The 230,686-nt window shown below is 50.6% G+C and carries 190 protein-coding genes, 1 pseudogene, 2 riboswitches and 2 other annotated features (1 of these 195 only partly in view); of the genes and pseudogenes, 143 read left to right on the forward strand and 48 right to left on the reverse strand.

The window, feature by feature from the left end; translation table 11 throughout:
* Positions 1-377 precede the first annotated feature (377 nt).
* The 4 genes from B1728_RS08510 to murC all read left to right on the forward strand — a co-directional run bounded on the left by B1728_RS08510 (position 378) and on the right by murC (position 6,056).
* A complete protein-coding gene (locus B1728_RS08510; RefSeq protein WP_218672292.1) occupies positions 378-2,684 on the forward strand; it encodes a glycoside hydrolase family 95 protein in 2,307 nt (768 codons plus the stop codon).
* A gap of 382 nt (positions 2,685-3,066) precedes the next feature.
* A complete protein-coding gene (locus B1728_RS36225) occupies positions 3,067-3,207 on the forward strand; it encodes a hypothetical protein (RefSeq protein ID WP_179135944.1) in 141 nt (46 codons plus the stop codon).
* Positions 3,195-4,538, forward strand: coding sequence for an ArsB/NhaD family transporter (locus tag B1728_RS08515; protein WP_079909777.1), 1,344 nt, complete (start codon positions 3,195-3,197; stop codon positions 4,536-4,538). The genes B1728_RS36225 and B1728_RS08515 overlap by 13 nt, the downstream gene beginning before the upstream one ends.
* A 222-nt stretch (positions 4,539-4,760) precedes the next feature.
* Positions 4,761-6,056, forward strand: coding sequence for a UDP-N-acetylmuramate--L-alanine ligase (gene murC / locus B1728_RS08520; protein WP_079909778.1), 1,296 nt, complete (start codon positions 4,761-4,763; stop codon positions 6,054-6,056).
* Positions 6,057-6,154: 98 nt separating this feature from the next.
* Here the strand turns inward: murC and B1728_RS08525 are convergent, their stop codons facing one another.
* Positions 6,155-7,096, reverse strand: coding sequence for an aldo/keto reductase family protein (locus tag B1728_RS08525; protein WP_079909779.1), 942 nt, complete (start codon positions 7,094-7,096; stop codon positions 6,155-6,157).
* A 302-nt stretch (positions 7,097-7,398) separates the two neighbouring features.
* Between B1728_RS08525 and B1728_RS08530 the strand changes: the two genes are divergently transcribed.
* Positions 7,399-7,593: a CDGSH iron-sulfur domain-containing protein gene (locus tag B1728_RS08530; protein WP_079909780.1), complete on the forward strand. Its 195-nt coding sequence runs from the start codon at positions 7,399-7,401 to the stop codon at positions 7,591-7,593.
* 193 nt (positions 7,594-7,786) lie between these two features.
* Here the strand turns inward: B1728_RS08530 and B1728_RS08535 are convergent, their stop codons facing one another.
* On the reverse strand, positions 7,787-8,728 hold the full coding sequence (locus B1728_RS08535; protein WP_079909781.1) for a DNA-3-methyladenine glycosylase family protein: 942 nt from the start codon (positions 8,726-8,728) through the stop codon (positions 7,787-7,789).
* A 201-nt stretch (positions 8,729-8,929) separates the two neighbouring features.
* Between B1728_RS08535 and B1728_RS08540 the strand changes: the two genes are divergently transcribed.
* The gene (locus B1728_RS08540) at positions 8,930-9,508 is read left to right on the forward strand and encodes a bifunctional transcriptional activator/DNA repair enzyme AdaA (protein ID WP_256865288.1); all 579 of its coding nucleotides are present in this window, start codon (positions 8,930-8,932) and stop codon (positions 9,506-9,508) included.
* A gap of 68 nt (positions 9,509-9,576) precedes the next feature.
* Positions 9,577-9,795: a binding site (T-box leader), on the forward strand.
* A gap of 62 nt (positions 9,796-9,857) precedes the next feature.
* On the forward strand, positions 9,858-11,717 hold the full coding sequence (locus B1728_RS08545) for an arginine--tRNA ligase (protein ID WP_079909783.1): 1,860 nt from the start codon (positions 9,858-9,860) through the stop codon (positions 11,715-11,717).
* Positions 11,718-12,072: 355 nt separating this feature from the next.
* Here the strand turns inward: B1728_RS08545 and B1728_RS36230 are convergent, their stop codons facing one another.
* Complete coding sequence (locus tag B1728_RS36230; protein ID WP_179135946.1) at positions 12,073-12,246, reverse strand: hypothetical protein; 174 nt, start codon at positions 12,244-12,246, stop codon at positions 12,073-12,075.
* A gap of 81 nt (positions 12,247-12,327) precedes the next feature.
* Complete coding sequence (locus B1728_RS08550; protein WP_079909784.1) at positions 12,328-13,101, reverse strand: MBL fold metallo-hydrolase; 774 nt, start codon at positions 13,099-13,101, stop codon at positions 12,328-12,330.
* A gap of 232 nt (positions 13,102-13,333) precedes the next feature.
* Positions 13,334-13,575: a binding site (T-box leader), on the forward strand.
* A gap of 53 nt (positions 13,576-13,628) precedes the next feature.
* Between B1728_RS08550 and gltX the strand changes: the two genes are divergently transcribed.
* The 10 genes from gltX (at position 13,629) to rpiA (ending at position 24,473) form a co-directional block, all read left to right on the forward strand.
* Positions 13,629-15,302, forward strand: coding sequence for a glutamate--tRNA ligase (gene gltX / locus B1728_RS08560; protein ID WP_079909786.1), 1,674 nt, complete (start codon positions 13,629-13,631; stop codon positions 15,300-15,302).
* Positions 15,295-15,828 (forward strand): hypothetical protein, encoded by a 534-nt coding sequence (locus B1728_RS08565; RefSeq protein ID WP_144027811.1) that lies wholly within the window; start codon positions 15,295-15,297, stop codon positions 15,826-15,828. Before gltX ends, B1728_RS08565 begins: the two co-directional genes overlap by 8 nt.
* Positions 15,829-15,900: 72 nt before the next feature.
* A complete protein-coding gene (locus B1728_RS08570; protein WP_079909788.1) occupies positions 15,901-16,404 on the forward strand; it encodes a CYTH domain-containing protein in 504 nt (167 codons plus the stop codon).
* Positions 16,405-16,493: 89 nt separating this feature from the next.
* Entirely contained in the window at positions 16,494-16,730 is a 237-nt protein-coding gene (locus tag B1728_RS08575) for a cold-inducible protein YdjO-related protein (protein ID WP_079909789.1), read from the forward strand.
* Positions 16,731-16,944: 214 nt separating this feature from the next.
* On the forward strand, positions 16,945-17,901 hold the full coding sequence (locus B1728_RS08580) for a carbohydrate ABC transporter permease (protein ID WP_079909790.1): 957 nt from the start codon (positions 16,945-16,947) through the stop codon (positions 17,899-17,901).
* On the forward strand, positions 17,901-18,746 hold the full coding sequence (locus tag B1728_RS08585) for a carbohydrate ABC transporter permease (protein WP_079909791.1): 846 nt from the start codon (positions 17,901-17,903) through the stop codon (positions 18,744-18,746). The genes B1728_RS08580 and B1728_RS08585 overlap by 1 nt, the downstream gene beginning before the upstream one ends.
* 125 nt (positions 18,747-18,871) lie before the next feature.
* Positions 18,872-20,653, forward strand: a complete 1,782-nt coding sequence (locus tag B1728_RS08590) for a cache domain-containing sensor histidine kinase (protein ID WP_079909792.1) — start codon at positions 18,872-18,874, stop codon at positions 20,651-20,653.
* On the forward strand, positions 20,628-22,235 hold the full coding sequence (locus tag B1728_RS08595; protein ID WP_079909793.1) for a response regulator transcription factor: 1,608 nt from the start codon (positions 20,628-20,630) through the stop codon (positions 22,233-22,235). Before B1728_RS08590 ends, B1728_RS08595 begins: the two co-directional genes overlap by 26 nt.
* Positions 22,236-22,345: 110 nt before the next feature.
* Positions 22,346-23,653 carry an ABC transporter substrate-binding protein gene (locus B1728_RS08600; protein ID WP_144027812.1) on the forward strand — a complete coding sequence of 436 codons (1,308 nt, stop codon included), beginning with the start codon at positions 22,346-22,348 and terminating at the stop codon, positions 23,651-23,653.
* Between the two features lie 151 nt (positions 23,654-23,804).
* Positions 23,805-24,473: a ribose-5-phosphate isomerase RpiA gene (rpiA, locus tag B1728_RS08605; RefSeq protein WP_079909794.1), complete on the forward strand. Its 669-nt coding sequence runs from the start codon at positions 23,805-23,807 to the stop codon at positions 24,471-24,473.
* A gap of 164 nt (positions 24,474-24,637) precedes the next feature.
* On the opposite strand, the gene B1728_RS08610 is transcribed toward rpiA, so the two are convergent.
* Positions 24,638-24,937: a hypothetical protein gene (locus B1728_RS08610; RefSeq protein WP_079909795.1), complete on the reverse strand. Its 300-nt coding sequence runs from the start codon at positions 24,935-24,937 to the stop codon at positions 24,638-24,640.
* Positions 24,938-24,985: 48 nt separating this feature from the next.
* Positions 24,986-25,645, reverse strand: a complete 660-nt coding sequence (locus B1728_RS08615) for a phosphatase PAP2 family protein (RefSeq protein ID WP_079909796.1) — start codon at positions 25,643-25,645, stop codon at positions 24,986-24,988.
* Positions 25,646-25,855: 210 nt separating this feature from the next.
* Between B1728_RS08615 and B1728_RS08620 the strand changes: the two genes are divergently transcribed.
* Genes B1728_RS08620 through pfkB form a run of 3 tightly spaced genes read left to right on the forward strand, consistent with a single transcriptional unit; the run spans position 25,856 to position 28,767 of the window.
* Positions 25,856-26,911 carry an SIS domain-containing protein gene (locus B1728_RS08620; RefSeq protein WP_079909797.1) on the forward strand — a complete coding sequence of 352 codons (1,056 nt, stop codon included), beginning with the start codon at positions 25,856-25,858 and terminating at the stop codon, positions 26,909-26,911.
* A gap of 17 nt (positions 26,912-26,928) precedes the next feature.
* Entirely contained in the window at positions 26,929-27,798 is an 870-nt protein-coding gene (fba, locus tag B1728_RS08625; protein ID WP_079909798.1) for a class II fructose-1,6-bisphosphate aldolase, read from the forward strand.
* A gap of 12 nt (positions 27,799-27,810) precedes the next feature.
* Positions 27,811-28,767: a 1-phosphofructokinase gene (gene pfkB / locus B1728_RS08630; protein ID WP_079909799.1), complete on the forward strand. Its 957-nt coding sequence runs from the start codon at positions 27,811-27,813 to the stop codon at positions 28,765-28,767.
* A 127-nt stretch (positions 28,768-28,894) separates the two neighbouring features.
* Here pfkB and B1728_RS08635 read toward each other — a convergent pair whose 3' ends face one another.
* Positions 28,895-29,905 carry a LacI family DNA-binding transcriptional regulator gene (locus B1728_RS08635; RefSeq protein ID WP_079909800.1) on the reverse strand — a complete coding sequence of 337 codons (1,011 nt, stop codon included), beginning with the start codon at positions 29,903-29,905 and terminating at the stop codon, positions 28,895-28,897.
* Positions 29,906-30,200: 295 nt separating this feature from the next.
* On the opposite strand from B1728_RS08635, the gene B1728_RS08640 reads away from it, so the two are divergent.
* The gene (locus B1728_RS08640; RefSeq protein WP_079909801.1) at positions 30,201-31,214 is read left to right on the forward strand and encodes a zinc-binding alcohol dehydrogenase family protein; all 1,014 of its coding nucleotides are present in this window, start codon (positions 30,201-30,203) and stop codon (positions 31,212-31,214) included.
* 73 nt (positions 31,215-31,287) lie between these two features.
* On the opposite strand, the gene B1728_RS08645 is transcribed toward B1728_RS08640, so the two are convergent.
* From B1728_RS08645 to B1728_RS08655, 3 genes are all read right to left on the reverse strand, one after another.
* A complete protein-coding gene (locus B1728_RS08645) occupies positions 31,288-32,736 on the reverse strand; it encodes a family 43 glycosylhydrolase (RefSeq protein WP_079909802.1) in 1,449 nt (482 codons plus the stop codon).
* A 45-nt stretch (positions 32,737-32,781) separates the two neighbouring features.
* Entirely contained in the window at positions 32,782-34,092 is a 1,311-nt protein-coding gene (locus B1728_RS08650; protein ID WP_079909803.1) for an ABC transporter substrate-binding protein, read from the reverse strand.
* Positions 34,093-34,181: 89 nt separating this feature from the next.
* Complete coding sequence (locus B1728_RS08655; RefSeq protein WP_079909804.1) at positions 34,182-35,039, reverse strand: helix-turn-helix transcriptional regulator; 858 nt, start codon at positions 35,037-35,039, stop codon at positions 34,182-34,184.
* Positions 35,040-35,387: 348 nt separating this feature from the next.
* Here B1728_RS08655 and B1728_RS08660 point away from each other — a divergent pair, with 348 nt between their 5' ends.
* The 19 genes from B1728_RS08660 to B1728_RS08760 all read left to right on the forward strand — a co-directional run bounded on the left by B1728_RS08660 (position 35,388) and on the right by B1728_RS08760 (position 59,376).
* Positions 35,388-37,613 carry a rhamnogalacturonan lyase gene (locus B1728_RS08660; protein ID WP_079909805.1) on the forward strand — a complete coding sequence of 742 codons (2,226 nt, stop codon included), beginning with the start codon at positions 35,388-35,390 and terminating at the stop codon, positions 37,611-37,613.
* Between the two features lie 193 nt (positions 37,614-37,806).
* On the forward strand, positions 37,807-38,697 hold the full coding sequence (locus B1728_RS08670; RefSeq protein ID WP_256865290.1) for an alpha/beta hydrolase: 891 nt from the start codon (positions 37,807-37,809) through the stop codon (positions 38,695-38,697).
* Positions 38,698-38,853: 156 nt separating this feature from the next.
* A complete protein-coding gene (locus B1728_RS08675) occupies positions 38,854-39,246 on the forward strand; it encodes a GntR family transcriptional regulator (protein WP_079909807.1) in 393 nt (130 codons plus the stop codon).
* Complete coding sequence (locus B1728_RS08680; RefSeq protein ID WP_079909808.1) at positions 39,243-39,959, forward strand: ABC transporter ATP-binding protein; 717 nt, start codon at positions 39,243-39,245, stop codon at positions 39,957-39,959. Before B1728_RS08675 ends, B1728_RS08680 begins: the two co-directional genes overlap by 4 nt.
* A complete protein-coding gene (locus B1728_RS08685; protein ID WP_079909809.1) occupies positions 39,956-41,548 on the forward strand; it encodes a hypothetical protein in 1,593 nt (530 codons plus the stop codon). The genes B1728_RS08680 and B1728_RS08685 overlap by 4 nt, the downstream gene beginning before the upstream one ends.
* A 192-nt stretch (positions 41,549-41,740) precedes the next feature.
* On the forward strand, positions 41,741-42,334 hold the full coding sequence (locus B1728_RS08690) for a class I SAM-dependent methyltransferase (RefSeq protein ID WP_179135947.1): 594 nt from the start codon (positions 41,741-41,743) through the stop codon (positions 42,332-42,334).
* Positions 42,324-42,938, forward strand: coding sequence for a DedA family protein (locus tag B1728_RS08695; protein ID WP_079909810.1), 615 nt, complete (start codon positions 42,324-42,326; stop codon positions 42,936-42,938). The genes B1728_RS08690 and B1728_RS08695 overlap by 11 nt, the downstream gene beginning before the upstream one ends.
* A 240-nt stretch (positions 42,939-43,178) precedes the next feature.
* Positions 43,179-44,102: an amidohydrolase family protein gene (locus B1728_RS08700; protein ID WP_079909811.1), complete on the forward strand. Its 924-nt coding sequence runs from the start codon at positions 43,179-43,181 to the stop codon at positions 44,100-44,102.
* An 18-nt stretch (positions 44,103-44,120) separates the two neighbouring features.
* Complete coding sequence (locus B1728_RS08705) at positions 44,121-45,506, forward strand: sugar ABC transporter substrate-binding protein (RefSeq protein WP_079909812.1); 1,386 nt, start codon at positions 44,121-44,123, stop codon at positions 45,504-45,506.
* 23 nt (positions 45,507-45,529) lie between these two features.
* Positions 45,530-46,459, forward strand: a complete 930-nt coding sequence (locus B1728_RS08710) for a carbohydrate ABC transporter permease (protein ID WP_079909813.1) — start codon at positions 45,530-45,532, stop codon at positions 46,457-46,459.
* A gap of 19 nt (positions 46,460-46,478) precedes the next feature.
* Complete coding sequence (locus B1728_RS08715; RefSeq protein WP_256865291.1) at positions 46,479-47,336, forward strand: carbohydrate ABC transporter permease; 858 nt, start codon at positions 46,479-46,481, stop codon at positions 47,334-47,336.
* Between the two features lie 166 nt (positions 47,337-47,502).
* Positions 47,503-47,587, forward strand: a riboswitch (cyclic di-GMP riboswitch).
* A gap of 99 nt (positions 47,588-47,686) precedes the next feature.
* Positions 47,687-48,136 (forward strand): chemotaxis protein CheX, encoded by a 450-nt coding sequence (locus tag B1728_RS08720; RefSeq protein ID WP_079909814.1) that lies wholly within the window; start codon positions 47,687-47,689, stop codon positions 48,134-48,136.
* Between the two features lie 125 nt (positions 48,137-48,261).
* Positions 48,262-49,371 carry a sensor histidine kinase gene (locus B1728_RS08725; protein WP_179135948.1) on the forward strand — a complete coding sequence of 370 codons (1,110 nt, stop codon included), beginning with the start codon at positions 48,262-48,264 and terminating at the stop codon, positions 49,369-49,371.
* Between the two features lie 405 nt (positions 49,372-49,776).
* Positions 49,777-52,872 carry an efflux RND transporter permease subunit gene (locus B1728_RS08735; protein ID WP_079909817.1) on the forward strand — a complete coding sequence of 1,032 codons (3,096 nt, stop codon included), beginning with the start codon at positions 49,777-49,779 and terminating at the stop codon, positions 52,870-52,872.
* A gap of 14 nt (positions 52,873-52,886) precedes the next feature.
* Positions 52,887-54,203: an efflux RND transporter periplasmic adaptor subunit gene (locus tag B1728_RS08740; RefSeq protein ID WP_079909818.1), complete on the forward strand. Its 1,317-nt coding sequence runs from the start codon at positions 52,887-52,889 to the stop codon at positions 54,201-54,203.
* A 30-nt stretch (positions 54,204-54,233) separates the two neighbouring features.
* Positions 54,234-56,045: a hypothetical protein gene (locus B1728_RS08745; protein WP_079909819.1), complete on the forward strand. Its 1,812-nt coding sequence runs from the start codon at positions 54,234-54,236 to the stop codon at positions 56,043-56,045.
* Positions 56,046-56,386: 341 nt separating this feature from the next.
* Positions 56,387-57,892, forward strand: a complete 1,506-nt coding sequence (locus tag B1728_RS08750) for a spore germination protein (protein ID WP_256865319.1) — start codon at positions 56,387-56,389, stop codon at positions 57,890-57,892.
* Between the two features lie 42 nt (positions 57,893-57,934).
* Complete coding sequence (locus B1728_RS08755; protein WP_079910155.1) at positions 57,935-59,149, forward strand: Ger(x)C family spore germination protein; 1,215 nt, start codon at positions 57,935-57,937, stop codon at positions 59,147-59,149.
* Positions 59,149-59,376 (forward strand): hypothetical protein, encoded by a 228-nt coding sequence (locus B1728_RS08760; RefSeq protein WP_079909820.1) that lies wholly within the window; start codon positions 59,149-59,151, stop codon positions 59,374-59,376. Before B1728_RS08755 ends, B1728_RS08760 begins: the two co-directional genes overlap by 1 nt.
* A 316-nt stretch (positions 59,377-59,692) precedes the next feature.
* Here B1728_RS08760 and B1728_RS08765 read toward each other — a convergent pair whose 3' ends face one another.
* Positions 59,693-61,630, reverse strand: coding sequence for an ABC transporter ATP-binding protein (locus B1728_RS08765; protein ID WP_079909821.1), 1,938 nt, complete (start codon positions 61,628-61,630; stop codon positions 59,693-59,695).
* Between the two features lie 253 nt (positions 61,631-61,883).
* Here B1728_RS08765 and B1728_RS08770 point away from each other — a divergent pair, with 253 nt between their 5' ends.
* From B1728_RS08770 to B1728_RS08820, 11 genes are all read left to right on the forward strand, one after another.
* Entirely contained in the window at positions 61,884-63,005 is a 1,122-nt protein-coding gene (locus B1728_RS08770; protein WP_079909822.1) for an ABC transporter ATP-binding protein, read from the forward strand.
* Positions 63,006-63,026: 21 nt separating this feature from the next.
* Positions 63,027-66,029, forward strand: a complete 3,003-nt coding sequence (locus B1728_RS08775) for an extracellular solute-binding protein (RefSeq protein ID WP_079909823.1) — start codon at positions 63,027-63,029, stop codon at positions 66,027-66,029.
* A 58-nt stretch (positions 66,030-66,087) separates the two neighbouring features.
* On the forward strand, positions 66,088-66,996 hold the full coding sequence (locus B1728_RS08780) for a carbohydrate ABC transporter permease (protein ID WP_377741362.1): 909 nt from the start codon (positions 66,088-66,090) through the stop codon (positions 66,994-66,996).
* Entirely contained in the window at positions 66,996-67,898 is a 903-nt protein-coding gene (locus B1728_RS08785; RefSeq protein ID WP_079909825.1) for a carbohydrate ABC transporter permease, read from the forward strand. Before B1728_RS08780 ends, B1728_RS08785 begins: the two co-directional genes overlap by 1 nt.
* Before the next feature lie 20 nt (positions 67,899-67,918).
* Complete coding sequence (locus B1728_RS08790) at positions 67,919-70,066, forward strand: SMP-30/gluconolactonase/LRE family protein (protein WP_079909826.1); 2,148 nt, start codon at positions 67,919-67,921, stop codon at positions 70,064-70,066.
* Positions 70,063-72,399: a DUF5696 domain-containing protein gene (locus B1728_RS08795; protein WP_079909827.1), complete on the forward strand. Its 2,337-nt coding sequence runs from the start codon at positions 70,063-70,065 to the stop codon at positions 72,397-72,399. The genes B1728_RS08790 and B1728_RS08795 overlap by 4 nt, the downstream gene beginning before the upstream one ends.
* Positions 72,396-73,262: a carbohydrate ABC transporter permease gene (locus B1728_RS08800; RefSeq protein WP_079909828.1), complete on the forward strand. Its 867-nt coding sequence runs from the start codon at positions 72,396-72,398 to the stop codon at positions 73,260-73,262. Before B1728_RS08795 ends, B1728_RS08800 begins: the two co-directional genes overlap by 4 nt.
* A 17-nt stretch (positions 73,263-73,279) precedes the next feature.
* Positions 73,280-74,248 carry a carbohydrate ABC transporter permease gene (locus B1728_RS08805; RefSeq protein WP_079909829.1) on the forward strand — a complete coding sequence of 323 codons (969 nt, stop codon included), beginning with the start codon at positions 73,280-73,282 and terminating at the stop codon, positions 74,246-74,248.
* 242 nt (positions 74,249-74,490) lie between these two features.
* Complete coding sequence (locus tag B1728_RS08810; RefSeq protein ID WP_079909830.1) at positions 74,491-75,204, forward strand: response regulator transcription factor; 714 nt, start codon at positions 74,491-74,493, stop codon at positions 75,202-75,204.
* Position 75,205: 1 nt separating this feature from the next.
* Positions 75,206-76,576: a sensor histidine kinase gene (locus B1728_RS08815; RefSeq protein ID WP_079909831.1), complete on the forward strand. Its 1,371-nt coding sequence runs from the start codon at positions 75,206-75,208 to the stop codon at positions 76,574-76,576.
* Between the two features lie 28 nt (positions 76,577-76,604).
* Positions 76,605-77,168, forward strand: a complete 564-nt coding sequence (locus B1728_RS08820) for a glycerol-3-phosphate responsive antiterminator (RefSeq protein WP_079909832.1) — start codon at positions 76,605-76,607, stop codon at positions 77,166-77,168.
* On the opposite strand, the gene B1728_RS08825 is transcribed toward B1728_RS08820, so the two are convergent.
* Positions 77,169-78,842 (reverse strand): glycerol-3-phosphate dehydrogenase/oxidase, encoded by a 1,674-nt coding sequence (locus B1728_RS08825; RefSeq protein WP_079909833.1) that lies wholly within the window; start codon positions 78,840-78,842, stop codon positions 77,169-77,171.
* A 278-nt stretch (positions 78,843-79,120) separates the two neighbouring features.
* On the opposite strand from B1728_RS08825, the gene glpK reads away from it, so the two are divergent.
* Positions 79,121-80,611, forward strand: a complete 1,491-nt coding sequence (glpK, locus tag B1728_RS08830) for a glycerol kinase GlpK (protein WP_079909834.1) — start codon at positions 79,121-79,123, stop codon at positions 80,609-80,611.
* 29 nt (positions 80,612-80,640) lie between these two features.
* Here glpK and B1728_RS08835 read toward each other — a convergent pair whose 3' ends face one another.
* The 4 genes from B1728_RS08835 to B1728_RS08855 form a co-directional block, all read right to left on the reverse strand.
* A complete protein-coding gene (locus tag B1728_RS08835; RefSeq protein WP_079909835.1) occupies positions 80,641-81,135 on the reverse strand; it encodes an immunoglobulin-like domain-containing protein in 495 nt (164 codons plus the stop codon).
* 137 nt (positions 81,136-81,272) lie between these two features.
* Complete coding sequence (locus B1728_RS08840) at positions 81,273-82,079, reverse strand: histidinol-phosphatase (protein WP_079909836.1); 807 nt, start codon at positions 82,077-82,079, stop codon at positions 81,273-81,275.
* Between the two features lie 6 nt (positions 82,080-82,085).
* The gene (locus tag B1728_RS08845) at positions 82,086-82,988 is read right to left on the reverse strand and encodes a LysR family transcriptional regulator (RefSeq protein WP_079909837.1); all 903 of its coding nucleotides are present in this window, start codon (positions 82,986-82,988) and stop codon (positions 82,086-82,088) included.
* A gap of 332 nt (positions 82,989-83,320) precedes the next feature.
* Positions 83,321-84,106 (reverse strand): HAD-IIA family hydrolase, encoded by a 786-nt coding sequence (locus tag B1728_RS08855; protein ID WP_079909839.1) that lies wholly within the window; start codon positions 84,104-84,106, stop codon positions 83,321-83,323.
* Positions 84,107-84,282: 176 nt separating this feature from the next.
* On the opposite strand from B1728_RS08855, the gene B1728_RS08860 reads away from it, so the two are divergent.
* The 6 genes from B1728_RS08860 to B1728_RS08885 all read left to right on the forward strand — a co-directional run bounded on the left by B1728_RS08860 (position 84,283) and on the right by B1728_RS08885 (position 92,294).
* Positions 84,283-84,987 (forward strand): DNA alkylation repair protein, encoded by a 705-nt coding sequence (locus B1728_RS08860; protein WP_079909840.1) that lies wholly within the window; start codon positions 84,283-84,285, stop codon positions 84,985-84,987.
* 2 nt (positions 84,988-84,989) lie between these two features.
* Positions 84,990-85,472, forward strand: coding sequence for an SRPBCC family protein (locus B1728_RS08865; protein WP_079909841.1), 483 nt, complete (start codon positions 84,990-84,992; stop codon positions 85,470-85,472).
* 164 nt (positions 85,473-85,636) lie between these two features.
* Complete coding sequence (locus B1728_RS08870; protein ID WP_179135950.1) at positions 85,637-86,128, forward strand: cysteine dioxygenase; 492 nt, start codon at positions 85,637-85,639, stop codon at positions 86,126-86,128.
* 207 nt (positions 86,129-86,335) lie between these two features.
* A complete protein-coding gene (locus B1728_RS08875) occupies positions 86,336-87,169 on the forward strand; it encodes an AraC family transcriptional regulator (protein WP_179135951.1) in 834 nt (277 codons plus the stop codon).
* Between the two features lie 161 nt (positions 87,170-87,330).
* Positions 87,331-91,371 (forward strand): X2-like carbohydrate binding domain-containing protein, encoded by a 4,041-nt coding sequence (locus B1728_RS08880; RefSeq protein ID WP_179135952.1) that lies wholly within the window; start codon positions 87,331-87,333, stop codon positions 91,369-91,371.
* A 332-nt stretch (positions 91,372-91,703) separates the two neighbouring features.
* The gene (locus B1728_RS08885; RefSeq protein ID WP_079909845.1) at positions 91,704-92,294 is read left to right on the forward strand and encodes a type 2 periplasmic-binding domain-containing protein; all 591 of its coding nucleotides are present in this window, start codon (positions 91,704-91,706) and stop codon (positions 92,292-92,294) included.
* A gap of 261 nt (positions 92,295-92,555) precedes the next feature.
* Here B1728_RS08885 and B1728_RS08890 read toward each other — a convergent pair whose 3' ends face one another.
* Complete coding sequence (locus B1728_RS08890) at positions 92,556-93,812, reverse strand: MFS transporter (RefSeq protein ID WP_179135953.1); 1,257 nt, start codon at positions 93,810-93,812, stop codon at positions 92,556-92,558.
* Positions 93,813-94,105: 293 nt separating this feature from the next.
* Here B1728_RS08890 and B1728_RS08895 point away from each other — a divergent pair, with 293 nt between their 5' ends.
* On the forward strand, positions 94,106-94,594 hold the full coding sequence (locus B1728_RS08895) for a CcdC family protein (protein WP_256865294.1): 489 nt from the start codon (positions 94,106-94,108) through the stop codon (positions 94,592-94,594).
* Positions 94,595-94,807: 213 nt separating this feature from the next.
* Positions 94,808-95,269 carry a zinc ribbon domain-containing protein gene (locus tag B1728_RS08900; protein ID WP_079909848.1) on the forward strand — a complete coding sequence of 154 codons (462 nt, stop codon included), beginning with the start codon at positions 94,808-94,810 and terminating at the stop codon, positions 95,267-95,269.
* A gap of 44 nt (positions 95,270-95,313) precedes the next feature.
* Here the strand turns inward: B1728_RS08900 and B1728_RS37190 are convergent, their stop codons facing one another.
* From B1728_RS37190 to B1728_RS08925, 5 genes are all read right to left on the reverse strand, one after another.
* Positions 95,314-95,757: a c-type cytochrome gene (locus B1728_RS37190; protein WP_079909849.1), complete on the reverse strand. Its 444-nt coding sequence runs from the start codon at positions 95,755-95,757 to the stop codon at positions 95,314-95,316.
* Positions 95,754-95,957 carry a twin-arginine translocase TatA/TatE family subunit gene (locus tag B1728_RS08910; RefSeq protein WP_079909850.1) on the reverse strand — a complete coding sequence of 68 codons (204 nt, stop codon included), beginning with the start codon at positions 95,955-95,957 and terminating at the stop codon, positions 95,754-95,756. Before B1728_RS08910 ends, B1728_RS37190 begins: the two co-directional genes overlap by 4 nt.
* A gap of 190 nt (positions 95,958-96,147) precedes the next feature.
* Positions 96,148-96,879: a twin-arginine translocase subunit TatC gene (gene tatC, locus B1728_RS08915; protein ID WP_079909851.1), complete on the reverse strand. Its 732-nt coding sequence runs from the start codon at positions 96,877-96,879 to the stop codon at positions 96,148-96,150.
* A gap of 13 nt (positions 96,880-96,892) precedes the next feature.
* Positions 96,893-98,614, reverse strand: a complete 1,722-nt coding sequence (locus B1728_RS08920; protein ID WP_079909852.1) for a GMC family oxidoreductase — start codon at positions 98,612-98,614, stop codon at positions 96,893-96,895.
* Between the two features lie 17 nt (positions 98,615-98,631).
* Positions 98,632-99,408, reverse strand: a complete 777-nt coding sequence (locus B1728_RS08925) for a gluconate 2-dehydrogenase subunit 3 family protein (protein ID WP_079909853.1) — start codon at positions 99,406-99,408, stop codon at positions 98,632-98,634.
* A 336-nt stretch (positions 99,409-99,744) separates the two neighbouring features.
* Between B1728_RS08925 and B1728_RS08930 the strand changes: the two genes are divergently transcribed.
* The 6 genes from B1728_RS08930 to B1728_RS08955 all read left to right on the forward strand — a co-directional run bounded on the left by B1728_RS08930 (position 99,745) and on the right by B1728_RS08955 (position 104,821).
* Entirely contained in the window at positions 99,745-100,806 is a 1,062-nt protein-coding gene (locus B1728_RS08930) for an ABC transporter ATP-binding protein (RefSeq protein WP_079909854.1), read from the forward strand.
* Complete coding sequence (locus B1728_RS08935) at positions 100,757-101,620, forward strand: ABC transporter permease (protein ID WP_079909855.1); 864 nt, start codon at positions 100,757-100,759, stop codon at positions 101,618-101,620. The genes B1728_RS08930 and B1728_RS08935 overlap by 50 nt, the downstream gene beginning before the upstream one ends.
* A 16-nt stretch (positions 101,621-101,636) precedes the next feature.
* On the forward strand, positions 101,637-102,434 hold the full coding sequence (locus B1728_RS08940) for an ABC transporter permease (protein ID WP_079909856.1): 798 nt from the start codon (positions 101,637-101,639) through the stop codon (positions 102,432-102,434).
* A 58-nt stretch (positions 102,435-102,492) separates the two neighbouring features.
* Positions 102,493-103,317 carry a VanW family protein gene (locus tag B1728_RS08945; protein ID WP_483310971.1) on the forward strand — a complete coding sequence of 275 codons (825 nt, stop codon included), beginning with the start codon at positions 102,493-102,495 and terminating at the stop codon, positions 103,315-103,317.
* A 128-nt stretch (positions 103,318-103,445) separates the two neighbouring features.
* Positions 103,446-103,904 carry a chemotaxis protein CheX gene (locus B1728_RS08950; RefSeq protein ID WP_079909857.1) on the forward strand — a complete coding sequence of 153 codons (459 nt, stop codon included), beginning with the start codon at positions 103,446-103,448 and terminating at the stop codon, positions 103,902-103,904.
* A 143-nt stretch (positions 103,905-104,047) separates the two neighbouring features.
* On the forward strand, positions 104,048-104,821 hold the full coding sequence (locus tag B1728_RS08955) for an SDR family NAD(P)-dependent oxidoreductase (RefSeq protein WP_079909858.1): 774 nt from the start codon (positions 104,048-104,050) through the stop codon (positions 104,819-104,821).
* A gap of 74 nt (positions 104,822-104,895) precedes the next feature.
* On the opposite strand, the gene B1728_RS08960 is transcribed toward B1728_RS08955, so the two are convergent.
* Positions 104,896-105,420 carry a pentapeptide repeat-containing protein gene (locus B1728_RS08960; RefSeq protein WP_079909859.1) on the reverse strand — a complete coding sequence of 175 codons (525 nt, stop codon included), beginning with the start codon at positions 105,418-105,420 and terminating at the stop codon, positions 104,896-104,898.
* Positions 105,421-105,611: 191 nt separating this feature from the next.
* Complete coding sequence (locus B1728_RS08965) at positions 105,612-105,875, reverse strand: DUF2573 family protein (protein WP_079909860.1); 264 nt, start codon at positions 105,873-105,875, stop codon at positions 105,612-105,614.
* Between the two features lie 276 nt (positions 105,876-106,151).
* On the opposite strand from B1728_RS08965, the gene B1728_RS08970 reads away from it, so the two are divergent.
* The 5 genes from B1728_RS08970 (at position 106,152) to B1728_RS08990 (ending at position 110,460) form a co-directional block, all read left to right on the forward strand.
* Positions 106,152-106,991 (forward strand): prolyl oligopeptidase family serine peptidase, encoded by an 840-nt coding sequence (locus tag B1728_RS08970; protein ID WP_079910157.1) that lies wholly within the window; start codon positions 106,152-106,154, stop codon positions 106,989-106,991.
* Between the two features lie 47 nt (positions 106,992-107,038).
* Entirely contained in the window at positions 107,039-108,463 is a 1,425-nt protein-coding gene (locus B1728_RS08975) for a DEAD/DEAH box helicase (RefSeq protein WP_079909861.1), read from the forward strand.
* Between the two features lie 67 nt (positions 108,464-108,530).
* Positions 108,531-109,070 (forward strand): hypothetical protein, encoded by a 540-nt coding sequence (locus B1728_RS08980; RefSeq protein ID WP_079909862.1) that lies wholly within the window; start codon positions 108,531-108,533, stop codon positions 109,068-109,070.
* A 225-nt stretch (positions 109,071-109,295) separates the two neighbouring features.
* Positions 109,296-109,670, forward strand: a complete 375-nt coding sequence (locus tag B1728_RS08985; RefSeq protein WP_079910158.1) for a VOC family protein — start codon at positions 109,296-109,298, stop codon at positions 109,668-109,670.
* Positions 109,671-109,677: 7 nt separating this feature from the next.
* Positions 109,678-110,460: a VOC family protein gene (locus tag B1728_RS08990; RefSeq protein ID WP_079909863.1), complete on the forward strand. Its 783-nt coding sequence runs from the start codon at positions 109,678-109,680 to the stop codon at positions 110,458-110,460.
* Positions 110,461-110,550: 90 nt separating this feature from the next.
* Here the strand turns inward: B1728_RS08990 and rsgA are convergent, their stop codons facing one another.
* The gene (rsgA, locus tag B1728_RS08995; protein ID WP_079909864.1) at positions 110,551-111,630 is read right to left on the reverse strand and encodes a ribosome small subunit-dependent GTPase A; all 1,080 of its coding nucleotides are present in this window, start codon (positions 111,628-111,630) and stop codon (positions 110,551-110,553) included.
* A 292-nt stretch (positions 111,631-111,922) separates the two neighbouring features.
* Between rsgA and B1728_RS09000 the strand changes: the two genes are divergently transcribed.
* A complete protein-coding gene (locus B1728_RS09000) occupies positions 111,923-113,695 on the forward strand; it encodes an ABC transporter ATP-binding protein (protein ID WP_079909865.1) in 1,773 nt (590 codons plus the stop codon).
* Positions 113,696-113,876: 181 nt separating this feature from the next.
* Here the strand turns inward: B1728_RS09000 and B1728_RS09005 are convergent, their stop codons facing one another.
* Complete coding sequence (locus B1728_RS09005; RefSeq protein WP_079909866.1) at positions 113,877-115,490, reverse strand: FAD-dependent oxidoreductase; 1,614 nt, start codon at positions 115,488-115,490, stop codon at positions 113,877-113,879.
* 281 nt (positions 115,491-115,771) lie between these two features.
* Between B1728_RS09005 and B1728_RS09010 the strand changes: the two genes are divergently transcribed.
* The 3 genes from B1728_RS09010 to B1728_RS09020 all read left to right on the forward strand — a co-directional run bounded on the left by B1728_RS09010 (position 115,772) and on the right by B1728_RS09020 (position 119,612).
* Positions 115,772-117,499, forward strand: a complete 1,728-nt coding sequence (locus B1728_RS09010; RefSeq protein ID WP_079909867.1) for an S-layer homology domain-containing protein — start codon at positions 115,772-115,774, stop codon at positions 117,497-117,499.
* Between the two features lie 165 nt (positions 117,500-117,664).
* Positions 117,665-118,918 (forward strand): threonine ammonia-lyase IlvA, encoded by a 1,254-nt coding sequence (ilvA, locus tag B1728_RS09015; RefSeq protein WP_079909868.1) that lies wholly within the window; start codon positions 117,665-117,667, stop codon positions 118,916-118,918.
* 241 nt (positions 118,919-119,159) lie between these two features.
* A complete protein-coding gene (locus B1728_RS09020; protein WP_079909869.1) occupies positions 119,160-119,612 on the forward strand; it encodes a VOC family protein in 453 nt (150 codons plus the stop codon).
* Positions 119,613-119,768: 156 nt separating this feature from the next.
* Here B1728_RS09020 and B1728_RS09025 read toward each other — a convergent pair whose 3' ends face one another.
* Positions 119,769-121,076 carry an aminotransferase class I/II-fold pyridoxal phosphate-dependent enzyme gene (locus tag B1728_RS09025; RefSeq protein WP_079909870.1) on the reverse strand — a complete coding sequence of 436 codons (1,308 nt, stop codon included), beginning with the start codon at positions 121,074-121,076 and terminating at the stop codon, positions 119,769-119,771.
* Between the two features lie 354 nt (positions 121,077-121,430).
* Between B1728_RS09025 and kduI the strand changes: the two genes are divergently transcribed.
* Both kduI and B1728_RS09035 read left to right on the forward strand, forming a co-directional pair.
* The gene (gene kduI / locus B1728_RS09030) at positions 121,431-122,264 is read left to right on the forward strand and encodes a 5-dehydro-4-deoxy-D-glucuronate isomerase (protein ID WP_179135954.1); all 834 of its coding nucleotides are present in this window, start codon (positions 121,431-121,433) and stop codon (positions 122,262-122,264) included.
* Between the two features lie 285 nt (positions 122,265-122,549).
* Positions 122,550-123,137 (forward strand): DUF3238 domain-containing protein, encoded by a 588-nt coding sequence (locus B1728_RS09035; RefSeq protein WP_079909872.1) that lies wholly within the window; start codon positions 122,550-122,552, stop codon positions 123,135-123,137.
* Positions 123,138-123,196: 59 nt separating this feature from the next.
* Here B1728_RS09035 and B1728_RS09040 read toward each other — a convergent pair whose 3' ends face one another.
* Positions 123,197-123,409, reverse strand: coding sequence for a YrzA family protein (locus tag B1728_RS09040; RefSeq protein ID WP_079909873.1), 213 nt, complete (start codon positions 123,407-123,409; stop codon positions 123,197-123,199).
* Positions 123,410-123,639: 230 nt separating this feature from the next.
* Here B1728_RS09040 and B1728_RS09045 point away from each other — a divergent pair, with 230 nt between their 5' ends.
* The 4 genes from B1728_RS09045 (at position 123,640) to B1728_RS09060 (ending at position 126,080) form a co-directional block, all read left to right on the forward strand.
* Entirely contained in the window at positions 123,640-124,830 is a 1,191-nt protein-coding gene (locus B1728_RS09045) for an MFS transporter (protein WP_256865297.1), read from the forward strand.
* A complete protein-coding gene (locus tag B1728_RS09050) occupies positions 124,827-125,378 on the forward strand; it encodes an SLOG family protein (protein ID WP_079909875.1) in 552 nt (183 codons plus the stop codon). The genes B1728_RS09045 and B1728_RS09050 overlap by 4 nt, the downstream gene beginning before the upstream one ends.
* Positions 125,379-125,445: 67 nt before the next feature.
* A complete protein-coding gene (locus B1728_RS09055; RefSeq protein WP_079909876.1) occupies positions 125,446-125,652 on the forward strand; it encodes a hypothetical protein in 207 nt (68 codons plus the stop codon).
* A 131-nt stretch (positions 125,653-125,783) separates the two neighbouring features.
* The gene (locus B1728_RS09060) at positions 125,784-126,080 is read left to right on the forward strand and encodes a DUF6509 family protein (RefSeq protein WP_079909877.1); all 297 of its coding nucleotides are present in this window, start codon (positions 125,784-125,786) and stop codon (positions 126,078-126,080) included.
* 139 nt (positions 126,081-126,219) lie between these two features.
* On the opposite strand, the gene B1728_RS09065 is transcribed toward B1728_RS09060, so the two are convergent.
* On the reverse strand, positions 126,220-126,846 hold the full coding sequence (locus B1728_RS09065) for a pyridoxamine 5'-phosphate oxidase family protein (protein WP_079909878.1): 627 nt from the start codon (positions 126,844-126,846) through the stop codon (positions 126,220-126,222).
* A 114-nt stretch (positions 126,847-126,960) separates the two neighbouring features.
* On the opposite strand from B1728_RS09065, the gene pdxR reads away from it, so the two are divergent.
* The 3 genes from pdxR (at position 126,961) to B1728_RS09080 (ending at position 130,732) form a co-directional block, all read left to right on the forward strand.
* The gene (pdxR, locus tag B1728_RS09070; protein WP_079909879.1) at positions 126,961-128,418 is read left to right on the forward strand and encodes a MocR-like pyridoxine biosynthesis transcription factor PdxR; all 1,458 of its coding nucleotides are present in this window, start codon (positions 126,961-126,963) and stop codon (positions 128,416-128,418) included.
* Positions 128,419-128,524: 106 nt separating this feature from the next.
* On the forward strand, positions 128,525-129,922 hold the full coding sequence (locus B1728_RS09075) for a stalk domain-containing protein (protein WP_179135955.1): 1,398 nt from the start codon (positions 128,525-128,527) through the stop codon (positions 129,920-129,922).
* Between the two features lie 75 nt (positions 129,923-129,997).
* The gene (locus tag B1728_RS09080) at positions 129,998-130,732 is read left to right on the forward strand and encodes a WecB/TagA/CpsF family glycosyltransferase (protein ID WP_256865298.1); all 735 of its coding nucleotides are present in this window, start codon (positions 129,998-130,000) and stop codon (positions 130,730-130,732) included.
* 193 nt (positions 130,733-130,925) lie between these two features.
* Here B1728_RS09080 and B1728_RS09085 read toward each other — a convergent pair whose 3' ends face one another.
* Both B1728_RS09085 and asd read right to left on the reverse strand, forming a co-directional pair.
* Entirely contained in the window at positions 130,926-132,191 is a 1,266-nt protein-coding gene (locus tag B1728_RS09085) for an MFS transporter (protein ID WP_079909882.1), read from the reverse strand.
* Positions 132,192-132,222: 31 nt separating this feature from the next.
* Positions 132,223-133,011, reverse strand: a complete 789-nt coding sequence (gene asd / locus B1728_RS09090) for an archaetidylserine decarboxylase (protein WP_079909883.1) — start codon at positions 133,009-133,011, stop codon at positions 132,223-132,225.
* Between the two features lie 246 nt (positions 133,012-133,257).
* A riboswitch (TPP riboswitch) is annotated at positions 133,258-133,362 on the forward strand.
* A gap of 132 nt (positions 133,363-133,494) precedes the next feature.
* Between asd and B1728_RS09095 the strand changes: the two genes are divergently transcribed.
* From B1728_RS09095 to tenA, 4 genes are read left to right on the forward strand one after another with little or no spacing between them, the layout of a single operon-like run.
* Entirely contained in the window at positions 133,495-134,082 is a 588-nt protein-coding gene (locus tag B1728_RS09095) for an ECF transporter S component (RefSeq protein ID WP_079909884.1), read from the forward strand.
* Positions 134,079-135,572 carry an ABC transporter ATP-binding protein gene (locus tag B1728_RS09100; RefSeq protein WP_079909885.1) on the forward strand — a complete coding sequence of 498 codons (1,494 nt, stop codon included), beginning with the start codon at positions 134,079-134,081 and terminating at the stop codon, positions 135,570-135,572. Before B1728_RS09095 ends, B1728_RS09100 begins: the two co-directional genes overlap by 4 nt.
* Complete coding sequence (locus B1728_RS09105) at positions 135,547-136,353, forward strand: energy-coupling factor transporter transmembrane component T family protein (protein WP_144027814.1); 807 nt, start codon at positions 135,547-135,549, stop codon at positions 136,351-136,353. The genes B1728_RS09100 and B1728_RS09105 overlap by 26 nt, the downstream gene beginning before the upstream one ends.
* 42 nt (positions 136,354-136,395) lie before the next feature.
* Entirely contained in the window at positions 136,396-137,064 is a 669-nt protein-coding gene (gene tenA, locus B1728_RS09110; RefSeq protein ID WP_079909887.1) for a thiaminase II, read from the forward strand.
* A gap of 173 nt (positions 137,065-137,237) precedes the next feature.
* Here tenA and B1728_RS09115 read toward each other — a convergent pair whose 3' ends face one another.
* A complete protein-coding gene (locus B1728_RS09115) occupies positions 137,238-137,924 on the reverse strand; it encodes a YjjG family noncanonical pyrimidine nucleotidase (protein ID WP_079909888.1) in 687 nt (228 codons plus the stop codon).
* Between the two features lie 323 nt (positions 137,925-138,247).
* Between B1728_RS09115 and B1728_RS09120 the strand changes: the two genes are divergently transcribed.
* Together B1728_RS09120 and B1728_RS09125 are read left to right on the forward strand one after the other, a co-directional pair.
* The gene (locus B1728_RS09120) at positions 138,248-138,553 is read left to right on the forward strand and encodes a DUF485 domain-containing protein (RefSeq protein WP_079909889.1); all 306 of its coding nucleotides are present in this window, start codon (positions 138,248-138,250) and stop codon (positions 138,551-138,553) included.
* 43 nt (positions 138,554-138,596) lie between these two features.
* Entirely contained in the window at positions 138,597-140,126 is a 1,530-nt protein-coding gene (locus B1728_RS09125) for a solute symporter family protein (RefSeq protein WP_079909890.1), read from the forward strand.
* Between the two features lie 101 nt (positions 140,127-140,227).
* On the opposite strand, the gene B1728_RS09130 is transcribed toward B1728_RS09125, so the two are convergent.
* Complete coding sequence (locus B1728_RS09130) at positions 140,228-140,443, reverse strand: hypothetical protein (RefSeq protein ID WP_079909891.1); 216 nt, start codon at positions 140,441-140,443, stop codon at positions 140,228-140,230.
* Positions 140,444-140,611: 168 nt separating this feature from the next.
* Between B1728_RS09130 and B1728_RS09135 the strand changes: the two genes are divergently transcribed.
* From B1728_RS09135 to desA, 3 genes are all read left to right on the forward strand, one after another.
* The gene (locus B1728_RS09135; protein WP_079909892.1) at positions 140,612-142,045 is read left to right on the forward strand and encodes an FAD-binding oxidoreductase; all 1,434 of its coding nucleotides are present in this window, start codon (positions 140,612-140,614) and stop codon (positions 142,043-142,045) included.
* Positions 142,046-142,051: 6 nt separating this feature from the next.
* Positions 142,052-142,606 (forward strand): MFS transporter, encoded by a 555-nt coding sequence (locus B1728_RS09140; protein WP_079909893.1) that lies wholly within the window; start codon positions 142,052-142,054, stop codon positions 142,604-142,606.
* Positions 142,607-142,724: 118 nt separating this feature from the next.
* Positions 142,725-143,738: a Delta(5) desaturase DesA gene (gene desA / locus B1728_RS09145; protein ID WP_079909894.1), complete on the forward strand. Its 1,014-nt coding sequence runs from the start codon at positions 142,725-142,727 to the stop codon at positions 143,736-143,738.
* Between the two features lie 64 nt (positions 143,739-143,802).
* Here desA and B1728_RS09150 read toward each other — a convergent pair whose 3' ends face one another.
* Positions 143,803-144,405: a P-loop nucleotide/nucleoside kinase family protein gene (locus B1728_RS09150; protein WP_079909895.1), complete on the reverse strand. Its 603-nt coding sequence runs from the start codon at positions 144,403-144,405 to the stop codon at positions 143,803-143,805.
* 358 nt (positions 144,406-144,763) lie between these two features.
* Here B1728_RS09150 and B1728_RS09155 point away from each other — a divergent pair.
* From B1728_RS09155 to B1728_RS09190, 8 genes and pseudogenes are all read left to right on the forward strand, one after another.
* A pseudogene (locus tag B1728_RS09155) lies at positions 144,764-145,697 on the forward strand (ABC transporter ATP-binding protein).
* Positions 145,698-145,723: 26 nt separating this feature from the next.
* On the forward strand, positions 145,724-146,680 hold the full coding sequence (locus B1728_RS09160) for an ABC transporter ATP-binding protein (protein WP_079909896.1): 957 nt from the start codon (positions 145,724-145,726) through the stop codon (positions 146,678-146,680).
* A gap of 45 nt (positions 146,681-146,725) precedes the next feature.
* Entirely contained in the window at positions 146,726-148,384 is a 1,659-nt protein-coding gene (locus tag B1728_RS09165) for a peptide-binding protein (protein ID WP_079909897.1), read from the forward strand.
* 43 nt (positions 148,385-148,427) lie between these two features.
* Positions 148,428-149,399: an ABC transporter permease gene (locus B1728_RS09170; protein ID WP_079909898.1), complete on the forward strand. Its 972-nt coding sequence runs from the start codon at positions 148,428-148,430 to the stop codon at positions 149,397-149,399.
* A 3-nt stretch (positions 149,400-149,402) separates the two neighbouring features.
* Positions 149,403-150,284, forward strand: a complete 882-nt coding sequence (gene opp4C / locus B1728_RS09175) for an oligopeptide ABC transporter permease (protein WP_079909899.1) — start codon at positions 149,403-149,405, stop codon at positions 150,282-150,284.
* A gap of 221 nt (positions 150,285-150,505) precedes the next feature.
* Positions 150,506-150,637: a cytochrome c oxidase subunit 2A gene (locus tag B1728_RS09180; RefSeq protein ID WP_079909900.1), complete on the forward strand. Its 132-nt coding sequence runs from the start codon at positions 150,506-150,508 to the stop codon at positions 150,635-150,637.
* Positions 150,638-150,664: 27 nt separating this feature from the next.
* Positions 150,665-151,150, forward strand: a complete 486-nt coding sequence (locus tag B1728_RS09185) for a cytochrome c oxidase subunit II (protein WP_079909901.1) — start codon at positions 150,665-150,667, stop codon at positions 151,148-151,150.
* Positions 151,151-151,240: 90 nt separating this feature from the next.
* Positions 151,241-152,890 (forward strand): b(o/a)3-type cytochrome-c oxidase subunit 1, encoded by a 1,650-nt coding sequence (locus tag B1728_RS09190; RefSeq protein ID WP_079909902.1) that lies wholly within the window; start codon positions 151,241-151,243, stop codon positions 152,888-152,890.
* Between the two features lie 356 nt (positions 152,891-153,246).
* Here B1728_RS09190 and B1728_RS09195 read toward each other — a convergent pair whose 3' ends face one another.
* Positions 153,247-153,588 (reverse strand): cupin domain-containing protein, encoded by a 342-nt coding sequence (locus B1728_RS09195; RefSeq protein ID WP_079909903.1) that lies wholly within the window; start codon positions 153,586-153,588, stop codon positions 153,247-153,249.
* Positions 153,578-154,384: an EcsC family protein gene (locus B1728_RS09200; RefSeq protein WP_079909904.1), complete on the reverse strand. Its 807-nt coding sequence runs from the start codon at positions 154,382-154,384 to the stop codon at positions 153,578-153,580. Before B1728_RS09200 ends, B1728_RS09195 begins: the two co-directional genes overlap by 11 nt.
* A 180-nt stretch (positions 154,385-154,564) precedes the next feature.
* Between B1728_RS09200 and B1728_RS09205 the strand changes: the two genes are divergently transcribed.
* Both B1728_RS09205 and B1728_RS09210 read left to right on the forward strand, forming a co-directional pair.
* Positions 154,565-156,550, forward strand: a complete 1,986-nt coding sequence (locus B1728_RS09205) for a Na+/H+ antiporter (RefSeq protein ID WP_079909905.1) — start codon at positions 154,565-154,567, stop codon at positions 156,548-156,550.
* 124 nt (positions 156,551-156,674) lie between these two features.
* Positions 156,675-157,436, forward strand: coding sequence for a DeoR/GlpR family DNA-binding transcription regulator (locus B1728_RS09210; RefSeq protein ID WP_306293519.1), 762 nt, complete (start codon positions 156,675-156,677; stop codon positions 157,434-157,436).
* A 173-nt stretch (positions 157,437-157,609) separates the two neighbouring features.
* On the opposite strand, the gene B1728_RS09215 is transcribed toward B1728_RS09210, so the two are convergent.
* Entirely contained in the window at positions 157,610-158,065 is a 456-nt protein-coding gene (locus B1728_RS09215) for a GNAT family N-acetyltransferase (protein WP_079909906.1), read from the reverse strand.
* A gap of 197 nt (positions 158,066-158,262) precedes the next feature.
* Between B1728_RS09215 and B1728_RS09220 the strand changes: the two genes are divergently transcribed.
* Positions 158,263-159,123, forward strand: coding sequence for an SMR family transporter (locus tag B1728_RS09220; RefSeq protein WP_079909907.1), 861 nt, complete (start codon positions 158,263-158,265; stop codon positions 159,121-159,123).
* 214 nt (positions 159,124-159,337) lie between these two features.
* Positions 159,338-160,651 carry an ABC transporter substrate-binding protein gene (locus B1728_RS09225; protein WP_079909908.1) on the forward strand — a complete coding sequence of 438 codons (1,314 nt, stop codon included), beginning with the start codon at positions 159,338-159,340 and terminating at the stop codon, positions 160,649-160,651.
* Between the two features lie 76 nt (positions 160,652-160,727).
* On the opposite strand, the gene B1728_RS09230 is transcribed toward B1728_RS09225, so the two are convergent.
* Together B1728_RS09230 and B1728_RS09235 are read right to left on the reverse strand one after the other, a co-directional pair.
* Entirely contained in the window at positions 160,728-161,414 is a 687-nt protein-coding gene (locus tag B1728_RS09230) for a response regulator transcription factor (RefSeq protein ID WP_079909909.1), read from the reverse strand.
* A gap of 105 nt (positions 161,415-161,519) precedes the next feature.
* Complete coding sequence (locus B1728_RS09235; protein WP_079909910.1) at positions 161,520-163,022, reverse strand: ATP-binding protein; 1,503 nt, start codon at positions 163,020-163,022, stop codon at positions 161,520-161,522.
* 267 nt (positions 163,023-163,289) lie between these two features.
* On the opposite strand from B1728_RS09235, the gene B1728_RS09240 reads away from it, so the two are divergent.
* From B1728_RS09240 to B1728_RS35740, 5 genes are all read left to right on the forward strand, one after another.
* Positions 163,290-164,609: an ABC transporter substrate-binding protein gene (locus B1728_RS09240; RefSeq protein ID WP_256865299.1), complete on the forward strand. Its 1,320-nt coding sequence runs from the start codon at positions 163,290-163,292 to the stop codon at positions 164,607-164,609.
* 232 nt (positions 164,610-164,841) lie between these two features.
* Complete coding sequence (locus tag B1728_RS09245; protein WP_079909912.1) at positions 164,842-165,729, forward strand: carbohydrate ABC transporter permease; 888 nt, start codon at positions 164,842-164,844, stop codon at positions 165,727-165,729.
* Positions 165,730-165,753: 24 nt separating this feature from the next.
* Positions 165,754-166,632: a carbohydrate ABC transporter permease gene (locus tag B1728_RS09250; RefSeq protein WP_079909913.1), complete on the forward strand. Its 879-nt coding sequence runs from the start codon at positions 165,754-165,756 to the stop codon at positions 166,630-166,632.
* Between the two features lie 9 nt (positions 166,633-166,641).
* On the forward strand, positions 166,642-168,072 hold the full coding sequence (locus B1728_RS09255) for a sulfatase family protein (protein WP_079909914.1): 1,431 nt from the start codon (positions 166,642-166,644) through the stop codon (positions 168,070-168,072).
* A gap of 162 nt (positions 168,073-168,234) precedes the next feature.
* Positions 168,235-175,080: a polysaccharide lyase family 8 super-sandwich domain-containing protein gene (locus B1728_RS35740; protein WP_144027815.1), complete on the forward strand. Its 6,846-nt coding sequence runs from the start codon at positions 168,235-168,237 to the stop codon at positions 175,078-175,080.
* Positions 175,081-175,255: 175 nt separating this feature from the next.
* On the opposite strand, the gene pyk is transcribed toward B1728_RS35740, so the two are convergent.
* Positions 175,256-176,674 (reverse strand): pyruvate kinase, encoded by a 1,419-nt coding sequence (gene pyk, locus B1728_RS09295; protein WP_079909915.1) that lies wholly within the window; start codon positions 176,672-176,674, stop codon positions 175,256-175,258.
* Between the two features lie 167 nt (positions 176,675-176,841).
* Here pyk and B1728_RS09300 point away from each other — a divergent pair, with 167 nt between their 5' ends.
* The 3 genes from B1728_RS09300 (at position 176,842) to B1728_RS09310 (ending at position 182,697) form a co-directional block, all read left to right on the forward strand.
* Positions 176,842-177,627: an AraC family transcriptional regulator gene (locus tag B1728_RS09300; protein ID WP_079909916.1), complete on the forward strand. Its 786-nt coding sequence runs from the start codon at positions 176,842-176,844 to the stop codon at positions 177,625-177,627.
* Between the two features lie 233 nt (positions 177,628-177,860).
* Positions 177,861-182,015, forward strand: coding sequence for an Ig-like domain-containing protein (locus tag B1728_RS35745; protein ID WP_256865321.1), 4,155 nt, complete (start codon positions 177,861-177,863; stop codon positions 182,013-182,015).
* A gap of 103 nt (positions 182,016-182,118) precedes the next feature.
* Positions 182,119-182,697, forward strand: a complete 579-nt coding sequence (locus B1728_RS09310) for a DNA-3-methyladenine glycosylase I (RefSeq protein ID WP_079909917.1) — start codon at positions 182,119-182,121, stop codon at positions 182,695-182,697.
* 67 nt (positions 182,698-182,764) lie between these two features.
* On the opposite strand, the gene B1728_RS09315 is transcribed toward B1728_RS09310, so the two are convergent.
* Positions 182,765-183,880 (reverse strand): YheC/YheD family endospore coat-associated protein, encoded by a 1,116-nt coding sequence (locus B1728_RS09315; protein ID WP_079909918.1) that lies wholly within the window; start codon positions 183,878-183,880, stop codon positions 182,765-182,767.
* Between the two features lie 237 nt (positions 183,881-184,117).
* Here B1728_RS09315 and B1728_RS09320 point away from each other — a divergent pair, with 237 nt between their 5' ends.
* The 25 genes from B1728_RS09320 (at position 184,118) to B1728_RS09445 (ending at position 220,825) form a co-directional block, all read left to right on the forward strand.
* The gene (locus B1728_RS09320) at positions 184,118-185,290 is read left to right on the forward strand and encodes a glycosyltransferase family 4 protein (RefSeq protein WP_079909919.1); all 1,173 of its coding nucleotides are present in this window, start codon (positions 184,118-184,120) and stop codon (positions 185,288-185,290) included.
* A gap of 175 nt (positions 185,291-185,465) precedes the next feature.
* Positions 185,466-186,119 (forward strand): chromate transporter, encoded by a 654-nt coding sequence (locus tag B1728_RS09325; RefSeq protein WP_079909920.1) that lies wholly within the window; start codon positions 185,466-185,468, stop codon positions 186,117-186,119.
* 31 nt (positions 186,120-186,150) lie between these two features.
* A complete protein-coding gene (locus B1728_RS09330) occupies positions 186,151-186,693 on the forward strand; it encodes a chromate transporter (protein ID WP_079909921.1) in 543 nt (180 codons plus the stop codon).
* A gap of 219 nt (positions 186,694-186,912) precedes the next feature.
* Positions 186,913-187,914 carry a phosphotransferase gene (locus tag B1728_RS09335; RefSeq protein WP_079909922.1) on the forward strand — a complete coding sequence of 334 codons (1,002 nt, stop codon included), beginning with the start codon at positions 186,913-186,915 and terminating at the stop codon, positions 187,912-187,914.
* A gap of 14 nt (positions 187,915-187,928) precedes the next feature.
* Positions 187,929-188,831 (forward strand): aminoglycoside phosphotransferase family protein, encoded by a 903-nt coding sequence (locus B1728_RS09340; RefSeq protein WP_079909923.1) that lies wholly within the window; start codon positions 187,929-187,931, stop codon positions 188,829-188,831.
* Between the two features lie 148 nt (positions 188,832-188,979).
* On the forward strand, positions 188,980-190,503 hold the full coding sequence (locus B1728_RS09345; RefSeq protein WP_079909924.1) for a UDP-N-acetylmuramoyl-L-alanyl-D-glutamate--2,6-diaminopimelate ligase: 1,524 nt from the start codon (positions 188,980-188,982) through the stop codon (positions 190,501-190,503).
* Positions 190,500-191,885, forward strand: a complete 1,386-nt coding sequence (locus B1728_RS09350) for a UDP-N-acetylmuramoyl-tripeptide--D-alanyl-D-alanine ligase (protein ID WP_079909925.1) — start codon at positions 190,500-190,502, stop codon at positions 191,883-191,885. The genes B1728_RS09345 and B1728_RS09350 overlap by 4 nt, the downstream gene beginning before the upstream one ends.
* Positions 191,886-192,055: 170 nt before the next feature.
* The gene (locus B1728_RS09355; RefSeq protein ID WP_079909926.1) at positions 192,056-197,809 is read left to right on the forward strand and encodes a WIAG-tail domain; all 5,754 of its coding nucleotides are present in this window, start codon (positions 192,056-192,058) and stop codon (positions 197,807-197,809) included.
* A gap of 402 nt (positions 197,810-198,211) precedes the next feature.
* The gene (locus B1728_RS09360) at positions 198,212-198,649 is read left to right on the forward strand and encodes a MarR family winged helix-turn-helix transcriptional regulator (protein WP_079909927.1); all 438 of its coding nucleotides are present in this window, start codon (positions 198,212-198,214) and stop codon (positions 198,647-198,649) included.
* A complete protein-coding gene (locus B1728_RS09365; RefSeq protein ID WP_079909928.1) occupies positions 198,646-199,302 on the forward strand; it encodes an HlyD family efflux transporter periplasmic adaptor subunit in 657 nt (218 codons plus the stop codon). Before B1728_RS09360 ends, B1728_RS09365 begins: the two co-directional genes overlap by 4 nt.
* Positions 199,303-199,314: 12 nt before the next feature.
* Positions 199,315-200,634: an efflux RND transporter periplasmic adaptor subunit gene (locus tag B1728_RS09370; protein WP_079909929.1), complete on the forward strand. Its 1,320-nt coding sequence runs from the start codon at positions 199,315-199,317 to the stop codon at positions 200,632-200,634.
* 11 nt (positions 200,635-200,645) lie between these two features.
* Positions 200,646-202,292 (forward strand): DHA2 family efflux MFS transporter permease subunit, encoded by a 1,647-nt coding sequence (locus B1728_RS09375; protein WP_079909930.1) that lies wholly within the window; start codon positions 200,646-200,648, stop codon positions 202,290-202,292.
* Positions 202,293-202,332: 40 nt separating this feature from the next.
* The gene (locus B1728_RS09380) at positions 202,333-204,093 is read left to right on the forward strand and encodes a hypothetical protein (protein WP_079909931.1); all 1,761 of its coding nucleotides are present in this window, start codon (positions 202,333-202,335) and stop codon (positions 204,091-204,093) included.
* Between the two features lie 74 nt (positions 204,094-204,167).
* Positions 204,168-204,599 (forward strand): MarR family winged helix-turn-helix transcriptional regulator, encoded by a 432-nt coding sequence (locus B1728_RS09385; protein ID WP_179135956.1) that lies wholly within the window; start codon positions 204,168-204,170, stop codon positions 204,597-204,599.
* 130 nt (positions 204,600-204,729) lie between these two features.
* The gene (locus B1728_RS09390; RefSeq protein WP_079909933.1) at positions 204,730-206,073 is read left to right on the forward strand and encodes a hypothetical protein; all 1,344 of its coding nucleotides are present in this window, start codon (positions 204,730-204,732) and stop codon (positions 206,071-206,073) included.
* A gap of 198 nt (positions 206,074-206,271) precedes the next feature.
* A complete protein-coding gene (locus B1728_RS09395) occupies positions 206,272-207,066 on the forward strand; it encodes a DeoR/GlpR family DNA-binding transcription regulator (protein WP_079909934.1) in 795 nt (264 codons plus the stop codon).
* A 30-nt stretch (positions 207,067-207,096) separates the two neighbouring features.
* Positions 207,097-208,074, forward strand: a complete 978-nt coding sequence (locus B1728_RS09400; RefSeq protein ID WP_079909935.1) for an ROK family protein — start codon at positions 207,097-207,099, stop codon at positions 208,072-208,074.
* Positions 208,075-208,444: 370 nt separating this feature from the next.
* Positions 208,445-209,164 carry a response regulator transcription factor gene (locus tag B1728_RS09405; protein WP_079909936.1) on the forward strand — a complete coding sequence of 240 codons (720 nt, stop codon included), beginning with the start codon at positions 208,445-208,447 and terminating at the stop codon, positions 209,162-209,164.
* Positions 209,165-209,217: 53 nt separating this feature from the next.
* Positions 209,218-212,697: a response regulator gene (locus tag B1728_RS09410; RefSeq protein ID WP_079909937.1), complete on the forward strand. Its 3,480-nt coding sequence runs from the start codon at positions 209,218-209,220 to the stop codon at positions 212,695-212,697.
* A gap of 434 nt (positions 212,698-213,131) precedes the next feature.
* The gene (locus tag B1728_RS09415) at positions 213,132-214,292 is read left to right on the forward strand and encodes a glycosyltransferase (protein ID WP_079909938.1); all 1,161 of its coding nucleotides are present in this window, start codon (positions 213,132-213,134) and stop codon (positions 214,290-214,292) included.
* A gap of 515 nt (positions 214,293-214,807) precedes the next feature.
* On the forward strand, positions 214,808-215,641 hold the full coding sequence (locus B1728_RS09425) for a dTDP-4-dehydrorhamnose reductase family protein (RefSeq protein WP_079910161.1): 834 nt from the start codon (positions 214,808-214,810) through the stop codon (positions 215,639-215,641).
* Between the two features lie 83 nt (positions 215,642-215,724).
* Positions 215,725-216,735: a mannose-1-phosphate guanylyltransferase gene (locus tag B1728_RS09430; protein ID WP_079909940.1), complete on the forward strand. Its 1,011-nt coding sequence runs from the start codon at positions 215,725-215,727 to the stop codon at positions 216,733-216,735.
* A 17-nt stretch (positions 216,736-216,752) separates the two neighbouring features.
* Complete coding sequence (locus B1728_RS09435) at positions 216,753-217,700, forward strand: GDP-mannose 4,6-dehydratase (RefSeq protein WP_079909941.1); 948 nt, start codon at positions 216,753-216,755, stop codon at positions 217,698-217,700.
* A gap of 78 nt (positions 217,701-217,778) precedes the next feature.
* Positions 217,779-219,044 (forward strand): glycosyltransferase family 4 protein, encoded by a 1,266-nt coding sequence (locus tag B1728_RS09440; RefSeq protein WP_079909942.1) that lies wholly within the window; start codon positions 217,779-217,781, stop codon positions 219,042-219,044.
* A 26-nt stretch (positions 219,045-219,070) separates the two neighbouring features.
* Positions 219,071-220,825, forward strand: a complete 1,755-nt coding sequence (locus B1728_RS09445; protein WP_079909943.1) for a DUF4214 domain-containing protein — start codon at positions 219,071-219,073, stop codon at positions 220,823-220,825.
* A gap of 220 nt (positions 220,826-221,045) precedes the next feature.
* Here the strand turns inward: B1728_RS09445 and B1728_RS09450 are convergent, their stop codons facing one another.
* From B1728_RS09450 to B1728_RS09475, 6 genes are all read right to left on the reverse strand, one after another.
* Positions 221,046-221,345 (reverse strand): hypothetical protein, encoded by a 300-nt coding sequence (locus B1728_RS09450; protein WP_079909944.1) that lies wholly within the window; start codon positions 221,343-221,345, stop codon positions 221,046-221,048.
* Positions 221,342-221,680: an alpha-helical endospore appendage domain-containing protein gene (locus B1728_RS09455; protein WP_079909945.1), complete on the reverse strand. Its 339-nt coding sequence runs from the start codon at positions 221,678-221,680 to the stop codon at positions 221,342-221,344. The genes B1728_RS09450 and B1728_RS09455 overlap by 4 nt, the downstream gene beginning before the upstream one ends.
* Positions 221,681-221,709: 29 nt before the next feature.
* Complete coding sequence (locus tag B1728_RS09460; RefSeq protein ID WP_079909946.1) at positions 221,710-221,997, reverse strand: nucleoside-diphosphate sugar epimerase; 288 nt, start codon at positions 221,995-221,997, stop codon at positions 221,710-221,712.
* Positions 221,998-222,129: 132 nt separating this feature from the next.
* Complete coding sequence (locus B1728_RS09465; protein WP_079909947.1) at positions 222,130-222,858, reverse strand: glycosyltransferase family 2 protein; 729 nt, start codon at positions 222,856-222,858, stop codon at positions 222,130-222,132.
* Between the two features lie 4 nt (positions 222,859-222,862).
* Positions 222,863-224,011, reverse strand: coding sequence for a glycosyltransferase family 2 protein (locus B1728_RS35750; protein WP_144027816.1), 1,149 nt, complete (start codon positions 224,009-224,011; stop codon positions 222,863-222,865).
* Positions 224,012-224,018: 7 nt separating this feature from the next.
* Positions 224,019-224,789, reverse strand: a complete 771-nt coding sequence (locus B1728_RS09475) for a glycosyltransferase family 2 protein (RefSeq protein ID WP_144027817.1) — start codon at positions 224,787-224,789, stop codon at positions 224,019-224,021.
* Positions 224,790-224,984: 195 nt separating this feature from the next.
* On the opposite strand from B1728_RS09475, the gene B1728_RS09480 reads away from it, so the two are divergent.
* Positions 224,985-225,614: an acetyltransferase gene (locus B1728_RS09480; protein ID WP_256865301.1), complete on the forward strand. Its 630-nt coding sequence runs from the start codon at positions 224,985-224,987 to the stop codon at positions 225,612-225,614.
* Positions 225,615-225,758: 144 nt separating this feature from the next.
* Here the strand turns inward: B1728_RS09480 and B1728_RS09485 are convergent, their stop codons facing one another.
* The gene (locus B1728_RS09485; RefSeq protein WP_079909949.1) at positions 225,759-226,892 is read right to left on the reverse strand and encodes a DegT/DnrJ/EryC1/StrS family aminotransferase; all 1,134 of its coding nucleotides are present in this window, start codon (positions 226,890-226,892) and stop codon (positions 225,759-225,761) included.
* Positions 226,893-227,193: 301 nt separating this feature from the next.
* Between B1728_RS09485 and B1728_RS09490 the strand changes: the two genes are divergently transcribed.
* The 4 genes from B1728_RS09490 to rfbD all read left to right on the forward strand — a co-directional run.
* On the forward strand, positions 227,194-228,366 hold the full coding sequence (locus B1728_RS09490; protein WP_079909950.1) for an OsmC family protein: 1,173 nt from the start codon (positions 227,194-227,196) through the stop codon (positions 228,364-228,366).
* A gap of 309 nt (positions 228,367-228,675) precedes the next feature.
* A complete protein-coding gene (locus tag B1728_RS09495; protein ID WP_079909951.1) occupies positions 228,676-229,398 on the forward strand; it encodes a sugar phosphate nucleotidyltransferase in 723 nt (240 codons plus the stop codon).
* Positions 229,395-230,417 carry a dTDP-glucose 4,6-dehydratase gene (gene rfbB / locus B1728_RS09500; RefSeq protein WP_079909952.1) on the forward strand — a complete coding sequence of 341 codons (1,023 nt, stop codon included), beginning with the start codon at positions 229,395-229,397 and terminating at the stop codon, positions 230,415-230,417. The genes B1728_RS09495 and rfbB overlap by 4 nt, the downstream gene beginning before the upstream one ends.
* Positions 230,414-230,686, forward strand: partial view of a dTDP-4-dehydrorhamnose reductase gene (gene rfbD / locus B1728_RS09505; protein WP_079909953.1) — the 5' portion only. 594 nt of this gene lie beyond the right edge of the window; only the first 273 of its 867 coding nucleotides appear in the window; the start codon lies at positions 230,414-230,416; its stop codon lies off the right edge, out of view. The genes rfbB and rfbD overlap by 4 nt, the downstream gene beginning before the upstream one ends.

Below are 230,686 nucleotides of genomic sequence, written 5' to 3' on the forward strand. Positions count from 1 at the left end.
CCCAACTTGACCGAACAACAAGGTTGTTCGATCCCCTTTGGTTCCGCGGTAACGGGCGGGTCCGGTTAGCTTAGGGAGCGTGGGCTCCTTGACGAAAACGCCTCCGAGTTGGAATCTCTTCATCGGCATAATAGACACGATTATATTTTTTCCAGTATACCTTATTCGGCTTTGCTTGTGCAAGTGCGGGCTGGTTCCTTGGCTGTCCAAACCTCCTTGGCACCTTCTTGTTAGAATCCCGCACGCGGAGAGAGGGACAAAACGTGAATATTGTCTAAATTCAAGTGTATTTTGTTCATGGCTAGGGGAATCCCTGCCTATTACAATAAGGGAAGTCATGCATATAGGAACCAATATGATGTGGGGAGGAAATCAGTGTGCAGTTTCATCAACAGAAGCAGCAAACGAAGCTGTGGTACCGCAAGCCGGCCAAAAAATGGTTGCAGGCGCTTCCGCTCGGCAGCGGACGCATAGGCGCGATGGTACACGGGCAAGTCAACCGCGAGGTTATTCAGCTTAACGAGGATACCGTTTGGACGAGAGGTCCCCAAAACCGCAACAACCCGGATTCTTTGCAAACTATTGACCAAATTCGCCGGCTGTTGAGTGAGGGGAAGGTAGAGGAAGCCCACGATATAGCTGATATGGGAATGATGGGAGTGGCCCGCAGGCAGCCTCCATATCAGACGTTAGGCGAGCTGAATCTGTTTTTTCCGGGACATAAGGACAGTATAATGGAGGATTATCGCAGAGAGCTCGATTTGGAAACCGGGATTGCGACGGTGACCTACCGTATACAGGATACGACATACTCCAGGGAAATGTTTGCAAGCGCTGCCGACCAGGCTCTCATCGTCCGGCTGAAGGCGGACCGTCCGAACCGGCTCAGGTTCGGTGCCAATCTGTTTCGCAAGTTCGACGCAATCACTGAAATTGCAGGGCCTGATACGGTTAGTCTGGACGGTCAGTGCGGTGCATGGGGGACGAAATTCCACGTCCGTATGAAAGCGGTGTTAGAAGGGGGAAGCAGCCGGACGCTAGGCGATCATCTCTATGTGGAAGGCGCCGATGCTGTCACCTTGGTGCTGACGGTTTCAACCGATTTCCGGTACGAGCAGTATCGGGAACGGTGCGAGGAGGAGCTGCAGCAGGCGTCAGCTGTCCCGTATTCGCTGCTGCTGGAGCGCCATCTGCAGGAATATCGTCCGTGGTTTGACAGGATGAAGCTGTCTCTTGAATGCGTTGGTCAAGAGGAGCTTGCCGAGCTGCCTACAGACGAACGGCTGGCCCGCGTGAAGAACGGGGATGAAGATACGGGATTGACCGAGCTGTATTTTCATTACGGCCGGTATTTATTGATTTCAAGCAGCCGTCCGGGCACGATTCCGGCTAATTTGCAGGGCATATGGAACGATAGCTATGTGCCGCCTTGGGATTCAAAATATACGATCAATATCAATATTCAAATGAACTATTGGCCGGCGGAGGTGTGCAATATGGCGGAGCTGCATTTTCCGCTGTTCGATCACCTGGATAGAATGCTCCCTCAGGGGCAGGAAACGGCCCGTGTTCAGTATGGGGCACGCGGCTTCATGTGTCACCATAATACGGATTTATGGGGGGATACGGCACCTACGGACTTTGCCCGGGCCGGGTTATGGCAGATGGGAGCGGCATGGCTCTGCTTCCATTTATGGGAGCACTACACCTTCAGCCTGGATACCTCTTTCCTGGCAGAGCGGGGCTATCCGTTAATGAAGGAAGCGTCCTTGTTCATTCTTGATTTCCTATTGAAGGATTCGGACGGCATGCTTCATATCGGGCCCACGGTATCTCCCGAAAATTCGTTCCGGCTGCCTAACGGGGAGACAGGAAGATTGTGCATGGATCCGGCGATGGATGTTCAGATTGCTAGAGGGCTTTTCGAGCGGTGCATCAAAGCGGCCGAAATATTGCAGGTGGACGAGGAGCTGCGCAGGCAATGGAAGGAAGCCTGCAGCCTGCTTCCGGAGCCGAAAATCGGGAGATTCGGACAGCTGCAGGAATGGGACGAGGATTATGAGGAGGTCGACCCGGGGCATCGGCATCTGTCTCATCTATTCGGTGTCTTCCCGGACGATCAGCTGCTGCGTGACGAACGCTGGTCGCAGGCGGCTCGCGTTGCGCTGGAGCGCCGTCTCCAATACGGAGGAGGCGGGACGGGATGGAGCCTGGCATGGATTATTAGCCTGTGGGCAAGGTTTAACGAAGGAGACCAGGCCCACGAGATGATTACCAAGCTTCTTCGTGTCAGTACGGCCGACAATATGCTCGATTTGCATCCGCCGCAAATTTTTCAAATTGACGGCAACCTGGGAGCGGTCGCAGGGATAGCGGAGATGCTGCTCCAGTCGCACGAAGGAGCGATTCGTTTGCTGCCGGCCCTTCCGTCGGCATGGTCTGATGGATCAGTTGAAGGACTGCGGGCACGAGGGGGCTTCGAGTTATCGATCCGCTGGCAGGAGTCGCTCCTGGCAGAAGCAAGTGTCGTATCCCATAACGGCAGCTTATGCAGGCTGCAATCCAAGCTGCCGGTTCAAATTCTTCATAACGGGCAGCCTATTGCGCAAGGCCGCGGAGCATCCGATATCGTAGAATTCCCGACAGAGGCGGGCGCAGTCTATCATCTTCGAGTTTTAGCCTGATGGGCAGTTTGTTGAGAAACCTGAAGATCTGAAAAATTGCTTTGGCACCCCCGGTGCGTATCCCCTTCCGGTCGCTCTTGTTCTCGGGAAACGTTGATTGGAATTCCCCACAAAGAAATGGACTTGGCTTCGAAGCCGGTTCAAGTTCTTTGTGGGGTTATTTTGCTTGCAGTCATAGATAGGATTCCTCTTAAAAATAGCATCCCTATCCGCCCGGAACGGGCGTTTTTTTCACGGGTTTATAAGTGCCATGAGACGACATATATCAACGGTTGATAGAAATGGAATTAATAGAAATACAGGCTGAAGCGCAGTACAAGTTATTTACCGGAAACGTATTAATAACTATCAACGAATTCTAATAGCTATCAGGAATGGAGGGATGGATAACGATGGACACGATGTATCCTTATTGCTAGAAACGGTTGTAGATGTCGCGGACCAGAAAATACTAGATTGGCTGCTGCTGATAGAATGGACGGCATCCATCTGTAAAGGAGAGGATTACGTATGGTTGAGCTGATGGTCCCGATCACAATTCTTGCTTTTCTCTTCACGATTATGTTCATATTTTGGAAGCCGCAAGTCAACGAGGCGATACCCGCTTCGATTGGAGCTGCCTTCGTACTTTTGAGCGGCAGCGTCACTTTAACGGACCTTGGAAACATATTGGATACTATAAGTGGAGCAGCAATTACGATTATAGCAACGATTGTGATGGCGATTGTTTTGGAAAGCTTCGGTTTTTTTCAATGGACAGCGGAAAAGCTGGTGGACAAGGCCAGGGGGTCAGGAATCCGGCTGTTTTGGTATATTAACCTCTTATGCTTCCTGATGACCTTGTTCGTCAATAATGACGGCAGCATTCTCATTACAACCCCGATTCTGCTGTTGCTGCTGCAGCATTTGGGCTTGAAAAATCATCAAAAGATTCCCTATTTGTTATCCGGCGCTCTGATAGCCACGGCGTCCAGCGCCCCTATTGGAGTCAGCAATATCGTCAATCTGATTGCGTTAAAAATCGTTCACATGGATTTATATATGCACACGGCCATGATGTTTGTACCGGCCACGTTAGGGCTTGTCCTGCTGGTCTGCCTGCTGTATCTCGAATTTCGTAAAACGCTGCCCCGAACCCTCCCGGCGGGAAATCGCAAGCTGCTGCTGACCAAGGGCAGCCACCCTCTGCAAGGGGAAGAAGAACAGATGACGGTGGAGAAGCGCAATAAATTTATGAGAAATATTTTGATCTTCGTTTTTTGCGTCAGGATCAGTTTGTTTGCAGCGTCCTATTTCCATGTCCCCGTTTCGCTCGCGGCCATTTTCGGATCTGTGATTCTGCTCGGCTGGCGCTGGTACCGCCTGAAAATTTCGCCTGCCGATATGCTGAAAAAAACGCCTTGGTATATATTCATCTTCGCATTCGGCATGTATGTGATTATATATGGCTTAAATAACATTGGATTGATCGAGTGGCTGATCCATTTCCTTCAACCGCTTGTAACCGGCAGTCTGCTTCAGGCGAGTGTAATGATGGGCGTGCTCGTCTCCGTGCTCTCCAACCTGTTCAACAATCATCCTGCCTTGATGGCCGGAACCTTGACGTTGACTAATATGGGACTAGATCCGCTCACACTGAAAATATCTTATCTTGCAAGCGTCATAGGCAGCGATATCGGATCTCTTCTGCTGCCTATCGGGACATTGGCTACCTTAATGTGGATGCATATTTTGAAAAAGGGGAAGGTTCCCATTACGTGGGGACAATATTTGAAGGTGACCTCGATCGTCATCCCGGTTACAACGATGTTCACCTTGATTATTCTGGCTTATTGGGTGAATTGGATATTTTAAGACCGAAGGAGACTTCACAGCCTGGAACCTATCGAAGGGGATATGGATCCGGGCTTTTATCATTTGGTTATGAGAATAATATCAGAGCCAAGCCATTCCTAAAGTGATTTTATAAGGATAAAATATGAAACGTATTATAAATTATTATAATTGGGCGAAAGCACAATGAACAATTTCACATATACTGTAGGCATGTGACTATGTTGTTGCGGAGGGGTAACCATGGCGAATTATCATTTTATCGGAATTAAGGGCAGCGGTATGAGCGCTTTGGCGCAAATGCTGCATGATCTCGGGCACGGTATTCAAGGCGAGGATATCGAAGATACCCTGTTTACACAGGCCGCTTTGGAATCCCGGCGTATTCCGATGTATGCATTCGGGGCTGCGCCGCTGACGGCTTCGGGGATGACCGTAATCGTATCCAATGCGTTTCACGATGATCATCCGGCGGTCGAACGCTGCAGGCGGGCAGGCTTGCCGATTCGTCGGTACCATCATTTTCTCGGAGAGTGGATGAAGAGCTATACGAGCATCGCCGTAACCGGCTCGCACGGCAAAACAACGACGACCGGCATGATGGCTCATGCGCTCGGAGCGGTACAGCCTGCCTGCTTCCTTATTGGGGACGGTACGGGGAGGGGGAACCCCGAAGGGAAGCTGTTCGTGTTTGAAAGCTGCGAATACAGAAGGCATTTCCTTGCATACCGGCCCGAAATTGCTGTAATTACCAATATTGATTTCGACCATCCCGACTATTTCGCCGATATCCAGGACGTTAGAGCGGCTTTTGAGGAAATGGCCTCTTTGGTTGGAAGTCATTTGGTCGCCTGCGGAGATGATGCACAGGTTCGCCTTCTGCAGACTGGCAAAAGGATGGTGTTGTACGGATTGGAGGCTCATAATGAGCTCAGGGCATCCGATCTGGCTATCGAACACGGCGGGGTTGCCTTTTACGTTCAATGGCGCCATACGGAGCTTGGCCGCTTCTGGATTCCGGCCTTTGGCAGGCACAATGTGCTGAACGCATTGGCCGTCATCGGTACGGGGCTGACTCTGGATCTCGATTTGGAGCAAATCCGCAGCCAAATGAAAGGCTTTACCGGGGTGAAACGGCGTTTCACAGAGAAGCAATGGAGAGGGAATGTGTTGATTGACGATTACGCACACCACCCTTCAGAAATTACGGCTACGCTCGAAGCGGTGAGAAGCAAGTACCCGGAGAAAAAAGTGGTCGGAGTGTTCCAGCCTCATACGTTCAGCCGGGTAGAGAAGCTGATGGACGATTTCGCCGTGTCTTTGAGGGGAGCCGATGACGTATTCTTATGTCCTATCTTCGGTTCGGCAAGAGAAGCGGAAGGCAGCGTATCCATTGAGCAGCTGCAGGAGCAAATACCTAATGCACAGCTGATCTCGGAGCATACGGTCGGACATCTGTCCGCTTATGAAAACAGCGTCCTTGTTTTTATGGGAGCCGGCGACATTCAGAAATATCAAATGCTGCTTGAAAAGATGTAGGGCTCCGTTCTGCACAGCGTGTAAATAAAAAAGGGTGCTTCCGGATCATCAGTGATGACGGAAGCACCTTTTTTGGGCATAGTAGCCCGTTGTGGGGTTTAAGCTTGCAAAGCCTCCTCGATGGCGTTCAGCACATCTTCAGACAAAGTAATGCCGCTTGCAGCACAATTCTCAACCACCTGCTCCGGACGGCTAGCTCCGACTAATGCGCTTGCAACATTGCTTTGGCGAAGAATCCAGGCGATGGCAAGCTGCGACACCTTAATGCCCAGCTCGTCGGCAATTTTGGATATTTTCTCGACGCGCAGGAGATTGGTTTCACTCAGCTGCTTTTCGCCCCAGTTTTTGCTGGCGGCGCGGCTGTCCTGCGGGACCGGCTGACCGAGGCGGTATTTGCCTGTCAGCAGGCCTTGAGCCAGAGGCGAGAAGACGACCTGGCCGTATCCTTTTTCTTTTCCGATCGGAATGATCTCTTTCTCGATATAGCGGTTAAACATGTTATAAACCGGCTGGTTGACGATGATTTTGTCCAGCAGCAGCTTGTCCGCGATGGCATAGGCTTCCACGATTTGGGCCGGAGTCCATTCGCTGACGCCGATGTACAGCACCTTGCCCTGAGTTACGAGATCGTCCAGTGCACGGAGCGTTTCTTCCAGAGGCGTCTCCTTATCATAACGATGACAATAATAAATATCGATATAATCGGTACCGAGACGCTTCAGGCTCGCTTCGCATTGCTCCATAATATGCTTGCGGGACAGGCCGCGGTCGTTCGGTCCTTCACCCATCTTGTTGAATACTTTGGTTGCCAGAACATAGGATTCTCTTGGATATTGGGACAACGTCCTGCCCATGACTTTCTCGGCCTCGCCGCGCTCATACATATTGGCAGTATCGAAGAAATTGACGCCCAAGTCGTATGCCTGCTCGATGGAGCGAACGGCATTATCGTCTGCAACATACCCTCCGTAGGTGAGCCAGCTTCCCAAGCTGATTTCGCTGACTTTAAGTCCGCTGTTGCCTAATCTTCTGTATTGCATCTTGAAAACGCCTCCCAGTAAATCTTTTTCTCACTACCTAGCCATTATAAAAACAAATATTTCATTTGATAAGAGCTGAAAAAGAGTTCATTAACTTACCCCAAGGTATGAGACTTACGTTAAAGTAACTTGCTATAGGCTAAAAAAAGTATGAAAACAATCCTTTTTATGGAATTTATCTGAATTTCGGAAAAGAAAGTGTGAATATTCCCTATTGCAGTTTGGAAGCGATGTTTTATTACACTCGGAAAAAGACAATAAAAGAAATTGTAACAACATTTTGAATATAAGGAGGGAGAACGATGGCGGATGTGAAAATTACGGTGTCGGACAATGGTCCCCTGATCGTCAGCGGGGAAATTCAGCTGCTGGACGGCGAAGGAAATCCGTTGGCTGTGAAAGAAACGACCTATTTGTGCCGATGTGGCATGTCGAGCAGCAAGCCGTTCTGTAACGGAGCGCATAAAGGGAAGTTTGAGAGTGTAGTAAGAGCGTAAGGACGCACGAATGCAGGTTCAAACGTCGAATGCTTCATGTTCATGAACGTCAAACCGCATGCTAGGGAAGGTTGACCGCCGATAGGAAGGTTCCTCGAAGAACTGGTGAATCTGAACTTTCCTATTCGGCGTCAAAAGCAGACAGAGATCCATTGATGATCTAACCGGATATGAGGCTGTTACAACCCGGCTGCTAATATATCGTTCTCCATAAATAAAAGGTAGCGTAAGCCTTCCAATCGCCCCAGGGAGCGGAAAGCCGGCGCAGCTCCTCGATAGAAGGCTTATTCGGCATCCCGAGAAGCTGCTTGATCGCATTGTGCAGGCCGACGTCCGCAATGGGAAAAGCGGAAGGGGATCTTAAGCAACGCATCAGCACGTAGTGGGCTGTCCAAGGACCGATGCCGCGAATTTGCACGAGCTTCTTCTCAATGGCCTCTGTATCTGCGAGCCCGAGCAGCATGTCCTTGGAAAGCAGCCCTTCATCCATTAGTCGGGCAACGCCGATGAGATACTCGGCCTTCTTGGTGGTAAGCTGAAGCGGTGTCAGGTCGGCAACCGTTAATGCCGCAATCTTCCCGGGAGCAGGAAAGAGCCAATAAGTCTGCCCGTTCCAGGCGGCGGATTGACCGAAGGCTTCAACGAATCTTCTCTTCAGGGTGTATGCGAACGCGAGATTGATCTGCTGGCCGAGAATGCCCCAGCACAGCGCCTCGAACAAGTCGGGGATTCCGACGATCCGAAGCCCGTTAAATTGCTGCACGACGCTGCCCAGCAGTTCATCCTGAGCGGCAATCCGGTAGAAGGGGGCAAGATCCGTACCGAGGTCGAACCATTCCCAGACATACTGGGCTGCAGCTGCTCGATCGGACGGCCTTAGAGGAGTGCCGCCAGGAAACGTGATTTTCAAAATGCCGGGTTCCGGGCTGGTGATTTGGACCAGAACTGGAGTTTCCTCTGTCGCAATCAGCTTGTATATGGCATGGTCCTCTATATAAAACATGCATTCATTGGACGACCGCATAAGGTATCCCAGATTGTGCTCGAAGCTGAAGGGAGATGGGGTGGTAAGCAGGATATGATCTTCATGGTCTGTCCAGTAATCGTTCGGAATTCGTGCCGGATTAGTAAGCATGACGCCCTCCATTTTTTTAGACTTTTGAATGTATCTATTCGAGGCAACCTGCAAAATATGGCATGGCCGGCCCTTTTGAGCTCTATTCTATATGTTGTATCATAGAAAACGGCTTTCGGCTTTTGCAATCTTGCTATTCTATTCTGCACCCGTTACGCTTTGGATGCAATAAGGGTATACTGGGATTGGAGGTGGGTGTCCGTGAACGATGAGCTTTGGCAGGCAATTATAAGCAATGATGCATCCTATGATGGGAAATTTTACTATGGAGTGTCGACGACGGGCATTTTTTGCAGGCCCTCGTGCAAATCGAGAAATCCGAACAGGGAGCATGTGAAACTGTTCAAAAATGCGGAGCAGGCTTTGGCGGAACGCTATCGGCCTTGCAAGAGGTGCAGACCGGACGGGAAACGTCTGCCGGATGAGGAGTGGGTACAGCAAATCAGCGAAACGATCGAGAAGCGTTTTCGCGAGCCGCTTTCGCTTGGAAAGCTTGCGGACCTGCTTCATGGAAGCCCGTACCATCTCCACCGGACATTCAAACGAATCCGGGGGCTGACTCCCGGTGAATATATTCAACAGCTTCGGCTCGAAGCATCGAAACAGCTGTTAGCCGATTCACAGCTGCCGATTACCGACGTAGCTTTGCAGTCCGGCTTCTCGAATGCGGCGTATTTTGCCGCCGTGTTTCATAAGAAGACGGGAATCTCGCCATCCGAATACCGGCTTGCCAGGGGAGTAACGGAAGAGGGGCGTCACGGCGCACCCTTGTGCCGGTAAATCGTAAATCCGGTATGTCTCTCTTGCAATTGTTAAAAATTAGAGTATAATAATAAAAAATTCAAATTCGATGATCTATGATCGGGACAGTAGTTAATCGATTTCAGTCGCAGCGAGCCGGGAGAGTGTAAGCCGGTACGAAATCATTAATGAAGCGGACCCGTGAGATGGCCTTTTGAACCTTAAGTAGGAAGGCACGGCTGAAGACCGTTATCTTAGAAGGTGGTTAAGTCTTTTAGGCTTGACAACAAGAGTGGTACCGCGAGCGCCAAGTCCTCGTCTCTTATCGGAGACGGGGGCTTTTTTTTGTACTCAAATAACAAACCAAGATCAAGGAGGGTAACGAGCCATGCTAAGTTCATTCATGGAACATCATTTGACAAGAGCGTTACAGGGATTGTTCTCCGAGCTGGGAGAAGTCTGGAAGGATTCAGTAAAGGTTACGCTCGAGCAGCCCGCCCAGCTGGAGCATGGCGACTATTCGACGAACATTGCGATGCAGCTTGCCAAGGTGCTCCGCAAATCGCCGATGGAGATCGCCGGTCTGCTGGTGAAGAAGCTGGAGCAGGACAGCTCAATGGGGCATCTGATCCGTAAAATGGAGGCGGTGCCTCCCGGCTTCATCAATCTGTTCCTGGATTGGCAGGCATGGGCCGGGAAGAGCTTCAACTTGCCGGAAGGCGGCGGGGGCAAAGTCGTTATTGAGCATACGTCCATCAATCCGAACAAATCGGCGCATATCGGACATTTAAGAAATTCCTGCATCGGGGATGCGCTGGTCAAGCTGCTCCGTAGAGCGGGATACGAGGTCGAGGTTCACAATTATATCGACGACCTCGGCAATCAGCTGGCGGATACCGTCGTAGGGCTTCAGCACACGGAGATGCGCGGAACGCATGCCCGTTTCGGAGACTTCTGCTGGGATGTTTATTCCCAAATCCATAAGGAATTTGAGAAGCATCCCCATTTGCCGGAAGAGCGTACTCGGGTGCTGCATGCTTTGGAGCAGGGGGATTCGAATCTTGCCTGGATAGGCCTGTTGGTTGCTGAGCGGATTGTCCGAGAGCATGTGGAGGAAATGAAGCAGTTCGACATCGAATACGATCTGCTGGTGTGGGAAAGCAGCATCGTCAAGGAAGGATTCTGGTCATCGGCTTTCGAGCTGCTGAAGCAGACGCCGCTGTTCTGCAAGGAAACGGAAGGCAAGCTGGCAGAGTGCTGGGTGCTGAAGCAGCCGAAGGAGATGGAGGAGGATGAATCAGAGCACCATGCAGATAAGGTGCTTGTTCGTTCCAATGGCATCCTGACCTATACGGCCAAGGATATCGCGTATCATCTATGGAAGTTTGGCCTGTTGGACCAAAGCTTCGTTTACCAGCCGTTCGGAGAGAAGCTGTGGACAACCGGAAGCAGCGGGACGTCCAAGCCTTTTGGCCAAGCTTCGATGGTCGTTAACGTGATTGATCATCGGCAGGAATACCCGCAGACAATGGTGATGCAGGCGCTCGAAGCATTGGGCTTCGTGGAGCAAGCTGCCCGATTGCGCCATGTCAGCTACGGCGTCGTCTCACTAAGCCCGAATGCTGCCGCCGAGCTGAACATCGACATTTCGGACGGCAAATCGTCCTATGCGATGTCAGGACGTCAAGGCATCGGGATTAAAATCAGCGATTTGCTGGATTTGATGGAAGGAGTCATCGAGAAGAAACGATCGGAACCGGAGGGCTTGTCCAGCAGGGCGATTGCTGCAGCCGCTATCCGATATTATCTGCTGCGGTTCAATCTGCAGACGGAGGTCGTCTTCGATTTGCAGCAGGCTACCGAAATATCCGGCAATACCGGCGTCTATTTGCTGTACTCCTATGCCCGTGCCGTCAGCTTGTTGAGCAAGGCTGGACATGAGCCGGCGATAGCTTTTCCGGTGCCAGAAGCATTTCCTGAGCTGGAGAGGCAGGAGTATGCTTTGATCCGGCATCTCTCCCGTTGGGAGGAAACGCTCTACTTGGCGAGCCGGGAGCTGACCCCGAATACGATATGCAGCTATGCGCATGAGCTTGCGACGCTGTTTAATCACTTTTATTCGGCCTGCGCCATCCTTAAAGCGGGGGATGGGGTAAGAAATTTCCGTCTGTGGCTGGTTGCACGGTATAAGGAGACACTGGGCGATGCGCTTCAGGTGCTCGGATTGCCGACTCCGAGCAGAATGTAAAAGGAATCCTGCACGCGGGGATTGAACTTCGAAGCGGATTCACGTGCTGTGGATTGAGACACCATTTTCTATAAAAATGAGAAAGAGCCCAGCAGGGCTCTGTCAGTTTGTTAAGACCTATCGTACAGAAAAAGGCGAAAGGTAGTAGGTGGGGTATCCCTTGGAGGAGCGATAGCGTCCGCCTTTGTTCTCGGAAAATATCCGCCGTAAAGCGAATATATAATCAAATTTTCCGAGAACAACAGCGGCCGGAGGGGGATACCCCACCGGGGTCCAAAGCGATTTTTCCAATTTCCAGGTTTCCCAACAAAACGAAAGAGCCCAACAGGGCTCTTTCTCACAAGTAGAACCAGGCTTATTGCAGCCGGTAATCGTCAATTTTGCCGCCGTCCTCCCATACCTCCAGGAATAGGGCGTCGCAGTCGTCGAAATCCGCCGTCGTCAAAGCTAAAGCCTGTTCTTCGTCCGTTCCGACGAAGACATTATCCATTTGTTCTTCACGCATAGCAATAACAATATATATTTTCATACTTGTGCCCTCCAACAATACCGATATCTGCGCATTATACCATATGGGGGCGGGAGGAACGCAAGCGTTAGGCTTTCTCGGTTACGGTTGGTCAGGGAGAGCAGTCAATAGAGAGTTTGCCAGCTCGGCGATACGCCGATTCGCGTCTCCCGTATATCTCCCGCCATGATAGCAAATTACGGTTTCAATGTCGTAATCCTTGAGCTTGCCTAAGGACTGAATGGCTTGTTCCATATCGTGGGTCTGTTCGGGTGAAGGGCCGTATAGTTCGCCTTCTGCCACCACCAGGGCGTCACCGGCAATCAATGTCCGGGTTGGCTCATGATAGAGGCTGATATGACCCGGGGTGTGACCCGGCGTACCGATGACAATGATGCCGCCGCCATAAGGCAGCTTTTCCCCGTCCACAACCGAACGGCCCACGTTAGCTTTGGGGGGATTTACTAATATAGCCTTCAAGCCCTGCCGCCATTCCAACGGCACTTCCTTTGGCAGGCTGTCGATTCGGGCGATGGCTTCATCCGTTATTTTGATGAGTCTGCGGTCGCCTTGAATGTAAGGCTTCTCAAGCTCGTGAGCTATAACCTCGACGGATGGGCCTGATGCTTGTACCAATTCCGGCAAATTGCCGATATGATCCAAATCCTGGTGGGTAATGAGGATAGCCGTCAGCTTTTCGGGAGTGATACCGGCTTGAGCCAAAGCTTCCTGTAACGCCTTCATCTGCCGGGGGTAGCCAGTATCCACCAGCATGGCCGAATCTCCATCTCGCAAGAGTGTGGGATAGACCCAGTCCGTTGTTCCCATAACTTCTGCGGACAATGGTAACATGTAGAGCATAGTGCTTTCCTGCATGATGATCCCTCCTGTTTCCGTAATCATTTTGTATCATACGGCAAAAGGGGTATAAAATCAACATAAAATTTAATCATAACATATTTATAACAAAATGTCAAATGTAAATTATTTATAGGTATATCTCATATTATATAAAAAGTTTATGGGAATAAATTTGAAAAGATAGGAGTCCATAGAGTTGACGATGTCAAAGGAGTATGGTATTTTGAATTAATATTTTCAGAATATTGAAACGACGATGAAGAGGAAGAGTAGTGAGCCGCTCGAATGTCAGAGAGCCCATGCCGGTGGAAATTGGGTATTCGATGCTGACGAAAGAAGCCTTGGAGGATCGGACTGAAAGACGTGGAGTAAGTCCGGCGGGTCTTCCCGTTACAGAAGAAGCGCCCTGCTGTATGAGAGCGCTGGTAAGCGGGTTGCTTTGCAACCAATATAGGTGGTACCACGGAAGCTTGGCCTTTCGTCCTTAGTGGATGAAAGGCTTTTTGGCGTCTATCAGAAGCTTTAGGAAAGGAAGATGAAGCATGCAGCAATCACAGCTATCTGCTCTATTATTCCCCCATGTGCATCTCAAGCCTCAAGATATTATTGACCGGTATGACCGAAGGAAGCTGCAGCCGGAGGCTATGGTCACAAGATTCGCGCCGAGCCCTACCGGCTTCTTGACGATAGGCGGCTTGTACGCTACCTTTATCTCCGAGAGGCTGGCGCACCAGAGCGGAGGTGTTTTTTACCTTCGGATAGAAGATACGGACAAGAAGCGCGAGGTCGAAGGAAGTCTCGAACGAATCATGGAAGCCTTAGACTATTTCGGAATTCGCTATGATGAAGGAGTTACGGCCTCCGGTGAAGAAATGGGAGAGTACGGACCGTATCGACAGAGCGCCCGGGCTGAGTTGTATCAGGTGTTTATCAAGGACCTTGTCGAAAGGGACCTTGCCTATCCTTGCTTCTGCGATGCAGTTGCCCTGCAGGACATTCGAAACACTCAGCAGTCCCGTAACGAAATGACCGGGTATTACGGCAAATGGGCGGTTCACCGCGGCTTCACGCCGGAACAAGTCAAAGAGGAGCTGGCCAAAGGCCGGCCGTTCGTCATCCGTCTGAAATCTCCCGGCTCCTTCGATCGCATAATTCGCTATACCGATCTGGTTAAAGGGGAATTGGAACTGCCGGAGAATGGGCAGGATATCGTTATTATGAAGAGCGACGGTCTTCCTACTTATCATTTTGCACATGCTGTCGATGATTATTTGATGGGAACGACGCACGTAATCCGCGGTGACGAATGGCTGTCCTCCGTCCCTATACATATGCAGCTTTTTGACGTTCTCGGATGGAAGCGGCCGGAATACGGGCATCTGGCTCCGATCATGAAGATGGACGGCCAATCCAAACGCAAGTTCAGCAAGCGCAAGGACCCGGATGCCGCTGTACACTTTTACCAGCAGCAAGGCTACCCCAAAGAGGCGATAGCCGAATACTTTATGACCCTTGTCAATTCCAGCTATGAGGATTGGCGGCAGCTTCATCCCGATGAGCCGTACACCTGGTTTCAGGTTGAGACGGGCAAAATGAGTGTCAGCGGTCCTCTGTTCGACATGGCCAAGCTGCAGGATATCAGCAAGGATATCATTGCCGGACTGAGCGCCGAAGAAATGCTCGGACAGGTGACGGAGTGGGCCCGCAGGTATGATACAGGGTTCTATCACAGATTAGTCAGCGATACGGAGTATGCCCATCGGATTGTTGGCATAGGCAAAGATCCCTTTAAGCCAAGAAAGGATTATGCCAGGTGGTCGGATGTGCCGAACGCTGTCTCCTATTTCTTCGACGAGGCGTTTGAGGCGGATTCGGAAGCATTCCTGGAATGGCTTCCGGTGTCGGTCCCGCTGCCTATTGCCCGGCAAATAGTTCATTCCTATTCAACCTTGTATAATCCTGGGGATGAGAGGGAAGCTTGGTTCGGCAAAATGAAGCGGGTGGCGGAGCAGTACGGTTTTGCCCAAGATGCGAAGACATACAAGAAGCAGCCGGGATGCTTTAAAGGTCATGTTGGGGATGTTGCGATGGTTTTAAGGCTGGCAATGACCCATCGGACTCAAACACCCGATCTGTATGATATTATGCAGGTTATGGGCGAGGACAGAGTATGCAGGCGCTTGAACCTTTTTGCTAATGAGGATGGAAATGAGTAAGGGAAGCCGGGCACCGTTAGCGTTCTTGATAGGGGGATTGGCGGTGTGCCTTGCTGTCGCATTGACGGTGTATCTCGTGCTAAGCCCTTCCGATTTAGAGAAGATCAATAAGCAAATCGATGCGGACGGCCTTCAGCTGCTTATGTCCAGGGCGGACGTGGAGAAGCGGATGGGAAGTACGGCATCCTTGGAGCAAGGCTTCGGCGGCTATGCCTTACAGTATGCCGATAAGCAGATCAGGGTTGAATTCCCGGATGGGGACCGGTACAGGGACAAGGTCACGACGATGGAAACGGACAATCCGCATTACTCCATCCTTGGAATTCGGGCAGGCGATTCCGCCGATAAGCTGGAGCAGCAGGCCAAGGCGTTTTCCTTTAAGCAAAGCCGCAGCAATCCCCCATATTTTGTATGGGGAAGATTTTATCTTATTGTGCACTATAATGAAGATCCCGATGGGAGCAAGACCATTCGAAGCCTGCGGATAGGAATAGAAGATCCCGGGCGAAGGAAGAAAGTGTTCTAGGAACGCCCGGCAGGATGAGGAACGTGGTTCGGTCTTGTCCCAATCGGAATCAGGAAAAGAGGAGTAGGATTCATGGGAACTGAAATTGAAAAGAAATATTTATTGGAGTCTTTTCCTGAAGCCATTCTGCAGAACAAGGAGTTGAAGCTGATATCCACCCAACATATTTACCAGACGTATTTGGCTTTTTCGGATAAAGAAGAGATACGGGTAAGGCAGCTGGTTGATCACGACGGAACGTCGACATTCACTCATACGTTCAAATCAGGGCATGGCATGGTACGCCAAGAGATCGAATATCCCATATCCGAGGAGATATACCGTCAGCTTCTGGGCAATACGCAGCTCGTTCCGTTGGAAAAGGTCCGCACTACCGTCGAGCATCAGGGACATAAGTACGAAATCGACGAGTATAAGCAGATCGATCTGCTTGTGGTGGAGGTGGAATTTGCCGACGAGAGCGCGGCTTATTCCTTCCAGCCTCCGGCATGGTTTGGAAGAGAACTGGGACAAGAGGAAGAGTTTCGGAATAAGACGCTGTGGATAGGACTACAGACACAAAATGATCGCATTTAAATTTCCCGTATGGGGTTGATAAACTTCCTTATCTGTATAATAATAAATAAGCTATAAATCGAATGATTACAGGGAGAAAAGGATTCAAAATGCCAACGACAACAACTACTACAGAAGAACAAACTCAGGAAACGGAATTACAGCAGGTTGAAATTTGGAAATGTAAAGACGCGGCGTGCAAAGCCTGGATTCGCAAAGAGTTCGTGACCGAAGAGCATCCAGCCTGCCCATTGTGCAAAGGCGGCATGGTTCGCAGCTATAAGCATGTGCCGGTAGTAAAGAAAAAAGGAAACAAAAAATTCATCGTTGGTAAACGAAGACTGTAGAAACGGATATCGCTCGAATCCTGGGCGTATATTATTGATGATAAAGGGGCTGCTGGGAGATACCGGCAGCTTTTTTGTTTGCTTTAAGGAAGCTGAATGTTATTGTTCGATTTTGTAAAAGAAGTGTTCATTCCTCTCATTTTCGCAGCCGGATAGCTCTTTTATACTTGGAGGTATGAAATGGAGTTATTTTATGTATAAAGGGTGAGCTGCTATGAATACTCAAACAACACATTCTCCTGGCCGGCAACTTCCGCACAGACGTAAACCCTTCAAGACCAAGGGCCGGTGGGAATCCCCGATAGCCGGATATTTATTCATTTCTCCTTGGCTGCTAGGCTTCCTGCTCCTCACGCTGTGGCCGATGGCGCAATCTGTCTATTACTCTTTCACCAAATTCACGCTGCTGGATGTCCCGGAATGGGTAGGGACGAGAAACTACGAACGTATATTTGCCGATGACGATACGTTTCGCCAATCGCTTAAGGTGACGCTCCTATTCGTTGTCCTGTCCGTACCGGTCAAGCTGTTTACGGCGCTCATGGTCGCCATACTGCTTAACAAGAAGATTAAAGGGATTTCGATATACCGCACGTTGATTTATTTGCCGTCGCTCATTGGAAGCAGCATAGCCGTAGCGGTCTTATGGAAAAATATTTGGGGCATCGACGGCTTCATCAATAAGCTGTTAAGCGTGTTCGGAATCAAAGGAATCAGCTGGATCAGCACGCCGGGTACGGCATTGGGCACGTTAATTCTGCTCGTTGTATGGCAGTTCGGTTCGTCGATGGTCATCTTCCTTGCCGGCTTGAAGCAGGTCCCGACAGAATTATATGAAGCGTCCGCGGTAGACGGGGCCTCCAAGATAAGGCAGTTTTTCCGCATTACGCTGCCCATGCTCTCTCCGGTTTTGCTGTTTAATCTGGTGCTGCAGACGATCGGATCGTTTCAGATGTTCACTCAGGCTTTTATTATTACGAAAGGCGGTCCGGTGAACTCAACCTATATGTATGCGCTTTACCTGTATGACCGTGCCTTTTCACGATACGACATGGGGTATGCCTCGGCTCTGGCTTGGATCCTGCTTGTTATTATCGGCTTAGCTACAGCCATCATTTTTGCCTCATCCCGATATTGGGTATTTTATGAGACGGAAGCGGGGAAAAAATAATGAACAGCACATTGCGTCGTTCTCTTCAATCACATGTCCTACTAGTAATATTCAGTCTGATCATGGTGTACCCCATTCTATGGTGGGTAGGGGCTGCCTTTAAATCCAATGCTGAGATGAGCTCGCCTTCGCTGTTTCCGAAGGAATGGCTGTGGAGCAACTTTACGGAAGGCTGGACGGCGATTCCCAAATTCACGTTTACGCAATTTTATGTGAATACCTTCGAGCTGATTATCGGGGTGCTTGTTACCTCCGTTCTATCGTGCAGCTTGGTTGCTTTTGGCTTCGCCAGGCTGGATTTTCCGTTAAAAAACTTCTGGTTCAGCGTCCTGCTTGTCACGCTGATGCTCCCCACCCAGGTAACGCTGGTTCCCCAGTACATTATGTTTAATACGTGGGGATGGGTCAATTCGTACTTGCCGTTTTATGTCCCGCATGCATTAGCCGGGGGGATTGGCGGACCGTTCTTTATTTTCCTGCTGGTCCAGTTTATCCGCGCATTGCCCAAGGAGCTTGACGAATCGGCCAAAATGGACGGCTGCAGCTGGTTCGGCATTTATTGGCGCATCGTGATGCCGCTGACCAAGCCCGCTCTCGTCACAGTGATGATATACTGCTTTTTATGGAATTGGGACGATTTCTTCGGTCAGCTGCTTTACATCAATTCGTTGGATAAATACACGGTAGGTCTGGCCCTGAAGCTGTTTGTTGACAGCCAGTCCGCACTGCCTTGGGGACAACTGCTCGCGATGTCTCTCGTGTCCATCCTTCCTTCGGTCGTTCTTTTTTTCATGGCCCAAAAGCACTTTGTAGAGGGCATTGCGTCCGGTGCAGTGAAAGGGTAAAATAGGTCTACCCAGCTTCATACATTGAATTAAGCTGCACATGGTGGCAGCTTTTTTGCTTCCTTTATGATAGCGTTTTCTATCAGGCTGGCCGAAAGAGCTAAACAGAATAAAACAGATGCCGCATGAGGGAGTTGACCGTTCTGAATCTGTTTAAGAAAGTGCGAATAGACCGTCTGTTTTTTAGCAGCTTTGCTGTTTTTATTACCGCGCTGCTGCTTATTTTCACCTGGATCAGCTACAGCTTCACCTCACGTGAGCTGGCAGAGAATACGTCGTTCTATCAGCAGGATTTGCTGGGAGAGCTGAACAAGCAGCTCGATATCCAGCTGAGGTCCATTGAACAAATGTCCCTGGCCGCGTCCCGCAATATCGATACGATAGGCTTCGATCCTCTGGAGAAGGATTCCTTCGAGAGGCTCCGGCGCAAGAAGGACCTGCTCAATATGCTTGCCAATATTACGTATAGTACGACCATGGTGCAGTCAATATATTTGTATACGGATACGCCGGAGCTGACCGACTCTCAAGCGCCTGTCCGGTTTCTTGATCTTCGCGGCATCAAGGAAGAAAGCTGGTACCCGGAAATCCAGAAGAATGACTTCACCTGGATCGCCGATCATATGATACAGACGAATACGGGACCTCAGCATTTTATCGGCTTTGCCCGCAAGGTGTACAACAACTCCGGCAAATATTACGGACTGCTTGTGCTTAATATCAAGGCCTCGGCCATTGAGCAGCTCGTGCGCGGCGAGACCGAGGGGAGAAGCCGGATCCTGCTGGATGCGGGAGGCAAGACGATATCGTCCATCGGCAATCCGGTATTAAGCGAATCGGAGCTCGCTTCGATCCGGGCGGAGAGGAACAAATCCGGCAGTGTCCGCCTTCCGGCGGCGGAAGGAAGGGAGGATGTGCTGCTCGTCTGGAACAAAACCCGTTCCGACTGGATGCTTGTTGAGACGACGCCCTGGAGCAGCATCGTGACCGGAAGCGTCCGGCTGGCGTATGTTTTGATTACGGTAGGGTTATCGGCTATTTTTATCGCCTCGTTCTTTACTTTATTTTTATCCCGGCAGTTCACGAAGCCGATCCGTCACCTGCTTGCCGTTATGGGAGGTGTGCCTGCGAGCACGTCCATATCGAATTTGCCGACGGATTACACCAATGAATTCGGCAATATGTTCAACGGCTACCGAAGGCAAATGGAGCGGATCGAGGAGCTGCTGGAATCGTTGAAGGAGCAGCATAAACGGCAGCGGGAGGCGGAGATTCATGCGCTGCAGGCCATGATCAATCCGCACTTCTTATACAATACACTGGATCAGCTGAACTGGCTCGCCATCGAATCCGGCCAGGAGAAAATAAGCGAAATTTTATCCCTAATGGGCAAGATGTTCCGCATCGGATTGTCCAACGGGGAAACGATGATTCCCGTGACGGATGAGCTGCTACATGCCGATTGTTATTTGCAAATTCAGAATGTTCGCTGGGGAGAACGGTTATCTTATACCATCCATGTAGATGAGGAGGTTAAGTCACTTCTTATTCCCCGTATGACGCTGCAGCCATTTATTGAGAACGCCATTATTCACGGCTTTCACGGAAGACGATCCGGCCATATTGCCATATATGGATTGCTCAGGGATCAGCATGTAGAATTTCGGATAGAAGATAACGGCGCCGGCCTGCGGGACGATTGGAATACCCGCAAGAAAAGAAAAACAGGCGGCTACGGAATAAGGAACGTTAAGGACCGAATAGACGCCTTCTGGGGAGCCCCGTACGGGGTCAAGCTTGAAAACAGAGAGCAGGTAGGGACGAGGGTAACCATTATACTGCCTGTAACGGTGAATCGGCAGGAAGAGGTGGAGAGATACGATGTGGAAGGTTCTCATTGTGGATGATGATTTTCAAGTGCTCGAAGGGATGCGCAAAGCGATCCCTTGGGAGCAGCTGGATGCGGAATGGGTCGGGGAGGCGATGGACGGTGAAGAAGGCTTGGCCGCCATCAGAGCAGCCAAACCCGATATTGTCATCACGGATATTTATATGCCCGTCATGAACGGCCTGGAGATGATCGAGCAGCTGCGGAACGAGCAATTCGCCGGAGAAATTCTTATTTTGAGCGGCTATTCCGATTTCCAATATGCCCGTCAAGCCTTGCGCTTGCAGGTTACCGACTATCTATCCAAGCCGATCACGGTCGCAGAGCTTCGTACGGTGATGGAGAGGGTTATTAAGGAGCTGGAAGCCAAGGAATGGAAGAAGCTGGAGCAGGAGGAAATCAGGCGGAGATTGAGGCTGTACGAGCCGTTTGTGCAGAAGGAATGGCTCAAGTCTGTCGTAACAGGCACGTTCGACCGCGAGCTGGCCGATGAGAGCCTGAGGCTGTCCGATAAAGCCTATTGGACTCACCGTAACCATATTGTCATAGGAATCGAGCTGATGAGCACCCTAAGGATATCCAATGTCTCACTGACCGACTGGAGCTTGTTCCGCTTCGCGTTAGCGAACATTATTAGGGAGCTGCTCGCTGAGGAATGGCCGGAAGCCGAATTCGTCGAGCTGCACAGCCACCATGCCGCTATTGTATGTCATGTGATGCCGGAAACCGCGGCGGAAGAAGCGCTTCTTAAGCTGCACAGCATCGGAGAAAGAATCAGGCAGTGCATCAGGGAATACCTCAAGCTGGAAGTAAGAATAGGCTTTGGGGGATTGAAACACAGCTGGAAGGAAATGGCGAATTCTACCGAAGAGGCATTTCTGGATCTTCTCAGGCAGACGATCTCTGCGAAGCAGCCCATGGATAGCGATTCCGGCGGCAGGGAGATTGGCATCCGGCCGGTGAAGTTTTATCAGGAGCTGGCGGAGGCTATCGTCTATTCCAAGGAAGAAACGACGGACCGGATTATCGAAGGCTATGTCCGCCAGCTGAAGGACATGCAGGGACTGACGCCCGCTTATGTGCAGTATTTGTGCAAGGAGCTGTGGACGATTTTCGCGTATTCCCTATACAACACGGGCATCGTGCTGGACGAATTGTTTGAGGCAAGCCCGGTAACCGAGGAAATAGCGGGAATCGGAACGGCCGATGAGCTGGAGCAATGGCTGAAGGGCAAAATCCGGATTATCGTATCGAGCCGGGGCTGGACGGAGAACTCCCGCCATAAGGATGCCGTCGACTTTATGATTCATTATGCTCACAGCCGCTATGCCGAAGACATCAATCTGGAGGACTTGTCCAAGCAGCTGTATTTATCCCGCAACTATTTGAATCAAATTTTTAAAAAGGCCACCGGAGAAACGTTCACCAACTATGTGATCCGGGTAAGAATGGAGAAGGCCAGGGCGCTTTTGATAGAAGGAAAGCTGATGATATACGAGATTTCCGAGAAGGTCGGCTACAAAAACGTCCCTTATTTCAGCTCCATCTTCAAAAAATATTATGGCATGAATCCGAGCGAGGTCGGAAAAAAGCCATTGTGATGAAAAGTGATAGAAATGTGTTCATTACTCTTATTTTTCTAGCTTCCTGTCGTTTATATAATGATACTTGTGAGATATAACCTGCTGAAGACGGGAAGGGGACATGGTATATGAAAAAGCAGATGCAATCCTGGGGTTTGATGTCATTAGCGGCACTGATTGCGGTAGGTGTCTCGGGGTGCGGAGCGGCAACGGACAGCAAACCGGGCGGCAGTACAGGAGCGGCTCCTGCGGGAACGGACAGCAAGCCGATCAAGCTGCGCATAGTTTGGTGGGGCTCGCAGGCTAGACATGACGCAACATTAAAGGCGCTCGACGCCTACACGAAAAAGCATCCCAATATCACGTTCGAGCCGGAGTTTTCCGGATTTGACGGCTATGCGGATAAATTGGCGACTCAGGCTGCTGCGAAGAACGCCCCTGACATTATTCAAATGGACCCGGCCTGGCTTGCCGAATATGCAGGAAGAAATCAGCTTGCGGATCTTTCGAAAGGAATTGAAACCGGGGATGTCGACAAATCGCTGTTAGACTCCGGCAAATATAAAGACAAATTGTATGCGATTCCATTAGGCAACAACGCAACGGGAATGGTGTTCAACAAAAATACGGTCGATAAGCTGGGCATCAAGCCGCCTGCCAACGGGTGGACATGGGAGCAATATTTTCAATTCGGAAAGGATGCCAAAGCGAAGCTTGATAAAGACAAGTATGTGCTGATGGATTATACCTCGGACTATACGATGTATTCGGCTTACCAGATCAGCCAAGGCAAAGGCTATCCGATTACAGCGGACGGCAAATTTAATATTGACAAGGAAACCTATCTGTCCTATGTCAATAAATATACGGAGCTGAGAAAAGAAGGCGTGGTTCCGCCGGCTGAAATCGCAAGCACGGACAAGGAATCCGATGCGAAGCTGGATTTGATGAACAACGACACGGTCCTGATGAAGCGCAGCTTTGCCGCGTTATTCCCGGGCTATGACGGCGTGAAGCCGGACACTTATACGCTGGTGACACAGCCTAAAGGGACTCAGTCCAGCGGCTGGCTGAAGCCTTCCATGTTCTGGTCCATTAGCGCGGATTCCAAGTATGTGGAAGAGTCCAAGAAATTCATCGATTGGTTTATTAACGATAAAGAAGCGGCGGATATATTGACTACGACGAGGGGAGTGCCCGTATCCAAAAAGATTCTGGACTATTTGACCCCTAAGCTGACGGCCGCAGACAAGCTGCAGATCGAGCTCATCAAGAGCGTATCACCAGATGCGCAGCCGTTTAATCCGGGCGCCAAGGGCTGGAGCAACTATACGGCTAAGGATTTTAAGGATATCGGCGAGAAGGTTATGTTCGGTAAAACAACGCCGGAGGCCGCCTATGACGAGCTGGTGAAGAAGGCAAAAGATTATCAATAATAATAGAGCGGGGTCCTTATCTGCATTAGCAGGAAAAGGGCTCCGCTTTTTTTTGCAGTCCGTTAGAAGGAAGGATGAAACGGATTTATTTTTCAAGCCCCGGTCCTTCATAGTATATTGAAAATAGAACCTAAGAGTTTGGAGGATTCCTTTGAACGCTAAACAGCTTGCGGGCGAAAAAGCCGTTGAATATGTCAAAGATGGAATGCTTGTAGGGCTTGGTACCGGTTCGACCGTGTACTGGTTTATTCTAAAGCTAGGCGAGCTGGTGAAGCACGGGCTGGATATTAAAGGGGTACCCACTTCTAAAAGCACTGAAAAGCTGGCCATTGAGTTAGGGATTCCTTTAGTAGACCTTGCCTCTGTCGATCAAATAGATTTGACCGTTGACGGCGCTGATGAAGCGAATCCGAATTTTGAGCTCATAAAAGGCGGCGGAGGAGCCTTATTGCGTGAGAAAATGGTCGCCTCCGTCTCCAAGCGGCTCGTTATTGTGATGGACGAAACCAAATTCGTGACGAATTTAGGCAGATTCCCGTTACCGGTTGAGATTGTGCCGTTCGGCTGGGAAATGACTTGTAAGCAGATTAATTCGTTGGGCTGCAAGTCTGCTTTGCGAATGGCAAATAATACCCCGTTGATTACGGATAACGGGAACTATATAGCGGATTGCCACTTTGAGAGCATACAGGACGCCAACAAGCTGAATCATACATTGAATATGATTCCCGGAGTTGTTGAGAATGGTCTTTTTGTTCAAATGGCGGATACCCTTGTGATTGGCCGTACTGATGGCCATGTCGATATCCTGCTTAAATAAATTATATCCGAACAAAATTGGTCTCCGGTATTTGTTCGTTGACGATAGCAGAGACTAAGGGAAAATAAAGAAGACAACTCTCTTTTCAGTTGCATGAGCAGCTGCATTGGGAGTTGTCTTTTTTGTCATACAGAATGATGAAAATCGCAGGCGATCAAAACGACTTAAATACCGAATCGGCGGATATGCTCCGAGAGCTGCTCCTGAATCAAGATGTCTTTTTGCTTGCTGCCGATAAGATCATAATGAGGATACTCGTCACGATGATGAATATAATCCGGGTTCAACCCGTTTTTGATGCACCAGCTTCTCAATTCCGCCAAATCGGAGCAGCCTACCTTGGTCACGGTCTTGATTTCCGGAAAGCGGGGTTCATACCAATAATGGGTCAAAAAGGCAATTTGGCCTTCAGCCACGCGTCTCTTCCAATCGTTCAGTTCATCTCTTGTTATACCGAAAGCCATATTTGTACCTCCTTGCAGGCTAATTTTTGAAAGTGTCTTTAACGTGGTTTAATCTATGGAGCGTCTTGATGAGCGCTCTTGAATCCGTTGAAACAGCCATATACTTAAGGTAAGCAGCGACCCGCTGGCCAAATAACCGCCGATAACATCGCTTGGATAATGTACGCCCAAATAAATCCGGCTAACCCCGATCATAACGATCATGACGGCGCTCCCGAGTACCAGCAGGAATCTGCCCCGCGGGGTAGGGATATGTCTCCATAGGAGGAAGGACAACGCACTGTACAGCGTAAAGGCAGCCATGGAATGGCCGCTCGGAAAGCTGTAGCCGGTCGCTTCCGCTATGCGGTGGATTGTCGGCCGAGCCCGGTGAAAGAGCAGCTTCAGCAGCTCGTTCAGCATCCAGGAGCTCAGCAGCAGCGTAAGGAAAAAGACCAGCTCTCTGCGGTGTCCTAGTACGACGTATAAATAAATGGAGATAAGGACGGTAAGGACGGTTGCCGGGGCTCCTGCTCCAATGAAGCTGAAGGATAGCATGACCGGTGTCAAAGCAGGAGATTCCAGCCCCTGAACGTAGGATATGACCGTCTGGTCAAATTGCGCGATTCTGTGATCGCTGATGAGTGCGGCGACCAAGCCGAACCCTCCGGCGCATAGTAAACAGATTAGCAAGGCTCGCGCCAGCAGCCACGGAAGAAGATGTCTCAAAAGATAGATGCCTCCTGGTAAGGGTCTCGTGTTCTTTTTATTATGCATGAGCGGACTGAATTTAGCCAATGTCTTCTGCTTGCCGCGATAGAAACCGACCCGCACTGAAACCAGGTGTTCTTATGCTGATGAAGATAATTTTAATAAAATGATTGAAAAAATCAAAAATATGATTTAATATTTCATTATTAAGATGAGAGGGGTAATAAAATGACGACTTTCGGTCAATATACGTATCCGGAAATAAGCGCACAAGCGGAAGCATTACAAGCAGCATGGGATCAACTTGGCAAGCAGCAGGACTGGATCGATAAGTATTTGCTGAACCCACAGTTTGACGAAATTATTTTTATCGGTTCCGGTTCTTCCTACTACCAAGCTTTATCAATGGCTTCTACCTGCCGTTCCTGGCTTGGCAAAAGTTCGACGGCTTATCCGTCTTCCGAATTGTTCTTATTCCGTGAGCAAACAGCTCCCGCACACCGCAATTATTTGGTTATCGGCGTTTCCCGCTCTGGCGAATCGACAGAAGTTATTCTTGCCCTGGATTCGGTCAAAGACCTTTCTTACATTACGGTGGCCGGCATTACATGCTATGAGAACAGCAAAATGGCGCAGCTTGCCGAATGTCTCATATCCCCGCTAGGGAAAGAAACAAGCACGGTTATGACGAAATCCTTCATGAGCATGACATTTATGATGCAGGCCGCTATTGCCAAAGCATCCGGCCAGGAGAATTTGGTCCGCGAAATGGAGCAGGTGATCGCTCTTGATGCGGCTCTGGTCCCCAAAGCAGATTCCTTCGTTCAAACGCTGCTGAAGGAGAACTCTTTCAATAAATTCATCTATCTCGGCATGGGAACCAGCTACGGAATCGCTTTGGAAGCCTGCCTGAAGATTAAGGAAATGTCCTACGTATGGACGGAAGCATACGGAACACTGGAGTTCCGTCATGGTCCAAAATCCGTTGTCGAGCCGGGAACTCTGGTATGTGTGATGGTTTCGGAAAAAGCTCGCTCTTACGAGCTCAAGGTAGCTCAAGAAATGCAGGCGTACGGTGCATTCGTCCTTCTGCTTACGGCGAAGCAGGGTGAGGATACGTCGTTTGCCGATGCGGTGGTTGAAATCGGCGGAGAAACCCTGTCGGATGATGCGCGCAGCGTCCTGTATTTGCCGACACTTCAGTATTTGGGCTATTACACAGCCTTGAAACGCAATGTGAATCCGGATGAGCCGCGCAACCTGACTCAGGTCGTTATTATTTAATTGGAGGTCAAACCCCTATGCCATTAGTATCGTCGACACCCCTGTTGGAAGCAGCGAGAGCGAACGGTTATGCCGTTGGTGCTTTTAACGTTCATACCCTGGAAATGCTGCAGGCCGTAGTTGAAGCGGCAGAAGAGACGCAATCTCCGTTAATATTGCAATCCACCGTCGGTACGGTGAAGCACTTGGGAGCCGATTATATTGCTGCAGCGGCCAGAACCGCCGCAGATCGGGCCAGCGTGCCGATCGCGCTGCATTTGGATCACTGCACCGAGTTTGATGTGCTGGTGCAATGTATTCGTGCGGGCTACACCTCGGTCATGATTGATGCCTCTATGCATCCTTTTGAAGAGAATGTGAGACAAACCCTGCGTGTGGTTGAAATTGCGAAGGCTGCGGGCATTAATGTCGAGGCGGAATTAGGCAAAGTCGGTGGCGTCGAGGATGATATCGTCGTAGCCGAGCATGAAGCTTTAATGGCCGACCCGGAGGAATGCGTCCGATTTGTCGAGCTGACCGGTGTCCAAACCTTGGCACCCGCTATCGGTACGGCGCACGGGATCTACAAAGGTGAGCCGAAAATCGATTTTGACCGCATTCAGCGCATTGCCCAGAAGGTTCCGGTTCCGCTGGTGCTGCACGGCGGCTCCGGCATTCCCGAGGAGCAGGTGAAACGCAGCGTATCCCTCGGAATGGCCAAAATGAACATTGCTACGGAAATCCGGATCGTGTTCTCGGATGCGATCAAGAGCGTATTCGCCCAAAATCCCGACGAAAACGATCCGCGCAAATATATGATCCCTGCGAAGAAAGCGGTCAAAGCGGCTGCCATTGAAAAAATGAGAATGGTAGGCTGCATCGGAAAAGCACAGGATTGGCGCGCTTAGGAGAGGAAGCAGATGATAACAACAGTCACGCTGAACGCCGCGATTGATAAAACCTATTATATGTCCTCCTTTCCATTGGGACGGGTTTCGAGAGTGCAGCGGATGTTTGCAGAGCCGGGAGGCAAAGGTATCAATGTAGCACGGGTGATTCATCAGCTGGGTTACCCGGTGACGGCCGCCGGGTTTGTAGGCGGGCATAACGGCGAATGGATTCGCATGGCATTAGCCAAGCAGGGGATTGCCAACGATTTCGTACAGATTGAGGGAGAATCGCGGCTTTGTCTGAATATGATAGATGAAGAAAAGGGGACCTCGACGGAAGTGCTGGAAGGCGGTCCTGTGATTCCTCGGGAAGCGATGGAGCAATTAGCGACTGCGGTAAAGCGATTAGCCTCCCGTTCCAGAATCGTATGCTTCAGCGGCAGTCTTCCTCAAGGCGTCCCGGCCGATTATTACGCTGAGCTGATCGCCCTGGTCAAAAAGGCGGGAGCGCTGGCCTTTCTGGATACGAGCGGCGCTGCGCTTCAAAACGGTGCTGCGGCGTCTCCCTATTTCATAAAGCCTAACGAGGACGAAGTGCTCCAGCTTCTCGGATCGCAGCTGGAGCTTAATCTGAGTCACGATGCAGCTAGTCTGGAGCATTCGCTGAAGGCCCCTATGGCTGCTTTACACGATAAGGGTATTGCAGCGGTTACTGTGTCCTTAGGGTCGAAGGGCTCCGTTTCTTCCATTGACGGCGGAGTATTCCGGGCCAAGGCACCGAAAATCGAGGTGGTGAATACCGTCGGCTGCGGTGACGCCTACGTGGCCGGGATGGCGATCGGTACGGCGCGCGGGCTCCCGGTGGAGGAACGCATCGCTTATGCGACCGCGGTCGGTACAGCCAATGCGCTTCAGGAAAAAGCGGGATATGTAAGCTCGGCGGATGTCGAGCGTCTGTTTGGCGAGGTCATGGTCGAGCGGATATGATGGAAAACAACGGTGCGAGCTTTCGCACCGTTGTTTTTTAACGAATCTAAGAGGCTTACAGAGCTTGAACTATGCCAATATACTCCGATGCAGTACGCCCAGATAGCAACGCCGGATGTTTCTCATTCTACACTTGCTGGGTTGATTTGCGGATAATGAGCTGTGAGGGCAGAAGCACCTTGCGTTTGGCGGCAGGAGCCTTGCCTTCAATGCGTTCAATAAGCATCTGCATACCGATGAATCCCATGTCGTAAGCAGGCTGAGCGGCTACCGTCAAAAACGGGTTATAGTCGGGAATAGGCTCCGGATCATCGAAACAGGCTACCGCGATATCCTCGGGTACCCGGAGGTTCATTTCCCTTAGCGCCCGCAGGGTATTAACACCAATGAAATTATTGGCGGCAAGGATAGCCGTAGGACGCCCGGACGGAGTTAAGCTCATCAAGGAACGAACGATATCCGGAAAATTGTCCTGCCGGAAATGAGTTTCAATGATGTCTTCCGGGGCCCACTGAAGCCCGTTCAGAATAAGCGCATCCGTAAATGCCTGGCGCCTCTCGCGGGCGTTCGATGCCGTATCGGGCCCGTTAATAAGGGCGATTTTGCGATGCCCCTGCTCCACGAGATGCGCGACCAGCTTGCGGGTCGTCTCCGCATTATCACCCATGACGAGGTCGGCGGCTATGCCATCCACATGCCTGTCTGCGAATACGAACGGGACCTTCCGTTTGGCCAGCTTGCGCAGATGGACAAGGGAAGGCTCGCCTGTCGGCGCGATCAGCACTCCATCCACCTGCGCGGATAGCAGCATATCTATATAACGGGACTCTTTATCCGCCTGCTCGTCAGTATTCCCAAGCAGCAGCTGATAACCGAACTGATGCGCCTTATCCTCCGCGCCGCGCGCAATGGTAGTGAAGAAGGGATTGGAAATATCCGGTATAACAAGAGAGACAATCTTTGTTTCCTTGGAGGTTAGGCTGCGGGCCTGCTTATTGGGAATATAGTCGAGCTCTTGAATGATAGCCTCAACTTTTCGTCGGGTTGCTTCGCTGATCGAAGGGGCATGGTTTATCACCCTCGATACGGTCATGGGAGATACGTTTGCTTTTTTGGCAATGTCATAAATGGTGACCATGGTGCGGAAATTCCTTTCACGAATCTGGCTGTAGTAAAATGTCGACAACGAGCTAAAACGATTGACGCAGATAGCTTGAGCTGTTATGTTAATGTTACCGATAACATAAAAGTATCACAACGAGAGTCCTCATTCAACGTTTCGGCAGCGAATAATAAGCCGCACCCAGGATGAAAAGGACCAGCCGGATTCGGCATTAAAAGGCGAGCTTCATGGAAGCGTATTCATCTGAGATGTAACAGTCAAAGGTTATAGCTAGAAAGCGATGGATTACAAAGGAGGCGTACTTTTCTTTATGAAAGCGATTGTTTGTGAAGAGCCGAATCATTTTGCAATGAAGGAAATCGAGCTGCCCTCGGCAGCCAAGGGAGAAGCCTTGCTTCGCATTCGCCGTGTGGGCATTTGCGGAACGGACTTGCATGCGTACAGGGGGAATCAGCCATATTTCGTTTATCCCCGTATTCTGGGTCATGAGCTGGCGGCGGAGATCGTCGATATTGGAAACAACCCACAGGGGCTAAAGCAAGGGGATCGGGTCACGATTATCCCCTATATGGAATGCGGCACTTGTATCGCCTGCCGAAACGGCAAAACCAATTGCTGTACGTCGATGAGTGTCCTGGGCGTCCATCAAGACGGAGGGATGCGGGAGTACATGACCGTGTCTTCCGACCATCTGCTGGCTGTTGACGGGCTAAGCCTCGATCAGACTGCGATTGTGGAATGCTTCAGCATCGGGGCCCATGCCGTACGCAGGGCAGCCGTTGAGAAGGGAGAATTCGCTCTAGTCATTGGTGCGGGTCCGATCGGTCTGGGCGTTATGAAATTTGCCAAGCTGGCAGGGGCTAAGGTGATTGCTCTGGATATGAATGAGGAGCGGCTAAGCTTCTGCAAAGACTGGGTGGCGGCGGACTATACCGTGAACGTGAAGAACGATCCGGTGAAGGCCATCGAGTCGATTACCGGAGGCGATCTCCCGATTGTGGTGTTCGATGCGACGGGGAATGCCCGTTCCATGGAGGGAGCGATGCAGTACGTGTCCCATGGCGGCAGGCTCGTCTATGTCGGTCTGGTCAAAAGCGATATCTCGTTCAGCGATCCGGAATTCCATAAAAAGGAGATGACGCTCCTGAGCAGCCGCAACGCCAACCGCGTTGATTTCGAGCACGTGATCGAGAGCATGCGCAGCGGTCAGATCGATACGGATGCTTTTATTACCCATCGAGCCTCCTTCGACGGGATGATTGATGCATATGAGAGCTGGCTCAAGCCTGAAACAGGCGTCATCAAGGCGATAGTTGAGCTGTAATAGCCATAGGCATCCTCGCAGGAGGATGCCTATTTTTGCTTTTGGGGCTCGAAGCGAAGCCCGCGCTTATTACTTATACACGGACCCCATAATGAGGCGTTACGGCAAAGCCTTGACTGCGCCGGAGCTCATGGCTGGCCAACGGCCTGAGGTGCAGGGCGCCGCCGTAATCGCGATTGCTGGTCAGTGCGAGACCCGTTGCGCGGTGCAGGATGCTGCACCAACCGCTGTGTTCGGCGTCATCAACGAGAGTCCATTGCTGTGTGGAGCGGCCGGATGCCTCTCGCAGCCGAACGGTCAGGCACATGTCGGCATCGGAATCGGAATCCGTCTCTGCCTCAGCGACATCGTCGGCATCCAAATACTTGCCGTTATGCTTATTCCTAATCTGGACAGCTCCATCCTCCAGATTCTCTATAATCCAATGCTGTGCGGCAGAGCCATAAGCCAATTTCCCGGCCGTAACCGTGTCTGCCTGCGATTCGCCGACGGCTGGACTCTCCGAATCATCACCCGAGACTGCCGCCAAATATCGGTGCGACCGGTTCAGGATACGGGAGAAGCTGCCACCTTCGCGGGATGGCACGATGCTGGCTTCCTCCGAAAGCACGCTCACCGCATCCGTCCATTCAAGCTTCATTGACTTGTCGTCCGGAAACCGGAGCGGCAGGAAGACGTAGGACGAGCTATGATAGTCCGAAGGGTCCCACCGGTCGCCGACATAGAGATAACGCGTTTCCCCTTCTCGGCTAACCGGAAGGATGAAGGTGGGCTGCGTATCGTATGTGGTCGGTCCGCCCAGGTCGTAAAGCTGTGACCAGTTGCCGGTCAAGCTGTCCGAATAAGCATACTTGCCTTGATTCGGCTCCCAGCCGGTGCAGCCGGACGAAACCATAAAGTAGACGCCGTTTCGCTTCATGACAGCAGGAGCTTCCCGGTACTGGCCCGGCCACAAGGTTCTGACATGCTCGTCAATCGACAAATAATCGTCGCTCAGACGGTACATGTGCAGGTCGGCATTTTCTCTCGCGGCCGAAATGAAATAGGCGGTCCCGTCATCATCGACGAACAAGGTGCAGTCCCGCGACATGAATCCGCAGGGATTGAAGCTGCCGTGATACGTATATTCTCCGTCAACCGTGTCGCAGCTGGCAACTGCACAGCGGGCGGCTGAATAGTCGGAGCCGTTCTCCCAATGCATCCACATGACGTAGCGGTTGGCAGGGGCATGATAAATGACCTTCGGTCTTTCGATATTGGCGCCCCGTCCCGTTGCGGCGTCCGTAACGAGCTCCGGTGCAGTCCGAACATCGATCGGTTGGTAAGGGGAATCCAGGGTAAGCACATCACCGCGAAACTCCCAGTCCTTCAGATTGTTCGAGCGGTAGCAGGATACGCGTTTGCGTCCCTGCCTGTTTTCCCCGAACCAGTAATAATAGTCTCCGGATTGGAGTAATCCTCCCCCATGGGCATGAATCGGCTGACCGGATGCGTCCCGCCATTGCGTACCGTTGTACAGCATCTTTCTTCCTCCTGTTCTGGATAGACTTGATTGACTTGGCTAAGATTATTTACCTGAACCAATGTCGATTTGCCGTATATGGTTTTGGATAGCTTCATCGGCGGCGCGCAGCGTAGTATTCACATCCTGCTCGTCATTCAAGTATTTGGTCACTTGCTCGCTTATCAATTTACCGGCATCGGGATATTTGCTTGTTGCCGTATAAGCCGGTATATAGGTGCCTTTAAATATCGCATCCAGATGCTTGCCCTGCAGCACGGGCATATCGGCTCCCAGCTCACGGCGGATGCTGGCATCCTTGAGGACCGACAGCTTCCCGGAGGCTCTCGTCATTTTTTTCTGAATCGCGTCCGACGTTAATATTTCTATCACCTTGAACGCTTCGTCCTTATGCTTGCTCGTTTTGGTCACGAGGGCGACGTGCTCATCCACCATACCGGCCATATTCGGTTTATCCGGGTAGCTTGGATATTGAGCGATGTCCCAGTTCAAGCCTTTGGCCGCATCCGATTGAAGCAGATTGAAATTGTTGCCCGTCGCAAACATCGCCAAATTGCGGTCCTTCATAAATTGATTCCGCTGGTGAACATTAGGAACCGGTTCGTTCGAAGGGATCGTATGGATCTTCTTGGACAGCTCCAGAATTTGCTTCCAGGACTCATTATTGAAGTTCGACTTGCCGTCCTTGATGGAAGGGAGCGCAATTTGCAGCGCCAGCTTCCCGTATCCTTCGGCCTCCAAGCCCCGATAGCGGACGCCCTGATCCTCCCGGCTCACGCGCTTGGCCAGCTCGATGGTTTCATCCCAAGTCATGCCGTCCTTCGGATAGTCGACGCCGAATTTATCGAAAATGTCTTTATTGTAGTAAATGACGTTGAAATTCGAATCATAGGGCAGGGCGACCAGCCCGCTTTTGTCATAGCCCCGAATGGTATCCACGTAAGTGGCCTCGAAGCGGTTCAGATCCAGGTTATGCTTCTTGATGAGAGGCGTCATATCTTCAACCAGCCCCAGCTCCTGATAATCCGGGATCAGATTGACCCATGTTGCGATAAGGTCCGGCACAGTGCCTGCGGCTACCATTTCCTTAATGTTGTCGCCCTTAAGCATTTCGATTTCGATATGGGGATATTTTTGCTTGAGCGGCTCGACAATAAGCGATTGGAAATCGGCGTCGTTGATTTCAGACCATTTTTGCGCCATCAACAGCTTCACAGGCTCTTGCTTGGCAGGGGCCTGGGTACCCTGATCGGGTGTTGGTGCAGCGGTTTGCCCGCTACCTCCGTTGCTGCAGCCGATAAGAGCACCGAAAGCCAGCAATGCTGCCATAGCTGCCGCGTAAGAACGAATTACCATTTTGCAATCCCCCTTTTAGTTTCTTTTTGAAAGCGGTTTAGTGTTATCCTATCACGGGTTTTCGGGGGCCAGCAATTCACAAAAGAATGCTAAAATAACACTTTTGCACTTACACCGCAGCGATATTGAAAAGGGGTCGTACCTACCTGGGCGCGAAAAAATTTACAGAAATAGGCGGCTGACGAAAAGTTCAGCTTCAAGGCGATGTCCTCCACAGACAACGTGGATTCCTGCAGCAGCTTCTTGGCCTTCTCGATCCTCACTTTATTGAGATAGTGCTTCGGGGACATCCCATACACCTGCTTAAAGCAGTCCGTAATATAATTGCGGTGCACGTGCAAGCGCTCCGACAGCTCCGAAATTTTCAATCCTTCCGCTCCTCCGTATGTCTCCAGCAAATAGGCCGCTTCCGCAGCAATCGTATGCTTCGATTTGGGGGCGGAGGGTTCATCCCGGATATCGGGGATCACAATTTTTTCAATTAAAAAAGCCAAAAATTGCATCATCATAGACTGCACCATCATTTTCTGGGTGAAGGCCGGCTCCTCCAGCGACTTGAATAATTGGATCAGCCGGTTCATGGAATGCCGGATCTCGCTTTGAATTTCGGGTGGCTGCTGCGTGCTGACAATCGGCTGTCTCCTGCGGTGGAACAACGAATGAACCTCCCGGGGCTCCACGTCGAAGTGAAAATTGAAAAACCGGCTTTCCTCATGCGCTTGCGGATAATGCAGCTCGCCGGAATTAACGAGAATAAAATCTCCTGCTCTCAGCTCGTACTCAATCCCGTTAATCCATTCGCTCATGAAACCGGATTCAATATATAAGATTTCAAACATCGGATGTTTATGGTTCGGATATACGGAGCCTTTCTCCGCATTTTTATATAAAATGCTCCAAACATGAAACGATGTAAAAAAACCGGGGAAGTAAAAATGATCCTTCATCTTTTGCACCGTCCTTTTCCAGTAAATGCCTTTGGCTTCAGAGTATCATAACGAATCCTTTGGGTAAATGTCCCTGTGGTTGCAAAAAAGTACAATCGAAAAAACGGGCGTAAAACAAAAAAATGCAAGGTAATCAAAAATATACAATTGTTAGCCGGAGGGAGAATCCCTTATGGTTAGGGGGTAGTACAGGCTTACTGGCAGGACTAGAAGAGAGGATAGGCAGGAGGTGAAATGACATTTTGTAACCGTATACATTTTGTAACGGTGTGATGGAAACAGGCAGCAGGGGAGAGACGGATGAAGCACAACCAAATGATGGAAGTACATTAGGAGGCGGAATAACGGATGAATAAGAAGCTCAATCGGAGATTCAAGAAAACAAGCCATGTACTTGCAGGTGCCATTTTATTAGGCGCATTGGCCGCGCCGCTGCAGGCAAGTGCGGCTGCCGGTTCGGCAGGCATACCAGGCGCTTCTTCTATACAAAGGCAAATGGAATACTTAGACCGAGGTCTTGTAGCGGTAAAAACAGACAGCGGTGTGTTCGTCAGCTGGAGGCTGCTCGGCAATGAGCCTGACGGTATTGCTTTCAATCTGTATCGCGACGGGGTGAAGGTCAACTCGTCCCCGATAACGAATAGCACGAATTATCAGGACAATTCCGGCTCAAGTGAATCGAAGTACACGGTCAGAGCCGTGCTGAACGGCAAGGAGCAGCCGGCTTCGGCCCAAGCAGGCGTTTGGGATACGAATTACTTGTCGGTTCCTCTGCAAAAGCCGGCTGACGGCGTCAACCCGGACGGCTCGACCTTTACATACAGCGCGAATGATGCAAGCGTCGGGGATTTGGATGGGGACGGCCAGTATGAAATCGTACTTAAATGGGACCCGTCCAACTCCAAGGATAACTCGCAGGACGGGGTTACCGGAGAGGTGTTTATTGACGCTTACAAGCTGGATGGCACCTTGTTATGGCGCATTGGTCTCGGGAAAAACATCCGCGCGGGTGCGCATTATACGCAATTTATGGTATACGACCTCGACGGGGACGGCAAAGCGGAGATCGCGTTCAAAACGGCTGACGGAACGACGGATGGAACTGGCAAAGTCATTGGAGATGCGAATGCGGACTATCGCGATCTGACAGGCAGCCGCCCTGGACGTGTGCTCTCGGGGCCGGAGTATTTGTCGATATTTGAAGGGAAAACCGGCAAGGAGCTAGTAACGGTGCCTTATGATCCGCCGAGAGGCAAGGTGACGGACTGGGGGGATAATTACGGCAACCGGGTTGACCGTTTCCTTGCATGTATCGCCTATCTGGACGGCAAAAGACCTAGTCTTGTGATGGCACGAGGTTACTATACCAGAACCGTACTTGCTGCTTACAACTGGCGAGACGGGCAGCTGACCAAGCTCTGGACCTTCGACAGCAATGAACCCGGCAATGAGACCTATGCAGGGCAGGGGAATCACAATTTAAGCGTGGCCGATGTTGACGGTGACGGCAAGGATGAGATCATCTACGGGGCCGTGACGATCGACGATAATGGAAAAGGGCTCTACAATACCCGATTAGGTCATGGCGATGCCTTGCATGTCGGTGATTTAGATCCTGGCAGACCGGGACTTGAAGTGTTCAAGGTCAATGAAGACAAAAATTCCCCGTACGGCGCAGCCATGTGGGATGCGGCTACAGGAGAAGTTCTATGGGGTGTCCATACAGGGAAGGATACGGGCCGCGGCATGTCGGCGGATATCGATCCGAACTATGAGGGTGAGGAAGTATGGGCGTCGACAGGAGTCGGGTTGTACTCGAACAAAGGGCAGAAAATCAGCAGCTCCACGCCTTCGATCAATTTCGGTATTTGGTGGGACGGCGATCTGCTCCGTGAGCTGTTGGATAACAACCACATCGACAAATGGGATTACAACAATTACAAAACCGTGAATCTGCTGACCGCAACGGAGGCAGCCTCCAATAACGGTACCAAAGCGAATCCGGCTCTGCAGGCTGACTTGTTCGGCGACTGGAGGGAGGAAGCGGTGTGGAGGACGGAGGACAGCACGGCCTTGCATATTTACACAACGACGGATTTGACGGACCATCGGATTTATACGCTGATGCATGATCCGGTCTATCGACTGGGTATTGCATGGCAAAATGTCGCGTACAACCAGCCGCCGCATACCGGGTTCTACCTCGGAGTTGGAATGGAGACACCTCCGGCGCCGAATATGTATGTCGTACTGCCGGCCGAGGTGAAGGTTGAGCCGCAAACCTTGAATCTGAAAAGCCAAGGGGGCCAGAATTCCGTCACCGTATCTGTTCAGCTTCCTGCCGGTTATGATGCCTCCGCCATCGATGCTTCGACGGTACAGATGAGCGTCTATGGAAGCAAGCCTATAGCAGCCCAAGCCGCTGCAGGCAATAAAGCTGCGCTCAAATTTGACCGGCAGCAGCTTATCGGGGCGCTTCAGGGACAAAATGGCAATGTGGAGGTTACGATCACAGGGGCATTGAGAAACGGTCATACGTTCCGGGGGACCGATATCATTAAGGTTAATCATTAGTTCATGCTTGTACGAGGGAGAGCAGCTCTGACACAGGGGTTGCTCTCCCTTGCTTTATAAGGAGCTTAAGATGCGATTGAGGGTTCCGCATGGAGATGTTTATCCATTTAGGGCAATATGCTACGATAATGTTATCGTTTATGCGAGTGAATAGTACAGCCTTATTCAGCATCCCAAAAAAGGAGTGATCGAATTGAAGCCAACTTATACGGATCATGCTGCCTTCCGATTAGAAGCGGGGCATTTGCCTGCCGGCGAGCCGCTCAATATTCGCGGGGACATAAGAGTAAAGCGGGAGGAGGGCTCCGCCAGCGAGGCACCAAAGCCAGTATTGCTAGTCAGTCACGGCTTTAAAGGCTTCAAGGACTGGGGGTTCTTTCCATATATTGCGGAAAGGTTCGCCGAAGCCGGTTTCTTCGTAGTGACCTACAATTTCTCGTGCAACGGGGTCAATGAAACGGACTTTGACGAGCTGGACAAATTCGGCGTCAATACATTCTCGCGCGAGCAGCAGGATCTCGATATTGTGCTGAAGGCATTGCTCGGGCGAAAGCTGCCGCTTGCCGAGAAGGCCGATACGGAGCGCATCTATTTGCTCGGCCACAGCCGCGGAGGCGGCGGGGGAATCGTCTTTGCGGCCGAGCATCCCGAGATTCGGGCTCTTGTCACGTGGAACGGAAGCGCCTACGCCGATTTATTCGACGAAGCCTTCAAGGCTCGGGTGCTGGAGGATGGAGTCGGCTATGTGACCAATGCGCGCACGAAGCAGGAGATGCCGATCCGGGCTGAATTTTATGCCGACCTGGAGGCTAACGGGGAACGGTTTGATATCATTCGCCGTCTGGCGGAGCTCACCATTCCGGTGCTGCAGGTGCAGGGGGATCAGGACTCGCCGCGTCTGCTTGCGGGTTTTGAAGCGCTTCGTGCAGGAGCCCCCCAGCATAAGCCAACCGTGATCCAAGGCGGGAACCATACGTTCGGCGCGGTGCATCCGTTCGTCTCCACGACCCCTCATCTCGAGGAGGCCATTCAGGCGACGCTTCGATTTTTGCAGGAAGCAGATTCTAAACGAGTACATAGCTAGAAAATAACCAGGTCCTTCATGGTCATGCATGCTTCATGCCTGACTGTGGAGGATTTTTTGTGCCAATCGCCTGTTGAAGTGTGTGGTGCGTCGTGGTACAATACACACATATTGTATGGTGTGTAGCCATACACTTCTGACATTGGAGTGGAACGAATGGACGATTTTAGATGGAAGCCGGATCAAGTGCGAATCGACCCGTCGCGTCCTCTGTATGAACAGTTCGTTGAGCAGCTGCGTGCCGATATAGCGCGCGGCGAATTGGCTCCCGGTACCCGTTTGCCGTCTGTCAGGGAGTTGGCCGCAGGCATTCGTGTCAACCCGACAACGGTAATGAAGACATACCAGGAGCTGGAAAGAGAGCAATTGATCGTAACATACCGCGGTCAAGGCACTTTCGTTACGAAAGACGAAGCCATCATTCAACAGAGCAAGGAAACGCTCGCTGCTCAAGCCGTACGCAAGCTGCGCGAGGTCGCCGAATCGCTCAACATGACGGTGGAAGAGCTGCTGTTATTAGGAGGATACAAAGGGGGAACAAGAGAATGATCGCTCAACACAATGATAATGCGCCGGTCATCGAGTGCCGGCAGGTTAGCGTAACCATAGGGAAAACGAGAGTGCTGCAGGACGCTACGTTTACCCTGGAGAAAGGACGCATAGCCGGTCTGCTCGGTCCTAACGGGGCGGGTAAATCCACTTTACTGAAGGTTTGCTCAGGAATATTGGAGCCAACAGCAGGAACGGTTGCTGTATTCGGGGAAAAGGCAGGCATAGCGACATTGGGGAGCATGGCTGTGCTGCCGGATCGGGGCAAACTCCCCGGATGGCTTACGTCCGGTGAGTGGCTCCAGTATGCCGAATCGATTTATCCGGATTGGGACTCCCTTTACGCCGAACAGCTGACAGAAACATTGAAGCTGGATTTGGCGCTGCGCATTGCTTCCTTGTCCAGGGGAGAGGAAGCTAGATTGCAGCTATTGAGCTGTCTAGCCCGCAAGTCTCCGCTCATCATGCTGGATGAACCGTTCACCGGCGTCGATATGATATCGCGTGAGCGGATAGCATCTACAGTCGTTGGTGATCTGGCGGATGGGGAACGAACCTTCCTTATTGCAACACATGATATTCGCGAGATGGAGCAATTATTTGATACACTGATTTTGATTGATCAAGGGACAATCCGGGCGACAGATGAGGTAGATGCATTAAGAGAGCAGGGACTATCGGTTGAAGCTCGCTATAGGGAAGTGTTCTCATGAAAATCATCAAGCTGCTTGCCGATATGGAAACAAGCCGATTCGGCTCTTTTATGCTTGGAACCCGCAGAAGTAACTACAAATGGATCGGTCTCGGTATGCTGGTCCTGCTAGCTGTCAGCATAGTATTGATGAGAGGCTTTACTACGGTCAATGGCTTGCTGAGCACTGCAGTACTGAATGTTTTCACAGTGATGATCTTTTTTGTCCTGATAGATGGAATCCACCTCTCCACCAAGCAGGAAAGAGCATGGTGGCTTCTGCTTCCTCATCCCCGTCTGACCCTCGTATTGGGCAAAGCGCTGGCATTATGGCGAATAGGGATGCAGCTGTTTTTGTATTTTGTGCTGATACGAATGGCACAATATGCCCTTTTATTAGGACTGCATCAAATAGAGGCTGCCGCATGGACTGACGTGCTATTGACCTTGGGAGCGGGGGCGCTTCTTTTGATTGCAGCCTTGCCGGTGATAGTCAGTCTAGGGATTCTCGTATCGGTATTTCCGTTGTGGTGGGTGCGCAGTCTTGTGATCCTGGTGATGATGTATTTATTTACGCCAAGCCTTATATTTACCTTTATGGCGGGGGACACTGGCTTCGCTTCAACTACTCTTACGCCGTTATCTGTTAGCCGATTTGCCGGCATCGCTTTGTTGATCGGATGGCCCTTTTCCATCCTATGTTTAGGGTTTACCGCGACAGTCGGGATGAGGTATTTGGTGAAAGCAAGCTCTTGGACCGGCAGTGCTGCCGTTAGACGACATCATGAACGACAGGCAGCCTTGCCAGTAATAAGATCCGGACCGAGCGTTAGCCGGAAAAGCAATCCATTTTGGTCGCTAGTTGCTATGGAGAGACGCAGATATCTCTGGTTCGGGCTGCAAAATCACCGTCAAGGAAAAATCATTGCTGGCGTGTTAATGATGGTTATTGCCTTCATTGCGTACCAAAACGCCGGGGAAGTGTTTGAATTGGTCTCGTTCTTTTCTTTAGTGTTCATTGGCTTTTATATGTTTACGATCATATATTACTTTAATCGGCAAACTGAATTTATGAAAGGGACTGCCTCGTGGTGGGTTGCGATGCCGCATTCACGGCGATTGCTGCTTGGAAGCCGCGCCATGGCTTATTTATCCGTTGTGCTGCCTTACTTGGCGGTTCTGCTGCTAAGTACGGTTATCGGCACGGCTGTGCGACAGTGGATAGACCCGATGCCGAAAGAGGAGCTGAAGGTCGCGCTGAGTTACTTCTCCCACTATGCTTTAGTGTTTATTCCGCTCATCATTTTGTATATTATTGCTTTACAAGGGTTTCCCGCTTTTCTGAAACGCTCCTGGCAGATGATTTTTACGGCGCCGCTATATGGCGGATACATTCTCAGCTTTCAATTGGCCAATGCTGTTATTATGCCGCATCGACTGGATGGGGCAACGTTTCGATCAGGTCCGGCGCCTGATTTTGGTTACCATCTGCTGTTGATTTATGGTGCTGCAGTGCCTTATGCCCTATTCTGCTTTTGGCTTGGCTGCAAATATATGAACCGGTACGCGTTAGCACGGGATACCATCTGGCTCGGCAAGCTGAATAAATAACTAAGACAAGCCGACAGCCTTCCACTAAATGACAATACCTGCCAATAACCTGCATGAGATGAAGGGGATATTGGACATCCTAGCCTTAGGTCCAGGGAATTCCCAGCCTGCGGACTATTGAGACGCAAATCCATTATCTGTAATCTATAGATAAAAGATGACGAGACCATGAAGCAGGGAGTTGCTCAATAGATGATCAATATTGGAACGATGGTGCAGGAAAAATTCCTTTTTCTTAATAAATTTATTCAATCCCCTAAAGATGTGGGGAGTATTACCCCCAGCTCGAAATATTTGGCCAGAGCCATGACGCGAAGCATTCCTTGGGATGGAATAGAAGCTGCCGCAGAATTGGGAGCAGGGACCGGTGCGATTACCGAATCTATGAAACAAGTTGCAGGGAAGCATACAAGAATCCTTTTATTTGAAAAGGATACCGCGCTCAGAAGCCAGCTGGCCGAAAAATACACGGACATGGCCTGTTATCCGGATGCCTGTCAGATCCGCAAAGCGATGAGCAAGGAAGGAATCGAATCGTTAGACCTGATATTGAGCGGACTGCCTTTCTTTAATTTCCCGCAGCCGATCCGCGATGCCATCCTGCAGGAAGTATTGCTGTCGCTGAAGCCGGGCGGATGGTTCGTGGCCTTCCAGTATTCGCTGCAGATGAAGCAGCAATTAAGCCGCTATTTTGAAGTAGAAAGCATTCGATTCGTCCCTCTGAACCTGCCGCCTGCTTTTGTTTATGTTTGCCGCAAGAGAGGTGCCGGGGAAGATGAGCTATGATACGTTAATCAGCATGATCGGCGACTACGGCTATGCGGCATTATTTTTTGCCTTGTGGCTCGGTATCGTGGGAATGCCGATTCCCGACGAAGTGATCGTAATGACCGGTGGAGCGGCTGCCGCAAGCGGGCTGCTGCATGAGATTCCGGCTTTCTTGTTAACGTATCTCGGCGTTATCTCGGGCCTGTCCTTAGGCTATTTTCTGGGCCGCTTTATGGGGACAAGGGTCATTGAAAAATGGAAGCATCAGAAGAAGATGGAGAGGTACTTGTCCATGTCGGAGAAGCTGGTGGAGAAATACGGCCCCTATGCTCTAGTAGTAAGCTACTTTTTCCCGGTTGTCAGACATGTTACCCCCTATATCGTCGGGATCAATAAGATGGGCTTCCGAAAGTATGCGCTGCTGTCCTACTCCACAGGCTTTGTGTGGACATTGATTTTTTTCGCCGCAGGCAAAATGGCTGGAAATCACGTTGAGCAGGTTGGGCTGCTGATTCACAGCTACGGACTCAAGCTGTTATGGATTCCGATTGCAGCGGCGGGGATCTGGATGGTCTATAAAATAACCCGGGGGAAGCGTTCGAACTTGGATGCCGGGAACTAGTCGGCAAAATAGGAAGGGGCAGAATGCGGATCTAATGCAGCTGCTCTCTTTTGAGTTCGGTGGTAAAAAAAGGGTTGACATCTGACGGCAATGGATTTAGTATACAAATAACCATTAAAACCAACTAAGTATATAGGAATAATAAAAGTATCATTCGCCGGACGGCCGGAGATGAGGTGCTCTTTGAGAGAAGAGCTGCAGCATCTCCTTTTTTTATGTTCTAGGTAAAGGAGGATGGATATGTTCACTAACGGATTCAAGGTGTTTGACATTCATGCGCATCTGCCCTATCCGCTGCCGTTTCTGAAGCGCAGCGAGATTATTAACGAGCATAACGCCAAGCGGTCGGAGCGAATGCGGCTGACGTGGGACTTTCCCCGCAGGGACCAGGAGGAGGAGAGGGAGGCAGGCAAGCCTGTCATTGAGCGTTGGAAGGAGGAGCTCGAAAAGTATGACATCGGGGGCATCAACTTCTTGACCGCATGGAATAACGATAATTTGGCGGAGCAGATTCGGGTCAGTCCCGACCGGTTTACCGGCTTCGCCCACCATTCCATTGAACAGCCGGATGCGGCCGAGGAGCTGAAGAGAGCGGTCGATGAGCTGGGACTTAGAGGCTACAAGCTGTTCGGCCCACTGGTGCAAATCGCCTTCGACTCAGCCTCCTTGACACCGGTTTGGACCTTCGCAGCGGAGAGAAGGCTGCCCGTGCTGATTCATTTCGGTATCCTGGGCCATACGGGCGGCATTGTGCATCACCCTAATATCAGCCCGCTATCGATCTTTAATGTAGCCCGGGAATATCCGGAGATTCCGTTCATCATTCCGCATTTCGGCGCCGGCTATTTCCAGGAGCTGCTGCATTTGTGCTGGAGCTGTCCGAACATTTACATCGATACTTCAGGCTCCAATCAATGGATGCGCTGGACCCCATATGAGCTAACCCTGGAGACGCTCTTTCGTAAGACCTATGAGCTGATCGGACCTGAGCGGATCATCTACGGTTCGGATTCCAGCAGCTTTCCAAGAGGCTATGTATACCGCTATTTACAGGATCAGGTCCGGGTTTGCCGGGAATTGAACTGGAGCGAGCGGGATATCGAGAACGTGTTCGGCAACAATGCGAGGCGATTGCTGAATGTTCCAACGAAGCTAACCGAATAGGAGAGAGGAAGAAAGAGCATGAAGAGAAGAAGGAACAGCCAATCCATAGACAGGATGAGAGCCGCTTTGCTGCTATCCGGCTTACTTATCGCTTTATCCGGCTGCTCGGGAGGGGCGGCCCAGCATGCTTCCGGGAAAGGAGACACACCCAAGGACCAAGAAGCAGCCAAATCGTCCGCCGATGCCGCTCAGGCCAAGGACGAGAAAGTGACCATCGAATATTGGCAGTATCAGTACCCTGCCAAGGTCGATTTGATAAATGCACTCATCGAGGACTTTCAGAAGAAGCATCCTAACATCACGGTAAAGCAAACCAATTTTCCCTATGACCAATATAACGAGAAGGTGGCGGCGCTTGTTCCCGCGGGAAAAGGACCCGATGTCATCAACCTGTACTACGGCTGGCTGCCCAAATATGTCTCCTCAGGGTACTTGCAGCCGCTGCCGGACAGCGCCTTTTCGGAGGCGGCCTTTAAGCAGGAGTTTTTTCCCTTCGTGGATACCGCCAAGCTGAACGGCAAATATTACGCCATTCCGACGGCTGTCCGTACCCTCGCGCTTTTTTATAACAAGGAGCTGTTCACCAAGGCCGGGCTGGATCCCGCCAAACCGCCGGCAACATGGGATGAGCTGGTGGATTACGCCAAGAAGCTGACCCAGAAGGACAAGAACGGCCAATACGTCGTCGAGGGGCTGGCTTGGCAGCCGAACGCGCAGCTGCACCATTGGTACCGGGATGCGCTGGTGTATCAGGCGGGGGGCAAAGACATCAGTGACGATAGGCGCAAAATTTTGTGGAACCAATCCCCGGCAGGGCTTGAGGCCTTCAAATATTTGATAGATTTGTCGCTTGTACATAAGGTGGGCACGAACAATTTTTATAATGATGACATTACGGCCTTCAAGGGCGGTCATGCGGCGATGAATATCGACGGTTCGTTCCAGCTCGGCGGCTTGAAAAAGGATGTGCCGGATTTGCCGTACGCGATCGCCCCGCTGCCTGCATATAAGGAGAAAGCGACGCAGGTATCGTTCTGGGCCAATGCCATTACGAAAAACGTGCAGGGCAAAAAGCTTGAAGCCGCCGCGGAGTGGCTGAAATATTTGACAAGCAAGGAAGTGCAGGAGCAATGGGTGGAGAAGGTCGGGGAGCTCCCGGCCAAGAAGGAGGTCGCTTTGCAGGAGAAATATGCCAAGGATGAGAAGCTGGGGCCGTTCATTCAACAGCTTGGCGTGGCACATGCCCATTTCTTCGTTGATGAGAAGCTGGAGCGGGACTACTTCACAGAGGCGGTCGATCAGGTCGTGCTGAACAAGGTGCCTTACGAGAAAGCTTTCGAGGAGCTTGTATCGAAGACCCAGAAGCTGTATGACGACTATTGGGCGAAGCAGGATAAGAAATGAGGCGGGAGTCAGGGGGAGCGTCTATGGAACAAGTAAATAAGCTTGCACTCCGTAAAAAGCCAATTTCCTTTAAAAGCGGGCTCAGCTATAAAAAGCAGCGCTATCTGTTTATTTACAGCTGCCTTCTGCTGCCCCTTCTTTTTTTTGTCATCGTACGTATTCTGCCTATTGCCTATGCATTCAACATTGGCTTCCGGGAGTGGGATTTATTGTCGGAGGAGAAGCCCTTCGTCGGATTCGACAACTATATAGCGCTCTTTCAGGATACGAAGTTCATCAGGTCGCTCGGCAATACGTTCGTATATGTTCTGATCGGCGTGCCGGGGCAGTTGATCGCCGGTTTGGCGGTTGCGCTCCTTCTTCATAAGCTCCATGTATCCAGAGGCTTGTACCGGACCCTTTACTTTATCCCTTATATCACCAGTGTAGTGGCGGTAAGCTGGGTGTTTCGCTGGATTTTTATGAAAAATGGAGTTATCAATGCGCTGCTGCTGAAGCTGGGTCTCGAGCCGCAGCTATTCCTGGGCTCTCCGTCTCAAGCGATCTTTATTGTTATTGCCGCAATGATATGGCAGAGCATCGGGTTTCAGATGATCGTCTTTTTGAGCGGGCTGGAGAATATCCCGACCTTGTATTACGATGCAGCTTCCATCGACGGAGCGAACCGCTGGCAAAGGTTTCGTTATATTACCTTACCGCTGCTCAACCCGGTTCTAGTGTTCTCCGTCATTATTGCCAGCATCAGCTATCTGCAATCGTTCACCCAGGTGTTGAATATGACCTTGGGAGGTCCGCTGAACTCGACGGTTTCCCTGGTATTGTATATCTACGATATGGCCTTTAAGCATTTCAATATGGGAGAGGCGGCTGCGGCGACCGTGGTGCTGTTTGTCATTATTTTATTGCTGTCTCTGCTGCAGATGAAGATATTAAGCAGCAAAACAGAGTATTAGGCCCTAGGGGGTGAAGGCAGTGAAGGTTACAGGAAACGCCGGTGGAACGAACAAGAGGCGCCGGTTCGGGGCTACTATAGTTCTGCTTCATATCGTACTCAGCATCGGAGCTGCGGGAATGGTATTTCCTTTTGTGTGGATGATCGCCACCTCCTTGAAGCTGCCGAAGGACGTATTCTCCTTGCAGCTGATTCCGGAGACGATGACCCTTGATAATTATGCGGCCTTGTTCGTCCAATCCCCGTTCGCCGGCTGGATGCTGAACAGCCTGATCGTAGCCTGCATAACGACGGCAAGCGTGGCGCTGTTTGATACGGTAGCAGGCTATATTCTGGCCCGATTTTCATTTCACGGCAAGCAGGTTATCTTTATCGCCATCTTAAGCACGATGATGGTGCCTACGGAGATGCTGATCATCCCCTGGCATATCGCCTCTGTTCAACTGGATTGGGTAGATACGTATACGGGGATTTTGTTTCCCGGGATCATGTCGGCTTTCGGCATTTTCCTGATGAAGCAATTTATGGAGCAGGTTCCTCAAGAGCTGCTGGACGCAGCCAGAGTCGATGGTTTGAATGAATGGAGCATCATGGTGCGTATTGCGGTGCCTCTTGTTCGTCCCGCGCTGGCTGCGTTAGGAATACTTACTTTTTTATCCAGCTGGAACGCTTTTATTTGGCCGCTTATTGTGACCCAGTCGCCCGAACGATTAACCATTCCGGTGGGCATTTCCTTCTTCTCGAGCGAACAGAAGGACAGCAGCGGCTGGGCGATGATTATGACAGGAGCAAGTGTCTCGGTGCTTCCGCTAATCGCCGTATTCCTGTTGTTTCAAAAGCATATTATCCGCGGCATTGCATTAACGGGACTGAAATAGGTTCTTCACCATTTGGCGGGTACTCATATGAATTTGGCCTCTTTACAAATAGCCGGATATAGTAGTAAAGTCATGGAGATACGGTTGGTTCTATAGGAAAACAAGTACTATTTTGCCAGCTTGTATGCTACAATGGATGTAGTTTGGCTATATAATCACCATGACAAATCGATAATGGCAAACTTGCCGAAAGGCAGGGACGCAAAGCCACAGGCCTAAAGGAGCATTCCTATGGCGGCTGGGTTACCGAAAACGGCGCATAGGTTCTAAGTTTTGCAAAAACAAGACTGCCCAATTTCGGGCAGTTTTTTTTAATTCTTATAACTTTCTTTGTAAAGGGGCTGTATCATGTGCAAGCAAACTTCGTGAACCCGTTCTTAACTTCATCACTTCATGTCATTGAAACGCTGATCCAAATTAAACCCATTGTCGGGCAGCTTAGTATGAGAACGATCCAATACACGGAGGATTACGTTTGGCTCAAAATCGGGATTCTGGGCCAGCTGCAAAAGGATATTATTTTTGGTATTCCCGAGACGGTTGCTTTACGGATGGTATCCGGGATGATGGGCGGTTATCCCCTCACGCATTTTGATGAGATGTGCCAGAGCGCGGTCGGCGAGCTGGGGAATATGATTAGCGGAAATGCCAGCACCTTGCTGTTTCAGCAGGGGATCGAAGTCGATATTACACCGCCGAGCCTCATTAATGGAGCTGCCAACCATTGGGGGGGCGAAGTGTTCAGTATTCCTCTTAGTCTGGAAACCATCGGAGAATTTCATATTTATATTTCCGCATAATAATGTATACTATTCCTATGAGACAAAATGTATATAAAGTCCTATAGTTTTGAGCATTGGACTTCCGATCTCTTTATGATATGTTATGTAATATCACACTCCTATATATAGGCGGGTTTTCTTTTATGGATGCAGAGCCTTTGTTAAAGCATGTAAGGGATAAGAAGTCACAGGTTATTGAGCAGTGGCAGAAGCTGATGGAGGAGCAGATTTTACGCGGGTATAATGTATCCAATATGATGCGCAGGGGCGACATCTATTTTGATTATATTACCGATCTTCATATTCCCCCGGAGCAGCATCCGATTCGGCAATTGGTTGACGATTGGTGCGGAAGGTTCGAGGAATTGGGGCTTCAAATTATTGATATTATTCAATGCTCTCACTCATGGCGCCGCGCCTTGCTGGATGTACTCGGAGATTCGCTGCCGGCAACCTTGTATCACCAAATTTGTCTTCGAATCGACGATTTCGAGGGAATCCTATGCAAGCATTATTGGCAGATTACATTGGCTTCAATGATAGAAAAAGATACGGCTATTCACCAGCTTCACGACGACCGGATGAATCTGATCGGGAAAATGGCCGCCAGCATGGCGCACGAAATTCGCAACCCTTTAACTTCTATTAAAGGGTTTATTAAACTGCTTCGTTCTAATATCCATTCTCTGCCAAAAGAGAAGATAGACTCCTATTTGGAGTTCATAGAGGATGAATGCAACAATATGCATATGCAGGTGACCGGATTTCTCAGCTTCTCCAAGAAGCCTATGGTGGAAGAAGAGAAGGAGCCGATCTCCGTCAAGCAGATGCTGGAATACAACCTGTCGTTGCTGCGCCCTCGACTAATTAATGAAAATGTCAATCTGTGCGTTAAAATTCCGGAGCATATGACCCTTCGCGTTCAGAGGCTGGGAATCCAACAGGTGCTGAACAATTTGATTAATAATGGTATCGATGCGCTCTCTCAAGCGAAGTACGATAAAAAAATGAAGATATCCGCCTTCGAGGACCAGCGTAAAGCCTATATTCACATTACGAATAATGGACCTCCTATTCCAGCGGAGCTGGCCAAGTCGCTATTTGTTCCATTTGTTACCAACAAAACAAATGGAACGGGCCTAGGTCTTACGATTTGCAAGCAAATTATGCATAAAAATGACGGGGAGATCTCGTTCTCCAGCACGGATAAGGAAACTGTATTTATGCTGACCTTTCCCAAGTCGGCTTCCTGAATAACTGAATCCATAATAGAGGAACTGCAAGCGATTAAGCTTGCGGTTTTTTTGTATGCACATATACCTGCAATAACTTACCAACGGTTAAATAAGGAGCCGGGAGGGGTTTGTTCATGCTCCGTTCATATTCGTGGTGTACTTTAATCGAAGAAATCGAATGTGCCCTGCCGTCATTCGTGCGGGCATAACGTGGATGCCGACGCTGATTATGCAAGCTTTGCTTCGCAAAGCTAAGCAAATGCTTACGAAGTCAGCTTTGCTTCGCAAAGCTCTGTACCGCTTACGAAGTAAGTTTTGCGCTGCAAAACTAAGCAAATGCTTACGAAGACAGCTTTGCTCCGCAAAGCTCAGTACCGCTTACGAAGAAAGCTTTGCTCCGCAAAGCTCTTAGGAGGGAACCCAATGAACAAACTGACCAGCTTCTCCATGAAAAATGTAGCTGCGGTGTTCATCATGATAGCCATATTGATGGGCGGAGGCTTGTACTCAGCATCTACATTGAAAGTGGAGAACATGCCGGACGTATCCTTTCCGGTAGTCTTGATTTCCACCACCTACCAAGGTCCGCCTAAGGATGTGATGGAAGAGGTCACGAAGCCTATAGAGGATAAGGTGGCCAATATCGAGGATCTTGATTCGCTGACGTCTACCTCAAGCGATAACGTATCCACCATCATCGTCCAATTCAAGCAAAATGTAGACACGGATAAGAAGAAGCAGGACTTGGAAAGTCTGGTGCAGGAAGTGAAGCTCCCTGCGACGGCAGATAGACCCAAGGTATCCACCTTCGGCTTTGCTTCGATACCTGCCTATTACTTGGCGATCAATGCCGACAACGGCATGAGCCAGACGGAGCTGGATCAGCTCTATGAGGACAAAATCAAGCCAGGCTTTGAAGCGATGCCGGGCATTGACCATCTGGACTCCATCGGCGCTAGAGAAACGACCATGGATATTCAGCTGGATGCGGATGCATTGAACAGCTTTGGCTTGACCCCGGCGCAAGTGACGGCCTCGCTGCGCAGCGCTTTGTCCAACGGGCCAATCGGCTCCGTCGAGTTTGACGGCAACACGAAGATGGCGCGGGTCACCGGCAATCTCGACAGCCTGTTTGGCTTGGAGCAGATGGAGCTGACCACAGGCAGCGGCAGCACGATTACGCTGAAGGAGATCGCCAAGATTAAGGCGGTAACCGATTCTACCTTTAACGCCCGCCTGGATGGGAAGCCGGCTATCGGCGTTCATTTGTACAAGACGAAGAGCGCGAATGCCGTTGATTTCTCCAACGATACGGACAAGCTGATCGCAGAGTGGCAGCAATCGATGCCTGGCGTGACCTTCAAAGCCGTATACAACAGTGCGGACGAAGTCAAAGAATCCGTTACCGGCATGCTGAAGGAAGGCATATCCGGGGCGATGCTCGCCTCCTTGATGATTCTGTTGTTCCTGCGAAATGTTCGTATGACGTTGATCGTACTAGTATCCATCCCGTTGTCCATATTAATTACCTTGCTCGCGATGTCTCAGCTTAATATTACTCTTAACATCATGACGCTTGGCGGTATGTTCATAGCGGTCGGGCGTGTTGTCGACGACAGTATCGTGGTCATCGAGAACATATACGCCGCGCTGCAAAAAGCGCATGAGCGCAACGAATCGGTAATCAAGCTTGCAACCAAGCAAGTGTCTATGGCTATCACATCATCCACGCTGGCAACCGTCGGGGTATTTGCTCCGATCGGGATGGTAAGCGGCATAGCCGGTGAATTTTTCAGACCGTTTGCCATTACGCTCGCCTGCGCCCTGCTTGCATCCCTTCTGGTGGCGCTGACGGTGATCCCGATGATGGCCAAGCTGCTGGTGATCCGCGGCGGAAGCATCAAGCATCATGATGAGAACAAGCGTGGTCCGGTCCAAGCTTTTTATGAAAAAGTGTTGAAATGGAGCCTGACCCACCGGATCAAAACGCTGGTTATCTCAGGCCTTTTGCTGGTCGTCACATTGGCGGCCGTCATGCCTAATTTGGCCGTCAGCTTTATGCCGAACAGTCAGGCAGAACGCCAAATGTATTTTCAAATCAAGCTGCCTTACGAGACTTCCTTTGAGAGCAACGACCAGCAGACGAAGCAGATTGAAGCGATGCTGCGTGAAGCCAAGGACAGCTCGGGCGAACCGCTTTTCACCTATGTTGAGGCTTTGGTTGGCTACGGCGGCAAAACCGATCAGGTAGCTTATGAATCCGAGGTGTATACCGAGGTGAATGAGAAGGCCGACCCGGACAAAGTGAAGGATGATTACAAAACGTTAATTCTGAACGAGCTGCCAAAAGGCTCGGAGGTAACTCCCAAGACATTGGCGGGCGGTGGCGGCGGCGTTTCCTCGACCGACTTCTCCTACTCCCTGAAGGGAGATGATCAGAAGCAGCTGGAGAACGCATCAGCTATCGTGAAAGAGAAAATGAAGGAATTCCCTGAGCTGACGGAAGTGGAAGACAGCTTGAGCGATTCGAAGACGGAAGTCGAAATCAATGTCGATCAGCAAAAAGCCCGTACGTTCGGCTTGAGTGCTTCGACGATACGCGATACGGCACGCAGCTGGATCCAAAAGGATCAGCTCGGCGATCTTCATTTTGACAATTTGCTGTACAAAACAACGGTCGAGCTAGCCAAAGAGGATAAAAATTCGCTTGATAAAATCGGGAAAATCCCTTTGAAGGCTTCGAACGGGAATACGGTCTATTTGAATGAAGTAGCTAAAATTACGGAAAAGCAGGCTCCTGCTTCCTTACAGCGCGATAGTCGTGTTCAGGTTGTGACGATAACCGCCAAAATCAATGATGTGAACAAATCCGGCGTCAGCAACAAGGTATCTGCCGCGTTGAATGCAACGGAACTGCCTGACGGCGTATCCCGCGAGGTCAAAGGGGTAACCGCCGATATTCAGGAAAGCTTTTCGCAGTTGTTCGTAGCAATGGGTGCCGCTGTCTGTATCGTGTATCTGGTCATGGTGCTTGCCTTCGGTAACGCCGGTGCGCCGTTTGCGATTCTGTTCTCTCTTCCTTTTGCCGCCATCGGGGGGTTAATAGCGTTATTGTTGACGGGAGAGTCGTTGAATATTACATCCTTGATCGGCTTTATGATGCTAATCGGTATCGTAGTTACCAATGCCATAGTGCTTATCGACCGCGCACAGCAGTTAAGAGATGAAGGCTACACGGTTCGCCACGCGTTGGTAGAAGCCGGCATGGTGCGGTTAAGACCGATCATTATGACGGCGGGTGCCACTGTCGTTGCGTTGATTCCATTGGCTCTTGGTCTGACCAAAGGCACCTTGATTTCCAAAGGCTTGGCTGTCGTGGTCATCGGCGGGCTGACGACTTCAACGATACTGACTCTGGTTGTCGTACCGGTCGTGTATGAGCTGATTGAAGCCATCAAGAGTAAAGTCGGACAATGGCTGCACCGTAAGCAAAAACCTAATGAAACTATGGATATGTAAGGGGAGAGGATAGGATGAATCAGCGGAAAAGAAAAAGTCAGTACCGGCGCTTGACGATGACGGCAGGATCGTTTCTTCTTGTCGCTGCGTTGGCTGCCGGCTGCGCATCACCCAAATCAACGGACACGGTGGCCTCAACGCAATCGGATACCAAATCCGTCAAGGTAGCAGCCGTCACTAAGCAAAGCATGGGGGATCCGAAGGAGCAAATAGCGGATGTCGTTGCGGCTTCACAGGTGGACGTTAGCCCCAAAGTGGACGGCCAGGTGCTGCAGGTACTGAAAAAACGGGGCGATGTGGTTCAGCAAGGGGAGGTGATCTTTAAGCTGGACACCAAGGATGCGATCCTTCAAAAGCAAAAAAGCGTGGTAGCTCTGAAAAGTGCGGAGGATGCTTTGCAAAAAACATCGGAGGACTTGAACAACAGCCGTACCGAGCTTCAAAACTCGATCACGAAGGCACAGCAGCAGCTGGATAATGTGACGAAGGATTACAATAAAATGCATAACGATTATGATGCGGGACTTGTAACGAAGCATCAGCTCGAGCAGAGCGAAATGCAGGTGAACAATGCCCAGCTTGATTTGCAAAATTTGCAGAACAAGTTAGATGCGATGGATAAAACGAATGGACTGGCCAGCGCTCAGTCGCAGGTAGATTCGGCAAGAATCAGTATCCAGGACATTGATAACACGCTGGACAATTATGAAGTAAAAGCTCCGACCAGCGGTGTATTGACGGATTTGAGCATTGAAGAGGGCCAAACCTTAGCACGCGGCAGCAAGGTAGGGCAAGTTCAGCAAATCGACCCGATTAAAATTAAGGCCGACTTAAGCGAGACGGCAGCCCAGCTGGCAAGAGGCAAGCAGGAGCTGAGCTTCTATAGCGCGGATAACCCGGGCCGGATCTTGAAGGGCCGTGTCACTTATTTGGCTGATGTGATGAATTCGCAGACGAAGTCATTTCCTTTGGAGCTGGAAGTGTCAAATACGGACGGGTATTTGAAGCCAGGTACCCGCGTCCAGGTTCAGCTGACCACGCAGGAGGAGCAGCAGGTGATTGCTGTGCCTAGCCTGAGCATTGTACGTGAAGGCAGCGACGCCTTTGTATTTTTGCTCAGAGGAGGACAGGCAGTTAAAACTCCTGTGAAGCTGGGGCGCATTAACGAGACGTACCAGGAAGTGCTGGAAGGCGTGAAGGCTGGCGATGAGCTGATCGTTTCCGGGCAGCATCAGCTTAAGGATGGACAGAAGGTTACAGCCGTTAAAGAACAGACTACAGATATGAAAAAGGATACGGCGAACGAACCGGCAAAAACAACGACACCGTAAGGAATGCTAAAAAAGGAGGTTTTTCTCAATATGAAAACCAATTGGAAAACGGCTATGGCAGCAGCTGTGCTGTCCTTAACGCTAGTGGCCTCAGCCATTCCGGTAATGGCCGACGATGCGGTGCCGAGCGCTTCGATAAGCACTCTCTCCTATGCTTTGAATGATTCGATAACCGCATCGGTGAAGCGTGTTGCCGTTAATCGAACGACGGGTGGCTTGCAAATCGGCGCTGTTGTCAGATTGACGAATAACGGGAACGGTATGCTGCGTGTTCCCGATTATGAAATTCGCGTGAAGACGAAGGAAGGAATCGAATACAAGCTGCAGCCTAGCGCATCCAACATGAAATCCATTATGGCTAAGGAGAGCGGGGAGCTGTCCTACATGGTAACCGTGGATCGTCCTGATGATATCGAAGTCACGGACCTCTCCTTTGTTGAGGTAGACGAATATACCTATCCTAAGACGGAAAAGGTGCTGCTGTCGGTCCCTGTAGCATTGAATGTCTGGTATGGAACTAAGGGGCAGCTGACAGATCCTTATGCCAATATGGCTTGGGGACAGCCGTTTCAAATTCCGGGTTCAAGCTCTCCGATTCGCTATACACCGGTAGAACTGACCAAGCAGAACGATGCGAACGGCTTCTCCTATTTAGTTACCCTGATGGCCGAAAATCCGGGTACAGGCAATGAGACTGTCTCGAATTTCCGTATGGACGGCAAGACACCGGACAAGTTGTACACCGGGAAGAAGGTTGAGCAGGAACCCGTTACTCTCGCACCCGGCGAAAAGAAATATGTCCATTTCGCCATAACGTCGGATAAGGACATCAATCTGATCGGCTTGATGCTGATGACCACGGAGGGATTCGTTCCTGCGGGCGGTCAAGCTGGACAAGGAGCAGGGACTGCCGGAGCGGGCTCGGGCACAGGAGCGAGTGCCGGTACTGCTGCAGGTCCGGTAACGACCTCTGCGACAGGGTCCGGATTTGATGTTGGCCGTCTGGTCATTGCAGCACCGACTCCAGAGCAGATGAATAACACGGCTAACTATACTATGGGCACGCCTATCGCTTTGGACCCGATGAATCATCTGGTTGATTCCAAAACGGAGGTTTCCTTAGTCGAGCTGCATTTGCATGATAATGACGGACAAGGCTTCAAATCGGTCGTCGCCAAATTCAAGGTTTCGAATAAAGGCGATATGACGGTTGCCTTCCCGCAATTCCAGGCGCAGCTTGTCGGCGGGGACGGAGCAAGCTATGCCGGTACGAGACAGACAACAACGGCAGCCGAAATCATGCCGAACCTGGGTTACGTGGTCAGCTATTCCTTTATGATCCCTGCTTCAGAGAAAGGGGACAATCTGACCATGAAGCTGTTGGATAACCAAACCGCGGCGCCGTACAGCAGCACGATTGCCAACTTTAGCGCTCCGGTACAGAAAGAGGCGGACGATTCGGTTATGTCCTTGTATCCGTTTAATGCGAAGCTGGACAACTGGACGATACAGGCCTACACCAATCCCGGCGGCAACGGCCTCGGCCTGTCCTACTCCTATAATTTGAAGCTCTGGCTGACCATTGACCGCCTGGAGGATGTTGTTGTCGACCAAAACTTCTCCAAAATGAAGTTCGAAATTGTAGATAGCGCAGGCCGTATTCTTGGCTCGCAGACGGCTTCCTTAACGGGAGAAAACAAATTGGTCAGCGGCGAACAGATGATTCAATTCAGCAACATCAAGACAGACCAGTTCAGCTATCCGCTAACCCTCCATATTTATGAAGCAATCGATACGCCGAATGGAGAAGCAACCCGTTTGGTTAAGAGCGTGACGCAATAATTCCGACAGCGGGCTGTAACATTGGCTGCAGGGCAAGGAGCCTAGGTAAGAAATTATGACAATGGTTTAAGGTTGCATATGTTTCTCAACAGACGCCATTGGACCGATAAGGTCCAATGGTTTTTTGCCATTCTAGAGTTTACCAATCTCCCTCCGTAATCAACGGCAACAAACATCATAGCAGGAAGTCAGAAGGTACATAAACAAAAGTACGTGCCCAAAAGGATAAAAAGGGGCGACTTAGGCGAAAATGGATAAAAAATAGTGAAAGAGGATGCTCAGTGGACCTGTTTCAATTTTTATCCAGAAAAATGTTCAATTCGAGCCGGCGCGGACAGCAGATGAATGAAACGCCGATCAATGAGGAGCAGCCGCGTCTATTATCTCCGGAATTGGCCGTGAATCAGGATGTCATCACTTCTTTGTACGAGGATTGCACGGACATTATTCTTCATCCCTTTAAAATTGGGGAAGCCACGGATGCTTTACTGGTTTACATAGATAACTTGTCGGATACCGATCTTTTGGATCAGCAGGTGCTGTCCCCGTTGATGCAGGCAAGTCCAACAGGAATAACAAGAGCGGAGCTGAAGAACCGCATTCAGGTGTCCGCTTCTCAGGAAATAACTACATACGACGATGCTATCAAAAGCATTTCGAGAGGGGATCCGGTTCTGTTCATTGACAAGATGAACATCGCCATGTCCTTAGGCTTAGGCAAGTGGGAGAAGCGTTCCATTGAAGAGCCTATAGCGGAATCTGTTGTAAGAGGGCCGCGTCTCGGGTTCACAGAAACATTGGGTGTGAACACGTCCATGCTAAGGCGAAGCATTCGCAGCCCCTCTCTGAAAATGAAATCTCTCACGGTAGGACGGTACAGCCAGACGGAAGTGGTAGTCACCTATATCAAAGGAATTGCCGATCCTGCTCTGATCGAAGAAGTGTGTCAGCGGCTACATCGGATAGATATTGATGGCATCTTGGATAGCGCTTATATCGAGGAGCTAATTACGGATAATCCGTATACGCCGTTTCCTACCATGCTGTCTACGGAACGCCCGGATGTAGTCAGTGCCAACTTATTGGAGGGACGCGTAGGTATCATTGTGGACGGATCGCCGTTTGTTCTGCTGGCTCCGGTCACTATGTTCTCCTTGCTTCAATCGCCCGAAGATTATTACCAAACCTATTGGGCGGGTTCTATGATCCGATGGCTCCGCTATTTATTTTTTTTAGTTGCGCTTACGATTCCATCGGCTTATGTCGCCATATTGACATATCATCAGGAGATGATACCGACGACGCTCCTGCTCAGTGTCGCCAAATCACGGGAAGAAATTCCTTTCCCCGCACTGGTTGAAGCGCTGCTGATGGAAGTGACCTTTGAGGCGCTGCGCGAAGCGGGTCTGCGCCTGCCCAAACAGGTCGGTGCCGCCGTAAGTATCGTAGGGGCGCTGGTTATTGGCCAGGCTGCCATCTCGGCAGGACTGGTGTCCTCTCCCATGGTCATGGTCGTAGCTTTTACTGGAGTGGCCTCCTTCACATTCCCGCGTTATACGCTGGGGGTTACCGTCAGGCTGCTTCGCTTCCCGCTTATGTTTCTTGCAGGCTTTCTGGGTCTGCTTGGTTTGATGCTCGGCATTATTACGATTGTTATTCATTTGTGTACGCTGCGTTCCTTCGGGGTCACCTATTTGTCGACCGTAGCACCTTTGAAAAAAAGGGCTCTCAAAGACGTATTGTTTAGAAATCCGCTTTGGACAAGGGATATGCGGCCGCACCTTAGCGAATATTACAATGAACGCCGGCAGTCGCCTCATTTGAAACCGCGGCCTCCAAAGTCCTAATGCAATCGAACTTAGAGCATCCATGTGAAAGGGCAGGATACGATGGGCATACTCACTCGCTGTATTACGGCAATAAGCGGCTTCGTTATGGTTCTGCTGCTTACCGGCTGCTGGGACCGGGTCGAAGTGAATGACTTGACGCTGGTTATGGCCGCAGGGCTGGATAAAAAAGGTGATAAAATATCGCTTTCCGTCCAGGTATTCGTTCCTCAGCCTTCCGGCGGTGGGGGTGGTGGCGGTGGGGGTGGAGGAGGCGAATCCGGCAAGGGAACGAGCGGCGCTACCGCCCAGACTATCGTCAGAGCGGCGGAGGGAGTGACGCTGGCGGATGCCATGTCCAAGCTGCAGGAGGGATTCCCGCGCCGTATTTTTTGGGGGCATTGTGAAATATTTATTTTTGGCGAGGAGCTTGCCAAGGACGGGTTTAGAGACAACATCGATTTTATTATGAGGGAGTCCGGTCCGCGGGAGAGAGCGGATGTCTTCGTCAGCAAAGGCGATGCCAAAAGTATTTTGCGGTTAATCCCTCCCATTGAACGGAGCTCCGCCGAGGTGCTTCGGGAGATGGCCAAGCTTCAAACCGGAATGAAGGTAACCGTGAAGGATTTTGCCGAGATGCTGAACGGAGATGCGGGCGCAGCCGCATTGCCTTGGGTTGAGTCTCTTCCGCCCGAGGCTGGTAAAGAGTCCCAAAATACGGTAGGCTTTATCAACGGAACGGCTATTATCAGGGGGGATAAAATGGTCGGCCGCTTGAACGATAAGCTGACGCGGGGACTTTTATGGCTGAGAAATGAGGTTGAATCCTCCATCGTGACGATAGAACCTAAGGAGTCCGCGGGGCACGTCTCCATGAAGCTTCTGCGCAGCAGCACCAATCTGGTTCCTCACATTGAGGGAGATCAGTGGAGCGTAACGGTTATAATCAAGACGGAGGACGATGTGATCCAGAATACGACGAATCTGGATTTAAGTGATCCGGTTGTGACCAAGAAATTGGAGAAGGAGCTGGCTGAGGATATTGAGGAGCGAATCAAATCGGCTCTGGTACGGCCGCAAAAACAGCTGAATGCGGATATTTTTAACTTTGCCGAAGCCTTTCGACGCAAGTATCCGAAGGAATGGCATCAGGTCAAGGACCGGTGGGGTGAAGTATTCCCGTCAGTTAAAGTAAACATCGAGGCTTCCGCCAAAATCCTCCGGACCGGAATGGCGACGATAGATTCCAAGAAACAAAATAAAGAGGTGAAGCAATAATGGGCTGGGGCTCTGCGGTTTTCGCTACCGTCGTCGCCTTACTGATGGTTTTATACGAGTGGCCAAGAATGAAGCAGCATACTAGAAGGGAAAAAACAGCGTTTATCGTCGTTACAGTGACAGGCTGGATATTAGCGGTTCTTCTCGTCTTATTCCCGGACATGAAGGGCCCGACGCAGTGGGTGGACGCTTTGTACAAGCCGCTCGGCAAGCTGCTGGAGCCTTAATGCTTCGGGTCGCTGTATATGGAAAAAGGAACCTGTTGAGGTTCCTGAGTTGGTTGAAAAACCTATGGAGCTGAACTATTGCCAATATACTCCGATGGGGTATGCCCCTCCGGCCAGGCTTCCGAAGCAGGCTTTGTTACGCTAAGCCCACAGCTATTGAAACCCGTGAAAGGTGATTATATTTGCCGGTATTTTCACGGGTTTCAAAGGCGGATGTAAACTCCTCCGAGGCATACCCCACCTCCCTATGTAGCATAGTTCACGCAAAGCTAGGTTTTTCAACACTATCAAGTTTCTTTTTCCGCTTGGTTGTAGACTATGTCCCAAAGCTAAGATTTTTCATTTCCTCAGGACGCATTGCCTTCAATTGCTTCTCATACAGGTCGCGGTACAGCCCGCCTTGCTGAAGCAGCTGCTGATGCGTGCCGCTCTCCACGATTTCTCCCTGATCAAAGACGAGAATTTGATCCGCTCTTACTACAGTGGCTAACCGGTGGGCGATGATGAAGGTGGTTCGGTCCTTCATTAAATGCTCCAGCGCTTCGGTCACAAGCGCCTCGGATTCCGCGTCCAGCGCAGAGGTTGCCTCATCCAATATCAAAATGCGAGGATTTTTGAGCAACGCCCGTGCAATGGCGATACGCTGCTTTTGACCGCCCGACAGACGAACCCCCCGTTCTCCGACAACCGTATCATAGCCAAGCTCCATATCGCTGATAAAGCCGTGGGCATTTGCCGCGCGGGCCGCTTGAATAACCTGCTTTTTGTCTGCCTTCGGGTTGCCGTAGGCAATGTTATCGAAGATAGTTCCGGAGAACAGCATATTATCCTGCAGCACGATAGCGATATGTTTACGCACATCATATACGTCGTAGTCTTTAAGGTCGACGCCGTCCAAATATACGGTGCCTTCATCCGGATCATAGAACCGGGGAATGAGATTGATCAAGGTCGATTTTCCGGCTCCGCTAGGCCCTACGAGAGCGATGACTTCGCCCGGACGGGCGGTAAAGCTGATATGCTGTAAGGCAATGCGCTGCTCGGTCACCATGGGAGGCGGGTCAGGCCTTGTTTTTGGCGGAATAATATAAAACTTTTTGGGCGGCTCCGCCATATCCACGAGATCCGGGTCCGATGATTTACCGGGCTCTTTTTTTATGTCCGGACGCTCGGTAACGTAGGTGAAGGAAACATTTTTGAATACGATGCCGCCCTTACAATGCTTGAGAGGGACCGGGTTTTCTTTTACTTTGATTTCCGGCTCAATATCGAACACCTCGAAGATGCGCTCGATGTTGCTCATGGAATTTTGTATCGTGACATTGGCTTCGGCGAACCGCTGGATAGGACCGTACAGCTGGCTCAAATAGGCTTGAAACGCGATAAGCGATCCTATGGATAATTGCCCCTTCAACACGAGCAGGCCGCCGGTGAACCAGATAATGATGCCTCCCGTTTGGGTAAACGTCTGGCTGAGCCGTCCTAACGAATTTCCGAGGAGCTGCGCTTTGTTGGCGTGCGAAATATGATTTTTGGCCTGCTTTTCAAACCGCTCCATCTCCGTTTGTTCCTGATTGAACGATTGAACGACCTTCATACCGGAGATTTTTTCGACCAGAACCCCGTTAATACGCTCCATCTGTCTATGGACAGAGCGCCAGGAGAGACGTATCCGGACATTGAGATTGGTGAAGGTCAAATAATAGAGCGGCAGCAGCCACAAGGACAATAAAGCAAGCTTCCAATGCAGGCTGAACAGCATAAAGCCAGCAAACAAGACGAGGAACATATCGATGATCAGATTGATAACGCCGCCGTTGACCAGGTTTTGCGCTCCGTTGACGTCATTCATAATTCTCGAGACGATACTGCCGACCTGCCTGTTATCATAAAAGCGCTGCGACAGCTTCTGCATATGTTCATACAGCTGGTGACGAATATCATAAACCATCCGGTTACCAAGCCGGAAGGTGATCGTATTTCGCAAAAAATTGATCCAAATGCCGAACGCATACACGATGGCCAGAAAAGTCACGGCATTGGTCAAATTCCAGAAGCCTTCCTTTTGGGGAAGCACGTCGTCAATCAATATTTTGGTCATCCAAGGGCCGATCATCGGCACGGCAAATTGAAAAATACCGAGGACCAATATGAGCAAGAGGGTGAGACGGTAAGGCTTTAAGAAGGTTAAATACCGTTGAACAAGCTTCTTTTTTTCAGCGGACTGATTTGGATTTTGATCGGACGCATTCATGCCAATCCTCCCTGCTTCTGTCGTAAATTTCCAACAAATTAGACATTAACATAGTCGGAATGAAATAAAAATGAATGATTCCTTCAATAAACATGGACTATTTTGCTCTGTGGAGCGGCTCTCTCTTCTATTAAAAAAGAATCCGCCAGGAGACAAAAAGTTCCTCCTCTAACTAATTATTCACACCATCTTCACACGGAATTCATTACAATAGTTTCTAAGATTAAGTAAATTTGCACGTGGAGGCGGTAATATGGCGAGAATTCTGATCAATCATCTCTATAAGCGATACGGTAAGGACAAACAACCGGTCGTGAAGGATTTCCATCTGGAAATCAAGGATAAAGAGTTTCTGGTCTTCGTAGGTCCATCCGGGTGCGGGAAGTCGACCACGCTCAGGATGATTGCCGGCTTGGAGGATATCTCCGAAGGAGAAATCTATATCGGCGATACATTGGTTAACGATCTGCCGCCGAAGGACAGGGATATTGCTATGGTGTTCCAGAACTATGCGCTGTATCCGAACATGAGCGTTTACGAGAATATCGCATTCGGTCTTCGTCTGCGCAAGCTGCCTAAGCATGAAATCGATTTGGCCGTTAAGCGTGCGGCCCGGGTACTCGAAATCGAGCAGTACTTGAACCGTAAGCCGAGACAGCTGTCCGGCGGACAGCGGCAGAGGGTTGCTCTCGGACGCGCCATCGTACGGAATCCGCAAGTGTTCTTGATGGATGAGCCTCTGTCCAACCTTGACGCCAAGCTTCGCGTACAGATGAGAACAGAGATTATCAAGCTTCACAAATCGCTGGGCGTAACGATGATTTATGTAACGCACGATCAGATCGAAGCGATGACTATGGGTGACCGAATCGTGGTTATGAAATCGGGGATCATCCAGCAGGTGGATACGCCGGAGGTCATTTATACGAATCCTGCCAATACGTTCGTCGCCAGCTTTATCGGATCGCCTCCAATGAATTTTATTGACGGCCGCATTCAAGAGAATGCTCAAGGCAAGCTGGAGTTTCATACTCAGCGCTTCTCATTGGCTATTCCAGAAGGGAAAGCGCATTCATTAATCAAGAACAAGCAGGTCAACAAAGTGGTTACCCTTGGCATCAGGCCGGAGAATATCAGCTTGGAGGAAATGGTGTTTCAGGCTTATCCTAACGCGATCATTCCGGGCATTCATAAGCTTAGCGAATTGATGGGTGCGGACAGATTCCTTCATCTCGATATCGGGCAGGAACGGATGCTTATCGTAAGGGTTAACCCGCGCTATCACTATGACGAGGAAGATAAGATCCAGGTAGCGGTCGATATGTCGAAAGCGCTGTTCTTCTACAGTGAGACCGGCGATCGGATCATGGATTAATATACGGCGTAAGGGAAAGGAGTGACTGAATTGCAAGCTGTAAAATGGAAACGCATACGAAATCGCTTTGTTGCTGTGCTGCTGATCGGGTCGTTGGGCTTGACTTGTACGGCGTTCCCGATTTTGCCGCAGCAAACGGCGCGGGCGGCCGATACGGCTGCCAAACCGGATGCGGCTAAGCCGGCCCAGCAGGGGAACCAGCAGCGTCAAGCCATCAAGGCGAACGAGTTCGAGCCTTATTATGCCAACATCTTAAAGGGCTGGAAAGATAAAGGGATCAAGGATGGGGCGGCTCCTATCGAGATCAACGCAAGCAAAACTTCCAAAAAGTCGGATGAATCGGTAGCGACGGTAGGAAGCTATGAAGGCAAAAGCAACGTGCTTCTATGGAACAGTCCAAAGGAAAGCTGGATCGAATATCAGGTGGATGTGCCTAACGATGGCCTGTATGAGCTTCACGTATCCTATCGTCCCTTCACGGGCAACGGCCTTCGCAGGCCGATCAGCTGGGATGTAAAGCTCGACGGAGCACATCCGTTCCGTGAAGCTTCTTCCATTACCTTGTACCGGGAGTGGAAGGATGCCCGTCCAATCAAGAAGGATATTGACGGCAACGACATCCGGCCCAAATCGGAGGATATTTCCGGATGGTCCGTGAAACCGTTGAGGGATGCGGGTGGCGCATACTCCGAACCGCTGCAATGGTACTTCAGTAAAGGGTCGCATACGATCCGCCTGCAGGGCTTCGAGCCGATCGCTCTGGAATCAATCAAGCTGGTTCCGCAAACCAAGCTGAAATCGTACAAGGATGTCAGCACAGCCTATCCGCAAGCCAAGCCGGTTCAAGCGGAGGCGGTAACGATGCAGGCCGAGGACGTGAAATCGAAGAACGATTCGGCGATTCAGTTGGTGTCCGATACGGATCAAAGATCGGTTCCGCTGGCTAAAGGCAAAATTACGTTTAACAGCATCGGCGGGAAAAAGTGGTATGACCAGAACCAGGAAATCACATGGACTCTTGATGTTCCTGAATCGGGGAAATATAAGCTCGGCATGCGCGCTTTGCAAAACACCATCTCGCAAAAGGCTTCCTTTAGACGTATTGCCATTGACGGCAAGGTTCCGTTCGAGGAAATGCTCGCTTATCGCTTCTCCTACGATACAGGCTGGAAAGGGGTTACCTTATCCGACGATGAAGGAAAGCCGTACGAGTTTTACCTGGAAAAAGGGACGCATACGTTGACGATGTCCGTGACGCATGCACCGTTCAAGCCGGTCATCATCGGTATTGAGGAAATTACGGATATTTTACAGGGAATCGACCAGGATCTGAAGTCGCTGACAGGAGGTCAGGACGACAAGAACCGGACCTGGAAAATCGCTCAGGATATGCCCGATCTGCCGAAGCGCTTGACGGTTGTCGTCGACTTGCTGAAGAAGCTGTCCGAACAGATGCAGCAAGTAAACGGGCGCAAAGACAATGTCAGCGAGAGCATGAACACCTCCATCAAGGATATTGAGGAGCTTCTGACCAAAGTCGATGATATCCCGTATCACAGAGATACGATCAGCACGACGAATGAAAAAATAAGCAAGTTCATCGAAACGCTGGTCCAACAGCCGCTTCAGCTCGATGAAGTGTATTTTGCGCCGGTAGAGAAGAGCTTTCCATCGATGGAAGCATCCTTCTTCACAAAGATGAAGGGGATGGTAGTCAACTTCTTCTATTCGTTCCAAACGAAAAACAGATTGAGCGATATCGACGATAACGTACTGAACGTATGGGTGCAACGCGGTCGCGACTACGTGACCCAGCTGCAGGAGCTATCGGACGAGACGTTCACACCGGAAACCGGCATTCAGGTCAAAGTCAACCTGCTTCCGAATGCTCAGCTGCTCGTCTTGGCGAATGCGGCAGGCATCCAGCCGGATATCGCACTGGGCTTAACGCAGGACCTGCCGGTTGATTACGCGATTCGGAACAGTATTTATGATATCTCGCAATTCCCGGACTTCAAGGATCTTTACAAAAACTATAGCCCGGGTTCATGGCTGCCTTTCTACTATAATAAAGGCTACTATGCGGTGCCGGAAACACAATCCTTCCATGTGCTGTACTACCGCAAAGATATTTTGAGCCGTCTCGGCTTGTCAATACCGAACACATGGAACGACGTGTACGATATGCTGCCGACGCTGCAGCAAAACTATATGAACTTCTATATGCCGCCTACGGAATACATGACGTTCGTATACCAGAACAATGCGGAGTTTTTTGATAAAGAGGGCTCCAAAACCGCGTTGGACAGACCGGAAGGCTTCAAAGCCTTCAAGCAGTGGACCGACTTGTTCAATATTTACGCGATGGACCGTTCTGTAACCAGCTTCCTGCAGCACTTCCGCAAAGGCGACATGCCGATCGGATTTGCAGATTATAACATGTACATTCAATTGTCCGCAGCGGCTCCTGAATTGAATGGAGCTTGGGGGATCGCCCAAATTCCGGGTACCCAGCAGCCGGATGGATCCATTTCCCGCTGGTCGGGCGGCGGTCAGACGGCCGGTGTCATTTTCAACAAATCGAAAAAGAAAGACCAAGCGTGGAAATTTATGAAGTGGTGGGCATCCGCCGATACCCAAGAACGTTACGGCTCCGATTTGGAAGCCTTTAACGGAGTAGCCTTCCGCTGGAATACAGCTAATGTCGAGGCCTTCTCCAAGCTTCCTTGGAAGAGGGAGGATGCCAACGTCATCCTGGAGCAGTGGAGATGGTACAAGGATATGCCGAACCTGCCGGGCGGATATTTCGTAGGTCGTGAAATCAATAATGCATGGAACCGGGCCGTTGTAGACGGAACGAATTACCGAAGCTCTCTCGAAACGACCGTAATGGACATTAACCGGGAGCTGAGGCGTAAGCAGCAGGAATTCGGTTTTATCGACGAGAACGGCAATGTCATTCGAACGATGGATCTGCCGGTTGTCGATAAGCCTTGGGATGGGGTGAATCCGTATGTTAAGTAACCAAGCAAGCCTATCAACGAAAACGGCCGCTCCGGTCAAACTGACATGGACGGATAAGATGAAGGCTCTTCTGTCCGAGATGTGGGAGTACCGCTTGTCATACTTGTTTATTGCACCGTTTATGCTCTGCTTTCTCGCCTTTATCGTCATACCGGTAGTGGCGGCGATTGCTCTAAGCTTTACTTACTTTAATGCTATCGAGCCTCCGCGTTTTATCGGCTGGACGAACTTTCAGAACTTAATATCCCAGGACTTGACGTTCCTGAAGTATGCTCTCCCGAACACGTTCAAGTTCGCTATTATCGTTGGACCCGGCGGCTATATTCTTGCCTTCCTGCTGGCCTGGCTCATTACGCAGCTGCCTGCGGGATTGCGCAAATGGTTCGCCCTTGCGATGTACACTCCTTCATTGACGATGGGGATTGCGATGTCCATCGTATGGCTGCCGCTTCTATCCGGCGACCGTTTGGGTTACTTGAACAGTTTATTGCTGCAAATCGGGTTTATCGATGAGCCTATCTTGTGGGTTACCGATAAAGCTTACCTGATGAATTCCATGATCGTGGTTACCTTATGGTCCAGTATGGGTGTAGGCTTCTTGGCCATGATGGCCGGTATTCTGAACGTCAACCCGGAATTATATGAAGCTGGTCGTATAGACGGCATGAGCAGCAGACTCCAGGAAATCTGGTACATTACCATTCCTTCCATGAAACCGCAAATGCTGTTCGGAGCGGTCATGGCTATCGTAACCACCTTTAAGGCCGGAGCGATAGGTGTGGAGCTGTCGGGACAAACACCGACTCCGCAGTATGCGGGACATTTGATCATTAATCATATCGATGATTATGGATTTATTCGATTTGAAATGGGTTATGCCGCTGCGATTTCCGTATTCCTGCTGATTCTGATGTATTTGTCGAATAAACTTAGTATGGGATTGTTCGGCTCTAAGGAGGATGAATAATGCAAAACGCAGCCGTTTGGTGGAAGAAGGTGGTTCCATGGAGAAAGAAATCCAAGCTGCACTCCATGGACACGTTTCAAAAAGTACTTGTATTTCTGCTCGTAGTGTTCTCGATTTTCATGCTGCTTCCGCTCATCTACATCTTTAACCATGCGCTGAAGCCGTATCAGGAGCTGTTCATATATCCGCCGAATATCTTTGTTCGGGAGCCGTCTTTCCAGAACTTCGTCGAGCTGTTCCTGGTAGCCTCCAGTTCGACAGTGCCGGTTACACGTTATTTGTTTAACAGCCTTGTGATTTCGGGCGGAGCCGTCGTGTGCGTGACCATTGTCAGCGCATTGTGCGCATACCCGATCTCCAAGCACAAGTTTCCGGGTCATAAAGCGGTATTCGCTACGATCATTCTAACGCTGATGTTCGCACCGGAAGCCGTGCAGATTCCGCGGTATCTGGTAGCCAGCAATCTCGGCATTATGAACTCGTACTGGGGGCATATCCTGCCTATTCTGGCGATGCCTGTCGGGGTTTTCCTGCTCAAGCAGTTTATTGATCAGCTGCCGAATGAGCTGCTCGAGGCGGCCAGAATTGACGGAGCAACCGAGATTCATATTTTCTTGAAAATCGTCATTCCGATTTGTATGCCTGCGGTGGCGACGGTTGCGATTCTGACGTTCCAAAGCTCCTGGGGCAATACAGAGACTTCAACGCTTTTCATGCAGGATGACGAAATGAAGAACTTCCCGTTCTTCCTGTCCACGTTAACCAATAACCTGGCCAACAACGTTGCGAGACAAGGCGCGGCAGCAGCCGCAGCCATGGTTATGTTCATACCGAACCTGATCATCTTCCTGATATTCCAAGGTAAAGTTATCGCTACGATGGCTCATTCCGGGATCAAATAATAGAGAAAGGAGGAAGAACCATGTTAGTCAAAACACGATGGCGCCGGCCGCTGTTCCTTCTTCTGGCCTTCACCCTGTTCGCCTCGGTCATGATGCCTATGACCGCGTTTGCCTGGGTGCCTTACGATACGAACTATAAGGACGGATTCGGCCAGCTGGTCTGGACCCAATCGGCCTATACACCGGTTGAAGTGCTGGGCAGGGAAATTTATGTTCCGGATCCCAAGGATCCTGCCAAGCAGGTATTTTCCCCGCTTGTACAGCCCAAAGGGATCTTTATCGATACCAAGGACAACATCTATATCGCCGATACGGGAAATAACCGGATCGTGCATCTGGATGAGAACGGGAACTTTAAGCGGATTATCGATGTGAAGGAAAACCCGCTCAAGAAGCCCGAAGGCGTATTTATCGATAAAAACGGAGATATTTACGTTGCTGACACAGGCAACAAACGCGTTTTGCGGTTGGATAGCAACGGCAAGATGATCCGCGAATTCAAGCGTCCGGATTCGAAGTTTTTGCCTGAATCGTTCAAATACGATCCGATCAAGGTTGCCGTCGATAAGCGCGGTTTCCTGTATATCGCTACATTGGGCGGCTACCAGGGCTTGCTGCAGCTGGACCCGGAAGGCAATTTCCAAAGCTTCTTCGGAGCTAACAAAACAGAGTTTTCCGTTATGGACGCATTGAAACGGATGCTGTACACCCGTGAAATGTATTTGCGGGAAATCAGTAAGCTGCCAGGCTCTGTCAGCAGCGTAACGATCGACCAGAACGGCTTTATTTATACGGTTACGAAAGAAGTGACGAACGGTCAGATCAAGAAGCTGAATATCGCGGGCAAAGATTTGCTGGCAACGAAGAACGACACGTCGGCTACCGGGGACGCAGTCAAAACGTTCGGGGAAGTTCGTTTTCCGAGCAGAGATAAGCTGACGCCGAAGCTGAATGACTTGACGGTTGACCGTAACGGTAACATTACGGCCATCGATTCCACGTTAAAATACGTCAACCAATATGATGCGAACGGAAATCTGTTGTTTTTCTGGTCGGGAGACACCACCGCTTCTTCCTCCAAGCTTGGAGTCGTCAAGACGCCATCGGCCATTGCCTCCAACTCGAAGAACCATCTGTATATTCTGGATGAGGAAAACAACGTCGTGCAGGTGTTCCGCTTGTCGGAATTCGGTGAACTGGTTCATAAAGCGAACCAATTGACGCAGGAAGGCCGTTATGAGGAAAGCGAGAAGCCTTGGCAGGAAGTACTGCGCCTTAACGCCTACTATACTCCGGCGATGCTGGGCCTTGCCAAAGCGGCCTATAAGAAAGGCGACTTTGAGCGCGCTGAGAAATTGTTCTACGATGCAGGGCAAATTCAAGGCTACTCGGATTCGTTCTGGCAAATCCGGCTCATGTGGTTCCAAAGAAACTTCGGTCTGTTAATGAACATCGTCATTATTTTCGGAGTAGGGTACTTGCTGTTTGAACGTCTTACGCGCAAGAGTGGGTTCCGTAAAAAATGGCGGAACCGCCAAAGAACGAAGATTCCTTTGCTCGTTCAGTTGAAGCATTCATTTTATATCCTGAAGCATCCGATCGACGGCTTCAGCGCGATTCGTTACGAAGGCAAAGGAGGATTCGCGAGCAGCACCATCATGCTGCTGCTGGCGCTGGTATCGTTCTGTATTTACAGAGCATTTACCAACTTCACGTTTAATCCGTCCGTAGTATTGGAAATTAATCTGATTACGGTGTTCATCCAATTTATGGTGTTATGGGTAGGCTGGATCGTATCCAACTACTTGATAAGCACGATCTATCGCGGTGAAGGCCGGTTCCGGGACGTTGCCTTCGGCAGCACGTATGCTTTGTTCCCGATTGCTCTGGTTGGATTGCCATTAACCTTGCTTTCCAATGTTATGACATTAAGCGAAAGCGCGATTTATTCCTTCTTGCAGATTGCTATGATGATATGGGTCGGTCTGCTGATGTTCTGGAAAGTACAATCCATGCAAAACTACAGCGTGGGTGAAACGGTTATGAACATTTTCCTATCGCTCGTAACCATGACGATTCTCGGTGTCTTGATCTTCATCACATTCGGATTAAGCAGTGAAATGAAAGACTTCTTCTATTCGATCTATCAGGAGGTGACGATCCGATGAGACGTAAACGTACAAAAGTAGTCCTCTCCGCGACACTGGCCGCTACGCTGAGCTTATCTCTATTTGCAACGCAGGCGGTCCAGACGATTAATGCGGCGGATCCACCGGCTGCCGGATCGGGGAACGCAGGGGACAATGCCGCCAAGCCTGATGCCAACGCGCAAGCTCCTGCGGCTAATACGGCTGCTCCAGCACAGGCGCCGGCAACGGCTCCGGTCGATGTGAACAAAGTGAAGGCGGAGCTGCCGAACGACGCGAACTTCAAGCTCGCCGCACAAAGCGACAAGCTGAAGCTCCTCGTGGACAGCACGACCGGGCACTTCCAGGTAGAAGATAAGCGAAATGGGGAAGTTTGGCGCTCCTATCCGAATGTGGATCTATGGCCTCAAGAAACAATTACAGGAACGTGGAGAAATAATCTCCGTTCTCCCATCATGGTTGAATATATCGATGCCGCGAACTTCAAGTCGCAGCCCAAAATGACCAGCCTTATCGAAGATAAAGGCGTGCTCGAAGGCTTCCAGACGACGGCGACAGGCTTCAAGGTCACGTTCAACTTCAAAACCTCCGGCTTTAAAATTCCGGTGGAAGTGAACATAAAGGATGATTACGTAGAGACCAAAATCATCGACAGCGGCATTGAGGAAGGCAAGCTCAGTCTCTTGAACCTGAAGCTGTACCCGATGTTCGGCGCGGAGCCTTCCGTCGGCCAAGACGGCTACATGGTCGTTCCAGACGGTTCCGGTGCATTGATCCGTTTCAAAACGAAACAGATCAACGATAAATCGATTTATCGCGAGAATATGTATGGCAGCGATATTTCATTTTATGCGGAAAGAACGGCCCGTCAGCAAGCGAAGATGCCTGTATACGGCATGAAATCCGGCGACAAGGCATTCGTAGCGATCATGACCGGTGGAGAAGAATACTCCAAAGTATTCGGTTCCCCCTCCGGCGCATTCGGCCAATCCAACTGGATCACGGCAGAATGGCAGTATCGGATCAAGTTTTTCCAAAATACGAGCAAAAAAGGAAATGCGGGCTTCTTTACCTACAGTAAAGAAAGATTTACCTCCGATCAGCGCAGCACCCGTTATTACTTGCTCGATAAAACCAATGCGGACTATGTCGGCATGGCTTCCAAATACCGCGAATATTTAATGAAGGAACAAGGCGTTAAGCCGCTTCAGGCTGCGTCGAACAAGATTCCGATGTTCGTGGATATCGTTGGAGCAGACGTGAAAAAAGGGATGCTGTGGGATAAGTATTTGCTCGGAACCTCAACCTCTCAAGCGATGGAAATGGTGAAAAGGCTGTACGGTCTTGGCATTGAAAATATGTCCATTCAATATTTGGGCTGGCAGAAGGGCGGTTACAGCTCCTTCGGCGGATTGTTCCCGGTAGATAAGCGGCTGGGCGGCAACGAAGGCATGAAGCAGTTCATCCAATTCGCACATTCCTTGAAGGTGCCGGTCTACTTGACCGCTAACTACACCTATAACAATAACGAAAGAGACGGATTCAATGCGAGATATGACGGGATGCGTAACCTTGCAGGCAAGCTGATGGATTTCGAAATGTTTGCAAGCCGGGATACGATTACCCAGATGAGTCCGAAGTTCTCGGCCCAGTCGCTCTCCAAGGACATGAGCCAGTTTAAGGAATTGGGTGCGGACGGCATTTATTTCGAAGACGGCATCGGCCGGTACTTGAACAGTGATTTCAATACCCGTGCACCGTCTACGAGAACGGAAACGATGCATACGCAGCAGGAGATGCTAAAGGAGACGAAAGAGACGCTGGGCGGAGTAAGCGTAGAAAGAGCCAATATGTATACGCTGAAGGACATTAGCCATATTCACCGCATAGCGGATGACTATTCGTATGACCTGTTCATCGACGAATCCATTCCGTTCCTGCAAATCGCTCTGCATGGCCTTGTCACCTATTCTTCCGGCTGGTCTAATCTGCGGGATCAGTACAAGACCGAGATGCTTCGCAGTATCGAGTACGGCGCAAGCCCATCGTTCATTTTCACTTATGCGCCGTCTGAGGATATGAAAGGGGCTTACTCTGTTTATTACTACAGCATGAATGTCCATGACTGGGAATCGACCGCTGTAGAGGAATACCAGCGCTACAATAAAGCTTTGGGCGACGTACAGACCAAATTTATTGTCGGCCACAAAACCATCGCTCCGAACGTGAAGGAAGTTACCTACGACGGAGGGAAGAAAGTGGTTATCAACTACAATTCAACACCGTATAGCGACGGCAAGGTAACGATACCGGCTCAAGACTTTATCGTAGTTCAAGGAGGCGCTGGCCAATGAATCGCAAATTGAGATTGAGCTCCGCCACCCTACGTAAAGTGGAAGGTTCTTTATTCATCGCACCATGGGTTATCGGATTTCTGGGCTTTATCGCATTTCCACTGGTATATTCGTTCTATATGAGCTTTAACCGCGTTAAAATTACGGCCGGCGGCGTGGAGTATTCGCCGGTCGGCTTCCAGTACTACCGCGAGATTTTGTTTGCGGATGGCGGCCTCTTGTACAATGACTTGCTGCCGTTTTTGCGTCAAGCGTTAATGATGATTCCGGTTATCGTGGTTTTCTCGCTGCTTGTAGCGATTTTGCTGAATCAGAAGTTTATCGGACGCTCGTTTTTCAGGGTCATTTTCTTCCTGCCTGTCATATTCTCCACCGGACAAATTATCCAGGAGTTTATTACGCAGGGGGAAGGAACGTTGTCCTTCGTTCAAGAGTTCGAGCTGGGCAGCTACATCAACACCTATTTGCCGAAAGCCTGGGCGGCTCCGCTTAACTCCATCATTAACTCGTTTGTTCTCATCCTATGGTATTCCGGTGTGCAAATCTTGATTTTCCTGGCGGGTCGTCAGACCATCTCGACCTCGGTATATGAGGCAGCCCGGATTGATGGAGCCGACCCTTGGGAAACGTTCTGGAAAATTACGCTGCCTGGCTTGACACCATTTATTTTGCTGAACTTGATTTACACGGTAGTCGATTTGTTCACGTTCCCGTCCAACCCGATCATTTCCAAGGTCAACACGACCAACTACGGTTTGTCTAGTGCTCTGGCATGGATTTACTTTATGATCGTATTGCTCTTCCTGGGTATTGTCCTGCTCATCTTCTCCAGAGTGACCAAATCCTCAAGCGGAGCCAAATAGAAAGGAGGCGAGACGGAATGCAAAAAGTAATAAAAGATATCAAGAACGTGCGCTTCGATTCTCATTCGGTCAGGTCATGGCTGACAGCGGCCAAAAACCTGCTGATAGGCAAGGAAGCCGATAAAGGCTTAATATTCAGGCTGTTCATGTACCTGATTTTGATTGACGTGGCCTTTATCTATGTGAAGCCGATCATTTATATGATCACGACCATGATTAAGGACTCCGCCAACCTGCTGGATCCGGCCGTTATTTGGGTTCCGAGGTCCTTCTTTACAGGTCATCTGCAGGAAGCGTTCCGGCTGTTGAAATATTCCAACGCTTTCTTTATCAGTATGACGGTGTCGCTTAGCGTTGCGGTGCTGCAGGTCATTTCATGTGCTATTGCGGGATATGCCTTTGCCAGATTGGATTTTCCGCTTAAAAAATTCTGGTTCGTATGTCTCATCTTTACGTTCGTCATGCCGCCTCAGGTGACCATTTTGCCATCCATCCTGCTGTTCAAAGACTTCGGATGGATCAATACGTACCTGCCGCTCATTGTGCCTGCCATATTCGGGCATGGCTTGAAAGGCGCGCTCTTTGTCATCATTTACCGCCAGTTCTTCAGCACGCTTCCTAAGGAGCTTGAGGAGGCAGCCAAAATGGACGGAGCGAATGTATTCAGAGTGTTTTTCCGGGTTATGCTGCCGATCTCGACTTCGGCGATCATCGTCGTATTCTTGTTCTCCTTCGTTTGGAACTGGAACGATTTCTATTTCCCTACGATGTATATGTTCGGGGCAAAAGAGGTTCCGCTGTCCATCAGCTTGTCGCGTCTGGCTGCATCCTTAACAGCCGAAGCGGAGCAGGCCGGTCCAAGTATTTTTGCGGAGCCGATCAAGATGGCCGCATCGTTCTTGATCATTATGCCGGTCTTGGTAGTATACACGTTTACTCAGCGCTGGTTCGTAGAAGGCGTAGAGCGTACGGGCCTTGTAGAATAGTAAGGAGTAGGAAGCCTGCTGCGAGCAGGCTTTTTTTTTCTCCTATCCTAAGACGATGGTCTGATGCGTCATTATTTCCCGGGAAACAAGGGGGATAGCCATGCTTCGGATAGCAGGTACACAGTGTGATGAAATGACTATGACCGGCTCTGCGTGAAAGCAAAAAGCCTGAGAAATTCAGGCTTTTTTGCTTGTCTAATTCCAATTTGGCAAGTAATATGTAGAAATAGGGGGTATTTTGAATGCATATATTACTTGTGGAGGACGAGCTCAAAATCCGCGAAGTAGTCACCGCATATTTGAAGAATGAAGGATGGGAAGTCGATTGCACGGCAAACGGCTTGGAGGCTGTTCAATTGTTCGAGAACGGTTCTTATGATCTGGTTATTTTGGATCTTATGCTGGAAGGCCTGTCGGGAGAAGAGGTATGCCAGCAAATCCGCGCCAAATCGGTCGTACCTATCATCATGCTGACTTCCAAGTCAAGGGAGAGCGACACGATTGCAGGATTAAATCTGGGCGCCGATGACTATATAGCGAAGCCTTTCCGGGTTAAAGAAGTCATTGCCCGCATTCATGCTCTTCGACGCCGCATTCATGCTTACAAAGCCGATGCCGTCAAGCAAAACGTATTGACCTTCGATAGAGGCCAGTTAGTCGTAGACTTGGAAGCGAACACCTTGCTGGTACGCGGCGTACATGCGAACTTGACGACGACGGAATTCAAGCTGTTAACGGTGTTTACGAGCAAGCCGGGCAAGATTTGGTCGCGCAGCGATCTTTCTTATCATGTGCTTGGCTATCGTTTTCAGGGAGACAGCCGATCTATCGATACCCACGTCAAAAATTTGCGCAAAAAAATCGAGGAAGACACAAAGGAGCCCCGGTATATTCTTACCATGGTAGGCTCAGGCTATAAATTTGCCGCAGAATCGGATACGAAGGAAACAACTTGAGATGATTAAAGTATTTCGCAAAATGGAAGTGATCTTGTTTTTAACGCTTCAAAGCTGCTTCATCTTGATTATATCGGTGGTTGCTTACGGCTATAATTTTAATTGGCAGGATGTCTTCACGCACTATCAGGAGGATCAATTAAAAGTAAACGCTTTCAAATTAATAGACGATATGCGCAACGATAACTTGTCGGTGGGGCCATACACGGAGGAGCAGAAGTCTTGGCTGGACCGGAGGGCCACATTATACGGCATTCTCGTCCGTTACGGAGAGGATAAGCATACGGTCTGGTTTGATATGTTCTCGCGTGTACAAAACCAAAAGGACCTTATCATCCAGGAGTATCCGGTGGTAGCCAAGGGAGAGACCCGCGGCATTTTGCAGGTAGGATATTTAAAGACATTGAATCAGATCGATCCGAATGTCATCGCCTATCAAAAAATGATGGAAACCCGTTCCGGAATCTTGTATGGTGTCATTATCCTGATCTCCGTTCTGGTCAGCTTTGTCGTTGCCCGTCTGCTGTCCGCGCATTTGCAAAGACTGCAGGAAACGGCGAATAAAATCCGTCTGGGCAACTGGGAGGTACAGGCGGCCGTCAAAGGCCCGGAGGAGGTCCGGAGGCTTGCTTTAACGTTAAACGAGCTCTCCAGGGAGCTGAAGAAGCAGGAGGATTGGCGCCATCATCTTATGGAGGATTTGACCCACGAGCTTCGAACGCCGCTGACATCCATGCTCTCCCAGCTGGAAGCGATGATTGACGGGATCTATGAAGTGGATCTGGAATGGCTGGAGCAAATCTATGACGAGCTGATCCGGCTTACCCGCCTGATGAATGATATGGAACGCTTATCCGAGGCGGAGGCCGCCCGGTTTACGATAAATATTCGGCGAATTAATATCGTACAGCTGACCCAGAACGTCTACCGCAATTTTCAGCAGATGGCCAAGAGCAAAGGGGTCAAGCTGCAATTTGTCCCTACCAATGCTCCTTGCTATGCCGAAATCGACCGCGATAAAATGATACAGGTCATTTCGAATATTGTATCCAATGCGATTAAGTATACGGACGAAGGCGGAAAGGTCACGCTTGGGGTTGATTGGACGATCGATTCTACTATTATCTATTGTGAGGATACGGGCATTGGAATCAGCGAGGCGGATTTGCCTTATGTATTTAACCGGCTGTACAGGGTCGATAAGTCCAGATCCCGCTTTAGCGGAGGGGTCGGTCTTGGCTTAAGTATCGTTAAAGCGTTAGTAGAGGCTCACGAGGGTAAGATTGAGGTGACAAGCACCTTGGGACAAGGCTCCAAATTTATGGTTACCATCCCGAATGTGTACAAGTCGCTGGAGCAGCAATTATCATAACAGCCTATGCTGGAAGGAGGCAGACGGATTGAGCTTTTACGGTCAAAATGTACTTCCCGCCGTTCGGAAAATGCGGGATCTTGAGCTGCTGTTGAAGAGCCGGTTCCAATACCTGGTTCTGCTCGACATTCATATTTCCCAGCTGGCCAGTATTGTGCAGCTTGCAAGATCGCATCAAAAGAAGATGCTGATCCATGCCGATTTGATTCAGGGGTTGAAGAATGATGAGTACGCGGTGGAATTTTTATGCCAGTCGGTCAAGCCGGCCGGCATAATATCCACTAAAAGCGCTGCCATAGCGACAGCCAAAAAAAATAAAGTGCTGGCGATTCAGCGGCATTTTTTGCTGGATACGACGGCACTGGAGATGACCTATAAAATTACGGAGAAGGTTCAGCCGGATTACATTGAAGTGCTTCCGGGCATTATGCCTCATATTATTTCGGAGATGAAGGAGCAGCTGGGGATTCCGATCCTGGCAGGCGGACTGATCCGCACGGTGGAGGATGTGGAGATGGCCTTGAAGGCGGGGGCGGTCGCCGTGACGACCTCCCGCAAGGAAATATGGAAACAATATGAAGCCCAGGGATAATTACTTGGGGTCTGCGGTAATAGGATTGACAGCATCTTCCCGTCGCTTCTCGAGGACTTGGCTGTGCTGCTCGATCTCTGCCTCGCTCCAGCCGAACAAGTCAGCCATATATGCGATAACCGGCTGCTTCCATTGATGAACGGAGGCGATGTCGAAGTACATGGCGCCGGTCCGGCGGATGAAGAAATCGGATGGGGTAGACACCATCTCCGCTTCAATTCCATAGATCAGCATGGCCAGCCACAGAGCAGGCATACCGTACTTGTCAGCTTCCTCCTGATGCTCCCGGTACAGCTCGAACAGGCGGTCTGCATTGGACCCGTAGCGTGTAACCAGAAGGGTCGCTTCACGTTCATTCAGCCCGAATTTCACAGCCTGCTGTACTTTGGTTTTGATAAAGGAGGCATAGACTTGGGATCCTCCTACATCCCCGCCCGATAGCTTGACCTTGTCTGTGGTGCAGCCGGGGAAAGGGGAATGTCCTTGCTGCTCCAGCTGGTTGGCAACCAGATTGACGATCCGCTCGGCCATTTTGCGGTAACCGGTCAGCTTGCCGCCTGCGATAGTGATCAGCCCTGACGGAGCGATGAAGATCTCGTCCTTGCGCGAAAGCTCGGACGGTGATTTGCCGTCCTCATGTATCAGCGGACGCAAGCCTGACCAGCTGGATTCTACATCCTTGGGCTCCAGCTTGAGGGTAGGGAACATGAAGTTGGCGGCCTTCAAGATGTAATCTCTGTCCTCAACAGTCATGCGCGGACGGGCAATGTCGCCGGTGTAGTTCGTATCGGTAGTCCCTATATAGGTTTTGCCGTCGCGCGGAATGGCGAACACCATACGTCCGTCCGGCGTATCGAAATAGATTGCTTGCTTCAGAGGGAACCTTTTGCCGTCAACAACGAGATGGACGCCTTTGGTTAGATGCAGCCGTTTGCCTTGCTTCGAGCCGTCGATTTCTCTGATCGTGTCTACCCACGGACCGGCTGCATTGACAATCTTTTTCGCTCGGATGTCGAAGGCTTGACCGGTCAATTGATCGACGGCGCGGACTCCGACTATTTGACCCTGATCGTAGATCAAATCCTCCGCTTTTGCGTAATTCAGCGCGTGAACCCCGCGGCGAACCGCTTCCTTCATCGTCTCGATGGTCAATCTGGCATCATCGGTCCGGTATTCTACGTAATAGCCCCCGCCTTTTAATTTATCCTTCCGCAGCAGCGGCTCCATGTTCAAGGTTTTGTCCTTATTCAGCATGATACGGCGCTCCTGCTTGCGTACACCCGCCAAATAATCGTATACAAGCAAACCGACAGAGGTTGCCAGCTTCCCATAGGTGCCGCCTTCAATAATCGGCAGCAGCATCCATTCCGGTGTCGTCACATGCGGCGCATTCTCGTATACAATCGCGCGTTCTTTTCCTACCTCGGCCACCAGCTTGAATTCGAGCTGCTTCAAGTAACGAAGCCCGCCGTGGATCAGCTTCGTGGAGCGGCTTGAGGTCCCGGCACCGAAATCCTGCATTTCGATAAGACCTGTCGACATGCCTCTGGTTTGGGCGTCCAGCGCGATTCCCGCCCCCGTAATGCCTCCGCCAATAACTAGCAAATCCAATGTCTGATTAGAGAGCCGTTCTATATGATCAGCACGGTGCGCTCCGGAAAAATTCGTCGTCATCTGTATCATCCTTTTCGTCATGTTGGGTTGTGTAAACAACAAAAAAGACCGCTAACACGTCCCTGCAGAAGCCCAATTAGCTTCGGCAAGGTATGTTGCGGTCTACTCTTATTCTCTGACCAAATGTATTAACTTGTTCAATTGCTGCTTAATTAACCGTATCATAACATGAGAATGACGATGAAGCAATAGTTATTGACAGAGAAAATGGGTTTGTGTTAGATTTCAACATGAAAACGGTTTACATGTTTGTTCATGTACGACAAGGAGGAAGGCCGATGAAGAAGTCCCGTTATGTCGTTGCTATAGATCAAGGAACTACGAGCTGCAGAGCCATCGTTTTTGACCGTCAAGGGACGATTGTGCATACGGCGCAAAAGGAATTCACGCAATATTTTCCCCAATCCGGGTGGGTTGAGCATGATGCGAACGAAATTTGGAATACCCAGCTGGAGGTGCTGCGCCAGGCAGTGCAACCGATTGCCGTTGATGAAATCGCTGCCATAGGGATTACGAATCAAAGGGAAACTACCGTGGTATGGGATAAAATAACGGGAGAACCGCTCCACCGGGCCATTGTTTGGCAGTGCCGCCGCACCAGCGGCTTGTGCGATGAGCTGAAGCAGCAGGGCTGGGAGGACAGGATCAGGCAGAAGACGGGCCTTGTGCTGGATGCCTATTTCTCGGGCACGAAGCTGAAATGGGTTCTTGATAACCATCCGCAAATTAGAGAGAAAGCTGAACGGGGAGAAGCCTTGTTCGGCACTATCGACTCTTGGCTCATCTGGAAGCTGACAGAGGGTGCCGTGCATGTGACCGATGTCTCGAATGCGTCAAGAACGATGCTGCTGAATATTCATACCGTGCAATGGGATGAGGAGATTTTAAAGGAATTCAACATTCCGGCTGCGATGCTTCCGGAGGTTCGGGCATCGAGCGAAGTGTACGGGTATACGACGCTGCTTGCCGAGGACATCCGCGTTCCTATCGCAGGGGCAGCCGGGGATCAGCAGGCCGCTTTATTCGGGCAGGGCTGCTTTAAAGAGGGAATGGCCAAAAATACTTATGGCACAGGGTGCTTTGTTCTGAAGCAGACAGGGGCCAGACCGGTTATGTCCCGAAAGGGACTCATCACGACAATTGCCTGGAAGATGAATGGCGAGGTCTGCTACGCTCTGGAAGGCAGCGTATTTAATGCGGGAACGGTCATTCAATGGCTGCGCGACGGCTTGGGACTCATTCAGGATGCCGCGGAAACCGAAGCGTTGGCCTTGTCCGTCGAGAATACGGAGGGAGTCTACTTCGTGCCTGCCTTCACAGGGCTCGGGACACCGTATTGGGAGCCGGATGCCCGGGGGATGATCACTGGCTTGACCCGCGGTGCCGGCAAAGCCCATCTGGTAAGAGCGGCCCTCGAATCCATAGCCTATCAGAGCGCAGAGGTGCTGCAGGTCATGGAGGAGGAGTCGGGCATTCATTTGACCGAGCTGCGTGTTGACGGCGGTGCAGTCAAAAACAACTTCCTGATGCAGTTTCAGGCCGATATGCTGGGCGTTCCCGTCGCCCGCCCCAAGGTGATCGAAACGACGGCCCTGGGAGCAGCATGTCTGGCCGGGTTAGCCGTCGGCTTCTGGCAGGATACGGCGGAGCTCGTGCAGATGAACGGCTTTGATCGTACGTTTACCCCGCAACCTGCGGGTGACGAACTACGAGAGAACAGGCTGGAAGGCTGGAAGCAGGCAGTTTCGTATCAAATCAAGGCAAACTAGCATTTGGGCTATAGCTCTTATTGTATACTTTATCCATCCATATCGAATTCAAAGGATACCGTTTGAAGGCCCGACCCTTCGAGATAGACCTCTTTAGTAATCCGGTAGTGGCCTTTCTTCAGTTGATTTAGCGGAACATCTTGATCATGGCCCCCGCCGGGCTCCATCATGATTCCAATATCTACGAAGGCAATAGTCATAGGATAAGGTGCCCATTCGTTGTTCTTTTGGATGTCTATTTTGTAGCCGACACCAAAAGAAATGCGGGAGGAGCTTTCATTTTTTAAATGAAGGCTCATCGTCTCGCTGCTTCGAAATTGCGTTTTATCCGCGTACAGCTTGGCAGCAGGCGGGCTGCTGGGAACTACCGCTTTCGCAGTATTCGCTGGATCCGGAGATTCATGATGGTTCTTGCTTGCATAGGAGTTCATGCCGGTTTGGACTGTATGGACAATGCCCCATAGGATTCCGCATTCGGCCATGAGGAACAGTGCAACCATAGGGATAGCAACGGATTTTTTCATAAGTACCTCCTTTTTCCTTATATGACGACAAATGGATTGCAATTGTTTCAGCGATTTGCTTAAGCAGCACAAAAAAGCCCGATCTCCGACGAAGGAGACGGGTCTTTTGCTTAGGAGGGCCAATATGTACTTCAAATTTATAGAGGGACGATCTGGCGCTCTTTTTGCTTGTAGTATACCCAATCGGTAAAGCCGATTTCTTTGAGCCGCTTGCTCACCAATTCCCAATCGTCGCCGACACGTTCCGGCTTGTGTGCATCGGAACCGAAGGTAACCCTAACGCCATAATGGCAGGCGCGCTCAAGAACGGCATCGATAGGGTACCAGCCGCCGCAGTCCTTCGTCTTGCCGGAGGTGTTGATTTCGATAGCAATGTCCTGTTCTGCGATGATTTGCAATGTTTTATCCACGGCATCCGTAGGAATATCGGAGAAGGCAGGGTAGAAGCCGCGCATGGCATCGATATGGCCGAGAATCTGGAACATGCCGCTGCGCGCGGATTGCTGAATCAGGTCATAATAAAGCTCTTTTTGCTCGACTTTTTGACGGTCGGTCAAACCGTTCCAACGCTTTTTATTGAAGATGCTGACGCCGCCCGACAGATGGACGGAACCGATAATATAGTCGAAAGGATATTGCTCATACACTTTGCGGTACACGTCCGCATGCTCAGGGAAAAAGTCGGATTCGACGCCCAGCAGAACGTCGATTTTTCCGGCGTACTCCTGCTTCAGCTTCAGCACCTCGTCTACATAACGGCTGAACTCGCTTTTAGCCATCGCAATGCCAGGCTGCTCCTGCTCCACGTCGCTTGCAAAGTAGGGCGAATGGTCCGATATGCCGATAACGGACAGTCCGTGCCGTATGCCCGCCTCGATATAGTCGCGGATTGTGCCGAGGGCATGGCCGCAACGTTCATGATGCGTATGCAAATCAAATTTCATATCAAGTCACTCCGATCCTATAAATTGAATTTCCTGCATGCCTTTCAAATCCTCTAAAAATTGATGGAGCGCCGAGCTTAAGTAACGTCCGGATTTATAGACGACCCCGACGGGGTGGCTGCTTTCAAGCTCATTGACCTTTATCATCTTCAGCGTGCCGAGACGCAGCTCGGTGGCAATGGACAGCTTGGAAATAATCGCGGCGCCCAGATTCAGCTCCACCATTCGCTTGACTTCCTCACTGCTGGACAGTTCCATCACGATTTGAGGGGTAATGTTCAGATGTTTGAAAATTTGATCGACGAATCGCCGCCCGGCCGTTTCCGGAGACAGCATTATGAGAGGAATATCCCTCAGCTTTTCCATCGGAATATGCTGGAAGCGGCTTAACGGATGCGCCGGTGAAACCACCAGCTCGAACGTATCGTAATACAGCACGGAGCTTTCCAACGCCGGATGCTTTTCGAACAAATAGGTGATGCCGATATCGATGGATCCATTTTCTACGCTGTGCATAATTTGCGAGGAGGTCATCGAGTGAATCGTTGTTTTGATCAGCGGAAACTGATTCTGAAAGTAAGACAGCACCCGCGGCAATATTTGTATCGCTATTGAGGTTGTCGTTCCCAAGTGAATATGACCTTGAGGCGTTGAATTCAGATCGGCTAAACGCTGCTTCAAATCTTCGACGGTCTGCAGAATGATTTCCGCATGCTCCAAAAATACCCGTCCGCTATCGGTGAGCGTCACGGGCTGATTACGGTCGATCAGTACGGTCTTAAATTCGTCTTCCAGACTTTTGATCTGTGCGGAGACAGCCGGCTGCGTCAAGTTCAATACTTCTCCTGCTTTGCGAAAGCTCATCGTTTTGGAAATGGTAAGCAGTGTTTCTAGTTGGTTTAAGTTCAAATGCCGGAACCTCCTCTCCAAAAGGGGCTTATTGCTTCCCAGTTAGCTTCGTCAAAATAGATAAATTTTATCATCTTTACAAAAAATATAAAAACCGTTTCTTGAAAGCTATTTTCATTATATGACACTTGCTCCGGCTGAGCAAACGAAAAGTACTTCGTTCCCAAATGATTTAGCGCATAAACTATAAGAGATACCTGGGACGGCGGCTTGGGAAAAGCGATTGTTTCCGGACTAAAAAAAGAGCTGAGGCTGTGACCCGCACCCAAAGTTAGACTTACCTAACCAATGGAGGTGACGTTCACTGCTAAGCTCTTTTTCTATGGCCTCCGCTAGGCTTGGCCTAATCTATCCATCAAATCTGTCAAGGTATCGCATACCCAATCCGGTTGAACTCCTGTCTTCGCCAGCTGTTCTTCCAGCGTATTCCGGTTAATAAGGCCGGTAAGCACCAGCGCCGTTCGGCATTGAGCCGCGATGCCTCCTTGAATGTCGGTCAACAGATTATCCCCGACAACCCAAATCTGCTCTGGCGGCAAATTCAGCTTGCGTATGGCATAGTTCATAATGATAGGGGAAGGCTTGCCGATGACGACAGGCTCCGTCTGGCTGGCTCTCTCGATAGAGGCGCCGATGGAGCCTGCGCCGGGGCGGAGCTCATTGTTCCAGGGAAGCAGATGGTCCGGATTGGTCATAATGAAGCCGGCCCCCGACCGTATCAGGCTGACGGCTCTCGCCATTTTCTCGTAGTTGAAGCTGCGGTCGATCCCTTGAACCACATAGTCCGCGGGACCGTCAGTTACCGGCTCGAAGCTGGCGTCCTGCATCGCTTGCTCCAGTCCCACTTCACCGATCAGATACACACGGTTGCCTTGGTTGTGCTCCCGCATATACATCGCGGCGGCCTGGGAGGAAGTAAGCACCTCCTCGGGTTTCGCGTCTATGCCGACTCGTCCTAGATGGGCAGCGACCTGCTCGGGGGGGCGTGAGGAATTATTCGTCACGTATACATAGGGATGTCCCTCTTGCTTCAGCCATCGGATGAAATCGGCAGCCTCAGGGATCGGTGTATCTCCGTGGTACAGTGTACCATCCAAATCCAATAAAAATCCGGGCACTTGCTGGTCCTCCTCTTCCGTATCACAGTTGTCAGATGATCGAGTTCATTGTAACAAAAGCGGTCCTATCCCGCCACTTTTTCCGTTCGGATGGATGCCATTGCTTGTGATATACTGTGATTAAAGATTGGCAAGCTGATTGCCTTAGTTATTCTTAAGCCCTTCCGGAGGTCCAGATGAATTCTTATGTGAAATCGTGGATTGAATTAGTTAGCAGCTGCCGTAATGAAGCGGAAGCGGCGCCCATGAAGCAGTATATGCGCAATCAGTTCGATTTTTTGGGTATACGGGGCCCAAAGCGGGTAGAGCTGTTTAAGGAATGGGTGCATCGTAACGGGCTCCCCCCGTTAGAGGAGCTTCCGGAAGTCGTTACATCATTGTGGAGCATGCCGGAACGGGAGTATCAGTATACGGCGATTGATCTTTTGGTCAAAATGCAAAGGAAGCTGGAAAAAGAGCATATCGACTTATTGGAATGGCTGATCGTCCACAAATCATGGTGGGATACGGTAGATGGGATCGCTCCTAATGGAGCGGGATATTTATTTCAAAAGCATCCGGAGCTGATCGCGAGCTATGCTGACCGCTGGATTGAATCCGATCCTATTTGGCTGCAAAGATCGGCCATTCTTTTTCAATTAAAATATAAGAGCCGAACGCAGGAGTCCTTATTGTTCCGGTACATACGGTGCCGGTCCGATTCGGATGAATTTTTCATTCAGAAGGCTATCGGCTGGGCATTACGCGAATATTCCAAGACGAATCCCGAGGCGGTCAGAGATTTTATCCAAAGCCATGAGTTGAAGCCGCTTAGTCGGCGTGAAGGGATGAAGCATCTGGACAAGCTGGGAAATATACAATCAAAAGAAAGGGAGGGGTAAGCATGCTGGCCGAACTGCGTAAGGCGGATCACGGGTTTATCGCTCAATTCGAACGGCATTACAAGCATTCGATTGAGGAGGTATGGGCTTATTTGACGGAGAATGAAAAGCTGAACCAATGGTTCCCTGAGCTTGAGGTGGAGGAGCTGCGTCAGGGCGGGCTTATCAAGTTCAACATGCCGGATGGGACCCATCTGGATATGACCATCCTCGATATGAAGCCTTTGTCCGTGCTGGAATACACGTGGGGAGAGGATCGTGTGCGCTTTGAGCTGGCTGCCGAGCCGGGAGGCTGTTTTCTTTATCTGAAGGAGACGATTCAGGCTGTCACCCCGCATACGCCTAAGGATCTGGCCGGATGGCATGTCTGCCTCGACGTTATCGCAGCGTTATTGAAGGGTACGGTCATGGATCGCAAGCGCGAGTGGGAACTCAAGTACAACGAATATGTAAAGGCGATTGAGCTGCTTTCAGCGAGTCGCTGATAGACAAACCTGACACCGGATTAGTCCGGTGTTTTATTTTGTTATAAACTGCTTTGGGAAAAGCACGAACCGGGCAGAAGCGGAATACAAGTATAAAATCGGCACACATTATAAGATTTACTTATACAATATTAAAGAAAAGTTGATTAATGGAGGGTAACAGCATGAAACTACTTGAATCCATCGAGCAAGTGTTTCGGCATTTGACGGCTCCGTCCGGCCACGATTTGAGGAGAGCTGTTGAGCGATTGAATTTGAATCCGGAGGAGGCAGCTATGTATGTGACGGAGCCGTCGCATTTGCCCTATGGCCGGAGGATCTTGTTCCAATCCGAGCATGTGGAGGTCATCCTGATTCATTTGCCTGCAGGGCATGAAACCTATATCCACGACCATGGAGAATCCATAGGATGTGCCTATGTGCTCGAAGGGGAGCTGACCAACAAGCAGTTTTGGCTGGATAAAGAGGGCTACGCCCATGAATGCGGCGAGTCCGTGCTTCGACCTAACCAATTTATGTTTGCCCCGAAGGGCCAAATTCATCAAATGTGCAATTACGGCAAGCAAAGAGTTGTTACTCTCCATGCTTATACTCCTGCGATGAAAAATACAAAGGTATATTACCAATACGAGCAGGTTCTTGATTATGTTATTTAAGAACGAAGAGTAGACACGGTCGAGCGTCTTTGATAGGGCTCGATAGGGTTTCTCATCCTATACCATTTTTCCGGCTCCGCTCTTTGCGGGGTCATTTTCATTAGTAGGATTGTCTTCCTGGACCGAAAGGGTTTCCCTCTCGCGAATAGAATTATGAATGTAACGATCGGGTTAGGAATAGAGGTTCCACGAAAGGGGAGGGGCTTTTTGGATGACGCAAAGAAGCAGTTGCTGAATCACCAGCTGTCGCAATTGCGGGTTCAGCTGCTTTTTGCGAAGCTTTCCGTATGCTCTCCGGATTGGATCAGGCATCGCTTCACTCCTTCTTATAACAAAATTTACCTGATTAAGGGCGGGGAAGGATGGCTTCAGGTCGGCAAGGAGCAGCTCTGTCCGGAGCCGGGGGATCTGGTGTTTATACCAGGCGGGGTGGAGCAATCTTATTCTGTCACGGGCGGAACTCCCTATACCATGCATTGGTGTCATTTCAAAACGAATTTGAATTTCAACCGGCTCTTTCAGTTGTTTGGTTTGACCAACGTGGTGAAAGCGGATGAAAGCCGTGAGCTTCAGCACTGGTTTCGGGAGCTGGAGGATCATCGCAGAGATGAAGGCCCGGCTACCTCGCTGAAAATCCAGTCTGCTCTCTTCGCGATAATTTCCTATTTTATCGATCATGCGGTTACGGACCGTGGTCGGGAGGCCGTCAATGATTCCCTGCGAAAACTGACGGATACGATCCATTATATCGACGATCATTTATCCAGGGAGCTGACGATCGAGGAGCTCGCACAGAACGCCCATTTTCATCCGAATTACTTTATCCGTGTATTCAAAAGGCATCTCGGGATGCCGCCTATGCGGTACATTCATGAAAGGAGAATGGAGAAGGCAAAGCAGCTGCTCAGCTCTACGGATCTTACGGTTGGGGAAGTCGCTCGCCGAACCGGGTTCAAGGATGTGTCCTATTTTTCTGCGGCATTCAGGAAAGGGGCGGGCGCCTCTCCCTCGGAATATCGCAATTTGTTCCCTGGCCGCTAGCAGGGTTCATCAGGATGAACCGCGCTTGTCCACAAAAAGTTAATTTTACAACAAAACAGGTTAGGCTGATCGCTTACGGCAGATCTTGAAAGCGCTGTATTATGAGAATGTGAGCCTAATACAGGCACATACATTCTACAGCGAGGTGGGAGATAATGAGGATGAAGACCGGGTTCAGGACGCTGATAGCTTTATGTGTTGCTTTGGGCAGCGGCATGCCTGTAGTGGAGAACGGGCAGATGGTGCACGCTCAGGATCAAGCGCCGACGCAGCTCTACGTTGCCAAAAACGGCAGCGACACCTTCGAGGGCACGATGAGCCGCCCTTTCGCTACGCTGGAAAAAGCCCGCGACGCGATTCGCGAGATGAAGAATGCCGGGGCCCTTCCTCCAGGAGGAGTCAAAGTGACCATCCGGGGCGGGGAGTATCGGTTCACCGATACGTTTCAATTGGATGAGAGGGACTCCGGAACGCTGGATTCCCCTATTACCTACGAAGCGTATCAGGGGGAGAAGGTCACCATTTCCGGCGGGGATACGATCGATGCGTCCATGTTCCGCCCCGTCTCTGACCCGTCTATTCTGGGGAGGCTTCCCAAGGAAGCCGGCAGCAAAGTCATGCAGCTCGACCTTAAGGCGCTGGGCATTACCGACTACGGCGTGCTTGGCAGCACTAGCAACGTTCCGCCGGAGCTGTTTATCAATGGAAACGTGATGACGCTTGCACGATGGCCGAACAGCGGCTTTACGACGGTGGATCAGGTAGTGAAGACTCCTGACACTGCGGCAGGGACCGGTTATACCTTTACCTACAAGGACAACGGGCTGCATAAATGGCAGAGCATCGATTACACATGGATGCTGGGCTACTGGGGGAACGATTGGGCAACCAACGATCTTCAGATCAAGTCCATTGACTCGGAGCGTACAACTATCGAAACCTACAAGGGCACCAGCTATGCGATGAAAGCCGGACAGCGCTTTTATTTCTACAATATTCTGGAGGAGCTGGACGCCCCGGGCGAATGGTATGTAGACCGTAATACAGGCATGCTGTATCTCTATCCGCCGGCTCCGCTTCAGGAAAGTAAAATTCAATTGTCTTTATTCAATAAAAATTTGATTACGATGAACAATACATCCAATGTCATATTCAGCCATCTCGCGATGGAGGTTCATAGGGGCAACGCCTTCGATATTACGGGCGGAGAAAATAACCGGATCCAATATTGCGAAATCAGCAAGATGGGCGGCTATGCGGTCAAAATCAACGGGGGACGGAACAACGGAGTCTACGGCTCAAGCATTTACAGCATGGGAAACGGGGGCGTTCTGCTGAACGGCGGCGATTTTACGACGCTGACTCCTGCGGGGAACTACGCGGATAATAACGATATTTACAACTATGCCAGAATCAAGCTGACTTACACCTCCGCCGTTGAGCTGAATGGAGTCGGTAACCGCGCCACGCATAACAAAATGCATAATGCGCCGCATCTCGCCATCCAGTTCAGAGGAAACGACCATGTGATGGAGTACAACGAAATCTACGATGTGGTCAAGGAAACGGCGGATGCTTCGGCGATTTATTCGGGCAGAAGCTTCGTATGGCGCGGCAATGTCATTAATAACAACTATTTCCACGACATTATTGCCAGCGATTTGCGTGTATCGACAGCAGCAATTTATTTGGACGATTACATGAGCGGCGTGGAAATGAGGGGCAACGTGTTCTACAAGATCGGCAAGCAGGCGTTCAAGCTGGCCAACGGCCGGGAAAATGTCGTCGAGAACAATCTGGTCATCGATACCGGCTCTTCGATCGCCTTCATGACACGCGGATATAAGCCCGGTGAAAAAAATTATGAATCGTTGATGAGCAAATTCGATCAGGTTCCTTATCAGAGCGATATTTGGGCACAGCGCTATCCGACGCTTCCCGATATTTTGAACGACGAACCCCTGCTGCCAAAACGGAATGTTGTCCGCAACAATGCGTTTGTCAACAGCGGACCTATTACCGGGGACAGCCAGAATATGAAGCTGGGCACTTTCGAGAACAATCTGTCCTTTGCCAACAAGGATGATATAGGCTTTGAAGATGCGGCAAATGGAAACTTCCAGTTAAGGAATGATTCCGTGATCTTCTCCAGCATCCCGGAATTCAAATCCATTCCGTTCCATGAGATGGGGGTTAAGGCAGCAGGACTTCCGCCGTCCCAGTCGGGCTTATCCGTAAAATCGGTGGATTACCAGCAGAATGGAGACGATGTTAAGGTTCAGATGAGCTTGAACGGTAATTCGCTTGCAGCCGTAAAAGATGAATCCGGCCTCCGCCTAAGGGAAGGAACGGATTATGTGACAGAAGGGTCGTCCGTTCGGTTGAACAAGTCGTATCTGGCTTCGCTGGCGCAAGGCTATCATGCTCTGACCTTCTCCTTCAGCGCAGGGAACGATGCTTTCTTGAACGTCAATGTACTGCCTCCTGCAAGCGCGCAGCTTAGCTCATCCTCCTTAAAATATGCGCAAAATTCAGGCGACAGCACCATCGGAATGAGTCTGAACGGCAATACGCTTCTTTCCATTAACGATGGCAGCAAGGTGCTGAAGGAAGGAACGGATTACATCAATAACGGAACCTCTGTGACCTTCAAGAGCTCGTACCTAATGAAGCTGGCTCTGGGCCAATACAGCCTTCGGTTTACTTTTAGCTCGGGCACTGAGGCGGTTCTGGCATTAAACGTCGTTCAAGAGAGCTATACACTGAACAAAACGTATTCGGCTTCATCGCAATGGAGCAATGATTACAGCGCGGCCAAAGCATTTGACGGCAATCCTGCGTCCCGTTGGTCTGCGGAGAAAGGAAAAACCGCGAATCAGCACTTGACGGTTGATTTTGGTGACAGCATTACGTTCAATCAGGTGATTGTACGGGAGAGTTCTTACCAGAGGGTGAACCATTATGTCCTGCAATATTCGGAGGACGGCGAAAACTACATCGACATTCCAGGAACGGAAGGAAGCTCCATTGGAACCAGCAAGACGATCGATTTCGATCCGGTCACAGCGCAATATTTGCGTCTTCTGATGTACTCGACCAAGCTGGAGTCCGGCGCCAGCAAGGAGCCGACGATCAACGAGGTGGAAGTCTATTATGTGCCGCCGGTCAACCCAATTGAGCTTACCGTACCCGGTGATCTGACTGTGGAGGCCGTGGGAGAACGGACTAAGGTAGACATCGGCACAGCGACATCGACGGAAGGAGTCGGTGTCACCAATGATGCTCCGAGTGATTTTCCGCTCGGAACGACGGTGGTTACCTGGACCGCCAAGGACGCCGAGGGACGTACCCGGACTGCAACTCAAAAGGTGACGGTAGTAGATACGGTGCCCCCAGTGATTACCGGTGAAGGTGCGCCGCAGCCTAATCTTAACGGCTGGTACCGTACGCCGGTAACGGTGCATTTTACAGCTGTCGATAGCGGTTCAGGCGTTGCCAGCGTAACCCCGGATATCGTACTTTCCAACGATGGGAGAGACCAGACGGCAACCGGGACAGCGGTGGATAAAGCGGGAAATACGGCGACGGCGGCCGTCTACGGCATCCATATCGATACGGTGAAGCCGATGATCGATATTAAGGCAGCTCCGTCCTACACGACGTCCCAGACGATGACGGTAGCTTATTCCGTCTATGACGATTTATCGGGAGTAGACAGCGTAAAGGCTCTATTAAACGGCAGGCCGGTGGTGAACGGTCAAGTCGTGAGGCTGGCTGATTTAGCGGGAGCCAACACGCTAACCGTCACCGCATCCGACAAAGCAGGCAACATAACGGAACAGACGGTTAGCCTCCAGGTAGTTATTGATGCTGCCGTGACTATGACCCCGAAGACACTGAACCTCAAAAGCCAGGGCGGGGCGAACTCCATGACGGCCGGTATCGCTCTGCCGCAGGGATATGCAGCTTCCCAGCTGGACACAGGCTCGATCCGATTGACGGTGAACGGCAAGGTCATTCCCGCGCAAGCCATGCCGCAGGGGGCGGGAGGAACGGGCTCAAGCCTGACAGTCAAGTTTGACAGGCAGCAGGTGATCGCGGCATTGGGAACAGCCGAAGGGAATGTAACCCTAACGGTCAGTGGAAGCCTGCTCGACGGGAAAAGCTTTGCAGGGAGCGACACAATTCGAGTGATTCATTAGTGCGGGCGCCTTATGGCAACCGAGTCGGTTGAAAACCCTGAAAATCTGAAAATCTGCTATGGTACCACGGTGGGGTATCTCCTTCCGGTCGCTGTTGTTCTCTGGAAATTTTAATTATATTCGCTTCATAGCGGTGATTTCCTGAGAACAAAGGCGAACGATAACGCTCTTGCATGAAATTCCCCACCTATCACCTTTCGCATTTTTCCATTAGATAGAGTTTTTTCAACAACCCGGGACGCCTCGTGGCGTCCTTTTTCCTTTACTATGAGGCTAATTATGGATAATATGGTAGTTAATTTATTTTTTCATGATTACAAAGGAGGTACTCTATGACAACGCAGCTGAGAATAGCCTTGCCCAAAGATAACCTGGAGACCGTCGTTTCATTGCTAGAAAAAGCTAGGATTCCGATTCCTCCTCATATTTTGAACACAAGAGCCTATTTGCTTTCTTCTCAAGCGATGGAATGGATTATCGTGAAGCAGATTGATATTCCTATGCTCGTTGAACGTGGATCGGCCGATTTGGGAATCACCGCCAAGCATATTTTATGGGAGCAGCCCAAAGAGCTTGTCGAATTGCTGGACCTTGGTACGGACCGGGTGGAGTTGTTTCTGTTCGGCGAATCCGGGATGCTGAGCCGTCCGGACTTGACGATTGCAACGAAATATCCGAGGATCACTTCGAGGTATTTTCAGGGCAAAGGAAAGCATGTCAGGACGATACCCGCTATCCTGGATTCGTTGAATGCATCTGATGCCGTGGTCGCGGCGGATCAGGATTACGCCCTTTCCCCAGGAAGGACGATAGTCGATACAATAGCCGCTTCGACGGACCGTCTTATTGCCAACCGGAGCAGCTATTGTCTCAAGCAGCGTACTATCGATGATTTTTGTTCCTGCTTACAGCGCGCTATTTAACCATACAATACAAAAAGGCGGCCGTGATAGCCGCCATTTTTTGTATTCGTTTGTTGAGAAACTTAGTTTAGTGCGAAAAGGGCTAATATGGAGATGGGGTATGCCTCGGAGGAGTTTACGTCCGCCTTTGAAACCCATGAAAATACCGCTAATTATAATCACATTTCATGGGTTTCAACAGCGGCTGGAGGGGCATATCCCATCGCAATATAATGGCCATTTTCAGTTTTCTCGAGTTTCTCAACAAACAAAAGGGCAGCCTCATCGGCCGCCTTTTTTTCTCATCCTCACCACATAAGCGGCGTAAATAATCAAATATAGCACGAACATGAAACTGGATACGCGGTACATCATGGCATAATTCGTTGCTGCAGCGATAGGTCCCAGAAGGAGAGCGCCGAGACCGATACCGAGATCAAAGGCAGAGAAGAAGGTCGCGTTGGCTGCGCCGCGCCGTTCCGGAGCAGCACGCTGGACGATCCATGCCTGAAGCGAAGGCTGGATAGCGCCAAAGCCGGTGCCGTAGAAGGCGGCTGCCGCTATCAGACTGCCGGTTCCCGTTGTAAAGGACAGCAGAATCAGGCCGGCCAGGCTGAACAGCGCTCCAGGGAGCAGAACCCAGACATGCCCTCGGGTGTCGAAGATTTTGCCGGAAATAGGCCGCACGACAAACAGCATAATGGCATTGACCGAGAAAAACCATCCGACATTGGCGATACCCTGCTCTTTCCCGAACAAGGTGATGAAGCTGACGATCCCCCCGTACGTTAAGGCAAGGAGCAAAACAAGCAGGGAAGGGAACAAGGCTTGCTTATCAACAAGCCGGGACCATAAGCTTCCTCGGGAAGCCTGGTTTCCTTTCTTAACGGGAGGTTCCGTGCCGGCTGCCGCGGAGTAAGATTTCCCGCCTACCAGCATGGAGACCAGAATGGATAGCAGGGTGAGGCCGAACGAAACGCTGAATAATACGCCAAAGCTGAAAGTATTGATGATGGCGATACCGCTCATGGGTCCCAGTGCCATCGCCAATGTAGAGGCCAAACCGAAATAGCCCATACCTTCGCCCCTGCGGGACGCCGGAATAATGTTCGAAGCCATCGTTCCATAGGTGGTAGTCGAGATGCCCCAACCGATCCCGTGCACGACCCTCAGCAAATAGATCACACCTACGCTGGCGGCGGCTATGTAGCTTCCAATGGCAATCAAAATGATGACAGAACCTATCACGAGAATGGATCTGCCCGAAAACATATCGAGGGCCGCTCCAGAGAAGGGCCTAATGATTAAGGCGGATACGGTTAGTATAAAAATAACCATCCCGACGGCCGAATTGTCTCCTCCAAGCTGGGTTACGTAAGCCGGAATGGTAGGCAGCAGCATTTGGAACCCGAAAAAAAGCAGCAGGTTGGCCAGGGCTAGTAAAATAAAGGTCCGGGTCCACAAAGGCTCTTTACCTTGCTTTTGCTGATCGAACGGCTGCTCTGCAGTCTCGACCCGATCCGCCACGGTCTGACTCATAAACCATTCCTCCTTTACAAAAAAATTATACATTTTAAATAAAAATGTTTACTAAATAAATTATACACGTCTCCGGACAAAAGTAAATACATCTTTTTCCCCGGATGCAAAGGACTGGGGCTTCTGCACTTGATCCCAATTTCACTCCTGTCTTTAACAAGAGCAGTACTACTATCCAGACAAAAGATCGGCTCCGATACTTACAATGCTTTACTATTTTCGCTATAATAAATAAGAAAGCTATTGCTTTGCTTAAAATAAAAGGATACACATTTCATAGGATGGTGGAAGCCATGCATTTCGTAAATCCGCAAATTACCGTTACGATAGGTGCAGCTATGGCAGCCTGTATGGCCATGCTGTTCAGGATGCGCGCATCCAATAAAGCAGTCAATCCTAAGAAACTGCTCATCCCGCCGCTGGCTATGAGTACGGGGTTTCTTATGTTTGCAGCGCCAATGACCCGAATTCCGTTGTCCTGGGCTATGGGTGCTTTCTTGGTCGGAGCTCTTATATTCTCTTATCCGCTGATCCGGTCCTCCCAAATGGAGGTGCGAGACGGTGAGGTTTATTTGAAACGCTCCAAGGTATTTATTTTTATTCTCGCAGGGCTGCTCGTTATTCGTATTCTGCTGCGGCAGATTATTGAGCAGTATGTGACTCTGCCCCAAACGGGAGCCATTTTCTTTTTGCTGGCTTTTGGTATGCTGCTGCCTTGGAGATTGGCAATGTACTTCCAATTCCGCAAGCTTCAGCCTGCCAAGCAGCAATGGGATGGCTAAAAATGCAAACCAAAGCTTCTTATGCCCGATCGCGGCAGGGAAGCTTTTGTTATTATTAGCCAATTTTGCGCCTCCCGGCAAAGTACCAGACTCAGCTTTGAAGTCTAGCCCCACGTTACGGGGTTATTTTGCATTTTGCGGAAACAAGGAATGAGGACGTCAGCACCCTTCATACTTATAAGTAACAAGTATGTGACCGAGGAGGCTTGTCCGATGTCTTTTTTTGATAAGATGAAGCAGGGAGCATCCGATGCCGCCAAAAAAGCTCAGCAAACTATGGAAACGACGCGGCTTAAGACACAAATGGCATCCAAGGAGAGGGAAATTGAAAAAGCGTATCTTTTGATTGGGGAATGCGTATATCAGGCGCATGCGTCCGGCAATTGGAAAGCATCCGAGCGGGACGTTCTGGCCTACTGCGATCATATCGGCCTGCTTCGCCAAGGGATTCAGTCATTAGAGCAGAGGATTAAGGCGGCCAAAAATGAGAAAGAATGCCGATGCGGCAAAATCGTCGCCATGGACGTCAGATTTTGTCCGGTCTGCGGCTTTCAGTTCGAGGACTTCCCAAGAGCGGAGGAAACAGATGAGGCTATCCAAGTGATGTGCCGCTCCTGCCGCAACTACAATGAAGTCGGGGCTAAATTCTGCGCTCACTGCGGAATCGTCCTGTGAACAGGAAAAGAAGAGAAGACGGCGCTTCTCTTCTTTTTGTGTTCTTATTTTTTGGCAGCAAGCCAGTCGGCAAGCCCTTGAATCTCTTCGTTTTTCAGTTGGGTTTTGAAAGCAGGCATTCCTCCGCCGCCGGCACCGATCTTGGCCGCAATTTGATCCTTGGACAGCTTGCCGCCCACTTTGGTCAGGTTAGGTCCGGTTTTACCTTCCAGATTGCCTCCATGGCAGGCTACGCAGCTTTGCTTGTAGATCGCTTCGGCATTCACCTGTGTCGTAGCGCCGGTTCCGCCTGTAGTCCCGCCAGTGGGAGCTCCGCCGGTGGTACCGCCTGTTGTACCTCCCGTAGTCCCTCCGGTCGTACCGCCTGTTGTTCCACCTGTGGCAGGAGAAGGAGCAGGGGAAGGACTTGCTTGGTTCTTGGTTCCGCAAGCGGACAAGCTTAAGGTAAGAGCGGCCGCCAGCACGATAATGGTCCATTTGTTTTTCATCTTAGTTCCTCCATGATTTGCTTGGTGTCGTCTTTTTTTTCGACGGTCACGTCTTCAACCATCCCTCTGGTGGAATTACGAAATTCCCTCAAGGTATCGCCGAACGCTCTCCCCAATTGGGGGAGCTTGGCGGGACCGAATACGATCAGGGCGATGATCAGAATGATGATCAACCCTGAGACCCCGATGTTGTTGAACATTTGGTTCCCTCCTTAGAGTTTTGCCGAAGGCAAAACTGACTTCGAAAGCGTTACTGAGTTTTGCCGAAGGCAAAACTGACTTCGAAAGCGTTACTGAGTTTTGCCGTAGGCAAAACTGACTTCGAAAGCGTTACTGAGTTTTGCCGAAGGCAAAACTGACTTCGAAAGATGCTGCTCATTCCGCTTCGCCTCAACTGTTGCTCGGCATCGTCGAAATTTTGCGGTAGTAGGTTCCCGATAAGATTACGCTCAGCTCAAACAGCAGAAGCAGCGGAATCGTAACGGACAAATGGGAGACGAAATCCGGCGGAGATATGCAGGATCCGGTAATGGCAAGACCGAGATACGCGTATTTCCGCGTTTTTTTGAGCCTGTCCGGCGTCAGAACTCCGATGCGGGTCAGGAACAGCACGATGACAGGCATTTCGAACGCGATCGAGAGCGGGAAGATCACATTGAACATAAAGGAGAAATACCGGTCTATCCCGTATGTTTCCACCGCTCCGATGCTTTGATTCATGCTTTTCATAAAACGCACCATCATCGGAAAAACAACGGAATAGCTGAATGCGACTCCGCACATGAACAGGAAGAACGCGGCAGGGATGTAAGCAAACGTCTCCTTGGCCTCCCTATCGGTCAAACCGGGTCTCACAAACGCCCATATGTGGTAAAGCAGAACCGGCAGAGTCAGAAATATCGCAAAGACAAACGCGCATTTCATATAAATGAACAGCCCGTCCGTAAAGGAGAAGACGTTCCATTCAATATGAGCTGCTGCCGGCTGGGACCGGATATATTGCAATATGCCCGGTGACAAATAGAATCCTCCGCCTAGAGCAAGCACGAACCATGCTATGACGATAATCAACCGTTTTCGGACTTCGGCCAGGTGCGCGATAAGCTCTTCATTGGCTTCCAAATGCTTCACCCCGCTATGCTAAAGGGCCAGGTGTCTTCAAGTATTTCAGAATTCCCTCGGAAGCCCGGTATGCAAGGGCTCCAACAACGGCAGTAGGATTATAGCCGCTGTTATGTGGGAACGCAGAAGCGCCGACGACGAACAGGTTCTGTACATCCCACATTTGCAGATAGTTGTTCACGGCCGAGGTCGTCGGATCAGCTCCCATGATGACACCGCCGGTGTTATGGGTCGATTGGTAAGGAACGATATTGTAGTTTTTCAGCTCCGAATTGGTTTGGACCGTAGTCGCCTTCATTTCCTTCATAATCGCGTCCGTCTTGCTGGCGATGAACTTGACCATCTCACGGTCTTGATCCTCAAAGTCGTATGTAACCCGGATTAATGGCTGCCCGTATACATCCTTATAGGTTGGATCCAAATCCAGATAATGATGTCTCCATGGCATATTGGAGCCCTGGCCGGCCACGGTGAGGACCCGGTTCGCATATTTGATGGAGGCTTGTTTGAATTCCTTGCCCCATGCAGGGGTTCCCTTCGGCGTTGAGTTATTGGCGATCGGACGAAGACCCGCTTGGGCTATCCGGATCCCTGCTCCATGGATGAAATTCAAGTTGGAGTGGTCGAAGTTATCTCCGTTGAAATCGTCTACCTCTGAACCCAAGGCTCCGGCTCCCGCATAAAGATTAAACTCCTGGTCATCATAAAACCCGATCGAGTTGGCGCCGTTAACCTGATACGCATAGTTTTTGCCGATAACGCCTGTGCCGGTTTTTGGATCGTATGGCTTGCCCAGCTTGGAATTAAGCAGCAAACGAACGTTGTTGAAAACGAAGCTGGTCAAAATCACGACATCGGCCGGCTGCTCAAATTCTTCACCGGTTATCGTATTCACGTAGACGACACCGGTTGCCCTCTTCCCGTCATTCAAGATCCGAGTGACATTAGACTCGGTTCTTAGCTCGAAGTTCCCCGTCTTCTGTGCTACAGGGATCACTGTGACGACCGGATCCGCTTTGGCCCCGTATTCGCATCCAAACCGTTCGCAGAAACCGCAGTATTGGCAAGCGGCGCGCGCAATTCCGTCGGGATTGGTGTATTGGGTGGACAGGTTGCCGGAAGGGTAGATGTAAGGATGCATACCCAACTTTTTGGAGGCATCCTCGAACATTTGCATAATCGCAGTCTTCTTCATCGGAGGCGTAGGAAACGGATTCGAGCGTTTGCCGACCATCGGGTTTTGCTCGGCCTCTCCGGAGATGCCCGCCGTTTTTTCAAACTTGTCGAAATAGGGCTCCAGCTCATCGTAGGTGATACCCCAGTCTTGAATCGTCATTCCGTCAGGGATTTTTTTGGCCCCATAGCGTTCAATCGTTTTGGACTTAATCTCGAAATCATAGGGCAGGAAGCGAAAGTATTGACCGTTCCAGTGAACGCCGGCTCCGCCGAGCCCTTCGCCAAGAATGAAGGAACCATAGGAGCGCATCGGAAGCGCAGTTCCTTTCTCCGTGTTGCGGAAGGTGACGGTTTCTTTGGACAGGTCCTGAGCCAAGCCATACTGCTGGGCATAACGAAGCTCATCGTGAACCATGTAGTAGTCCTCGGTCTTTCTTGCCCTGCCGCGCTCGAGTCCGACCACCTTCACTCCCGCTTTTGCCAGTTCACAGGAAATCACGCCGCCCGTCCAGCCCATACCAACGACAACAGCCGATACCTTGGGTAATGTTGTAGCCATGCAGTTCTAACTCCCTTCTAGTGGCTCAAATGGTCACGCAAGCTTTGCGGGTCCATTTTGACAAATTCTTTTTTATCGACAACATCCACATAGCTCATTTGGTTGCCGGGGAAATTTTTCATCTTCCAGCCCAGCATATTTTTGTTGCCTCCGTACAGCGGATCGGAATAAACGCCTTCCATAGTGAAATTGACCAGCAGCTTGAAGAAGACAGGGCCTGTCGAGCCGTAGAGCTTGATATCATTGCCGGCCTCCAGAGCCTTCAGCACCTCGTCCTGCTCCGCTTCTCCCAAGTCCAAAAACGACTTCTGGTATTTGGTTTGACTCAAATTCTGGATAGCCTGCAGCCCCATCGTGAACAACTCGTGCCGCCTTACGTTCGGGAAGTTGCCTTGGGTCGCTTCTCCTGCCAGAAAGGGTCCCATCATATATTCTCTGGCGTTAATCCCCCATTGTCCGGCTAATTGATGGTCGATAAAATAGGCGACACCCAATTCCTTTGCTCCCGGACCAAGCTCGTCCTTCGGATAAATCCGCTCCGTTGCCGCTTCCGTCAGACGAAACTGCTCCTGATTGAAAAACATCAGCGCTTGATTGTAATCTGCGGCTGTTCCTGTACCGGGTTGAGCTGTATCGGGCTGCTTGCCCGGCTCGGTTGCTTTCGGAGCAAGATTCCGGCCAATGACTCCCCCAACGACGCCGCCTACGACAACCCCGCCGATGGCAGCACCCGAATATTTCAGAAACTTACGCCTTGAGTCACTTTGCGGTTGATTCGGTCTTTGATCCGGCAAAGTAAGCCCTCCTTCAGTCAGAAATGTTTGGATATGGGTAAATTACCTGTAATGCCGTTAGTTTTCCTGTAAATTTCCTTTTTATGCGAACGGGAAAAAGTTTTTTATGCGTCGGTAGAAAAGGATTGTCAGCCTGCAAAAGCGTATGGTAATATATAACAATTAAGTGGAAGGGCTTCTAGGGATCCGACGGTTATGGGCCGGTTCGAACCAAGCGAAGCCGAGTGCAGCTGCTGCACTACACCGTAGGGATAAAAGACCTCGAGCAAGTTCCGCCTGTCAAGGCAGAACGGCACGGGGTCTTTTCTGCTTTAGCGGAGGAAAGGAGATGGAAGCATGAAAGTCATTCAAGCGGACGGATTATCGAAGGCATTCGCCATCAAGCAAAAGGAAGCGGGGGTTGCCGGCAGCCTGCGCTCGCTGTTCAGGCCCAAGTATACGGAGAAAGCCGCCGTGCTTGGCATCGATTTGACAGTGGAAGCGGGGGAGACGCTCGCGTTCCTTGGACCGAACGGGGCAGGCAAATCGACCACGATCAAGATGCTGACCGGCATCCTGCATCCATCGGGAGGGTCGGCCAAGGTGCTTGGTATGTGTCCATGGAAGGAAAGAAGCCGGCTGGCCTACCATATCGGCTCCGTCTTTGGGGAAAAATCACAGCTGTGGTACCATCTGCCACCTATCGATACCTTCGAGCTGATGAGCCGGATCTATGAACTGAAGCGTGATGATTATAGGAACCGCCGGGATGATCTGGTACGCCGGTTCGAGCTTGAGCCGTATTTGCATACACCGGTTCGAAAGCTGTCGCTCGGTGAACGCATGCGCTGTGAAATCGCGGCGGCGCTGCTGCACCGGCCGGGAATTGTCTTCCTGGATGAGCCTACGATTGGGCTGGACGTTATCGTAAAGCAAAAAATCAGAGAGCTTATAGTGGAGCTGAACCGTGAGGAAGGCACGACGATTTTCTTAACCTCCCATGATGCAGGAGATATCGAGCAGCTGTGCAAAAGAGCCATCGTGATTAATCACGGCCAGGTCATTCTCGATGATCATGTGGAGCGCATGAAGAAAGAGCTGTTAACGGAGAAGACGATCCAGCTGAAGCTTCAGGAGCCCGGGGAGCCTTTTCAATTTCCCGGCGTCAAGCTGATAAGTCAGGGGGCAGCGGAAATGAGGCTTTCTGTAGACACGACGACAGCGAATTTGGAGAAGGTGCTTTCCCATATCGTCACCCACTACCGAGTAGTCGATGTAACGATTGAGGATCCGCCTATGGAACAAATCATTTCCCATATTTATGCGCGTGAAGCGAAATATGGATCGCGAGACGACGGAGGTGAGCCGCATGAAGCAAGAGGGGTTGAACCTGAGTACAGCGGTCAGCGGCAAGGCTAAGCAGCCGCGATTCTCCGCGCTTGGCAAGCTGATCAAATACGGTGCGATAGGCAGGGTCACGCTGCGGAATCATTTTGCCTATGTGTATGACTTTCTTATTCGTTCCGTCTTTCTCATCATTATCATGTATATATTCGTTCAGCTGTGGAGGGTGACGTATCAGGGGGAAGGCGGCGGTCTGATTGAGGGCTACAGCTACGAGCAAATCATTTGGTATATCTTGTTCGCCGAGGCCTTGACAACGGCGTTCCCCAGCTTGTCTACCCGCGTGGAGGAGGAGGTTAAGAACGGGGATGTCGGCTACAAGCTGATCCGTCCGCTAAGCTATATCGGGTATCATTACGTCGGGTATATAAGTGAAGTGGCGATCCGGCTATTGGTAAATCTGTGCGTCGGAGGGTTGCTCGGCATTGCCCTGTTCGGATGGCCTGACTTCGGCTGGGGATGGGCAGGGTTTATCCTGATGTCCGCAGGGGCGGTCACCGTAAATTTCCTGCTGAACATGGCGCTTGCCCTTTGCGCGTTCTGGGTTGAGGAGACAAGAGGACTGGAATTTGTCTACCACAAGCTGTTGTTTACCATTGGCGGCATGCTGATGCCGCTGGAGCTGTTCCCGCGGGCACTTCAAGAAGTATGCCGCTGGCTTCCGTTCCAGACGGTGCTGTATGTTCCGGCAAGAACCGCGGTGCGTTGGTCTGACTTTGCTATCATACCGATGCTGCTGACACAGGGAATATGGATTATTGTGCTCGGAGCAGGTGTGGCGTTGATGTATCGCCTGGGTGTCCGCAAGGTCAATGTGAACGGAGGATAGAGAGGAGGAGTGAAGCATGTTTCGAAAAGCACAAGGGATCGGACTCTTTGTGTGGAGCTGCTGGAAGCTGAACCTTGCCGGGGCGATGGAGTTCCGTCTCAGCTTTCTGATGACGGCCGGGATGATGATGGTGAATAATGCGGTATGGATTTTATTCTGGGGATTGTATTTTCACAGATTTCAAGTTGTAAACGGATGGACGCTTCAGGACGTGATGATGATGTGGGCGGTAAGCTCGGGGGGCTTCGGGCTATCAGCCGTCTTCTTCGGCAATGCGTACCGGATTGCTTCCCTGGTTGCCGCAGGTCAGCTAGACATCTATTTGTCGCAGCCGAAGCCGGTATTGCTGCATGTGCTGGTCAGCCGGATGTCGATTTCGGCCATCGGGGATATTCTATTTGCCCTGCTGATATATTCCTTCTTCGGTGACTTGTCGTTGGCAGGAATGGGCAAGTTCGCCCTGGCATTGCTTATAGCAATGGTCATCTTCGTGTTTTTTGTAGTGATCTTTCAGTCTCTTGCCTTTTTTATCGGGAATGCTGAGGGGATTGGACAGCAGGTGTTTAACGGCATGCTGGCCTTTTCGACTTATCCTACGGGAATTTTCAAAGGAGCAGGCAAGCTGATTCTTTTTACCATAGTTCCGGCCGGGTTCATCAGCTATATGCCGATTGGGCTGCTTCGTTCGGTGGAGCCGTTATTCCTGTTTCAGGCGCTTGGGGTCGCGCTGCTGCTTGCCGTGGGGGGGACGGCTTTCTTCTATTACGGATTAAAGCGGTACAGCTCCGGTAATATGATGGGCTTAAGAATGTAGAATGATGAAAGTAATTTTGAACCGAATGTCGTTTAGAAGGTCAGGAGGGGATTGAACTGTGACTATACCGGGAGCCATTCCCAAGCCCTTGGACCGGCCGCGTTGGCGAACCTGGCTTGGAATCCTGTATTATCGGATGCGGCGTCGCTTCAAGTGGATAACGAGCTCTGCCAATTGGGCTTCAGAAATAAGCAGCGACCAACTGCCTTATGTGATTTGCACCCATCGGACGCCTTTACTTCGCCAGCTGAAGGATGTCGACATGCAGCTTCAATATAACAAAGTAACGAATTTACGTATTGCAGCACAAAGACTGGACGGTATTCTATTGAACCCCGGAGAAACGCTGTCCTACTGGAAGGCTATCGGAAAGCCTACGAGGCGCAAGGGGTATAAAGACGGCATGATTCTTCATAAAGGAACGGTTCGAACGGGGGTAGGGGGAGGGCTGTGCCAGCTGTCCAATCTGATTTACTGGCTCGCGCTTCATACTCCGCTCCAGGTCGTCGAGCGGTACCGGCACGGCTACGACGTCTTTCCCGATGCGGGAAGAACGCAGCCCTTCGGGACAGGTGCCACCTGCTTCTATAATTACTTGGACCTGCAGCTGTATAATCCGACGGAGGCGATTTATCAGCTTCATATCCGGTTGACGGAGCACGACCTTATCGGGGAGTGGAGATCGAATCTGCCCGCCCGTTACCGTTATGAAATCATGGAAACCAAGCATTGGTTCACGCAGGAGCTGTGGGGCGGATACGTAAGGCATAATCTTATTGCCCGGAATCAGTATACAATAGAAGGGGAATGGTTAGGCGAGGAACTAGTAGCCGAGAACCATGCCATCATGATGTATGAGCCATGTTTGCCGTCAGGAGAATAAGTCTTCTTTCCTATTTTTGTTCTTCCAAGCAAAAAACATATACTTATTTAGTGAAATTAGGTATAATGGTAGGGAGTATAGTCCTATGAAATTTACGTGATTTTGCTGAAAAGGGGACCTTTTATATCATGAAGGCAGAATATATTAATCCTTTCTTGGAATCAGCAAGGATTGTCATTGAGCAAGTCGCCAATATCCGCCCTTCCACAGGGAATCTTGGGATAAAAGACGTAAAGTTCGTAGAGAAGTACATATGGATTCAAATCGGGATGACCGGCCAGATGCAGGGGGATATCGTATTCGGGCTTCATGAAGAGGTCGCTTTGAAGATGGTCTCAGCGATGATGGGCGGTTTTCAAGTTTTGGAGATGGATGAAATGAGCAGGAGCGCCATCTCGGAGCTCGGCAATATGATCAGCGGCAATGCAAGCACCATGCTGTTCAATCAAGGGGTTAAGGTTGATATTACGCCGCCGAAGCTGCTGCATTCCGCGAATTCCGCAGGCTTTTTGCCGAAAAAGGCGTTAACGATCCCTCTCATTATGGATGGAATCGGCGAGCTGGATATTCAGGTTTTGATCGTCTAATCAAAATGCTTTACAATACGAAGTGGGGAGCTCCGGCTTGGATGCGATCCACTTTTTTTAGTTCCTGTCATTATAGGGCTGTGTAAGGCAAATTGGATAGCTCGCCGTGTCTGTGGTACCGACGTGTTTGGGAGGAAAATCATATGTTTTTTGGAAAAGTTGCTGTCATTACAGGAGCTTCAAGCGGTATTGGAGCCATCATGGCACAAAAGCTTGCAGAGAAAGGGGCTACACCTGTACTCTTGGCCCGTTCCGTGGATAAGCTGGAGCAGGTGGCGGATTCCTTGAGAGTGCCGAGCGGTATCTATCAGGTCGATGTCACCTCGACAGAGCAGGTTAACGAAACGATTCAAAAGGTCATCAGCCACTATGGCAGAATCGATATATTGATTAATAACGCAGGGTACGGCGTATTTGAGAAGTTCGTGGATGCACCGATAGAGGAATTTGAAGGCATGATGGACGTGAACTATATGGGAACCGTCCGCTGCACGAAAGCCGTACTGCCGCATATGCTCAAAGCAGGCAGCGGGCATATTGTGAACATCGCTTCCATGGCAGGCAAGATCGGCTCGGCCAAGTCCTCGGGGTATTCGGCAACCAAGCATGCGGTGCTCGGCTTTACCAACTGTCTTCGTCAGGAGCTTGTCGACACCGGGGTTCACATTACCGCCATGAATCCGGGACCGATCGATACGCCGTTCTTCGATAGAGCGGATCCTACGGGCAACTACGTGAATAATGTCAAATGGTTCATGCTGAAGCCGGAGCAAGTGGCTGATAAGGTAGTCCGGGCGATCGAACGGCAAATTCCGGAGATTGACATGCCGCTTATGGCCGGAGTCGGCGTGAAGCTGTTCCAGCTGTTCCCGCGTGCATTCGATAAGATTGCATACAAGGTGCTCAACAAGAAATAGGGCCGTCAAGGCTGTTATACGGGCAGCAAACAGCAAAGGAGCCTGCGACAATGGTCACAGGCTCCTTATACATCTTACGACGGGGATGAGGTTCCATTAAGCTTATGATACGCTTCAAGCAGCTTCAGAACCGGGATGCCGTTAATCGTCATCCCCTCCATGGAGCAGTCGCTGATGCTGACTCCGTCCAAGGTACAGTCCGAAATGCTGCTTCCGTTCAGGTCGCAGTTTTCAAAGCGCAGCGGGCGCTGCTTCGCCCCCTCAACGTAGGCTGGATGGCCAGCAGGAGGCAGGCCGATGTTATGAATGTAAGCTCCGCCCAGCTGGGCGCCGTCAATCTCCAGATCGCTTAGGTTGGCATCGCTAATGCGTGTTCCGCTTAAGTTGATGTCTGTAAAACGAAGGTTTCTTAAATCACTGCAGCGGAATGAGGTCTCCGGCATGGAGACATTACGGAAGCTTACCTTCTCACCGCGGGCGTTGACGAACTCAGACCCGGAGAAGGTGGATTGGCTTAGAAGGATCTGCTGGTTCCTTGCGCCTTTGTCCTTGATCTCGAATTGCTCGCTTTCCGTGCCATTTCCATTAAATAATGACATTAGGATCACCGCTTTCCTTAGAATAGGGAGTGGAGGTTGATGTCCACCTGAACATATAGACGCCAAAATAGGCTGTTTTCTGACAGCTTATTGACTTCAATCAGTATAAAAAGAAAAAAGACAGGAACATTAGTAAGCTTCCGGTCTTGTCATGGTGTAAGAACTGTTTGGGGTAGGCTACAGGATGAGCATTATTCCTGTTCCGTCGTTTTATTCCGTTCCTTCAATTGCTGGTTTAGGTCGCGGATTTCTTCAAAAAGCGCTCTTACGGCCGCTTTGCCCTCGGGGTGGGATTGATTCCAGTGGCTTGTCAGAGCCGGCATGGATCTGTGGATATGATTATAAATGGACCAAGCTTTAATTTTTTCCACCATCTCGGGAGAGGAATCGCCTGTCACAAGCTCGGCAAATTTATCAATCAATGCGTCGAGTTCGGTTTGAAATTGGGGATTCATAGAAGCTCCACCTTTCAGAACATAATAAAATGTACTTATTGTAACCATAGTTAGTCTAGCGCACGAATGGATTTCTGTCAAAATAAGGGTCGGCTTCGATAGATGCTGACTTGAGGAGAAAGGAGAACAGCAGCGATGACAGAACGGCTGCCCATTGAAGAACTGGGGGAACGAAAAAGCCAGGACGCTTCTTTCCATACGCAAACAAGCATACTATGGACTAAGGATGCGGGACAGGAGGCAGGTACAGCGGAAGAAGCAGATTCGGATCTGCCGATGGAATGGGCGGCGGACGAGAGGGAGGCATACCCAAACGGCACTTTGCTGGAGAGGGAGCCTCTGCGCTGCCGTTACAAGGGGCTTCTGCTTTACCGGCTTACCTATATCAGTGAAGGGCTTAGAGTAAAAGGATACCTGGCTGTCCCTGAAGCAACCTCCGCATCGGAATGCTTTCCTGGGCTTATCTACTGCCGCGGCGGCATCCGTAAGGTAGGGATGGTTCGCAAACGGCGGATACTGTCCATGGCGAAGCGGGGATATGCCGTATTTGCCCCTTTCTACAGAGGAAATGAGGGAGGCGAAGGCCGTGAGGACTTCGGAGGTGAAGACCGGTATGATGTGCTTCACGCGATTACGCTTGTGCAGTCGCTGCCGGAAGTGAAGCCGGGCAAGGTTCCATTGATCGGGTTTTCCCGCGGTGCTTTGATGGCCATGCTGGCGGCGAGGCAGTGCGATCAGGCAGGCCCCGTCGTCGTCTGGGGAGGCGTCAGCGATCTGTTGGATACCTACGAGGAAAGGGTTGATTTGCGCCGCATGCTGAAGCGGGTTGTAGGGCATCCCCGCAAGCAGATCGACTCTTACAAAGATCGTTCGCCCGTGTATTGGCTTCAGGAGCTGAACGTGCCGATCCTTATCGTGCACGGTACCGCGGATACCCAGGTCAGCGTATCGCATGCCCGCAAGCTGGCGGAAGGATTGGAGCTGGCGGGAAAAGACTACGCCATGGAGCTTTATGAAGGACTGGAGCACCGATTCCCGCGGGACGCGGACGAGAAGGCTTTGGATGCGGTATTCGAATGGATTACCGCAAAGCTGGAGAAGACAAGGGAAGCTTGATGTTCCTCTTCTCCGTTGGTATGATGCATTTATGAAGGGGGAATTCGATGAATAACGGTTTTGCTTCTTTACATATTGAGGATGTTTACGTAAGGCGGTTGCAGGCAATGGATATTGTCACCCCATCGCCGATTCAAGCGGAAGCTATTCCCGTCATTCTGGAGGGGAAGGATGTTGTAGCCCAATCCCAGACAGGATCCGGGAAAACATTGGCTTATACGCTGCCGCTGCTGCATAAAATAGACAAGACCTCCAAGAACGTACAGGCTGTAGTGCTTGTACCGACCCGCGAACTGGGCATACAAATCGTACATACGCTGGAGCAGCTGACGGAAGGAAGCGGCATTCGGGTCCAGTCGCTCATCGGCGGCGCGGCCATCAGCAGGCAAATAGACCGCCTCAAGCTGCGTCCTCAAGTAGTGGTGGGTACCCCTGGCCGGGTTCTGGAGCTTTTAAAGCTTCGTAAGCTAAGCATGCACTACGTCCATTACATGGTCGTTGACGAAGTGGATCAAGTGTTTGAGCTTGGTTCCATGCATGAAGTGGAGGCCATCTTCAAGGGGATGCAGAAAGAACGCCAGGTACTGTTCTTCTCGGCGACGCTGCCGGAACCGGTTCAAGCGGTTATCGACAAATGGATGCATGAGCCTGTATTCGTGCAGGTTAATCCCGAGCAGAGAACGTCGCAGACCCTGGAGCATCTGTTCTTCGTATGCGAGGAGCGGGATAAAATCGATACGTTAAGACGGCTTGTCCGGCTGTACAATCCTCCTGCGGCCATTGTTTTCATCAATGAAACGGAGGATGTGGCCGAGGTAGTCGCCAAGCTGCAATATGCAGACTTGTCCATTGAGGCCTTGTACGGGGATGCCGGCAAACAGGAACGGGCCAAGGTTATGCAGGCGTTTCGCAGCGGCAAATTCCAGCTGCTTCTGGCAACGGATATCGCCGCCAGAGGACTGGATATCCCCCATGTGACGCATGTCATCAATCTGGATCCCCCGATAGATGCCGATCATTATGTTCACAGGGTCGGCCGGACAGGCCGAATGGGCAAGAAGGGAACAGCAATTTCGATCATTACGCCCAAGGAACGGTTTATTATCAACAAGTTCTCCAAATCGCTCGGAATTACAATCGAGGAAAAGGAAATGGCCTACGGGAAGGTGCTCGATCCCGGGGAGCGAAGAAGCGGGCCTAAGGCGGCGAACCGTACCAGAGTAGAGCCTGCAAGACGCAGAAGCGGGGAAGCAGACGGCGAGACCCTTGGCGGTTCACCGAGAGAGACGGCAGCGAGACCCGATGCTCTTAAGGCAAGAACCGCGTCGCTGGCGCCAAAGCCCAAGCAGGCTGCCGTGAAGCCGGCATCCGTCTCCGATAAGCGCAAGACGGAGCGCGAGCGCGAAAAGGATCGCAAAAATAAAGGAGCTCCGCGCTGGCTTAAGGAGAAGCAAAATAAGCCTAAGCAGTAAATAGCTCCATGTAATGTAGTCTGGTTCAAATGGAAGATGAGGTTAGGGGAGGAGCTCGCAAGAGAATATGGGGAAGCTGCTAAGGGGGATTTTGTCTATTGCCATAGTGTGCGCATTGCTGCTGGGCGCAGCCTACTGGTATGTTCAGCCGGCGCGGACGCTGGATTTGAATTATTCCGAGCTTGAGGTTCGCAATAAAGTAGCGAATATGCTGACGAGCCGTAAGCTTGAAGTCGATCTGACGGAGCCGGAAGTGAACAGCCTGCTGAAAAAAGCGCTGGCCGCCCATCCTCAAGTGGGTTCCGATCTCGAAATGACAGGGGCCGAATTTTCCCTGGAAGGCAATCGGTGGGTGGCGGATGTCAATTTGCTATATAAGGGGCAGTGGACATTCGGCGCCAAGCTGTACTTTACGATGTCCTGGAAAGAGCCCTATATGATAGCGACCCATACGGCTACACAGATCAAGGAAGTATCGATTCCCGGCACATGGTTTCAGCTGGACCCGCTGCAAATTCAGTTAAATGACTATGTTCCTAAACCGGCCGCTGTGAGAGACATTGCCTTTGAGGAGCACGGGGTGCGGGTTGGACTGAAGCTTAGATAAGCTGGAATGAATGATAATAACGAAAAAATATGCCGGATACGTCAGACAGGAGAATCCTGTTGGGCTGTATCCGGTTTTTTTTGTCTGCAAGTATAGGTGGACTTTATGAATGTTATGATCCATATAAAGAAGGAATTGGAAATCAAAAGGAGAATATATATTCGCATATCGGTTCTGTTTTGTGCTGATAGCATTGATTTGGCAAAGGAGGAAGGGGTGAGCGGAATGTTATTACAGCTGGAGCATATGCAGATTCCAGTATCTGACCTGGAGCAGGCTATAGCCTGGTATACCATGCATCTGGGCTTCAAGCTGGAAGGAAAGCATGAGCATGTACATGCTTTTTTAACTTTGCCGGAAGGGCCTATGTTGATGCTGTGGGAGACGAAGGACAACACGGCGGCCCATTTTACAGTGAACGGTAAGGACATGCCGGTGCTGCTGTATCGTACCGGACAAATTCATGAGCTGCACAACCTGCTTGCCGGGCTGGGCAGTACAATCACTTATTATCGGGATGACGGCTTTGGCTGGGTGCTCAAATTTTATGATCCTTTCGGCAACCTATGGGGAGCCATTCAATTAAACGAAAGCAGGTAGAGATGAAATGGGGAAACAAATCAGCAGCTCGCTTACGGTTTTGATGGTATCGGACGCAGAACGGTCACAAGCTTTTTATCGCGATGTATTAGGCTTTGACGTAACCCCGTGGTGGGCAGTGAAGGACGGTCTCCACGGTCTTGCATTGAAATTGCTGCAAGCAGGGGATGCATCGGCAGTTAGACCGAATCCTCCTGCTAAGGGATCTTCCATAGGTGTCGACGTTTACGCTTATGTTGAGCATTGGGACGCATTGGATCAAATGTACAATGATTTCCGCACCAAGGGAGCGAAGATTGCCAAGGAGCCGGTCATCTATCCGGACCAAGGACCGTGGAAGGAATTTATCGTCGAAGACCCGGATGGATACCATCTTGCGTTCGGCGGAATTAATGGCACACGGGCCCATTACAGTATCGAAGCTCATGTGGATAACGTTGTCGTATGGGTCAGAGATATCGATCGCGCCGTGGAGAGATACAGCCGTCTGATGGGGCTGGAGGTTCGCAAGGAGGATCGCCATACGAACCAGCTCCACCAGTTCCATCTGGCTAATGGTACAAATCTATTGCTTGATTCCAACGGGATGGAGCATATCCCGGTTCCGGAGAAAGGTCCGGTCTTGTTTCATTTGAGCACGTCCAACATCGATAAGGCCATCCAGCATACCCGGGAATGCGGCTTCGAGGTGGTCTACGGGATCCATCGTTTTGATCAGGTGGCCTTCTTTAATATCCGTGACGAGGACGGCAATATCATCTCGGTATGCCAGAAGCATGCTGCGAAATGATGCGGAATCTCACGAGCACTTGAAGAGGAACTACAGCAGCAGGTGAAGGTGAATAATCCCCTTAGATCTTCTGAAACAAACGGGCCAAGGTCATTCCCGCTGACCTCGGCCTCGCATTTCTTTATGAATCTTTTTCCAACGGTCCTTCTCGACCCGAGCGGCTGCGGCGTCCGCCTTTCGTTCCATGTAAGCGAGCTCCTTCTGGAGCTTGAGAAAGCTCGCGAATCGCTCGGGTTCGAGCTGCCCATCTGCCAAGGCGGCTTGAATGGCGCAACCGGGCTCGCGCTGGTGCTTGCAATCCGCATAGCGGCAGTTTGCCGCAAGCGCGTCGATATCCTGGAACGCGATATCCATCGATCCGCTTCCTTCCCAAAGCTGCAGCTCCCTCATTCCCGGCGTATCTATGATGAGCGCGCCGCACGGGAGGATAACAAGCTCGCGATGGGTTGTCGTATGCTTTCCCCGGTCGTCGGCTTCCCGCACATCGCCTGTTTTTTGCCGCTGCTCACCGTAAAGGCTGTTCAGCAGAGTCGACTTGCCGGCGCCCGAAGATCCGAGCAAGGCTATCGTTTCACCCCGCTTAAGGGTACCAAGAATCTTCTCAGTTCCTTTATCGGCAAGGCTGTTGACCATATAAACAGGAACTCCGAAGGCAATGGCCTCAACTTCAGCAAGCTTGGCCTCGGCTTCGCCGTCCTCGCACAAATCTTTTTTGGTCAGAACAATCTCCGGTGCCGCACCGCTTTCATAGGCCGTTAGAAGATAGCGCTCCAGCCTCCTCACGTTAAAGTCGCGGTTCAAAGCCATGACCAGGAACACACGGTCGACATTGGCAGCCACGATCTGTTCTTCTGTCGTCTGGCCCGCAACCTTCCTTGAAAATTTGCTTTTACGCTCATAGACTCCGTGAATGATCGCTTTGCGTTCTCCGGGGAGCTTCCTCATCCATACCCAATCCCCAACCGCCGGGTAGTCATCGCGTACGGAGGCTTCATAACGGTATTTGCCGGACAATTCCCCCAGCCATTCGCCATCCTCGGAGTATATCCGATACAGATGCGTATGCTCCAGCGCAACGCGTCCGATATCGTAGTCTTCCTTGTGCTGATTAGCGACAAACGGCTGATAGCCGAACGCTTCTAAGGCTGTAAGTTCGTGCTTCTTATTGATAATCCCACCAAGCTTTCTTTTGAAGGTTTGTTATGCGCTCATTGCACGGTTGATACTTAATCCAATGTTCACTCATCCAACATCACTCCGATCTCATTACTATAGCCATAGTATAGGGATGAAGCCGCAGGACTAACAGGGGGAAAATAAATATAAAAAGTTTTTACATCGGTCCAGCTGCGCCGGGTTGAACCCTTTTCGTTTACATTCCGTTTAAATAGATATCGTAATCTTTTATTGCGAGAGAATTTCCGGTAAGAAACGGACATACAGAAAAGAGGTCGGATAGGAGATGGAAAAGATGAATGGGAAGAACCCATCAGGACAGTGGCGCTTATTTATCAAGGTCATTCGGCAGACGAAGCCCTCCAAATGGATGCTTGGCATCGCAGTTGGGCTAAGCGTCATCTCGACGATCGTAGGATTGATTGTACCTTTGTTCACCAAAAACCTTGTGGACAGCTTTTCCCTAACGTCGATTGAGCCCAAGCAGATCGTGCTGCTCGTTATGACATTCACTGCCCAGGCATTGGCGGGAGGGGTATCCATATATTTACTGAATCGCGTCGGGCAGCAAATTGTCGCGAACCTGCGGGATCGGCTGTGGAAGAAGCTGCTCGCCTTGACCGTTCCTTATTACGATAATCATCGTACAGGGGAGACGATCAGCAGGATGACGAACGATACCGGAATTGTGAAGGGGCTTATTTCGGAGCACCTCACAAGCTTTTTTAACGGAGTGATCTCAATCATCGGTTCTATAGCTATCCTGCTCTACCTGGATTGGAAGATGACCTTGATCATGCTGCTGGCCGTACCGCTCTCGGTGGCTATTCTGCTGCCGATCGGACGTCAGATGTTTGTGATTTCCAAAGGGCTTCAGGACGAAACAGCCCGGTTTACGGGCGTCTTGACCCAGGTGTTGTCAGAAATTCGACTTGTGAAGTCGTCCAATGCAGAGCCGCTGGAATATGAGGCCGGGAAAGCCGGTATTACGAAGCTGTTTCAATATGGCGTGAGAGAGGGAAAGGTTCAGGCGCTGATCTCTCCAATAATTTCTTTCGTCCTGATGGCTCTGCTGGTCGTCATTATAGGCTATGGCGGAATGCGGGTATCGTCCGGCATTCTGACAGCAGGTGAGCTGGTCGCGTTTATTTTGTACCTGATCCAAATCGTCATGCCGATGACCCAGATTACCCAATTCTTCACCCAGCTGCAAAAAGCGATGGGAGCAACGGAGCGCATCATCGACACATTGGATGCGGAGGAGGAAGACACCCTGCAGGGACGGAAGCTCGAGAATGCGCGTCAAACGATCACCGTCGACCATGTTTCATTCGGCTACGACGGCGGCGATCCGGTATTAAAGGACGTTCATTTCACCTTGGAGCCGGGACAAGTAACGGCAATTGTCGGCCCTAGCGGCAGCGGCAAGACGACGATGTTCTCCTTGCTGGAACGATATTACCGCCCGCAGAGCGGAACGATCCGGCTCGGCAAGGAGAGCGTTGAAGAGTATTCGCTGCAATCCTGGAGAAGCCAAATCGGCTATGTGTCGCAGGAAAGCCCTATTATTGCAGGAACGATAAGGGAAAACATCACCTACGGCATGGATCGGGACGTCACCGACGAGGAGCTTCAGCGGGCTGCCGCGATGGCGTATGCGGACCTGTTTATTAGCGAGCTGCCCAAGGGATACGATACGGAGGTCGGGGAGAGGGGAATTAAGCTGTCCGGCGGGCAGCGCCAGAGAATCGCCATAGCCCGCGCGCTGCTAAGAGATCCCCAAATCCTGATGCTGGACGAAGCAACCTCCAGCCTGGACAGCAAATCCGAAATTGTCGTGCAGGAAGCATTGAATAATTTGATGAAGGGGCGGACAACGCTCGTCATAGCCCACCGGCTTTCCACGGTGGTAGACGCCAGCCAAATCCTGTTTATGGAGAAAGGGCGGATTACAGGCAAAGGGACTCACGCGGAGCTGTTGGAGACGCATGCCTTATATCGGGAATTTGCCGCGCAGCAGCTGCGGCTTCAAGAGCCTGCAAAACAGCATAGCGTATAAGAAAAAGCAGAGGAAACGGTAGAACGTTTTCTCTGCTTTAGTTTGTTGAAAAACCTGAAAATCCGAAAATTGCTTTGGTACCCGGTGGGGTACCCTCTTCCGGTCGCTATTGTTCTCGGGAAATTTTGGATTATACACGCTGATTAGCGGGGATTTCCCGAGAACAAAGGCCTGCAGGGACTTATTTCTTGCGTTTATTCACATAGGAAGCATAAACGATCTCGCCTGTATCGAGCTTTGCGATTTCGTCATTGGTCCATCCGGCGATTTTGTTATTGCCTTTGACGCCGGTCAGCTTAATTTTGTATTTGGTTTCCAGGTAGCTGTCCAATGCCGGCATATCCGCTTCGGTAAGCTCTCTCAGCTTCTTCTTGCCGTTTAGCTGTCCCATCAAAATGCCGATCGTTTCGGCGGCGGTGCTTGTATTCGGTTGAATTCGCGCACTGCCGTAAGCGATAGCGGAGGCACCGACGTTCTTGCCGGCAAGAATGACATTGTCGTAGTTTTTCAAAAGGAAGCTGCGTAGCGGCATCCCGTATTTGTCGGGACGTCCCATCTCAATGCCCCACTTGTTGGCGCTCGTTCCTTGCAGATCGAGAGGATAACCGGCGATGCTGACGTTATCCCAGAACATTTTGGCTCCCAGCATGTCCGACGGCTTTAACACATAATCGGATTCGTAATGGTTATATTCACGTATGTACAAGTAATTCGGGAAGCCGTTCAGCTCTGCGTTTTCCCACCCGACAATATTTTTGCGGAAATGATTCAGAATCAGCGGGATTTCCTTCTTCCCGAGCTCCATGGCTTCGGCTACCGATTTGTCATCACTCGGATCGACGGTATAGATCAGGAACGCATTGATGATGACTTCACCGTCGCGCTGGTTCACCGCGTTCAGTCCCCGCAGGAACACTCTATCGTTGGTCGGCTTATAGGCGCTTGTCATGCCGCTGAGTCCAATGGCAAAGCTGTCATCGACCGAGCCTCCGCCGTACTTGGCCCTCCGCTGCTCCGGAGTCATATTGTTGAAGCTTGTTTTGAATTTGTTCCAGTCGACATTTTTGAACTTCATCATCATGCCTGAGCTCATATACTCGATGTTATTTTGACCGTAGAAGGCTTCCAGGCCCGGCATCCGTTTGGCATCAAGCTTGCTGATCAATGCTGCAAAGTCGGTATTGTCGACGAAATAATCCGCCTTTATATTTTTCTTGGCTCCGTCTTTTCCGGAATAGGTGATGGATTCCACCGCGTGCGCCCCGAATTTGCCCGGGGTTTGCTTCACTTCTTGAATTTTGATGCCGGACTCGACAGGGATATCCTTCTTCAGCTTATCAAAATACTGAGTAAATTCCGGCAGCTTGCGTATTTTGCCGTTGCGGAAGCCGTCGAACAGCTCCTTGGCGCGGCCTTGAACCAGCGAGTGGTATTGATCATCTCTTGTTTCGTCCAGGAACAGCATTTCACCCTGGAGAACTTGTCCACCGAACGCTTCGCGAGGGTCCAGCACCTTCACCTTCAGCCCCTCATCAGCGGCCGCCCTTGCCAGATACAATCCCTCAAGCTCGCTTCCCAACACAACCACATCGACCTTTTCCGATGGGATCGGCGGCTCCGGCGTTGGTGTCGGCGTCACGGTCTGCGGCTTGGTCCCGCTAGACGATGCTTCCGTCGTGCCTTGGTTATTCTGTGCTCCGCCGCCTCCGAAGTGCATCACCGAGTAGACGGCTCCAGCCGCTACCAGGGCCAAAACGGACAGGCCGACGGATAACTTTTTTCCATTCCATTTCATTACGTGGTATTCTCCCCCAATCCTTTCCTTACCTGTTCGATTTAGGAATTTCCCTTACCGAAAAAAACAGTATAAAAATAGTCTACCATTTTTCTCATGCCTGTTCAAAAGACCCCCACAAACATTTTCGGGCAGGCGAAACATTGTAGTAGTAAATACAGGAATTCTTCGCGAAGGTTCTGATTCACAAATCATGACTATACATCCACCGGTGCCTAGGGTTGTCTGCAGCAATTTTGGCGCCGCTTACCCCCACTATTTATGAACAAGGAGCTATGATGATGAACAATACTTTCAAGAAGGTTATGGTTACCGGTTTGACAATGGCCATGGTGCTGGGCGGTTCCACCGCGGCATTTGCCGACAACGGCAACGGCAAGGGAAAAGGCAATGATAAAGACCGCGGCCGCGATGCGGTTCAAACCAAAGTCAATAACAAAAATAATAACAGCGATGTTTATATCAATAACCTGAACGTGAAAAACATGACGATCAAGCTGTCCTTCGACGATGTGAAGGGCGCAGATGTAGAGTGGGCCGCCCGCTATATTGCCAGCCTGGCTTCCAAGAGAGTATTCGAGGGTTATGAGGACGGGACGTTCCAACCGCGCAAAACGATCACCCGCATCGAGGCTATCACCGCTGCCGTTCGTTTGATGGGGCTGCGTGACCAAGCCGAATCGACAGAAGCGATGAATTCGAACCTGAACTTTAAAGATGCAGATAAAATCAAGCAAAAATATCCTTGGGCTGTCGGTTATGTTGCGGTAGCGCTTCAAAATGACTTGTTCCAGGAATCCGATGATTCCGTTCAACCGGAAAAAGAAGCAGACCGTCTCTGGGCGACGACGCTTCTAATTAAAGCATTGAAGCTTCAGGAAGAAGCTAAAGCGAAAATGAATACGAAGCTGACCTTCAAGGACGCCAATAAAATTCCTGCCGGCTCCGTCGGTTATGTAGAAGAAGCTATTGAGAAGAGCCTGGTTGATGGTTATGAGGACAATACGTTCCGTCCGGACCGTCCGGTAACACGTGCGGAGCTCGCTGCATTGCTCGATCGCACAGGCAACCAGCTTCCGGATAACACGTCGATTAAAGGTACACTGAGCGCAGCAGTGAGCAACAATACGCTGACTCTGACCAATAACGGTCAGCCTTATACCGTGGAGCTTGATTCGAATGCTTTCATCTTTAGAAACGGCGTTAAAGTAGCGGCTTCCGAGCTGAGATCGGGAGATCAAGTCATCGTTCGTACCTATGGCGGTAAAGCGATCTTCGTAGAAGTAACCAAAGCCGCAGGCGGCAATTCGACTACACCGGACAACGCAACCTTCTCCGCATCCTTGAACGCTGCAGTAAGCAATAACAAGCTTTACTACACTAAGGATAATCAATCTTACAGCACAGAGATCGCATCGAATGCGACTATCCTTCGTAACGGTCGTACGGTATCGGCTTCTGACCTGAGATCGGGAGATCAAGTCAATATCCGTACGTATAACGGCAAAATCATTTTCGTCGAAGTAACCAAGCTTGCCGAAAGCCAGCTGCCTGACAACACGACATTCGCAGCTACGGTTAATACAGCTGTTAGCAACAACACGCTGACATTGACCAAAGATAACCAAACCTACAACGTATCCTTCGCTTCCAACGCGACGATCGTTCGTAATGGCCGTACCGTATCGGCTTCCGAGCTGAGAGCAGGAGATCAAGTCAATGTGCGCACTTATAACGGTCAAGTTATTTTCGTTGAAGTGACCAAATTGGCTGACGAGCAAATCGATTTCACGGTTGTCGGCAACCTGAACTCCTACACGCTAAATTCTGCCGGATCGATTGCTACTATCTCTATCAACCAAACCTTGAGCAATGGTACGGTACAAACAGCGGTGTACAACACGTCCTCCAATTTGACTATTCAAGGGGACCTGTCCCAGCTGACCACGAACCGTTTGGTTGAGCTGAGAGGTAAAGACCAGCTCGTTCATACGATTGTCATCCGCTAATCCCTTATATCGATATAGATAGTGGAAAGGTTAGATTACAAAAGGAGCAGTCTTCCCGTGAACCAGAGAGTTCGCAGGAGGGCTGTTCTTTTTTTGGCAAATCTATGGACACGTGACGCCATAGGTGTATAATAGAAAAATTAATGAAGTCAACCGGAGGAGCTTATGGATAATCAAACTGTCAAGCTAGAAGATATCATCGTGGCCAGTCACGTGCTGAAGGACGTCGTCCATCATACCCCGCTGCAAAAAAACTTTATTTTATCGGAAAAATATAACTGCAACGTGTTTCTGAAGCGGGAGGATCTGCAGGTGGTCCGCTCGTTCAAAATCCGCGGCGCTTATAACTTAATACGCAGCCTGCCGGAGGACAAGCTGGCCAAGGGCGTCGTATGCGCCAGCGCGGGCAACCACGCCCAAGGTGTCGCCTTCTCGTGCAAGGCGATGCAAATCCAAGGCAAGATTTTCATGCCTACAACGACACCCCGGCAAAAAATTTCTCAAGTGAAGCTGTTTGGCGGCCCTTTCATTGAGGTGATTCTGATCGGCGATACGTTCGACGATTCCTTGAATGAAGCGGTGAATTATTGCGAAAGGGAAGGCATGCAGTTCATTCATCCGTTTGATCACCAAAAAATCATTGCCGGGCAAGGCACCGTAGGTCTTGAGCTGATGAACGATATGCGGGAGCCCGTCGATTTCGTCTTTGCGGGAATTGGCGGCGGCGGCTTGGCGGCCGGTGTAGGAACGTATATTAAAAGCATCAGTCCTTCGACCCGATTTATCGGTGTCGAGGCGACGGGAGCGCCATCCATGCGTCAATCGATCGATCAAGGCGAGATTGTGACGCTGACGGACATCGACAAATTCGTGGACGGGACAGCCGTGCGCCGTGTCGGAGAATTGACCTATGATATTTGCCAAAAGGTTTGTGATGACATTATCGTCGTGCCGGAAGGCAAGGTGTGCACAACCATATTGGAGCTGTACAACGAGAATGCCATCGTAGCCGAACCGGCTGGAGCGCTTACCATTACGGCGCTGGACTTTTACCGGGAGCAGATCGCCGGTAAAAATGTCGTTTGTATCATCAGCGGAGGCAACAACGATATAGACCGGATGCAGGAAATCAAAGAACGGTCGATGATCTATGAAGGGCTTAAGCATTATTTTACGGTGGAGTTCCCTCAACGTGCCGGTGCTTTGCGTGAGTTCCTGGATGAAGTGCTCGGGCCGAACGACGATATTACGCGATTCGAGTATACGAAGAAGACGAGCAAGGAGAACGGGCCTGCGCTGGTCGGTCTCGAGCTTAAGCATAAGGAGGACTATGAGCCTCTGGTCGAACGGATGCGGCTTAAAGGCTTCAAGTTTGTCGAGCTTAACAAAAATCCCCATTTGTTTAATCTGTTGATTTGATATGGAGAAGGTTATTCAACAACCTGGACGCAGCTCAAGAGCTGCGTTTTTCTTTTTTAAAGACTATGTTAAAATTTGGTATCAATAGTTGATATATACGAACTAGTGTTCTATAATGAGAATGACATCACCGTTCGGAGCTGACATCCTCATGGATTTAAAGGAACTGAAGATACTTGCCGATCCTTAATATTTGCAACAGGATCAGGTAATCAATTTGTACACATAAGGAGATAAAGCTATGGAAAAAAACAAATTACTAAGAATGGACAATGTTGGCATCGTTGTAGAATCCCTTGATGACGCCATTTCTTTCTTCGAGGAGATTGGCTTGAAGCTCGAAGGGCGAGCTACTGTCGAAGGTGAATGGGCTGGCCGCGTAACCGGGCTGGGTTCACAGTGTGTAGAGATTGCTATGATGGTTACCCCAGATGGCCACAGCCGGATTGAACTTTCGCGGTTTCTCACCCCACCTGTTATATCAGATCACCGAACTGCTCCTGTAAATGCCCTCGGTTATCTGCGCGTCATGTTCACCGTTGAAGACATTGACGAAATGGTATCCAGACTCACTAAGCATGGGGCTCAGCTCGTTGGCGAAGTGGTTCAGTACGAGAATTCGTATAAGCTCTGCTACATTCGTGGAAGCGAAGGAATTCTAATTGGTTTGGCGCAACAACTCGGTAATAAATAAGTGACGGTTGAAGTCAGTGAACCCGTTTCACATTGCAGCCGATGCGATCGATTTTTTTGATTTTGACATCTATGATCCTATTAAGCTATAGCTGCTTTTATATCAAATAAAACCCTGGCCGTCCAACGGACAGCCAGGGTTTTGCAGATCAATCTATTATTTTGCCCCCACTTGCTGCAAGTCCTGAACACCTTGGTAGATAGTCTCGAACAATTCTCCAAGATTCTCTTCCTCAATGCAGGAAAAGGCAACACGCAGATCCGTTTCGCCCAGGGCAATTGTGCCGACACCATACTTATCGAGCAGGTGGGTGCGGAGCGTTTCGGCATCAACGGTTTTCAGCTTCAAGCACATGAAGTAACCGGAGTTGAATGGGTAGTATTCCCAGACTCCATCGAATTTGCCGCTGTCCAGAATGCTTTTTACTTTGTTGGCGCGGCCCTTCATGATGAGGGATTTCTCATGCTTTTGCGCTTTGAAATCCGGGGAGTTCAGCGCGCGCAGGACAAAGGTTTGCGACGGATGAGGTCCGCTGGAAATGGTCGCCCGGATAATTCCCATCGTTTTTTGCTCCAAGGCAGCGAGCATAGCGTCGCTTTGACCGGCGTAAGTGATGAAGCCGACACGGAAGCCCCATACATACTCTTCCTTGGTCGCTCCGTCAATTTTGATAGACAGCACGCGAGGGTGCAGATCGGTCAACTGGCCTGCCAGAGACTCAACCATCGAATCCTCGAAGAACAAGCCGAAGTAAGCGTCATCGGTTACCGCTACGACATTGATTCCTGCTTCCGCAGCATCCTTGATAGCCGCTACGATCTGCTTGCCTTCTTCTAGGCCCGGTGTATAGCCTGTAGGATTGTTAGGGAAGTTCAGGACGACAATCGCTTTACCCTTGCTTTTTTGAGCGAACAGAGCTTCGCGAAGTCCTTCGGAATTAAATTTGCGCTCGCTGTTATAGAGCGGGTAATATACCATTTCCGCACCGCGGCGAATACCGAAAGTCAGCTCGTAGTTTTCCCAGTTTTTATCAGGAATGATGACGACATCGCCAGGACCTGCATACAGGTCGGCCACGATACTAAGACCGTGAGTCAACGCGTTCGTCGCAATCGGGTTCCCCAGGTTTTTGCCCTCCAGCGAAGGGTTTTCCTCGATCATTTTGGCACGCCAAGCGGCACGCAGCTCTGGCTTACCGGCAGGAGGAGCGTATTCGTAAATATCTTTGGGATCGTAGGCGGATAATGTATCTTGAATCACCTTCAGATGCATAGGCTTGCCATTCTCTAATGCAGTACCGATGGTGGCATTGAATTTCTTTGCTTTTTGCTTTGCTTCTGCGGATTGGCTTAGGATGCCAACCTTAGGAAAATAGATTTGCTTGCCCAGATCGGACAGCATTTCATACACATAAGGGTTTTCTTTGGCAATCGTATCGTTGAGCTGTTGCGCAAGAGGGTTCATCTCGCTCCATCCTTCCATTCATCTAACTTACATAAATTAATAGGCATAACATTAGGCAATATTATACCATTTTCGACCGAGGGAGTCACGGCTTCTTTCGGAAAATGCCGAACCTTTTTCTGCCGACCTTCGAACGATGTACGTGATTTGTTCCAAAAACGATAAAAAATGGGAGGACAATTGTTGACAATGTTTGAAGTTCCTCCGTATTGGTAGCGATGTACCCGGATTTATGTTACCATATACAGGGGCGCGGATGAACGTGATTCGTCTTTTTTTGCGAATTGAAACGTTTTATGGTTAATTGGACCATCAACATCGCTGCCAATTATTACTGAGGAGGCAATTATTGTTATGGAAATCCGCTACGCGACAAATCCGACGGAAACGAAATCGTACGATACGGACAAGCTAAGAAACGAATATTTGATCGAAGGGCTGTTTGTTCCAGGCAAATTGACTATGGTATACAGCCACGTGGACCGTTTTATTACAGGCGGCGTTATCCCAACTTCCGAGCCGATCAAACTCGAAGCGGACAAGCATGAGATGGGTGCTGACTTCTTTCTGGAGCGTCGTGAAATCGGGATCATCAACGTTGGACCTAAAGGCTCCGTTATCGTTGAAGGTACAGAATATGAATTGAACACTAGAGACTGCCTGTATGTAGGTCTTGGTAATAAAGAAGTAACGTTCAAAAGCGCTGACGCTTCGAACCCAGCACGCTTCTACTTCAACTCCACGCCAGCTCACAAGCAGTATCCAACTGTAAAAGTAGGTCTGGAAGAGGCTGAAACCGAGCACCTGGGTTCCATCAACTCGTCTAACGAGCGCGTTATTCATAGATACATCCACTTGAACGGCGTTCAAAGCTGCCAATTGGTTATGGGTATGACTTTGCTGAAGCCGGGCAACATGTGGAATACAATGCCTTGCCATACGCACAACCGTCGTTCTGAAGTATACTTCTACTTTGATATGCCGGAAGACGGCCTGGTGTTCCATTTCATGGGCGAGCCTAGTGAAACCCGTCACCTGGTTGTTCGCAACGAGCAAGCGGTTATCTCCCCAAGCTGGTCCATTCATTCCGGTGTTGGTACCAACAACTACACCTTCATCTGGGCTATGGCCGGTGAGAACCAAGTGTTCCACGACATGGACAAAGTAGATCCTAAGGATCTTCGTTAATCCGACAAGCGCATCAAGGTGCGTAGAAAAGACTGTTCCGCTCGACATTCATTTGTCCTGCGGGCAGTCTTTTTTTATTTGTTACAGGGCGGCCGGATTTTTTTCATTGTCAACGGATCGGGGCTGATGAGATAATGGGCTTGTGAGCAAGGGATAGAAAATGGGAGGAAACGGTCCGTAGACATCAGAAGAATCGTGAATCTGCAGCAAGAGAAGTCGTATATCATAGGCTCACGGTGAGTGCATAAGCCGATTTCCCTTACAAAGAATGAGGGGTTGATGAGCATGGCAAGTATCGTCAAAATCAGGGCCAGCGTGTTTATCGGGGGAATGAGCTGGCTGCCGGCAATTCTCGATCCGGAGACAGGAAACAAGCTGGAGTATGCAGCGGACATCCGTGGCTTCACTCCCCATGCGGTAAACACAGGACGTTCTCGCGTTGAGCAGGAGGTAAGCGTCGATTTTGCAAAGCAAAGGCTGGTCGTTCACGCGAACACCGGCTTAACGATCTTGCGGGTAACCGACACGGACGGTAAGGTGCAGTTTAAGGAAGGCAGGGCGGCTGTGGACGGGATCACCGTATCGAATGAAGTCTGGGGAGAGCATGAGGTTTCCTTCGTGATGAGAGCCAGCGTCAGCAATCCGCTAAGGCTTGACGCCCAGACTGTAGATTATCGTTTAGAGGTCACCGTGCATAAAGACGGCATTGCACATATCCGTGGTTCTCATGACGGCTTTCCATGCTATGAATTTTATAAACAGGTTGACTTTGGCGAGCATCAGCTTATTCATTCGCATCATTTTCTGGATACCGGAGATACGCCTCTGGCAATGGCCGGGGATATGGAATATCATTTCGAGAAGACCGTATAAATGAAACCGCCCCTCTGAACCCGTGCCAATGGGAGCAGAGGGGCTTTGAATGCGCCTGCTTAAAACGATTTCGCCTTGAAATGAACGACTGCGCTGTACAGCATTTTCCCGAGATTAGGGTCAAATACCACATGATGATCGATAGCGTAAACATCCAGCAGCAGCGCCTTGTTATTCTCGATTTGCCCCGAAATTTTTCGCTCCAGCGTCTTCATATCGTAAGCTTCGAAAAACTCCACTTTGTTTTCAATCCGATCCAGACGGAACTCCATGACTTTCCTCTCCTACTACGGTTTTTACCATCTATTGTACCAGATATAAGATTAGGGACAAGACTTGTGCGGTAATGCTTTCTCTGAGCAGTACTCGAATGAGGGAGCGATGACTCGCCCGGAAGATAGGTCTTCCTCCGGAGGAAGAACGCCTATGCTTTGCCTCACGAAAAACACGTTGTCAATCCATGGAACGGGTGAGATAATAGGTCTCGTACGCCTTATTCTATATGAAAAGAGAGAACCCTCTCATGATCTACTTTCTGTTATTTTACACGATTGTCTATATGGGAAATGCAGTATACGGGACCTATATCCCGGTCTACTTCCAATCGGTAGGAGCCACTCCTGCACAAATAGGCACTTTGCTGAGCTTGGGGCCGCTAGTGGCCGTGCTTGCCCAGCCTTTATGGGGGATGGTAGGGGACCGGGCAAAAACCAAGAACTCTGTGCTGGCTTGTCTTATTATCGGCAGCGGAGTCATGGTCCTGCTGTTTCCGCTATCTTCGGCGTTCTACTATTTGTTGATTATGGTATGTCTGTTTACTTTTTTCCAAACCTCTATCTTCGCGATCAGCGATGCCATTACCTTGGAGGAGCTGGACAAACAAAAGCGCTGGTCCTTCGGAGGCATCCGGTTGGGTGGAACGTTTGGCTTTGCCATGATGTCCATCGTGTTCGGCTATTTGGCCAAAATTCATATCGATTACCTGTTTCCCGTCTTTGCTGGGGTGATGCTGGCCTCTCTCTTGCTGTTAACGCGCTTTCCCAAAATATCGGGGTATCAGTCGGCGGGCAACAAAATGCAGATCTGGGTTCTGTTCAAAAACCGCAAATTAATGACGTACCTGGCCATTAATCTTGTACTGCAAATAACATTGGGGTATTATTATTCGTTCTTTCCCATCTATTTCCGAGAGCTTGGGGCCGATAATGCAATGATCGGCTGGTCTATGGTTATTTCCTCGCTCAGCGAAATCCCGTTTCTCCTGTTCGCCAACCGCTTGATGCAGCGCGTTCGGCTCATTCATATTTTATTGATTTCGAGCCTGGCTACTGCGCTGCGCTGGCTCAGCTTCTCGTTTACGGAAAATCCGTATTGGGTTCTTCCGGCTCAGGCGCTTCATGGACTGATTTTTATCGTCCTGACGGTTACGATGGCGATGTATATTAACCGGGAAGTACCGAAGGAGCTGAAAGCGAGCGGACAGACGCTAAACGGCTTGCTCAGTCTCGGAGTGGCAAGAATTATCGGCAGCTTTTTCGGCGGTTTCGCAAGCGAGGCTTATGGAATGCGCCATGTGTTTATGTTTAATGCCTGGATAGCGCTGGCCTGCAGCGCTTTTATCCTATGGATTAGCATCAAAGAGAAGAGAGCGGAGGCAGCCGCATCGGGAGACAAAGGAGTGCTGAATCAGTGAATCGGATATTGGTAACAGGGTATAAGGCAGCTGAGCTGGGCATCTACTCACTGAAGCATCCGGGAATTCCCATCATTAAGAAAGCGATCAAAAAGCAGCTTACCGCCCTGATGGATGAAGGGCTGGAATGGGTTATTGTCAGCGGTCAATGGGGTGTGGAGCTGTGGGCCGCCGAGGCGGTGTTAGAGCTTCAGGAAACCCATGAACAGCTGCAGCTGGCTGTGATCACACCGTTTCTCGAGCAGGAGGAGAATTGGAGCGACGAGAAGAAGAGCTTGTACGCAAGCGTGCTCCAGAGAGCCAATTACGTGAACAGCGTGACGAAGATGAAGTATGAGGGTCCATGGCAGTTTAAAGAGAAAAACAAATTTTTACTGCGTAATTCGGACGGTATCCTTCTCGTATACGATGAGGAGAAGGAAGGGTCCCCAAAGTTCATGAAAGAACAAGCCGCTGCACTGGCGAATAGACAGGCTTACCGCATCATCAGCATCACCGCCAATGACCTGCAAAATATTATTGAGGAGGAACAGATGGAGCAATACTAAAACCTTCTTCCCCTTCATAAGATAGTATCACACTTAGGGAAACTAAGTGCACATTGGAGGGATTCATATGGGAGAAGAATTTCAAAGGGATGAATTGCTGGTTGAAGAGGCTGCAGCGGAAGTGGAAGTGATTGTAAGCGCTTCAGAAGAAGCCGAGGAAGAGGCAGTAGAGGAAGAGGTTGAGGAGGAAGCAGCTGAAGAGGCAGAAGCCGGCGAAGAAGCAGAAGATTCATCCGACGGGTCAGAAGAGTCAGGTTCAGAGGTTTCCGAATAGCGTATTGCTCCAAATCCCTTCTCCAAGAACACACATTCGACCTGTTCAGCGATGAACAGGTTTTTAATTTTGCTTCTTTTCTATGTATAATAGGGTCTGAAGGCAGTAAGGAAAGGATGAACCCTATAACTATGAACATCACCGATTACAGCGTGGAATTTGTAAAGGACCCGTTCGGCATTTTACCAGGCAAACGATACGAATTTGTCCTGGATATCGAGGTCGATGAGGAGGACGAGCTGTACTCCGACCAAGGCTTGTATGTCAGAGCTATCTACAGCGTGGAGGAAGCCGGATCGCGAATCGTGAAATATGAGATTTTCGAAAGAGGGACGGAGCGGTACCTCGAATTTGATATGGAAGATGAAGAAATTGCTTTGGTAGAGGCATTTTGCCAAGAGCATTACCATGAGGCTGAAGAAGCCTAACTGCATACGCCAAAAGAAAAGAGCAAGCCGGAATTTGAACCGGCAGCTCTTTTTTTCGATATAAGATAGTCGGTTCCGCCTAAACATCAGATCCTGCAATTTCAGCAGGTGTCATGAGATTAGCCGAATCCGTCCAGGCTTATTCCTGCATATTTTTGTGATGCGGACAATAGGCGTTCATCAGGGCTAAGGTTTCGGCGTCCCATGTGCCCCCGCGCTGCTGCAGCCCGTCAGTCACTTGAGTAAAACGGGGCTCCGTCAAATTTTGCCCGAATTTATATTTCGAGCTCATCTCGCTCACCCGGATGCGCACGACGCCTGTTGCTTTGAGCTGAGAAGCATAGTCGGAATCTGACGGATCGATAGGCTCATACCCTCCCTCCGGCTGAAGCTTGCGCATGAAAGCTTGAAGCGCTCCGGCCTTTTCCCCGGCATCCTCGACCATTTCGGCCGTACCCTTGATCAGAACCGATTTAAAATAAGCGGTAGCGGGACAAGCCAGCCTCGGATCTAGAAAGTAGGAAGGGATAATGGCATACTCCTTGGCAACGGCGAAGGTTACCCGGGCCTCGCGCTTTAGATTTTTCATTTTTTGCCCGATTTTGCTGCCGTGAAAATAAATGCGATCCTCGTAATACACGAAATTAAGAGGCGTCAGCTCAGGCCATCCGTCCTCTCCGATGGTGCCCAGAACCCCGAAGCTCATCTCCTGTAAAAATAACTCCGTCTCCTTCTTGTCCATCATTTCAAATTCTTTTCTTCTCATGGTTCAACCTCCGTTGCTCTTTTGACATCTAGATTACGGTTTTGATTGACAATCGAAAAGCGCCAATTTACATTATTTTTAATGTACCAATGCGAGTGGAGAGGATCGATAGCCATGCATTTTCAAATTCCTTATCACGGTTATGAGCTGAAATATTCGACCAAAATGCAGGCGTTGTATCATGCGTTGCGGGATACGATTGTAGAAGGGATACTGCCTTATGGGACCAGACTGCCCTCCAGCAGGGAGATGGCCGGCTTGTACGGGATGTCCCGCGGAACGGTCAATCAAGTGTACGATATGCTTGCTTCCGTCGGTTATGTAGTAAGCGAAGTCGGACGAGGTACCTTTATCTCCTATCGGGGGGAGGGCCCCAAGGAACCGGATACGGCAAAAAAAGAATACAGGCTCTCCGAATGGGGTCGTCGGCTGCTGGAGCAGTCCGGACCTGCAGCTCTGTACACACCGGCGCCGTCGGCAGCCGCAATGAAGGCAGATTTTGATACGCTCCACCCGGAATATGATGCGTTTCCGAAGGAAGAATGGAGCCGTTGTTTGTATGCCGCTTCCAGAGAATTGACCAAGGGAGACGGCCCAATGGAGCTTCCTCCGGCGCAGGGGGACGATGCATTGAGAGAGTGTATCGCCCAATATTTGCGCAGAGCCCGAGGCATTGCAGCTGTCAAGGAGCAGATTGTTATTGTGAACGGCTCCATGCAAGCTATAGCGCTTGCGGTCCAGATGCTCGTACAGTCGGGAGATAAGGTCGTCATGGAAAGCCCTGGATTCAGGGGAATTCCAAGAGCTGTTCACGCGGTGAACGGTATAGGCGTTGCTGTAGAAGTGGACAGGCACGGGATTGTCCCGGACGATTGGGATGCCAGGCTGCTGTTCGTGACGCCAGGCAGGCAGTATCCCACCGGCTCCGTATTAAGCATGGAAAGAAGGCAGCAGCTGCTTCAGTGGGCACAGGAGAGGGACGCCATCATTGTAGAAGATGACTATGACAGCGAGTTCCGTCATCGGGGGAAGGCATTAGAGCCGCTAAAGGTATTGGACCGTCAAGAACGGGTTATCTATATAGGCAGCTTTACCAAAACGATGCTGCCGACCATTCGAATCGGCTATGCCGTTCTCCCGTTGCCGCTGGTCCTCCCCTTCGTGAAGGCCAAATCGCTGTATGAGCCGCTGCCTGCCGGCTTGCTGGAGCAAAAGGCGCTCGCAGGCTTCATGCAGAACGGTCAGTATGAGAAGCATCTGCGCAGGATGAAGCGGGTGTACAGCCGCAAGTTTGAGTTTCTGCTCAAGCAGCTTCAAACGCATTTGTCCGAACCGTTCGATTGGGTGGAGAGCGATGCCGGGCTGCATATTTTTGGCTGGTGGCGAGGATCTGCGGGCCAATATGAGTCATTTCGTGACCGCTGCGCTTCAGCGGGCGTCCGCTGGTCGGAGATTGTTACCGGTAAAGCGGCGAAGCTTAACTATGGCGCTTGTTTTCACTTTCCTCATTTGCCGCAGGAAGCAATGGAATATGGGGTCCGGACCATGAAGGAGCTGGCCGCGGAGATATAAAGACAGGAAGGGGATTGATGATTTTTCCATGGAAGGAAATATATGAGGCCCTGTCGAAGTAACGTCTAAGATAAACCGTTTTCAAAAGGTCGGGGGGATGAGGCGCTTGAAACGATGGGCAATTGGCTTCTTGTTAGCGTTGACAGCGGCAGGGCCGGTTCTGTCTGCTGCTGCGTATGCGGAGGAAACCGGGATTCATGTCACAATCAATGGAGCACCCGCGTTGTTCGAAAGTACGCCGATCCTTGTTGACGGCCATGCCATGATTCCAGGGAAGGAGCTGCTTCCGTCACTTGGCGCCAGCTTCTCGTGGGCGGCCGGCAAACAAACCGTTGTCGGCATGAAGAACGGGACCAGGATAGAGCTCGACATCGGCTCCCGGCAAGCAAGGGTATCCGGGCAGGCTTCAGAGATGAATGTTCCGGTGCAGCTGCAAGACGGAGAGCCATTGGTTCCCCTCCGCTTCGTCTGTAACTCGCTAGGGATGTATGTGCATTGGAACGAGGAGACCAGGACGATTTCTGTTGAAAACGACGATCCGCTGAACGGAAGAACGAAGCGGCAGATCGATGCGCGGATCCGGGCGTCTGCGCCGGTCTTTTCCGGAGCTGTTTTCGAGGAGAAGCCTCATATCACGGCTCCCCATAAACCAGGCAAGCTGAACACGGATTATGTGGAAGATGGAGTGAAAGCCGTCAATCTGATGCGTTATTTGGCAGGGCTGCCCGATGATCTGGTGCAGGATTCGTCCCTCAACGAGCAGGCTCAGTACGGAGCGGTGCTTCTGGCCGACTACGGCAAGCTGTCCCATACCCCCGGCAAGACGGCGGGCATGGATGAAGACTTTTATAAAAAAGGGTACTTATCCACGAGCACGAGCAATATTTACAGTATTTATGCCGCCAGCAGCGCCATTAAGCCGAGCAGCCTGTTAACCCGGACGGTTGCATCCTACATGAGCGACCATGACGATTCGAATCGGGCGACGGTCGGACATCGCCGGTGGATTCTGTACCCGCCGCTGCAAAAAATCGGCTTCGGGCTGGCGGAAGGGAGACGTTTCCACGATTATCGAACGTATTATTCCCCTATGCAGGTGTTTGATAAAAGCCGACCGGTCCCATTCGAATACGATATCATCACCTGGCCGGGAAAGGGTTACTTCCCGTTACCTTATTTCCAGGGAAGTGATCCTTGGTCAGTTTCCTTGAACCCGGAATTGTTCAAGAAACCGAATCTAGGGGATGTAACCGTTACGCTGACGCGTCTAAACGATCAAACCATCTGGACGTTGGATCAGGAGGATCAGGAAGGCCGGAACGGCGGCACCTACTTTAATGTCGATACTACCGCTTATGGAGTTCCTTACTGCATCATTTTTAAGCCGAATGACGGCATCCAATATATGGACGGAGACCACTTCGAGGTTCAAATATCCGGATTAAAGGACAGACAAGGCAACCCGGCGTCAGTCAATTATCAGGTTGTCATGTTTGCAACTTGACTAACCCAACCGGTACAATCATGGGATAAGAACTGATTTTACAAGACCCATACCAATAACGAAGCAGGTGATCCCTTGTTACAACCGGTACCTATCATGGGGATTCCGTTCTCCCCTCTTGATTTGAACGAGACGCTGCAGCACCTTGCCGATCGGGTGAATAACCCCGGAGATTCTTTGTTTCATCTTATCACGGCCAATCCGGAATTCGTCATGACGGCCCTTCAGGACCGCGAATTCAAGCAAATTATGGATGCGGCCCACCTGATAACTCCTGATGGTATAGGAATCGTCCTGGCTTCCAAATGGAAAGGAACCCCGCTCAAGGAAAGGGTGACGGGGTACGATCTTTTGATCGGCTTGCTCGAGATGGGCAATGAAAGAGGCTATTCATTCTTTTTGCTGGGGGCAGATGAAGAGACGAGCCGCCAAGCGGCGGACAACATTGCGGCACGCTATCCAGGGGTTCGCATTGCGGGGAGGCATCACGGTTTCTTTGGCAAGGAGCAGGAGGAAGCAATCGTTCGCACCATTCAAGCCGCCAAGCCCGACTTTCTGATCGTTGCTATGGGGGCGCCGTATTCGGAGAAGTGGATTACGAGGTACAAAACAAGCCTTCACGCCAAAGTAGCCTTCGGAGTCGGCGGAAGCCTCGATATTATTGCCGGAACTGTCAAGAGGGCGCCGGTCCTATGGCAGAACCTCCATCTGGAATGGCTGCACCGGCTGCTGTCCAAGCCCTCGTTAAGATGGCGAAGGCAGCTCCTGCTGCCGAAGTTTGCCTGGAGAGTCGTTACGGGAAGAGGCTGAGTTCATAGATTGGAGTTAACTTATCCCCATCAAGCGATGGCCTTTGCTATGAAGCTGATTCGGTTACTTTGGAGGGGAGCTCCGAATTTTATCTGTAGAAGCCGTGTCAACAAAGAAATCCTCCTTTCCGTACTTGCGGAGAGGAGGATTTTTTAAGCTTCGATGCCAAGGCACTATATGGTTCCTGCTGCTTTTAAGCGGATGCCTGCTGGTCCCATTCCTTTAGCTTCTTGTCCGAGGGAAGAAAGAAGGTCAACAGTCCGAGCAGCGGCAGGAAGCTGACCATTTGCATAACCGCCTCCAGATGAAACTTGTCAATCAGGCCGCCCAAGGCTACCGCTCCCAATGCTCCGAGTCCGAAGGCCATGCCGGTGATCAGTCCGGAGACCGTTCCGACCTTGCCTGGAACAAGATCTTGAGCATACACTACGGTGACTGAAAAGCTGGATAAAATAATAAGTCCATTGATCAACAAAATGACGTAGGCCCAAAATGCATTAGCATACGGCAGCACCAGCGCTAAAGGCGCGGAGCCGAGCATGGAGAAGAAAATCATATTCCGCCGTCCGAAACGGTCCGCAAGCGGCCCTCCGAGGAAGGTGCCGACGGCACCGGCAGCCGCAAACAGGAAGATGTAGATTTGCGCATGCTCCAGAGACAGGTTGAATTTCTCCATTAAATAAAACGGGTAGTAGGTCGATACCCCGGAATGGTACCAGGATCTGGCGAACACAAGAAAAATCAGCATCGTAAACGCAAAGGCGATCTGCTTCTTACGGGCCGGTCGGTTGGCATGTGCTGCGGATTTTTTGACCGGTCTCGGGTTTGCCGCCATATAACCGCTGTACCACCGCGCAATATACATTTGAACGGCTATGGCCAGTCCGGCCACAAGAACGAACCAAATGGCCCCTCGCTGTCCAAGAGGAGCAAAGATGAGCGCCGTCATGATGGAGGCCAGGGATTGTCCGGCGTTGCCGCCTACCTGGAAGATGGACTGTGCCAGCCCGCGCCGTGAGCCTGCAGCCATGTGTGCGACGCGCGAGCCTTCCGGGTGAAAGATGGCGGAGCCCAGCCCGACAAAAATGACGGATACGAGAATCATGCCGTAATTGGGCGAAAAGGCAAGGCCCAGCACCCCTAGGCATGTCAATCCCATTCCAAGTGGGAGCATGTAGGGGGAGGGCTTGCGGTCAGAATATAAGCCGATGGCCGGCTGCATAAGCGAAGAGGTCATGTTAAGGGAAAAGACGATAATCCCCGCTTGCATGTAGCTTAGTTGCATCGAATCCTTAAGAATCGGCAAGATGGCCGGAATAATCGACTGGATGGAATCATTGAACAAATGAACGATGCTTATGGCAAGTAAAATTCGCATGACAGTCGGCTTGAGACTGTGCTGCGGGGCCGATTGCAGTCTTGCGCCGGCGGCCTCCGTTCCGGATGATGCTGCTTGCATAATGGCTTTCTCCTCTGCTAGTACGATGATGTCAGGATGGCTGAATGGTTCCTAACGCTTCTCCCATTTTGACTTTGCTTCCGACATGCAGGTCGCTGCGGCTTAAGAACGTATCGCTCTCCATCAGCAGCACGACGGTGGAGCCGAACTCGAAGTAAGCGAGCTCATCCCCGCGCTGCAAGGTGTTGGGCAGCGGCTTCACGTACTGGATGCTGCTCACGTTCATCGCTCCGACCTTTACTACGGCCACTTCGCCGCCCTCATGCTGCATATAGGTGATCAATCTTTCGTTACGGCTCAATACTCTGCGCATTTGGCGCAAACCGAACTCGTTCACCGGATATACTTTGCCCGGGACGTGCTCTTTCTCGATAATGTTTCCGTCAATCGGGGTATGAATCCGGTGATAATCGGTCGGGCTCAAATATAGCACGAAATAAAATCCGTTCTTATAATTCACCGTACGGGGCGAAAAGTTAAGCAGCTCCTCAACGGTATAATCTTGTCCCTTGACGTTAACGATCAAACCTTCTTCTATCGGTCCCATGCCGGTAATCGCTGCATCAACCGGACTGACGAGGGTATGCTCGGCAGTATCGACCGGACGCAGCCCGGATTTCAAACGTCTCGTAAAAAAATCATTCAGAGAAGCATACTCCGACAGATGCTTCTCGGCGTCTTGAACCGGAATGCCGTATATTTTGGCAAAGCGCGGGATCAATCCGCGGCTTGCTCGGGATTTCGCAAAGGATCCGGTTAACCGGGAGATCGACTTGCGGGAGGATAGCTCCGTCAGCAAGCGGAAAAAAGGTTTCATCATAACTGTTCATTCACCTATTTCTTCATAGTGTGGGTCTACCGAATATCTTGACACAGAACAGGGTCCAACGCAAGAAAAAAAGCATGGCCCTACAGGAAGGAAAGGGACATCTGCCCATACGCAAAACGGCGATGTTTCGGTGCCCAACCGGCTCCGGTATCGGCAAGTGAGGAGAGCCGTCTATTTCTGCGAACCGGATAATGCACATTTAGCCGTTGACTTTTATCCCAATCGTGCTAAAATGATATTTGTCACTAGGGGAGCCGAAAGGCTGAGACTGGATCGATAGATCCTAGACCCTCTGAACCTGATCTGGATTGTACCAGCGTAGGGAAGTGGAGAACGTTAGAAGCGTGTTATCTACGTACATGCAGGCCACTTCCATGTTGTTGATGGAGGTGGCCTTTTCGCGTTGTCCTGTCAGAACAAGGTCTGGGCTGAGGCCCCGAGCATCATCATATTTAGAAAAAGGAGTGGATGGAAATGTCCAAAGGGTTAAAGCTAACCGACATCCTGGTCACCATCGTCATCGCAGTTGTGTTCGGCATCATTTATCGGTTATGGGGAGATGTGTCCAACGTCGTAAAGCTGGCGGGCTTGCAGCTGGATCAGCTTGTCTACGGGGTATGGTTTATGGCGGCTACGGTAGCGGCACTGATTATCCGCAAACCGGGTGTAGCGCTGCTGGCGGAGGTGGCCGCGGCTTCCGGGGAGCTTCTTACGGGATCGCAATACGGGATTGAATCCTTGACCTACGGGATTGCTCAAGGTTTGCTGGCTGAGCTGGTATTCGCCTTATTCCGGTACCGCAGCTTCTCGATAACGACGGTTTCCCTGGCAGGGATCGGTTCGGCTGTCGCTTCGCTTGTTTTCGACGCGTTCAAAGGGTACTTGATCGATCTGCAAACCTGGAATTTGACGCTGTATTTTGCTTTCCGCATCGTCGGCTCGATCTTCTTCACGGGGATGTGCGCGTACTGGCTGGTGAAAGCTCTGGAGGTTACCGGGGTGACACAGCTTGTCCGTCCGGCGAGCAGCGCAGATTACCAGGCCTTGGAGCGTAAAGGATGATGCAGCAGGAATGTGCATCTGTACATGGACTACGTCTCAAATTCGCCGGCAGTCCGACGCTTCTGTTCAACGATATTTCGTTCTCGGTTCAGACAGGGCAGAAGGTGCTGCTCCTCGGACCGAGCGGATGCGGCAAATCTACGCTGCTTCAAGTATTGACCGGGCTCGTTCCCAATGTGATCGAGGTCCCTGTCAAATTCGACGAGATTGCCATTCCTGCCTCATGGGGCTATGTATTTCAAGACCCGGATACCCAATTCTGCATGCCGTACGTAGATGAAGAAATGGCGTTCGTACTGGAGAATCTGGGGGTTCCGCGGGAGGAGATGAGCGGCAGAATCAGCGACGGGCTGCGGCAGGTAGGACTCGAGCTTCCCGAGCTTCACATGCCCATTCAAGCGATGTCCCAGGGGATGAAGCAGCGTCTGGCGATAGCCTCCGTACTGGCCCTGGAGCCGGAGGTTCTGTTCTTCGACGAACCGACGGCGCTGCTGGACCCGGAGGGCACCCGGCAGGTGTGGGATACCATCAAGGCCATAGGAAGGGACAAAACGGTCGTTATCGTAGAGCATAAAATCGATGAAATCATCGGATTTGTCGACCGGGTCGTGCTGTTCTCCCCGCAAGGGGATATCTTGGCGGACGGCCCGCCTGCCGACGTATTCGGGCAGCATAAAGAAAAGCTTAAGGAGTACGGGATCTGGTACCCGGAGGTATGGGATGATTACGTCTCCGGACCGGCTTACAGGTCGCTGCGGAATGCTGCAGAGGAGAATCCTGTGCCGGCATCGGGATTGCTTAAGCTGAGCGATTTTAGCGCCTACCGCGGCAGGGAAGCGAAGCTGCGTGTTGAGAAAGCGGCGGCAAGCTCCGGCGAATGGATTGCTGTAGTGGGCGAGAACGGAGCGGGCAAGAGCACGCTGCTTCAAGCCCTGATGCAGCTCATTAAGACCTCGGGCGCTTACGAGCTGGCTGGACGCGGCGTTAAAGGCTTCAAGGATGTGGCGGATACCGCAGCTTACGTCTTTCAAAATCCGGAAATGCAATTTGTAACCCATTCCGTGCTGGACGAGGCGGCGTTCGGGTTCCGCCGCGGGCGGAAGCCGGATGCCGAAAGGCTTGCGCTGGAGCTTCTGGCCGAGTTCGGTCTGGAGGCCCAGCAGAACCAGCACCCTTATCAATTATCGCTCGGCCAAAAACGCCGTCTCAGCGTGGCGACGGCAATGTATCAGGCACAGCGGGTTATTTTGCTGGATGAGCCTACGTTCGGACAGGATGCGGCGAACACCTTCGCGATTCTGGAGAAGCTTGAGGCCTGGAGACGCCAGGGAACAACCATTATTATGGTCACGCATGATCTGGAGATCGTCCGGTGGTTCGCAACCCGGGTCTGGGTCGTGGAGCGGGGAAGGCTCGAAGCGGACACGACGCCGTCGCATTATTTGCAGAAGGAAGTGAAGGATAGTGGACAACTTATTGGCTTACGATGAAACCTGGCTGCACCGAGTGAATCCGAGCTTCAAGCTGCTGCTGTCTCTGGCCTTGTTCTTTGTCCTTCTCTTCACGGACAATCTTAATGTTCTGGTCAATCTGACCCTTGCCCAGCTGATTCTTCTGCTGTGCTTTTCGGGACAGCCTCTGCACCGGCTGCTGCTGATGTTCCTGCCGTTCGGACTGCTCTTCGTATCGTCCTCCATGTCCATGATGCTGTTCGGAAAAGGAGACACGACATGGATTCATTGGGGATTGATTCGGGTTACGGAGGAGAGCTTCTACCGCGGGCTTCATATCGGCTTGAAGACCGTCAACATGGCGCTCACAGGATTGACGTTTGCATTGACGACAAGGCCCGTCGCCTTGTTCTACTCGCTGATGCAGCAGTGCAAGCTGCCTGCGAAATTCGCTTACAGCTTTATGGCCGCCTTGCGGCTGATTCCCATCATGGCTGCCGAATTCCAGACGCTCGGCATGGCGCTGAAGGTGCGCGGCGTTAAAAGGCGCGCAGGTTTAGGAGGCGTGTATGAGACGCTAAGGCTCTACGCGATCCCTCTGCTGGCGCAGAGCATCCGCCGGGCGCAGCGTATTGCGGTTGCGATGGAGGCCAAGCGCTTCTCGGCTTCGCGCCATCGTACATTTTATTATCGGATCGGATTTTCCCAGCGCGATGTCTATTTGCTTTTCTATTTGGCGGTGACGGTGTGCGCTGCTCTGTATTTGGGCCAGCATTTTCCTTATTTCCATGTAGGAGATGTAAGGTATAAAGTCGTCTGATCTTGACGATAGGATGTAAGCAAAATTAAAGGAGGAACTGCCATGAAATTTTCACAAGAGCTGCGTCAAGCAGTGGAGGACAGCTGGAATGCAAGCTTTCATCATCCGTTCGTTCAAGGAATTGCTAACGGCACCCTGCCGCTTCAATGCTTCCGTTATTATGTGCTGAACGATGCTTACTACTTATCCCAATTCGCCCGTGTACAGTCCCTGGGCGCAGCCAAAGCGGCCGACCTTGCCACATCTAACCGGATGACCGTTCACGCTCAAGGAACTTACAATGCGGAGCTGTCACTTCACGAAACATTCTGCAAACGAATGGGCATTACGGCCGAAGAACGTGCCGCGTTTCAGCCGGCGCCGACCGCTTACGCCTATACATCGCATATGCAGCGGGTAGCCTATAACGGGCATCTGGGCGACATTATCGCCGTGATTTTGCCGTGCTACTGGCTGTATTACGAAATCGGCGAGAAGCTTCAGGGATCAACCCCGGAGGAGCCGATCTACCGCGAATGGATTGAGGCTTACGGCGGCGAATGGTTCCGGGAGCTGGTGCAGGAGCAGATCGATCGTCTGGACTCTATTGCCGCAGAGGTATCGCAGGCCGACCGCGATCGGATGAAGCAGCATTTTGTGATAAGCAGTCATTATGAATATTTATTCTGGGAAATGGCTTATACGCTTGAAGCGTGGCCAGCCTATAAATAAGAAAGAGTACCTGTATATCCCCTTGCGGTTAACAGTGAAAAGAGTTCATGCAATGCTGGACTTAACACTGTAGACCGGAGGGGATTTTTATGAGACGAGGAGCAATACTTTTTTGCGAATGATAATGCTGTTTCAGGTCTCCTCCAAACATAAGAACTTGTGGGCATGTGCACTTATTTTACAATCTCTATCAGGTATTCTAATTTATTTATTTCGTAAGTAGGTTTAAAGGATGTAGTATTTTCCTTGTGCTTTGGATTGAACCAACAAGTATCAATACCATAGTTAATTCCACCTTGAATATCAGAAGTCAACGAATCGCCTACCATTAGCACGTTGGATTTGTCTGTAATCTGAAGCTTATGAAAAGCATAATCAAAAATTTCTGTTTGTGGTTTTTGGAATCCAGTTAATTCAGAGATAATAATATGTTCAAATTTACCTCCTATCGGGGAATTATTAATTCTAGATGTTTGTACATCAGTGAAACCGTTAGTAATAATTGCTAAGCGTTTATGCGAGAGATCTTTAATGACTTTTTCAGCTCCTTGGACGAGGTGCGATTGCTCTCCAAGAAACCCCAAATAATCTTGATTGAATAAAACTGCATCAATTTCAAGTTCATGTTCTAAAAATAATCTCTTAAATCTCTCTGAACCTAGTTCAACAAGGCTCAATTTTCCATTTTCTAATTCTCCCCATAACACTTTATTAATTTCTTGGTAACTCTTTTTGAACAGCCTTAAGCTATTTAATAGATTATATTTTTCAAGGACTTTTTTAAAAGCTTGTTTCTCCGATTTAGAAAAATCAAAAAGTGTATCATCTATATCAAAAAATATAATATCGTAATTCTTCATTTTGTCCCCCTATTTTCAAATCTAATTCATATATAAACTCCAAAATTGAGTTCTTTATATTATGACCAAGCTGGTGATGAGAATCAACTAAAAATGGCTGACTTCATAATACGAAAGGGAACGATAGTTTTACTTCGCATTTGAAGTGATTCTCGTTTCCTCTACATGATGTTTTACAAAAAAATAGTTTATAGCTAACGTAATATTGGAGATAGCATCCTAATAAATTGAAAATGGAAGCGCACACACCCTGGTCCATTCATCCAAGTCTAGGCAGCTGCCTGCAAGAGCTGCGGCGCAAAAAACGATGGGAGGCTGAGCGTATGAATGCCAAAGCGGTGGATTACAGTCGCATTGCCAATTCTCCTCAATTTAAAGCTTTAATCGCAAGGAAAAAACGATTTCTAGTGCCGATGTCTATCTTTTTCTTCGCTTATTACTTCGCGCTGCCCCTTTTAACCTCCTATTCCAAAGTGCTGAATGCTCCGGCCTTTGGCTCGGTATCCTGGGCGTGGGTTTTCGCCTTTTCCCAATTCATTATGACTTGGGCGCTTTGTATCGCGTACTCCCGCAAGTCCAGCCAATATGATGCGATGATCGAGGAAATTACGAGAAATAACGCGTCTTGAATCGGGTAAACCGCACGGTGAAAAGCCGAAGGAGGAAAAAAGGATGAATACGTCTGCATTCATATTATTTTTGGGGATTGTGGCCATCACCTTGATCATCACCTATTATGCGGCCAAAAAGACCAATTCGACGAACGAGTTTTATACGGCGGGCGGGGGATTGACGGGATGGCAGAACGGATGGGCGATTGCGGGAGATTATATGTCGGCAGCCTCGTTTCTCGGTATTGCGGGAACGATTGCTTTATCGGGGTTTGACGGCTTTTTCTACAGCATCGGCTTTCTTGTAGCTTATCTGGTCGTTCTATATCTGGTTGCTGAGCCGCTGCGCAATCTTGGAAAATATACAATGGCGGATATGATCGCGGCAAGGTTTAACAATAAAAAGATTCGCGGGGTCGCAGCGTTGAACACGATTACGATCTCGATCTTTTATATGATTGCCCAGCTGGTGGGGGCAGGGTCGCTGATTAAGCTGCTGTTAGGGTTGGATTACGTGACCTCCGTCTTGATCGTAGGGGCTTTGATGACGGTGTACGTGGTATTCGGCGGCATGCGTGCCACTTCGTGGGTACAGATTACCAAGGCGGTTCTTTTGATGGGGGGCACCTTCATCGTCTCGATCATCGTGCTGGCGAAGTTTCACTTCAGCATTACCGAAATGTTCGAGCAGATGAAGACAGCGACACCGCTGAAGGAAAGCTTCCTGAATCCCGGGAATAAATACAAGGTGCCGCTGGATACGCTATCCTTGAACCTGGCGCTCGTGCTAGGAACGGCTGGCTTACCGCATATTCTGACGCGCTTCTTCACGGTGAAGGATGCGCCGACGGCAAGAAGCTCCGTCGTTCATGCAACCTGGCTGATCGGAATTTTCTATATTATGACGATCTTCCTTGGCTTCGGCGCAGCGGCCTTCGTAGGCTACGATAATATATTGGCCGCGGACAAGGGAGGCAATATGGCGGCTCCGCTATTAGCCAAAGCGCTTGGCGGCGACCTGTTCTTCGCCTTTATTTCGGCAGTAGCGTTCGCGACCATTCTTGCAGTGGTGACCGGACTGGTGCTGGCTGCAGCCTCTGCCTTCGCCCATGACTTCTATACTCATATTATCCGTAAAGGAGATGCAAACGAGAAGGAGCAGATGAGCGTCGCTCGCTGGGCTTCCGTGGGGGTAGCGGTCGTTTCCATCCTGCTGTCGCTGTTTGCACAAAAGCTGAATGTGGCGTTCCTCGTGTCCGTCGCCTTTGCTATTGCGGCAAGCGCGAACCTGCCCGTAATTCTGTTTACTATCTTCTGGAGACGCTTTAACACGGCAGGTGCAATAACCGGGATGCTGACAGGCTTGATCAGCGCACTCATTCTGGTTATTGTAAGCCCGAGCGTCTGGAGTCCCGAGCCGGGCAAGGCCATCCTGGTCGGGCAAGCGCTGTTCCCTTATGCGAACCCGGGCATCATTTCCATACCGCTCGGCTTCCTAGGCGCATGGATCGGAACCTGGCTGTCACGTTCATCCGATTCAGCGAAATATGATGAAATCCTGGTTAAGGCGCATACGGGGATGAAGCTGTAGAGCTGCAGCTGTATCAGTCATTCATAGCAGGGGTGGCGAGACAAGAAGCAAGAAGACCGAGCGCGGTATACGCCCGGTCTTTTTTTGCTTGCTAAGCATCCTTATCGCTTCTTCATCTCGAAAAACTCACAGGAGCTTCGCGAATGATAGGTCACATCGCTGACTCCCGCTTGCGTCACGATGAAGGAATCCGTAAAGCGGGTAATCACGACGCCGGAATCCACAATATGATCGTCCTGAAACACGCGTACTTTGGACTGACGGTCCATCGCTTCCTGAAAATCGGCATCGGTGACGAGTCGGCGGTTCATGGCCATGGGTCAGAATCTCCTATTGTATCCATATTTGAAAAGGCTATCGCCTATTATAACAGAAAAGGAGACGGGCTTGCAGACCTTGAGTGAAAAGCTCGTGACCCCATTTCCAACTTGTGGTATGTTGGATGGGCGGAGGCTTCGCACAATCGATAAGGGAGAAGGATAGGAATGAAGAAATGGGTTGCGCTATTGCTGCTGGCCTCTCTCTGCCTATATCAATATTTCAGCTTGAATACCGCGGATCAGGATCCGTTCCTGATTACGGACTACAGCCGGCTGCATCCTGTCAAGGTGGAGCGGGTCGTGCAGGGCCGCGAGGAGGAGCAGCTGGTTCATCTGCTGCAGGAAGCACGGGACAAGCATCTTACCGTATCCATCGCAGGCCAGCGGCACAGTCAGGGAGGTCATACCTATTATAAGGACGGTATCGTTGTCGACATGACTTCATTTAATAAAATCATCTCCATGGACCTGCAGGCGCGAACTATCCGCGTTCAGGCAGGCGCGACGTGGAATGATGTTCAGGAGGCCGTCAATCCGTATGGACTGTCGGTCAAGACGATGCAGTCCCAGAATATTTTTACCGTAGGCGGATCTATCAGCATCAATGCCCATGGAAGAGATATTCGCAATGGCTCCTTAATCAAAAGCGTGGAGTCGTTTCGACTGCTGACGGCCGACGGCCAGGTGAAGCAGGTGAGCAGGACTGAGCATGCGGACTTGTTCCCTCTGGTTCTGGGAGGCTATGGTTTGTTCGGCATTATCCTGGATGTGACCTTAACGCTTACGGAAGACGAAGTATACAGGATATCAACGGAGAGGATGACGGTTGAGGATTACAGCGGATATTTTAGAAGCCAGGTTCAAGCCGAGCCCGATATCCATATGCACATCGCCCGCATCTCGGTTGCTCCGGATTCGTTCCTTAAGGAAATGTATGCCATCAATTACAAGGTGGATAGGGAGCTCCCTCTTCGGCAGTATCAATCCTTGAAGACAACGGAGGATTGGGTGATACCGACCAAGCTGCTGTTTCAGATGAACCGCGCCTCGGACAGCGGAAAGAACATGTTCTGGCGGATGCAGCAGTGGTATTTCAACCGGCAGCAGCAGTCGGTCATCAGCCGAAACAATGCCATGCGGTCGGAATCGCAGTTCATGGAGTACAGGGAGGCAGGCAGAAATGACCTGCTTCAGGAATACTTTATTCCGGTCAATGAGTTTTCCTCTTTTGTCCAAAGCTTTGGGGAAGTGCTGAAGGACGAGCATTTGAATTTGCTGAACATTACGGTGCGTTATGTCAATCAGGATCGGGAAGCGGTTCTCTCTTACGCTCAAGAGGATATGTTCGCTCTCGTCTGCTTGTTTAACGTTCCTTTGTCGGACGAAGGGCAGGAGAGATTCAAACAAAGCATTCAAAGTGTTATCGATCGGGTTATTGCCCACAAGGGGAAGTATTATTTGCCGTATGCGGCGTATCCGAAGCGGGAGCAATTTGAGGCGGCCTACCCGCGTTCCCGCGAATTTTGGGACAAGAAATCCGAGTACGACCCCGAAGGGTTGTTTATGAATTATTTTTACCAACAATACAAGGGGGACTAGCCTGATATGAAGCTTCGCTGGCTTATCCGTTCACAAAGCATCGTCACGCTGGCGGGAGGAATGATTTATCCGTATTATCTGCTGTTTCTAAAAAACCTGGGGAACAGCTATTCCAAGTACGGGCTTGCATTCGCTGTCTTTACGATAAGCTCGGCTGTCGTATCCCAATGGATCGCGCCCAAGCTAGACCGATATGCCGTAACGATACTTGCAGCAAGCTCCGCGGGCATGATGATCGTCATGCTGCTGTTCCCGTGGGTTTCCTCATACGTGTGGGTACTCCTGCTTCAATGGATCATGGGCAGCTGCAACGCGCTGCAAAAAACAACCGAAAAAGTGCTGCTGGCCGATTATACCGAAAAAGGGGACCGGGGCGGAACGGTCGGAACGTATCATTTTTGGACTTCGATTGCTTCCGGCTTCGCCGTTTTGCTGGGGGGCTTCATGATGGATTGGATGACGATGAACGCCTTGTTCTATGCCAGTGCCCTATTATACGGTGTCGGCGCATGGGTCGTATGGCGCCAAAGGAGAGAGAAATTGGATAATTTAGGACGCTAATATTTCGATGGAAAAAATATTTTTTTATTGAAGTGCAACCTTTCCTTCTTATCGTCGTATAATCAAGGTTGGTATATAACCTACTATACGTAAACATGGAGAGGAAGATTGTATTAGAATGCTTCATAAGGAACAAGACGGCTGGCGTAAGGACATCGCGCCATACGAGAGACCCCGCATTAAGAGCAGCGTATGGCAAATCATTAATACGGTTGTGCCGTTTTTCCTGCTTTGGTATTTAGCTTATGTGAGTTTATCGGTTTCATTTTGGTTAACCCTGTTATTGGCCATTCCTGCCGGCGGATTTCTAGTTCGAATCTTCATCATTTTCCATGACTGCTGCCACAAATCGTTTTTTCGAAATAAAGCAGCGAACGAAATTATCGGTACCATTACAGGAATTATGACCTGCTGCCCCTACAACCAATGGAGGCACAGCCACTCGGTTCACCATGCGACAAGCGGTAATTTGAACAAGCGGGGAACGGGGGACATATGGACTTTGACGGTTGAGGAGTATGGAGCTTCCTCATTTCCTAAACGATTGTTGTATAGGCTCTACCGCAATCCGCTGGTCATGTTCGGTCTCGGTCCGATCTACATCTTCCTGATCGATTATCGGTTTAATCGGAGAAATGCCGGCTTTAAGGAAAGAATGAACACATACATTACCAATCTTAGTATAGTCGGGACAGCCGCTTTGCTTTGCTGGTCTATTGGCTGGCAATCCTTTCTTATGGTGCAGGGCCCGATATTCTTCATCTCGGGTGCTGCAGGGATTTGGCTCTTTTATGTTCAGCATCAGTTTGAGGATACGTATTATGAGAATGAGGAGCATTGGGATTATGTTCAGGCGGCTTTGAAGGGAAGCTCCTTTTACAAGCTGCCTCGAATCTTACACTGGATTACGGGAAATATCGGCTTTCATCATATTCATCATTTGAGTCCTCGTGTACCGAATTATTATCTTGAGCACGCTCATAACGCGAACCCGGTATTGAGGGACGTCAATACGATTACGCTGTTAACCAGCTTGAAATCGTTGAAGTTCAGAATATGGGATGAGGATAGCAAGCAGTTTGTAGGCTTTAAACATATGAAGCAGCTTAAGGTAAAACCGAAAATAGAATAAAGAAGCGTTAAAGGAGAAGGCATTCGTGAGGGAATGCCTTTTTTGTATTTATAGCGAACCATGGTCAGAAGAAGGTCGTCCCGTCCCCATAAATAAACCGCTCAAGCTCGGATAGCTTTGCGTCGGATAACGTCTCCGAATTGTCCAGGTAGAGGACCGGGCACGCGGAGGAATCCCATTGAATCGTCTTGCGCGTTAAGGATGGGCTAAAGCTGCTCCAGTTATTCAGCTTCCAATCGTCCAGCTCCGAGCCTCTCGCCGTAATCCGTTCGCGATAGACGGAAGCGTCGCGCAAATAAACGTACACTGCCTTTACCTCTACCTCGCGAGCCGCCGCTCCGATACGATTCAGCTCCTGGTCAAGCCACGAGACATTCTCAATTTCTTTGGTAAACGGGCCGACGACATAAGTGTCGATTCCGAGTTCAAGGTTTTCCAGGGCGGCATCCATCGTGATCCGATAGCCCAGGTCGCGGCAGTGTTTCTTGTATACAGGGGAGTCCCGATCGGTAGGATCCAGTCCGGATAGCGTCATAATCGTCTCGGCTGCCGGACGCAGCAGCGTGTCCATATCGAAAAAGGCAGGACGATGCTGTCGCGCTAGCGCCTTAGCCAGAGTGGTCTTTCCTGCGCCCGCAGGTCCTATGAAAAACACGAGTTTGGGCATAGCTTCCTCCGTAAGGTTATGATTAGTGATACAAGTCTCCCCATATTGTAGCATAATCTGGAACTCGCGTAGTATACAGTGGAGTTAGTTATTGGGGAAATCGGAGATTGGCTGAAGCAGATTGATATTCATTCGCTATAAACTTTTTGGTAATAACCTACAAATCGGCATAAAAGAATGAAAACAAAGAAATCCGATTTGTATTGGAAGCATTGGGTTTATCTCATTTTTATAAAGAAATTTTTAATATTTTTAATGACAACTTGGTCAATTAACCATAAAATAGAAGACAATACGAATTACATAATTTTTCCGTTACAAGAAAAATGATCCTGAATTTGAAGTGAGGGTGATCCCCCTGTCCGAGGCGATCTTGGAAGTAAAATCTTTGAAAACCGTCATAAGAGACAAGAAGCGCGAATTGACCGTTGTCGACGGCATTGATTTTGAAATCGGCAAAAATGAAGTCGTAGCCTTGGTCGGCGAGTCCGGCTGCGGCAAAAGCATGACCTCCTTATCGATCATGCAGCTGCTGCCAAGAGTCGGAGAAATCGCTCAAGGCGAGGTGAGGCTGGAAGGCCGCAATCTGATCGGCCTGAACAAGCGCGAGATGTCCCGGATAAGAGGCCGTGAAATCGCGATGATCTTCCAGGAGCCGATGACTTCGCTGAATCCGGTTCTAACTATCGGAACCCAGCTGACGGAAGCGATCAGCCGGCATTTGAACGCTTCGAAGGAAGAAGCGATTGCAACTGCTGAGGATTGGCTGCGGCGCGTAGGCTTCCCGGAGCCGAGCCGCATTCGCAAGGAATACCCGCACCGGCTGTCGGGAGGAATGCGCCAGCGCGTCATGCTGGCGATGGCGATGGCATGCAAGCCGAATCTCCTCATTGCAGACGAGCCTACAACGGCGCTGGATGTAACGATCCAGGCCCAGGTGTTGGACTTGATTCGCCAGCTGCTGCAAGAGACCGACATGTCGGTCTTGTTTATCACGCATGATCTGGGCGTTGTCGCCGAGATGGCGGATCGGGTTATCGTCATGTATGCCGGTCAAATAGTGGAGACCGCAGACGTCAGGACGATTTTTACGGGAGCGAAGCATCCATACACGAACGGTTTGCTGCAGTCCACGCCCCGCATGCAAGGTACGATCGAGAAGCTGGTTCCTATTCCCGGCAGGCTGCAGGTTCGCCGACCGCTGTCCGCAGGTGTTGGCGGAATGCCGTGAACGGCAGCCTGAGCTGAAGGACATCGGCAGCGGCCATCAAGTCCGGTGCCTGCTGGTTTAGCTATTTTCAAAGGGGGATGACGGAACGTGAGCGCACCGCTTTTAGAAATAAAAGGATTAAAAAAGTATTTTGGAATCGGCGGAAACTTGAGCAAGGGAGCAGTCAAAGCCGTAGACGGGGTCAGCTTTACCGTTAACGTCGGGGAGACGCTTGGTATCGTAGGAGAATCCGGCTGCGGGAAATCGACGGTAGGCAGGTTGGCTTTGCGCTTGATGGATTTGACCGATGGTGAAATTTGGTTTCAGGGACAATCCATCGGTCAATGGAGCCAGCGGCAGCTCAAATCGGTCCGCAGAGATATGCAGTGTGTGTTTCAGGACCCCTATGCATCGTTGAATCCGAGAATATCGGTAGGGAAAGCGATTGCCGAACCATTGGTCGTGCAAGGCGGACTCAGCTGGAAGGAGGCCATGAAACGGTCGGAGCAGCTGCTTGAGATGGTAGGTCTCAGCGCCCAAACAGCCAGATTGTACCCGCATGAGTTCTCCGGAGGACAGAGACAGCGTATTGCCATCGCCCGTGCTGTTTCGCTAAATCCAAAGCTTATTGTGGCGGACGAGCCCGTATCTGCGCTTGACGTATCGATTCAGGCTCAAATTGTGAATCTGCTTGGGGAAATGCAGGAGAAAACCCGGGTATCGTATCTGTTCATTTCCCATAATTTGAGCGTCGTCCGGCATATTTCCGACCGGGTCGCGGTGATGTATTTGGGTCAGATTGTGGAGCTGGCCAACAGGGACCAGCTGTTCGACCGTCCGCAGCATCCGTATACGCAAGCATTGCTGTCCTCGGTCCCCGAGCCGGCCATGGATTCGAAGCGGGAGCGGATTATTTTGAAGGGGGAGGTGCCGAATGCAGCGAACCCGCCTTCAGGCTGTTCCTTCCATCCCCGCTGTCCCCATGCAGCGGAACGGTGCCGGACGGAGAAGCCAGCTTTCAGGGAATGGGAGCCGGGCCATTATGCCTCGTGCCATTTCATATAAATCTTATCCAGTACCAGGTTATGACAAGAAAGGGGTATCCATTTGATGAAAAAACCATTCGGTAAAGCCGGCAGCATCGCTCTTGCTGCGGTCATGAGCGCGACGCTCTTATTATCAGCCTGTACGTCAGGCGGAGGAGCGGGCACCCAAGCAACGGACAAGCCTGCCGATCCGGCGGCAACGGCATCCAGTAAGGAGAAGATCGACGGCGGGGAAATTACGACGGCATACTTGTCGGAGCCCCAAGGCTTCATCCGTTTTTGGGCAACGACGACGACCTCCAGCGAAATGATCGAGCTGGTGTTCAGTACGCTGTACCGTTTTGACGAGAAGCAAAATATCGTGCCGGATCTGGCGGTCGGCCAACCGCAATTTTCGGACAACAAGCTGGAAATGACCGTGAAAATCCGCAACGACGCCAAGTTTACGGACGGCAAGCCGGTTACGGCGGACGACGTCGTATTTACTTACAACATCCCGATTAATCCGGAATACAAAGGGCCGCGTAAAGCGCCGTTTACGAAAGTGACCAAGGTCGAGAAGGTGGACGATACGACGGTAAAGTTCACATTCAGTGAGCCTAATGCCGGTTATATCGACATGATGATCTATAACATTCTGCCGCAGCATCTGCTGAAGGATGTAGCGATTAAGGATATGGAGAAGTCGGCGTTCTTCAAGCAGCCTGTCGGCTCGGGCGCATACAAGCTGGAGGAGTGGAAGCAAGGCCAATACCTGCGCTTCGTTCGCAATGAGAACTACTATGGCGGCAAGCCTTCCGTCGAGAAGGTAACGGCCAAAATTATTCCCGACGCCAATGCGATGATGGCACAGCTGCAAACCGGCGAAATTAATGTGATTGCCGTACCTGCCGATAACTTGCAGGCTATCGAGCAGTTCGCCAAGACATCTGGCAAAATCAAGCTGCAAAAAGGCATCGGTACGGGCCAATACCAGTTCGTGGCCTGGAATTTGACCAATCCGCTGTTCCAGGATAAAAAAGTGCGCCAAGCGCTGACGATGGCGATTGACCGCCAAGGGATCGTGGACAATGTGGCGGAGGGCCAAGGCAAGCTGGTGAACAGCCAAACGTCTCCTTCCTACTGGAACTTCACGGATAACGTGCCTAAATTCCCGTACGATCCGGAAAAGGCGAAGAAGCTGTTGGAGGAAGCGGGCTGGAAGGACAGCGACGGCGACGGGATTTTGGACAAAAATGGTCAGAAATTCGAGTTTGAAATGCAAACGGTTCAAGGAAACAAGGTACGGGAGAAAGCAGTAACCGTAATTCAGCAGCAGCTGAAAAAGGTCGGCGTCAGCGTACAGCCACGCGTGGTAGAAGGCTCCGCATTCACGAAAAACTGGTCCGGCAAAAACTTCGTTGCTTTGTTCCACGGCTGGAGCATCTCCGGAGATCCGAATCCAAAGAGCATCTGGCATTCCTCCATGGTTGAGGGCGGCTCGAACTACATCACTTATAACAACCCTGAGGTCGACAAGCTGATCGATGAGGACTTGAGAACCTTTGATCTGAACAAGCGCAAAGAGCTTCTCGGTAAAATCGATGCCTTGATCGCTGAGGATCAGCCTTATACCTTCTTGTACTCTCCTACCGTGACCATGGCTTATCCAAGCAATCTGGAAGGGTTCAATCCGGCCCGCGATAACTTGAAAGAGGTTCAGAAGTGGTATTTTACCAAATAATCGAGACGTGATTTTGAAATTATAATGAAAGAAGTGACCTCCGGTGGCCCGTTATGCCTTAAGGCGTTTGCTGAACGCCATTCCCATTCTGATCGGTATTACGATCATTTCGTTTGCAATTATTCATATGGCTCCGGGCAGCCCGCTTTCTCAGTACATCGATGATCCGACGATTAAAGCCGTTGACAAGGAGAATATGATAAAATCCTACGGATTGGATCAGCCTCTCTACATTCAGTATTGGAAATGGATCAGCGGCCTGGCTGTAGGCGATTTCGGGACCTCCTTCCTGAAAAACCAGCCGGTATCGGAGCTGTTATGGGATCGGCTGCCGAACACGCTGCTGTTAACGGTAACCAGCTTTTTGCTGGCGATAGCCATAGCGGTTCCGCTCGGCATCCTATGTGCCGTGAAGGTCAACTCCCGATTGGACCAGATCGTCTCGGCGATCACCTTCGTCGGGATTTCCATCCCCGGATTTTGGCTGGGGCTGCTCTTGATGATGTTCTTCGCAGTCCGGCTCGGATGGGTGCCATCCGGGGGGCTGCAGACGATCAACGCTCCGTTCAGCTTATCGGACCGGGCGCTGCATTTGGTCCTGCCTGTATTCACCATCGCCTGCTCGGAGGTTGCCGTCTGGATTCGTTATGTGCGCTCCAGCATGCTGGAAGTGATCAATCAGGACTATATGCGTACGGCAAAGGCCAAGGGGCTTCGGGACGGCCGGATTCTTTCGTTCCACGGCTTGAGAAATGCAATGATTCCGCTTATTACATTGTTCGGTCTATCTTTGCCTCATTTTTTCGCGGGCTCCGTCATCGTGGAAACCATTTTCAGCATTCCGGGCATGGGACGTCTCTTCACCGAGGCGGCCTTCCAGCGTGACTATCCGGTCATTTTTGCCGTAACGACGCTGGTTGCCTTTCTTTATGTGCTCGGCAGCATACTGGCCGACTTATCCTACGCTCTCCTGGATCCACGGGTGAGCTACAGTAAAAATGAAGCGAAGGTGTAACCGATGAATGCAGCCGTAACCACAAACAATTCAACCGTGAACGTATCCGCCCAGCCGAGAAATCGCGCATGGGAACGGTTCAAGAGCAACCGTCTGGCGTTGATCAGCCTGGTTATAATGGCGGTGTTAATCCTGCTGGCGCTGCTGGCTCCGGTTATCGCTCCGTATGACCCGGCGGATCAGGACTTGATGAACCGGCTGAAGCCTCCGAGCAAGGAGCATTGGTTCGGAACGGATGATTTGGGTCGCGACTTATTAAGCCGGGTTCTGTACGGGGCCAGAGTATCTTTGTCCGTAGGGATTTTCTCCGTCGTATTCAACGTCATCATCGGGGTGACCGTCGGAGCTTTAGCCGGATATTACGGCGGGCGTGTCGACAGCATTCTGATGCGTCTGGTCGATGTGCTGCTGGCATTCCCGCAATTTTTTGTCCTGATTACGGTGGTGACGATCCTGAAGCCGAGTCTATTCAACATTATCGTCGTGTTCGTCGCCTTCGGCTGGATGGGGAAAGCGCGATTGCTGCGGGGACAGATCATGTCGATCAAAAACCGGGAATTCGTCGACGCGGCCCGAACGATCGGAATGTCCGACTTCCGGATCATCTTCGTGCACATTTTGCCTAATGCGATTGCGCCCGTCATTATCTCTGCTACACTGCAGATGGGCTCGATGATTTTGACGGAATCGAGCCTGAGCTTCCTCGGTCTAGGGATTCAACCTCCGACCGCCAGCTGGGGGAACCTGCTGCAAAGCGCCCAAAGCTTGACGATCATGACCAAGGCGCCATGGTATCCTATCATACCGGGCTTCATGATATTCCTGACGATCATGTGCTTTAACTTTATCGGCGATGGACTGCGTAGCGCCTTCGATTCACGATAAACCGCCGTTAGTACCAGAAGAGACATTTGGATGAAGAGTCCGAATGTCTTTTTTCATTTTACCCAGAGCTGATCATGTTCGGTCTTCCCGCAAAATACTTTTTCCGTACATAAAATGTTCACGATTTCTGGCGGATCGCTTGTGACTTTGCTCATAGTGGGCTTGCAGCCTTGCTTTTACAATGAACTCAGAAGTTAACACCCGAAGGGGGAGGAAGCGTGATGGAGCTTAAGGATTCAAAATCGGCAGACGATACCAAGCTGAAGGGGACGTTCGTATCGGTCATGCTGCTGGCTGCTTTTCTGGTATTGAGCTGGGTCGGCGTATTCGTATTGTTTGCTGCTCGAGGGTAATCATTTCGTGGAAGGGATTGAAGATGGATGCATATGCACAAGCTGGAGAAAATTTGGTTAACGGTCGGCGTCTCGATGCTGGGTGTGTTTTTGATCGTGCTGGGGGTCGGAGCTTTTGCCCTGGGAGCGCAGCCTCCGGGGGACCATGCGTCCGGCCATCACCGTGAAGTCGTAGATCCGGAGACGGTGGACCAGACGGCGCCATTCAACGAACCGGGCTTGAAGAAAATCGGAGACAATGAGTATGATGCGTACATGCTGGCGTTTGCTTTCGGCTATGGGCCGGAGAAAATGGAGATCCCAGCCGGAGCTACCGTGCATTTTCACATGACAAGCAAGGATGTTGTACACGGATTTCAAATTCCGGGAACGAATGTAAACATGATGGTGGTTCCAGGAGAAATCAACCATTTGACCTACAAGTTCACCAAGCCGGGGGAATATTTGGTACTGTGCAATGAGTACTGCGGTGCGGCGCACGAAATGATGCAGACAAGAATTATTGTCAAATAGTACGTTGCAGGAAACAGCTCTATGTCTGATTCCTGTTATGTGAAAAAGATCACAATAAGCAGGCAGTGATTGTAAAGGAGTGTTATCAAAATGAGTAACGAGATAAAAGAATTCGACCGCCGTGATTCAGCGCTAGTGCTCGCGCATGTATTATTCGCATTTCTGGCTCTTCTGCTGGGGGGAGTAGCCGGCGTGCTGCAAGGCCTGGTACGAGGCGGAGCTATTAAGCTGCCGTACGAAATCGGATATTACCAGCTGCTTACTGCGCATGGCGTGCTGATGGCGCTTATTTTTACCACGTATTTCATCATCGGGTTTCTGTACTCCGGCGTGGCTAAAACGATGGGAGGCCGCCTGCTGCCGATTGCCAGATCGCTAGGATGGCTCGGGTACGGACTGATGACGTCGGGTACGATTCTTGCCACAATCATGATTTTGTTGAATAAAGCGACGGTGCTGTATACGTTCTATGCTCCGATGAAGGCATCGCCATGGTTTTATGTCGCTCTGGTTTTAGTTGTAGTAGGCAGCTGGATGAGTGGTTTTGGGATATTTATCCAGTACCAATATTGGAAAAAAACGCATGGCGGCCGCATGTCCCCGCTGTTTGGCTTCATGGCTGTCGTGACCATGCTGATGTGGCTTATTGCTACGATCGGCGTCGCTATCGAAGTCCTGTTCATGCTGATCCCTTGGTCGTTCGGTTGGGTGGAAACAGTGAACGTGGTGCTGAGCCGGACTTTATTCTGGTACTTCGGCCATCCGCTCGTTTATTTCTGGCTGCTCCCAGCCTATATGTGCTGGTATGTTGTGATTCCCAAAATTATCGGCGGCAAAATGTTCAGCGATGCGCTTGCGCGGTTGGCTTTTATCATGCTGCTCTTGTTCTCCATTCCCGTCGGATTTCACCATCAGCTGATGGAGCCGGGGATTTCGTCGGTATGGAAATACGTGCAGGTGGTTCTTACCTTTATGGTTGTCGTGCCTTCTCTCATGACAGCCTTCTCACTGTTCGCCACCTTTGAGCTGCATGGGCGGTCAGTCGGGGCAACCGGGTTATTCGGATGGCTGAAGAAGCTTCCTTGGAAGGACGTGCGTTTCTTCGCTCCTTTCATGGGCATGCTCATCTTTATTCCGGCCGGTGCAGGAGGTCTGATCAATGCAAGTAACCAAATGAACATGGTCGTTCATAATACGCTGTGGGTGACGGGGCACTTCCATCTGACCGTTGCAACAAGTGTCGCACTCACCTTCTTCGGAGTGACCTATTGGCTGCTGCCTGCATTGACAGGGCGTGTTCTAACACCCTTGATGCATAAGCTGGGGATAGCCCAGACTATCGTCTGGCTGGCCGGGATGTTCTTCATGTCCGGCTCGATGCACATCTCCGGGCTGCTCGGCTCACCGCGACGCACCGCTTATACGACCTATGAGAACCATCCGGATGCGGTTCTATGGATGCCTTATCATGTAGTGATGGCCATAGGAGGGACGATCCTGTTCATCGGCGTTCTTATGATGATCATGAACGTGCTCATGCTGCTCAATGCGCCTAAGGGCAGCACGGAGTATCCGATTGCCGAAGTGCGGGATACGGCGGAGCAGACCCCGGCGATCTTCGAGCGCTGGGGAGTATGGGTCGGCGTGATTGTGGTGCTTATCCTGGTGGCCTATACGGTTCCGGTTATGGAGATGTTAAACAATCCGGGAGCGGGGTCGAAGGGAATCGTTACCTGGTAAAAATAAAGAAGCCCCCTAGAAGGGAGCGAGTTTGTTGAGAAGCCTGTAGAGCTTGAACTTTTGCTAATATACTCCGGTGGGGTATGCCCCTACAGCCGCTGTTGAAACCCGCGAAATATTTATTTAATTTTATGCGGTATTTTCGCGGGCTTCAAAGGCGGTCGTAAACTCTTCCGAAGCATACCCCACCTCCATATGTAGCAAAGTTCCCGCAAAACCAGACTTCTCAACAACCCGAAGCTCTCCAAAAGGAGCTTCTTTATTTTTTCTTTTTTAAGTCTAGGTGTTAGCCTTGCTTAGACAAGCAGCAAGGTGAGATTCCAGAGACGGGTCATAGTAGCATGGCATGATCGAGCCTATTCCGCCGAGATACGATCTCCGCGGGTTTGCGGGTGGGAGATGACCAGAAATTCTACGTCCTGCTCCGAACTGTTTTTCATTTGATGGGGGACTCCCGGAGGGATTTCGATCCCTTCCTGAGGCTGAAGCTGTACCGTCTCACCGTTCAGCTCCATCTCCGCCGCGCCCTTCAGCACGAAAAAAAACTGCCGGGATCGTACATGATAATGACGCACTTCCGCGGTTCCGGCGGGCATCCGTTCATGGATGACGCTTAAGTCCTCCTGCTTGACCAAGTGCCATCCGTCACATTGATCTCCCCATACATAATGCTCTGCGGTTTGTTTGCTAATCTTCATCCGTTCCATCCCCCTTTTCTGGATCCGAAGAATCCTGCAGTTTACGGGCTTCCGCTTCCTGAAGCCAGCGCAGCCGGTAGCAGTTCATGCCGACCCGGCCCAGCTCATCGAGCAGGCCGTAGTTCGCCCATGCGCCGACGACAGCGCCTATGCCCGGCACCAGCTGGAGCATCTTTCGAAAATCGATCGTATCCCGATACTCCTGCTGCAGCTGCTTCCAATCAATATGCCGAGCGTAAGATTCGGCAGGCGGGAGAGAGCGTGCGGTTTCCGGCCAACGGGACAAGGTCCGGAATAACGCCTGCTTTTTATCCTGGCCCGAGAAGGCCAGCTGAAAAATATACAGAATGAACAGCCGCTCCCGGTAATCCTGTGTGGAATGCCCATAGGCATGCGCCAGCTCGAACAGAAACTTCATTTTAATTCCGATGAGAATGGGGAAATCCGCCAGCCCGAGCAGAATGCCTCCCGCGCCTGTGCCCGCGCCTTCCGCCGCCGCCAGCTTTTTATAAAAGCCGAGCAATTCTTCGGCCCTGTGATCTCTCAAGGCGAGCGTAGCCCCGACGATAGGAGGATTCTTGGGCATATATTCCAGGCTGAATAAAGCGGTCTGGACAATTCCCTTAACGGTTGCGGTAATCGTCTGATGCACCTTTTCCGGAATGACCTGATTGATTTTCATCGAAACCGACCGTGACGTTCTCTCGAGTAATCCCGGCGGCTTTAATAATTCCTTCTCCCACAGCTTCAGGGCCTTGGCCGTCTGCTGCTCGTATAAGCTTCCGTTGGTATCCATGGGACGGATTCCCCCCATTAGTCAAATTCAGCCGTTCGGCATAAGTAGCTATATTATACATGGAAAGCGGCGTTAATCACAAAAGTAGGCGAGGCGTTCAAAGTTAATCGTTTATCCCGGGGGAAATTCGGTTATACAAGTGTTAGACGACATCATATTCCCTGAAGGAGACTTGGCAGGATGGAAGTATTTTTGGCGGTCCTTATGCTGCTGGTAATGATCATTCTTTCTAATTTGCTGAACCGGTTTATGCCGCTTGTTCCTGTCCCGCTAATTCAGGTAGCCTTGGGAATGATATTGGCCATTTTGCCGCTAGGACTCCATCTTCCCTTGGAGCCGGAGCTGTTCTTTATTTTATTCATTGCCCCTCTCTTGTTTAATGATGGAAAAATGACCCCAAGAGACGAGCTCTGGAGATTGCGGGTTCCGATTTTATTGTTAGCGTTAGGACTGGTTTTCGTCACTGTATTTGTTGTCGGCTATTTTATCCATTGGATGATTCCGTCGATTCCGCTTCCGGCTGCCTTTGCTTTGGCTGCTATCCTATCCCCAACGGATGCGGTTGCGGTGAGCTCCTTGGCAGGGCGTATCCGATTGCCCAAGAAGATCATGCGCCTTCTTGAAGGAGAGGCGCTGATGAACGACGCCTCCGGCTTGGTCGCCTTCAAGTTCGCCATAGCGGCTATGGTTACCGGAGCCTTCTCGCTGGGCAGCGCCGCGCTTAACTTTGTGCTGGTCGCGATAGGGGGGCTGGCGGTCGGCGTCGTCGCTGCCTTTCTCATCATTCGCATCCGGATGCTGATTCGCCGGTTAGGTATGGAGGATGCGACATTCCATATGCTGCTGCAAATGATAACTCCCTGCCTTATCTACTTTCTGGCGGAGGAATGCAAGGTATCCGGCATTTTGGCCGTGGTGGCTGCGGGGATCGTTCATGCGGTCGAGAAGGATCATATGGAGAACACGACTTCCAAAATGCAGATCGTCTCCGCCAGCACCTGGTCGGTTATTTTGTTCATTCTGAACGGCCTTGTATTTCTCATTCTGGGGGTGCAAATACCTGAGGTCATTCATGTCATCTATGTCGACGCCGCTTTTAACAATGCGCAGGTGTTCGGCTATATTATTATCGTCTCGCTCATGCTGATCTGTCTTCGCTTTATCTGGGTTTTTCTGTTTTTGAAGAAAGCCGACTTTACCGCTTCCTTGCTGACCTCCTTGTCAGGTGTGCGAGGAGCGGTCACGCTGGCGGGCGCATTTTCGATCCCTTACACTTTGATGGACGGAAGCCCGTTTCCGGAGCGGTCCCTCATTATTTTTATTTCGGCGGGCGTGATCTTGTTCACGCTTCTGGCCGCGAGTCTTCTGCTGCCGCTCTTCGCAAAGCGTGAGGAAGGGGGAGCGGAGGAGAGCCATCAGCTGCAGGAGAAGGATGCGAGAATCCGGGTTATTAAGGCGGCCATAAGCTCCATTAGAGAAGAAATGACCGACGAGAACCGCCCTGCGGCCCAATCTGTGATTACCGATTATAAAAAGCTTCTGAGGGCGGGAACCGAGATCGGTTACAACGACTCCAGATTAAGCCAGGCGTATCGGGTGATGGAGAATGAAGCCAGACTGATCGGCATTCAGGCGGAGCGCGAGGAGCTGGCCCGAATGCTGTCTGACAAGGAAATATCGCACGAGGTGGAGCTGCAGGCACGGCGGATGCTGAACGAAATGGAGCTCGCCTGTTCGAACCGGCTTCGTCTTAGGCTGTCGGTGCCAGCCATTGTGATGAAGCGTTTATGGTCGAAGTGGGGCAGGAAGAAGCAGGAGCAAGGCCTGCCTACCGATTCGCTCCGCTCAGCCAAAATTCAGACGTCGCGCGCGGCCATATCGGCAATCCAGAAGCAAATCACCGAGAAAAACCGAAGTGCTTATGAAACGGTTATTTCTCACTACCATATCTTGATTGATCGGCTATGCAGGAAGCAGATTCAACCGCATAAATTGGAGCAGTTCCATAAGCAGAAGACGGAGCTGCTGTTCAAGGCGATCCAGGCGGAGCGGAACGAGGTTCAGCAGCTGTTCGAACAGGGAGAAATCAGCCGCGAAATGGCCGGCGCGTTGCGCAAGTTTATCAATTATACGGAAGCGAACCGTCTGGAGGAGGAGCCTATCTGATCTCTTGTGCGGGTAGTTGTATCTGTGTGTGTTTCGTTATGAAAAACGTTTGGTTTATGCTACAATGTCGATAGCTTGTGTTTCCGCGAGCCAGCTTGTTGGAAAGGACGGAAATAACTTGTTCGTGCAGCAAAGGCATCAAGCCATCATTCAAAAAATTAACAAAGAAAAATCGGTCGTCGTCTCCGATCTGATTGAGATGTTCGGCGTCTCGTTCGAAACGGTGCGCAGAGATTTGGAATTTCTGGAGAAGGAAGGCTTTCTTAAGCGGGTGCACGGTGGAGCCATTCTGGCTGACATAGACTATAAGAAGGAACAGCCGTTAACGTTTCGGGAAACGAAATTCGTTGAGGAGAAGAAGCAGCTCGTTGAGCTGGCTACCCGGTACGTAGAGGAAGGACAGTCCATAGCGTTGGATGTCAGTACAACCAATACGGAGTTTGCACGCGCCTTGAAGCGTAAGTTTGACCGGCTTACGATCATTACCAATTCTCTTCCGATTGCCAACGAGCTTGTAGAGATGCCCAATTATACAATTATCCTGACGGGCGGCGTCTTACGCAATCAGGAACGTGGGGTTGTCGGGGAGCTGGCGGAAGCCTTCGTCTCGCAATTTCATGCCGATCTGTTCTTCATGAGCGTGAGCGGGATTTCTCTGGAAGAGGGGATTACCGATTACGGCATTGGCGAGATCCAGCTCAAAAAGATTATGCATAAAAATGCCAAGCGCACCATCGCGCTCGCCGACAGCAGCAAATTCGAGGTCGTGTCCTTGATCAAGATTTGTGCGATTGACGAAGTGGAGCGCATTGTCACCGATTCATTAATTGATCGGGAGATTGTGGAGAAGTATGCGAATAGCGGGATTTCAATCGTTTTTGAATAAAGTGAAGCATAACAGGCCAATCGCGCCGAGGTGGTTGCCGTTCTGTTGAGGATGCTCGACAGCCTGTAGAAGCCATACAGTGACAGCTTGCCCCGTAAGAGGATTTGTACCCCAATAGGGTCCTCTTACGGGGCTATTTTGATACGGGTGGTCCCGTTCTGAACGATGTTGAATTACATAATGGTGTCATGCTCATATAGTTTAGTTGGTCTTCCCCATTCGAAAATGTCCAATCCAATTTCCCTAAAGCCATATTTTTCATAGTAGAGAATATGGTCCGTCGCCAAATAGACCTTCTTATAACCCATTTGCCCCGCTATGTTTCGGGCGTGCTCCAATAAAACCGAGCCATACGCTTGTCCCCGTTCCTGTTCATCAATGAATAGCGGAGCTATCCACGGGGTTAAATCTTTTCTCCTTACAAATTCATGTTGAATTAACTGATAAAATCCAATGATTTGATTGTCCTTCAGGAGCAGAAACGTAAACGGCAAGCCCCCTTCTGATGATAAGCTTAGATCAATCTGAGGAAGAACAGCATTGGCTACGTTGGGCCACTTTGCTTTAACATATTCCGCAAGCTCCATCTGGCGCTCAGGGCAATCCTGAATGGATGTAATAGCTAACATATGGACGCATCCTTTCCGAATGAAAGATAGCTTCAGATTAAATGCTGTAGGAAAGAGGAGCAACGGAAAGTTTAGTTCAAATGAAAAAGTAGGAAAGGCGCCCCTGACAAGTGTTATTTGCAACCAGAAAGGGGGTTGAATATATGTGTGTTTGTGTGTTAATATGTGTGTTGTTTGGTGAGAGGGGATGACTTCTTTTGATCATTGTTGCCGTACTATTAGTCATTTGTTCGGGATTGACCCATGCGGTCTGGAATTTGTTCGCGAAGAAAAGCGAGGAGAAGGGCTTGTTTCTATGGGCTATTCTTATCCCCTCCGTACTCGTGCTTCTTCCCTCATCTTTCATGGAGCTCCTTCATGCACAGCTACCGGCTTCCGGCTGGCTGCTCGTTCTGTTATCCCTCGGGTTGCAGGCCGCCTATGGTCTTCTGCTGACGGAAACCTACAAGCACGGTGATCTGTCCCAGGTGTATCCACTGATGAGAGGGACGTCGACGCTGCTGATTCCGGCAATTGGCGTGCTCTTTCTCGGCGAATCGCTTTCTTTGTGGGGATGGCTGGGGCTCGCTTGCATCATAACCGGAATTTTTCTTATGAGCAGCCGGCTGCTTGGACGTCATAGCGGCCATGCGCAGGGGAAGCCCGTAATATTAGCTCTTTTGGTAGGGCTGTGCACGACATGCTACGTCCTTGTCGACAAACTGAATTTGTCCAATCTGTCGCCGTTTACTTTGCTGGAGATTGCCAATATCGGTTTCGTCCTCGGCATTTCCAAGTCGGTCCGTACCGTCCCGCATTGGAAGAAGAAGCTGATGGAGCAATGGAAGGGTATTGCCGTCGGATCCATTTTGAATCCGGGATCTTATCTGCTGTTTTTGTACGCCATGAATATTTCCCCTTTGTCCCATATTTCACCGATAAGAGAGGTGGGAATCGTATTCGGAACGATATTGGGGGTCTGGCTGTTAAAAGAAAAACAGGGGCTTCAAAGAATCGTATCCTCTGCCGTCGTCGCTATGGGCATTATGCTGGTGGCTATTTGGGGCTCTTCAGGTTGATTCGAACATTGGCAAGAGGTTTTGAATAAGATGTGAATATAGTACAAAAATGAATGAATATTGTGGTGCATGCTGCAATGTTCTTTTGTTATATAATAAATGAAAGCGCTTTATGTAAGCGTTTTAATTTGAGGTCATAAAACGGTGCAGCAGGTTAAACGTCACCTTGAATCAGTGTTTTTCCTTGCATATTTCATTTTCGGGGGGTCATGGAATGAAAAGAAGAAATCGTGTGATGCTGGCTTCATCCTTAAGTACGCTCTTGATATTGTCCGCCTGCGGGGGCGGGGACGGCGGAGGCTCCAAGGAGAATCAACCGGCAGCCAAGGCAGCTAACGAGGTCAAGCGGGATCCTGTAGAAATTACGTTTTACCGTCCTAATACGGGAACGACGGATGAGCAGTTTATGGACTTGATGGGGAAAAAAATTAAAGAGAAGTTTCCGTATGTGACCCCCAAATTTATCCCATTCGGTACGGGAACGAGCATTAATGAGGTTATAGCCTCCGGGCAGGACCTTGATATCGTCATTCTATCCATAGGCTTCGTCGCTCAGTTCCAAAATTACAACCTTCAGACGGATTTAGGCGAATTTATTAAGAAAACCAATTACGATACAAGCCGTTTGGAAAAATCTATGTTTGATTTCATTAAGGATTATGGCAAAGGGAGTATATTCTCTCTACCGATCTTTACGACGGCGGAAGTTCTTATGTACAACAAGGATTTGTTTGACAAGTTCGGCGTACCTTACCCTAAGGAGGGCATGACCTGGGACGATCTGTATGAGCTGTCCAAAAAGATGACGCGTACGGAGGGAGGGACGCAATACTACGGCTTTGCAACCTCCGTGTCCCATATGGAGAGGGTGAACCAGCTATCGCTGCCATTCGTTGATCCTCAGACGATGAAGCCTGCGATGGATACGGAGAAATTCAAAATGTTCGCGGAAAATTTCGCGAGGTTTTATAAAATCCCGGGCGCGGTTCTTCCGAAGGAGAAGCACGGGAAGGAGGCCGATCTGTTCATCAAGGACCGGACGCTTGCCATGTACGCTTACTTTAACAGCACGATGGTAGGAGCCCCTGCGGATATGAATCTGGATGCCGTACCGCTGCCATCGTTCAAAGAAGCGCCGGGAGTCGGCTCCCAGATGTACCCTACCCTTGCCAGCATCGCCAGCACAAGCAAGCATAAGGATGTTGCCTTTGATATATTGGCTTATCTGACCTCCGACGAGATGCAGGAGAAATTCGCGGCGGACGGCACGGGAATGCCGGTTGTGAACAATCCGAAGCTGATCGAATCGTTCGGCAAGGATGTACCGACGCTGAAAGGGAAAAACATCAAAGCCTTTTATCCGACCAAGCCGGCGCCGATTTCACCCAAAACCGTCTACGATGATATAGCCGAGAAGCCTACGACAGCAGCGTTCCGGGAGGTTGCTCAGGACTTGAGCGATGCAAACACCGCCTTCCGCAAGGCGGCGGAGCAGGCGGCCAAGGATATCGAGGCAGCGAAGAAATAGCGGGTTAACATGTTTAGCTGAAATTAATACACACGGCAGCTTCGAGACTCTCGAAAGCTGCCGTTTTGCGTTACAGTCATAGTTTTTTCAGCACCTCGAATATTTTCAATTCATTGACCGTCGCCACCACCTCGGCCGTGCTCTGCATTTTGAATTTTTTCAGGATGCTGCCGACCTGCTTTTTGATCGTTTCGTATTCGACGGTCCGCTCCTCGGATATTTGCTTGCGCGTTTTATTCTCACAGAGAAGCTTGAGCACCTGCAGCTCGCTCGGCGTCAGCTCCGATATAATTTGAATGACATAGAGCAGGCTGGTTTCCGTTTTTTTGATCCGGACGAATTCCTCGCGTATCTTCTCGGCGATCATGGGACGGATGGGGGACCGGTTATGAAAAGCCGAGCGTATGGCCTCCACAATTTCTTCCTTCTCCGCCGTTTTCAGGATGTAATCCATAATGCCGGTTTGAAACGCAGCGAAAATAATATTGTCGTCCTTATGCACCGTCAACACAATAATTTTAATATGCGGCAGCTTCTCATTAATTTGTTTGGCCGCATGAATGCCCGCTAGCGGATCCTCCATTTCGATATCCATCAGGATAATATCCGGTTGATGCATGGCGGCGTACATGACAGCTTCGTAGCCTGAGCTTGCCGACGCTACACTCTCCATATCCTCACAAGCGGCAATGATACGCTCAAGCCTTCTGCGATGAGCCTCCATATCGTCTACAATCAGTATTTTGATGTGATCCCCGTTCATGAAAGACGCCTCCCCTTTTTCTGGCTGTTGTCGGATGGGGGTATATTTTATTCCCCTGCCTTATCTCGAAATGTTTGAATAAACGGCTTCTGGCTTGGATTTATTCTAAATAACCGGCAAATAAATACGAAATGTGGTTCCTTGCCCCAGCTTGCTGTCGACACTGATCTTGCCGTCATGCCCCGCAACGATTTTGTGACAGTAAGATAGGCCGATCCCCCAGTTATGAATCGACGGCTTGGTCGAGAAGAAAGGGGAGAAGATCCTATCCAGATGCTCCTTCGGCATTCCCGGCCCATTGTCGGTTATGGAGATCATTCCCCAGCTGTCCTGCCGCCCCAGATGAATAACGATCGCTCCATCCGGTGAACCGGCTATCGATTCTAGAGCGTTTTCAATAATGTTATAAATCGCCTCGGCCATGTGCTGCTGATCGATATAAGCCGCAGGGATTTCGGCACTCGCTACAAACTTGATATCTGCCTGATGGGGACCCTGCTTGACCAGGGAGAGCGCCTCCTTGACAGGAAGATTGAGGCGGCATGGCTGCAGATTCAGCTCAATCGATTTAAGCTTGTGGGCCGCATCGCTTATACTTTCCATTGCTGCAGAGCAAGATTTGAGCATCAAATCCAGGCTGTAGGAAGTATCCTCGTTGTCCGCGTGCTTCTCCTTCAAATATTCCGCCTCGGAACGTACGGCTAGCAGATGATTTTTCAATGCATGAGTAAAGGCTCTTGCTCCCAGAGAAGCCGTATCAATGCTTTTATTGATTTGAATGTCTTGATTTTTGTGATACGTCTCTATGGAATTGTATTTAAACACAATAAGCAGCAAAAAGGCCAGCGCCGCAAATACCACATAAGGAAAAACATACAGCGTCAGCGGATAGGAGCCGATTGGCGGCTGAAGGTAATTGTAGTATCCCTGCAGGTACGTTGCTATGACCAGGTTCTTGGGAGCCCATGAAAATAGCAGGAAATGAATCAGGACAACGGGGATCAGGCTCAATATGTGATACAGCGCGTAGTTTTTCAAAAAACGGATCTTCGGATAATTCATATAATAATTGAGCAGCATCCAGAAGGCGATCAGAATAAGCGCATCCCCGGCATAACGGAAGCCGTATTCTCCGATATGAATCGCTGTGCTTAATGACAGCCCCTCCGCAGCGGCATGGTCGACGGCCAAATCCTGAAGCCATATTTGAACACCGGGATCGTAAAATACAAAGGAAATGACGGAGAACAAGGCGATAGCCGCATAAATGTTGGCGTTGGTCCGTTTTCGGGACGTACGGGTAAAGGAAACGGCAAAGCAGAGAAGCGATCCGTTGAATAAAATAATGCCGCCATTCAATAAGCGAATCAGCATGTTGGCGTTAAACTTGGTCAGTACAAGGTAGTTCCACGTGCCCGGGCTAAAGTTAAAAAACGTATGAATGATATTGTAATAATAGTTAAACTTACTTAAATACAAAGTAAAGGAAACGAATGAAATGACCCATCCGAGGATGATGCCGAACATAAATCGGGTGGACAGGCTGTTCATTTTACGATAGGTGAGAAGAATCGAACAGACGATAAACAGCAGCGTGAAATAGATCATGTTGAACGACTCCAGATGTCAGAATACGGGTGGATGATAGAGGGGGAATAAAACTTTCACCTTCTGCGACCGGCTCGGGTTCCCCTATACTATAGACAGTGACGAAAGCGTAATCATTATGATAACAAAACAAGGGATGGATGTAAATTGAAAAAACCTATATCGAGGACTTTCAAAGATGAGCGACCGCGTTCAATGGTAGGTTTTATCGCCAATAGGAAGGCTCCTTCATTACGTTCAGGTATTCATGAAGGTAAACTTTCCTATGTGGGGAAAAAAGTGATAGGTCTCGCCTTAGCGGGAACCTTATTAGTAGGCGTTGCAGCAGGCTGCGGGGATAAACCGGCCGATAATAAAGCGGCGAATAACGGAGCTTCAACCGATTCGCAAACGGTTAATCTTCGCATGACCATTCTGCCTGACGATCTGGAAACGACCAAGCTGGCCTATGAAGAATTCAAGAAGGAAAACCCGAATATTAACGTCCAATTCGAGACGATTCCCCAAGCGCAATATTATGAAAAACTGCGTCTGCAACTATCCGGCGGCGAAAAGATCGACTTGTTCGGCGGCAATATGGACGTGTTTCTGGATACGGGTATTTTGGAGCCGTTAGACGATTATATCAAGAAGAATAATGTGGATGTTTCCGGCTTCGGTCCGCTGTACGACGGGATGAAGGTAAATGACAAAATGTACGGCTTGCCTTACCGCAAATCGAATTACATGCTGTATTACAATAAAACGTTGTTCGACCAGGCGAACGTGCCTTATCCGAAGGCCGATATGACATGGGACGAATTCCGGGAATTGGCGAAGAAAATGACGAAAGGCGAGGGCGCGAACAAAATTTACGGCGCATACTTGCAGCAATGGGCGCAAACCTGGTATATGCAGGCCGTTCAGACGGGGGCCTCCATCATTGATAAGGATCTGACGCCGTTTAAAAAAGCGCTCCAATTCCGCAAGGATATGGAGAAGGACGGCTCCATCATGCCATGGTCCGAGCAGGTGACGACCTCCGCGCATTACAATTCCGCGTTCCAAAAGGGCAATGTTGCGATGAACCTCATCGGTGATTGGCACGTAGCGCAGCTTCGCCAAGCGGAAACGGATAAGAAAATCAGCTTTGACTGGGATGTTGTACCGATCCCGCATCCGCCGGGCGTAGCCGCGAATACAAGCCTGGCGACTCCGGTATCCATTATGATCAACAAGGATTCGAAGAATAAGGAAGCCGCATTCAAGCTGCTGCAATATTTGACGGGCGCCAAAGGTGCGAAGGTATTCGCATCCAAAGGCTTCCTGACCGGCTTCACGAACGATGAAATCCGCAAAGCGTATGTAGGCGACGGCAGCATGAAACCGAAGAACATTCACTACTTCGTGGAACAAAAAGAGTATCCGGAATATCCGCTGCTTCCAGGTGTGAAAAATATCGTCGTCGGCAACATCTATCTGCAGGAAGGCGAGCTGGCGCTGTCCGGCGGTCAAACCGTAGACCAAGCGATTCAAAAGATCGGCGAGCGCGTTCAGAAGGAATGGGCGGATAAATACGCCAAGGATTTCAAAGCAGGCAAAAAATAATTTAGTAGAAAAAGAAAGGTGTTCCCATTTTCTCCTTGATAAAGTGGAATCAGCATAGTTAGTGGGGAAAGATGCTTTCAGCGCGAGTTTTGGCTTATCGTCAACACCATAAAAGAAATTCCAATTGACGATAAACAAGATGTTTGAGCCGGATGAAGGCATTTTCCCCACGGACAGCTGCACTTTATCAAAGACTAATGGGAACACCAACAACAGGAGGGAGTTGGACCGCATGCAGGCATCCAGAGCGCTAACAAGAAGAAATCGGCTGGTAGGGTATGCTTTTTTGCTCCCTAATATCCTCGGCTTCCTGACGTTCATCTGCTTTCCGGTTATGGCATCATTCGTAATGAGCTTCACCGATTGGAACGGCTTCGGAGATATTACCTTCGCAGGCCTTGATAACTATAAAAGACTGATCGGCGACGAATCGTTCCGCATCTCGCTTCTGAACAGTATCGTGATGATGGTCGTATCGGTTCCGCTGACGCTGCTGCTGGCTATATTGGCTGCCGTAGCGCTGAACAAAGGCATCAAAGGGCTCAAAATATTCCGCACTGCGATATTTCTTCCCCATATTACAGCGACCATTGCCGTTGCGGTCGTATGGCAGCTGCTGTTCAACCCGACGATGGGGCCTATCAACGGAATTCTGCGAAGTGTGGGTATCGAGAATCCCCCGGGATGGCTGGCTTCCACCCAATGGGCGCTGTTCTCGGTCATTATAGTCACGATCTGGCAAAATGTCGGCTATTACATGGTGCTGTATCTTGCGGGTCTTCAAGGGATTCCGAAGGACTTGTACGAGGCGGCGGAGATCGATGGGGCGGGCAAGCTGTCACAACTCATCAAAATTACGATTCCGATGCTGTCGCCGGTCATTTTTTTCACGATTATTATGGGCATCATCAATTCGTTTAAAGTATTCGATCTGATCTTCCTGCTGACCAAGGGAGGGCCGGGGCGCTCGACGCACGTGCTCGTGTACGATATTTACTATACGGCCTTCCAAAGATATGAATACGGCTATGCATCGGCCATGGCTTACGTGATGTTCGCCATCATTGTTCTTATTACCATTATTCAATTCCGCGGCCAGAAAAAATGGGTCAACTACTAACCGACGAACGGGGATGACAAGAGAATGAACTCAGTCGCACAAACTTCCAAACAACCGCATTCCTTGAAGCTGTCCCGCTCGTCCGGAGCGTGGGTGAGTAAAGGATTACTTTATATCGTGCTGATAGCCGTCGCAGGCTCGATGATTCTGCCGTTCTTGTGGATGATATCGGCATCTTTCAAATCGGAGGCAGAGGTGTTCGGGTTTCCGATCCAGTGGATACCGAGTACGTTCTACTTCTCGAACTATTCGAAGGTATGGCAGGATCTTCCGTTTTTCACTTACTATTTGAACACGATCAAAATTGCCGTCAGCACGACGCTGCTGCAGATCATCACCTGCTCCATGGCCGCTTATGCCTTTGCTAAGGTAAGGTTCCCGGAGCGGGACAAATTGTTCTTCTTATACATCACGACGATGATGATACCGTTCCAGGTGATGATGATTCCGCAGTTTTTGCTGATGAAGCATTTCGGGCTGTTAAACTCGCATTGGGCGCTTATTTTGCTTGGAGCCTTCAGTCCGTTCGGCGTCTTCTTATTCCGGCAGTTTTATATGTCGATTCCCGAGGAGCTGTCGGAAGCGGCTCGTATCGACGGGTTGAGCGAGTTCGGTATTTTTGCCCGAATCATTATGCCTTTGACACGTCCTGCTATCGCAAGCCTTACGATCTTTACCTTCATGCATTCGTGGAACGACTTCCTCGGGCCGCTCATTTATTTGAACGACGATAAGTTATTTACACTGCAGCTCGGGATGCAGCACTTCCAGACAGAGCATGCGACGGAATACGCGCCTCTGATGGCTGCCGCCGTATGTGCCATTATTCCGACCATCATCATTTACTTTATGGCGCAGGATCATTTCGTGGAAGGCATTTCCGCCGGAGCCGTGAAAGGGTGATAGGCTGTGATGAGTGACGCGCAAAAGAGAAACAGGCCGAATATCGTCTACATTTTCGCCGATCAATGGCGCAGGCAGGCTGCCGGCTTTCGGCAGGAGGACGTGGTGTGGACGCCGAATATCGATGCTTTCGCCAAAGACAGTCTGGTCTTCGATCATGCCGTTAGCTGTACGCCTCTGTGCTCGCCGCATCGGGCGGCTTTAATGACGGGAACGTACCCGCAGACGAACGGGGTGTATACGAACTGCAAGCTTGGCGCCGATATTGCGCTTCGTGAGGATGCGATAGGAATCGGAGATGTTCTCAAGCATGGCGGGTACCGTACCGGTTATATCGGTAAGTGGCATCTGGACCTGCCGGAGCAAAATGTGACAGAGCATCCTGTCTCCGGCGCTGCTGGCTGGGATGCTTACACACCTCCGGGTCCCAAAAGACACGGCTTCGATTACTGGTATTCCTATGGAACTTATGACGAGCATTTGACGCCCCATTATTGGAAGGACACGCCGGAGATGATTCAGGTCAACCAATGGTCCGTCGAGCACGAAACCGATATGGCGATAAGCTATTTGCGTGGGCAAAGCGGTCAAAAATCTCCATTCGCATTGTTCTTGTCGTGGAATCCTCCGCATAGTCCTTTTGATCAAGTGCCGGAAAAGTATAAAGAGCGGTATAAGGACGTTCCGTTGAAGTGGCGTCCCAATGTGAAAGCAGAGGGGCTAGCCGCCCATACAGGTGAGCCCATCGAGGACGGGATGGACAATCTGGAGCGGTATATGAGGGATTACTGTGCGGCCGTTACGGGAATCGACGAACAGTTCGGAAGGATCGTGCGCGAGTTAAAGGAGCTTGGTCTGGAGCAAAATACATTGATCGTGCTGTCTTCGGATCACGGCGAGCTGATGGGAGCACACGGATTAATGGCCAAGCATTCGTGGCATGAGGAATCGATCGGCATTCCCTGCCTTATGAAATGGCCGGAGAAGATACAAGCAGGAAGAACGGATTTGCTGTTCAATAGCGTAGATATTATGCCGACGCTGCTGGGGCTTGCGGGACTGGAGGTTCCATCGACGGTAGAAGGCTGTGACTATTCTCGCGCCGTGCTCGGACTGGAGCCCGCTCCGAACAATCCCGCTTTCCTGTGTGCCTTTCCAGGCCGCAAGGATGTGATGGAGCAGTTCGCCGCCCAGGGGCTGGATAATAAACGATACGGGTGGAGAGCGGTACGGACCCTGCAATACACATATGTCGTGCATCGGGGGTACTCCGCGGTAGATCCGAATTTTTGCTTGAGGCTGCTGTATGATCTGAAGGAGGACCCTTATCAGCTGAACCCGCTGCCATTGCAAAAAGCATCCCAGCACCCTGTGGCACAGCAGTTGAACGCGGAGCTTCAAGCCTGGCTCCTAAGGATGGACGATCCTTTTGAATTATAGCTGTTCAAGTAAGTGTGGCTGCGAGGCAGAAGCCAGCAGAAATAACCTGATCACGTCTTCGGGCGTGCAGGTTATTTTCCCTATACATACTTATTTTTTGAAAGGATTTGATAGCGCATACATAATTGGATGCTTCAAACTCATAATGAAGGAGGGTAAAGCATGTTGAAGCAATGGAAGGGCGTTACATCTTCTGTATCCAGATTGTTGGTTTTCACTCTTATCATCTCGACCTTTTCTGTTTGGGCAGGGTACACGGAGGTGAAGGCAGCAGGTATCGTTTACGTCAAAGCCACTTTTGATACGTATCCTGCAACGCCATCTACGTCAGGACCGACAGCGGAAACCGGAGGCAACTGGGGACTGTACAATGCAAATGTCACAACAGGCGATTATGCGGTAGGGGAGATAGTTTACACCCGTGCAGATCGAAGCTTGAGACTTGTTGCAACAACCCCCGGGAAGGTCGTCAATACGGCAAGAACACTTTCTACTCCCATAGGCGGAAAGGTTGTTCTGGAGTCAGGCGCTATGTTTTCCGACACAGCACACCCACGAAGTGTGTTTGAGCTGAGAAGCTCCAGCGGTATTTATGTTACGCCTCTAAGTGTGGATACGGCTGGGAAAATGAAGGCCTACACCAAGGATATCGGCACCTATAAGGCTGATACGTGGTATAAGCTGCGGGCATTTGTAGACAATACAAACCGTTTGATGGATGTGTTCCTGAATGATCAGCCCGTACTTCTTGGCACGGCTCTTCCCGCGCAGTGGGACAAAATTTCATCTATTAAATTTTCCCAGACGGGTGCTGACGGCTCTGCAGGGAGTATGGTGATTGATGATGTGAAGATATCCGAGTTTGTTCCGGTAACCGCCATCGCGCTCCCGGCCAGTATGTCTATTGCCTCGGGAAGCTCGATTTCCGCCGCTGCCTCTCTGGTTTGGACACCGGCTGATCCGTCCGACCAGCGGATTCAATGGTCCTCAAGCAATCCGGCGGTGGCGACGGTGGATGACCGGGGAATTGTAAGCGGTGTCAGTAATGGGACTTCGGTGATAACGGCTCGCGCTTTAGATGGGAACCAGACTGCTTCGGCGGAGGTGTCGGTGATGACATATGTCCCGGTACAAAATGTCTTGCTTCCTCCAACGGCTCAAGCAGCTGTGGGCTCCAAGCTCCCGCTTCAGGCGGTGATCGAGCCGGCTGATGCCAGCGATCCGCGTCTGGAGTGGTCCAGCGACAAGCCTGAGGTTGCAACCGTAGATGCATCCGGTGTCGTGACCGGAGTATCGACGGGTCAGGCTGTCATTACCGCCAGAGCGGTAGACGGAGGGAAGACGGCCTCTACCCTTGTAACGGTAAGTATCGCTTCCGTTCCCGTGCAGTCCATAGCGCTGCCGTCGAACATTGCCATGGATGTTCAGGATGAAATCACTTTAAGGCCGCGTTTTACGCCGTCCGATGCGACGAATCTGAATGTGACCTGGTCGTCGAGCCAACCGGATGTTGCATCTGTGGATGGAGCAGGCAGGATTCAATCCTGGAAGCCTGGAACAGCAACCGTTACCGTCACTTCCCAGGATGGCGGTAAGACGGCAGCCTCGTTCATTACTGTTCAGCAGCGTGACCCGAACGAAGGTGACGAGTATGACCGGATGAGGCTCAAATGGAAGAAGTCGCTCGATGGAGGAGCTTCTTTCGATAGGAATGATCCCGATATCGCCGCTATTATCAATTCGACCAATAGCAATGCGTCCCAATATTGGAGGACGCTCCATACGAACTCGGACCGTGCCTTGTTATGGGATGACATTCCTCCCTCGGCAGATACATCCGATTTTGTGACCAGCAACTATGCCCGATTAAAGACGATGGCGCTTGCGTATTCCATGAAGGGCGGAGCGCTGTATCATCATTACGGTCTGAGAGACGATATTATAGAAGCGATGGAATTTCTATACCGGGATCAATATAACGAAGCCGGGAATCCGTATGGAAACTGGTGGAATTGGCAAATTGGCGTTCCGCTTAAGCTGGCGGATCTTATGGTGCTGCTTTACGATGATTTGACGAAGGATCAAATTGAGCGGTATGTCCGAACGATGGACCATTATATCGGCGATATTTCTCTCCCGACCTTTACGCAGACCGGCGCCAACCGGACGGATATTTTAACGGCGGAATTGCTTATGGGCGTCGTTCAAAAAGATCCGGTCCGTCTAGGAAACGTCCGGGAGCAAATGAGCCCCTTGTTCCCGTATGTAACCGCGGGAGACGGGTTTTACGAGGATGGTTCGTTCGTCCAGCACTCTACCGTTGCTTATACGGGAAGCTACGGTGAAGTGTTAATCCGTGGAGCAGGCAATTTGCTGTTTATGCTGCAGGGGACAACTTGGAGCGTAAAGGACCCGCAAGTGTCCAACGTGTACCGATGGGTTAAGGATGCCTTTGCCCCCGTCATTTATAACGGGCAAGTCATGGATATGGTACGAGGCCGTGCTATCGCCAGAGAGAACAATACTGGCAACACGGCAGCCGGAGGCATTATCGGCGCGATGGCCCGCTTGGCCCAATTCGCGCCGCAGCAGGATGCAGAGACCATTAAGAGCTTGATTAAGCACTACTTGCTGGCCAATCCGACTTACAACTATTACAAGCAAATCACGGATATTGAGACAATGCAGACGGTGAAGCAGTGGATGGCCGATCCTTCTATTGCCGCCCAAGGCGATGCTCCTGCGCATTTTGAATTGAATGCCATGGGGCGGTCCGTCCATCGGGGTCAAGATTACGCATTCGGGGTCAGCAAAAGCTCCAAACGTATTCAAACCTATGAGCTGACCAATGGAGAGAACGGCAAGGGGTGGTACACCGGCGACGGAATGACGTATTTGTATAACGGGGATTCCAGCCAGTATATGGGTGATTTCTGGCCTACCGTCAATTGGTACCGGCTTCCCGGGACTACGGTAGATACGAGGGAACGAACGGTGCCTCATTATCAATATGGGGATGGCGAGGGTACGCCAGCTAATGCTTGGGCAGGTGGAGTGACTCTCGGCGAATATGGGTCATCGGGGATGAACCTGCGCCAGATTGGGACCTCGCTTACGGCGAATAAATCCTGGTTTATGTTCGATAAAGAGATTGTCGCCCTTGGCTCAGGAATCAACAGCAGTGATAATCGTCCCATTGAAACAACGGTTGAGCAGCGGAAGCTGAATGGGGCGGGAGATAATGGGTTTATTGTGGACGGTGACCGGATGCCTTCTGCTTTGGGCTGGTCCGCAGTCAAAGATGGTGTGCATTGGGCGCATTTGTCAGGTAATGTTCCAGGATCGGACATCGGGTACGTGTTCCCGGAGACCGCAAACCTTAACATGCTGAGAGAGCAGCGTACAGGGACATGGAAGGACATTAACGATAACCCGTCGATTTCAACTGATCCGAGAACGAACCGTTTTATGACGATGTGGCTGAATCATGGAAGCAATCCGTACAACGAGACGTACAGCTATATCCTGCTTCCGAACCGTTCGGCCGCGGAGACAGGAGCATACTCGGCTAACCCAAGCGTTACTATACTGGAGAACTCCCCGGATGCTCAGGCGGTGTATGAGAAGAGTCTCCAGATCACGGGGGTTCATTTTTGGAAGGACGCATTGAAAAAGGTTGATTTCATAACGAGCAGCAGACAGGCATCGGTTATGGTTCGCGAGCTGGCAGGCTCTAATAGGCTGGAGCTGGCCGTATCCGACCCGACACTGGAAAACACGGGTGCTATAGAGCTGGAGCTGGACCGGTCGGCTGCGGGAGTGCTGTCCTCGGATCCCCAGGTGTTCGTTACCCAACTCGCACCTACCATCAAATTGACGGTCAATACCGGAGGCACCTTAGGGAAGTCGCTGAACGTGGTGTTCGATACGGACCCGCTCAAGCCGCGACCGGATCCGGAAGCGCCTATCCAGGAACCGGTTAATCTTCCGGCTCCGCTGCCGGATAGCGAACCGATAACCCATGTGTATGATGTCTTCGACGATCAAATCCAGGGAAATCAACCGTTGGAATGGATCATATCCGCGGACAGAAATACATCTGCTGCTTTAGTACCCTTGTCCAATACGGACGGGCTGGCCCTGCGCTTGATAGACAGGAACGGCACAGGCACAGTGACGGCTAAGCGGCCGTTTCTGATGCAAAAGGGTAAGGTGGACATAGAATGGAGCTTTGCTTCAACATCGGCTGGAGCCACTCAAACCTTCGAGCTGATGGACGGCGGAACGCCGGTCATTACACTAAAAGCCGGTGATAAGCTGAGCCGTATCGATGCCAGCGGAGCGAGCATTCCCCTGGCCGATGTTCCGGTAAATCAGTGGAGCATACTGAAGCTGCGTATTGATCCGGCTGCCAACACATATGATCTGTACTTAAACGGGAAGCTGGGAGCATGGAGAGCGGAATTCAGCCGGCCTGGCAGCGGGATCGACTCCCTGCAAATTCAAACCGGCGTGCAGGATGCTTCATCCGTTCTATATATCGATAATGTCATCATCTATAAATTCGGTGCCGTATCGCTCGTCAACGAAACGTTCAATGATGCTGTGACCGGCACGAAACCTGCGGGATGGACGATAGCCGATAAGGCGGCAACGGCGGAGGTATCCGTTCAAGCAATGCCGTCCGCTGTGAATAAAAGCTTGCTGCTTAACGATAACGATGCCAAGTTCTTGGATTCCGCGTTAAAAACATTTGCGCCGCAGTCCGGGAAACTGGGGGTAGAGTGGCGCTTTTACGAGAAAAATACGGGCAAATTCTCTGCCTTTGAGCTGATGAGCGGCAGTACCTCAATAGCCAAGCTTAGCTCGAATGGAACCTTGAAGCTGACCGGTCCCGGGAGTGTGACGACCGATTTGGTCAAGGTGCCCGTATTAAATTGGCATACTGTAAAGCTGGATGTCGATGTCAGCAGGCAGCTGTTTCAGGTGTATTTGGATGGGCGGCAGGCGGCCGTGGATGCGCCATTCTGGAATCAAGGCGGCCCTATTGACGGCATCCGGTTCAGCACCAGCTACGGGGCAGTCGACGCGCCGGTTTATATCGATGACGTTAAAGTATATACGTTCGTTCCCATGGCGGAGCGGGTAACGGTGACACCGGAGACAATGTCTTTAAAAATGGGTGAAACGGCTTCGCTGTTTGCGTCGGTTGCTCCGACCGGTGCCGTAAACGGCGCTCTGGTCTATGAAACATTGAATGCGCAATCCGTAACGATTGACGTCTATGGACATGTAACTGCAATAGCACCCGGAGCGGCGACCATTACGGTGCGAACAGCCGACGGAACAGAACGAGCGTTCAGCGAGGTGACTGTCGCCGCTGAGCCCGGCGGAGGCGGAAGCGACGGAGGCACCGGTGGAGTCGGAAGCGGCGGAGGCACCGGCGGAAGCGGAAGCGGCGGAGGCACCGGCGGAGGCGGAAGTGACGGAGGCACGGGCGGAGGCGGAAGCGGCGGAGGCAGCGGTGGAAGCGGAAGCGACGGGGGCACCGGCGGAAGCGGAAGTGACGGAGGCGCGGGCGGAAGCGGAAGCGGCGGAGGCAGCGGTGCAGGTGGAAGTGGCGGAGGTACGGGCGGAAGCGGAAGTGGCGGAGGCACGGGCGGAAGCGGAAGCGGCGGAGGCAGCGGTGGAAGCGACGGAGGCAGCGCTGGAGGCACCGGTGGAAGCGGCGCAAGCACGACACCGAGTGCGGCAATGGAAGCGCTGGACCGCCTGATGCGGACGGGCGGAACCGACAGTCAGTTAATGCAGGCAGCAGATGCGATACTGCAAGACGCATTTACTTTCGAGCTTCCGGCTGTAAGAACCTCAGACCGATTGGCAGCGACACTATCGGCTGAAGAGCTTGAGGCTAAGCTTCGAGCAGCGGATACATTGCGAGATGCCGTACTCCAGCGCTTGTCATCGAAAAGTCTATCGGTCGCTTCCCCAATAGTGACCCTTCGTGTACAATCGGCAGCGGATGACTTGCCTGTCGCACTCAGCGTACCGGCATCCCTTTTTGTATCGCCAGACCGCACAGTACTTACACAAATGAATGGTGTTGCGATTCATTGGGCACCTGATGCCCTGCCGCTAATAGATGCTGATATGCTGCAGCTTGAAGTGATCAAAGATTCACAAGGTTCTTATCCCAAGTTCAGCTTGAAGCTGCAAGCAATACCAAAGGGAGGAGAGGCACAACCGGTACGCCAATTTTTAAAGCCTTTGGCTATTCAACTTCCTTATAAAGCTGACCCGAACGTAGATACGGATTTGCTTACCGTTTTTTATATGGACGATGCAGGACGGAAGGAAAATAAAGCGGGAAGATACGATGCAATAACCAGCAGCATGCACTTCTCAACGAATCATTTCAGCACGTATGCGATAATGCCGAATCCAGTTACTTTTCAAGACGTTCCCGCCTCCCATTGGGCATCGAAGGCTGTTTCTACCCTAGCGGCCAAAGGGATATTAGAAGGAAGCGGTATGTCCCGATTCCATCCTGATGACCCTATGACTAGGGCAGAATTCGTCAAGCTGCTGGCAAGCCTGGTAAAGGGCGGCTCAACCAAGCCCGAGAGCAATGATTATTCACTGCCCTTCAAGGATGTGGATGCGGACGCTTGGGAATACGGATGGGTTCAGTTGGCCTACAAAGCAGGATGGATAGAAGGAGTAAGTGCGGACCGGTTTGCACCGGCGATGATGATGCATCGTCAAGATGCGGCTGTTTTGATAGTCAAAGCTCTGTATCCTGGAGAAAGGCCGGCCGCTTCATCCCTTAACCGGCTGAACGACTTTGAGGATGGGGCAACAGTATCCCACTATGCAAGGGAAGCAATGGCCGTCTTGCTGCAGCATCATTTACTGGCAGGGGATGATCAACTGCGCTTGAATCCGGCAGGGCAGCTGACCCGAGCTGAAGCGGCGGAGCTCATGTACCGTCTGTTTATCAACCAATAGAAATCATCGAAACCGAGACTTTTATCAAAAGGACTTTTAATGAAGAACAATGTTCTCAAGTTGATTTAATGCCGACTAGACCGTTCTTTACTACAAAGCACTTTAAGCGGCCTTATCATCCTAAAATGAAAACAAGCAGCGGAACCTGTGATCAGGCTCTGCTGCTTGTTTGCTATTAAACATGTTGAATTTTAATCAAATTGGTCGAGCCGGATTGCCCTACAGGCACTCCCGCGGATACGACAACAAGGTCGCCGGATTCAATGAGACCAGTCTGTAAGCCGGCCTGCAGTGCCGATTCGAACATGGCGTCGGTCGATTCCACTTTAGGTCCCAGAACCGGGGTTACTCCCCAGCACAGCGTAAGTCTGCGCTGCACCCAGTCATTCGCCGTTACAGCGATAATAGGCGATTTAGGACGGTACTTGGATACCATTCTTGCGCTAAAGCCGCTTTCTGTCGGGGTAAGGATGGCTTTGGCGTTCAAGTCGAGCGACGAGCCTACGGCAGCCCGGCTGATGACTTCCGTAATATTCGTTTTGCGGAGCTCCGACTTGCCCCCCAGCATCTCTTCATACGGCAGCACTTCCTCGATATTCGCGGCGATGGCAGCCATGGTGCGCACGGATTCGACCGGGTACTTGCCTGCGGCGGTTTCACCGGACAGCATCAAGACGTCGGTTCCATCATATACGGCGTTGGCTACGTCGCTTGCTTCTGCGCGCGTAGGACGAGGGTTCGATTGCATCGAATCGAGCATATGCGTTGCGGTAATAACCGTTTTGCCGACCGCGTTGCTTTTTTGAATCATTTGCTTTTGAATGATCGGCACGTCTTCGACCGGAATTTCTACCCCGAGGTCACCCCGAGCGACCATAAGCCCGTCGGATGCTTCCAGAATTTCGTCCAGATTGATGACGCCTTCCTCATTTTCGATTTTCGAGATGATTTGAATGTGGGTAGCCTTCTTTTCCTCGAGAATACGCCGGATTTCCATGATGTCGCTTGCTTTGCGAACGAAGGAAGCGGCGATAAAGTCGACATTTTGCTCGACTGCGAATTGAATGTGCTGGACGTCTCTTTCCGTTACGCCTGGCAGCGAGGTACGCACACCCGGCAAGTTGACGCCCTTGCGCGACTTGACTACACCGCCGTTCAAAATACGGCATTCAATCTCCGTGCCCTGGATCGACTCAACCTTCAGCTCGATCAAGCCGTCATCGATCAAGATGCGCGAGCCTACCGTCACATCCTGCGTCAGCTGCGGGTAGGACACGGAAATGCGTTTGGCCGTTCCTTTGACTTGTTCGGTCGTCAATGTGATCGTATCGTCTGTACGCAGCTCGTAAGAGGGCTCCTCCAACAGGCCGGTACGAATTTCGGGTCCTTTAATATCGATAAGAATGGAGACCGTCGCCCCCAGCTCTTCAGCCGCCTGGCGAACTCTTGCGATTCTTCCGGCATGATCGGACAGCTCTCCATGAGCCATATTAATACGGGCGCCGTTCATCCCGGAACGGATCAATTCCTTCAGCGTTTCTACGGAGTCACAGGCAGGTCCCATCGTGCATAATATTTTTGTTTTGCGTGTCATCGTTTGTTCCACTCCTCTGTATTGATGCTGTTGAACCTCATTGTAGGGAAATTTGTCGAATAATACTATGAAATATAGTACGCTAAATGTATAATAGTATGATAATATTTGAGTGAGTTTTGCATAATAAACAGCCATGCAGCCTATGAGGGGAAAGGAGTCGTCGCATGATTTACGTCCAAACGGTTCGTCAGGATACGGGGGTCCATTGGTTTGAGGAGCATGAGGAAGGAGCTCCGTATGATGTCCTGGTTCTCGTAAGCTACGGCAAATGCCTGTATTGGGTTAACCACGAAAAGGTGATGCTGGAAAAGGGGGATTTGCTGCTAATCCCGACCGGGGTTCCTTTTTACGGAAAAAGTATCCCTACAGTAACCCACGAGAAGTACGTCGTATCGTTCCTGAAGGACGGCTCGTCCCCCTTGCTGCCGCTGCTAACAGCCAATGAATTTTGCAAATGGAAGACCGGGAAATATGAGCTGCTGTACCAGCGATTCCGGATGATGAACGAGGAGTGGAAGGAACGGCTTCCTTACCGTGAGGCAATGTGCCAGTCCCTGGCTCTGGAAATTTTAACCCACTGGAACCGGGAGCTGGATGAGGGAAAGCCGTCGTCGGCCAAAGAGCAGCATGTCGAGCGGATGAAATCGTATATTCAGAACCATTACCGGGAGAAGGTGACGAAGGAGGATTTGGGGGAGGTCATCGACAAGAGCCCCAATTACGCCGCCGCGCTGTTCAGCGGAGTCACCGGCCAGACCATCGGCGAATACGTTCATGGCCTGCGGATGAAAACCGCGATTTACCTGCTGACCCACTCGCAGCGAACTATCGGTGATATTTCGGACTATTTGGGCTACTGTGATCCGTCCTATTTTCACCGGGTGTTCAAACGGGAAACCGGAACATCTCCTGCCGCATATACGAAGGAAAGAGAGACGCCCCCTCAGTAACTCCGGCTGTACAATAGTGTATTTCCCCTATTCAATGAAAAAAAAGCCCTATAGGTTCATAGGAAAAATGTGGTTAATCTGTAGGTGCAGCCTGCTTATTCAGGAAAGCGGCTCACTGCGGCTGCAGCGGAACAATGAGCGAGATGAAAGGAGGCCAATTTTGTAAGCGTTATCATGAGGGCTATTCGTTCGAAGCCACGACTATTTTCCGTAGGGAGGTAACTTTATTGAACGTGAGAAAGCTGCTGTGCTCGTCCTTGCTGTCTGCTGCAATACTGGCTTCATCCTTTCCGGCTTATGCCGCTGATCCGCCTGGGGCAAGCCAAGGCATACCGGCATTCCCCGGTGCGGAAGGCGGGGGGATGTATACTACAGGCGGACGCGGGGGAACGGTGTATGAGGTCACGAACCTGAATGACTCCGGTCCCGGCTCGTTGCGCGATGCGGTAAGTCAGAGCAACCGGACCATCGTGTTCCGCGTGTCCGGCAATATTCAGCTCCAGTCATCGCTTACTATCACCGGCTCGAATCTGACGATAGCCGGACAGACGGCCCCCGGCGACGGGATCAGCATTAATAATTATTCTGTCTATGTGAAGGCAGACAATATAATCATGAGGTATTTGCGTTTCCGGATGGGAGACGAGTCTCCGGCGGAAGGCGATTCGATGTCGATTGACGGTCGCAAGAACATTATTATCGACCACTGTTCCTTCGAATGGGCGATAGATGAGGTGCTGTCACCTCAGACCACGGATAACCTGACGGTGCAGTGGTCCATTATCGGGGAAGCCTTGCATATGTCCAAGCATGAAAAAGGACGCCACGGCTTCGGCGGCTTGTGGGGCGCCGGCAACACGTCCTATCATCACAATTTGCTGGTGCATAACAGCAGCCGCAACCCCCGTTTTAAAGGCAGAACGGAAGAAGACAAGCGAAGTCTCGATTACCGTAACAACGTTGTCTACAACTGGAACTATAAGACGGCATACGGCGGCGGCAGCGCGAATGTGAACATGATCAACAACTATAATAAATACGGACCGGATACGCTTCTTACCAAAAGAGACCTGGTGCTCGATGAGCTCGGCTTGAACGGGCAATGGTACATTGACGGCAACTATATCGACGGATCGCCGGAAGTAACGGCGGATAACTGGCTGGGGGTTCAGGAGTTTACTCCTACCAATACAAGGCTGTATTCGCCGGTTCCGGCTTATCCGGTAACGACCCATACGCCGGAGGAAGCGTATAAGCTGGTGCTCGAGCAAGCAGGGGCTATTCTGCCTAAACGCGATTCCGTCGACGCCCGGATCATCCATGACGTTATTAACCGTACTGGCAGACAAATCAACTCGCCCGCCGAGGTAGGAGGATGGCCTGTCTTGAACAGTGCTCCTGCTCCTGAAGACTCGGATCATGACGGGATGCCGGACGAGTGGGAGCTGGCTCACGGGCTCAATCCGAACGATCCGGAGGACCGCAACGGCCAAATGAACGGCGACGGATACACAAATTTGGAAAATTATTTGAATTCGATCGTCGGCAGCGGCTCCCTCAACCCGGTTATTCAGATTACAACCCCATCGGTCAATACGATTACAGACAAGGGCACAACGATCACCATCAACGCGGAAGCGTTGGATCCTGATGGTACGATTAGCAAAGTGGAGTTTTATCGCAATAATGTCAAGCTGGGTGAGGATGATACGGCTCCGTATCAGTTCATTTGGCCGGATGTACCGGAAGGAACGTATTTTCTTGTGGCCAAAGCGATAGATAATTCGGGAACCTCGACGGATTCCGATGCAATTCCTGTCCATATTAATCAGTCTGGTGATATTGCGCCATGGACTGCTGTAGATATCGGAACTCCAGGACTGCCGGGGCACTCGAATCTGAATGACGGTGTCTTTACGGTCAAGAGCTCCGGGAATATATCGGTAAATCCGGAATCCTTCCAGTTCGCCTATCAAAAGCTCGTCGGCGACGGGCAATTGGTAGCTCGTATCGATAAAATTACCCATACCACCCCGTTGGCAAAAGCCGGCGTCATGATCCGTGAAAAGCTGATACCGGGATCCCGTATGGCACTCATGGGCTTGGCGGTTCGAGGGGATGGACACGTAGCGGAGTTTTACAGCAGAGATACCGAGGGAGCTTCTGTAGCGGAAACCCCGCCTTTGCCTTCGATCAATCCGCCGTATTATGTGAAGATTGTCAAGTTCGGCGGCACGGTCACAGGCTATATTTCACAAGAAGGAACGAACTGGATGACCATTGGATCGATGCCGCTGGACGCGAATGAAGTGTACATTGGCTTGATGGCGGATGCGGCCAAAGAAAATAACCTGATTGAAAACTATAACAAATCGCTCTTTTCGCAGGTCCAATTGGAACAGATCGCTCCAGTCCCTTACCGTCCGACAGGGGTCACGGTATCCCGCAGCGCGTCGGATCTGCTGGTATCCTGGTCGGCGGCCGAACGGGCGACCGGTTATCAGGTGAAACGCAGCTTGACGCCGGGAGGTCCTTACACGACGATAGCAACTGTCTCGTCACTTGAATACCTGGATAAGCAGGTCGAGCCGGGGGTGAACTATTTCTACGTCATTAAAGCGGTGAATGGTTCCGGAGAAAGTCTGGAATATTCTGAGGAACGCAACGGAGCGCTGCTCGGTACTCCGGCTGAGGTGGTCCTTATTCATGATGATTTTGAAGGCATGAATGCCGGAGGGCAGCCGGCAGGCTACGATAGCCGACCGATTCCGGGAACCGATCAGAATCATATCCTGGTGGATGAAGTTCCAGCATCTCCAGCAGGGAATAGCTCCCAAAAGCTGCTGAACTTGTACGACGACAGCACAAGCCAGACAAGGGCGTCCAAAGCGTTTCCGGCGCAGACGGGAACCGTCATTGCCGAAGTGGATGTCATGCAAACGGCCGGCGCAGACTACCCGAGGGTGTTGAGACTGCTGGATACCGCGTTCGGCAAGCAGTACGTCGAGATTTTCTCCGGCTACGGAGCCGGATGCCCGACGGCCTACTGCTTCTATTACCGGAACAACGATACAAGCAACGGCAAGGCGGTTCCACTGCCGGCCAACAATGAATTTAAGCCCAACACCTGGTATCATGTGAAGGTGGTAGCGGATATCCAGACTCAAATGGCGGAAGTGTTTATTAATGGGACTTCAGCAGGTACCATTCCATTCCATAAGGATAAAGGATGGCCTGATGCTGCAAAGCTAAGCGCCATTGATTTCTTGTCCTCCGCCAAAGATAAAGTAAATGAATATATCGATAATGTTCGTATCGGGGTTCCTTCCACGGGGGCGCCCGCCGGGGTAACGGCTGCGGTATACGGCAATTCAGCCCAAATCAGCTGGTCGGCTTTGCCAGGAGCGACTTCCTATAATCTGTACCGAAGCGAAGGAGACGGCCGGTTCCGCTGGCTGGCTTCGACACAAACTGATCTAAGTTACACAGATCAAGGATTAGCCTATGATAAAACGTATACTTACGCTGTGGCAGCAGTGAATAATACGATTGAAGGAGATTATTCCACGGCGGTATCGGTCACGCCAGTCGGTCCTCTTGTCCTGCATGTGGACCAACAGAGCGGCTCGCTTACGAAGTCCTCTTATACCATTACAGGCAGCATTAACCGTATGGCGACCGTCAAGGTGAACGGAAATGCGGTGCAGGTTGGAGCGGATTTGAAATTCTCCAGTACGCTGAATCTGAGCCAGGGAAGCAATACGATCAAGATAGAGGCTGCAGACGCGGCGGGCGTCCATGCCGAGCCGGTGGTTCTTACCTTGTTTGTCGATTCAGTAGCGCCGGTCATAAGCTTGAATCAGCACAACGGGTCCGTTACCGCTGCGGTGTATACGATCTCCGGAACGATCAGCGAGCCGGGGAAAGTGTATATTAACGGCAAGGAGACCGCAGTCGATGCACGGCTTGGTTTCACGCAGCAGGTCAATCTGGTCAAAGGGCCAAACGAATTTATGGTTACGGCTGTCGATGCATTAGGCAATAAAGCGGAACCTATAACGCTCATCATTACGTACGATACTGTGAAGCCTGTCGTCATCATTAGTAATCCTCATGGCGGTCCGGGTAACGGGAAGGATGATCAGCTCGAGGCAGGAAATTACACGCTGACAGGGAAAATCAGCGAGCCGGGGAGCGTGACGGCAAACGGTATAGCCGCACAAGTAAACGCAGATTTGAGCTACTCCGTCGTTGTGCCGCTTAAGCAAGGAAGAAACCGAATCATTGTTGAAGGCATTGACCTGGCCGGCAACCGTTCCGATCCGGTTGTATGGGAGGTTGTCGCCACCAAGCGCGGAGCTTCCAACGGACAGGGACCCAAAGAATAAGGATGGGGCGGCTGACGAGTGCAGCCGCCTTTTTCGATATTAACAGAACACATGTGCGGTTTTTTGTGATATGATTAAGCTATCATATGAGCTGGAGGGTGACATGGAGGAAATTACGCGCTGCGGTTGGGTCAATGAGGACCCGTTGTACAAGGATTACCATGATCATGAATGGGGCGTTCCTGTTCATGATGATCGCAAGCTGTTCGAGATGCTGATTCTGGAAGGAGCGCAGGCGGGGTTAAGCTGGTATACCGTGCTCAAGAAGCGGGAGCATTACCGGCTTGCCTTTGACGGTTTCGATCCCGAGCTTGTGGCTCAGTATGATGAAGCGAAGATGGCCGAGCTATTATCCAACGAAGGAATTATCCGCAACCGGCTGAAGGTACAGGCTGCTGTCACGAACGCACAAGCTTTTCTGAAGGTGCGCGAGCAATTCGGAAGCTTCGACGCCTATATTTGGCAGTTTGTAGGCGGCAGTCCGATCCGGAATCAATGGTCTTCTCTCCGCGAGGTTCCTGCCAGCACGCCTCAATCAGATGCCATGAGTAAGGATTTGCGCAAGCGGGGCTTCAAATTTGTCGGAACGACGATATGCTATGCATTTATGCAGGCAACAGGCATGGTGAATGACCATATCGTGGATTGCATTGCCTATCGTCCAGATCCGGTCATGAAGTAACTCGCTTAATGAAGCTATGTAATCTTGTGCGTCACGAAAATAGTCCCGAATGGTAAAACGGCCCTGATTAAGGGCCGCTTTCTATTTTTGGCGCGTAATGATCCAGCAAATATTTGGAGTAGGCAATCGGATTATAGAAGGATGCCTTCCACTCCTCGTACATTCCGGCTTCCCGAAGACTGTAACGCTGATCCTTGCCGTTACATTCGATAAACAAAGGGAAGCCGTCCGTCGTCATTCCGATATCCAGCCCGAGGTCGGCCATATGAGGAAGGCTTTGGCCTAACTGTCTTGCTACCCGAAGGGAGAAGCCGCGGATGGATTCGATAACACATTCTTGCTGTAGATGAGGATATTCTTCGGCAAGTATGGACTCGAGCCGGTGAACGGACCCGCCTTGAGCGACATTGGTCAGGAACCGGTTAGGGGCGGCAACCTTGACGACGAGCCCGGTTACCTGCCAATCACCGGTTCCATCGCGTTGAACGGACACTCTCATGTCGAAAGGCCTGCCCTGATAAGTAGCCAGCGGCAAATGCTGCTGCACGATATATTGGGTCTTGCGGAATCTTTGCTTTAGAAGGGAAGGAATTCGTCTCCCCTTGAATTCGAGATTCAGCCACTTTTTATTGCGAGTGCTGATGTAGGCAGGATAAGTAAGCCTCCAGCGGTCACCCGAACGCTGCAGTAGCATGACACCGCGTCCGACGCTGCTTCGGTCGGGCTTAATGATCATTTTATCATACAGCTTCATCATGGTATGCAGATTGGACTCTGTTGCCTCGAAGGTACCAGGCAAATGGGGCCGCAAAGAAACATCGTTCATAAGAATCTGATGCGTTTCCAGCTTGCCGTACCGGTTCCATTGATTGAATAACTGCGTCCCGCTGCACACCCAGGAGTGCAGTTCGTCCTGCTCGCGTTGGCCGGGATAAATAGCCCGGTTATGGATCACCAGGGGCATTGGTACCGCTTTACGGATAAACTGGTCATTTTCCATAACGAAGGCTTTGATGGAGGGATTCCCTATGCGGACATCCTGAATGCGGAAAAAACAGGGGATTAAACCATATTGCATGCCCGCTTCCACATAAAAATGCACTGCTTCATATCTTGTATCCCCGCTGGATAGACGGCGGTACAATTTATCATTGATGAGGATGCCTATATAGGATGGCAGCATGAGGCTCACTCCTTTTTCACACAAACTGGCACTACCGATAGAGATATGGTACAGCATATGCCGCAATGTTCGGTTCAGTGTGGACAGGTGCGGTGGGCATTGATTGAACCTTGGGGCGCATGTCCCTTGCGCTTTTCCCTGCCCTATTATACAAAGTTGCGGATGCCGGGCGTTCCGCATACTTCTGCGGTTGAATACATTGCAGGATAAGTAGTTATTAGCAGAGGAGGCGGCGGCATGGATCGTCCCGTCATCGCTATCGTATCTCCCGGTTCCTTCGTAATCCCCTCGGCGGAAAGCAGCTCGGTGGAACTTGTGATCGAACAGGTGGCCCGTCGGCTGAAGCAGGAGGCAAGACCGCTGATATTCGGTAAAGCGGCAAAAGGCAGACCGCTAAAGGAAATCATAGACGGTGTAAAGTATGTAAGGGTTGGGGCTCCCTCTCCCCGTGCCTATATTCGGAACGTAGGCCGTAAGCTTGCTGCTTATCGACCTCATGTCATCCAGATTGAGAACAGGCCCAGGTACATCCGCTATTTGCGCAGACGATTTCCCCGTGCCAGGCTATGGCTCGTGCTTCACTCGCTTACCTTCGTTTCCAAGCCGCATATCGGGTACGTCGAGCTTCGGGCTTGTCTGGCTGCGGCTAACCGGATCATCGTTAACAGCGAGTTTCTTAAGGAACAGCTTATTCGCTCATTCCCCAAGCTGCACCGCAAAGTTCTTGTGAATCACCTGGGGGTGGATACGGATCATTTTGTTACCCGCTGGTCGGAAGAGGGAGAGAGAGAACGGGAGCGCATGCTGGAGAGAATGGGATTGACCGGTAAAAAGATTATTATGTATGTCGGCAGACTGATTGAGATGAAAGGAGTCCATCACCTTCTTCAGGCTATGCCGCAAATCGTCAGGCAGGTGCCAGAAGCGGTCCTGCTGATCATTGGCAGTGCCCACTACGGGTCGAATAAGGTCACGCCGTACGTACAGGAATTATATCGCCAGGCGGATGGGCTGCGGCAGCATGTCCGATTTATTCCTTTTGTTCCGCATGATGAGATATCCAGCTGGTACCGGCTGGCGGATATATTAGCGGTTCCATCCAACGAGACGGAGGCGTTCGGGCTTGTCAACGTGGAGGCGATGGCGTGCGGAGTTCCGGTGGTCGCCACGAGATCCGGAGGGATGAAGGAAATCATAGAGCATGGATCAACAGGTTATTTGATCGATATCCCGCTGCTTGGGAAGGAGCTCCCTTTATGGATAAGCGCGCTGTTGACGGACCAGGAACGGCTTAGACGGATGGGCGAAGCCAGCATAGCCAGAGTCCATGATCGGTTTACTTGGGAGCATACAGCCCGCAGGTGGATGGATTGGTATCAATCTGCTTCTAAAAAAACTAAAATGAATTAAAGTCGGAAGGAAATTCATAGTATTCCGCTGAACTAAGGGGCATATTCGCCTCTTTTTTTGGTATAAACGAACATTTCTACAAAAATAAAAAACTTTTATACAAAGGTTTATTCCAAAAAGATAAAAAGTAGTTTATAATGGTCACATCAAGGTTCGGACAGGGGGATGCTGCATCATGTTAAAGAGAGAAACAAAGAAGGCGTCTTTACTGTGGGGATTGTTCTGGTCTTTCTGTAAAATCAGCCCGATTACCTTCGGCGGCGGCTACGCTATGATTCCGGCTATAGAAAAAGAAATAGTCGAGCAGCGCCAATGGATGGATGAAGACGAAATTAGCGATGCTTTATCGATTGCAGGCTCTGCACCGGGAGGAATTGGCGTCAATGCGGCTACGCTGATCGGATACCGATTGGGTGGACTTCAGGGTGCCATCGCCGCGGTTATAGGAATCTCGCTGCCTACATTTGCTATTATGCTCCTGTTAACCATAGGCTATTCTGCGGTACAGGATTCAGGGAAGGTGACTGCCGCATTCGAAGGAATTCATGCTGCGGTCGTTGCGTTTATAGCTGTCGCGGGATGGAGGATGTGGAAATCCGCCGTTCACGATAAAGCGACGCTAGTTATTATTTTGGCCGCTCTGGCAGCCTTATGGTTTTCGGGATTGCATCCGGCGATATTGCTGCTCCTGGGCACCTTGGCAGGTATCATAGTGTACAAGTGGAAAGAAAAGCTTGGAACGTTCGCAGCAGAAGATAAAAAACAACAGCAGGACATACCCGCTTCGGCGCCAGCCTCAGGTCAATATATTTGGGGAGACGGGATTTGATCGGGCTGCTGGCAGGGGGGGAGGCGTTAGTATGCTTCTGGCGTTATTTTTAACTTTTTTCAAAATAGGTCTCGTCTCCTTTGGCGGCGGGTACGCAATTCTCTCGGTCATTGAGCACGAGGTAGTAGTGAGCCATCAGTGGATGACGCCGGAACGGTTCGCCGATGCGGTTTCGCTGGCAGGCATATCACCCGGTCCGATCGCTACGAACAGCGCGGTGCTTATCGGTTATAATACCGCGGGACTTCCAGGGGCGGCAACGTCAGTATTGGGTATGATTCTCCCTTCTTTTATCATTATTATAGCTTTGGCGCTGTTCTTTTATAAGAAGGGGAGCAGCGGCTTCATGCAGATGATATTTTACGGCCTCAAACCGATGGTGGCGGCGATGGTGGTCTTTGCTGCTTATCGTGTTGGAGTTAATGGCCAAACGATGCTCGGAATGAACGGACATACGCTTGCCCAGCTCCTTATTTTTGCCTTGGCGGTGATAGGCATTGTCAAATATAAGCTTCATCCGCTTGTAGTACTGTCTGTATCTGCTTTGATGGGGACGGCTTTTTTTTACCAGTAATATTGTTTTTCATAGAGTTTGCAGGGCTGCGGCCTTGCAAGCTCTTTTTTTCTACGGCGGAATGGAGTGATCTTTAAAAAAGACATTCAATCGTATTTCCGATCGGTTATTTCCATGATGAATTACTAGCCCTACTAGTCAGCTGCCCGTTGCTGTCCGGCTCAGCAGGAATACAATAACGTATCATCGTTTGTATAGATTTGGAGTGAACATGGGGACATGGACATACGAATTGGCAAGACGTTCCGAAGGCTGGCACGCAGCTATGACCTGCAGATACAAAGGTTGGAATCATATGATTCGGTTTATAGAAAAAACGTCGCCTTCCGGGCGGTAACAGAACAGGGAGACTACTTGATCAAGCCATATGTCAAGCCCTTGATAGCCCCCGAAAGACATATGAGACAGCTTACGAAAAGCATCGGGCATTTGATAGCTCTGAACTATCCGCAGATGCCTAAATGGCGATTGACCAAAAGGGGGGCCATCTGGAAAGTATACAAGGGCAAGCGGTATTATGTGACGGAGTGGGTGGAAGGCAGGGAGCTCGTCATCGAACAGGATTACGAGGAGCTGGGAAAATCCGTAGCCCATCTGCATGCGATTACGAAAGGGCTTCCTGACGGAGATATCGGAATCAACAGTACGCGTGCCCGGATCAAGCTGCTAAAGCTTCATTATGATTTATTTAATCAACAGCTCGAACGTGTCAAGCTGAGGCGTGATTCCATCGGGAGATGGTTTCGGAGGCATGGCAGGCATTGCCAGGAATTGACCGAAGAAGCGTGGGCCCGAATTCGTAATCATGATATGAAGCCGTTGTGGCGCGAGGAGCGGCAGGCTCCCTCCATCATCCATGGCGATGTGACGACACCCAACGTGGTCATATGTCCTCATGGGTTATATTTGGTTGATTGGGATCGGTCGGGTTGGGGGTCTACTTACGAGGAATTAGTCAAGCTGCTGCTCAACACGACGAATTATCAAATCCCAATGATGGATGCCGTTCTGCGTGGTTATGAATTTATCAAGCCGCTCCAGCCGCTGGAACGGATACTGATTAGTGCATTATATCGGATACCGCGTGAAGCGTTGTACGTTACCCCAAGTATTGCGGGCGGACGCTATTCTCCTACGTTTACTATTCTGAAGGAAACCTGGAAGGACCGGTTGAACGCGATTCGATGGATAGATGAGTGGGTGGCAGTAAAAAACGGGTGAAGGGACGGAGCTGTATGTCACTGTGGCCGGAGCTTGAGGCAAGGCATGGCATTCAAATTACCGGAATAAAAAAAGTCCGTGACGTATACCGGTTAAAAACATTATCCCATGGCTATCTGTGCTTGAAAGGCTATAAGGTTACAGAGGATGAAATGCGGTTCATCACTCATGTTCTCCAATATTTGGAGTCAGCCGGCTTTGACAAAAGTCCAAGAGTGCTTCCGGCGGAAGATCAGGTTTGTTGGCATACTTGGGAATCGGGCCACTACACATTGACGAATTGGGTTATTGGCAGGCATCCTGATATGACCTCGAGATCAGATTTTAAAAAGACGGTGCGCACTTTGGCAAAGTTCCACAGGCATGCTGCAGCGTTTCCCGAGGGGATAGCGCCAGAATCAAGAATCCGATACGGCAGGCAAACGGAGCAGTTAGCCGAATATATTCAGCTGCTTCAGTCGTACAAGGGAATGGAGCACTATATTGCGCTTTGCAATATCGTCATGTCCGATTTAAGGCAGCCGGGAATTGTAAGAGCAATTGAACAGGAGCAAGCGCAGCGCACTTTTGTCCATGGAGACTATAATTATCCCAATCTGATAATAAATAGCACAGGCAGGCTTCAAATGATAGATTTTGAAAACACGTCGCTGCATCTACGTATGCAGGACTTATCCCATGTACTGCACAGGAATTTTCCTTGGCAGGCGAGGAGCATGCTTCGCTGGATTGAGTATTACGACAGCAAGCGAACGATATCGAAGGAGGAGAGGCTCCTTCTTCGGCTAATGCTCCTGACTCCTTACCCGGTTGTGAGGTCGCTTCGTCTAAATCAGCCGCTAAACCGGTTGGACCCGCCTCTTCCTTCCGGAAGGCACTTCGAAAGGTATATCCGGGATTTGGATGTATTGCTCTAGCACCCGATGGCTCATCGGGTGCTCTTTAGTGTGCGAACCGGTCAGTCTGATGAATGGCTGACAGGTACGTCATTTTCGGCATGTTCGCAAATAAATGGATTAAGATGGTAATACAATGAGTTATTCGACCAATAGGAGGGATTAGGACATGCAGCTGCAGGAGTTAACGGCCCATTTATTCGATGTGTTGCATATCGAAGGCGATCGTACGGTGATAATTTCCGGTATTCAGATGGACTCCAGAAAGGTTCGTCCTGGGGATCTTTTTGTCTGTGTTCCCGGCATCGACGGCTTCTTGGAGGATCGTCATCATTATGCCTCCGCCGCAGCTGCCCAAGGAGCGGCTGCATTTGTAGTGGAGCGGGAAGTCGAGGCCGACAAGGCTATACCGCGTGTGTATGTCAAGAATGCGAGATATGCCTTGGCTGTGCTATCGGCATACTTTTACGGTTATCCGAGCAACGAATTGAAAGTGATCGGTATTACCGGAACCAACGGAAAGACAACCACGAGCTATATTATCGACCATCTCCTTCGTGATCAGGGCTTGAATACCGGCATCATGGGCAGTATTGTTACCCGAATCGGTGATGAAGTGGCGACGTTCGGGACGAATACGCAGGAGCCGCCTGATTTGCAGCGCAACCTTCGAAGAATGGCCGACGCACAGGCGGATTTCTGTGTAATGGAGGTAAGCTCCCAGGGATTGGATATGGGAAGAGTCATAGGGACCCGTTTCCGAACGGCTGTATTTACGAATCTGACGCAGGATCATCTGGATTACCATCTCACGATGGAAGCCTATAAGGAGGTTAAGGGCCGCTTCTTCGCGAGACTGGGTAATGCGGCAGGGCCTGACTCTTCATTTGCGGTTCTGAACGCGGATGATGAAGCATCCGATTATTTTCGCAGGCAGACGGCTGCGCAGATTATCACTTACGGTATCAGGGAGGAAGCGGATGTGAAGGCGAGCGATATCCGATTAACTGCCGGCGGGACCGAATGCACCGTTTCCTTCCGAGGGAGCCATGCCCAGGTTCGGCTGCCGTTGGTCGGTCTGTTTAATGTTTACAATATGCTGGCTGCATTCTCCGCTCTATTAATAGAAGGAATACCTTTATCCTCGCTAGCCGAAGGGATAAAAACCATGAAGCCTGTCATAGGAAGGTTGGAGTCCGTTGATGCCGGCCAGCCATTCTCCGTATTCGTGGACTACGCGCATACGCCGGATGGGCTGGAGGAAGCATTGAAAGCGATTAAAGAGTTTACCCGCGGGAGGCTCATTACTGTCTTCGGGTGCGGGGGAGACAGGGACCGGGCCAAGCGCCCTGTTATGGGAGCTATTGCCGCCCGGTACTCGGATAAGATCATCTTGACCTCGGATAATCCAAGATACGAGAATCCGGATACGATTATGCTGGACATTCGCAAGGGCTTGCAGCAAGCGAGATATGCCGAAGAGCGATACGAAATGATCGCGGATAGAAAAGACGGCATTGGCCGGGCCATTCAATGGGCTGCTCACGGCGATGTCGTTGTCATTGCGGGTAAAGGACACGAACAATATCAGGTTATTGGGGGCGAGACACAGCCCTTTGACGACCGTAAAGCCGTGCTGGAAGCCTTAAGCGAAAGAAGGAGCAGAGGCAAGGAAAAGGGGGAGGGCCATTGATTCAGCGGCAATGTAATGAGATAGAACGGATGGTTCAAGGTTCGGGGTTATCGGAGCATTACCGGAATACTGCGATTACCGGAGTGTCTATTGATTCGCGAACTTTGAAGCGGGGCAGCTTGTTCATTCCTATCGTCAGAGAGAAGGACGGCCATCACTACATTCATGAAGCGATAAGCAGGGGGGCCGCGGCATGTCTATGGCAAGCAGATCACCCGTCCCCACCAGATCACTTCCCTGTCATCCTTGTTGATAACTCGCTAAGCGCCTTGCACCGGTTGGCGGGTGAGTACCGCCGTCAGCTTAAAGTAAGGACGGTGGGCATTACAGGCAGCAACGGCAAAACAACGACGAAGGATTGGGTTGCTTCGCTGCTGGCAACGACTTTCAAGGTCGAGTATTCTGACGGCAATAAAAATAATCATTTCGGCGTTCCGCTGACCCTCCTGCAGCTGAAGGAAGATACGGAGATTGCCGTTCTGGAAATGGGGATGAGCGGGCTCGGAGAGATTGATCAATTATCGCGGTTAGGCCGACCGGAAGCTTCGATCATAACGCTGATCGGCGAGTCGCATTTGGCGGAGCTCGGCTCCAGGGAAGCTATCGTTCAGGCCAAGCTGGAAATCTGCAACGGAATGGAGGGGCCGGGCGTTCTTGTTTATAACGGGGACAATCCTATGCTTGGGGCAGCGGCAGAGCGGCAATTATCAGGCAAGGAAGTTCGGACGGTTCGATTCGGTACCGGTTCGCATAATGATTATTACCCGCTATCCGTAGCCCTGAGCTCCCGGGGGACGCATTTTACCTGCCATCCCCGGCCCGAAATACAATACACCATCGGATTACCCGGAAGGCACTATGTGACCAATGCGCTAGCCGCATTGGCTGTTGCCGATTATTTCGGCGTTCCGGCCGAAAGGACGGAAAGAGGCTTGCGGGATGCGGTTTTATCTGGAATGAGAATGGAAGTGATCCGAGGGGGAGCGGGTTTTACCTGGATTAACGATTCGTTCAATGCAAGTCCGACCTCCGTAAAGGCTGCTTTGTCTTACCTTCATGAGCTGGAAGGGTATAGACGCAAGATCTTGGTGCTTGGCGATATGCTGGATTTAGGGGAGCAAGAGATTGATTTTCACCGGGAAATCGGTGAGCTGCTGGATCCGCACAAAGTAGACTGCGTTTTGACGCTCGGCAAGCTTTCCACGGAAATAGCACATGCCGCGTCCGGGGCATTCCCTCCCGGCAGTGTCGAAGCGTTTGAACGAAAATCGGACTTGGCCAGGGCCATAGGGCTCATTGCTGCACCGGGTGATGTAGTCTTTCTGAAGGGCTCCCGCGGGATGCAGATGGAGGAATTGATTGCAATGGTTGACGGGGGCTGAGCCCGACGGCCTACAGGAAGCCGGGAAGTGACTGGGTTTGCGCCTATTTTTGTATGGGTTAATGACTTCCTCCTGGGTGAATGCATATGTTACAAAAGACTACTTTATGGTTGCCAAAGTCTATTGTTAATGCAATTCACAGGTGAACCATCACGGGGAGGAAGTGCAAAATGAAGAAGCGCAGCGGCCGTAACGCCGCCAAAATCACCCCGCTAGGCGGCAGGCGGAGCGGCAGTTTTAACGAACTGAAATGGCTTGATGAGGAACAGACGAAGGATAAAGTCGTCAAACGGAGTCATCGGGAACCAGGGGATGTAAGTATCAGTCAGGTGGCGCTGCAAGATGAAGAAGAAGATGAACTGAAGTTCTTGGATAGCGATACTCTTCAAGGGGACAGATCTTCCGCGGGTGCTTCCAGAAGCGATTCCAGGGTCAACACCAAAAACGATGCCAAAATTGAATCCAGGGGTGAATCTAAAAGCGAGCCCAAAAACGAATCCAAAAACGAGCCAAGTCATCAAGAGCCTGCGGTGAAGTCATCATCCGTATTTAAGCCTCTTAATGTGCAGCCGATGCTGCAGCAGCGCAAGCAAGCGTCTCCCAACAATCCGGTTGTATATACGGATGATATTGCCGATGAGGCGGTAACACAGGAGAAAATTGCCCGCAATGCGGTAGACGGGAGCAAAATCAAGCGCGGCACCATCGGCCAGGAGCAGCTGGCGGATTACGCGGTCAGTACGTCTAAGCTTGGTGACCGCAGCGTCACACAGCAAAAGCTCGGAATTCGCTCTGTTACAGAAGAACATATTGCTCCTTATGCGATTTCGGGAGATAAGATTCAAGAGAGGGCTATTAGCGGCGAGAAGATCCAGGATAACAGCATTACTTCCGAAAAGCTGGCCGATAAGACCATAGACGCGATAAAAATTGCCGAGAGGTCCATTCATACGAAGCATTTGGCAGAGGAAGCGATTACCGGCGAATTGATTCTCAATCAATCGATTACCTCGGAGAAGATCAAAAGTGGAGCCATCCAGACGAACAATTTGGCCAACTATGTCGTCAATACGGCTAAGCTGGCGGATCTGTCCGTAACGACGGAGAAGCTTCGTGATCAATCGGTTACGGCCAGCAAGATTGCGGACGGGGAGATCACTTCACAGAAGCTGGGAAGCCATTCTATTACCGAAGATAAGATCGCTCCGTGGAGCATCACGAAGGAGCATCTGCAATCTGCCGTCATTTTGCACGAGCACTTATCCGGTGAAATTATCCGCAGCGGCAACATAGCGGCAAATCAGGTAACTGCGGAGCATTTGGCAGCCGAGTCTGTGTTGAATGAGCATCTGCAGGACGGGGCGGTTACTTCCGAGAAACTCGGCAGACAATCGGTTACCGGAGCACACCTTCAAGAGCAATCAGTTGAAAGCAGGCATCTGCAGTCCAAAGCGGTGGAGACCCGTCACTTGGCGGATAGCTCAGTCACCGCCGATAAGCTGACTGAACAGAGCGTAGGAGCTCAACAGCTTTGCGACGGTTCTATCCATGCTTCGAAGCTGCAAGACGGGGCGGTAACTTCGCCGAAGCTGGCCAAAAGGGCGGTAGCCGCAGAGCATTTGTCTGGCGGCGCCGTAGGGAGCACTCATTTGGCTGAGAAGGCGGTGCAGTCCAGCCATATTGCAGTGCAAGCCATTAGTAAAGAGCATCTTCAGGATCAATCGGTGATTACGGCGAAGCTTCAAGACAGGGCAGTTACCTCCGAGAAGCTGGCGTTCGGTTCGATTCAGCACCAGCATATCCAGGAAGGAGCCGTCACGACAGGGCAAATGGCCAACCAGAGCGTAACGACCTCTAAGCTTGCAAGCGAATCGGTATCTACGGATAAGTTAACGAATTTGTCCGTGACGACGGCCAAATTAGCTCATTCCAGTGTAACCAGCGAGAAAATCGGACGCGAAGCTGTGCTTGGCGAGCATCTGGGGGTCGGCTCTGTTCAATCCGCGAATGTGGCCAAAGCTGCCATCAAGACTTCCCATATCGCTACGGAAGCCATTACGAGGGAGAAGCTGTCAGACCGCGCCGTCACGTCGGAAAAGATTGCCGATAACGCCGTGTTAAGCGAGCATTTGGTTTCCGGAGCCGTAAAATCATCCCATCTTGTTCCTGGAGTCATTGGAACGGCCCACCTTCAGGACCAATCGGTGACAAGCGCCAAGCTGGAACCCGGGGCGATTGAAACGAGGCATCTCAGCAATGAGGTAGTCGGCAATGAGCAGCTGAGCAGAGGGGCAGTTGGAACCGAGCAGCTTCAGGAGCAGGCTGTGACTTCTTCCAAGCTAGGCAGCGGCGCCGTTCATACCTTCCACATAACGGAAGCGGCCGTCGGCAGTGTTCAGCTGCAGGATCGGTCGGTGACAAGCTCCAAGCTGGCACGGGGTGCAGTTGAATCGGTGCATTTATCCGAGGGGATCGTTGGAAGGGAGCATTTGCAGGAGCAATCGGTAACGAGCTCCAAGCTGGCTGCCGGTGCCGTAGAATCCGACCATTTGTCCGATGGGATCGTTGGGACCGAGCATTTGCGCGAGCAGTCTGTAACGAGCTCCAAGCTGGCGATAGGCTCAGTCGAAGCGATACATTTGTCGGTAGGGACGGTAGGAACGGAGCAGCTGCAGGATCATTCCGTTACTGGGGCAAAGCTTGCGGCAGGGTCTGTGAAGTCCACCCATCTTGTCGAAGGCGTCGTAGGCACGAGACATCTCCATGAACAGTCAATAACAGGCTCCAAGCTGGCTCTGGGAGCCGTTAAATCCGATCACCTGGCGGAAGGCGCCGTGGGCAGCGATGCGCTTGCCGATAGCTCAGTAGGAACGGAGCATTTGCAGGACGGGGCGGTTATGGGCTCCAAGCTGGCTTGGGAAGCGGTCAGCGGCAGACATTTGTCTCATGGCTCAGTGGGGACGGACCACCTGAAGGAGCGATCGGTAGCGGCATCCAAGCTGGGATTAGGGATCATAAGCGGGGAGCATCTATCTGACGGAGCTATTGGAGCCAAACACATCAGTGAAGGAGCGGTCGGCAGCATACAGTTGATGGATGCCTCCGTGACCACAGCGAAGCTGGCCCCGGGTTCGATCGTATCAGTCCACCTCGCACCGGAGGCTGTAGGAACGGAAGAGCTTGGAGCGGAAGCGGTCGGCACAGTGCATCTGCAAGGGGGTTCCGTCACGGGCTCGAAGCTTGCGGCAGGAGCCGTAGAAGCCGTCCACATTACTGCAGGAGCTGTAGGCAGCGAGGAGCTGGCAGAAAGCTCAGTAGGAACGGAGCATATACAGGATGCTGTTGTAACCGGAGTGAAGCTTGCACCAAACGCAGTAGGATCCGTTCATATTACACCTGGAGCCGTCGGCAATGAAGAGCTGGGCGAAGGAGCCGTCGGAACGGGAGAGCTTCAGGAAGGAGCTGTAACCGGAGCGAAGCTCGCATCCAATGCGGTGGAATCGGTGCATATTAGTTCAGGGGCCGTAGGCAGCGAACAATTGAGTGAAGAAGCCGTCGGAACGGAGCATTTGCAGGATGGTGCCGTGACAGGAGCAAAGCTTGCGGTGAACGCAGTGGAGTCTGTGCATATCAGCACAGGGGCCGTAGGCAGCGAACAATTGAGTGAAGAAGCCGTTGGAACCGAGCATTTGCAGGATGGCATCGTGACAGCAGCAAAGCTTGCGTTGAACGCGGTGGAGTCGGTGCATATCAGCACAGGGGCCGTAGGCAGCGAACAATTGGATGAAGAAGCTGTCGGAACGGAGCATTTGCAGGATGGCATCGTGACAGGAGCAAAGCTTGCGGTTAACGCGGTAGAGTCGGTGCATATCAGCGGAGGGGCCGTAGGCAGCGAGCAATTGGGTGAAGAAGCTGTCGGGATGGAGCATTTGCAGAACGGCATCGTGACAGGAGCAAAGCTTGCGGTGAATGCAATCGAGTCTGTGCACATCAGCGCAGGGGCCGTAGACAGCGAGCATTTGAGTGAAGAAGCCGTCGGAACGGAGCATTTGCAGGCCGAATCCGTAACCGGGGAGAAGCTGGCGCTGAACGCGATAGAATCGGTACACATCCGTGCGGGAGCTGTCGGCAACGAAGAGATTAGTGAGGGTGCCGTGGGAACCGAACAGCTGCAGGCCGAATCCGTAACCGGAGCAAAGCTGGCGCCGAACGCGGTAGAATCGATTCACATCTGTGCTGGTGCCGTCGGCAACGAGGAGCTGAGCGAAGGAGCCGTCGGAGCCGAGCAGCTGCAGGAGAAAGCTGTAACGGGAGAGAAGCTGGCGCCGCTCGCAGTAGAATCAAGACACATTAGCGCAGGAGCTGTCGGCAGCGCCATGATAAGTGAAGGAGCCGTCGGATCGAAGCATCTGCAGGAAGGGGCTGTTACCAGAGCAAAGCTGGGGATTGGTTCCGTCGAAGCTGCTCATATTACGGCAGGAGCCGTAGGGAGTGCCGAACTCAGCGAGAACGCCGTGGGAACGGAACATTTGCAGGAAGGCGCTGTGACCGGCCCCAAGCTGGCGGCAGGCGCAGTCGCTTCTGTTCATATCGCTGCCGGAGCTGTAGGAAGCCTGGAGCTCGGAGTGGGAGCGGTAGGTGCCGAGCAGCTGCAGGAGTCTGCGGTTGATGGCTCCAAGCTTGCGCTCGGAGCCGTGGGAACGGAGCATCTCGCAATTGGGGCCGTAGGGAGCGACCAGTTACAGGAAGGCGCTGTAACGGCCGATAAGCTGGCTCCTGGAGCTGTCTTTGCGGAGCATATCACGGAAGGTGCCGTCAGCGCCGGGCATATCGCCGCTGATGCCGTCGGAACCGAACAGCTGCAGGACAGCTTAATCACTAGCGCGAAGCTGGCCGCGGCATCGGTTACCCTCGAGCACATGGCGACAGGTTCTGTCGGCAATGAGCAGCTTGCGGCAGATGCCGTCAGCACACACAATCTGCAGGATGTGTCAGTTACAAGCACGAAGCTGGCTGTCGGCTCCGTAGAGAGCAGGCATCTGGCTGTAGAAGCTATAGGAACGGCGAAGCTGCAGGATCAATCGGTGGCATCGTCGAAGCTTCAGGATCAATCCGTGACGTCATCGAAGCTGGCCCCGGCCAGCGTAGAAAACCGCCATCTGGCATCCGACAGCGTCACCAGCTCCAATCTCCGGAACAGTTCCGTCACGAGGGAAAAAATTGCCCAGGGTGCAGTAGGGACCGAGCACTTAAGCAATGATTCTGTCGATGGACTGCATATTAAGCAGGAGTCCATCTCCGGTTACCACATCATGCCGGGCAGTATTTCCGAGCTTCACCTGGAGCCCGGATTAATCGAGCGGTTAGCCGCCGCGGTATCAGCGGTAACGGAGACTCAGGCAGACTCGGAAACGGCAGAAGCTCTGGAGGATGTGGAAGTCGTTACGGTCAAAGAAGCTCTAGAATCAGACGATGCTCCTGAAGCAGCGGAAGCCCTAGAGAACGAATTCCAGGAAGATGAGCCGCCGGTTTTTTCCGAGCCAAGGGCCATAGAATCCATTGGAAGCGAACAGCTGCAGGACGGTTCCATCGAGACAAGGCATATAGCGGACGGAGCGGTCACTACGCAGCAGCTTTCCTTCCAGCCTGTGCAATCCGGAAGGCGTTCCGCTGCGCTGCAGCATTTCGGCCTCACCTCTTTTGCCATGCGCGTGGAGGAGGAAATGGTGGATCTAATCATTGAATTTGATGAAGCGTTCGCTGACGAGAGCTATGTATTGGTTGCTACGACCTCGAATCCGTCCTGCTACGCCATCATTCAGGAGAAATGGAAGGATAGCGCGTTGCTGCAGGTCGTTCGAAGCAAGTATTCGCCTGAGCTGCTAGGGGTTGTCAATTGGATTGCAATCGGAACTAAAGCTTGATGATTTGGCGGGTAACGATATAATGATAGGGATGGGAGCCGTTTATTGAAACGGCTTCTTTATATTTTCAAGCTAGAAGAAATATAATGTTCACAGAAATAATTCTTTTCAAAATAGTTCGACCATGTTATTATTTCGTATAGAAATATTTCTTGTACGAAATAGTTTCGGACTGGAAACAAAAATGTGTCGGGGAAGGGGGCTTACATAGCGTGTAGAAGGGCCGGTCGCGAAAACAACATGAATCTTGCACAAAAGCCAGCTATCTCATCGAAAAATAGCCGACAGGTTCGGGTTTTTCGCAGGGAATATTGCCCAAACCTACCTTGTTCGACCTCTTTCGGTGTGGTATATTTTTGTGTATAAATATTTCGCCTACGAAATAAGTCGGAGGGTTGGCAAATGAGCAGAGCTATGCAAATCGGCAATTCTATACGGAAGCTGACAAAAATTTTTAATGCTACGATGGGGAAGGACCTTAAGGAAATCGGGTTGACGACTCCTCAAATCGCCACGATTGGTCAAGTGTACTTCGAACGTAAAACGATCGGGCAAATATCGGAATGTACCCAGCTGTCTTACAGCACGGTTTCCGGTATTATTGACCGGTTGGAACGGGACGGGTGGCTTGAACGGGTTCGGGACGAATCGGACCGGCGCATCGTCTGGATCAGACGAACAAGCAAGATCGAAGCAGTGAAAGAAAAGCTCCATTTTTTCCAGGAGAGCTTCTACGAGAATTTGTTGGCGGATTTGAATCAGGAGGAGCTGGATACGATCATTCGGTCCTTGGATCTGCTGACTACTTATTTAGAGAAGAAGGTTGAGGAGAAAACATGAAGAAGAAACAAGTCTTGTCCATCATCCTTGCGGCGGCTGTTGTCGTGGCAGCCGGGGGAGGGTACACCTACTGGTATCAAGGGCATTATTTTATCAAGACAGAGGATTCAAGAATTACAGGCGATATTTATCGCGTTATGCCCCGGATTTCCGGCAAATTAACTTCTCTAGCGATCAATGAAGGAGATACGGTCTTGTCCGATCAAATCGTCGGCCAGCAGGATAACACGAACCTGGCTACGAGCAATCTGGATCAGGCCGCATTGCGTTCACCGATCGAAGGAACGGTTATCAAGACGAATGCGAAGGTCGGCGAGGTAGTGTCTCCAGGACAAACGGTCGCTATGATCGTTAACAAAAAAGACTTGTACATTTCAGCGAACATTGAAGAAGGAGATATTAACCGAGTGAAGGTCGGGCAAACGGTTGAATTCACGGTTGATACTTTCCCTGGGGCCAAATTGACAGGAAAGGTTAAAGAAATCGGTGAAGCGACAGCAGCCACCTTCTCCCTTCTGCCTGCTACAAACACCAGCGGGAACTTTACCAAGGTAACCCAGCGCATACCGATCAAGATTTCCATCGACAGCCAGGATGGACTCTCGTTAGCTCCGGGTATGAGTACTACTATTAAAATTCATTTGAAGGGGTAAGGGAAATCAGCCATGAGAAAAAAACAGATGACATGGATCCCGGCGATCCTTTCATTAGCCGTTGCATTTGCACTTCCTGGATGCGGGGATGTTAACGGCAAGGCCAATGCGGCTCAAGAAATATCGGTTAAAGCGATCAAACTGGGCCAGAACGTGGATTCCGGATTGAGCGGCAAAATTATTCCTGACCAAGAGGTTAAGGTGGTTTCCAAAGGCAGCGGCAAGGTAGCGAACGTTACGGTAGACGAGGGAGCCGTTGTCAAAAAAGGCGACGTGCTTGTCCAACTGGAAACCGACGATTTGACGCAGCAGGTCAAGCAAGCTGAAGCGGCTCTGGTCGCATCCCAGGCAAAGCTCGCCGATACGCAGGCAGGCGCCAGAACGCAAGAGATTCAAGGGCTCGAAAGTGCCGTGCAGGCAGCCCAAGCTTCTCTCGAGCAGGTGAATGCGGCTGTTGACCAGGCTAAAGCGGCCTTCGACTTATCGCAAAAAACATATAATCGGCTAAGAAATATGTACGACAGCACTAATACCGTTACTAAAGAGGATATGGATAAAGGGACGTTCGATTACGAAAAATCAAAAGCGGCCTACGATCAAACCGTAGCCCAGCAAGCTGCGGCGCAAGCGCAGGTATCTGCCGCCCAATCCAAGCTGGATCTGGCCAAAAGCGGCGCTACCGGCAATACGATTGAAGCGCTGCAAGCGGACGTGAACCGCACAAGTGCCGGCGTGGAGCTGGCTAACAGCGCATTGGCGAATGCCACCATTTCTTCGCCTATCGACGGCATTGTTGTCAAGCGCAGCATTCAGCCTGGGGAAATGGCTCAGCCGGGCGTAGCCCTGCTTACGGTCGTTAAAATGAACCCGGTTCAAGTGGAACTAAGCGTTCCCGAAGCGCAAATCGGCAAAATGAAATCCGGGTCCGACGTCGAAGTGAAGGTTGCCAATGTGCCTAATAAATCGTTCGCAGGCAAAATTTCTTTTGTAAGTCCTGTATCGAACGCCAACAGTACAACGTTCCCTGTGAAAGTAACCATCGATAACACCGAAGGCTTGCTGATGGCGGGAATGCTGGCTGAAGTTCACATGAAGGATACCGAGCAAAAGAACGGCCTGGAAGTTCCGAAATCGGCTCTGATTAAAAAAGATAACAAAACCTTCGTCTACGCTGTTCAAGACGGTACAGCCAAGCTGGTTGAAGTGAATACAACCGACAAAAATGCGGATTGGGTTTATGTAAAAGATAATGCAACCCTAAAGGCGAATGCACAAATTATCATCAATCCAACAGATCAATTGGCGGACGGCAGTAAGGTGAAAGTGGAATAGGGGGCATTACCGTGGCTGAAAAGTCTCAACACACACAAGCTCCTCTAGCGGATCAGAACCAAGAAGCCAGCTTCTGGCTGCCGCTGATCGCTATTATTCTGGCAACCTTCGTATCGGTGCTCAGCAGCAGCTTGGTCAACGTAGCCCTGCCTAAGCTGTCTACCGTATTCGGAGTTCCCACGACGACGATCCAATGGGTGGTTACGGGATTTATGCTGGCTTCGGCCGTTGTTATCCCGGCGAGCGGCTTCCTGTCAGCCCGTTTTGGAAGCAAGAAGCTGCTTGTTATTTCCGTTATAGGCTTTACGATCGGATCGTTCCTGTGCGGAGTCGCATGGAATGATTCGAGCTTGATCGCTTTCCGGATCTTTCAAGGCTTGACCGGCGGCTTCATCATGCCTGTCGGGATGACGGTCATGTATACGATTGTTCCACGGCATCAGATCGGCCTTGCAATGGGAATCTGGGGGGTCGCCGCCATGGTTGCCCCTGCGCTCGGTCCGACTCTCGGGGGCTATCTGGTTCAGTATTACAGCTGGAGAACGCTGTTCTTTCTTAATGTGCCGATCGGCATTATTGCAGCTATCGCATGTTATGTATTATTGAGGGAAAGCCCGACGAATCCGAAGCTGAAGTTCGATATATGGGGAGCTGTCTTTTCGGTCACCTTCTTCGGAACGCTTCTGCTGGCACTCAGTAAAGGCCAAACGGAAGGCTGGACTTCGCTTTATATTGTCAGTTTGTTCTATATTTCCGCTGTGAGCCTGGCGCTGCTCCTTTGGGTTGAATTGACTACAGATCAGCCGCTGCTGGATTTAAGAATATTTAAAAATCTTAAATTCTCGGCGAGTACGCTGACATCGGGTCTTGTCATGATGGCCATGATGGGCGGTACGTTTCTGATGCCGATTTACCTGCAGAACGTTCAGGGGATGACGGCCATGGACTCGGGGATTCTATTGCTTCCGCAATCGGTTGCGATGGCATTGATGATGCCCATCAGCGGTAAGCTGCTGACGAAGCTCGGTATTTTGCCGCTGGGTATTGTAGGTCTGTTGATTCTTGGTGTTACCACCTATGAGCTTCATAGGCTGACCGCCGATACGGCGCATATATGGATTAACGTATTGCTAACGATCCGCGGACTCGGTATCGGTCTTTGCATGATGCCTATTTCGACAGTAGGTATGGGAGCTGTGCCTAAAGAACAGATCAATAACGCATCCCCGTTATCCAACGTATTCCGTCAGGTTATGTCATCCATGGGGATCGCGATATTGACTACCATTATGAGCACACGCCAAACGTTTCATAATTTCCGGATTTCCGAGAACGTTCCGAGCACTTCGGAGGCGGCCAGCAGTGTGGTTTCCATGCTCTCCGGCGCGTTAACACAGGGCGGAGTGGATTCGGCAACGGCCAGCGGCACCGCGTTGACCTATATTGCCGGCTTCATTCAGAAGGAAGCCTTGGTTCGAGGTATTGCAGATACCTTCTATATTTCGGCAATTCCGGCATTTATATGCATTCCGCTAGTCTTTTTACTAAGAGACAAGAAGAAGACTCAAGAGCAGTCTGCTCCGGCTAAAGCTCCGGAAGAAGCGTCATCCGGCAAGCCGGCTTCAGCGGCGATTCAAGCAGAACCTGTCAAAGCTTAATCATTACTTAAATTTAGCAAAATTCTGGAGGAAACAATCAATGAAAAACGTATGGGGAAAAACAGCATTGGCGTTCACCTTAGTTATGTCCACAGCATCGATGCCTATTGCTTCCGTATGGGCCGATGAAGCGGGTCAAGTCTCCGTCGTGAATGCGCCTGTCTATCAGCAGCTGACCGATTCGCTTCGCGTACAGGTCAAAAGCGTGCTGAACGAGAAAACATCGGACGGCGTCAATATCGGGGTCGTTGTCAATCTGAAAAATGACAGCTCCGTTTCCAAGCGTGTACCGGATTACGAGCTTCGCGTCAAAACGGAAGACGGTACCGTATATACATTGGTGGGCAGCTCCACGAATGTCCACTCGGCACTTCCTAATTCGGAAGCCGAGCTGAGCTACATGATTAAGCTCGACAACAAAGATGCCGTCGGCTTATCTGAGCTGCAATGGGTCGACGTGGACTGGAATGTATACCCTAAAACGGAAACGACGGTCCTGGCGGTTCCTATTTCCGGATTAAGCTGGGCAGGCGCCGATGCGGTGATTACCGATCCGTCCGCAATCAAAAATTGGGGCGACGCCTTCACCATAGCATCCAGCAATCTTCCTTTGACTTATACTCCTGTCGATATGGATAAACAAAATAATGGCCAAAAAACAGCTTATGTCGTTAAGCTGATGGTTGAGAACAAAGGCGCCTCTACCGTGACGGTCCCTGACCTAGTATTGGAAGGGAAAGACGGAACCTCCTCCTTCCAGGGGAAACAGGTTGAACAGACCAAAGTGACAGTGGAACCAAATGAGAAGAAATACGTTCATTATGCTATTGAAACCAATCAAGATACGATCTTGAAGACGATCAATGTTCTGACGCCGGAAAGCTTTGTACAGACCGACGCCAAAGGACAAAGCACAGCCGTCAGCTATACGGTCGGACGTATTCAAATCGTGCTGCCGGAAGGCGGCAAAGTACCGTCCGCCCTGCAGCCGTTCAATTATACCTATAACACGAAAATCGCATTCGATACGCTGAGCAAAGCGGTCAATTCCGATGTCGATGTTTCCTTGGTTGAGCTGACCATGCATGAAAACCAGGGCATCGGCTACAAAACGGCCATTGCCAAATTCAAGTTAACGAATAACAGCGATTCTCCAATTCCTGTACCGGCATTTGGGGCCGAGTTGAACACCGCTCAGGGAGTAAGCTACGCTGGCAGCAGACAAATCAATCCGCCGAAGCAGCTTATGCCTAAGCTGTCCCACATCGTAAGCTACTCCTTCATCGTTCCGAACACAGAAGAGGGACAAACGATGGTTCTTAAGCTTTCCGATACGCAAACGGCAGCTCCGTACAAATCGGCTATTGCAGCCTTGAACGTGACAATGCAGCCGCTCGCTCAGCCTGAGGATGTCCTGTCCTTCTATCCGTTCCAAGTGAAGGTGGATAGCTGGAATATCCAAGCTTATACGAACCTGGCGACAGCTACGATGCCTCAAGTCACCTACGGCTACAAGCTGAAAATGAACTTGGATATCAAGCAAACGGACAATGTCGTAGTCGATCAAGATTTCTCCAAAATGAAGGTAGCCCTGGTCGATTCCGCAGGCCGTACTTTGGCAGAAAACGATTTGGCGTTTACAGACAGCGGCGGTATCAACAAATTGGTATCCGGCGAAGTGATCGTAGACTTTAATAAAGTACGTTCGGATTATCAGGATACCAACCTGACCATCCAAATGTACGAAGCCATTCAAACCGAGTTCGGCGAAGCCAAACGTCTGGTCGCTGTATTTAAATAAGTTGAGACTTGTCCCGCGTTTCCAGTTGATGGAGGCGCGGGATTTACATTGATGGTATGAAGAGGAGCCCAGAAATGGAGACAGAACAAGCAGTACTGGAGCAAATGGAAGAGACATCCAGGCGTATCATGAGAAAACTGGTTTCCTACGGTAAGTATGTGGACCGCCGTTTTTCCGGTTCCCAGGTGAGTGCTCTTCAAACTATTGAATTTTACGGATCGTTAAAGGTATCGCAATTGGCGGAATGCTTATCGCTATCGTCGAGCGCGGTTACTTTGCTGTGCGATAAACTGATTCATAACGGATACCTTCAAAGAGAGCGCAGCTTGGATGACCGGAGAGTCGTCTGTCTGGTCATTACACCGTCAGGCAAGGAGATGCTGCAGCAGCTGCTGGATAAAGAAAAAGAAGTAATCAGCCGCTGGCTGACAGGAATATCTCTGGATGAAATGAAGCAGTTTAGCAATACGTTACATCGGATTAGGGAGAACGTAAAAAAATTGTAAAGGATGTTCATAAAACATTCACGAAGTTTTTCAGAAAGGTCATTCACAAACAAGTTTAATTATGATATATTTCGTGTAGAAATATTTCCTATACGAAATATATAGAAATAGAAGGAATGGAGAGAGATCTATGAATACCAAACGTTTTGCAAAACAAACCATTACAGGTGGGGTGGCAGCTGCTTTGCTGCTGGGAAGCTTTGCTTACGCTCCACAAGTAAAACCGGCTTATGCGGCTGAAGTACAGCAGACTGCAGCAGCCAGCTCGCCGATTATTGCGAACTACCTTCGCAACCTGGCTACTTACACATCTTGGGTGGCAGACAAAAATACGGATGATGTGGAATCCGACTTATTCTCGGGCAAAACGCTGATTGAATCTTCCGGATTGCCTGCATCGGAATTAAGAGATCGACTGATTAACAATTTTAATTCGTACGTAAACAGCAACGCTCCAGCTGGTCTTTCTTCCGAGGAAATTCAAAGAATCTGTGAGGAGGGGGCTCGTCAAATCGGCGAAGCCATATCTCAACCCGGCTACCAGCCTAATGACTCTCAAGCAAGTGTGAACTTGAAAGCCGTAATTCAACAACGCCTGAATTCTCTTGCTGCTGACGTTGCATTAATTGCAAACGATGATATTGAAAACATCGACTCCAAATTGGAATCCGGTTCGACATTAGCAATTGCTTCAGGACTAACCCAAGCGGTTCTCATCGATTCCTTACGCGATCTGATGTATGCATCTATTGATAGTGCGGTTGGCCAAATTCCTGTTGATCCTGAGAAAGTACGGCAAGCTAAAGAAGACGCACTTCGCCAGCTTCGTACGGCTATTACAACTCCGGGTGGATACCATACAAGCAATGTATCAAGTGAAGTGAACCTTAATGATATAGTAAACAACCGCATTTCGTTTATCATTAGCGATGCAGCTACCATTGCTGACAAAAATTACAATGATGTTGTGGAAGAACTTCAATCGGGCCGTACTTTGGCACAGGCTGTAGGGATAACTCAATCGGACCTGTCCGTTGCGCTAAACAATATCGTACAGAAAGAAATTGACTCTGCTGCTGATCAAAATGCAATCGACCCTGAACTTGTAACTAAAGCGAAAAATGATGCAGCTGCCAAAATCGGCAATATTTTGTCCCAAGAAGGTTATACAGGAAGCAGCAATACAGCTTCGACCAACATCACTTCGAAGGTTGATGAAAGACTGAAATTAATCGTTAGTGAAGCAGCTACTCTTGCGGATAAAGAAACTTATGAAGTTCAAGACCTGGTTGATCAAGGTGCAAGTCTTGCAACAGCTACAGGAATTCCCGGTATGGATTTGTTTGAACGTCTTATGACACCTATCAACCAATTTATTGACGGATTGTCTTCGGATGCCGATGTTGTGGCAGCAGCAAAAGCTAAAGCAGCTGAACAAGTAAGAACCTGGGTTAATTTTGGTTTCAATAATTAATCTTTCCCCCTCTATAAATAATGAGAAGCGCAAAGGCAAAAAAGCCTTTGCGCTTTTTATATCTGTTCAAATTGAAGGTTTTGAAAGAAGAAATCAAGGAAATGATTGAAATTGTCATATTAAACCCCTATAATTATCGACATAACCATCAAAACGGAATGGTCATCAAGTAGATTGGCATTTGGAGTGAAGTGGAAAATGGGCGATCAGGATTTGTCCAAGGGCGAAGAAAGACGCAGTAAAATTTTAACGGTTTTGAAAACGCAGGGAAGAATCACGATTCAGGATATTATGGACAAGTTCGGCTGTTCCGAAGCGACGGCTCGCCGTGACCTTGATTATTTGGTAAAGACGGAAGCGGTTATCCGAACGATTGGAGGTGCGCAATTCGAAGGCATATCCGGAATGCGGGAAGCCTCCTTTCACGAGAAGAGGCAGCTTCTGTGGGTAGAGAAGGAAATCATTGCGGCCAAGGCCGCCTCGCTGATCGAGGAAGGCGATGTCATAGGCCTTACAGGCGGAACGACGACTTATTTGATTGCCAAAGAGATCAAGACGAGAAGGAATATTACCGTCGTGACCAACGCGGTAAATATTGCCATGGAGCTTGCCGACAGCGACGGAGTGCAGGTAGTTCTTACCGGAGGCGTTATGCGCAAAAACAGCTTTGAGCTGTGCGGCCCTTTAGCGGAAAAAATAGTCGAAGGCTTGAATCTCGGTAAAATGTTCATGGGTGCGGATGGGCTTGCCCTGGAGCAGGGAGTGACCACCTATTCCGAACTGGAAGCGCAGATCGCCAGGCTGCTGATCCAGAGGTCCGTCAAAACATATGCTGTGGTCGATCATTCGAAGATTGGGAAGGCGTCTTTGTTCGGTATTGTACCGTTGTCGTCTTTGGACGGCTGCATAACGGATGCACCCTTAAGTGCGGAGCTGGCCGCTGCGCTGGACCAGGCTGGCATTGAAGTGTATATTGCAGACTCTCGGAGCTGAAGCATAAAAGGAAGGGATTGGGGAGAGATCATGGGGTTCACGATAGGAATGGATATCGGCGGAACGAACATCGTATGCGGATTGGTCGATTCGGACGGCAAGCTGTTAAATAAAATCAAGCGGCCTACGGAAGCGGGGCTTGGAAGCGGATACGTCTTTGATAAAATCAGCGGGATGGTGAATGAGCTTCTTGCCGCAGCAGGAATCACTCATAGCGATGTGAGTGCGATTGGTGTCGGCACCCCCGGTTTTATAGATCCGGAGAAAGGCATTACCCTATTCGCCAGCAATTTGAAGTGGACCCAGGTGCCGACAGCCGAAGAAATTCGCAGACGTACCGGGATACCCACCTATATCGATAACGACGTCAGAATGTATGTCTACGGTGAGGCTGTTGCCGGCGCAGCAAGAGGCTACGACCATGTACTGGGCATAACGATCGGAACCGGCTTGGCGGCTGCCGTGGTGAATCAGGGGCAATTGTATTACGGGAGCGGTTATATGGCAGGGGAGCTCGGACATATTCCTTTCCCGGAAATTCCTTATGACTGCGGTTGCGGTCTGCACGGTTGTCTGGAAACCGTCGTTTCCGCAACCGGGATCGCCCGTCAGGCAAAGGATCAGCTTGCGGCCGGCCGTGACAGCGTAATGAGAGAGTGGATGGACGCGGATCCGGGCTCAAGCCTCACCGCAGCGGATGTCTCCAAAGCCTATGATGCTGAAGACCCGCTTGCCGTGGAGATTATGAACTATACCGGAAGGCTGCTTGGCAAGGGCTTAGCGGCGGCAGTTACTTTGTACAGTCCAGACATGATAGTCATCGGCGGGGGAGCTGCATTAGCCGGAGAGCGGTTGTTCGCACCGATGCGAGAGCAGCTGCAGAACTCGGTCTATTCGGGATATTGGGAGCGGCTGACGATCGCGCAGGCGCAAATGATTGATGATGCGGGGATCGTCGGAAGCGCTATGGCAGCCGGACAGCGGCTTAAGCAGGCAAGCACAGTGTAATCCTACTCTATCATAAGAAGCCTTGGCATAAGCCTTGGCTTTTTTTGCTGTGTACATTTTTTTCACCACATAGGAAACTTAAGTTCACCGAAGGCAATGGAAGGGAACGTGTTTCCTATTGGCGACAAAAATAACCGCTAACCGCGATCGCACAACTTCGAAACTACTTCGATAAACATTTTTTTCACAATTTCTAAACAGCAATAGACGAAAATTTCCTTAATATAGTATATTAGTAGTAGTGCTAGAAGGTATATAGCAGCAAAACTAAATCATACGAAAAAAGAGTGTATTAAATATAAAGCTGTCATTAAAATAATGCTGATTTTCCTAACACTTTTTTAACAGTTTGTTTATAGGAGGCCCGTGGATGTACAAGGTTTTGGTTATTGAAGACGATCCAATGGTCGGCGAAATGTCGACGATGTATTTATCCGAAGAAGGGTACTCCGTAGAAAGAGCGGAGAGCGGCAAGGAAGGTTTGCTCTTTCTAGAACGGTTTCTTCCTGATCTTGTCATATTGGATATCATGCTTCCGGACATCAGCGGCATCGAGCTGTGCCTGGAGGTGCGCAAGGTATCCACCGTACCTATATTGGCCGTATCCATGAAAACGGAGGTTTTGGATCGGGTAGACGCCCTGGTGGCGGGAGCGGACGACTATTTATGCAAGCCGTTCAGCATGAGGGAACTGACCGCCAGGGTAGCGGCATTAATCCGGCGCTCTCATATGCAGTATCATCAGCCGGATATGGACACGGTTCATGCGATTGCAGCAGGGGCGGTGTATGAGGACGGGGAGCCGGTAACGATGGATCATGAGCGCAGAGCAATCTATGTGAACGGCGCCTTTGTCGAGACGACCTATTCCGAATTTGAGATCATGAAGCTTTTTGTTGCGAACAAGGAAAAGGTATTCAGCAGGGATGAGCTGATCAATGCTTTAAGAGGGATTGATTCCTTTGTGAACGACCGCTCTATCGACGTACACATTGCCAACTTGCGTAAAAAAATTGAGCAGGACCCGAAGGAGCCCAAATTGATCAAGACCGTGTGGGGGATCGGGTATAAGTATATGGGCAACTCTTAAGGAACCTCCTTAGGGGTTTTTGTTTTACATTCTATCCGGCAAAAGGAGCGCTCATGAGACGTTTATCGATTCGAAACAAAATGATGATTCTTGTTTCCATAATAACAAGTATCTCTTTATTATTCATAGGGATCAGCAGCTACAGAACCGCAAAGCAGCAAATTGTGAACGCGCTTCAGCAAAATGCCACGGCCAAGGTGCTGTCCCGGTCCTATAATTTGTCTGCCTGGATCGAAACCAAGCTGGCGGAAGTCGAGGTAATGAGCAGAACGAATCAAATACGGGATGGAAGCCCGTCAGAACGAATGGATTATTTACGAAAGGAAGTCGAGCGGTCGAAGGGCGTGTTTTACGATCTTGGCTTTGCCGGGCTCGACGGTTCGCTGACCTTAACTTCGGGAGAGGTGATGAACATAAGCTCTACCTCAACCTTCCAGAAGGTGATCCAGGGGAGCAGCGCAGTATCGGATGTATTTCGGGGATCCCCGCCGGGCGGCGGTATGATGTTTACGCTTCAAGTACCGGTCTACGGGGATGACGAACAGATGATAGGTATCTTGAGTGCCCTAATGTCGGTGGAATCTTCCCTTAAGCTTCATACCGACTTTAGAGTCGGGAGTGCGGATACGATCATGATGTTTACCCGGGATGGAACGATTATTTATCATCCGGACGCCTGGATGCAGGGATATGCCAATATTAGACATGCCGACTCCCCTTTGAAGGAAATCATGAGCGAGATACTGACCAACGAATACGGTTATTCTGAGACGGTTAAAGGCACGGAGGAGCAGCTGATCTTTTATTCCTCCATCTTGGGCACGCCCTGGCACATGGTGCTTCAGGTCCCCATTCAGGAATTTGAGAAACCGCTTAATGCGCTGCTGGTCAAAACGGTGCTCACCATTATGGTGTTGGAGATTGTCATGCTGTGGCTCATTACCGTGCTGTTCAATCGCGAAATAACGCGGATCAGAGAAATTACTTCCGTCACGGCCAAGGCCGCCGAAGGGCAATTTGATATTCCTCCTATCGAGATCGACAATGAGGATGAAATCAGCACTCTGGCCCGGTCGGTCAACGGGATGATGGTCCAGCTGAAGGGCATGTTCGAACGACTGGAGGCTATTATTAATCAGAATGATTTTGCTATCATCTCGTTGGATTCAAATTATAAAATTAACTATTTCAGCAAATCGGCCGAGAAGCTGCTGGGTTATACGGCGGAAGAGGTTCTGAACAAAGAAACCCCTCTATTGTTTCATGATCCGGAGCAGATCAAGGAGCTGTCCGTGCAGCTGACGAAACGACTCGGACGGCCCGTGCCCCCTGACCTCTCGGTGTTTAGAGAGCTAAGAAATATACAATTTTCCTATGACCGGGATTGGTATTTTATCCGCAAGGACGGCTCCCGTGTCGCCGTATCTCATAACTCTAACGGAGTCAGGGACCGTGAAGGGCGTTTTATCGGTGTTGTCGCGATTTCCCGGGATATAACCGAACAGGTCCGGATGCGGGAGGAGCTCTTGCAGGCAAAGCTGGCGGCGGAGGAAGCGGATTCGGCCAAAGGCGCGTTTCTCGCCCGGATGAGCCACGAAATTCGAACCCCGCTCAACGGAATTATCGGGCTGTCCCAGCTGATGCAAAAAACGGAATTGAATGATATTCAGAACGATTATTTGCGAAATATAACCAACTCGGCTCAAACTCTGCTGCGGATCATTAATGATATCCTGGATTTTTCCAAAATGGAGGCAGGAAAATTCGAGCTGGATCAAACCATTTTTCACCCGGAAGACTGCATTCAGAAGCTGTCGGAGACGATAAGCGTGTTTCTGGGCGGCAAAGAGCAGTTTGAGCTGATTATGGAAACACCGGAGCGAATGCCTAACGGACTCATAGGCGACCCGCTTCGCCTGGAGCAGGTGCTGCTGAATTTATGCAGCAACGCCGTAAAATTTACTCCCAGAGGCCACGTTACGGTACGCATTGAGATCCTGGAGGAGCTTCCGGATTCGGTGCAGTTGAGATTTAGTGTGAATGATACCGGTATTGGCATCACTAAGGAGCAGCTCGACCATTTGTTTGAGCCCTTTACTCAGGCGGACGGGTCTACCAGTCGAAAATATGGCGGAACGGGCCTCGGCCTGGTTATATCCAGCTATTTAATCGAGAAAATGGGAGGAACGCTGGAGGTGGATAGCGAATTCGGCGTCGGAAGCTCGTTCCATTTTACAGTGCGTTTCAAACGATCCAAGCAGTCCGGTATGGCCCAATACAGACTTGCCCATGCCGGGGAGCCAGTAGTATGGGTTGTCGAGGACAGCCCGGCCATGCGGGAGCATATGTGCGGCATGCTTCTATCCTTCGGTATGAAGCCTTATTTCATTCCTTCATGGAAGGAAGCGTATGCGAGACTGCAGCGGGACAACCCGCAGGAAACTGGATGCCATATTGCTATTATGGATATGGAGATGCCGGATATGTACGGGCAGGAGACATGGAGAGGTTTTCACAAGGCAGCTTCGGATGCAGGGATCATTACCTTAGCCATGACGACCGTATTCGGCAGGGAAGAGATGCTGGGGATGCCGGAAGAGGATCGGCCTGACGGGATTATTTTGAAGCCGTTCACCCGGCCGGAGCTGTTCCGAACCCTGGAGGCGTCGTTGACCCGCTTTGCTGCCACTGTCGATCATCAGGAGGCAACGTTAGGGCCATTGGAGCACAAGCCGCTATTGCCCAAAGCGAAGCGAATCTTGTTGGTGGAAGACCATGAGATTAATCAGCAGGTCGCCTGCGAGATGCTGCAGCAGCATGGTTATGTGGTGGAAATTGCCGGCAACGGAAAGGAAGCTATGATCAAGCTTGAGGAATCCGACTGGGACCTTGTACTGATGGATATTCATATGCCGGAGATGGATGGCTGCGAAACGACGGAGATGATTCGCCGCAGCCCCCGTTATGATCACATTCCGATTATTGCAATGACAGCCAACGTCATGCGGAATGACCATGAGCACTATGTTCGGCTTGGAATGAACGATATTATTACGAAGCCGCTTGAACCCGAGGCCATGTTTGCAACGCTTCGCAAATGGCTCAGAGAGTCCGGCCGGCCTTCAGAGCGCCGTCCTTATTCCGGTCAGGAGGCGGAATCCGCCTTACCTAGCGTGGAAGGAATTGACGTGAGAAAAGTCATCAACCGGTTGAACGGCAAGCTTTCTATATTTATACAGATGTTAAAAACGTTCGAGCGGGATTATGTCGATTTTCATACCCAGTTTCAGCAGGCGGTGGAACAGGGTAGAGACAACGAAGCGCTGCGGCTTGTTCATACGCTCAAAGGGGCTGCGGGCAATCTTGCCGCAGGGCAGTTGGAGACTGCCGCAGGCAGGCTGGAAACCGTGCTGCTGGCAACAGGCGATGTTGATCCTCTATCGCTTAAGAAGGCTATGGAGGAGGTCGAGAGCAGCTTGAAGCAGTTGCTTGTCTCCGTTCATTCAACGCTTCATTCTCCTGATGGCCCTTAGCGTGACTTTCCTTACTCTTAGTTCACTCTTAGCCTCTACTTTGTAGGGGCTAAGGGTGTTGAGAGACCTATTCATCTAGAAAAAAGCGAAAGGTAATAGGTGGGGTATCCCTTGGAGGAGCGGTAGCGTCCGCCTTTGTTCTCGGAAAATACCCGGCGTAGAGCGAATTTAATCAAAATTTTCCGAGAACAACAGTGGCCGGAGGGGGATACCCCACCGGGGTACCGGTGCTATTTTCCATTGTCGCAGGTTTCTTAACAAAAGCCTCTACTCCGTAGAGGCTTTTTTCCAAGGGCATCCGCCTTTTTTGGGAATCCAAGATAAGCGTCCATTAGGTGATAAAGGCTAACGCATATGTTATCACTAGGTATTTCCGCAATAAGCTCCTGCTATGCTCTTTGAAATAAGCAGTGGCAGAAGAGAGGAACATTGTGATGAGAATATTAATATGGAGCTCTATGGTTTCCGTTGGCGGGGGCTGCAGGCTGCTGGCCAATCTGGTTACCGCAATCGCGCGACAGCCGAATATTCAATTGGTTCGGGTTGTGATCTCCGCGCAAACCGGGTTCAAGGATCGCATCCAGATGAGGGAATATAACAATATTGAAATTTATTATGAGGAACAGGATATTCGCAGCGATCCGAACCATCCATATTTGCGGGATTGCCATGTTGTCTATGCGTTTTGGCCCCACGGTCCGCAGTTTGTCGACGTCAAGAAGCCTGTGGTTTGTACGTTTCATGATGCCACGATTTTGGATTTTGCTCCCCCGTTCGTCGGGGGCTCCGTCATTAGAGCCCATTGGCAGCAATATGCCGTTTGGTTCGAGCGCAGTGCCAAAGTCGTTGTCCCTTCAGAGCATGTAAAGTCCAGAATCATAGCTCATTTCGGAGAAAGATGCCGGTCGGCCGCCATTATCCGTCATGCCATTTTGCCGATGAAGCCTACTGTAGATCCGGCCTTGAATGCATCTCTGGCAACGATGCTGCCCTTTCCTTACTTTGTCTACCCGGCTAACACATCCCCGCATAAAAACCACTATAACTTGCTGCTAGGATACAATGGATGGGCCCATAGGCATCAGCATCCTTTAGTATTGTTCGGATATGGTACGGAGAAGCTTGGAATGACGCCGCCCAATTGGCCTGACGCTCCTTATCAATCAACACTTATATCCCTCATCCACAGACTCGGTTTGAAGCCGCTAAAAGACATCTATCCGCTGGGGCTAGTGCCCGATTCCTATGTCGCCCCTGTAATTAAAAATGCATATGCCCTCATTATGCCAAGCCTTTCGGAGGGAGGGGGAAGCTATCCGGTAGAAGAAGCACTAACTTTGGGAGTGCCAGTCCTATGCTCGGATATCCCGGTGATGCGGGAGCACTTATCCAACCGGAGCGCGGATGTCGTATGGTTTGATCCGGAGTCGCCCGATTCCATTACCAGAGCGTTCGAGCATCTGGCAGACCACTATGATCACTATAAGAATTCGGCAATAGCAGGGATGAACGATCCATCCGCATCCTGGGACGATATAGCCAAACAGTATATCGCCGTATTTTATGATGCGTTCAAATCCTATTATTCCGCATAATGAATCATTCCATTTGCAATCCATAGGAGGGGAGAACATCATGCGAAAACAAAAAACGCGCGTAATCAAAAAGCAGGTAAAGAAGCGGATAAGGAAAGCGGTGGCGAGACCTCGAGTGAAAAGGAAAGTGAAACGCCCCGCTCCTGCTGCCAGGAGGAAAAGGCATAGGCCCGTAAGAAAGGTTCCGTTAAAAAAGACATACCGTCAGGCGTACAATGAGGCATTTGACCAAAAGTACAACGAGGGGTTTAACACCGGTTTTGCCCAAGGTCTTAAAGAGGGGCAATAAAACCGAATTGGAGATGGCGGGAATAACTTAGGAATGGAAGAGGGCGGCTAAGGTAATTTGTACATTAACACAGGGACATGCGACGTTACGCAGTAGTTGCCTATGTAATATATTGTACTTAACCGACACGCATCACGCATCCATTCTAAAGTTGGAAACACGTTATAAGCTTTGAGTTTTGCTTAGGGCGGCAGGAAGCCCTGACTTGGAGAAGGAAGCTGAAGTTATGAGAATATTGGTCATTGGCGGTGAAGAGATCGCTGGCCGCGTTCTGGTTCCTTATTTGTACAAACAGACCTCATATGAAGTTTATTATACAACCAAGCTCAAGGGGCGGGAGCGGAAGGGGCTGTTTTTGGACCCGACGGATGAAGTTATGGTTGAAAAATTAGTGGACATCGTAGCCCCGGACGTTATCGTGAATGGAACGAGTATTATCAATGACATGGCCCGATTGCATGAGATTACCGCGTACCGGGTGAACGGCCTGCTGCCTCATCAGCTAGCCAAGCTGGCAAAGGAGCGAACCATTCGCTTGATTCATTTGAGCACCGACGGTGTATTCTCGGGAACCAGAGGGGATTACGAGGAAAGGCACGTTCCTGAGGGAACCTCCGTGTATGCCAAAACCAAGGCGTTAGGTGAAATTCGTGATTCCTCCCATCTGACGATTCGGGTATCTCTCATTGGACCGGAGGGCGGAAACGGGATCGGTCTTCTTGACTGGTTTTTACGGCAAAAGGAAGTCCGAGGGTTCGTCAATGTGCCATGGAACGGGATAACCTCGCTGGAGCTAGCCAAATTCATTCATTTTGTCGTGGAGCATGGACGGCGATTGAATGGGATTCTTCATCTGACGGCCCCGGAGAAGATCAGCAAATATGATTTGCTGTTATCCATCAAGCGTTTGTTCGGCCGATCGGACATCCGGATACAGCCTAACGATGCAGTGGAATTGGACCGGACGCTCAGAAGCACGCGCCGGGACGTCGGTTATCAAGTGGCGCCATACTCGGTTATGTTGACGGAGCTGCGAGATTGGATGCGGAGCGGGGGGTAAGGCTAATGCGCGGGGTTCGGGACCAACCAAACCCGGCGGATGCTTTACGAAGGAAGTTTTGCTTTTCTAAGGAGGACAGCACAATGAAAATTGTCATTATGGCAGGGGGGCAAGGTACCCGCTTCTGGCCCCGGAGCGTAAAGCGCAAGCCAAAACAGTTTCTCTCATTAACCTCTGAGGAAACCATGCTGCAGCAATCATATCGCAGATTCGCCCAATGGGTACCGAAAGCCTCCATCTATATACTGACGACACGCGAGTACAGCGCAACGGTCAAGGAGCAGCTTCCCGATCTGGACTTGGCCCAGATCCTGCTGGAGCCTGAGCCGAAGGATACAGGACCTTGCATTGCGCTGTCAGCGCTGCATTTTATGACCAAGGGGGAAAATGAGGTGCTTGTAACAACCCCCTCGGATCAATATATTCCCGATGATAAACGACTATGGGAAGCGCTGCTTCAAGCCGAAGCCGTTGCCGAGAGCGGTCATTCCATCGTCACCCTGGGGATCGTACCGACGAGGCCGGAAACCGGATACGGCTATATCGAGACGGAGGAGCCTGATAGCGGGGGAGCCGTACTGGCCAAGGCATTTATTGAAAAGCCTCCGCTGGATAAAGCGGTAAAATTGTTTCAACAAAAAAACATGTATTGGAACAGCGGCATCTTTGTTTGGAAGCCTTCGACAATTGCCTATTATATGACCAAATTTCAAAAAGAGATGTGGGGGCTGCTGTCCAGCTGCGGCGGCGATTGGGAGAAGGTTTATCACCGTCTGCCCAAAATCTCGATCGACTATGCGATCCTGGAAAAGGCAACGACCATCTATACGATCCCTGTCCATTTCGAGTGGGATGATGTGGGCTCCTGGACTTCGCTGGAGCGTATTTTTGAGAAGGACTCCAAAGGAAATATCGTGATGGGGGACGTCAGCGCCACCTATACGGAGAACAGCATCATCTACACGGAAGACCATAAAACGGTGGTGATCGGCATCAAGGACGTCATCATAGTGTCTACGCCCGATGGGCTGCTGGTGTGTCATAAATCCCAGGAACAGCAAATTAAAGATGTGCTGAAACTACTGGAATACTAAAGGAGGACCCTACTTCTATGAGAGTGTTAGTTACGGGAATATCCGGGTTTGTCGGCAGTCATATGGCGGAATATTTGCTGGCTAATCAAATTGAAGTCATCGGCACAATCCGGCAAAGAAGCCGATTGGATCACATCAAGCATTTGAAGGACATTCGCCTCGTGGAGTGTGAGCTCAGAGACCCGTTTTCGGTAGAGAGCCTAATCCATGACGTTAAACCGGATCTGATCTTTCATCTGGCTGCCCAAAGCTTTGTCCCGACCTCCTGGAATTCGCCTATGGATACGATTCATAATAACGTTGCGAGCCAGGTCAATATTTTCGAAGCGGTGAGACGCTCCAATCTGGACTGCAAAATACAGATTGCTTGCTCCAGCGAGGAATACGGCCATGTGGAACCGCATGAAGTGCCGATTAAGGAAACCAACCCGCTTCGCCCATTAAGCCCTTACGCCGTCAGCAAAGTGACGCAGGAGTTTCTCGGATATCAATACAACAAAAGCTATGGGTTAAACGTCGTGCTGACCCGCACCTTTAATCATACGGGACCCCGCCGGGGGGAGAACTTCGTCACCTCGAATTTTTCCAAGCAAATCGCCGATATCGAAAAAGGGAAAAAGCAGCCTGTGCTGTATGTCGGCAATCTTCAGGCCAAACGGGATTTTACGGACGTGAGAGATATTGTGAGAGCTTACTGGCTTGCCGTAAACAAAGGAGTGCCGGGAGAAACCTATAATATCGCATCCGGCAAGTGCTATACCATACAAGAGGTATTGAATAAACTGCTGGCTCTCAGCAAGGTGCAAATTGAAATCAAGGAAGACGAGTCGCGCCTGCGCCCTTCGGATGTGGAGATCTTGCTAGGTGACTACACCAAATTTCATCAGCAAACGGGCTGGAAGCCGGAAATACCGTTTGACCAAACGCTGGAGGATTTGCTGAATTATTGGAGAATGCAGCCATAACCGTGCAGCAAGGCTGTTTTATCCCTAATAGCAGATTTACTTCCGTTTTTCACTGTGCAGAGATTGGGAGGGCGAGCGATGAAAGCACGAAAGATGGCAGGCGCGGTCAAAAAAACGGCGGCGGGCAAACGGATTCGATTGCGCAAACGGCAGCCGGCCAAGCGTAAAGTGCTCGGTCTGAAAAAATGGCCGAAACCAAAGCAGGGCAGACCAAGTCTTAAGTCGCCGTTCTCCGCTTCTATTAGAGGGGTTAACCTGATAGGCTTCATTCGGGCGGAGACGGGGATAGGGGAATCGGCGCGCCTTGGGGCCAGGGCTCTCGTCAATACGGATATCCCCTTTGGCATCATGAATTACAAAGCGAAACATGATGTTCGTACAGAAGATACAACCTGGTCCTATAAGGAAATGGACAAAGCGGTATATAACACGAATATTTTCCATATTAACGGGGATATGATCAAGCGGGCGGCCAGACATTTTGGCGACCGCGTGACAAGGAACAAGTACAATATAGGCTACTGGCATTGGGAGCTGCCCGAGTATCCGAGAGTGTACTGCAAGGGCTTCGATGTCGTGCAGGAAGTGTGGGTGCCTTCAACCTTCGTCCTTGACAGTGTCTCTATGAAATCCAAGGTCCCGGTTGTCAGAATACCGCACGGCATTGAGGTCGGGTATCAGGCGGAGCTGAATCGTGACTATTTTGGCCTGCCTCATGGCCGCTTTTTGTTCTGCTCCATGTACGATACACAGAGCTATCACAAACGAAAAAATCCTTTGGCGGCAATAGAAGCCTTTAAGCGGGCGTTTGACCATGAAGCCGGCGTGGCCTTGGTCATCAAGGTCAACAACCCCGAATCGAAGCCGGGCGAGCTTGATCTGCTGAGGCAGGCGGCGGCAGGACATCACAACATCATCCTTCTGGACCGGACCATGACCCGGCTCGAAGTGAATTCGCTGCTTCAATGCATCGATTGCTTTGTTTCGCTGCACCGTTCGGAAGGCTTCGGGCTGGGTCTGGCCGAGGCGATGTATTTGGGCAAACCGGTTATTGGCACCAACTGGTCCGGCAACACCGACTTCATGCATCCCGGAAATTCCTGCGCGGTCAATTATAAATTGGTAGACGTCGGGGAATATTGGGGGCCTTATGAAGCGCATCAAAAATGGGCGGAGCCGGATATCGACCATGCGGTAGAGTATATGCGCAGACTGGTCGCGCATCCGGAATGGAGGCAAATGATTGCCGAGAACGGGCAGCATACGATCCGATCCCAGTACTCCCCCCAAGTTGTTGGCCAAATGGTGAAAAAGCGGCTGATCCATCTAGGTTTAATTCAATAGTACACTGAGTAAGGGAGATCGATTCGATGGATGTGATGGGATTAAGACAGAGCTCCGAGCAGTTTAAACGGACTCTCCAGCAAGGAAATCACTATCGCATAGTCAGAGTCATTCATGCGCTGCTTCGGCTGGAGGGGGAAGCATTTATATGGGTCTTGTACTCGCAGCTGCTTCATAGGGAGCCCCATGGCCATGAGCTTCAGTACTACATGCAGCTTCTCGCGCAAGGGACGCAAAAGCTGGATTTATTGACTGCATTGATTCAAAACGGGGAGGCCGAGCGTTTGTTCGGTTTCCCTAATCCGCCGGGGCATCAGGACATCACCTTGGCCAGTATTGTCAACCAATTTTTCTTGGCCGACGGCCCCCAGTTTATAGAAGCTCTGTATTACGAGTTTTTATACCGCAGTCCGGATCCGGGCGGCATGCAGGTTCACTTGCAGCATCTGGCACAGGGCGTCCCGAGAATGATGTTTATTATGAGCTTTTTGACCTCTTCGGAATTTCTTACCTTGATGGCGGCCCCCCTGCCGCCTGGGGAGACCTCCGTCATGCCTAATACACCTGTACAGCCGGTTCCGATCGCGGGGAACGGGCTTCCAGCGAAGCAGGTAGGCATATTTATGGGATATACCCAGACGATTGGGAAGCTGCTTGACGGTGAAGGCATTGGGCGTTTCAGCATGCGGTTGATTGAAGGGCTGTTGCATCATCCTGATATTATTATTCATGTTGCAGTAAGGGAAAATAACTATCTGGATCTGGAGCGGGCTTACCGGAAGCTGAAGGCCCTCTACCCGGGACGGGTCTTCGTTCATAAATTTCCTTCCATGGAGTGGCTGAACCACCATATCCCGGTGGATGTTTGGGTGGTGCCATATATCGGCATGGAGCTGGCTTTAGAGCTGCATAAGCCCTTTATTTTGTGCGTACACGATTTGGTATACATGCACTTTAGGAATGAGTACTACAGAGAGCAGCCTGTGTTTTGCCAGAGTCTGGACAATATTGTATATAGAATGGCCGATAAAGCCAGAAAGGTCGTTTTCAACTCCAACTTTACGCGGGATCATGAAGGAATGCAATTTTTGAAGCTGCCGTTCCATAAGATGCATGTGATTCGTCTTGCCGCACCTTCAGAGGAGTATGCCTCCTTCGGAATTACTCCGGAGCTGGAGTTCCGGTTGAAATATAAGCTATATGGACCATACATTACGTTTCCGTCTGTTGTGCGCCTGCATAAGAACCATGACCGTCTCATCGAAGCCTTTCTTCGCTACAAACAATCCCCGGACGGCAAGAGCTCACAGCTCCGCTTGGTTTTGACCGATCAGCAGCATGATAGGCCCTTGGAGGGCGCAATGGCAGCCGCCCTGCAGCGCTGCACGGATGCTGAGGCAAGAAGCAGCGTGAACTTCATAGGGCGGCTGCCTTCACACGATATTCCGTCCCTATATAAATATGCGTTCGGCACCATTGTTCCTACTCTATTCGAGGGCAGTTGTCCGTTCCCTATCCTGGAATCCCTGGTTATGGACACCCCGGTGGCGACCAGCAGACTGGAAGTCATTAACGAGGTTGTCAGCGACCATTATGCTCTGATTACCTTTAATCCTTATGACGTTGCGGAGATGGAGACGGCAATCAGGCAGCTCGTCTGGAACAGGAATCCGCTGGTTGTACGGCAGAAACAGGCGTTACAGAGCATGCTGAATCGAAAATGGACGGATGTGGCCAACGAATATTATGCTGTCATTTCAGCTATTCAAATGGGATATTAAAGAATGGAAAGAGGAGCGTGGCTTGTCCTGAGAAAGGGCGACCCGCTCTTTTTTTGCCCGCAGCTGCATGCGTAAAATTAGGTTCCCTTGTAAATTACCTGAATCGGACGCAAACGCTGCGGCCCTGAAATTTTCTACAAGCCCTAATTCTATTCCCTGTGGTTCAGCGGCATGGATGGCTTAGTGAGGTTATTTGTGCCATCTGAGCGCAGGAGGCCGACTATCTCGTAAGGGAAATAGTCGGCCGGAACCGGCGAAGCTTTCGGTTAAGCCAGGGCTTAACCGGCTTGCTCCGTTTCTTTCTTCGGATTTTCACTCCAATCATCTTTACGGCAATTTCACGCTGGTACCGGCTGATCGATTCGATCTGCTCGGCAAGCCCCTTGGCTATATCCTGAGAGTCTTTTACGACCTCTGACATACTCTCCATCATGACGGCCAAGGCGCGCTGGCTGCGGGCCAAGGATTCCAGTATGTGAAGCTTAAGCTTTATTTGCAAGTCTTCCTCTTGGCGCCTCATCTGGAGCTGCCTCCGAAGAAGTCGTTAAAATCACCCGAAATTTCCCCTGAATTGCCGTCCTCATTGCTATCTCCTAATATAGCCTGCAAATTTTTGGTTAATGCCTGCTCCATCTTCGTTAAGCCGTCAATCACTTCGAGCAGCTGCTCGTGGATTTCGATAGTACGCTTTACTTGATCATTGTGATCGCCTAAATGCGAGGAGGTCAGATGGGTGCACATCCATCGGCTGGAGCGGGCGGCTTCATGCGCTTTGGCCTCCAATATTAAGGAAATATTTTTTTGAAAGCTTGCTGACGATTGCAGCAGCCTGTGGTAAGAGTCCGTTCTGCTCAAAGCTAACCCTCGCTTTCCTTGAATATAGGCTATTCTTCATCCGGTGAGTCTACTTCTTTTAGTACCAAAATCAGATTATCGCCCAAGGCATCCGTTAAATCGGCCAGGCTGTTAAGGTAGGCGGCTATATTCTTCGTTACATTGAGCGAATGGTCCGTCAGTGATTCTATATCTCCGAAAGAAGGGTTTTCATGCGAAATGTCATGAATAAACTGTCCGGCGAGCACGGCGATATGGCGCTCGGCATCAAGTATTTTGGCCATTTCCAGCTGAGAAATGGACATATAGTCAATGATAGCATCGATTTGCCGCTGCATTCCTTGCCCTCCTTCCCATATAGATTTCCACCATAACATATGCGGATGGATACCGGTAAATCACGGCATCCGCCTACCGCATGACAGCTGCAAAAAAATTTCATGGCCGTTGGTCCAGGGGCAGCCCCTGCCTTATAGGAAGGTGCGGGGGTCTACACCCCATTTATCGATAAATTTAGCGTAGTTGCGTTCCAGCAGCTCATGGACCGATTCCTGGCTCTGCTTCTGGAAGCTTGCGCTTCCATGGTGGAAGATAAACGCATCTCCGGCAATCATGAGCCGAAATCCCGCTTGCCGGGCACGATAGCAATAATCGTCGTCTTCCAAGTGTCCTGGCGAGAATCGTTCATCCAGGAGGCCAATTCGATTCATCAGCTCCCGCTTGAATAAGAAGCATAGTCCGACAACTCGCTCCGTAGGCTGCCATTTTGTCGAGTCAGGCTGATTGTACCGTTCCGCCATATCGGTCACGTTAGTAAAAGGCTCTGTAATTTGCTGCTTTCCGCTGGCATAGTTGGTGACAGGTCCGACAATGCCGATATCGCTGGAGCTGTAAAGGCATCTCAGCATATGGTCCAGTGCTCGCGGGGTAAATAGCGTATCGTTGTTCAAGAGAAGCAGCGCATCCCCGACGGCAATGCGAAGACCGAAATTGCAGGCAGCGGGAAATCCGCGGTTGAAGGGGAGGGAAATCAGCTTGAGCTTTTCCTGAATGCAGTACTGGACGGAGCCGTCATTCGAGCCGTTATCCACCACAATAATTTCGTACGCCGTGCTGATGTGCTCCCGAATGGATGCAATACAAGGCTTCAGCAAGTGAAGCCCGTTATAGTTCGGTATAATGATGCTGGTCATTTGCATGCTATTATCCTCCTGCGTAGCCTCTTTTGCGTTGGGTATCCACAAACTCCAGCCTTTCTCCAGCCCGTTCACCCGCTAGCCTGATCGCTTCAATATGATCTCCGATAATCAGCTCCGCCGTTCGATTCTTCCTCCCGACGTTGCCCTCCCGCAGTTTGTTTCGGTTAATGACGTTAATGCTTCCCCCCGTACCGATATGCAATCCCTTCAATACCGCCAGCACTTGTGCTTTAGGGGGGACAATTAGGGAATGGATCCCCATGGTCTCCACAGCCTTACGGGACAGAGCATGAGGTACGGCTGTCATGGAATTGGCGGCCAGGTCGGGCCGTTTGAGTGCGACATTCAAAAATTGCTTCATATGCGTGACGGAATCCGAATGTGCAAATGAAGATAAGAAAGGGGTCACATTGTTCAATGCGACATCCAGCCCGTTTTCGATTCCATAGATAAAAGGAATCAGCTGCTCCGCCTGAATGGGAATGTCGCCGTCCAGGAAAAGCAATATATCCGATTGTGCCAGATTGGCCCCTATGGCGCGTCCGACATCATGTCCTACAGCCTGCGGATACGATACGACGACAGCGTGGGATTTGCTGCGCGCAATTTCGAAGCTGTGATCGGTCGACCCGTTGACAACAACATAAATCTCGTCCAGAGGCAGACGGTTTAATTGCTGTAAGATGGTCCCGATGGATTCTTCCTCATTTTTAACGGTCACGATAGCCGCTATGGTCTTATTCGTGGGGACAAGGAGCCAGTCGTGGGGATGCTGGCCCTTGGCTTTGAAAAAGCCCCGAACATATCCTTTAGCGGCTTCCGCGTAATGCTTCCACGGCTCCCGGGTAATATGCAGTGACGGAATATGCTTCATCCAGTAACGGTTCAGCGCTTTTTTCTGGAAAGGCTCATGCTCGATGGAGTACAGCAGACCGTCCTCCTTGCCGTATGCTTTGCCGGAACGATACGCATGGGAAGATGTCCTGACGGTAAGGAGCTGGGCTCTTCTTTGTCTAGCAGCCGAACGGAGGGGCGTTCGCTTGTTTCTTTTCTTTAGCCTTGCTCTGCCCCTGGGGGCAGCCACTTTCCTTCGTTTTCGCGGCCGGGTACGGGTAATGGTTTTCTTGCTAGGTCGTTTATAAGCAGGTTGCAATTTCGTTTCACCTCACTAAGGACCGATTTCTGGCTAAATCCGAGTGATGAGCCCGTTCGTTAGTCGCCTGAACTAACCAATGTATAGCTTCCAGATGATCACCGACTATTAAATCCCGAAGCGGATCGACCCCATGGTTTCTTCTGCGTATCGGATTCACTGTGCTGACGTCGACGTGATGCACCGCTTCTACCCGAAGCTGCTTGACTAGAGCTATTGTCTGTGCTTTGGGAGGGACGGATAAATGCTCCGCACCGATCGTATTCAAGGCCCTTCTGCTTAGGGCGTGAGGGATGGCGGTCATGGAGCAGCCGCGTAAATCACTGCGGCCGAGCATGCTGTTCAAGGCGTGCTTGGCGAGCACCACCGGATGCACCTGTTGGGTCTGCACGGGACCGGAATACCGGTTCAGGGCTACGTCAACTCCATGACGAACCGCTCGAATAAATGGGAGAAGCTGGGCTGCCGGAATTATGATATCCCCGTCCATGAAAAGCAAAATATCTCCCGTCGCATGCAAAGCGCCGACACTTCGTCCGACATCATGTCCAAGAGGATGCTCGAAGCTGATGACGCGGGCACCTTTGGCCAGCGCTACTTCTTTGGACCCGTCGGTAGAGCCGTTAGCGACAACGATAATTTCCAGCGGATTCAGCTTACGGGCTTCCCTCAGCACCGAACGCAATGTTTTCTTCTCGTTCATTACCGGAATAATAACCGATACCCTGGATGAGGATGGAGAGCCGGCAGCTGGCATGGATTTGCGTTTTTGCCGCATTCGTTGTACAACTCCTCTCATCGGTTTTAGTACAAATAGTCATATATCGATTCGTACAATAGTTATCTTATGTACTTTTGTCACGGGAGAGAGGGCTATAGCATATAAGGGATGAAAAGGGCGCTCGATAGGTGCATAGATGATTTAAATCAAAGCATACAATAATGTAATTCATAGGGATTGGGGGTCATATGATTGCGTCGAGTCGTCATTATCGGAGCGGGCGGGCATGCAAAGGTCGTCATGGATATTTTGAAATCGAACCGTGCCTTGGAAATTATCGGATGTACGGATAAACAGTTAGCAGGAACCCAAGTATTAGGAGTCCCTGTCCTAGGGGATGACTCGGTTCTTCCGGAGCTGTACGGCCAGGGGGTTCGGCACGCCTTTATTGCTATCGGAGATAATAAGCTTCGAAGGCTGCTGGCCCGCAAAGCTACGGAGCTGGGGTATGAATTAATCAACGCGGTGAGTCCTCACGCTTACGTGGCTGAAGCAGCTTCTCTTGGGGCTGGCGTTGCGGTAATGGCGGGAGCAGTCATTCATCCGGATGTCCGAATAGGAGATAACAGCATTATTAATACGCAGGCTTCTGTAGATCATGACTGTGTGATCGGAGAGGCGTGTCATGTGGCGCCGGGTGCAACTCTGTCGGGAACCGTCACTGTAGGAGACGGAACGTTCCTTGGTACCGGGACCAAGGTCATCGACGGCGTTCGAATTGGCTCTTGGTCCGTACTCGGAGCCGGTTCCGTAGTCGTCAAGGATATACCGGACAGCTGTCTCGCCTTCGGCGTACCGGCGCGCATCATCCGGCAGCTGTAGCCTATAAACCTAAAAAGACGCTTCCCGTTCGTCAGGGGAGGCGTCTTTTTGGTGTTTTGGGGCATTAGGGGCGAATAGAGGCTGAAACCCATCCGGCTTATCCATTCGTTTAGTGTGGGTCGTCCGGGAAACACGCCGATAGACTTAATTCTGTTCGGCAGCCTTCACTTCAGCGGCGACCTGTTTAACCATTGCCGCAATATGCTGGATATCCTCCGGCGTCAGGCTGCCGTAGCTTGGCAAATTGATCCCCTGAGCGCAAATGCGGTTGGATACCGGAAACTCATCGGCTGGCTGTAAATGCTGATAAGGAGGCAGCTTGTGCATCGGGTAAAAGAACGGCCTGGTTTCAATCCCTAACGCGTACAGACGCCGCATCACCTCATCCCGCTGCTCTTCCGTAAACTCATGGAAGACGGCGCTGAACATCCAGTATACATTCTTCGCCCATTCCTTCTCCACGGGCAGGGTAATAAGGTCGCTGTCCTTCAACTGCTCCACATATTGTCCGGCAACTTGAATCCGCCGCTCGATATGCCATTTAGCCTGCTCCAGCTGCGCCAGGCCAATCGCGGCTTGAATGTTGGTCATCCGGTAGTTGTACCCGATCACAGGGTACCAGTAACGACGCTGAGGGTCCATTCCCTGCCCTTTTAATAGAGCGATTGTCCGGGCGATGGAATCGTCGTCGGTGGTGATCATTCCTCCTTCACCGGTGGTCAGTATTTTATTGCCGAATAGACTGAATATGGCTGTGTGGCCAAGAGAGCCTACCATGCGTCCTTTATACTGGGCACCTACGGCCTCCGCGGCGTCCTCGATGACGAACAAGCCGTGCCGGCCGGCGATCTCGAGAATCGGGTCCATGTCGGCCGAATGGCCGTACAGATGCACAGCGATGATCCCTTTCGTGCGCGGGGTTATTTTTGCTTCGATTTTCCGGGGATCGATATTCCAGGTATCCGGTTCCGAGTCGACGAAAACGGGCTTAGCATTGCAGTAGGTTACTGCGTTGGCCGTCGCGATGAAAGTAAACGTAGGCACGATAACTTCATCCCCCGGACCAACGCCATGGGCCAGCAGGGCGAGATGAAGGGCCGTCGTACCGTTGCTGCATGCCAGAGCGTGCTTGGTCGTGCACAGCTCGGCAAAGCCCTGCTCGAATTTTTTGATATAAGAGCCGTTTGAGGAAATCCAGGTAGAGTCAAGGCAGTCGTTGACATATTTTTTTTCATTGCCATTTAAGATTGGGAGTGCAACAGGATAAAAGTTGCCCAATTTGTATCCCTCCTAGTAGGGCGGCACCGTGCGGAACATGTAAAAGAATGAACGGCGCGTAAGTGATTGAAACATGACTATTCGATAATATATGCACTTTCTCGGAAATCGGGGTCAAGGTACACCGCTTAACAAGGCCCATTTTGGGAGAGAAGAAACCAGCGAGGGATTTCATAATCCTCCTGTCCGGCTTCGGGATAAAGACCGTGATAAGCACCCACACACATCATTTTGCATAACAGTATGATATGGGTAGCATAAAAGGCGATTTTGGTAGCCCGTATTGAATTGGAGGAGAACGATGTTGATTAAGCCTTCCGTTATTTATCAGCAAGAACCGTTAATCGCAAAATATGAGCAGGTTGTAACCACTGCAGAATGCCGGCAGTTAATTGAAATGGCCCAAAATTCTCTTCAGCCTGCCAAAGTCATAGGACAAACGGAGGTAGTAACCTCGGATTTCAGAAAGTCGGATTTTGCCTGGTTTAACCATCATGCCAATGAAACGGTAATCCGGGTATGTAAGCGGGTCGCTTCCATCGTTGGGCAGCCTCTTCATTATGCGGAAAATCTTCAGATTGCAAGATATCTCGTTGGCGGTAAGTTCGGTGCCCATTATGATACTTATGATTTGTCCACGGTAGCCGGCAAAAACTTCTTTCATCAAGGAGGGCAAAGGCTGTACACGGCACTGCTGTACCTGAATTCAACAAATGCCGGGGGCGAAACCTACTTTCCTGAGCTGAACCTGGACATTGTTCCGACGGAAGGCACTCTATTGGTTTTTGAGAATTGCAAAAAAGGTACGAATGAAACGCATCCGCTATCCTTGCACGGCTCGCGGGAGCTGAAGGAAGGGGAGAAATGGATCGCTACTTTATGGTTCCGGGAGAAGGCTCAGTACGTCGCTCCATGGACTCAAGCTGCAGTTGAAGAACAAATGCTGCCCGAGAATAAGGAACCTCAGGCCGAACGCATGGAGCCGATGCCTGTCTCGGGCATGCCGGATCCAGAACCAGCTACAGCTTCCACTTCGGGAAGCCAAACGCTATCCGCTAAGGTCGTTGCGAAAGGGAGCGGAGGGAAGCGGGAAATTCATTTCCGTGGATTTTCAGTGCAGACCAATTACATGGCGGAGGATGGTCAGTATGATCGGGGGCCGAGTCCAGGGGAAATGATTCTAGGGGCACTGGGCAGCTGCGTAACTCAAACTGCATTGGCATTGGCGGCAGAGAGAAAGATCGTACTGCAAAAGGTTGAAGTGGAGGTCGAGGGAGAGCTGGCCCAAAATGATCCGTGGAGTGCGCCTTCCCTTCATAACATATCCTATCAACTTAACATTGTTTCGCCGGAATCTACAGACACCATACTCAAGCTGCACAATGCGGTCACCAGAGTATGCCCTAGCTTGCATCTGTTAACCGATCCACAAACCGTTCGCAGGACATTTGTACACGTGCAGCCGACGCAATAAAAGAGCAATCTAGCTGCGGTATAACATCGCACAAGTATTGCGGTTTCAACATTACGGCGTGTTTGCTTTCCGACCTGCCTATCCGAATCTCATGCTCTTCTTATGGAGTATGGGATTTTTTTTATTAGTGAACGGACTCAGCCCCACTTTGTGGGGCTATTTTGTTCCTTGGCCATAACTACCGGACAACAGCCAATTTTTACTCCAGTGAGGTATCCGTCTATATGCTCCTATGTGTACGAGAATATCATTAACTAGAGTGTGTGGCGCAAGCTGGAGGTAAAAGCTGTAGGGAAAGGAGTTGTATGCATGAGAGGAATTATTTTGGCCGGCGGTACGGGTACGAGGCTTCGTCCGCTGACGAATTTGGTTAACAAACATCTTCTGCCAGTAGGAAAGTATCCTATGATTCATTACGCAATAGACAAGATGGTATCGCTCGGAATCAAGCAAATTCTTCTGGTCATAGGCAAGCCATCCGCCGGTTTGTTTACGGAATATATAGGAAGCGGGCAGCAATGGGGGGTTAGCATCACGTACAAAATCCAGGAGGAGGCCGGGGGGATTGCAGAAGCACTGGCGCTTGCAGAGGATTTCGTTCCTGCTGATGAGAGCATGCTGGTGATTCTCGGGGATAATCTTTTTCAGGACAATCTGCATCCGGCGGTAGAAGCTTACACGAAACAGCCTCGGGGGGCTCATGTGTTTCTGAAGTCCGTGCCGGACCCGTCCCGTTATGGCGTTCCGGTAATGGAAGAAGGCCGTATTACACTAATCGAAGAGAAGCCAGAAAACCCGCAATCGAATTACTGCGTGACAGGCATTTATATGTATGATTCACAGGTTTTCGATATTATTCGAACGATAAAGCCTTCCTCCAGAGGAGAGCTGGAAATCACCGATGTGAATAATGCCTATGCAGCCAAAAAAGAATTGTCCTATAGTATATTGTCCGGATGGTGGACAGATGCAGGAACCCATGACTCCTTGCAGGAAGCAAGCGAGAAGCTGAGAGGAAGTGATGCGGAATGAGCACGTTGTTGGTTACCGGGGGCATGGGCTTTATCGGAAGCAACTTCATTCTGTATTGGCTCCAAAACCATCCTAAGGATCGGGTAATCAACTACGATCTGCTGACGTATGCCGGAAACCCTGCCAATGTTGCCTCTGTGCAACATTTATCGAATTACCGTTTTATAAAAGGGGATATTGCGGATGTAGCGCTTGTAGGAAGGGTCATGCTGGAGGAGCAGGTCGATTGCATCGTACATTTTGCGGCGGAATCGCATGTAGATCGAAGCATTGAAGATGCTTCCGTGTTTGTCCGTACTAATGTGTTAGGTACGCAGGGGGTATTGGAGGCGGCAAGGAAATGCGGGGTCCGCCGTATGGTCCATGTGTCCACCGATGAAGTGTATGGAACGCTGGGGAAGGAAGGTTATTTTACCGAGCAAACGCCGCTTTCCCCGAACAGTCCCTACTCTGCGAGTAAGGCCGGATCGGATTTCATGGCTCGCGCTTATTACGAAACGTATGGTTTGCCGGTTATGATCACACGCTGTTCCAACAACTACGGCCCCTACCAATATCCGGAGAAGCTGATCCCCAAGATTATCACGAGGGCGCTTCTGGATCAACCGATTCCTGTGTATGGGGACGGACAGAATGTAAGAGATTGGCTTCATGTGGAGGATCACTGCTCGGCAATTGAGCGGGTGCTGGAATCCGGCAAGCCGGGGCAGGTCTACAATATTGGCGGAAACAGCGAACGATCCAACATCGAGGTCGTCACCGAAATACTTAAGCGGCTGGGTAAACCGGAAACACTCATTCAATTTGTCGCCGACAGACCCGGACATGACCGCCGATATGCTATTGATGCATCCAAAATAAGAGAGGAGCTCGGCTGGGCCCCCCGTTATTCATTCCAGGAGGGAATTGCGCAAACCGTGGATTGGTACGCGTTACACACGGGTTGGTGGAAACAACCTGCCGGAGATGTCCCTGAAGGCCATGCCGGGGACGATGACGGAGGTGAGCCCGAAGGATGAAGGTATTTATTACGGGAGCGGGGGGCCAGCTGGGATATGATTTGATCCGTGTGTTATCTTCCAAGCATCAGGTTGTAGCCATGACGAGAGCCGAGCTTGATGTGACGAATGAGACAGCTGTTTTTCAAGCTATCAGGAACATAAAACCGGATGCGGTCATTCATGCCGCAGCTTACACGAACGTGGATAAAGCGGAGCAGGAGAGCCATGAGGCTTATACCATCAATTCGATTGGAACGAAAAATGTAGCTCTTGCGGCAGCGGAGATT

It is taken from the genome of Paenibacillus sp. 32352, from assembly GCF_002042965.1.
GTDB classification, from domain to species: domain Bacteria; phylum Bacillota; class Bacilli; order Paenibacillales; family NBRC-103111; genus Paenibacillus_S; species Paenibacillus_S vulneris.

Excerpts from the sequence above, each read along its gene's own strand:
- B1728_RS09040 (WP_079909873.1), bottom strand. The coding sequence starts at position 123,409 with ATGGAGTTCCGTCTGGATCGGATTGAAAACAAAGTGGAGTTTTTCGAA.
- B1728_RS09445 (WP_079909943.1), top strand. The coding sequence starts at position 219,071 with ATGGATGTGATGGGATTAAGACAGAGCTCCGAGCAGTTTAAACGGACT.
- B1728_RS08960 (WP_079909859.1), bottom strand. The coding sequence starts at position 105,420 with ATGTCATTATTTAATGGAAATGGCACGGAAAGCGAGCAATTCGAGATC.
- B1728_RS09140 (WP_079909893.1), top strand. The coding sequence starts at position 142,052 with ATGAAGCTTCGCTGGCTTATCCGTTCACAAAGCATCGTCACGCTGGCG.
- B1728_RS09475 (WP_144027817.1), bottom strand. The coding sequence starts at position 224,789 with ATGCGGCAAAAACGCAAATCCATGCCAGCTGCCGGCTCTCCATCCTCA.
- glpK (WP_079909834.1), top strand. The coding sequence starts at position 79,121 with ATGAAGAAGTCCCGTTATGTCGTTGCTATAGATCAAGGAACTACGAGC.
- B1728_RS08660 (WP_079909805.1), top strand. The coding sequence starts at position 35,388 with ATGAATAAGAAGCTCAATCGGAGATTCAAGAAAACAAGCCATGTACTT.
- B1728_RS08515 (WP_079909777.1), top strand. The coding sequence starts at position 3,195 with ATGGTTGAGCTGATGGTCCCGATCACAATTCTTGCTTTTCTCTTCACG.
- gltX (WP_079909786.1), top strand. The coding sequence starts at position 13,629 with ATGCAGCAATCACAGCTATCTGCTCTATTATTCCCCCATGTGCATCTC.
- B1728_RS09205 (WP_079909905.1), top strand. The coding sequence starts at position 154,565 with ATGGAAGTATTTTTGGCGGTCCTTATGCTGCTGGTAATGATCATTCTT.
- B1728_RS09005 (WP_079909866.1), bottom strand. The coding sequence starts at position 115,490 with ATGAAATGGAATGGAAAAAAGTTATCCGTCGGCCTGTCCGTTTTGGCC.
- B1728_RS09180 (WP_079909900.1), top strand. The coding sequence starts at position 150,506 with ATGGAGCTTAAGGATTCAAAATCGGCAGACGATACCAAGCTGAAGGGG.
- B1728_RS08570 (WP_079909788.1), top strand. The coding sequence starts at position 15,901 with ATGGGAACTGAAATTGAAAAGAAATATTTATTGGAGTCTTTTCCTGAA.
- B1728_RS08685 (WP_079909809.1), top strand. The coding sequence starts at position 39,956 with ATGAAAATCATCAAGCTGCTTGCCGATATGGAAACAAGCCGATTCGGC.
- B1728_RS08800 (WP_079909828.1), top strand. The coding sequence starts at position 72,396 with ATGAATCGCAAATTGAGATTGAGCTCCGCCACCCTACGTAAAGTGGAA.
- B1728_RS09450 (WP_079909944.1), bottom strand. The coding sequence starts at position 221,345 with ATGAGGCGCCAAGAGGAAGACTTGCAAATAAAGCTTAAGCTTCACATA.
- B1728_RS08895 (WP_256865294.1), top strand. The coding sequence starts at position 94,106 with ATGCATTTCGTAAATCCGCAAATTACCGTTACGATAGGTGCAGCTATG.
- B1728_RS08910 (WP_079909850.1), bottom strand. The coding sequence starts at position 95,957 with ATGTTCAACAACATCGGGGTCTCAGGGTTGATCATCATTCTGATCATC.
- B1728_RS08900 (WP_079909848.1), top strand. The coding sequence starts at position 94,808 with ATGTCTTTTTTTGATAAGATGAAGCAGGGAGCATCCGATGCCGCCAAA.
- B1728_RS08940 (WP_079909856.1), top strand. The coding sequence starts at position 101,637 with ATGTTTCGAAAAGCACAAGGGATCGGACTCTTTGTGTGGAGCTGCTGG.
- B1728_RS08950 (WP_079909857.1), top strand. The coding sequence starts at position 103,446 with ATGAAGGCAGAATATATTAATCCTTTCTTGGAATCAGCAAGGATTGTC.
- B1728_RS09365 (WP_079909928.1), top strand. The coding sequence starts at position 198,646 with ATGAAGAAGAAACAAGTCTTGTCCATCATCCTTGCGGCGGCTGTTGTC.
- B1728_RS08525 (WP_079909779.1), bottom strand. The coding sequence starts at position 7,096 with ATGCAATACAGAAGATTAGGCAACAGCGGACTTAAAGTCAGCGAAATC.
- B1728_RS09340 (WP_079909923.1), top strand. The coding sequence starts at position 187,929 with ATGTCACTGTGGCCGGAGCTTGAGGCAAGGCATGGCATTCAAATTACC.
- B1728_RS09415 (WP_079909938.1), top strand. The coding sequence starts at position 213,132 with ATGAGAATATTAATATGGAGCTCTATGGTTTCCGTTGGCGGGGGCTGC.
- B1728_RS09300 (WP_079909916.1), top strand. The coding sequence starts at position 176,842 with ATGATTTACGTCCAAACGGTTCGTCAGGATACGGGGGTCCATTGGTTT.
- B1728_RS08700 (WP_079909811.1), top strand. The coding sequence starts at position 43,179 with ATGTTCACTAACGGATTCAAGGTGTTTGACATTCATGCGCATCTGCCC.
- B1728_RS09055 (WP_079909876.1), top strand. The coding sequence starts at position 125,446 with ATGGGAGAAGAATTTCAAAGGGATGAATTGCTGGTTGAAGAGGCTGCA.
- B1728_RS08590 (WP_079909792.1), top strand. The coding sequence starts at position 18,872 with ATGAGGGAGTTGACCGTTCTGAATCTGTTTAAGAAAGTGCGAATAGAC.
- B1728_RS08705 (WP_079909812.1), top strand. The coding sequence starts at position 44,121 with ATGAAGAGAAGAAGGAACAGCCAATCCATAGACAGGATGAGAGCCGCT.
- B1728_RS09060 (WP_079909877.1), top strand. The coding sequence starts at position 125,784 with ATGAACATCACCGATTACAGCGTGGAATTTGTAAAGGACCCGTTCGGC.
- tenA (WP_079909887.1), top strand. The coding sequence starts at position 136,396 with ATGAAATTTTCACAAGAGCTGCGTCAAGCAGTGGAGGACAGCTGGAAT.
- B1728_RS08580 (WP_079909790.1), top strand. The coding sequence starts at position 16,945 with ATGAATACTCAAACAACACATTCTCCTGGCCGGCAACTTCCGCACAGA.
- B1728_RS09390 (WP_079909933.1), top strand. The coding sequence starts at position 204,730 with ATGAATACCAAACGTTTTGCAAAACAAACCATTACAGGTGGGGTGGCA.
- B1728_RS08680 (WP_079909808.1), top strand. The coding sequence starts at position 39,243 with ATGATCGCTCAACACAATGATAATGCGCCGGTCATCGAGTGCCGGCAG.
- B1728_RS09225 (WP_079909908.1), top strand. The coding sequence starts at position 159,338 with ATGAAAAGAAGAAATCGTGTGATGCTGGCTTCATCCTTAAGTACGCTC.
- B1728_RS08750 (WP_256865319.1), top strand. The coding sequence starts at position 56,387 with ATGAATGAAACGCCGATCAATGAGGAGCAGCCGCGTCTATTATCTCCG.
- B1728_RS08870 (WP_179135950.1), top strand. The coding sequence starts at position 85,637 with ATGAAACTACTTGAATCCATCGAGCAAGTGTTTCGGCATTTGACGGCT.
- B1728_RS09465 (WP_079909947.1), bottom strand. The coding sequence starts at position 222,858 with ATGCAAATGACCAGCATCATTATACCGAACTATAACGGGCTTCACTTG.
- B1728_RS09085 (WP_079909882.1), bottom strand. The coding sequence starts at position 132,191 with ATGCAAGCAGCATCATCCGGAACGGAGGCCGCCGGCGCAAGACTGCAA.
- rfbB (WP_079909952.1), top strand. The coding sequence starts at position 229,395 with ATGAGCACGTTGTTGGTTACCGGGGGCATGGGCTTTATCGGAAGCAAC.
- B1728_RS09440 (WP_079909942.1), top strand. The coding sequence starts at position 217,779 with ATGAAAGCACGAAAGATGGCAGGCGCGGTCAAAAAAACGGCGGCGGGC.
- B1728_RS36225 (WP_179135944.1), top strand. The coding sequence starts at position 3,067 with ATGGATAACGATGGACACGATGTATCCTTATTGCTAGAAACGGTTGTA.
- B1728_RS09100 (WP_079909885.1), top strand. The coding sequence starts at position 134,079 with ATGATGCAGCAGGAATGTGCATCTGTACATGGACTACGTCTCAAATTC.
- B1728_RS08840 (WP_079909836.1), bottom strand. The coding sequence starts at position 82,079 with ATGAAATTTGATTTGCATACGCATCATGAACGTTGCGGCCATGCCCTC.
- B1728_RS08935 (WP_079909855.1), top strand. The coding sequence starts at position 100,757 with ATGAAGCAAGAGGGGTTGAACCTGAGTACAGCGGTCAGCGGCAAGGCT.
- B1728_RS08760 (WP_079909820.1), top strand. The coding sequence starts at position 59,149 with ATGGGCTGGGGCTCTGCGGTTTTCGCTACCGTCGTCGCCTTACTGATG.
- B1728_RS35740 (WP_144027815.1), top strand. The coding sequence starts at position 168,235 with ATGTTGAAGCAATGGAAGGGCGTTACATCTTCTGTATCCAGATTGTTG.
- B1728_RS09345 (WP_079909924.1), top strand. The coding sequence starts at position 188,980 with ATGCAGCTGCAGGAGTTAACGGCCCATTTATTCGATGTGTTGCATATC.
- B1728_RS09255 (WP_079909914.1), top strand. The coding sequence starts at position 166,642 with ATGAGTGACGCGCAAAAGAGAAACAGGCCGAATATCGTCTACATTTTC.
- pdxR (WP_079909879.1), top strand. The coding sequence starts at position 126,961 with ATGCATTTTCAAATTCCTTATCACGGTTATGAGCTGAAATATTCGACC.
- B1728_RS09425 (WP_079910161.1), top strand. The coding sequence starts at position 214,808 with ATGAGAATATTGGTCATTGGCGGTGAAGAGATCGCTGGCCGCGTTCTG.
- B1728_RS08575 (WP_079909789.1), top strand. The coding sequence starts at position 16,494 with ATGCCAACGACAACAACTACTACAGAAGAACAAACTCAGGAAACGGAA.
- B1728_RS08740 (WP_079909818.1), top strand. The coding sequence starts at position 52,887 with ATGAATCAGCGGAAAAGAAAAAGTCAGTACCGGCGCTTGACGATGACG.
- B1728_RS08745 (WP_079909819.1), top strand. The coding sequence starts at position 54,234 with ATGAAAACCAATTGGAAAACGGCTATGGCAGCAGCTGTGCTGTCCTTA.
- B1728_RS08980 (WP_079909862.1), top strand. The coding sequence starts at position 108,531 with ATGGGGAAGCTGCTAAGGGGGATTTTGTCTATTGCCATAGTGTGCGCA.
- B1728_RS09195 (WP_079909903.1), bottom strand. The coding sequence starts at position 153,588 with ATGAAGATTAGCAAACAAACCGCAGAGCATTATGTATGGGGAGATCAA.
- B1728_RS08860 (WP_079909840.1), top strand. The coding sequence starts at position 84,283 with ATGAATTCTTATGTGAAATCGTGGATTGAATTAGTTAGCAGCTGCCGT.
- B1728_RS08770 (WP_079909822.1), top strand. The coding sequence starts at position 61,884 with ATGGCGAGAATTCTGATCAATCATCTCTATAAGCGATACGGTAAGGAC.
- B1728_RS09360 (WP_079909927.1), top strand. The coding sequence starts at position 198,212 with ATGAGCAGAGCTATGCAAATCGGCAATTCTATACGGAAGCTGACAAAA.
- B1728_RS08565 (WP_144027811.1), top strand. The coding sequence starts at position 15,295 with ATGAGTAAGGGAAGCCGGGCACCGTTAGCGTTCTTGATAGGGGGATTG.
- B1728_RS09230 (WP_079909909.1), bottom strand. The coding sequence starts at position 161,414 with ATGAACGGGGATCACATCAAAATACTGATTGTAGACGATATGGAGGCT.
- B1728_RS09395 (WP_079909934.1), top strand. The coding sequence starts at position 206,272 with ATGGGCGATCAGGATTTGTCCAAGGGCGAAGAAAGACGCAGTAAAATT.
- B1728_RS08550 (WP_079909784.1), bottom strand. The coding sequence starts at position 13,101 with ATGCAGGAAAGCACTATGCTCTACATGTTACCATTGTCCGCAGAAGTT.
- B1728_RS09495 (WP_079909951.1), top strand. The coding sequence starts at position 228,676 with ATGAGAGGAATTATTTTGGCCGGCGGTACGGGTACGAGGCTTCGTCCG.
- pfkB (WP_079909799.1), top strand. The coding sequence starts at position 27,811 with ATGATAACAACAGTCACGCTGAACGCCGCGATTGATAAAACCTATTAT.
- B1728_RS08735 (WP_079909817.1), top strand. The coding sequence starts at position 49,777 with ATGAACAAACTGACCAGCTTCTCCATGAAAAATGTAGCTGCGGTGTTC.
- B1728_RS08835 (WP_079909835.1), bottom strand. The coding sequence starts at position 81,135 with ATGAAAAAATCCGTTGCTATCCCTATGGTTGCACTGTTCCTCATGGCC.
- B1728_RS09405 (WP_079909936.1), top strand. The coding sequence starts at position 208,445 with ATGTACAAGGTTTTGGTTATTGAAGACGATCCAATGGTCGGCGAAATG.
- B1728_RS09430 (WP_079909940.1), top strand. The coding sequence starts at position 215,725 with ATGAAAATTGTCATTATGGCAGGGGGGCAAGGTACCCGCTTCTGGCCC.
- B1728_RS36230 (WP_179135946.1), bottom strand. The coding sequence starts at position 12,246 with ATGAAAATATATATTGTTATTGCTATGCGTGAAGAACAAATGGATAAT.
- B1728_RS09380 (WP_079909931.1), top strand. The coding sequence starts at position 202,333 with ATGAAAAACGTATGGGGAAAAACAGCATTGGCGTTCACCTTAGTTATG.
- B1728_RS08610 (WP_079909795.1), bottom strand. The coding sequence starts at position 24,937 with ATGGCTTTCGGTATAACAAGAGATGAACTGAACGATTGGAAGAGACGC.
- B1728_RS08635 (WP_079909800.1), bottom strand. The coding sequence starts at position 29,905 with ATGGTCACCATTTATGACATTGCCAAAAAAGCAAACGTATCTCCCATG.
- B1728_RS08975 (WP_079909861.1), top strand. The coding sequence starts at position 107,039 with ATGAATAACGGTTTTGCTTCTTTACATATTGAGGATGTTTACGTAAGG.
- B1728_RS09115 (WP_079909888.1), bottom strand. The coding sequence starts at position 137,924 with ATGAAGAATTACGATATTATATTTTTTGATATAGATGATACACTTTTT.
- B1728_RS08585 (WP_079909791.1), top strand. The coding sequence starts at position 17,901 with ATGAACAGCACATTGCGTCGTTCTCTTCAATCACATGTCCTACTAGTA.
- B1728_RS08890 (WP_179135953.1), bottom strand. The coding sequence starts at position 93,812 with ATGAGTCAGACCGTGGCGGATCGGGTCGAGACTGCAGAGCAGCCGTTC.
- ilvA (WP_079909868.1), top strand. The coding sequence starts at position 117,665 with ATGGATAATCAAACTGTCAAGCTAGAAGATATCATCGTGGCCAGTCAC.
- B1728_RS37190 (WP_079909849.1), bottom strand. The coding sequence starts at position 95,757 with ATGAAAAACAAATGGACCATTATCGTGCTGGCGGCCGCTCTTACCTTA.
- kduI (WP_179135954.1), top strand. The coding sequence starts at position 121,431 with ATGGAAATCCGCTACGCGACAAATCCGACGGAAACGAAATCGTACGAT.
- B1728_RS09460 (WP_079909946.1), bottom strand. The coding sequence starts at position 221,997 with ATGCAGCGGCAAATCGATGCTATCATTGACTATATGTCCATTTCTCAG.
- B1728_RS09325 (WP_079909920.1), top strand. The coding sequence starts at position 185,466 with ATGTTAAAGAGAGAAACAAAGAAGGCGTCTTTACTGTGGGGATTGTTC.
- B1728_RS08965 (WP_079909860.1), bottom strand. The coding sequence starts at position 105,875 with ATGAATCCCCAATTTCAAACCGAACTCGACGCATTGATTGATAAATTT.
- pyk (WP_079909915.1), bottom strand. The coding sequence starts at position 176,674 with ATGACACGCAAAACAAAAATATTATGCACGATGGGACCTGCCTGTGAC.
- B1728_RS08865 (WP_079909841.1), top strand. The coding sequence starts at position 84,990 with ATGCTGGCCGAACTGCGTAAGGCGGATCACGGGTTTATCGCTCAATTC.
- B1728_RS08795 (WP_079909827.1), top strand. The coding sequence starts at position 70,063 with ATGAGACGTAAACGTACAAAAGTAGTCCTCTCCGCGACACTGGCCGCT.
- B1728_RS08600 (WP_144027812.1), top strand. The coding sequence starts at position 22,346 with ATGAAAAAGCAGATGCAATCCTGGGGTTTGATGTCATTAGCGGCACTG.
- B1728_RS09355 (WP_079909926.1), top strand. The coding sequence starts at position 192,056 with ATGAAGAAGCGCAGCGGCCGTAACGCCGCCAAAATCACCCCGCTAGGC.
- B1728_RS09245 (WP_079909912.1), top strand. The coding sequence starts at position 164,842 with ATGCAGGCATCCAGAGCGCTAACAAGAAGAAATCGGCTGGTAGGGTAT.
- B1728_RS09315 (WP_079909918.1), bottom strand. The coding sequence starts at position 183,880 with ATGCTGCCATCCTATATAGGCATCCTCATCAATGATAAATTGTACCGC.
- B1728_RS08805 (WP_079909829.1), top strand. The coding sequence starts at position 73,280 with ATGCAAAAAGTAATAAAAGATATCAAGAACGTGCGCTTCGATTCTCAT.
- B1728_RS08955 (WP_079909858.1), top strand. The coding sequence starts at position 104,048 with ATGTTTTTTGGAAAAGTTGCTGTCATTACAGGAGCTTCAAGCGGTATT.
- B1728_RS09435 (WP_079909941.1), top strand. The coding sequence starts at position 216,753 with ATGAGAGTGTTAGTTACGGGAATATCCGGGTTTGTCGGCAGTCATATG.
- B1728_RS09370 (WP_079909929.1), top strand. The coding sequence starts at position 199,315 with ATGAGAAAAAAACAGATGACATGGATCCCGGCGATCCTTTCATTAGCC.
- B1728_RS09330 (WP_079909921.1), top strand. The coding sequence starts at position 186,151 with ATGCTTCTGGCGTTATTTTTAACTTTTTTCAAAATAGGTCTCGTCTCC.
- B1728_RS08690 (WP_179135947.1), top strand. The coding sequence starts at position 41,741 with ATGATCAATATTGGAACGATGGTGCAGGAAAAATTCCTTTTTCTTAAT.
- B1728_RS08970 (WP_079910157.1), top strand. The coding sequence starts at position 106,152 with ATGGAATGGGCGGCGGACGAGAGGGAGGCATACCCAAACGGCACTTTG.
- B1728_RS08815 (WP_079909831.1), top strand. The coding sequence starts at position 75,206 with ATGATTAAAGTATTTCGCAAAATGGAAGTGATCTTGTTTTTAACGCTT.
- B1728_RS08675 (WP_079909807.1), top strand. The coding sequence starts at position 38,854 with ATGGACGATTTTAGATGGAAGCCGGATCAAGTGCGAATCGACCCGTCG.
- B1728_RS08765 (WP_079909821.1), bottom strand. The coding sequence starts at position 61,630 with ATGAATGCGTCCGATCAAAATCCAAATCAGTCCGCTGAAAAAAAGAAG.
- B1728_RS08655 (WP_079909804.1), bottom strand. The coding sequence starts at position 35,039 with ATGAAGGATCATTTTTACTTCCCCGGTTTTTTTACATCGTTTCATGTT.
- murC (WP_079909778.1), top strand. The coding sequence starts at position 4,761 with ATGGCGAATTATCATTTTATCGGAATTAAGGGCAGCGGTATGAGCGCT.
- desA (WP_079909894.1), top strand. The coding sequence starts at position 142,725 with ATGCTTCATAAGGAACAAGACGGCTGGCGTAAGGACATCGCGCCATAC.
- B1728_RS09320 (WP_079909919.1), top strand. The coding sequence starts at position 184,118 with ATGGATCGTCCCGTCATCGCTATCGTATCTCCCGGTTCCTTCGTAATC.
- B1728_RS09410 (WP_079909937.1), top strand. The coding sequence starts at position 209,218 with ATGAGACGTTTATCGATTCGAAACAAAATGATGATTCTTGTTTCCATA.
- B1728_RS08695 (WP_079909810.1), top strand. The coding sequence starts at position 42,324 with ATGAGCTATGATACGTTAATCAGCATGATCGGCGACTACGGCTATGCG.
- B1728_RS08755 (WP_079910155.1), top strand. The coding sequence starts at position 57,935 with ATGGGCATACTCACTCGCTGTATTACGGCAATAAGCGGCTTCGTTATG.
- B1728_RS08645 (WP_079909802.1), bottom strand. The coding sequence starts at position 32,736 with ATGCTGTACAACGGTACGCAATGGCGGGACGCATCCGGTCAGCCGATT.
- B1728_RS09135 (WP_079909892.1), top strand. The coding sequence starts at position 140,612 with ATGAAGAAATGGGTTGCGCTATTGCTGCTGGCCTCTCTCTGCCTATAT.
- B1728_RS08545 (WP_079909783.1), top strand. The coding sequence starts at position 9,858 with ATGCTAAGTTCATTCATGGAACATCATTTGACAAGAGCGTTACAGGGA.
- B1728_RS09150 (WP_079909895.1), bottom strand. The coding sequence starts at position 144,405 with ATGCCCAAACTCGTGTTTTTCATAGGACCTGCGGGCGCAGGAAAGACC.
- B1728_RS09130 (WP_079909891.1), bottom strand. The coding sequence starts at position 140,443 with ATGGCCATGAACCGCCGACTCGTCACCGATGCCGATTTTCAGGAAGCG.
- B1728_RS08810 (WP_079909830.1), top strand. The coding sequence starts at position 74,491 with ATGCATATATTACTTGTGGAGGACGAGCTCAAAATCCGCGAAGTAGTC.
- B1728_RS09490 (WP_079909950.1), top strand. The coding sequence starts at position 227,194 with ATGTTGATTAAGCCTTCCGTTATTTATCAGCAAGAACCGTTAATCGCA.
- B1728_RS08930 (WP_079909854.1), top strand. The coding sequence starts at position 99,745 with ATGAAAGTCATTCAAGCGGACGGATTATCGAAGGCATTCGCCATCAAG.
- B1728_RS08650 (WP_079909803.1), bottom strand. The coding sequence starts at position 34,092 with ATGGTAATTCGTTCTTACGCGGCAGCTATGGCAGCATTGCTGGCTTTC.
- B1728_RS08785 (WP_079909825.1), top strand. The coding sequence starts at position 66,996 with ATGCAAAACGCAGCCGTTTGGTGGAAGAAGGTGGTTCCATGGAGAAAG.
- B1728_RS08710 (WP_079909813.1), top strand. The coding sequence starts at position 45,530 with ATGGAACAAGTAAATAAGCTTGCACTCCGTAAAAAGCCAATTTCCTTT.
- B1728_RS08640 (WP_079909801.1), top strand. The coding sequence starts at position 30,201 with ATGAAAGCGATTGTTTGTGAAGAGCCGAATCATTTTGCAATGAAGGAA.
- B1728_RS09250 (WP_079909913.1), top strand. The coding sequence starts at position 165,754 with ATGAACTCAGTCGCACAAACTTCCAAACAACCGCATTCCTTGAAGCTG.
- B1728_RS08595 (WP_079909793.1), top strand. The coding sequence starts at position 20,628 with ATGTGGAAGGTTCTCATTGTGGATGATGATTTTCAAGTGCTCGAAGGG.
- B1728_RS09235 (WP_079909910.1), bottom strand. The coding sequence starts at position 163,022 with ATGATCTATTTCACGCTGCTGTTTATCGTCTGTTCGATTCTTCTCACC.
- B1728_RS08985 (WP_079910158.1), top strand. The coding sequence starts at position 109,296 with ATGTTATTACAGCTGGAGCATATGCAGATTCCAGTATCTGACCTGGAG.
- B1728_RS08880 (WP_179135952.1), top strand. The coding sequence starts at position 87,331 with ATGAAGACCGGGTTCAGGACGCTGATAGCTTTATGTGTTGCTTTGGGC.
- B1728_RS09025 (WP_079909870.1), bottom strand. The coding sequence starts at position 121,076 with ATGAACCCTCTTGCGCAACAGCTCAACGATACGATTGCCAAAGAAAAC.
- fba (WP_079909798.1), top strand. The coding sequence starts at position 26,929 with ATGCCATTAGTATCGTCGACACCCCTGTTGGAAGCAGCGAGAGCGAAC.
- B1728_RS09190 (WP_079909902.1), top strand. The coding sequence starts at position 151,241 with ATGAGTAACGAGATAAAAGAATTCGACCGCCGTGATTCAGCGCTAGTG.
- B1728_RS09120 (WP_079909889.1), top strand. The coding sequence starts at position 138,248 with ATGAATGCCAAAGCGGTGGATTACAGTCGCATTGCCAATTCTCCTCAA.
- B1728_RS09385 (WP_179135956.1), top strand. The coding sequence starts at position 204,168 with ATGGAGACAGAACAAGCAGTACTGGAGCAAATGGAAGAGACATCCAGG.
- B1728_RS09035 (WP_079909872.1), top strand. The coding sequence starts at position 122,550 with ATGGCAAGTATCGTCAAAATCAGGGCCAGCGTGTTTATCGGGGGAATG.
- B1728_RS09400 (WP_079909935.1), top strand. The coding sequence starts at position 207,097 with ATGGGGTTCACGATAGGAATGGATATCGGCGGAACGAACATCGTATGC.
- B1728_RS09215 (WP_079909906.1), bottom strand. The coding sequence starts at position 158,065 with ATGTTAGCTATTACATCCATTCAGGATTGCCCTGAGCGCCAGATGGAG.
- opp4C (WP_079909899.1), top strand. The coding sequence starts at position 149,403 with ATGAATGCAGCCGTAACCACAAACAATTCAACCGTGAACGTATCCGCC.
- B1728_RS09010 (WP_079909867.1), top strand. The coding sequence starts at position 115,772 with ATGAACAATACTTTCAAGAAGGTTATGGTTACCGGTTTGACAATGGCC.
- B1728_RS09165 (WP_079909897.1), top strand. The coding sequence starts at position 146,726 with ATGAAAAAACCATTCGGTAAAGCCGGCAGCATCGCTCTTGCTGCGGTC.
- B1728_RS08535 (WP_079909781.1), bottom strand. The coding sequence starts at position 8,728 with ATGCTTACTAATCCGGCACGAATTCCGAACGATTACTGGACAGACCAT.
- B1728_RS09065 (WP_079909878.1), bottom strand. The coding sequence starts at position 126,846 with ATGAGAAGAAAAGAATTTGAAATGATGGACAAGAAGGAGACGGAGTTA.
- B1728_RS09045 (WP_256865297.1), top strand. The coding sequence starts at position 123,640 with ATGAAAAGAGAGAACCCTCTCATGATCTACTTTCTGTTATTTTACACG.
- B1728_RS09020 (WP_079909869.1), top strand. The coding sequence starts at position 119,160 with ATGGAAAAAAACAAATTACTAAGAATGGACAATGTTGGCATCGTTGTA.
- B1728_RS09095 (WP_079909884.1), top strand. The coding sequence starts at position 133,495 with ATGTCCAAAGGGTTAAAGCTAACCGACATCCTGGTCACCATCGTCATC.
- B1728_RS09335 (WP_079909922.1), top strand. The coding sequence starts at position 186,913 with ATGGACATACGAATTGGCAAGACGTTCCGAAGGCTGGCACGCAGCTAT.
- asd (WP_079909883.1), bottom strand. The coding sequence starts at position 133,011 with ATGATGAAACCTTTTTTCCGCTTGCTGACGGAGCTATCCTCCCGCAAG.
- B1728_RS09310 (WP_079909917.1), top strand. The coding sequence starts at position 182,119 with ATGGAGGAAATTACGCGCTGCGGTTGGGTCAATGAGGACCCGTTGTAC.
- B1728_RS08620 (WP_079909797.1), top strand. The coding sequence starts at position 25,856 with ATGACGACTTTCGGTCAATATACGTATCCGGAAATAAGCGCACAAGCG.
- B1728_RS08825 (WP_079909833.1), bottom strand. The coding sequence starts at position 78,842 with ATGACGACGAATTTTTCCGGAGCGCACCGTGCTGATCATATAGAACGG.
- B1728_RS09185 (WP_079909901.1), top strand. The coding sequence starts at position 150,665 with ATGCATATGCACAAGCTGGAGAAAATTTGGTTAACGGTCGGCGTCTCG.
- B1728_RS08780 (WP_377741362.1), top strand. The coding sequence starts at position 66,088 with ATGAAGGCTCTTCTGTCCGAGATGTGGGAGTACCGCTTGTCATACTTG.
- B1728_RS08790 (WP_079909826.1), top strand. The coding sequence starts at position 67,919 with ATGTTAGTCAAAACACGATGGCGCCGGCCGCTGTTCCTTCTTCTGGCC.
- B1728_RS08725 (WP_179135948.1), top strand. The coding sequence starts at position 48,262 with ATGGATGCAGAGCCTTTGTTAAAGCATGTAAGGGATAAGAAGTCACAG.
- B1728_RS08990 (WP_079909863.1), top strand. The coding sequence starts at position 109,678 with ATGGGGAAACAAATCAGCAGCTCGCTTACGGTTTTGATGGTATCGGAC.
- B1728_RS09200 (WP_079909904.1), bottom strand. The coding sequence starts at position 154,384 with ATGGATACCAACGGAAGCTTATACGAGCAGCAGACGGCCAAGGCCCTG.
- B1728_RS09125 (WP_079909890.1), top strand. The coding sequence starts at position 138,597 with ATGAATACGTCTGCATTCATATTATTTTTGGGGATTGTGGCCATCACC.
- B1728_RS08920 (WP_079909852.1), bottom strand. The coding sequence starts at position 98,614 with ATGGCTACAACATTACCCAAGGTATCGGCTGTTGTCGTTGGTATGGGC.
- B1728_RS08530 (WP_079909780.1), top strand. The coding sequence starts at position 7,399 with ATGGCGGATGTGAAAATTACGGTGTCGGACAATGGTCCCCTGATCGTC.
- B1728_RS08885 (WP_079909845.1), top strand. The coding sequence starts at position 91,704 with ATGACAACGCAGCTGAGAATAGCCTTGCCCAAAGATAACCTGGAGACC.
- B1728_RS09000 (WP_079909865.1), top strand. The coding sequence starts at position 111,923 with ATGGAAAAGATGAATGGGAAGAACCCATCAGGACAGTGGCGCTTATTT.